Below are 227794 nucleotides of genomic sequence, written 5' to 3'. Positions count from 1 at the left end.
CCGCATTTAGCAGCAGGATCAGCACGAGCGGTGAGAAATCGATCGCGCCCGTATTCGGGATCAGCTTGCGAATCGGACGCAGGATCGGCTCGAGCAGGGCGTTGATAGAGTTGAAGACCTGCGTCATGAACTCGTTGCTGCGGTTGATGACGTTGAATGCGAACAGCAATCCGATCACGAACTGGATGATGACAAGCATCACGATCGCGTTCGTGATCATCACGATAATCTGGATCAAGGCGTCCATAAGTTACTCAGCTTCCCGTCGGTGTTGTCTAGCGCGCCGTTCTGCGCCTGATGTTGGTGTGTTGACCATATAACACGCTTGGCTGCGGAAGCCAGTCATTCGGCAGCATCGTCCGCGCGGATGAGCGTGCCCGCCCCGCGCGAGGTGAAGAACTCGAGCAGCATGGCGTGCGGTACCCGTCCATCGAGCACCACTGCGGCCTCGCAGCCGTCCTCGACCGCTTCGACGCAGGTCTCGAGCTTTGGGATCATCCCGCCGGTGATCGTGCCTGCTTCCCTCAATTTCGCGATACTGCGCGGCGTGAGGTCGGTGAGAAGCTCGCCAGCATCGTCCAGCACGCCGGCGACATCGGTCAGCAGGAACAGCCGTGCCGCACCCAGCGCGCCCGCGATCGCGCCTGCCATGACGTCGGCGTTGATGTTGTAGGTATGCCCGTCCGCCCCCGCACCGATCGGGGCGACGACGGGGATCATCCCGCTGGCCGTAGCGGTTTCGAGCAGCGACGTATCGACTACTGCGGGCTTCCCGACGAAGCCCAGGTCGACCGCCTGTTCGATGAGGCTGTCCGGGTCCTTCACGGTCCGCTCGACCTTCTCCGCAGTGACGAGATTGCCGTCCTTGCCGGACACGCCGATCGCCTTGCCTCCGGCGCGCGCTATCCACCCGACGAGTTGCTTGTTGATCGCACCCGACAGGACCATCTCCGCGATTTCCGCCGTGGCCTTGTCGGTAACGCGCAGGCCGTCCACGAACTCGCTTTCGACCCCGAGCTTCTTCAGCATCGCGCCGATCTGCGGCCCGCCGCCGTGTACGACGACAGGGTTGATGCCCACCGCTTTCAGGAGCACGATATCCTCTGCGAACTCGCGCGCGGCGCGCTCGTCGCCCATCGCGTGGCCGCCGTATTTCACGACGAAGGTGCGTCCGGCGTAGCGCTGGAAATACGGTAGTGCCTCAATCAGCACCTGCGCCTTCGCATGGGTTCCGCCGGACCCCGCCGGGCCTGTCGTATCGTTCGCAGTCTCGCTCATGGCCGCGTCATCACTTTGCTTCGAAGTTCGCTTTGATCGGGAAGGCCCCGCGCATAGCGGCTTGGCGAATGGTTGGGAAGCGGGCAGAAGGCGCCGCGTCATGAGCGCTTTTTCCGAACTCAGCTTCACTCCGATCCTGATCCTCGTCATCTGGTCGTACGTCATGTACCGCATCGGAGTCGGCGTGGGCCGACGCCATGTATCGCAAGCGGCGAAACGCACCGTCGACCTCGAGAGCGTTCCGCCCGAAGTCCGCCAGCGGATCGATGCGCTCGTCCGCAGCGGCGAGCGGATCGAGGCGATCAAGCTCCTTCGCGAAGCAACCGGCTGCAGCCTCGCCGAAGCGAAATGGACTGTCGATGCGATACCGGGAGCGGGCGCCGGGCGGTGAAGCGCCGTGCGCGGCCGCCGCGTTTCGACCAGCGCTGGCACCGACAGCGGCGGCGCAAGAAGCGGCTGGGCAGCGTTTTGCGCACCTTCCGCGCCTCGCTCGCCTTGGCGCTGGTCTTCGGGCTCCTGGTCGTCGCGCAGCGGCTCGGGCTGACCGGGGGCGAGACCTGGGTGCTGCGCGACGGGCGCGTCCCCGTTTGCGGCGAAGGCAGCCGCGGCGCCGCGATGTGCGCGATCGACGGCGACACGCTCGCCGCCGGTCCGCGCCGCATTCGCCTGACCGGGTACGACGCGCCCGAGACCGACGGAGCTTGCGAAGCCGAGCGCGACAGAGCCCGCGAAGCGACCGCCGAACTCTCCCGATGGCTGAGCGCGCAGCCCTTCGAACTCTCGGGCGGAGACGGTCCCCGCGCGACAAATACGGCCGCGAGCTCCGCAGTGCCCGCCGCATGGTCAGCGGCACCGAACGCTTCCTCGGACAAGGTTTCCTCGCCGACCACATGCTCAAGCGCGGGCTCGCGGGCGAAAGCGGCTGGGGCGGGGACGAGACCGACTGGTGCGCTTGAGTGGAACTGGCGATCCGCTGTAGGAAAGCAGTGGCGAAAAGAGCCCGCAGGGTGCAGAATGGCGCAATGCGCAAATACGCCCTTCCCGCCGCATTGGCGGTGTTCGTCTCCGTCTTCATCTCGGATGGCGAGCGTATGCAACCTGTCGCTGAAGCTTTTCTTGCGGGTCTTGTGCCTGAATAGTTGCCGTCCGGCGTAAGCTCCGGGCGTACCGCCCAACGCGGCCCAGCTTAGCAGACGCGCTTCGCTGATCCGCCGCCGCCCGCCTTCCGCCAAGATCTTATCGATGCCGAAAGCAGCGAAGGCGACGAGGTTGATCGCGATCACGCGAAGCTAGTCGCAGCAGGGTGGGCTGGTCCCGAAACTGCTCCGCCGCCCCCACCCCCAGCCCTCCCCACGGGGAGGGGGATTTGAACTCAATTCAGCTTTGTGGGAGGCAATGCACTAGCATTGAACAACGTTGGAGCATTACGTTTCGGTTCAGAAGAGATGGCAAGGTTCGCAAACTTCTCTAAAAACTGTACTTTGTTTTCTTCACTTGCCCAGTTAATCAGTTCTGCCCCTTGATGCTCTACAGCGTATAGAGAGGGAGCGAGCGCTCGCTCTAAATCAGCTGGAGCCTGATAAACAAGTTTAGGCCGAACCGAATTATTACCGAACCCTATTCGCGCGTGTTCAAAGGTCAAAGTAGACATTGCGATCTCATACAGAGAACGTTGAAGGGAAACTTCCGTCGAACTCGCATCGACTGACTCAACGACATGATACGCTCCGTTTTTCAGAACAAAGTCGGCCTCGACCCCTTCAGCCAAAGAATGACGATACAAAATGCGATGACTATCTAAACCTTCGGAAGGCTTCGCGAGAATCTTTTCAGAACGGAAAAGCTTTGCGATCTCTTGCCTAAGCTTTGTTGGTCTTTTGCGAACTGGCTTGGGTGGTGCGACTTCGGCATCCACATAGCGTACCATCAGATCAGAAATGTAATGTTCAGCTAATACATTGGACCCCGGCGTGAATGTACCTTTAAAATTACATTCTAAGAAGCTGCTAGCTGCAACACGCTGAGCAACGTCGTCAAAAGAGCAATCCTTGACCGACGCAACTACGTGATTGAGTTCATTTAGAAGATCACTAGGGTCAAGTGCTGCAGAGATGGCACGCACCTTGTCTAATTTACGTGCATGGCGCACGCTAAACTTTCCGTCACTCTCTACCAACAAACCAACGTTCAAACACTCATTCCGCAACTCGTTCGAGTGGAATTTCAAAACCCAAAATTTACAAGAGATGGCCATTTTTTAGGCCAGCGCACAAAGCTTCAACACGCTCGAGAAGTAGCGAACCTGACCAAATCTCATCAATTCGTTCCCTTTCTCCCACATCAACCCATTCACTAGGCATCGCGCGAAAAAAACTTTTGATAACCGACCTTGGAACGGCTCTTATCTTATCGACCATCTGCAGTGCCGAGTCTTCAAAGAAGCTATGAACCGTGCGCAGTTTGCGCGCTACATGAACTGTCTCAGTTTTTCCATTCGGAAATTCAGTGATCCCACAGCTTCCGAGATTTGCTGCCGAGAAATCGATAGGGCGGAGTCGCATTGGCGTCGTATCGTTCAAAGCTATGATATTGTCAGCGCTACGATCTGTGTTTCCGATGAAAAGATCAAAGGCATACAGTTGACTGAACCAACGACTTGGAAACGAAAGGCGTCTGCCCAGTTCGTCCTTTCGCTCTGTTCTTAGAAACTGGATGCGCGCCACATCCGTCGCAGTTGAAGGCATGCGCCGCGAACCGAAAAATGTTTCGTCCGTGTCCTCATCTTCAACCACCCTGAAATCAGGTGGGGCTAATGCAAGCTCCGTAGCTAATTGAGAATAAAAAGCTTCGCGCATCCGACAAGGCAATCCGCCTTTGTCGGATTTGCAATAATATAAATTTTCATCGTCGGCACGCGAGATAAACTCAATGTGAGCGCCCGCAGGCGGTATTTCTCTCGTGCGTAGACGAACAGGAAATAGCTGCCCTTCGGAGTTCGGATATTGCTCGTTCAATATCGTAAAACGCTCCGTAAGCTCATTGCCATGTAGCTTTGGGCCACTCATATGTTTTACCTAGCTAGGTAGAAGACGCCTACTCCGCAGCCACTCCCTCACTCTCGTCCCCGAACAGCCCCGGACCGTCGTCTTCAGCGGCTTCCTCGTTCGCGGCCTTGGCTTTCTTGCGGTTGTCGAAGCTGGCCCACACGTCCTGCCAGTTGCCCTTCGTCGCGCCCTTGGAATATTCGGTCGCGCGCGTTTCGAAGAAGTTGGCGTGCTCCACGCCGTTCAGCAGCGGGGTGAGCCACGGCAGCGGGTGATCTTCCACCATGTAAATCGCGGGCAGGCCGAGCTGCTGCAGGCGCCAGTCGGCGATGTAGCGAATGTATTTCTTGATCTCTTTCGCGGTCATGCCGGGCACGGGGCCGTCCTCGAACGCGAGGTCGATGAAGGCATCCTCCAGCCGCACCGTCTTCTGGCAGGCGTCCATGATGTCTTCCTTGACCGCCTTGGTCAGGCAGCCGCGTTCCTCGCAGAAGGCGTGGAAGAGCTTGGTGATGCCTTCGCAGTGCAGGCTTTCGTCGCGCACCGACCAGCTCACTATCTGGCCCATGCCTTTCATCTTGTTGAAGCGCGGGAAGTTCATCAGCATGGCGAAGCTGGCGAACAGCTGCAGCCCCTCGGTAAAGCCGCCGAACATGGCGAGCGTGCGGGCGATGTCCTCGTCGCTGTCGACGCCAAAATCCTGCAGATAGTCGTGCTTCGCCTTCATCTCCTCATATTCGAGGAACATGCCGTATTCGCTTTCCGGCATCCCGATCGTGTCGAGCAGGTGCGAATAGGCGGCGATGTGCACCGTCTCCATATTGCTGAAGGCGGCAAGCATCATCTTCACCTCGGTCGGCTTGAAGACGCGGCCGTATTTCTCGTGGTAGCAATCCTGCACCTCGACATCCGCCTGGGTGAAGAAGCGGAAGATCTGCGTGAGCAGGTTGCGCTCGTGCGCGGTGAGGTTCTGCGCCCAGTCGCGGCAGTCCTCTCCCAGCGGCACTTCTTCCGGCATCCAGTGGATCTGCTGCTGGCGCTTCCAGAAGTCGTAGGCCCACGGATATTCGAAGGGCTTGTAGGTCTTGCGGGCTTCGGTCAGCGACATGTTGATTTCTCCGGCAGATGTCCGAGCGGAATGAAAGGCGAACAACCAACATAGGAAACCATGCCGGTGATTCGATAGCAAGAGGGGTCAATCGGGTGGGGATAACGACGAGATTTTGTGCAGGCGGGGGTAAATGCGTCACGCAGGTGGGCCGCAGCGGCGCGAGACGGGGGAACGGCAGCGCGGGGCAGCCGTTAACTTTTACGAGCGCGCGGGCACCAAGGCCCTCGCAAATGCAAAAGGATACTCCCCATGGGCGAATACGAACCAGACGACAGCCGCAAGGTCACGCACGGCGAGCCGAACAACCCGATTGAGCCGCAGCGCACCGGCGGCCGCGAAGACGAAGCGCGGCGCAAAGCGCAGCAGGACGCGCAGGAAGAGAAACGCCGCAACCAGGCGCGCGAGAACTCGGGCATCGACGGCGATCAACCGCAGGCGGTCCATAGCGAAGCGGGCGAGGCCCGGCCCGAATACGATCAGTACGAGGTCAATCAGGCGGGCAGCATCAACGGCTCGTCCGCAGGAGCCTCCGGCCAGACCGCGGCGGAAGCGGCCGAGACGAAGCCCGGCGGCGCGCAGGCGGCCTATGGCAACTCCGCGGACGAAAAGGGCCGCGAGGAACAGGACGGTCAGCGCCGGCAGAGCCAGTCGCAGTCGTCCGGCTCCCAGTCGCAGTCTCAATCGTAGAACCGGCCGCCGGATGCGCTGAATTGTGGAACATGAGCGCCGCCCGGCCATTGATTGAACACACCCTCTTATGAAAGGAAATTACATGTTCGAGAAGATCAGGATCAAGGAACATATGGAAGTGGCCGACAGCAAGGGCCAGCACGTCGGAACCGTCGATGATGTCGAAGGTGACAATATCAAGCTGACCAAGTCGGACAGCGGCGACTCTATGCACCACATGATTCCTCTTTCGGATGTCGAAAAGATCGACGACAACCGCGTATACCTGAAGGACGGTGCGCGCATTCCGGCGGGATTGGGCAACAAAGCCAGCGTCTGAACAGATTTAAAGACCTAAAATTAACCCCGGCCTCGTTAACGACGCGGCCGGGGTTTTATCATGCGCAATCTATTTACAAACACGATGTGATCCGCATTTACAGTCTCGAATACCGAGATGTCATTACCCGCGAATTCGTGTTTTTGGGGGCACCGTGCTGCACAATTGGACGATCGTCGCGACAGAGAAACTGTCAAGTTTAAGGTTCGCACATATTGCAGCAGGCGCGTGGCAATCCGGCAAGATCCTCATGCCCGTGGCACCGGGCCAGTCCGTTTCGGAATACGGCATCGCAGCCGATGAGACCGTAGAGAACGATGGCGGCGGCGGCTGGTTCGATCAGAACTTCGAACTGTCGGATAGTAAGGATCCGGCTCAGATCAGTTTCACCTCTGGTACGACCGGTACATCGAAAGCGGTACTGATCAGCAGATCGGCCGTCAGCGCAACTGTAAGGCGGATTACCTCTGTCATGGAAATGACGAGCGAGGTACGCGAATACATCGGCGTGCCGATCACTTTCAGTTTTGGGCTTGGCAGAGTGCGCGCCGTCGCAGCGGCCGGCGGGCAAAGCTTCATACCAGGACACGGCTTCCGTTTGGATGAGTTCGCGCGGATGCTGGATGATGAAGATGTCAACGCATTCTCCGCCGTTCCCACCATCCTGCGTGTCGTCCTGCAGAACGAAGCGGTTTTCTCGAAATCCGGTCACAAATTGCGCTGGCTCGAAATCGGCAGCCAGTTCATGGACGAGACCGAGAAGGAAGCCATACGCAAGCTATTTCCCAACGCAAAAATAGCACAGCATTACGGTTTGACTGAAGCGTCGCGATCTACCTTCCTCCGCATCGACAAGGCCGCTTCCGAAGATCTGGCGAGTGTCGGCAGTCCGCTGGACGATGTCGAAGTCGCCATTGGAGCCGACGATCGCATACGTGTCCGTGGGCCACACTTAGCCGAGGGATACGTTCGGAACGGTGAACTAGCGTCCATCACCGGCGACGACGGCTGGTTGGAAACCAGCGATCTTGGCCGTTACGAGAACGGAAATTTGCATTTCCTCGGCAGGGCAGACGACGTGGTTAATATCGGCGGGATCAAGGTTTCCCCGGAGATTATCGAGCGGCAATTTTCGGAAAGCCTTTCAGAATCCGGTTCGCCGACGGTCAGCGAATTCGCCGCGGTCGGTGTACCGGATCAGTTGAGGGGCGAAAAACTATGCCTGTGCGTCCCCACCGGGTTCGACAAAGAGATTGCAGCGCAGCAATTGCGCTCGATCCTGAAGGACTACGGGCTCGGGCCAGCTGATTCCACTGTCATCGAACTCGATACGATCCCGAAAACCGAAACCGGGAAAATACAGCGCAATCTTCTCAAAGCGGAGTGTAGTGCGAAGTTGACTGAACCTGCACCGACAGGGAATGTGCGCGATGCTGAGCGAGAGACGAACATCGACGCTCAGTTTAGTGAAGAAGAAGCTGAAATAGCAAAGATCTGGAAGGAAGTTCTTGGTCTGCGGTCGGTTGCCCGTGACGATACTTTCTACGACTTGGGCGGCGATTCCCTGTCGGCAATCTCCGTCATGTTGCGCATGGAAAAGGCCGGCATTCCCGAGCATGTAGCACAGCAAATCTTCGAGGGCCGCACAATCGCGGAAATCGCGGCCTCTCACGGGAGCGGCGGGGTAAGCCACGGACCGGCACTACAAGCAATCACGGGGAACGCGATCAATTTTACGCGCGGCATTCTGGTCCTTATCGTGATTGGAGCGCACTGGGGACCTTTTATTTGGGAGAGGTCCGGATGGATCGGGAGCGCGTTCGCAGAATGGAGCTGGCCGCTGTTCCGCTTCGGCACCCCGGGTTTCGCGATGGTCTTCGGGCTGGGTCTCGGGTATTTCTGGTCCCCGATGGCGCTTTCCAATAGTGCGCGGCTGATAAGTAGAATAAAGACCAGCTTCCTGATCGTCGCGTCCGGTCTCGCGATTATTGCCATACTGCGCTCTGTCGTCCTGTTACTCACCGACGGGTTTGCAAACGAGCAATGGCCGCGATCGGTATTTTACGATGTTCTCGCTTTTTATCTGCTGGCGGTTCTGACCACCTATCCGATCCTTGCCTTCATAACCCGGTCGAAGAAGCCTTTGCTTACAAGCTTGATGCTGATGGTCGTGAGCTTCGGCGTAGCGGAGTTGGTCCGCCCCCTTCTCGATTACGAGGCGACGGGTTTCCTTAAACTTGGCACTACCTTGCTGTCGTCGAACTACGGCTACCCCGTTATGCTTGGCTATACGCTAATCGGACTCAGTGCAGGCCTATGGATCAGAGAGCATAACAAATCCGCTGATCTGGCCCTTACCGCGGCGCTGGGCGGAGGCGTTCTGTTTCTCGGCGGCATAGTTCTATCGTTCAGCGTGAACATGCAGGCGCAGTGGTTTGTCGGATTACCGACGAAGCCGGCATTGTTCACCTATGCGGGTGTGATGCTGCTTTTGTTCGCAGTGAGTTTTCATTGGCAGCGCACATCGGCCGGGGGGCGGAACCTGCTGTTTCAGGGTATGGTTCTTCTGGGTGTTCTCGCCTTTCCGGCGTATGTCACCCATGCCGCGGCCCCACCGATGAAAGAATTGCTGGAGTTGTTCGGGTTACCGGACATCTTGGCGCTCGCAGTCCCAGTAGCGCTTGCAGTCGGCATCATTTTGCTGGCGATGTCCAAAATTTATCGGGTCTATTTTCCGAAGCAGAAATGACCTGCCAGGCGTAGCGACTAAGCCAGTCTTAGCGGGCGAGTTCGCCGACCACCTCTTCCGGATCGTCCGAATGGTCTTCGACCGCATCGTAGAGATCGACGACCGCGAGCGCGAGACCGCCGATCGCCAGGGCCAGTGACAGGCGCCGAAATGTCTTTCGCTTGTTCGGCTCGGGCCGGCGGTTGGCGGCAGCGCCCATCAGGACGGCCGCCACCAACATCAAAAACACCGCGACAGTCAGCATTCCGAGTGCTCCACAGCTAGCACTGAGCGCGATACCTTACTGGCAGCTCAAGCATTCCTCGTAGTCGGTCTGCTGGCCCACCGCACCGGCGGCGGCTAGCTCATATTTCGCTGCGTCCTTGGTGTTGTCCGCTTCGACACCGCCTGCAAAGCCGGCGCGCTGCACCGATTTCGAGCGCAGGTAATAGAGCGACTTGATACCTTTCTCCCATGCCTGGAAGTGCAGCATCGCCAGATCCCATTTGTCGACATCCGCCGGGATGAACAGGTTCAGCGACTGCGCCTGGTCGATGAACGGCGCGCGGTCGGCTGCGAATTCGAGCAGATAGCGCTGGTCGATCTCGAAACTCGTCTTGAACACCGCCTTTTCCTCTGCGGAGAGGAAGTCGAGATGCGCGACCGAACCGCCGTTCTCGAGGATCGAATTCCAGACATTGTTGGAATCCTTCGACTTCTCTCGCAGCAGCTTTTCCAGATAGGGGTTCTTCACCACGAAGCTGCCCGAGAGCGTCTTGTGCGTATAGATGTTCGCCGGAATCGGCTCGATACAGGCCGATGTGCCGCCGCAGATAATGCTGATCGATGCGGTCGGCGCGATCGCCATCTTGCAACTGAAACGCTCCATCGCGCCCATTTCTTCCGCATCGGGGCACGCGCCGCGTTCCTCTGCGAGAACCATGCTCGCCTCTTCCGCCTTGCCGGAGATGTGCTTGAACATCTTGAGGTTCCACACCTTCGCCATTGGGCCTTCGAGCGGCAGGTTCTTCGCCTGAAGGAAGGAGTGGAAGCCCATCACGCCGAGGCCGACGCTGCGCTCGCGCATGGCGGAATACTTGGCGCGGGCCATCTCGTCCGGCGCGCGGTCGATGTAATCCTGCAGGACGTTGTCGAGGAAGCGCATAATGTCCTCGATGAATTGCTTGTCGCCGCTCCACTCGTCCCATTTCTCGAGATTGAGCGAGGACAGGCAGCACACTGCCGTGCGGTCGTTGCCGAGGTGGTCGACGCCGGTCGGCAGCGTGATTTCGCTGCACAGGTTCGAGGTCGATACCTTGAGGCCGAGTTCGCGGTGATGCTTGGGCATCATCCGGTTAACGGTGTCACTGAAAACGATGTAGGGCTCGCCAGTCGCAAGCCGCGTCTCGACCAGCTTCTGGAAGAGGCTGCGCGCATCGACCTGCCCGCGCACTTCGCCGGTCTTGGGCGATTTGAGGTCGAACTTCTCGCCCGCGCGCACGGCTTCCATGAACTCGTCGGTAATGAGGACGCCGTGATGCAGGTTGAGCGCCTTGCGGTTGAAATCGCCCGAGGGCTTGCGGATTTCGAGGAACTCCTCGATTTCCGGGTGGCTGACGTCGAGGTAGCACGCTGCCGAACCGCGCCGCAGCGAACCTTGCGAAATTGCGAGCGTCAGGCTGTCCATCACCCGCACGAAGGGAATGATGCCGCTGGTCTTGCCGTTGAGGCCGACCGGCTCCCCGATGCCGCGAACATTGCCCCAGTAAGTGCCGATGCCGCCGCCCTTGGAGGCGAGCCAGACGTTCTCGTTCCATGTGCCGACGATCCCGTCGAGGCTGTCGGAAACCGAGTTGAGATAGCAGGAGATCGGCAGGCCGCGGTTTGTCCCGCCGTTCGAAAGAACGGGCGTCGCCGGCATGAACCACAGTTTCGAAATGTAGTCGTAGAGGCGCTGCGCATGATCGGCATCGCCCTCGTCCGCATAGGCATCGGCCACGCGCGCGAACAGGTCCTGAAAGCTTTCTCCCGGAAGCAGGTAGCGGTCGATCAGCGTGTCCTTGCCGAACGCGGTCAGCAGATCGTCGCGCGAGGCGTCGGTCTTGATGTCGAACCGGCGGTCGTTGATCTTCTTGCTGTCGCTCTTCGCCGCATTGGCCTGCGCGGCTGCCGCCACCGCATCTGCGAGCGCCGCATTCGCCTTGGCCGAAACGAGTGCTTCGCTGCCCTTGTCGTCCGCTGCCATGCCTACTGCTGCCTTCTCGTTTCCTGTTTCGTGCCTTACGCCGGATTTCGCATCGGTCGCAGTTTCGGTTTCCGTCATCGTATCGTCCCGTTCGAGTCCCATACCCGCTTCACCGCTGCTCCTGAAATCCATGTACCTGCCCCGTCCCTTACTGTGGACGGACGTTCGTATCGCCCGCCGGTGTTCACTATTCGTTCGATTCGGGCAAGCCCGCAGCAAGCCCGATATTTGTCGCTTCGCCCCAGTCAGTTCGGGAGCGAAAAACCGTTTATTTTCCGGCCGAAAGATGGCCGAAACCGTCATGCCGAGTACACCTTGCAAGGCTTCGTCCCGGACCACCTCCTATATGGTGACGATCCGGGCGCTACCCAAGGTCTGGTATGCACCCCTCTATGACCAACCACTAGATACTGAATCATGCGGGACTCGCGCGCAAGAGGGTGAATGCGCGATTAGGGCTAAGTTTTCCCCATATGCATCGGTGTCATATCACCATGCCACACCGCGACGCGCCGGAAATGCTTGGCTCGCTCAAACCGCAACCGAAAAAGACCGGCTGGCAAAAAATTTTCATCGGGAAAAATAAACGCGGGGGGTTTGGATCAATCGAATCGGATCGTGTAATTCTCATGCCGTCGCCGGCCGCCTGCCGAACGCTTCGCCGAGTGTCGTACCTCGATTAATGGCAAGTCAAGGGAGTCAGGGTTTCGGCTCGAGAACGATCCGGCATTCGTAGCCTTCAGGCGTTATCGAAGGTTCGACCCGCGCGCGCGCGCCGATTGCCCCCCGGATCAGCTTGGCTCCAAACCCTGACGGCACATCCTCACGCGGAGCAGGCCCCCCGTGCTCTTTCCAGACCAGCGTCAGGTCGCTGTCGGGTGTCACCGCGAAGGTGACCGTTCCGTCCTTGTTCGAGAGGGCGCCGTACTTCTGCGCATTCGTGATGAGTTCGTGAAACACCAGCGCGAGGCCCTGCGCCAGCGAGGCGTCGATCTCCGCGGCGTCCGCACCCGTCATCGTCACGCGCTCCTCCAGACCTTCGAAGGCGGCAAGTTCGCGCCGGAGTATCTCTCCGGGAGTGAGAACCAGCGACGGCTCCGACACCAGCAAGTCCTGCGTGCGGGCGAGCGCGTCTACGCGCCCCTCCAGCCCCCGCGCGAAGGCTTTCAGGTCGTTCGCATTGCTCGCGGACAGCCGGATCATCGAGCGGATCATGGCAAGCATGTTGCGGACCCGGTGATTGAGCTCCTGGGTGATAAGCGACAGGCGCTCTTCGTCACGCTTGGAATCAGTAATGTCGACCACGTGACCGATCAGGCGTTCGACCGTTCCTTGCGAACCGAGGATCGGCCGACCCGCAGCACTGATCCAGCGCTCCTTCCCGTCGCTCCGCACGATCCGGCACTCGAACACCCAGTCCTGCCGCAGTTCGACCGCGCGCTGCTGAGTCTCGTCCACCCGTGTGCGGTCGGCATCGACTACGTGGTTCAGGAAATCGGCGTAGCTCCAGTTTTCGACCGGTGTCTCGTAACCGAATATCTGGTCGTGCTGGCTGCTGCGCGCGGCCTGCCCGGTTCCAAGATCGAGTTCCCAGATACCGATTAGCCCGGCGGTTACGGCGAGGCGCAAGTGTTCGGAACTATGCTCTTCGAATGGAAGGATATCGGACATCTGCCCACGTGCTACCAAGCCGGGCAAACTATGTCACATGCTAAAAATGTTGCTTCAAGTCGCTGAAGTCATGGGATGAGCACAGTATCTTCGGCAACCGGCAGAGTTTCGGGATAGTCGAGGGTGTAATGCAGCCCGCGGCTCTCGTGCCGTTTGAGCGCGCTTCGCACGATAAGATCTGCTGCCTGGTGCAGGTTCCGCAGTTCGATGAGGTCGGTCGTTACGCGGAAGCTGCCGTAATAGTCGTCGATCTCCCGCCCGAGCGTCTGGATGCGGTGCGCTGCCCGTTCGAGCCGTTTGGTGGTCCGAACGATCCCGACGTAATTCCACATGAAGCGGCGGATTTCGGTCCAGTTCTGCTTGATGACCACTTCTTCGTCGGAATCGGTCACGCGGCTTTCGTCCCACTCACGGATCGCGGGCGGCTCGTCCATTTCGCTCCAGTGATCCAGGATGTCGCGCGCGGCCGCCTCGCCGAACACGAAACATTCGAGGAGACTGTTGGACGCCAGGCGGTTTGCGCCGTGCAGCCCGCTTTCGGTAACCTCGCCCGCCGCCCATAGCCCCGGCAGGTCGGTGCGCGCATCGAGGCCGACCAATACGCCCCCGCAGGTGTAATGCTGCGCCGGCACGACCGGGATCGGCCCGGTGGTCATGTCGATGCCGAGACCGATCAACTTTTCGTAGATGGTCGGGAAATGCTGCTTCACGAACTCCGGCTTCTCGTGACTGATATCGAGATGCACGTAGTCGAGCCCGTAACGTTTGATCTGGTCGTCGATCGCACGCGCCACCACGTCTCGGGGAGCCAGTTCCATCCGCTCCGGGTCGTAGTCGGCCATGAACCGGTGGTCGGTTTCGGGGTGGTAAAGCCTGCCGCCCTCGCCGCGCACCGCCTCGGTAATGAGGAAGTTCTTGACCTCCAGATTGTAGAGGCAGGTCGGGTGGAACTGCATCATCTCCATGTTCGACACGCGGCAACCGGCGCGCCATGCCATTGCGATGCCGTCGCCGGTCGCACCGCGCGGCGCGGTCGAGAAGAGGTAGCAGCGGCCCGCTCCGCCGGCGGCGAGCACAGTGGCGCGGGCTACATGGGCCTCGACCTTGCCGGTCGCTTCGTCGAGCGCATAGGCGCCCCATACCCGGCCCGACCCCGAATAGCGCTCCGCATTGCGCCCGGTGATGAGATCGACGCAGCTGCGCCCCGGAAGCATGGTGATATTCGGGTTCGCCTGGGCCGCTTTCAATAAAGCATCCTGCACCGCCCAGCCGGTCGCGTCGTTAACATGGACGATCCGCCGGTGCGAATGGCCGCCCTCGCGGGTCAAGTGCAGGTCGCCCGAAGCCTTGTTGAAGGGCACGCCCAGTTCGACCAGCCGCTCGATCGACCCGGGCGCGCGCTCGATCACGAACTCGACCGTCTCGCGCCGGTTGAGGCCCGCGCCCGCTACCATCGTGTCGCGAATGTGGTTATCGAACGTGTCGCCTGCGTCGAGCACTGCTGCGATCCCGCCTTGCGCCCAGGCCGTGCTGCCGCCGGTGAGCGAACCCTTGGCGAGCACGAGCACCTTCTTGTGCTCCGCGAGTTCGAGCGCAGCGGTCAGGCCGGCCGCGCCCGAACCGATGATGAGGACGTCGTGCGTTTGTGTCATGCCGCGTCCTTTGCACAGCAAACCATGGCGCGACAGAGCCAAATCGCTATCATGCGCCGCAAACACACAAGCAAGCGAGGGTCGCCAGAATGAATATCCGCCATGTTATCGGACTGCTCGCAGTCCTGCTCGGCCTCGCGAGCCTGCCGCAGGCTGCACTGGCGCACGAAATCTGCCGGATCGGAACGCCGGGCCAAACGGTGCGCGTTTCGGTCGCCGATACGGGGCGCACGATGATGTTCCACCGGCCCGCCGGTGCGGCCGCCGACGCGCCCCTGCCTCTTGTATTCCTACTGCACGGCAGCGGAGGGAACGGCGCGGACATGCTCAAATCGACCCGCCTCGAAGCGACTTCGGATAAGCAGGGTTTCATCGTTGCGGCGCCCGATGCCGGCATTCCGCTCGAACGCGGCTACGTCTGGAACATCCCTGGTGTGCCGACCATCACGGGCGAGATACCCGGTCCCGAAGATGCCGACGATGTCGCCTTTTTCGGAACGGCGATCGACTGGCTGGCAGAGCAGGGATGTATCGCGCGCGACCAAGTCTACGCGACCGGGCTTTCGGGCGGCGGACGCATGACCTCGTGGCTCGGCTGTACGGCGTCGGACCGCTTCGCTGCGATTGCGCCGGTCGTCGGGCTTCGCGCGGGCAACCCCGATGCCGAGAACCCGCAACAGCCCGATCCGGCGACCTGCAATCCCGATCATACGGTGCCGGTCTTCGCCTTCGCGGGCGGGACAGATACCGTCAATCCGCCAGGCGGCGGAGGCGCGGGCTACTGGCAGTATTCAATGGACGCGGCGCTGGCGCGGTGGGCCGAGCTCGGCGAATGCAGCGAAGAGCCGCAAGAGCTCGAACTTTCCGAAAACGTTACCGAAACGCGCTACAACCGGTGCAACAAGTGCGCCTGGGTGATCGGCCGCGTCGTCGAAGATCGCGGCCACGAATGGGTGGCAGACAACGACGCGATGTGGAGCTTCTTCAGCAATTACCGCCGCTGAAATCCTCGCAGTTCAGGTGTCGGTCGTCAGCTGGACGAACACGTCTTCCAGATCGGCCTCGCGCGTCGTCACATCCTCGACCGTGACACCGAGTGCGTGGAGCCGGGCGAGAACCTGCCCCGCGGTCGTCGTATCCTTGTCGTAGGTGACCTCGATCGTGCGCGGCCCGGTTTGCTCGACCTTCGCAAAGCTTTCGTCCGAAGGCGCGGCGTTCAAATCGCTGTCCGCAGTCACGACTACGATCTTCTCCCGCGCCATTTCGACGAGTTCGCGCGTCGGCTTGTTGGCGATGAGCTTGCCGTGATTGATGATCGCGATGCGGTCGCACAAGGCTTCGGCTTCTTCGAGGTAATGGGTCGTAAGCACGACCGTCACCCCGTCGTTGTTGAGGTCCGTCACCAGCTCCCACAGCTGGCGCCGGAGTTCGACATCGACACCCGCGGTCGGCTCGTCGAGCACAAGGATCGGCGGCGAATGCACCATCGCCTTCGCAATCAGCAGTCGCCGCTTCATGCCGCCTGACAGCGTTCGTGCATATGCATCGCGCTTGTCGGTCAGGCGCACCGCGGCAAGCAGTTCCTCGCTGCGCCGGTCAGCCTTGCGAATGCCGTAGAAACCGCCCTGGTTCTCGAGCACCTCGAAGGGCGTGAAGAACGGGTCGAAGACGATTTCCTGCGGCACGATACCGATGGACCGCTTCGCGTTGCGCGGGTTCTCGTCGATGTCGAAACCCCAGATACTGGCATGGCCTCCAGTCTTGTTCACGAGGCCGGCAAGAATGTTGATGAGCGTCGATTTGCCCGCACCGTTGGGGCCGAGCAGCCCGAACACCCCGCCCTGCGGCACGTCGAAGCTCACTCCGTCGAGCGCCAGTTTACCCTCGCCCCCGTTGGGATCGGCATACCGCTTCGTCAGATTGTCGATTCGGATGGCGGGCTTGTCGAAGGTTACGGCGGTCATGCGCGCGGCCCTAAGCCTTCCCGCGCCGGTGCTGCAACACAATCCTCGCACCGCAGCGCAAAACGAGCAAAGCACGTCCGCGTAAGGCATTGCCTTAGGGACCACGGCAGATTATCGGCAGAAGCCATGAACATACCTCCCCCCGAAGTGTCCATGGTCGAAATGCGCCGCGTATGGTGCGACGGGGCGACCGACATCCGCAGCGGCGTGAACTACCGGCCGGCTGCTCTCGGCCATCCCAAGATCTACCTCGAGATCGACGAGCACGGCTATGTCGATTGCGGCTATTGCGACCGGCGCTTCGTCCTCATCGGCGGCCCTGCCGACGGGGCCGATCAGGCTGCGCTCAGGGACATTTCCGAAGGGGCCGATCCGGGCCATCCCTGACGGCGGGGAGCCGCCGCGTTTCTCCGGCGTTCAGGGAAGAAGTGCTATGCCTCTTTCCTCTTGCGACACCGGAGAAACACGATGCACCCACGCGCCAAGATTGCGATGATCGTAGCCGGACTGGCAGCGACGGCTCTTGCCGTTCCCGCTGCGGCCCAGGATGATACGGAAATGACCGAGGGCGAACAGGAACTCGCCGAGATCCTCGACGGACGAATTGCAGGCGAGCCGGTCAATTGCCTCGGCTCGATGCACCGCGACCGGGTCCAGACGATCGACAAGACCGCATTCGTGTTCCGCGACGGTGACACTGTCTATGTCAACCGTCCGCGCAGTGCGCGGTTCATCGACGACTTCGATCTGCCGGTCTTCCATCAGTTCGGAGCCGACCTGTGCCGTCTCGACCAGGTCGAGATGCGGGACCGCACCAGCGGTATTCCCGGACCGCGCGTCGTGCTCGAAGAGTTCGTTCCCTACCGTAAGGCTCAAACCGAAGGATAATTGTTATGAAAACGCTTATCTCAGCCGGCGCTGCATTCGCTGCCATTCTCGCGGCTCCGCTTTCCGCCCAAGACAATGCGGACGCGGTGGAACTTACGGAAGGTGAAGCGCAGCTTGCCGAAATGCTCGAAGGACGGGTCGCGGGCGAGCCCGAACGCTGCATCAACACTTTCGGCAGCCGTCCGCTCAAGATTATCGATGATACCGCGATCGTCTACCGCGACGGGGACACGATCTGGGTGAACTACACCCGCAACCCCGACTCGCTCGACGACAACGACATCCTAGTCATCAAGAAATACGGCAGCGCGAGCCAGCTATGCCGGCTCGACAATGTGACGACGCAGGACCGGTTCAGCCATTTTTTTAGCGGCGTGATCTTCCTCGAAGACTTCGTTCCCTACCGCCTGCCCGAAGACGCGGAGCGTAGCGAGGGCTGACGACGCGGGTTTCGCATGAACCCGTACTGGCCGGACGAACTGCTGTTCGTGTTCTTCAAGCGGCTCGGGCCGAGCGACTGGTGGCGGCAGAATACGGCGGTGGACGATATGCTCCGCCGCCGGTATGCGGGCGAATGGCATGCGCTTAGGCATCGTCCGGCAAGCGATTTTCTAAGCAGCCGCGAGCGCGCATTTGCAGCGATCGTCCTGTTCGATCAGATACCGCGCAACATCAACCGCGGCACCCCGCTTGCCTTCGCAAGCGACCCGCTGGCGCTAGAGCTGTCGAAGGCTTTCATCGCGAGAGGCTGGGACCGGACCTTGCCGGACAAGCAGCGCCAGTTCGCGGCGATGCCCTTGATGCATAGTGAGGATCTGCGCGACCAGCGGACTAGCCTGCGCTATTTTGCGAAGCACTTGCCGCAAAACCTGTCCTTCGCGCGCGGTCACTACGAGGCCATTGCCCGCTTCGGACGCTTTCCGCACCGCAACGAAGTTCTGGGACGATCATCGACAGCGCGCGAACGGGAAGCGGTCGCGAACGGACTAGCCTGGTAGAGGCGCCACTTAGGCGGCGTTCTGATAGCCGCCAACGCGTGCGAGAACCTCGTCCGCTTCTGCCATGATCCGGTCGATCAGTTCCTTGCAGGTCGGAATATCGTTTACGAGGCCCGCAACCATTCCGCACGACCATGCGCCTGCATCCATGTTGCCTTCCATCATGATCCGTGGATATACACCCGCCACTTCTTCGATGATGTCTTCGAACTTGAGTTCATCGCCTAGGCGCTTTTCCTTTTCGAGCAGCCGCTCGACCGCGTCGTTGGTCATCACCCGCTCGGTATTGCGCAGCGGCCGCATCACGAGGCGCGTATCCAGTTCGCTCGCATCCACGATCGCCTGCTTCACGTTCTCGTGCACCGGCGCTTCCTTCGTCGCGATAAAGCGCGTGCCCATGTTCATGCCCGCAGCCCCCATCGCGAGGCTGGCGACGAGGCTGCGCCCGTCCGCCATCCCGCCCGAGGAAACGAAGGGTATTTCAAGTTCGTCCGCCGCGCGGGGCAGCAGGATGAAGTTCGGAATATCGTCCTCGCCGGGATGACCGCCGCATTCGAAGCCGTCGACCGATACCGCGTCGCAGCCGATCTCCTGCGCTTTCAGCGCGTGGCGTACGCTGGTGCATTTGTGGATGACCTTGATGCCTGCATCCTTGAGGTAAGGGAGCACCTGCACCGGGTTGTTACCCGCCGTTTCCACGGCCTTCACCCCGCCCTCGATAATCGCCTTGATGATCGCGGGATAGTCGGGCGCATTGACGGTCGGCAGGAAGGTGACGTTCACGGCGAAGGGCTTATCCGTCATATCGCGGCACTTGGCGATTTCGTTCGCAAGGTCCTGCGGCGTCTTCTGCGTCAGGCCGGTAATCGTGCCGAGCCCCCCGGCATTCGACACCGCAGCTGCCATTTCGGCGAAACCGACATAGTGCATGCCGCCCTGAATGATCGGATGCTCGATGCCGAACAATTCGGTGATGGCGGTTTTCATGCGGTCTTCTCCCCTGTTTCGGCATACTCCCCGAACCACTCGCACAGGTCCGAGACCGGGCAGATGCCGCATTTCGGAGCGCGCGCGGTGCAGATGCGCTTGCCGAACTGGATGAGCCAGAAATGCCCGTCCCGCAAGGCCCAGCGGGGCGCCCGCGCTTCAAGCTGGGACGCCGTAACGTCAGCGGTCTTCGCCGCAGTCAGCCCGATCCGGTTGCAGACGCGGTGAACATGCGTATCGACCGCAATCACGTCCTTTCCGAAGGTGAAACTCAGCACGATGTCGGCGCACTTCCGACCTATCCCCGGCATCGCCAGCAGCCCTTCGCGCGTATCCGGCACGGTCCCGCCATGCTCCGCGATCAGGGTTTCGCAGAAGCGGCGGATATTGCGCGTCTTCATGTTGTAGAGCCCGCACGGCTTGATCGCAGCGGCAATCTGCTCGTCGGTCAGGTCCCGCATGGCTTCCGGTGTATTCGCCAGCGCAAACAGGTTCTGCGCCGCCTTCGCCGTATTGCGGTCGAGCGACTGCGCCGACAGCATGCAGGATATGCATGAGCGAAAAGCGTCAGGCTGCCCCTTCGGCCCCTTGGCGTTCTTCGTGCGGCCCGGCATCGCCTTCGCCAGCCGTTGCAGCACTTCGACGGTTTCGGCGTCAGTCAGCACGGCGGCGCCCCGTTTCGCATAGATCGCGGACTGGGCATGGTATGCAGTCGGGCGCGGAAGGACGGCAGAAGTTCTGCCCGAGCTTCTTCATCAGAAGGTGATGCTCGTCCCATGTCGCGGCGCTCCATTCCTCCGGCATGAAAGGCGTCAGCGCCTGTTCGGTCCGCGTGGTATCGGCCTTCGCCGGGACCACCCCCATCCGCTGGACGATACGGCGATGATGCCCGTCGATCACCAACGCCCGGCGCTCGAAACTGCTCGCATTCATCACGCCCGCGCTGATTTTGCGCGCGACGCCCGGCAAGTGCTCGAGCCAGCGCATGGCCGCCTCGGTATCGAGTTCAGCAATATGCGAAAGGTCCGCGGCGCCGCATCGTTCGACCAAGGCGGACAGGCAGTTCTTCAGCCGCTCCGCCGCCATGTTCGGATAGGTTTGCGTCGCGAGATCACGTTGCAGTTCTTCGAGCGGCGCGTCGGCCACCGCTTCCCAGCTACCGTATTTCGCCAGTAGCCGGTCGGTCGCCGCATTCGAGGTTTCCGACTTCGTACGCGCACCGATCACGCCCTGCACCAGCGTCCAAACGGGATCGCGGCGGCGCTGAGAGAGGTCGATGTGGCCGAAAGTCTGCACGAGCCGCGCCTGCACCTCGCGCAGATTTGCGGTTCGGGGATCGGAGCCGAGGGACAGTTGCATCGCCATCAAGAGATTGGCGCGCTCGGCGCGAACATCAAGCGGCGCGCACGTACCAGTCGTCGAACTGCGAGACGTGTTCTAGCCGCCGCTCGTAACCCTGCGCCTCCAGCAAGGCGCGGATACGCTCCCGATTGTCGGTGTAGTTATGCTCGCAGGTGATGACGCGGATGGAATAGCGCGCGAAGTCGAACGCTTCGAGAATGGCAAACTCGCTGCCTTCGGTATCGATGGAGAGGTAGTCGATTTCAGCCGGTGCTTCGTGCTGTGCGAGCAGATCGGTCAGCGAGACCGTTTGGACATCGTAGGACGCGGCGCCCCGGCGCGCAGCAGCATGGTGGTCGCTACCGGTGAACGCACCAATGGTCGACAGCTCCGCTTCGCCGGTTTCGCTAAACGGCAATCGCTCGCCCGACGTATGCCATACGCAGCGCCGGTCGACGATGCAGTCGCGGTTCTCTTCCAGCAAGGCGTGCCAGCAGCGCGCCGGCTCTGCCAGAATGCCGCTCCAGTCGAATTTCTTCTCAAGCAAATGCGTGTTCGAAAGCGTTTTTCCGTCAGTCGCTCCAAATTCGACAAAATATCCGCCGCGCTTGAACCCCGTTATCGCCAGCGCGAACAAATCCTGTCGGAGCTGGGCTGTGGATGCATCGAGCAAGGGAAGCAGACGAGGCGCTTGCTCGGGTAACGCTTTAAGAAAAGCTAGATTGTGCCCCGCGCCGCGATCTGCGCGCAGACTTTCCAGTTCGCGTTGCCGGACGATTCCGATGCCCGCCCGCGCCGCCAGCCGCCTGACCCGCCTAGCTATTCCCACTCTATCGTGCCGGGCGGCTTGGAGGTGTAGTCGTAGACCACGCGGTTGATGCCCTTGACCTCGTTAACGATGCGCGTGGCGACGGCCGAGAGGAAGCTTGCATCGAACGGATATACGTCTGCCGTCATTCCGTCGGTGCTCGTCACGGCGCGCAGACCGCAGACGCTGTCGTAGGTGCGGCCGTCACCCATCACGCCGACAGTCTTTACGGGAAGCAGCACGGCGAACGCTTGCCAGATCGCGTCGTAAAGGCCCGCGCGGCGGATTTCCTCGAGGTAGATGGCGTCTGCCATGCGCAAGATGTCGCAGCGTTCCTTCGTTACCTCGCCCGGAATGCGGATCGCGAGCCCGGGACCAGGGAACGGATGGCGGCCGACGAAGGCGTCTGGCAGGCCCAGTTCGCGCCCGAGTTCGCGAACCTCGTCCTTGAACAGTTCGCGAAGCGGTTCGACCAGCTTCATGTTCATGCGCTCGGGAAGGCCGCCGACGTTGTGGTGACTCTTGATCGTGACGCTCGGCCCGCCGGTGAAGGAAACACTCTCGATCACGTCGGGATAAAGCGTGCCCTGCGCAAGGAAGTCGGCTCCGCCGATCTTCCGCGCCTCTTCTTCGAACACGTCGATGAAGGTCTTGCCGATGAACTTGCGCTTCCTTTCGGGGTCGGTTTCGCCTGCAAGGCCGCCGAGAAACTGCTCCTCGACGTCCACGTGAACGAGCGGAATGTTGTAATGCCCCTTGAACAAGCTGACGACCTGCTCCGCTTCGCCCTGGCGCAGCAGTCCGTGGTCCACGAAGACGCAGGTAAGTTGCTCACCGATCGCCTCGTGAATGAGGACCGCGGCCACCGCGCTGTCGACCCCGCCCGACAGGCCGCAGATGACTTTGCCGTCGCCGACCTGCTCGCGTATTTCCGCGATCTTCGTGGCGCGGAACTCGGCCATCGTCCAATCGCCTTCGAGGCCGCAAACGTGCCGCGCAAAATTTGCGATGAGCTTGGCGCCATCGGGCGTGTGGACCACCTCCGGATGGAACTGCGTGCCGTAATACTTGCGCTCTTCGTCCGCGATGACGGCGAAAGGAGCGCCGTCACTGGTCGCGACGATCTCGAAGCCGTCGGCGAACCGGGTGACCTTGTCCCCGTGGCTCATCCAGACCTGGTGACGCTCGCCTTCTTCCCACAGACCGTCGAACAGCGCGCAGGATTTGCTTACAGTAAGAAAAGCGCGGCCGAACTCGCCACCTTCGCCGGTTTCGTGCCCAGGCCGCACTTCGCCGCCGAGTTGGTGCGTCATGACCTGCTGTCCGTAGCAGATGCCGAGGATCGGGAGGCCGCTGTCGAACAGGCATTGCGGTGCGCGCGGCGAGTCGTCGTCGGGGACGCTGGCGGGAGAACCGGAAAAGATTATGCCCTTGGGCCGCATACGTTCGAAAGCCGCTTCGGCGGCGCTGAAAGGCGCGATTTCCGAATAGACGCCAGCCTCGCGGACCCTCCGCGCGATAAGCTGCGTGACCTGGCTACCGAAGTCGACGATCAGGATGGAATCGGGAAGATGTTCTGGGTCCATGCCGGGGCGATACGGCTGCGACCCCGCAGTTACAAGAAGCGGCACGGCAATATGAACGAACTGCAACTAAGGATCGGTTTAAGCTTGCAAAATTTGCAAGAGGCGACGCGGTTTTGTCATTTGAATACGTCAAGACGCAACATTAGATCGCTATCAACCGGATCCGAGTGTTCTACCCCGAGGCTCGATCCGGCCTCAGTTACGAGCGCCCCAAGACCTCGTGCTGAATTTGTCCGGCCGTTCTATACGGCTCACGCGACAAGGCGCGGTCAGACACTCAGTCCCCTCCCCCCAGAGCTGACCGCGCCATTTCGCTCTTCCCGTATCAGCATTCGATGACGTTTACCGCGAGCCCGCCCTGACTCGTTTCCTTGTACTTTGTTGACATGTCGAGACCGGTCTGACGCATGGTCTCGATCACTTGGTCGAGGCTGACGCAGGTTTCCGCTTCCTCTCTATGCAGCGCTAGCCGGGCCGCGTTGACCGCCTTGACCGCACCGATTGCGTTGCGTTCGATGCACGGAACCTGCACAAGCCCGCCGACGGGGTCGCAGGTCAGTCCGAGATTGTGCTCCATACCGATCTCCGCGGCGCTCGCGACTTGCGGCGGGCTTGCGCCCCACAGTGCGGCGAGCCCGCCCGCTGCCATCGAGCAGGCCACCCCCACTTCGCCCTGACAGCCCATTTCCGCGCCGGAAATCGACGCGCGCTGTTTGTAGAGAAGCGCGATCGCGCCGGAGGTCAGCAGGAACTTGCGGCGGCTGTCGCGGCATGGCTTCTCGTCCGCGGTCTTGCAGTAGAAGCGGATTACCGCCGGCAGGATACCCGCCGCCCCGTTGGTCGGCGCCGTCACCACCCGCCCGCCTGCCGCATTTTCTTCGTTGACCGCCATCGCGTAGCAGTTGAGCCAGTCGAACAGTTCCTCGCGCTCGTTCGATCTTGGCGTCCCGTTCAACCGGTCCCACATGGCGGGCGCACGCCGGTGAACATTGAGGCCGCCGGGCAGAATACCGGTCTGCGACAATCCGCGCTCGATGCATTGATCCATTGCCTTCGCGATGCGGTCGATGCCCTGCAGCGTCTTCTCCCGGCTACGGAAAGCATCCTCGTTGGCGAGAACCACTTCCGCGATCGCGAGCGCTTCCCGCTCGCAGATGCTGAGCAGTTCTTCGGCCGATCCGAAGTCGTAGGGTACCGAAACCGCCGTGCGGACGCGGTCGCCCTTGGCCGGTTTGCGTAGCTGCGCCTCGGTCGCGACGAAGCCGCCGCCGGTCGAGAAGTAGGTGCGGTCCGACAGTACCTTTCCTTCCGCGTCGCTCGCGGTCAGGCGCATCCCGTTCGGATGGAGGTCCGGCACGATATGGCCCGCGAGGTCGATATTGTCCCTGATCGAGAAGGCGATGGCATGGCTCCCGCCGAGCGAAAGGCGGCCGCTTTCGCGCACCTGCTCCAGAGCACCCTCGCCTTCGTCCGGATCGAGCCGGTCGGGCCGGTAGCCCATCAGACCGAGAACGCTTGCGCCGATCGTGCCATGCCCGGTTCCCGTCAGTGCAAGCGAGCCTTGCAGTTCGATCTGCACCCGCTGCGTTCGCTCGAGCTTGCCGGACTTTCTCAGCGCCCGCACGAACATGGCTGCGATCCGCATCGGTCCCACGGTATGGGAGGACGAGGGACCGATGCCGATGCGGAAAATATCGAGAATGGAGAGCATGATCGAACCTTGCGCCCAAGCGCGCCCTTGATCAACCGGTTACGAATGAAACCGCCTCGTGATCGCTGTGGGTAAAAAGGAAGCCGAAACTTTGGCTTTCCGCCTCTTCGCGCCTATATAATCGGTATGGACGAGAAAGCAGAAAAACTTCCCAATCAGAATGGGTACGGCGCGGATTCGATCAAGGTCCTCAAGGGCCTCGACGCAGTGCGCAAACGCCCCGGCATGTATATCGGCGATACCGACGACGGGTCGGGCCTCCACCACATGGTGTTCGAGGTATCGGATAACGCAATCGACGAGGCGCTGGCAGGTCACTGCGATCTCGTACTGATCGAACTCAACCCCGACGGGAGCGTGTCGGTGGAGGACAACGGCCGCGGAATCCCCGTCGACATGCACAAGGGCGAGGGCGTTTCGGCAGCCGAGGTCATCATGACGCAGCTGCACGCCGGCGGTAAGTTCGAGAATACGAGCGATGACAACGCGTACAAGGTATCGGGCGGTCTGCACGGCGTGGGCGTCTCGGTCGTGAACGCGCTGAGCGAATGGCTCGAGCTTACGATCTGGCGTGACGGCATCGAACACTGGATGCGCTTCGAGCACGGCAACACCGTTGCGCCGCTCATCGAGAAGGGCCCGGCGCCGGATGGCAAGAAGGGCACACGCGTCACTTTCCTTGCAAGCGAGGACACGTTCAAGAACGTCACGACGTTCGATTTCGACAAGCTCGAACATCGCTACCGCGAGCTCGCGTTCCTGAACTCGGGTGTTCACATCCTGCTGCGCGACAATCGCCACGAGGAAGTGATCGAGCACGACCTGTTCTACGAGGGCGGGATCGCGGCCTTCGTCAAATATCTCGACCGCAACAAGGAAGCCTTGATACCCGAGCCCATCGCCATCGCGGCTGAGAAGGACGGGATCGGGATCGACGTCGCACTCGAATGGAACGACAGCTACTACGAAAACGTGCTGTGTTTCACCAACAACATCCCGCAGCGCGACGGCGGTACGCACTTGGCCGCATTCCGCACCGCGCTGACCCGGACGCTGAACAACTACGCCAGCTCGTCCGGTCTGCTCAAGAAAGAGAAGGTCTCGCTTTCGGGTGAGGACATGCGCGAGGGGCTGACCGCCATCGTTTCCGTCAAGCTACCCGATCCCAAGTTCGGCAGCCAGACGAAAGACAAGCTGGTTTCTTCCGAAGTGCGCCAGCCGCTCGAAAGCCTGATGAGCGACAAGATGACCGAATGGCTCGAGGAAAACCCGAACGAGGCCAAGGTCATCATCCAGAAGGTCATCGACGCCGCCGCCGCTCGCGAAGCCGCCAAACGCGCTCGAGAGATGAGCCGCAAGGGCGCGATGAGTGTGGCGTCCCTCCCCGGCAAGCTCGCCGACTGCCAGGAACGCGATGCAACCAAGGCCGAACTGTTTCTGGTCGAGGGCGATTCCGCAGGCGGAAGCGCGAAGCAGGGCCGCGACCGCAAGACGCAAGCGATCCTGCCGCTTAAGGGTAAGATCCTCAACGTCGAGCGCGCGCGCTTCGACCGGATCATCAGTTCGAAGGAAGTCGGCACGCTGATCCAGGCGATGGGCACCGGCATCCGCGACGAGTTCAATCTCGACAAGCTGCGCTATCATAAGATCGTGATCATGACCGACGCAGACGTCGACGGTGCACATATCCGCACGCTGCTGCTCACCTTCTTTCACCGGCAGATGCCGGAAATCATCAAGGCCGGGCATCTCTACATCGCGCAGCCGCCGCTCTACAAGGTCGGCAAGGGCCGGAGCGAGGTTTACCTAAAGGACAACGCCGCGCTCGACCGGTATCTTGTCGATGCCGGGTTGCAGGGGCGCACGCTCGAAACCGAGGGCGGACCGCGCGGCGAGGGCGAATTGCGCGCGCTGGTTGACCATGCCTTGCAGATGCGCAGCATCCTGGGCTTCGTGCCGCGGAAATACGACGAGACGCTCATCGAGCAGATGGCGCTGGCGGGGGTCTTCGCGCCCGATCTGTCCGACGACGAGCGCCGCGCGGCGCTGGAGCGGACCTGCGAGCGCCTGCTGCTCACCGACCCGGAAGCCCAGTGGACCGTCAACGTGCGCGATAACGGCCTGGTGCAGTTCAGCCGCAGGTGGCGCGGCGTCACCGATGTCTTCGACGTCGAAGGCGCATTCCTCACCAGCGCCGAAGCGCGCAAGCTGCACCGCGTGGCGAGCGAGTTTGCCGATGTCTACGCGCGCCCCGTCGCGCTCGTCAAAAGCGGCTCCGTCGAAACGCAAGCGAACGATGCGGACGACGATGACACGGTCCAGGCAGACGATATCTCGGAAGGTCCGGTTTCGGCGGTCGCCGACAGCGAAGACGCGATCACCCGCCCGACGCAGCTGCTCGACAATGTGCTGGCGGTCGGCCGCAAGGGGCTGAAGGTTCAGCGCTACAAGGGACTGGGCGAGATGAATGCGGAGCAGCTCTGGGAAACGACGCTCGATCCCGACAACCGCGCCCTGCTGCAGGTCGAAGTCGAGGACGCGGACGTAACGGACGAGATCTTCACTCGCCTGATGGGCGATGTCGTCGAACCGCGCCGCGAGTTCATCCAGAACAACGCCCTCAACGTCGCCAACCTCGATATCTGATCGCCGCGCGCAGGTGTGTACGATCCTCGTGCACGCCCCGCCGGTTTCGCGCGCCTGCTGGAACCGCTTCTTGTCCGGTCGATTGGTTTTTCACACGAACCAACGAACGGAAAAGGACCGCCCATGCCGCATTTTACGACCCGCGACGATACGCATATCCGCTATAAGGAACTTGGCGAAGGTCGCCCTGTCATCCTGATCCACGGATGGCCGCTGTCGAGCGACAGCTGGGACCCGGTCATGATGCACATGGCCGAAAACGGCATACGTGCGATCGCCTACGATCGGCGTGGTTTCGGACGGTCCGACCATGCGAAATCCGGCTATGACTACGATACATTCAGCGACGATCTAGCCGATCTCATCGGACATCTCGACTTGACGGACGGGATCGGGCTTGCCGGGTTCTCCATGGGCGGCGGCGAGATCGCCCGCTACATGAGCCGGCACGGCGGCGAGGGCGTGAGCGCCGTGGCGCTGGTCAGCTCGGTCGTGCCCTACATGCTCAAGACCGACGACAATCCCGACGGTGTCCCGCAATCGACGCTCGACAAGATGACCGAGGGCATGAAGAACGACTACCGCCATTTCTTCACCGGCTTCTTCCAGGATTTCTACGGTGACGGCTGGATCAAGGACAAGGTCACGGACGAGGAGAAGGACTGGGCGTGGATGACCACGATGATGAGCGCGAAATGGGCGACGATGAAATCGGCCGAGGCCTTTGGTACCACCGATTTTCGCCCCGATTTGAAAAGCTTCACTGTCCCCACGCTGGTCATCCACGGAACCGATGACAGAACCGTGCCGATCGATGCGACCGGACGCGCGGTCGCTGACGCTGTGCCGTCCGCACGGTTGGTCGAGTATAACGGCGAACCCCATGCCGTATTCGCGACGCAGACCGACCGGCTCGCGAAGGACCTGACCGAGTTCTTCCAAGCCAACTGACCATTCACCGCCGCACCTGAAAACGAAAGAGGGCGGGTTTCCGTCGGAAATCCGTCCTTTTTCGGAACATCGACGGGTGCCTATCCCTTGATAGTGTATGAGGGATACAACACAGACCGACGAAACCGCCCATACTCTACCGACACGCCGCGAACGTCTCGGCGCTTTCATGCGTCTCAAGACCGAGCGCAAGGCGCTGCTCGGCGGAGTAGGCGCGCTTGCGGCTGTCGGTCTAGCGCTCAGCGGGATGCTCTGGAACGAGAGCAAGGCGACCGAAGTGGTCAAGCTCGGTCAGGGTGTCGCAAGCGTCGAACAGCAGCCGATTGCCGCTTTCGAACCGCGCCCGCAGCCGGCTGAGGCCGAACCCGCGCCTACCGCTTCGGAAAGCCCGATGAAGAGCGGGCACGCCAGCTATTACGGAAACGAGTTTTCTGGAAAACGCACCGCCAGTGGCGAAGTGTTCAATCCGGGTGAACTCACGGCAGCGCACCGGACTTTACCGATGGGCAGCCGCGTACGCGTCACCAACCCCCGCAGCGGCGACAGCATCGTCGTTCGCATCAACGACCGCGGGCCCTTTCACGGCAACCGCGTGATCGATCTTTCCGCTGCGGCCGCACGCTCGATCGGGCTCATCCGCCAAGGAACGGGGCAGGTGAACCTGGCGCTTCTGGTTCGCTGATCCGCATCGGGCTGTTCGTAATAAAGTTCCAAATTCCTGATTGAATTTTCCGATGTTAGCAATCGCAACATTCCGCTTTTGTGCAGCGCACCAACGCTTATGTGGAAGAGGACAGTTCACACACCTCAACAGGAGCAATTCATGGGTATTATCGGAAGCACCATCAAGCCGTTCTCGGCTACCGCATTCCAGGCCGGACAGGACTTCTTTCAGGTCACCGACGAAGACGTCAAAGGCAAATGGGCGATCTTCTTCTTCTATCCGGCGGACTTCACCTTCGTGTGCCCGACCGAACTCGAAGACCTCGGCGAACACTACGACCAGCTGCAGAAGCTCGGTGTCGAAGTCTACGGTGTCAGCACCGACACGCACTTCAGCCACAAGGCATGGCACGACACGTCGGAGCGGATCGGCAAGCTGAAGTTCCCGTTCCTCGGCGACCAGCTTCACACCTTGTCGAAGAATTTCGACGTATTGCGTGAGGAAATGGGTCTCGCCGACCGCGCGACCTTTGTGATCGATCCCGACGGCGTCATCCAGATCGTCGAGCAGACCTGCGAAGGCGTGGGCCGCAATGCGAACGAGCTCGTCCGCAAGATCCGCGCAGCGCAATATGTCCGCGAAAACCCTGGCCAGGTCTGCCCTGCCGCGTGGGAAGAAGGTTCAGAAACGCTTGCCCCGTCGCTTGACCTTGTAGGCAAGATTTAAGCACCTAGATATTACGAGAACCGGAGCTGCATACGCAGCCCGGTAGACGGCCGAAGCGGATCAAACCGCTCGGGTCGCACGAAGGTCCGGGGCGATCCTCCCCCCCAATCCCCCAGCCCCGGACCTTTTCGTTCTCCCTTCCAGATTTCAGAAATTCCGTCAGCCGAAAGGGCGTATCATGCTCGATTCCGCAATGCAGTCGCAGCTTCAGCAATATCTCACGAACCTTCGCGAGCCGGTCGAGCTCGTCGCTTCGCTGGGAGACGATCCCAAGAGCGACAAGACCCGCGAATTGCTCGAAGAGATCGCCGCGCTTCATGGCGACGTGACCGCTTCGTTCGACGGCACCGACGAGCGCAAACCGAGCTTTATCATTCGCCGCGCTGGCGACGCTCAAAAATGGGTGCGCTTCGCCGGGCTGCCGCTCGGCCATGAGTTCACCTCGCTGGTGCTCGCGCTGCTGTGGGCCGGCGGCCATCCGCCGAAGGTCGATGCGGATCTCATCGAGCAGGTGCGCGCACTCGAAGGCGACTTCGAGTTCGAGATGTATTTCTCCCTCTCCTGCCACAACTGCCCCGACGTGGTGCAAGCGCTCACGCTGATGGCGCTCGAAAACCCGCGCATTACCGCGACACTGATCGAGGGCGGTACCTACCAGGACGAAGTCGAAGAGCGCGGCGTGCTCGCCGTCCCCGCGACCTTCCTGAACGACAAACCGTTCTACAACGGCAAGATGGAACTCGCCGAAGTTCTATCGAAGCTCGATAGCGGCGCCGACAAGAAGACGGCCGAAACGTTGAGCGCGAAAGAGCCGTTCGAAGTGCTCGTCGTGGGCGGCGGACCCGCCGGCGCGGCGGCATCTGTCTATACCGCGCGCAAGGGCTTTCGCACCGGCATCGCCGCTGAACGTCTAGGTGGGCAGCTCAACGACACACTCGGCATCGAGAACCTGCCCGGCACGGCCTATACCGAAGGGCCGAAGCTTGCCGCGAACCTCGAAAACCACGTCGGCGAATACGAGATCGACGTGATGAACCTCGCGCGCGGCGTTAAGCTGTCTCCGGCTGCGGAAGCGGGCGAGATGCATACGCTCGAACTCGCGAACGGCGGCACGCTGAAGGCACGCTCGCTCATTCTCGCAACCGGCGCACGCTGGCGCAACCTCGGCGTTCCGGGCGAGCAGGACTACCGCGGCAAGGGAGTGGCATACTGCCCGCACTGCGACGGCCCGCTGTTCAAGGGCAAGCGTGTCGCGGTGATCGGCGGAGGAAACTCCGGCGTGGAAGCGGCCATCGACCTTGCGAACATCGTGGGTCACGTCACGCTGATCGAATACGACAGCCAGCTTCGCGCCGACGAAGTGCTCCAGCGCAAGCTGCGCAGCTTGTCCAATGTTGACGTGCTGACAAGCGCGCAGACGACGGAAATCCTCGGCGACGGCAGCAAGGTGTCCGCGCTTGTCTACAAGGACCGCGAGAGCGGCGAGGAAAGCCGCATCGAACTCGCCGGCGTGTTCGTACAGATCGGCCTCGTTCCCAATACCGAATGGCTCAAGGGAAGCGGGCTCGACCTGTCCAAGTTCGGCGAGATCATTGTCGACGAGCGCGGAGCGACCAATCTGCCCGGTATTTTTGCGGCAGGCGATGCGACAACTGTACCCTACAAGCAGATCGTCACCGCCATGGGCGACGGATCGAAGGCTGCCCTGTCGGCGTTCGACTACCTCATCCGCAACGAAAGCGCGGAGGAAATCGCGCAGGCCGCTTGAACTCTGCTCGGTAAATTCGAATGGCGTTCATGCGCCGCGCCGAATGATGAGATAAAGCGCACCCTCGCCCCCGTGGCGGCGGTGCGCTTTTCTTATGGCGGCGATTGCGTCCGCGTGCTGGCCTGCGGCGAGCCAGTCGAGCAGCTTGGCGCGGATTGCGCCGCGGCGTTCTGCCCGGTCGGCGGCTTCGACGGGCCGCGATTTACCGGCGATCAGCAGCACGATGCGCGCGCCCATCGCTCGCGCCTGCGCCAGTCCGCTGTCGAGCCGGTGGTATGCCGCATCGAGGCCGTGACCGTGCAGATCGAGCGTGAAGTCCGGCTCTATTCCCCCTGATTTGAGTTTGCGTTCCCAATGCGAATCGAGATTGCCGGGGGCAATGCTGCGCGGCTTTGCAGGCGCGGATGCCTGCTCTCGCGCCGCCTTCACCGGCACCTTCATCGGCGCCGGCTTCACGGGGGGAGCGGGCGTGGCTGCGATCTTCGGAGCTTCGGCCAGTTTCTTGCCGGCCATAGGCTCCACCGTAGCGGCGAGCTTGCGCCATGCCTCGGCTTCTTCACTGGTCAACCCCCGCGGTGCATTCCCGCGAGCGGTCATCGCCCAGTCAGGGCGTCGAGGCTTCCCTTGGGGAGAAAGATCAGCGCCCGCCCGCGCGCGCTCATGCTGCCGGAAATCTCGCGCGCGTCCGCGCCTGCGCCCCAGAAGGTATCGAAGCGGTTCGCGCCCTTGATCGCGCCGCCGGTATCCTGCGCGATCCAAAGGCCGTTCGCGACCGTGCGGTCGAGTTCGAGCCAGACGGGAGCGCCATAGGGAACGAACCGCGGATCGACCGCCACGCTGCTCTCGCGCCTGACCGGCACGCCGAGCGAACCGAGCGGTCCGTCGCCAGTGAGTTCGCGGAAGAATATCCAGCTCTTGTTGAGGCGCATGAGTTCGCGCCCCTCTTCAGGCCGCTCGCGCAGATATTGCTGAATACCCTGCAGGCTGCCGGCATACTGGCCGGGTCCGTCGCCAATCAGCCCGCGCTCGCGCATGACCGCACCGATGGCGAGATATTCGCGGCCATTTTGCCCATCATAGCCGATCCGCATGACGCTACCGTCGGGCAAGGCGAGCCGCCCCGAGCCCTGGATCTGCAGGAAGAACATCTCGATCGGGTCGGCCGCCCAGGCGATCTCCAGCCCGCGTCCGGCAAGCGCGCCGTCCTCTATCTGAGCGCGGTCGTAGTAATAGTTGAACTGGCCGTTCTCGTCGTAGCGGCCGAGCGGCGCGCGTCCGGTCCGTTCAGTGAGCGCGATGTCTTCTGGCCAGCCGCGCTCCAGATCGGGCGGCAACTTGTAGACCGGAACATCGTAGCCCGGCATGCGGATACGGCTGCCGCGGATTTCCGGCTCGAAATATCCGGTAGCGAACGCTGCGCCATCGCCGACCCGAACAGTTTCGAAATACGTTTCGAAGAAGCGGCGGGCCGCGTCGACCGGCCAGGTGCGCGCCGCGGTGCAAGCAGGCTCCCACGATGCGCCGCGCGTCAGACCGCTACGGTCCTCCCGCCCGGTGATCTTCGGACAGCTTTCGGCGAATGAGCGCAGCGCAGCGCTGGCATCGGCTTCGGTCATGCCGAGCGACGCGATCGAAGGACCGGCAGTGAGGCTGGTCTGCCGCGCGTTCTCGATCGGCGGTGGGGTCGGAGCTGGTACCGGGACGGGGCTAGGTGTCGGGGCCTGCTCAGGTTGCTCGGACCGATCGACCGGCGGAACACCCGTTTCGGGCACCATCCGCACACAACCCGACAGCGCAAGCGATGTCGACACGGCAAGCACGGCCAGCTTCGCGAATTTCATGCCGACCGGCTCCCAACTCTTGCGTCGTCTATCGAAGTTGTAGGCTTTAGCCCTCGTCGGTCTCGTCGAGAACCCAGTTCGGATCGGTTGCCTGGACGTTCCGGGTGAAAGTCCACACGTCGCGGCTCTCCACGGCGTCGTCGAGCGAACCGGCGATGACCGTGCCGTCCTTGTCGCGGGTCACGGTCGCGATGTCGGCAATGAAAAGAACAGCGATGCGGGCGCGCTGCCCTTCCATCTCCGCTTCCTTGATCATCGTGTCCTCGATCCGGATGAGCGTGTTGTCGAGCGTTTCGCCAGCTTCCTCGCGTGCATTGATCGCGCTGCTGAAGCCTTCGTAGACGTCATCGTCGCACAGTTCGCGCAGCGTATCCTTGTCGCCCTTCCAGAAGGCTTCGAGGATCATGCCGTACGCGCCTTTCGCACCTTCGAGGAACGAAGTGATGTCGAACTGCGGATCGGCCGCGGCGATCGCGTTCACGCCGCGCTCCACCACCGGACCCACGCCTTCGATCCGGCCCGGCGCCTGACGTGTCGCTGCAGGACGAAGCTGCACCGTTTTGGCAGGCGGAACCTTCGCATCGTCGTCGAACCGGCGCGGCACCGCTTCCTCTTCCTGATCCGCACGCTTGCCCAGAACCGAATAGAGCCGAAGCCCGAGGAACGCAGCAATCATGGCGAGGATGACAATTTCTAAGATCACGTCGGAGCACCTGTAAATCGGAAGCAAAAATGCGCGCAGCAATGCAAACTACACTAAGTCTCGTGCCTTACATAGGCAGGAATTACAAATCGGCAATGAACCGCAACCGGCAGGCGAACCCTAGCGGCACATGGGCCCAATGCGTCCAAATGTGCGATTGCGGTCATGCCTACCGCCTGCTAGGCGCGCTCTCGCACAGGCGGGCTCCGACAGGCGCCGGCATCCAGTTCGATACGACACATAAAGGCGGGCCTCGACGATGGCTGATGAAAACGACGTTCTTACCGACCTCAATCAGGGCGAAGGTGCCCCCAACGGCGCCGACAATCTGCCGAGCGCCGGGATTATCTCACAGTATGTGAAGGACCTGTCGGTCGAAAACCCGAACGCTCCTTCCGCCTTCCAGTGGCAGGACACGCCGCAGCTCGACGTCCAGTTCAACATCGCCGCCAACCCGGTGAACGAGGAAGTGACCGAGGTCGAGCTTAAGATCACCGCGACCGCCAAGGGAGAAAAGGGCGAGTTCTACATCGTCGAACTGGCCTATGCCGGCCTCGTCGGAATGCGGAACATTCCTGAGGAACAGGGCCATGCGTTCCTGTTCGCAGAGGCCCCGCGTCTGCTCTTCCCCTTCGCGCGCCGCGTCGTTTCGGACGCCGTGCAGGACGCGGGCTTCCCGGCGCTGACGCTCGACCCGATCGACTTCAATGGCCTTTACATCCAGCAGCTTCAGGCGAAGCGCCAGCAGGAAGCCGGCGGAGATATGCCGACGGGCAACGCCTGACCGGCCTGCCCTTCGGTTCGCTGCCGGCAAGGGAGCGATCAGCGCATAGGCACATGACCCGATGAGCCTGCTCAAGAACGTCGGAACGATCGGCGGGCTGACGATGCTCAGCCGCGTGGCCGGCATGGCGCGCGAGATGATCTTCAGCCGCGTGCTCGGCGCCAATGCGGTGACCGACGCGTGGTTTCAGGCCTTCATCCTGCCTAACGTCTTTCGCCGCCTGTTCGCCGAGGGCGCGTTCTCGGCCGCCTTCGTGCCGATGTTTTCGAAGCGCCTCCATGGCGACGGCGGCTTGGAAAGCGCGCGCAGTTTCTCCGACGATGTGCTGAGCGTGTTCCTGCCGGTGCTCATCGTAGTCTGCGCCGTCATGATGCTGGCGATGCCGCTCGTCATCATGGCGCTTGGCGACGGAGGCAGCGATCCGGCGACCTTCGCGATGGAAGTCGACTTCGCGCGGATCATGTTCCCCTACATCCTGCTTGTCAGCGTCGTGACGCTGTTCACCGGGATGCTGAACTCGGTCAGCCGGTTCGCACCGGGTGCGAGCTTTCCGATCCTGCTCAACCTCGTGCTGATCGCCGCTCTGCTGTTCGGCGACTATGCGACGAGCGAGCTCGGTTGGACGACGCGGCAGGTCGGCTACAGCCAGGCATGGGCCGTCACCATCGGCGGCATCGTGCAGCTTGCGTGGGTCTATTACTGGACGCGGGTCGAGGGTTTCCGGCCTCGCCTGCACTGGCCGCGGATCACGCCCGAAGTTAAGCGGCTGTCGATTATTGCCTTGCCCGCAGCGATCGGCGGCGGCGCCTATCAGCTGAACACGCTGGTGCAGCTCTACTTCCTGAATCAGCTCGACAGCGGCTCGATCAGCTACATGAATTACGCCGATCGGCTGAACCAGCTGCCGCTGGGGATCATCGGGATCGCGCTGTCGACCGCAATCCTGCCGACGCTGTCGCGCTTCGTCGGCGCGAAGAATAAGGAAGGGACCGACCGCGTCCAGTCCGATGCGATCGAGTTGTCGATGCTGCTGACGATCCCGGCTGCGGTCGCGCTGGCGGTGTGCGCCGTGCCTTTCGTCACGATGATCTTCGAGGGCGGCCGCTTTAGCCTGGAGCAGGCAGCGCTTACCGGAGACGTGCTGGCCGCCCTCGTCCTCGGTCTGCCGGCCTATGTGCTGGTCAAGGTGCTGGTGCCCAATTTCTATGCCCGTTCTGACACGCGCACGCCGGTCTATGCCGCTTTCGTGTCGCTTGTCGTCTTCGTCGGCGCGAATTTCCTCTTCATCGACGATTTCGGAGTGGTCGGGGTCGCCTTCGCCAGCGTCGTCGGCGCGTGGATCAACGTCGGCTATCTCTACGTCGTGCTGGCGAAGCGCGGCTATTATACCATTCCGCTCGCGCTGGTCGGCCGCATCGCCCGCCAACTCGTCGCCGCGGCTGCGATGGGCGCCGCCTTGTGGTTCGCCCGCGACCTCCTTACTGGGTGGTACTCCGCCGGGCTGTTCGCACGGGCCGGGGCATTGATCGCCCTGATCGCGTGTTCGGCGGTCGTCTATTTCGGCATCGCCTTCGCCATCGGCGCGATCGACCGGCAACGCATCCGAACACTCACCAAGAAAACGAGCCCCGAGGTCACAGAATGAGCAACCCAATGCGCGTCGTCTCCGGCATTCAGCCGACCGGCAGCCTGCACCTCGGCAACTACCTCGGCGCGATCCGTAACTGGGTATCGATGCAGGACGAGGTCGAGGGCGAATGCCTGTTCTTCCTCGCCGATCTGCACGCGCTCTCGATGCCGCATGATCCGGCTGCCCTGAGGGCCGGTACGCTGGAAATGACAGCCGCGCTCGTCGCCTGCGGGATCGATCCGGCCCGCTCCATCCTGTTCAACCAGGCGCAGGTCCCCGCCCACCCCGAGCTGCAATGGCTTTTGAACGGTACCGCCCGCATGGGCTGGCTGAACCGCATGACGCAGTTCAAGGACAAGTCGGGCAAGAACCGTGAGGGCGCAAGCGTGGCGCTGTTCACCTACCCGGTGCTGCAGGCTGCCGACGTGCTGCTCTATCAGGCGACCCACGTTCCGGTGGGCGAGGACCAGAAGCAGCATCTGGAACTGGCGCGCGACATCGCGCAGAAGTTCAACAACGACTTCGCATCGGAGGATGCACCGGTCTTCACCCTGCCCGAACCCTATATCCCGCCGGAAGCGGCGCGCATCATGTCCCTGCGGGACGGTTCGGCAAAGATGAGCAAGTCCGACCCCTCCGACATGAGCCGTATTAACCTCTCGGACGATCCCGACACGGTCATGAAGAAGGTCAAGAAGGCCAAGACCGACCCAGAACCGCTGCCTAGCGATGCCGAGGGGCTGGCTGGGCGCCCCGAAGCGCTCAACCTCGTGTCGATCTACGCCGCGGTTGCGCGCCGCGATGTTGGAAGCGTCCTGTCCGAATATGGCGGACAGGGTTTCGGCGCGTTCAAGCCGGCACTGGGCGAACTCCTGATCGAGACGCTTGGACCGATCTCCGAGCGGTTCACCGAATTGCTGCGCGACCGCGAGGCGCTCGACGCCATTCTGGCGACCGGCGCTGCGAAGGCACGCGAGATGGCCGCGCCTACTCTGGCCGAAACCTACCGCGCGCTGGGATTGCTGCGCGGCTGACGCAAGGAACCGCACTGCCAGTCCGTGCGTAACATTTGCTAAGTCCCTCGTTCAAAAGCGGTTCACGGCTGCTGCGATAGACCGTGCATATTGATTGATGGTACGACGAGTCGCGACAGGGACGAAGCGCGTGCCTGCTCCAGCCGCTTCTTGGCTGGCAGACGACACATTCGCGAGGACTGGAAGATGACGAAACAGAAAAGAAACTGGGGGCGCGCGCTGAAGCTCGCGGCTGCACCCGCACTGCTGGCAGGCCTTGGCGCCTGTGCCAGCACGTTCAACGCGGACGTGGCGCGCTTTCAGTCGCAGCTACCTGCGCCGCAGGGGCAGACCTTTGCCGTGGTAGCGGACGATCCGTCACTCGCCGGCGGCTTGGAGTTCGCGCAATATGCCGATCTCGTCGAAGCCGAAATGGAACGGCTCGGCTACACGCAGGCCGCTTCGCCCGAGACTGCTAGCCTTCTGGTGCGTTTCGATTACGGTGTCGACAACGGCCGCGAGCGCATTCGCAGCACCGGCTTTCGCGATCCGTTCTACGATCCGTGGTACGGTTTCGGGGGTTCATCCTACTCCTACCGCCCCGTCGCGGTCCGCACTGCCAAGGGTACGCGCGTCGCCTATGTACCGGTGCGTAACTGGGGCTACGGCTACTACGACCCGTGGTTCAGCGGGCGCGGATACGGAAACGATATCTCGAGCTACACCGTCTATACGAGCGGCGTGGACCTGAAGATCGACCGCGCATCTGACGGCGAGCGGCTGTTCGAGGGCAAGGCTGAGGCCATGTCGACTTCGGACCGCCTGCAGTACCTCGTGCCGAACCTGGTCGATGCGATGTTCACCGACTTCCCCGGCAATTCGGGCGAGACGCTGCGCATCTCGATTAAGCCGGAAGGCGAGAACAAGGTGCGCCGGATCGACTGATCGGCGCAACGACAGAAACAACGAAAGGGCGGTTTCCCTTATCGGAGAGCCGCCCTTTTTTGTAGCCTTTTGAAAAGCTAGAGCTTCTCGTGGCCGCCGGTCGAACCGAAGCCGCCCGCGCCCCGAACGGTTTCGTCCAGTTCGCCAACTTCTTCGAAAGCTGCCTGCACCACCGGTGCGAGCACCAGCTGCGCGATCCGGTCACCGCGGCGGATCGCAAAAACCTCCTCGCCGTGGTTTATCAGAATGATCTTGAGTTCCCCGCGGTAATCGGAATCGATCGTGCCCGGCGTGTTCGGCACGGTAATGCCGTGCTTTAGCGCAAGGCCCGAGCGGGGGCGTACCTGAATCTCGTATCCGCCAGGTATCGCCAGCGACAGGCCGGTCGCGACCGCGTGCCGCGAACCGGGCGCAAGGCTGACATCTTCAGCCGCGACGACGTCCATCCCGGCTGCGCCTTCGCTTACGTAGGACGGTAGCGGCAAGCCTGCGCCGTGCGGAAGGCGCTTTACCCGCACCGCGACGGCGGAAGCGTCAGTCATTCGCGTCCATATCGACGAGCGCGTCCGCAGCGCGGGCTACCAGTTCGCGGGCCACGTCCATCTTCGGCATGGTGTCGAAGCTTTCGACTTCGCCCGAAGTGACGATGTGGATCTGGTTGTTGTCGCCGCCCATCACGTCGCCGGACACGTCGTTGGCGACGATCCAGTCCGCGCCCTTGCGCTTGCGCTTGGTCGTCGCGTTCTCGATGACGTTTTCGGTTTCCGCAGCGAAGCCGACCAGCAGCTTGGGCCGCTTGCGCGACGCGGCAACCTGCGTGAGAATGTCCGGGTTCTCCGTCAGCATCAGGGCGGGCGGCGCAGACCCGCGCTTCTTCATCTTCTGGTTCGAGCGGTCCTTCGTGCGCCAGTCGGCAACGGCAGCGACCATGAAGGCGACGTCCGCGGGCAGCATCTGCTTCACCTTCGCGGCCATCTCGTCGGCGGATTCAACGTCGATGCGGTCCACTCCGACCGGAGTCGGCAGATGCACGGGGCCAGAGATGAGGGTTACGCGCGCACCCGCTGCAGCCGCCATCGCAGCAATCGCGAAGCCTTGCCGCCCGGACGAGCGGTTGGCGAGATAGCGGACCGGGTCGATCGGCTCCCACGTTGGCCCGGCGGTCACAAGCACGTGGCGACCATAGAGCGGACGGTGATCGGGATCGGCGTCGAACTCCGGCTGCCCTGCCAGCGGATCGGCGGAAAGCGTCGCTTCGGGATCGAGCGCTATCGGAGCGGACATGGTATCGCCGCCGCTCGCATCCTTAAAAGCGACGGGTTCGGGCATCGCCTTGCCCGCCCCGGTGATGACCGTATGGTTCATCGCTTCGGGATCGGTCGGCGGAGCGGAAGCCGCACTGCCCTTCTTCGCAAACAGCGGGTTCGACAGGTCCGGTTCGCCAGCTGTTTCTTCCTCGGCGGGAAGCGCTTCGCCGGCATCAACCGGCTCCGCGTCTTCGAACACCTGTTCGTCCGAAGCGAACTCTTCCTCTGCGGGCGGAAGCGCGAAATCCTTTTCGAAATCAGCTGGCGCGCGCTTCGGCGTGCTGCGCGGAATAATTGCGGAAAGCAGCGAGCCGAGGCCGCTGCGCGCCGGCGGTTCGCGGTAGTCCTCTTCCGGCTCGAGCGCTTCGGCCGCGAGCTCGTTGACGCTTGGCGGCGCCTCTTCCGGTTCGTCCTGTGCGTCCTCGATCGGAGCAGCCTGCGGAACTGCAACCGGACGTTCCGGCAGTTCGACATCCATGCCGAGCGCACCGGCGATGCTGGCCCAGATGAACTCGGGCTCGGGCAGACGACCCGGTCCGAATTCGCCGCAGGCCATTGCGCCTTCGTCGGGATCGAGCACGGTCACGCCCGCCTGCTTCAGCCACGCCACGTTGCGCTGCGTCGCCCCGTGCTCCCACATGCGCACGTTCATCGCCGGAACCGCCATGACTGGCTTGTCGGTGGCGAGGATAAGCGTGGTGGCGAGATCGTCGGCGATGCCGGCTGCCATCTTCGCGAGCATGTCGGCGGTCGCCGGGCAGACCACGACGAGGTCGGCTTCGCGGCTGAGCTGGATATGGCCCATCTCCGCTTCGTTCTTGAGGTCCCACAGCGAGGTATAGACCTGGTTCTCGCTCAGCGCGGCGAGCGCCATCGGGGTGACGAATTGGTGGCCGCCATCGGTCACGACGCAGGTGACCTGGCCGCCACCCTTGCGGATCAGGCGCACCAGTTCGCAGGACTTGTAGGCCGCGATGCCGCCGCCCACGACGAGAAGAACGCGGGGGCTTCCCGCCTTCATCGCGCCGTTCCCGAGCGGCTTTGCATCTGCGAAGTCGCGAAGCGACGAATACGAACCCATAGTGCCATCAAGCGCCGATCTAGCGCCCCCCGATCGCTTATGCCAGCACGCCCTTCCCGCTTTGCCCCATTCAGGCGGGCAAGGCCGAAAACGCCGCGAGGCAGAAAAATCCAAGCTTTTCTATGGGCGATTATCGTTGTCGCAGGCATAATCTTCATGGTTAACGCGGCCTCCGCTATCGTTAACCCTTAGGGCTCATTCGCCGAAGCAAGGTCAGGCGATCCAGCCGGATGCGGCCGCGAGCCATGTCAGCGCTCCGCCGGCAAGCGCCGCCGCGATGTAGCCGAGTGCCCTGAGGCCCGCCGGCCGGCTGTCACGCAGCAGTTCCACGTCAGGCAACGGCGGCGGTTCGGGCGCGCCGCCCCTCGGCGGAAAGCGCTCTTCTATCCGGCGGATAAGCTGGGGCAGCCGCAGCAGGGTCTCGGTATCCTCGCGGATACGGTCGGCGATCGCGGCTTCGGGTCCGAGTTCGTCCCGAATCCAATTACGCACGTAAGGCGCGGAGACATCCCACATGTTGATGCCGGGATTGAGCTGGGTCGCGATCCCCTCGACCATCACCATCGTCTTTTGCAGCAGCAGCAAGTGCGGCTGGGTCTGCATATCGAAGTCGCGGGTGATGGCGAACAGACCGTCGAGCATCTGGCCGACGCTGAGCTCGCTTACCGGCTTGCCGCGCATCGGCTCGCCCACCGCGCGCAGCGCCGTCGCGAACTCGTCGACATTGTGATAGCTCGGCACGTACTGCGCTTCGAAATGAATTTCGGCGACGCGCCGGTAATCGCCCGTTGTGAGGCCGTAGAGAATTTCTGCCAGCCAGCGGCGGGCCTGTTTGTCGATCCGCCCCATGATGCCGAAGTCGATTGCGACGATCGTACCGTCGGAACGCACGAACAGATTGCCCTGGTGCATGTCGGCATGGAAGAAGCCCGCCGCGATGGCTTGCTGCAGGAACGCGATGACGAGGCGGCTGGCAAGCTCGTCCATGTCGTGGCCCGCGGCGCGGATCGCCTCGGTATCCGAAATCTTGACCCCGTCGATCCAGTCGATGGTCATGACCCGGCCGTTGGTCCGGTCCCAGTCGATGCCGGGTATCTCGTAGCCCTCGGCACCGACCATGATCTCCGCCAGTTCCGAAGCGGAAGCCGCCTCGCGCCTGAGATCGAGTTCGCGCAGCGTCCAGCGTTTGAAATTGGCGATGGTCAGCCGCGGGCGCAGGCGCGCTGCTTCCCCGCCGAAGCTTTCGAGCTGCGCGGCGGCCCATTCATAGGTCTGGATGTCCTTGGCGAACCGCTCGCGCACGCCGGGGCGCAGCACCTTGACCGCGACCTGCCGCCCCTCGGTCGTCACGGCTTTGTGGACCTGCGCGATCGAGGCGGCACCGATGGGCGTGTCGTCGAACTCGCTGAACAGCGCCTCGAGCGGCTGCTCGAAGCTCGATTCGATGGTATCGCGGATCAGCGCGAAATCGACCGGCGGCAGATTGTCCTGCAGGCTGAGGAGATTGCGCGCCGCTTCTTCCCCGACGAGATCGGGCCGGGTCGCGAGCGTCTGGCCTAGCTTGATCGCGGCCGGGCCGATCGCGCGGAAAGCGCCGGCGTAGTCGGGCTCGCGCGACTTGACCGTACCGATGGAGAACAGCCCGATCAGCCGCTTCACCGGCATGGGCGTATTGGGATCGTTCTGGATACCGCGCAGCGCCCCGTGCCGCGCGAGGATCCGGGCCCATTTACCGAGCCGCCAGATATGCGTCGCGGGCCGCGTCACTTGCTAGATTTTCCACCCACTATGAATGGCGACGGCGCCGCCGAGGATCGGTTCGACATGCGTCTGGGTAAAGCCCGCCTCGCCGATCATCCGCTCGAACTCCGCCATCTTGGGGAAGCGGCGGATCGATTCGGCGAGATAGCGATAGCTTTCCTCGTCCTGCGCGATCAGCTTGCCCATCTTCGGCATGACCTTGTGCGAATAGGCGTCGTAAACGTCCTTGAAGCCGGGCCATTCGGTGCTCGAAAACTCGAGGCAGAAGAAGCGCCCCCCGTGCTTCAGTACCCGGTGTGCCTCTGCCAGCGCTTTGCCGATGTGAGTGACGTTGCGGATGCCGAAGGCAATCGTGTAGGCGTCGAACACCCGCGAGGAGAACGCCAGTTCCTCCGCGTTCTGGCGCGACCAGACGAGCCCGTCGATACCGCGTTCCATCGCGCGTTCGATCCCGACGTCGAGCATGTCCTGGTTGATGTCGCTAACAGTCACGTTCGCGCCGCGCTTCGCCATGCGGAAGGCGATGTCGCCCGTTCCCCCCGCCATGTCGAGGATCGCCTCGTCCACCTGCGGCTTCACCCGGCGCACGAAGCGGTCTTTCCAGAGGCGGTGCATTCCGCCCGACATTGCGTCGTTCATGAGGTCGTATTTCGCCGCGACCTGGCTGAACACCGCACCGACGCGCCCGGTTTTCTCATCCGCCGGGATATCTTCGTAGCCGAAGGAAACTGTGTCTTTCATGGGCGCCAGCCTTAGGCAGGAATTGCAACGCTGGCAAAGGGTCTTACCTAGCTTCGCATGCCGGAACTTCCCGAAGTCGAAACAACCGTGCGCGGTCTGGCGCGACTTCTGGACGGCCAGCGGATCGACCGCGTCGCGGTGAACCGGCCGGACATGCGCCGTCCCTTCCCGCCGGATCTGGTCCAGATGCTGACCGGCGCGCGTGTGACCGGCCTTTCGCGGCGTGCGAAATACGGCCTCGTCCATACCGACCGGCAGCAGACCATGATCTTCCACCTCGGTATGAGCGGCAGGTGGCGGATCGACCCCGAAACCGCGGATCGGCACGACCATCTCGTTATCGAAAGCGGCGGCCATGTCTTCGCGCTCAACGATGCGCGGCGCTTCGGCTGGGTCGATCTCGTCGCCGAGAATGCGGTCCAGGATTGGCCGGGGATTTCGGCGCTGGGGCCGGAGCCGCTCGGCCACGATGCGCTCGATGCCGAACATCTCCATCGCGCGCTCAAGGACCGCAAGCAGGCGATCAAGCTGCTGCTGCTCGACCAGCGCATCGTTGCGGGGCTCGGCAACATCTATGTTTGCGAAGCCCTCCACCGGGCCGGCATTCATCCCCGCAAGGCTGGCGGCAAGGTCTCGCGCCCGGCGCTGCGCCGCCTGATCCCCGCGATCCGCTGCGTGCTGGAGCAATCCATTCGCGACGGCGGCTCCACCTTGCGCGATTACGCCCAGCCCGACGGGCAGCTCGGCTATTTCGCCACCCGCTTCGCCGTCTACGGCCGTGAGGGCGAATCCTGCCAAAGCTGCGATACGGGAACGGTGCGCCGGATCGTTCAGGGCGGGCGCAGCACGTGGTTCTGCCCCAAATGCCAAAAGTGATTGAATCGCGCGTTTGCGCACCTTATCATTGACCCGGAGAGGCGCGATGGCTAAGGCGCGCGCTTTCCGGCGAGTCACTTGCCGAACACCCTATTAGAGCAAATGAAGGATCGGCCGCACGTTTCGGCCCGATAGAAGGACGAACATGGCCAATACGCCGCAAGCAACGAAGCGCATCCGTCGGAACCAGAACCGGGAAGCGATCAACACCGCCCGCCGCAGCCGTATCCGCGGGTTCATCAAGAAGGTCGAGACGGCCATCGAAGGCGGCGACAAGAAGGAAGCCGAAGAAGCTCTTCGCAACGCGCAGCCCGAACTGGCGCGCGGTGTAGCCCGCGGCGTCTATCACAAGAATACCGCCTCGCGTAAAATGTCGCGCCTGTCGAAGCGGGTCGCCGCTCTCTAATCAGACTGGACGATTCGCGCTCCGTTCGAAACGGCGGGACGATTCGGCATCCAGCGGTTCTCTTCAGAGCCCCGAAAGTATCATAATGGGTCAGTGCGCGAGCACTGGCCCATTTTCGTTTTACGAGCGCGTTCTGCGTGCGTTCGCACAACTGCGCGGGAAACGCGTTTTATAACTTTTCTCAATCCACGTTTTATCCGCGATTCGCGTGATCCGGAACGCGAAAAACCGGTTTATACATATGGTTAAATGGCCGCCTGCGGGTCTCATGGAGTCAAGGCGATTATTTCGGATTTTTGACAATTTACACCCTTGCTCAAAGCCCGTCGGCGCTCATAGATAATGACCATCGACCGGGTGGGACCGGTTGTCTTTTAGGATCGCAAACATAGCCCGAAAACCCCGGCAATCAGCCGATTCCGGAGTATGGCGGTGCTGTGTCTGCATCTTGTGGAGGAGTGGGTCGGCAGAGCTGGGTTACCGGTTTGAAGCGGTGCCAGAGATAGCGCCGCGAGCCGGCAGATTTGGGGTGCGATATGGTCAAGAAAACAGTTGCTGAAGCACGGCGGCGGACAAGTGAGGATTTGATGGAAGATCTCGAAGCGGTGAACCTGGCGGCGGACTGGTCCGATATCAGCCAGGGACTTCGCAAGGATCTCGGCCACCAGCTTCACAGCCAGTGGATCAAGCCCATCCAGGTCGGCGGCTTCTGCGAGGAGACCGGAACGCTCGACCTCTACCTCCCCACCGAATTCAGCGCCAACTGGGTCCAGGACCGCTTCGCGGACCGCCTGTCGCTCGCGTGGAAGATCGCCCGCAGCAACGTGCGCCATGTCCGTATCAGCGTGCATCCGGGACGGCGGCAGCTGCCCGAGCTCAACCTCGCGGAAGGCGGGCTTTCGTCCGGTCGGCGCGCAGCGAACGACGGCGGACACGGCGGCGTCATCGCCATCGCCAACGATCACATGGGCAACGCAGGTTTCGTCTCGTCGGTCGGGCTCGACCCGTCGCTGACCTTCGCCGCTTTCGTGACGGGCGAGGCCAATGTCCTTGCCTGCAATGCCGCACAGCGCATGTCGGCGAGCGAACAGCCGCAGTTCTCGCCGCTCTATCTCAAGGCTGCGACGGGTCAGGGCAAGACGCACCTGCTCCACGCGATCGGCCACTCCTATCTGAACGCCCACCCCCGCGCGCGCATCTTCTACTGCAGCGCCGAGCGCTTCATGGTCGAGTTCGTCCAGGCGCTGAAGCAGAACCAGATGATCGAGTTCAAGGCGCGCCTCAGAAGTTTCGATCTGCTGCTCGTTGACGATATTCAGTTCATCATCGGCAAGGCGAGCGCGCAAGAGGAACTGCTCTACACGATCGACGCGCTGCTGGCCGAAGGCAAGCGACTGGTCTTCGCCGCCGACCGCGCACCGCAAGCGCTCGACGGGGTGGAGCCGCGGCTTCTCTCGCGCCTGTCGATGGGTCTTGTCGCCGACATTCAAGCGGCCGACATCGAACTGCGCCGCTCGATCCTCGAATCGAAGCTGACGCGCTTCGCCCCGCTCGAAGTGCCGGACGATGTAATCGACTTCCTCGCGCGCACGATCACTCGCAACATCCGCGAACTCGTCGGCGGGCTCAACAAGCTGATCGCCTACGCGCAGCTGACGGGGCAGGAAGTGTCGCTGCAGCTCGCCGAAGAGCAGCTGACCGACATCCTTTCGGCCAACCGCCGCCGGATCACCATCGACGAGATCCAGCGCACCGTCTGCCAGTTCTACCGCATCGACCGCAGCGAAATGTCCTCGAAGCGCCGCGCGCGCGCCGTGGTTCGCCCGCGGCAGGTAGCGATGTATCTCTCCAAGGTACTTACGCCGCGCAGCTACCCGGAAATCGGCCGCAAGTTCGGCGGGCGCGACCACTCGACCGTCATCCATGCGGTGCGGCTGATCGAAGATCTGCGGACCCGCGACGCCGATATGGACGGCGACGTGCGCAGCCTGCTGCGGCAGCTCGAAAGCTGAGCCAAGGCGCCCCGGCGCCACTCACATATCGACACGCTACGCACAGGCTGTAGACAGCCTTTCCATGAGCATATCCGCCGACCGCCTGGACCGCTTTGCGCGGCATATCGTGCTTCCCGAAATCGGCGGCGCGGGTCAGGCAGCGCTTGCCGAAATGAAGGTTGCCTTCGTCGGCATCGGCGGGATCGGTAATCCCGCGCTCCAGTATCTGGCGGCGGCGGGGGTCGGCCACCTGGCATTGATCGACGACGACCGCGTGGACGCGAGCAATTTGCAGCGCCAGACCATGTTCGCAGAGCGCGACATCGGCCACGGCAAGGCGGTATCCGCCCGCCGCTGGCTCGCCAATTTCGACGCCGGCCTGTCGGTTTCGATCAGCGACTGGCGCATCGACGCGGGCAATGCGGGCGAACTGCTGGGCGGCATGGACCTGGTGCTCGACGGCTGCGACAATTTCTCGACGAGGCTCGCGGTTTCGGACGCCTGCACGGCGCTCGGCATCCCGCTGCTGTCAGCCGCAGTCGGCAGGTTCCAGGGCCAGGTCGCGGCCTTCGCCGGGCATCTGCCGGACGTTCCCTGCTACCGGTGTTTCGTCGGCGATGCCTTCGATGCGGACGACTGCGATACCTGCGCAGAGGACGGCATGCTTGGCGCGATGGCGGGCTGGGTCGGTACCTTCGCTGCACTTCAAGCCATCCGGGTCCTGCTGGCCGGCAAGGCCGCCTTCGGCAATCCGCAATGGGGCCGCCTCCACGTGCTCGACGGGATGAAGCCCGGCATGCGCACCATTAGCATCGCGAAAGACCCGGCGTGCAAGGGGTGCGGCGCGCAATAGAAAACGGGGCGAGCGACCCGAGCCGCCCGCCCCGTCCTCAACTAACCAATCAGCGCGTCCTACAGTCCGTCGACGCTCTTGCTGACGAGGATGTTCACCGCCACGCGGCGGTTCTGTGCCTTGCCCGCTTCGCTCTCGTTGTCCGCCAACGGGTCGGCTTCGGCCATGCCCGTCGGCGTCAGCATCCGGTACGGCTTCCAGCCGCAAGCCTGCTGCAGGTAGTTCACCACACGGCTCGCGCGCTTTTCGCTGAGCTGCTGGTTGAAGTCGTAGTCGCCGGTCGAATCGGTGTAACCCACGACGAGCAGCAGGGCGTTGTCCATCGACTGCGCTTCGGCGGCGGCAGAGCACAGCTCGGTTTCCGCGCGGTCCGAAAGCTGGTGCTTGCCGGTGTCGAAGAACACGTTCGTCGTACCCTTCACGTTGTACTGGTCGATGTCGGCAACACGGTTGCGCAAAGCGTCGGTCGCAGCGGTCTGCTCGGCGAAGCCCTGGGCCGTACCGCTGCGGATCATCGCGGCGACTTCCTGATCCTCGTTCTTGAAGTCGACTTCGCTGGCGATGAGTTCGGTGCCGAGTTGCTTCGTCTCGACCGTTACGGGAAGGCCGTTGAGCAGCGCGTCGGCTGCGCGGTCCTTGCTGCCGAGGCCGAGGAACCCGCCCTTGCCCCGGATCTGGGTGTTGTCGTCGAGCGTGATCACAGTGCTCGTGCCGTCGGTTGCGGTCACCTGCATCTGGTTGTCGCGGCGCGCCGAAATGACGCCCTCGATCGTCGGACCGTCCTGCATCCGCTCGCCGTACACATCGATATTTTCGCCGACTGTACCTGCATCCTGAGCGGAAACCGCGCCCATCGGCAGCGCCATGGCTCCGATCAGGACAGCCAATTTGGCCTTGCTAGCAATATTCGTCATTAACTTACTCCTTCAATACTCGCATCTGGCGGGCGCATCTTACCCGCAGGCAACTGCGACCCCTCGCAATCCTTCTTCCGCCCGCAGACCGGCACAAACCGGCGCTGTGCGGACATCGAACGACTGCCTGTTCAGCGAGCCCTTGCCTGTCAATGAACGGTGCGGCGTTTGGACTACCGCAAGGGGACGATTTGAGCGCTGTTTGAGGCGAACCGAGGGTTTTGATAGTTAACGCGGATCGAAAAGCACCTCCCGCTAGGCCCTGTCGTCACTGCGCGGCGAGTACTTCGTCGACCCATTGCGGCACCAGTTCGCCTGCCTTCCCGAGCCGGCTTTCGCCGAAGTGGTGCGAGCCTTCGCTGCGATCGAGATTGAGTTCGAGCGTGCGCGCGCCTGCCGCGGCGGCTTCGCAGACGAATCCGGCGGCGGGATAGACCGCGCCACTCGTACCGATACTGACGAACAGGTCGGCTGCATGGAGCGCGCGGTAGATGCGCTCCATCTCGTAGGGCATTTCGCCGAACCAGACGATGTCGGGCCGAAGCGCGCTTTCGCCGCATTCGGGACAGCCGGGGGCATCAATGAGCGAACCCGTCCACTTCGAGCGAACGTCGCAGGCGCGGCACCACGCGTTCAGGATCTCCCCGTGCATGTGCAGCACGTTCTTCGCCCCGGCCCGCTCGTGGAGGTCGTCGATGTTCTGCGTGACGATCAGAAGGGAGCCGTCCCACTCGCGCTCCAGCCGGGCGAGCGCCTCGTGCGCGGGATTGGGATGCTTGGTCTGGACGGCCGCACGCCGCGTGTCGTAGAAACGCTGTACGAGTTCGGGATCGCGAGCGAAGGCTTCGGGCGTCGCGACGTCCTCCACCCGGTGCTCTTCCCACAGCCCGTCCTCGGCGCGAAAGGTCTGGATACCGCTTTCGGCGGATATGCCCGCCCCGGTCAGGACGACGATGTTGCGAATGTCGCTCATTGCCCTCAAGTAGCGAAGCGATAGGGCAGAGCAAAGGGGTGCGGCGATCGCCTCCGATAATAAGGAACGGCAATGGCGCGCATCGGCATCATCGGCAGCAAGGGACGCATGGGACAGGCGCTGGCGCAGGCTGTGGCGGACGCAGGACACGAAATTGCTGGCGGCGTCGACCGGGGCGAAAGCGCCGGACCGCTGGCGAGCGAGGCCGACGTCCTGGTCGACTTCTCGAGGCCTGAAGCGCTCGACGCCAATCTCGGCGCGGCGCGGGTCGCCGGCATTCCGCTCGTCATCGGCACGACCGGGCTGTCGGCCGAGCATCACGCAATGATCGACGATGCGGCGCGGGCCATTCCGGTGCTCCAGACCGGTAACACCTCGCTCGGGGTGACGCTGCTCGCTCATCTGGTGCGGGAGGCCGCCGGGCGGCTGGGCACGGACTGGGATATCGAGATCGTCGAGATGCATCACCGGATGAAGGTCGATGCGCCCTCGGGCACGGCATTGCTGCTGGGCGAAGCGGCGGCGGCAGGGCGCGGGATCGAGCTTGGGGAAAACACCGAAAGCGGACGGGACGGCCATACGGGTGCGCGGGCCGAGGGCGCGATCGGTTTCGCGGCGCTGCGCGGCGGGACGGTGGCGGGTGAACACTCGGTAATCTTTGCAGGTAACGAGGAGCGCATCACCCTCGCTCATAGCGCAGAGAATCGGATGATCTTCGCACGCGGCGCGGTGAAGGCGGCGCACTGGCTGATCGGACGCGACGCGGGCCGCTACACCATGAACGACGTCCTCGGCCTCACGTGACCAAGGACCAGATTTTCGAGTTCTTCCGGCGGCTGGCCGAGGACAACCCCGAGCCCGAGACCGAACTCGAATACGGCAATGCCTACCAGCTCGTGGTCGCGGTCGCCCTGTCGGCGCAGGCGACCGACGTCGGCGTTAACAAGGCGACGCGCAGCCTGTTCGCGAAGGTCGAGACGCCGGAGCAGATGCTGGGGTTGGGCGAAGAGGGCCTCAAGAAGCACATCAAGACCATCGGCCTGTTCAACTCGAAAGCGAAGAACGTCATTGCGCTGTCGCAGCTGCTGGTGGACGAATACGGCAGCGAGGTTCCGGACACCCGCGAGGACCTCGTGCGATTGCCCGGCGTTGGCCGCAAGACTGCGAACGTCGTGCTCAACTGCTGGTTCGGACAGGAAGCCTTCGCGGTCGATACGCACATCTTCCGTGTCGGCAACCGCACCGGCGTGGCGAAAGGCAAAACGCCGGAGCAGGTCGAGGCGAAGCTGGAAAAACGCGTGCCGCAGCCCTTCCGTCTAGGCGCACATCACTTGCTTATCCTGCACGGCCGCTATGTCTGCAAAGCGCGCACGCCCGAATGCTGGAGGTGCGCCGTGGTCGACTTGTGCAGCTTCCGCAAGAAGGTCCTGGAAAAGCCGAAAGGGCGCAAGACCGCCGCCACAAACTGAGTGTCGCTCCGTTTCGGGACGATTGGGACAGATTTCGTAGCGGAACTTTATGGTTAATAATTGTTTAACTTTGTGGGCGGGCTTTCGAAGGAGGAATGCATGACCTTAATGACGAAGGCGTTTGCGCCGCTGGCATTGGCTGCGACCGCACTCACCACCCCCGCTCACGCTGTCGAGATCGTCGGCGGCGAAACCGATGTTACACTCGATGCCGCACCGACGCTTGCCGGAGCCGGAATTGATGCGCGCGCTACGGGTACGGCGACCGTGACGGTGAATGACGGGATACCCACGTTTACCTTCCCCATCACCGGTGGCGAGGTTGACGGCGGCAATGCCCTGATCGAGCATGACGGCTCGGGCCTTGAACTCTTCAACGACAGCGCAGTTCTTTCGCTGTCCAACTTCCTCATCGATACCGAAGCGCTTCTGGTGAGCGGGAACGTCAGCGCCAACGGCATGATGCTTGGCGTAGTACCCCTGTTCAACATCGGCAGCGGCCTTTCCCTGTCGCTGACCGACGCGTCTTCGGGTGCGATCAATACCGTATTCGGCGTTCAACTCGCGCCCGGTACCGTAATCGGCTCAGCCAATCCGCAGCCCTTGACCGCAGCCGTCCCTGAACCGGGTACATGGGCTTTGCTCATGTTCGGTTTCGCGGCAGTCGGTTTCTCGATGCGGGCCGGCAAGCGGCGGCAGAATGTATCTGTATCCTACGCCTGATTGAAAAAGATCACTGTTGTAAAGCGTCGCCGGGCCACGTGCTTCGGCGGCGCTTTTTTCTGCGCGGCGTCATCACACATCGTCCGCGCTGATCATCTCCGCCTTGTCGATCTCGCCCGTCATCACGCCCACCGTTACCGCCACAGCCGCATCGCCGCTGACATTCGTCGCGGTGCGCATCATGTCCATGATCCGGTCCACGCCGGCGACGAAGGCGATCGTCTCGAGCGGCACGTCGACCGCGGTGAAGACCGCCGCCATCATGATGAGGCCCGCCCCTGGAATGCCCGCCGCGCCGACCGAGCCCAGCGTTGCCAGCACCGCAATCGTGACGTAATCGCCCGCGCTCAGATCCACGCCGAAAATCTGCGCGCCGAACAGCGTAGCGAGGCCTAGATACATCGCCGTGCCGTCCATGTTGATCGTCGCGCCGAGCGAGGTGGTAAAGCTCGTCACCGAGCGGCTGACGCCGAGGTTCCGCTCCACGCAGCGCATCGTCACCGGCAGTGTCGCGTTCGAGCTTGCGGTGGAATAGGCGACCGCGATCGCGTCCACGATCCCGCGGAAGAAATCCATGATCGGCAGCTTCGCCAATAGCTTGACGATCGCAACATACATCACACCGATGATGAGGAAGCAGCCGAGGTAGTTCATCGCCACCAGCTTGCCGAGCGCAAGCAGCGCAGGAACGCCCAGCGTGCCGGCGACCCATGCCATCAGTGCGAAGACGCCGAAGGGGGTCAGCTCCATCACGATGATCGTGACTTTCTGCATCACGATCGAGCCCGAATCGAAGATGCGCTGCGCCGGCTCGCCCTCGCCCTGCGCCATTAGGATACCGATCCCGATCAGCATCGAGAAGATGATGAGCGGCAGCACGTTGACGTCCGCCATCACCTGCACCGGGCTTTGCGGAACCATGCCGAGCAGCATCTCGCGCCAGCTTGTCGGCGCCGGCTCGGGGACCGCCCCCATCTGGATCGCGCTGGTATCGAGGCCTACGCCGGGCTCGAAGATCGTGCCGAGCGCTAGGCCGAGCCATACCGCCACCTGTCCGGTCACGACGAAAATCAGCAGCGCGCGCCAGCCGACCGCGCCGAGTTTCCGGAGATCGCCGATGGCCGCCACGCCCGCCACAAGGCTGAAGAAGATCAGCGGCACGACTAGCATCTTGATGAAGGCGATGAAGATGTCGCCGATGAACTTGATGCTTTCCGCCCCCGGTCCCCACAGGAGGCCGACGATGACGCCCAGCACCAATGCCGCGACGACCCGCTGCCATAGCGGAATGCCGAACCAGAATTTCATGTCAGCGTCCCCTTACTGCGCCAAGGCTCCCCGCGCGATCCGCGTGTAGATGCGGCTTAGCGTATCGAGGTCGGCCAGCGCTACTGCCTCGTCGGTCTTATGCATCGTCGCGTTGACGAGGCCGAACTCGATTACCGGGCAGACGCTGCGCAGGAAGCGCGCGTCGGAGGTGCCGCCGGTGGTCGAGGCTTCCGGCCTGACGCCGGTCTCGGCCTCGACCGCTTCGGCGATGAGGTCTGAAAACATACCAGGCGGGGTAAGGAACGGTTCGCCGCTGATGATGGGCAGTGCGGTGCCGCCGTGCTTTTCGGCGACCTTGCCAACCAGTTCCGACAGCGACGCGCCCGAATGTGTATCGTTGAAGCGGATCGAGATGCGCGCCTTCGCCTTTCCCGGAATGACGTTGTGCGCGCGGTTCATTGCGTCGATTTCGGTAATCTCGAGATTGCTCGGCTGGAACCAGTCGGTCCCCTCGTCAAGCACCAGTGCGTCAAGCTCCGCAAGGATCGCGATCAGCCGCGGTATCGGGTTATCGGCGAGGTGCGGATAGGCGACGTGGCCCTGCGATCCCGTGACCTCGAGCCAAATATTGAGCGATCCGCGCCGCCCGATCTTCATCATGTCGCCAAGGCGGTTTACGCTAGTCGGTTCGCCGACGAGGCAGAGGTCGGGCCGGTGCCCGGCCTCCTCCATCCAGTCGATCAAAGCGCGCGTGCCGTGCAGCGCCGGACCTTCCTCGTCGCCGGTGATGATGAAGCTGATCGTGCCGGCATCCTGCGGCACGGCAGCGACCGCATCGACCATACATGCGATCGCACCTTTCATGTCGACCGCGCCGCGCCCGTAGAGCAGGTCGCCGCGTATCTCTGGTCCGAACGCGTCGCTCGTCCAGCCGTCGCCCGGGGGCACCACGTCGAGATGGCCGGCGAAAGCGAAGTGCTTCGAGCCTGCCGGCCCCTCGCGGATTGCGAACAGGTTCTCCACCGGCTCTTCCGGTGTACCCTCTACGCCCTCGCCCCGCGTGAAGCGGCTGACGGTGAAGCCGAGAGGCTGCAGCATCGCCTCCATCGCATCGAAGACGGCACCGCGCGCAGGCGTGACGCTTTCGGCTTCGATCAGGCGCTTGGCGTATTCGAGGCTATCGCTCATACTCGCCTCGCTAGCAGGAGTAACTCGATATGCCCAAGCTCGATCTTGATGCGATCCCGCAAACCAACGCGACCGGCTATCCTGCGCCTTTCAACAAGGACGTAGAGGGACGGCATTACCGCCGCCTCGCGCCGCCCGCGGGGCTGACGAAGCTCGGCGCGAGCCACGTCGTGCTGGAACCGGGTGCCTATTCGTCGCAGCGGCACTGGCACGAAGCGCAGGACGAGATGGTGTTCATCCTCCAAGGCGAAGCGGTGCTGATCGAGGACGCGGGAGAAATTCCCGTCGGTCCGGGCGATATCCTCGCATGGCCGGCGGGCGAGCGTAACGGCCACCACCTGCACAACCGCGGCGATCTCCCCTGCGTCTACATCGCGGTCAGCGGCGGTCCGCGCGAGGAAGATCGCGGCGAATACCCCGACATCGATCTGGTCTTTACGCCGGAAGGTTACTTCAGGAAGGACGGCACGCCGTACGACATCGAGCGGCCGGCCTAGTCTCTCGCGGGCTCCGGCAGAGGGCCGGGCGCGAAGGCGCTTTCGAGCCGCTCCGCAATGCGGACGCCTGCCTGCTGCACCCGGCGCCGGGCGATGGGGATGCCGCGTGCGATATCCTCCTGCGTCAGCGCGGTGCTGTCCGGCAGCGCTTCGCCGCATACGTCTTCGGTATCGAAGGCAGTGGGATAGACGAAGCCGCGGCTTATCTGCCAGCTTTCGCGGCCCCAGTCGGCCGGATCGCCGCCGCCGAGCTCCGTCCGCTCCGCCGCGGAATATCGGCGCACGACGGGATCGTCGGTATCGGTGATCGCACGCTCAGCAAGAGGACCGTCCCAGATCCAGTGCAAGTTGAGTTTCGGCACGAAGCCGTAGTCCGCCTCCCGGTCGTTGCCGCCGCGGTCCTCGCGATCACCCGAGTGAAGCGGCATATGCACGTCGCCGGCGAAGTGTACCATGAAGGCGAGCGCTTCGAGGCGCACGGCATCGGGCAGGCTTTCGTCGGCAAGTATGCGGTGGCCCCGCTCGATCTGGGCCGTCACGCAGTTCCCGCCCTCGCAGTTCGCGCGCGGGTTGAAGGCTTCGCAAATCGGCGCGGTGCGGTAGTGCCAAGCCGCCGTATAGCCCCAGCGCCAACGTGTACGGCGGATGCAGTCGGGCCACACGCTTGCATCCTCGAGCGTCTCGAGCGCGCATTCGGGCGTGCCGAGATCGTCCGCGGATCTGAGTAGCCGGTCGATCTTTGCGCGAACCTCGGGCGAGACATTCGCTTCCGCGATCTCGGCCGTCTTGCGGTGCGCGAAGTCGCCCCATGCGCGGGCCTCGCCGGGAAGAATAAGCGCCCACAGGCAGAGCGCGGCGATAATCAGTCTCATTGTGCGGGCGCAGCCTCGTATTGCTCGATAACCCATTCCTCGTCTTCGGCAGCGGCGATCCACTGCTGCATCCAGTCGTGCTCCCACACGGCTTCCATGTAGCCGCGCGCAAAGCCCGGAACGCCGATGCCGTAGGTTAGGAAGCGGCTCACGACCGGCGCGTAGAAGATGTCAGCCGCGCCGAACGTGCCGAACAGATAGGGTCCCCCCTGACCGAAGCGCGCGCGGGCTTCCGCCCACAGCTGCAGAATGCGCACAATGTCGCTGCGCACTTCTTCGGGCACTATCACCCCTTCGAACCGCTTGCGGATGTTCATCGGGCAAACCTGCCGCAGCGCGGCATAGGAGCTGTGCATTTCGCTGACCATCGAGCGGGCCATGCCGCGCGCCGTTTCGTCCTTGGGCCAGAAACGCTCGCGTCCGATCTTGTCGCCCAAATATTCGAGGATCGCGAGGCTGTCCCACACGACCGTTTCGTCGTCCCACAGGATCGGAACCTTGCCCGACGGCATGATGTCGTCCGATTCGCGCTTCGCCGCCTGCCAGTCGTCGCCGTAGATATTGACCGTCAGTTCCTCGAACGAAAGGCCCGACTGCTTGACCGACAGCCATGCGCGCAGGGACCAGCTCGAGTAATTCTTGTTTCCGATAATCAACTTCATCGCGCGTACCTTTGTCCCACCGGTTCCGGGCAGTAAGGTTTCATCCCCACACTGTCGAGGTCGAACGGCCTGACCCTGCGATTGCCCCGCTCGGACCGCTACCGCGTTTCGGCAACGCCCGCGTCCAGCAGGATCGCCGAGCGCAGTTCGGGAAGGCCCAGCCCCTTTTCCGCACTGGTTACGTGAAGTTCGGGATAGGCGGCGACGTGCTTGCGCGATTCCTCGGCGACCTTCGCCGCAACTTCGTCGAGCACGCTCGCCTTGAGCTTGTCCGCCTTCGTTAATACGAGGCGGTATCCGACCGCAGCTTCGTCGAGCATGGTCATCATCTCGCGGTCTACGTCCTTGAGGCCGTGGCGGCTGTCGATCAACACCAGCGTGCGGTGCAGCACCGCCCGCCCGCGCAGATAGGTGCGCACGAGCTTCTTCCAGTTCTCGACCACCTTCGGCGGAGCCTTGGCGAAACCGTAGCCGGGCATGTCGACCAGCCGGAACAGCGTCGGGTCGCCCACTTCGAAGATGTTGAGTTCCTGCGTGCGGCCCGGCGTGACCGAGGCGCGGGCGATGGACTTGCGTCCGGTGATGGCGTTCAGCAGCGACGACTTGCCGACGTTAGAGCGGCCGGCGAAGGCTATTTCCGGCACGCTCGGGTCGGGCAGGAACTTGAGCTGCGGAGCGGAAAGGAGGAAGTCAACGCGCCCCGAAAACAGCTTCGCCGCCTGCCTGGCCAGTGCGGCGCGCTCGCGCTCCCGCTCCGCCTCGCTGGCAGTGTTGGCCTCTGGCTCATCCATCATTAGCTGCAGCGGCGGCCTTCGCCTTTTCCGCCCTCTCCTTTTCGGCCGCGGCGCGAAGCTGCGGGTTCTTGGAATAGAGGTAGCTTTGCTGCGCCAGCGTCAGCAGGTTGTTGGTTACCCAGTAGAGCAGCAGGCCGGCCGCGAACGGCGCCATCACGAACATCAGCACCCACGGCATGATGTTGAAGATCTGCTGCTGCACGGGGTCCATCGCAGCAGGATTGAGCTTGAAGGTTAGCCACATCGTGATGCCGAGCAGCACTGCCAGCACGCCAATGCCGAGGAAACTCGGCGGCGTGAACGGCAGGAGGCCGAACAGGTTCAGGATATACGCCGGATCGGGCGCGCTCAAATCCCTGATCCACAATATGAAGGGCTCGTGCCGCATCTCGATGGCGAGGATCAGCACCTTGTAGAGCGCGAAGAAGATCGGGATCTGTATGAGGATCGGAAGGCAGCCGGCGAGCGGATTGACCTTCTCCTCCTTGTACAGCTTCATGATTTCCTGCTGCTGCTTCTGCTTGTCGTCCTTGTGCCGTTCCTGCACCGCCTTCATCTTCGGCTGGATCGCCTTCATCGCGGCCATGCTGGCGAACTGCTTCTGTGCGATGGGGAACAGAATGAGGCGGATCATCACGGTGAGGAGGATGATCGCCACTCCGAAATTGCCCGTTAGCGCATTGAACTGCAGCAGCAGCCACAGGATCGGCTTCTCGAACCAGCGGAACCAGCCCCAGTCGATCGCGAGGCCGAAGTTGGTGACCCCTGCATCCTGATAGGCATCGAGGATCGAGCTGTCCTTGGCGCCTGCGAACAGGCGGGTCGTGCGCGTGATCTCCTGCCCCGGCGCGACGGTCAGCGGCGCGTAGATGAGGTCCGCGCGGTACGTATCGCCGCCCAGCGAACGGAAGGTCGCTTCGGGCGCGGCATCCGGGTCCGGAATGAGGGCGGAGAGCCAGTAGATGTCGGTAAAGCCGATCCAGTCCGGCGCGCCGGCGGGCGAGATCGTGCCCGCCTCGTCCAGTTCGTCGTAGTCGGGCTCGTAATTCACCGTTCCCGCGAAGCCGCCGATGGGGCCGGAATGCGCGTTCCAGATGTCGGCGCTCGCAGTCTCGCTGGTCCGTGCGACCAGGGCGAACGGCTGAACGACCGCAGCGCTGCCGCCGCGGTTGGCGACGCTCTGTTCGGCGGTAATCATGTAGCGCTCGTCGATCGACAGGCGCACCGTGTAGGTCAGCCCGCCCGATCCCTGCCGGGTCAGCGTAATCGGATTGCCCGGCGCCAGCGTGCCGCCGCTCGTCTGCCATACGGCATCCTCCGGAGTTGCGACCTGGCCGTTCTCGAGGAAGCCGAAGCGCGCATATTGCTGCGCGTCCGTGCCTTCGGGCGCGAAGATGCGGATCGGTCCGCTGTCCCGGTCTACCGACTGCCGGTAATCGTTGAGGGTAATGTCGTCGATCTGCGCCCCGATCGGATTGACGGAGCCGCTGACGAGCGGTGAAGCGATGTCGATCCGGCCGCCTGCGCCTAGCGCGCTGTCGAGCGACACCGGGCCGCGCGCACCGGTGCTTTGCGTGCCGATCTCGCCGCGGGGGACGTCGATCGCTGCGCCCTCGCCTTCGCGGATGGAGCCGGACGCACGCTGGGTGGGCGCATCCTCGCGCTCGGACGCAGTGACGCCCTCGGTATCGGGATAGAGGAAGCGCATCCCCGCGTCCCATCCGAACAGCAGGACCGCGGACAAGAGGACCGCGAGAAGGAGATTGCGCTGATTGTCCAAACCGAAATACTTTCCGTCAGTCGTGATTGGCGGGCCTAAACATACCGCCCGCCGTCAGCCCATCCGGCCAATCCACCGGATGTAGGCCGAGCAGCTGTATTATCAACCTAAAACACTTTGGCCCGTCACGGCACCGGATCATGCCCGTGGCCGCCCCAAGGGTGGCAGCGCATTATACGCTTAAGCGCCAGCCATCCACCCTTGATCGCCCCAAATTTTTGCACCGCTTCGATCGCGTAGGCGGAGCAGGTAGGCTGGAACCGGCAGGTCGGGGGCAGCAGGCGGCTCGGCCCCCATTGCCACGCCCGAGCAACCGCGATGAGCACATGTTTCATTTGCGCTGGAATTCCCGCGGTTTGCGCCCGCGATTGCCGTGGCGCCGCGGCGGATCCGCTTCGCCTTTCGCCAGCTTTTCGAGCGCGCGGGCAAGTTCCGCGCGCATCGCTGCGAAGTCCCGCTCGACCCCGCCATCGCGCCCTATCAACACGTAATCGTGGTCCGGTAGGCCGCCCAGTGGCAGTTCGGCGCGCAGCAGTTCGCGAAAACGGCGCTTCATCCGGTTGCGGACGACGGCATTGCCGATCTTCTTCGTCACCGTGATGCCGTAGCGCTTACCCTTCCCGTCGTTCGGATGGGCGAGCACGATGAAGCCGGGCCGCGCAACCCGCTTACCGCGATTGGCGCGCAGGAAATCGGCACGCTTGCGGATGACGGAAGGAGTAGGTTCGCTTGGCATAATGCGCGGGCAACCTAGCGGCGGAGCGTGGTCATGAAAACGCAAACGGGCCCCGAACGGGACCCGCCTGAATGCACGATTGAACGCGGCCGCACGGCCGTCAGACCGCGCGCGTTGCGCAAATGGATGTTACGCGCAGAGCTTCTTGCGGCCACGCTTGCGGCGTGCGCGCAGAACCTTGCGGCCACCCGGCGTCGCCTTGCGGGCGAAGAAACCGTGACGGCGGGCGCGAACCAGATTGCTCGGCTGAAAAGTCCGCTTCATGAGAAGTATCCTTACCTAAACTGCTTGACCGATGCCGCATCGAACGCGGACGAGCCAAATAAAAAGGGCCGCGCTCGCGAAAGGCGGCCACCCGATTTCTGCCGCGCGCTTACCCACCGGGCCTCACCAAGTCAAGCGATTCGCGAATTTCCGCGGCCGACTGTGTTCGATCCGTTTACCACACAGTATCACTTTGTTTCTATGGCTTTGCGCCTGTCATGGGAGCCGGCCCGCCCGGCGGGGGAAACATTGGTCGCAACTGTCAAAACCGCCGCTTACCTGGGCCTAGAAGCGCGCACCGTCGAGGTGCAGTGCCAAGTCGCGCCCGGCCTGCCGAAATTCAGCGTCGTCGGTTTGCCCGACAAGGCGGTGGGCGAAAGCCGCGAGCGCGTGCAGGCGGCGCTATCCGCCATGGGCCTCGCCCTTCCGCCCAAGCGCATCACCATCAACCTCTCACCGGCGGACCTGCCCAAGGAAGGTTCGCACTACGACCTTCCAATCGCGCTCGCGCTGCTGGCGGCAATGGGCGTGGTCGATGCCGAGCAGATGAACGACTGGCTGGTCGTCGGCGAACTCTCGCTCGACGCACGGATTGCCGCCTCGCCCGGCGTGCTCCTCGCCGGAATGCACGCCGCCGGGCTCGAAGTCGGGCTGATCTGTCCCGCGGCGCAAGGCTCCGAAGCGAAGTGGGCGCAGGGCGTGCCGGTCATCGCTGCACCCGACTTGCCCGCGCTGCTATCGCATCTGAAGGGCGCGAACCGGCTTCCCGAACCGCAGGTCGGCGCGGTCGAGGAACCTTCGCACGGTCCCGATCTCAAGCAAGTGAAGGGACAGGAAAGCGCCAAGCGCGCGCTCGAAATCGCCGCTGCTGGAAACCACAATTTGCTGATGATCGGTCCGCCCGGAGCGGGCAAGAGCCTCCTCGCCTCGTGCCTGCCCGGCATCCTGCCGCCGCTATCCAGCGCCGAAGCGCTCGAGATTTCGATGGTCCATTCGGTCAGCGGCCTGCTCGAAGAAGGCCGCATCAGCCGTGCCCGCCCCTTTCGCGCGCCGCACCACAGCGCCAGCATGGCGGCCCTGACCGGCGGCGGGCTGAAGGTGAAACCGGGCGAAGTCAGCCTCGCGCACCTGGGAGTCTTGTTTCTCGACGAATTGCCCGAGTTCCAGCGCCCGGCGCTCGACAGCCTGCGCCAGCCGCTCGAAGCCGGAAAAGTCGATGTCGCCCGCGCCAACGCCCACGTCAGCTATCCGGCGCGTGTCCAATATGCTATGCACGTAGGATAAAACTGGAGCGCACCCCGCGCCCGGAGAACTGCCCGTGCAAACCAGTGTAATTTATGCCCGCTTCTCCACCTCGGAGCAAAGCAAAGGCTACAGCCTAGAACGTCAGAAAACCCTCGGAACCAGCTTTGCGGAAGAACAAGGCTGGCAGGTCGAAAACGTCATCACAGATGAAGGTCGTTCAGCCTTTCATGGCGCGAACAGGCTTGAAGGATCGGCGCTCCACACTTTTGAGATTGAAGCGAGAAATGGCCTCCACGATGGCAAAGTCCTGGTGGTCGAGAATATCGACCGATTGAGCCGCCAGGGCGCGAAGGCCGCGGCTCAGCTGATCTGGGCCTTGAATGAAAACGGCGTCAGCGTTGCAACCTACCACGACCAGCATATCTACTCTGCTGATCGCGATGGCGACATGATGGACCTCTTCAAGCTGATCCTGCTGGCGCAGCAGAGCCACGAGGAAAGCGCGAAGAAGAGCCGACGCACCGCCGACAGCTGGGCTGCGAGGTTCGCCGCTATCAGCGATGGGAAGAAGGTCGCCGTTCCTCACCTTCCTCATTGGATTGATCGAGAAGGCGACGAGCTGGTCCTGAACCCGCATCGCACGGCAGTCCTGAACGAGATTTTCGACCTCTATATTGATGGCTGCGGCATCCACCTCATTACAACGAAGTTGAACGATCGCGCAGAGCCGACCTGGATGCCAGCCTCACATAAGCGGCAAAACAATGGGTGGTTCTACAGCTACGTCTATCGGCTGCTCACCAAGCGGGCCGTGCTAGGTGAATACGTCACGCGGGAAGGTGTAACCCTAGCCTCGGACTTCTTCCCTCAGGCAATCAGCGCGGAAAAGTGGAACCGGGTTCAGGCAACGCTGGCCATGCGGAAAGGCAATCAAAGGCGGTCGCGCAATCAGAACCGCAATCTCTTGGCACAGATGGTCGTTTGTTCGCAGTGTGGCGGAGGCGCTCACTTTGAACACACCACGGACAGCGTCCAGCGATACACCAAGACCAACGGCGAGGTCGTCAATTACAAGCGCAAGACCTATCGGCGGCTTCGTTGTGATCGAGCGCGCCGCCGCTTTGAATGCGACAACAATGAAGTCCTAAATTACGATTTCGTGGAGGACACGATCCTTCAAGAAATGCTGCCTCGTCTCGCAGGTGATAAAAGCCGCTCTGATCCCCTAGCCCCGTTGAAGCGCGAAGCGGCCGAGTTGCAGCGGCTCCAGCTAGTCGATGAACAAACCACGGCCAATCTGGTCGATGCCCTTGCTGCCGGTCCCAGCAATGCAATCAACGCTCGCCTTCGCGCGATCGAGAAACAGATGGAGCAGCGCAGCGGTCAGATCGAACAGCTGGAGCGCGAGATAGCGCAACAGGACGCTCAGCCTTCCAAAAGCGTGGACGCTGACGAGGTTCGGGCTTTGGAAGATGAACTGACCAGCGAGGATGACGCTACCAGGATCGCAGCGCGTGGTCGGGTGAACATGGCGTTGCGGCGCTTGATCGACCGCATCCTTATTCACCCAAACGGGACCTTCGAGGTTCAGCCCGACGAGTATGGCAGCTGGACCTTCGACAAAGATGGCACGCTCTTAGAAGGAGCCTATATGCCCTGATGCGTATGTTTCGGCATGGTCGGTATTGTGGCGGTGCTTGCCGTAGTTTACAATTTCACCAGCGCCGCAAAAAAGAAACCAGAAATAAATCCGGGCGGTCAGGAGAAATGAGATGATTGCTTGGATTAAAAGCTGGTTCAAATCGGACGATCGTGAGGTTCAAACCTGCATTCATTGTGGCGAGCCGCAGATAAAATGGGCTTACACCGACAATGCTGGTTTCCAGTCCTACTGCCGCAACGGACATAGCTGGTAGGCCTCTCAGCGGGGCAGTTCCAGAACTTCCTGATTAGCTTCGATGCGGAAGCAATCCTGTGTCCTCGTCACGAACAGTGCCATGCCATCAAACTGGCAACCAAACTCGTCGTCCTCGAACCGCTCATCAAAGTCGAAAGTGGTTTCGGCGAATTCTGCGAGTGCTTCAAAGTCGATCTGCATGGCCTATTCCTTGTTGTCCATGCCAGAACATCAAGACATCACCTGAACCAGTTTCCTACTCCTGATTTGGCAACTCGTCGCATTCTAGGCGACCAGAATAATCACCAGAAATCAGGTGACTTCTTGGGCTGGCGATGTCGTGGCTGACCTGTGGCAAAAACAGGAGATGCCACATGCAAAATGATACCTACCAACCCGCCAGTCTGGAGACAGCAGCCTGTCTATGGGAGGCGGTGCTAGAATTGATGCGCGGGAATACCGGGCAAAAGGGCTTGAGAGCCCAAGTAGATCGATGCCGCGAGAACCTAGGCACCAGTCACCTGCGCTTGACCGTTCTCGGCTGGGTAGACGCAGCCGATGCCGATTGGGTGACTGTCAAAGAGGAGTGTTGGGATCGCCCCTACGATTGGGAATGGATCCCCGAATGGATTGCCAACAATGTGGATTGGTCAGGTGCCAGTCCTGAGCTTCGTTCGCCCCGCGTCGTGCCTGGAGAGAACGGATAATGGACCTTGTAGCACTACTAGGGGTGGAAGCCCTCCAGCAGCTTCACGCGAACGGCAAGGAGCAGGATAAGGTCAAAGGGACCGAGGAGGAACAGGACTTTGTGCCGGTCGCCAAACTCTTCCTTCCATGGACGAGCGGCACTTGGCTGCTAACCGAGATTGACGATGATGGTCTAGCGTTTGGCCTTGCCGATCTTGGCTTTGGAACGCCTGAAATGGGCTACATCAGCCTGGACGAGATATGGGAAGTCCGAGGCCCGGGAGGCCTTAGAGTTGAGCGTGACATACATTGGAAGGGGAGCAAGACGCTTTCCGAGTATGCCACGGAGAGCCGACAACTGGGCTTTATCAAAGCATAAATAGGACGTTCCGGGGAATTCAGTCTTCGCCCCCGAACGCTTCAGAGAGGGAAAGCCCTGGGTATCATAGTGGCCCAGGGCTTTCTTAGTCTTAGGCCCCCGCTGCCCCTACTTTCCTCCGAACGCGAGTTTGAAAAGCGTCATCGTTGCATCGTCGAAGATGGACAACTCTACAAACGCGCGAGATTGAGGCCCTAGATAGCTGTTGTAGAAAAACGGTCTGCGACCCCAATACCGCTTATCGCCAGTGGCATAAAGATCCCACGTTCTTGCTCCTATGCGGGCATCATGATTGGCAAGCCATTGACCCCAATCCTCGCGGACAACCCCATCCATGAGTATGCGATATATCTCGTCTGTATATGATGGATCGAGAGTGTGGAACGCACCATTGCTCTGTGCAGGCAGATCGTGGTCTGCCATCTCAGCCATTCGCGCTTTGATTTTCTCAATCCACCCAGAGCTGCCGGGATAGAACTGCGGCGTTATAGCCATCTGAACGTGATGGTGCGCTTCCATGTGAACCGTTACTGGCCAGTCGTCAGGCTCGACTTCCCCCTCCTCGAACTTGCCGAGATACCGGAACAAGGGCTTTCGCACGAGAGACCTATCAAAGGTCGGCGTGCTCTCGCCTGGGTCATAGTCAAACGGTTCGTTCTTGAACGCAGGTCGTTTTGGTTTTGATGCCGCTGCGCCAGCCGAAGCCGACTTTGCTTTTGCGACCATAGAAGCTGTTTCCTTGGACTAAGCCTGGGAGATGAAAAGCTGATTGCCAGGGCTTTCTTGTGTCAGCCTTCCTGCTCAGCCTTGTAAGCCAGACCGCGCTTGATCCGCTCGCCACTGCTATAGGTGGACCAGTTGGGATCGGTGAACTTGGGATGGTTGGGGTCTTTGCTCGCCCCGGTCGTGCCGCGAGCGCGCTTTGCGTTGCTTTGCGGAGTGGCATCGCCTTCGACCGCATCCTGGATTTCATCGTCTAGCTTGCCCTCCGTGACAGCCTTTTCCAGCTTGTCGAGGAAGTCACCAAACCGCTCTGCGGGGACATAGTTGGTTGTCTTGCCTGCGATCATCACAGGGCTACCAGATAGAACGGGCGAGAAGCTAATGGCGTCATTATTGCCCACGCGCCACATCAGCTTACCACGAGTTTGGCCTTTGCCATGCTGCTCGCGCACCTTCTTAATCAGGCTCACCATGCGCTTGCGATGCTTCTCAGGCTTATAGACCGGAGCGTCGAAGCCATCTTCAAGATCGTCATCAATGAGATCGGTAAAGTCTGCCATAGTGTCCTCCATCAAACTGGAAGCCCGTTAGGCGCAGCTAGTTACCAGGAAGTCAACAGCAGATAGAAAAGGGGGCCGCACAGTGGCGGCCCCGGTGGGGTGGAGTAAGGGAAGCGGACTAGGCTTTTGCCTTGTCCTTTCCAGCTGCCCTGGTCGCCCGCAGCTTGGCCACGCGAGCCTGCTTCTTCTCGTCCAGTGCGGCCAGCTGGGAATCCATCTCCCCGGCGACCACCTTGTCCTTGAGAAAGTCCAGTGCCTCGACAAAGTGGGCCTTGGGCACCTGCATTTCGCGAACATCGGCCTTCACGCCATCCTGCTCATACTGCCCAAGAACCAGTGCAGTGTTGGACACGCGGAGCGTGAACAGCACGTTGTCGCCATCGACCTTGAAGGTGGGCTTTCCATCGTCTTCAGGGTTGTTGAAGAGGTGCTTTTGCTTGTCGATGTTCGCGACCAGCACCTCCTTGGCCGACCGTGCATTGCTGGTGTTGCCCTGTTTTTCGGCGGGGACGAGCATGTTGGGGTTGAACTTAGCCATCTTGTATTTCCTTCGATCTAAATCGTTGCGCTATTGCTCCGACTCCCATGTTCAAGCGTCGCCTGAAGGACAGGACAACGCCTAAGGAGAACACTGGTGAGATTTCTGGAAACGAGCAGTTTGCTATCGCAGATGAGCAACGGTTCGGACTCCTAAAGAGACCAGCGCAATCTCCACTAGTAAGGACCACTCAACGGCTACACGAGAGGACCAGCGCAGTTAGCGATGCGCGGCCTACAAAGAGGACCAAGATGTCAGGAAACGTCATTCCCTTCCCCAAGCGCCCAGCCGATCAAGCAAGCCTGCGAGGTATCGGCAAAGCAATCGAGCAAGCTATCCCTCTGCCACCCCGCGATCCTGAGTTGGCCCTACTTGCTGAAATGTGCGCCCAGCTGCTCGACACTTACAGCGATGGGCTTTGCGGCAGCTTCCTCGACCGCTTGGACGCATGGGAGCGCGCCAACGCCACGGGATAACTAGACGGGTCAGCCTACGAGGAGGCCCGTATCATGCAACCTACGACCGCGACGGATCGCCCGTTGCTCTACAAGGCACGTTTCGCCGCGCCGAACATGTCAGAAAAGCGGGCGACCGAATTCCTGATGCTACCTGACCGGATCGCGCAATGGCTGGCAGCGAATGGTCGAGCGAACCATTACGTCGCCACCTACGCCAATGCCGATCATCTCGTTGTCGTCCTGTCAAACCGTACGACAGCCGTTCTATTGAAGCTGGCCTTGATCTAATCACCGCGCTTTCCACAAGGCTATCCACTGCAACACCCTTGCCATCTGTTCTCTTCCTGTTCCACATACGCGGGATGGGAAGCAAACGCCTCGATAGCCTCAGCGACTACGTAGGTCAGGGCCTCAATATACGGGTGGAATGTGCCTGCGGGAGAGTGGCCATCCTACCGGCGCGGCAGACATGGGATGCCTTAGCCCAGCGCGGGATCGGACATCAGATCGAAAAGCTGGAAACCCGACTGCGCTGCCTGAAATGCCGGAGGCGAGGACATTGCCGGGTTGGGCCTACAGGAACGCAGGTTTAGACAGGCCAGCCATTAACGGGAATGCCTGCCTTCAAGTCGGCCTTCATAGCCTTCTGGGCCTGCTCAATGGTCAAGGTCAGAATATACTTGCCCCGCTTCTTCTTGGGTTGCCTAGCCGCAACGCTGCGATCCAGCTGACAGACCTCCTTGAGCTGCGCCAAACTGGCTCCTTGGGCCTTCAATTCCTCATAGCGGGCAATGCGTTCTTCGTTGGTCACGAGATAGTTATCCCCCGCGCTATGCAGGAAATTGGCCCTCCGCTATTCTAAAGCCATGAAACAGCAAGGCGCGCAGAACCAACACTACGTAAGCAAATTCATGCTCCGCAATTTCTTGACCGACACGGACAAGGAACAAGTCAGCGTTATCGACAAGCTATCTGGCAAGACCTTCTCGCCAAACATACACGGCGTAATGAGTGAGCGCCGGTTCAACGAGTTTGTGATTGATGACGATCACGTAGCCAGCTTTGAACCAGCCGTTTGCCGGATCGAGGAGCAAGTCCTCCCAACCTATAGAGATGTTGTCGAGAACCGCAGGCTTCGAGGAACAATGGAAGAGCGGATCAACCTCGCATTCTTTATGGCGTTTCAACTCACGCGTACAAAGGGGCAACGGGAGACGTTCAAGCAATTGGATGCCATGGTCCGAACCAAGTTCGAGAAGATGGGTCACGATGTAACAGATGAACTACCGGAGAACACCGACGAGGAATTGAAGGTGCGACACGCTGATTTCATGCGAAGGAGCCTTAAGGATTTCACCGCAATACTAAGTCAGAAGACCTTTCTTCTCGCAGCAGCCGCGCCCAACAGGTCTTTCTATCTCGGTGATAACCCCATCGTTCTAAACAAGACGAAGGCTAAAAGCGACGAAAATGATCTCTTCTGGGGGCTTGGTCTCGGTGTTCTCGGAGTTGAGGTTTATCTTCCACTGTCCAAGGACCTCCTCCTTTGCGCCTGGTGCCCATCAATCCGAGCCGACTTGGAGGCTCACTATCAAAAACTCCGAAACGAGTTCGATCAGATGGTCGTCGCAGAGATGCTGAAGGGCGGGATCGATATTGGTGGGGTGGCGGCTCTCAGGCAGAAGTGGGAAGCACAGGAAAATCACCCTAAACGCATTCTTGACGCGATGGATCAGGGTATCCCAATCCATAGCGAACCTACTAACATGGACCTTTACAACAGCCTCCAGATGTTCTCCGCCACTCGGTTCGTGATATGCCCTGATGGCGACTATCAACTAGCCCGGCAGTTCATAGACGAGAACCCCCATCATCAAGGGAGGCAGCTCCAATCCAACTGATATTCTGTTCCTCTAAATACCTGCATGAACACTACAGCAGGTATCACAATCGAGAACGTCCGCACTGTCCTCAACGAGGAACTAGTCCGCATTGAAGCTCTGGGCAATACCAAACGCCGTAAGAGCCGCAATGCCTTCAAGCAATCAGCTGATCGTTTCCGCAGGTTGTTCGCGATGCAGAACGGGGAAGCAAACATCCCCACGAGCAACCAGGCGCAAGAGTTTCTGATCTATAGCCTCGTGAACCTCCACGGTATCACTGACGCAGAACAAATGGACCGAGGACTGCAAGGGATCAGCCAGTCCCTTCTCGACTACTTCAATGGCTACAAGCAGGAGATAACTCGCCCCCTCCCTGGTCTACCAGGTGGCGATGCTATCAACGGCACAGCATCCCCATGCCTATAAGCAAAAGCAGACTGGCCCAGCTAAGAAGCGATGAGGCCAAATCCTACCACCACCTCTACAACAACCGACGCTGGCGCAAAGCACGACTGGAGCACCTGACCGCCCATCCCCTCTGCGTCATGTGCCAAGCACTCGACCGCATCAAGCCAGCCACAGTCGTGGATCACATCACTCCGCATCGAGGCAATACGGACCTATTCTGGGATTTCGAGAACTGGCAAAGCCTATGCGACAATTGCCACAGCGGGCACAAGCAACGTGACGAAGTACAGGGCTTCAGCAGCGCCTTCGACGCCCAAGGCTATCCCATAGACCCCAAGCATCCGGCGAACGCCTCTGGCCCCTCACAGAACATCTGAGGACTAAATAGAATGTGGGTTGGTCCTAACTATCAGGCTCCTTCACAGCCAACCCACACCCCAAGGGGAGGGGTAGTCCGATCGCTAGGTGGAGACACCTGTATAGCAGCGCCCCTAGCACTTTAGACAATCCTGCGAAATCCTCGCCTTTTTTCGAGAAACATGGGACGACAAGCCAAACCCTCCGCAATCAAGAAACTGGCCGGTAATCCTGGCAACAGACCGATCGTGAGCGAGCCGGAAGTGGCCGACCTCTATCTTGTCCTATCCGCGAACATCAGCGCAGCGGCGAAACCCATCTTCGTCCAGCTGTCGGGGGCAATGCCCACTGGCGTATTCAAGACCACTGACCAATATCTGCTTGCAGCATACGCGGAGCAAGTTGCTGCCCACGAGGAAGCTGTCAGGGAAATCACGAAAGGCGGCGCTGTCGTCATGGGATCCCAGGGCCAGCCGGTCGTCAGTCCTTGGGTAAAGATCAGGAATGAAGCTGCTGGCAAACTCGTGACCCTTGGTGCGCGACTAGGCCTTAGCCCTGTTGATCGCTCCAACCTAAAGAGCGACGATGCTGGTCAATCAAGCAATCCATTCCTTACTCGCTAGGTCGTGACCCGCCATTGACAAAACGCTCAATGCGGCCATGTTATGCTAACGACCGGCAGCGCAGCGGCGTAGCCCGTGCCAGCCCCCAGGGCGCCGGTCGTGTCTATCTGTACCAGCGCGCTTCCTGTGGCCAATCCTTGTACTTCGTTGGACCAAGCGATCGGCTATCACTTATTATCTCGGCTATCGCTTTCCGCCATCCACTGCTGTTATCGCCCCACATAAACTGGCTCGCGTAAAGATGAACATCCGCTAGCTGGATCATTCTGCTATGATGGGATTTGGCGAAGTGAACGGTATCGATCAAATTCCCAATACCTTTTCCCCGTGCCCAACGAGTACTTCCTTGTCGGAACTCCGAGAGGTTCGCGACCGATGTACCAATTGCAGGCTCGTCGTAATCTCCGAACAGCATACCGAGAGATGATTTGGCGCGGAGCAGCTCATCTGCCTTTTCGACAAAAAACATGAACGCAATATCCGCAGGTGAATCATTCGCGTGAGTGATGTTCTCCGGATTTACCTTGACACGGATCAGCATAACCTCCTCGCGAGCGACGATTGCAAGCAGGTCCTTTAATAATTCCAGTCGTTCACCAAAGTCTCGGCCTTTGAAGTTACCGTTTCCCCGGCAAAGCTCAATTCCGTGTATCTCGGTTTCCTTACTCAGCACCGCAGAACCAAACGCTCGCTCCGCGATTGCACTGATCTGAGCTTCGATCTCCGGCACCAGCTCATGCGGCACACATATGCCGCCCAGCCAATACGAAGTCTGTTTCGGCGGATCGAACTTCACTTCATCGTAGTAAATGAGATGCACGATAATACTCCGAGAGATTGAGCGGCTTCTCGACCTTCCGGTCACATACGTAGCGTGGACCGACAGGAAATTCCTCGGCCTACTACGTTTCTTTAGCCTCTAAAGAAATTCAGCTTTTTGTGCGAAGATGATCTAAGCGCTAGCCTTGTTAGTCGCAGAACGCTTGCTAGGACGCTTTATTTTTCGCCTCGCGGGCTTCTTTTCTTCCTCATCTTCCTGGTCGTCATCATCCGGGTCAACAAGGTCACCGGCGTCGTCAATATCGTCGAGATCAAAGGCTCCAATCTCGTTAGATCGGATAACCAACGCTCGATATTTGTCCTCTTGGACCAATCCCTTTAGATAGGCGCGCTTGATCACGTGATATGGATTGAAAAAGATAGCATAGGACATCTCGCCCAATGGCCCTGACTTCAAATCTATGAAGCCCAAATCAGCTAGGCGCTTTACCCGGTCCTTCCATGTGCGAACTGCCCGCTGGCCTGTGAAACCAGCATAGAAGGCCATCTCCTCCGGTCGGTTCAAGGTCAGGAATAACTCGTCGTAAAGGCGGCACCAAAGCTCGAGGTAGGTCTGGCCTACGGGGAATCCCTTGTTGGACAAGCCGTCCATGATATTCATGATGAGCGGCATTGTGCGCGGCAGGGTAGAAAACCCATCACGCTCGTTGCGATCCCAAAGCATTCTGTTTGTGACATCGGGCCATATCTTAGCCCTCGCGTCCAACTGCCGCTTTAGAATGCTTCGTGTTTTTGCCATCGTTGTAATCCTTAAGGGTGGGCCGGTTTTGGACGCCGGCCCGAAAGAGATCGAACCTGGCTTTGGACACCAGGAACGTGTATGTATTTCGGGGACGAGATTGGACCTCGCCCCCTTCGCTTCGCCGCCACGCCCGCCACCGCTGATCGGGTCGCTTTCGTGATCCACCTGGGTTTGGAAGCCAGGACACACGGGGACTAACGATGGAGCCTTATCTCACCTCACGCAAAAAAACTCAAGTGCATACGGCAGGCAATTTCAATCCAAGCAGCCTCCAAAATAGCGTATTCGGTCGCGGGAGTTACCTTTGATATGCGAACTCAGATACTGAGTTCGCATATTTCAAACTCCCACGGCTTCTAACATCCTATAGATATTGGTTTATTTCTCAATCCTTCGGTGATGCGGTGGAGTGGTGATGATGTGAAGAGGGTGATGCGGTGGAGCGGTGGGAGGGTATTGGGAAAGGGGGCACCCCCCATTCCCCTACCGCTAACCGACAGCCTTTCTCGCTACCCTACCTTTAAGCATCAGGCTCTTTAGTCCCTAAAGAAGGCGCCACAGGGCACGCGGTAAATACCGGGTGTCCACTGCCCAATCAGTAATTGAGTTCATTGCCAAGCTGCCGATCACAATCGGCGCCGACGCTGGCAAGCCATTCGTCGTTCGCGACTTCCAACAAGCCTTCATCCGCGACATCTATCGCGAGAACGAGGACGGAAGCCGACCCGTCCGAACGGGCATTCTCAGCGGTGCCAGGAAGATCGGCAAGTCCACGCTCGCCAGTGTTATCGCGCTCGCCCACACGATTGGACCTGTCGCTGAACTCAATGGCGAGGTCATCCTAGCGGCCAACACTCGCGAACAGGCGTCCATCGTCTTTAACGAGATTGCGCGCATGGTGCGAATGAACCCGTACCTGGCGCAGCTGATCGAAGTCGTACCCAGCACCAAGCGCGCATACGTCAAACGCTCAGACATTCCCGGCGCAGGCAGCGTCATCAAGGTAATTTCTGCCGACGCCCAGTCCCAGCCGAACCAGAACCCGAGGAGCCTATCGAAACCCAGCAAAACGAAGAGGGGCAATAAATATGAGCATGAACGAGACACGCTATTTTTCCGCCCCTGACCTGCAACTCCGTAACAAGGCTGGCGTCGGCAAGCAGGCATCCGGCTACCCCATTAGGAGACTGCAACATGACAACGACACTGACCCGCTTCAATCAACACCGGGACGGATATACTAAGCGAGACGAACACCAGATCGGACAAGGCCATAGTGGGGCTGACGACATCAACCTCCTCGTTCAGGACTTCAACGCCAGTAAGCGACCTGCAAAGGCTCTCAGCTTTGGCATCTATGAAGATGGGGAAATGAATGGAGCAACTTGGCGCAAGAGCAGCGCGATCATCTTGGATTATAGGATCGACGCTCGGCACCTAGTTGAAGAGGTGGCCCACATCTCGGCAGCGGCAGACAGGCTACAGGTTGGTTACTGGCTACTGGATTGCCAGGAACGATATGGACAACGAACCCTAGCGGTAATCATTCCACTCCACGAAACGGTGAGCAAGGATCGCTATGCGCGTCTTGTCTATGTCCTCCTGGAGGAAATGAAGGCTCACGGATGCCGCCGCTTCACCGCCAAGGGCACCAGCGCAATGACCCATCAGGTTCACCTCCATGCTGCCAGCGACTGCGCTTGGGTCGATGGTCCGGCGCTCAACGCTACCCAGAAGATCAAGGCGACCAAACACGCCGCTCAGAACTTCGAGCGCGACCGTTTCACGATTGGCGCACAAGCGGCAGCGGTGCAGCTGGAAAAGCCTCCTCTGACCGCATGTGACGATGGCCTGTTCGAGGGTCTTTGATGTCGGTGGAAGAGGAAATTGAAATCATTCGGCAGGACATCGTGGCGCTGCTCAGCCTCGATCCCCATCACTGGTTCGCGCAAATTCTAGGGCAGCGGTTAGCGGACCTATACGAACAGCTCTAACGGCATGGCCCACTCGTGGGGCCATCGCTTTCTGCGACAAGCCACTTGCCGTTCCCCATTCGTTCCGATTATCCTCGCGCCATGACCCAGCCCGATTCGACCGCTCTTGCACAAGCACTCCTCGCCGCACCTCAATGGGCGCTCAGCGGGCTTGCAAGCCCTTGGCAGGGCCTTCGTGAAGATGCTGCGCGCGAGGTAGCTGAAACCATTTTAGGCGTTTCTGGGGCATCTGAGGTCCTTCCTGATCCCCGGCAAATCACCCTCCCTTTGTAAGCTGTCCTCGGCCCGTGTTTTTCAAATAGGAAATCTGCTGACAAAGCACCTGATGGCCGAACCATCTAAAATGAAAAGGAACCGCCGCGTGAATGGACTTAGTCGAATAGCCTTCGCGCTCACGATAATGTCCTCCTGCGTAGCCCTTTTCGTTCCGCAGGCACGGGAGATTGCTATAATCTCCGGCGCGGTAGCCGCAGTCATTCTGTTTGTGACACGGGAGGTAGGCCATCTCCGCAATAAGCGTCTCAAAGCCTTGGTTGAGGAACTCGGCGGTTCAGTTGACGGCCTAGGCTTTCAGCTAGGGCGGAGCCATCCTTCTAAAAATACGGCTGCTGCAATCGCAGGCCAAGGCGAACTAGCCACGTGGTCATACGCGCAACTGATAGAGCGCTTGAAACAGGACGGCCATTTGGGCTGACCACCAAGGAAGCGAGGTCCGTAATTTAGTTTACGTGTAAAACAGGTTGCGTGCAGCTCGTCGCGGCGATGAACCCGTGCCGCTGCGGACATCTCGGCGATCCGGCGCTCGCCTGCAGCCGCGCGCCCAAATGCGCCGCCGATTACCAAAGCAAGGTGTCCGGCCCGCTGCTCGACCGAATCGACCTTCACGTCGAAGTCGACCCAGTCAGCGCCGCCGATCTCGCCAAGCCCTACCAGTCCGAACCCTCGGCCGCGGTGGCGGAGCGGGTCGCGAACGCGCGGGCGGTGCAGACCATGCGGCGCGAGGAAACGGGCGCGCGCACCAATGCCGAACTGAGCGGCGACGCGCTCGACACTTATGCGACGCCCGACGAAGCGGGTCAGAGGCTGCTGATCCAGGCGGCGGAAGCGATGCGCCTGTCCGCGCGCGGCTACACCCGCATGCTGAGGGTCGCGCGCACGATCGCGGACCTCGCCGGAGCAGAGCAGGTCGGCCGCATCCACATCGCCGAGGCGCTAAGCTACCGGCGGCAAGCGCCGCGGGGGTAAGGTCTGGAATTGGGGTGGAAAGCGGACATTCTGGCAACCTTCTTAAAGTATCCATCTATGATCGACACACGAACTTATCCGCGTATTGCTATACTGACCCTATCTTCCATTAAGCTGATATCAGCCGCGCCGACGAACGAAGTGCCTGGACGGGGCGTTCTATGCCTTGGGACCTTCATCTATTTTGTAGAGAAGACGGAGCAACAATGCCGCGCAGGCGAAGACCCAGAGTTTCAAGCGAGGATTGCAAGCTACTCTAAGAGGTTCGACGACTACATAGTCCGCAACACAGGCGGAGACCCAGCTGTCCTTGAGAAATTCAAGGAAGGTCAGAACCTTAACAGTGAGGACCGCCGTTATATCTGCGAAGGCGACGCTGCTGAGAGCTACGATGGTTTCAAGTCGGCAGACGCAGGTGAACTCGATAGGGCGGTCGATGCGCTTCTAGCCAAAAATGGCCCACCGAGTTTTGGTGATTGCGTCTAATCTGTCCATGTCCGCTTAGGGGTCGTTAGCCGTCATTCCCATAAGGCGTATTCTTGACCATCTTCCGGTTGTAGTCCGGAGCGCCGTCGTCCCACCAGACCGGACCGCGCTCGCCTAGCGCTACCTTCGCCGCGTGGACCCGCCCCCGCGCCTCCTTCATCGCCTCCGAGCCGTCTTCCGCATCGCGCACGGCGCGGCGCGCGCCCATCAATTCGTTCACCAGCCGTTGCCGCTCGTCTTCGGGAAGGTTCGGATTGCTCGCTCGCCATAAACGTCCGCGGACGATGATGTAGCGCCCGTCCGGAGTCCGTTCCTGTCCGCCGTCATCGCCGCTATCTCCCGAGATCGAGCCTACTCCGCCGCCTCGACCGCGGCATCGCTGTCCGCGACATCAGCGCTTCGCACCAGTTCGAGGTCGCGGATCGACAGCACCCGCCCGTCGTGCGACAGCATCGACACCGGCCCCACGGGCCGCCGGTCCTGCGTATCGACCAGCACCAGATCGACGTCGCGCTCCGGTCCGTATTTCTGGCCCCATTGCAGCAGTGCAAGCAGCGCGGGAAACAGGTCGCGGCCCTTTTCCGTCAGCCGGTATTCGACCCGGCGGCGATCGTTCGGACACGGACGCCGGTCGAGAATGCCGTGATCGACCAGCTTGCCGAGCCGGTTGGACAGGATGTTGCGGGCTATTCCGAGCTCGCTCAGGAAATCCTCGAAATGCTGGATGCCGTTGAAGCTGGCGCGCAGGATCATGAACGACCAGCGTTCGCCCATCACCTCCAGCGCTTCCGGCAGGCCGTGCGCGGTCAGCGCGCGCAGCGGTTCTCTTAGTTCACCCATGCTTCGTTTCTCCGCCGCGCATCCTAGCGGGATAGCGGTTCGCCGCAATAGGCGCTCAGATCAGACCGCGCGCCGCAAGGTCCCGTTCCAGAACGGCCGCCTCGGTGAAATGATGCGTCTGCCAGCCAAGCGCATCGGCGGCGGCGATGTTGGCCGCGTTGTCGTCGATGAACAGCATGGCCTCGACCGGATGGCCGAAGCGGCGCTGCGCCAGATCGAAGATCTCGCGGCCTGGCTTCACCAGCTTCTCGCGTCCCGACACGACGATGTCGCGGAAATGGCCCAGCACCGACATGGTCGGATGGAAACGCTCCCAGAACTCGGCGCCGAAATTGGTGATCGCGTAGAGCGGGACGTCGTTCGCAGCCAGCCGGTCGATCAGTTCGGGCGTGCCGGGTACGGGGCCGGGAATGGTGTCGAGAAAACGCGCGGCATAGGCCTCGATCAGATGGGCATCGTCCGGATATTGCGCCGAACGCTCCGCCACCATGTCGGCGAGCGGACGGCCCGCATCGTGCTGAAAATGCCATTCCTCGGTCACGACTTCGCCAAGGAAGCGGTCGAGCTTGTCCTCGTCGTCGATCAGCTTCGCGAACAGGTGGCGCAGGTCCCACTGGATGATCACGCGCCCCACGTCGAACACGACCGCTTCGACTTCGCCGCTTTGTTCCGTCATCGCTTTTCCCTCTTCAGACAAGCGAACGGCCCGCGCTCCGGTATGGGAGGCGGGCCGATCCGCGTAACCTGTTGCGCCGGGGATAAGGTCCCCGCGCGAATGCTTCAGCCCTGGCGAGCCTTGAAGCGGCGGTTCGTCTTGTTGATGACATAGGTCCGGCCGCGGCGGCGAATGACGCGGCAATCGCGGTGGCGGTTCTTCAGCGACTTGAGGCTGTTGCGGATTTTCATGGTTCGATGCCCTGAATGGAATTGTCTATATAAAAGAAGAGCACCTGAAGTGGTGCTCCGATCCCGTAAATGCAAGGGCGAGCGGTTAGGCAGGCGGGTGCACCCTGTCAAGCGCGAAGCCGCCGCTGCGCGCCTACGCCTCGCCCCTGATCGTACCCAGCTTGCGCTCCCAGTTCAGCGCATGGCCGATGATCGTGTCAAGATCCGCGTATTTCGGCTGCCACGGCAGGGTTTCGTTGATCCGCGAGGGGTCGGACACGAGCTCACCCGAATCGCCGGCACGCCGGTCCTGAAACTTCCGCTCGATCGTGCGGTTGGTCACGCGGTCCACCGAATCGAGCACTTCGAGCACGGAGAAGCCGCGCCCGTAGCCGCAGTTCATGGTGAGCGAAGTGTCGGGGCTCGCGATCAGTTCTTCCAGCGCGAGAACATGCGCCGCGGCAAGGTCGCTGACGTGGATGTAGTCGCGCACGCCGGTGCCATCGCGCGTATCGTAATCGGTGCCGTAGACGGCGACGCTGTCGCGCTTGCCCAGCGCCGCCTCGCAGGCGACCTTGATGAGATGCGTCGCGCCCGCGGTCGACTGGCCGGTGCGCGCTTCGGGGTCCGCGCCGGCGACGTTGAAATATCTGAGCGCGCAGTGGTTCATGGCGTGCGCGGCGGACGTATCCTTCAGCATCTGCTCGGTCATCAGCTTGGACCATCCGTACGGATTGATCGGCTGCGTCGGCGTCTCCTCGGTCACGCGCTCCACCGTGGGCAGACCGTAAGTCGCGGCGGTCGAGGAGAAGATGAAATGTTTCACCCCGCCCTTCACCGCCGCTTCGATCAGTGCCCGGCTCTTCACCGTGTTGTTCTCGTAATAATAGAGCGGCTTTTCGACCGATTCCGGGACCACGATCGAGCCTGCGAAATGCATCACCGCGCCGATGTTCTGCTCGGCAATGATGCGCGCGATAAGTTCGCCGTCCGCGATATCGCCCTCGTAGAGCGGGACGCCGTCCGAAATGGCGAAGGTGAAGCCGGTCGAAAGATTGTCGATGACGGCGACGTCCCAGCCTGCATCCTTAAGCGCGAGGACCGCATGACTGCCGATATAGCCTGCGCCGCCGGTGACGAGGACGGGGCATTTTTCGATTGCGCGAGAGGTATCGTTCATATCCGGGCGGCTAGCAGCATTGTATTAAACCTTCGAGAAGGAAAGCGCTGTTTCTGCGCGAGAATGCTCGGAACAGGCCAAGGCGCTCGGCGGTTCCGACTAAAGGCGCTGCCTTAAGCGCGAAGGAGAGATATCCCGATGCCCATAACCAGAACCGCAATCATGGCCGCCGCTGCACTGTCGATCGGCGCTTGTGCCAGCATTCCCGCGCCCGGCCCGGTGGAAGTCACCCGTTTCGTCGACGAGACGCGCGCGGCCCAGCTCGGCCAAGGCACGATCTTCATCGACAGCCGGCCGATGTCCGGCATGTCGGAACTGGCGGCGGCCCCTTACAAGGCGGCGGTGGCTCGCGAGCTCGAAGCGCTCGGCTACCGCGAAACCTCCCGAGCCGAGGCGGGCCAGATCGCCGAAGTCAGCGTCGATCGCTTCGACTACGACCGCGCCGAAGGACGCCGCGGTCCGGTGAGCGTTGGCGTCGGCGGCAGTACGGGCACTTACGGCTCGGGCGTGGGCCTCGGTGTCGGCATCAATCTCGGCGGAGGCAGGGGCCGCGAAATCGGCACCGAACTCGCTGTTGCGATCAAGCCGGTCGGCAGCCAGACCAACCTGTGGGAAGGCCGCGCTCAGTTCGTCGTATCGGAGAAATCCGACCTTGCGAGGCAGGACGCAAATGCCCAGACTGTAGCCGATGCGCTGTTCCGCAACTTCCCTGGACGCAGCGGCGAAACGATCGAAGTCGAGGTAGATTGATTGACCGATATTAACATTGATGCCGCTTTCGACAGCGGCAACATCGAAGTTCTTTCCGTAGACGGAGCAACGGCCAAACTGGCGCTGCGCAAGGACAACGCGTCCGAATTCAGGCAGTGGTATCACTTCCGGGTCAGTGGCGCAGAAGGGCGCGAGGTCGAGCTAAAGATAACCGGCCTGAACGATTCCGCCTATGTGAAGGGCTGGCCGAACTACAATTCCTGCGTCAGCGAGGACCGTGCCTACTGGGCGCGCGCCGCGTCCGAATTCGACGACAGCGCGGATGGGGGGACGCTCACCATCCGCTACACCCCGGTCGGTGACATCGCGTGGTTCGCCTATTTTGCGCCCTATTCGATGGAGCGGCATCACGACCTTGTCGCGGAAGCCGCAGCCAGCGAAGGCGTGACTTACGAGCGGATCGGCGAGACGCTGGACGGGCAGCCGCTCGATTACCTGCGGCTCGGCGAAGGGAGCAAGCAGGTGTGGCTCTACGGCCGCCAGCATCCGGGCGAGAGCATGGCCGAATGGTGGATGGAAGGCGCACTCGAAGCGCTGACCGATCCGGCCGATTCCATGGCGCGGGCGCTGCGGCAGCGCTGCACCTTCCATATCGTGCCGAACTGCAACCCCGACGGCTCGCGGCGCGGACATCTTCGCACCAACGCCTGCGGCGCGAACCTCAACCGCGAATGGAACGAACCGACGGCGGAACGCTCGCCGGAAGTTCTCGCGATCCGCAACAAGATGGATGAAACCGGCGTCGATTTCGCAATGGACGTCCACGGCGACGAAGCGATCGCGGCGGTCTTCCTTGCAGGCTACGAAGGCATTCCCGACCTGACGGACGAGCACCTCGAGGGCTTCACCCGCTACCGTTCAATCCTCGAGCGGCGGACGCCCGATTTCCAGTCGGCGAAGGGCTATGCGGTGTCGAAGCCGGGCGAGGCCAACCTGTCGATGAGCACGACGCAGGTCGCGCACCGGTTCAAGGCGACATCGATGACGCTCGAGATGCCGTTCAAGGATAATGACGACCTGCCCGACCCCGATCAGGGTTGGTCGCCCGAGCGGAGCAAGATGCTGGCGCGCGATTGCCTTGCGGCGCTACTCGAATGGCTCGAGGAGCGCGGCTAGGCCTGGTCTAGGTGCACTTCGGTGCGCCTTGGTGCCGCTTGACCCCTTCTAGGCTACCGTAGGCTCCAGCATGGTAATCGTGCGCGCGTCGGCGTCGAGCTCGGCACGTACGCCCGAGGGCAGACATACCTGCCCGCTCACGTGACCGATGTTGGCACCGGTGAAGGCCGGTATGCCGAGCGGGCGCAGGTGCTGGTCCAGCACTTCGTTCAAGGTGAAGCCTGACGTCTCGGCAGTCGGCGACCTGCAATCGGTGCACTGCCCGAAGACGATGCCTGACAGCCGTTCGAGCACACCGGCGAGGCGCAACTGGGTCAGCATCCGGTCGATGCGGTATTCCGCCTCGTCGATGTCCTCGAGGAACAGGATCGCGCCGCTCAAATCGGGCATCCACGGCGTTCCCATCAGGGTCGAGATGATCGTGAGGTTGCCGCCTAGCAGCCTGCCGCGCGCCGTACCGCCGGTGATCGACCGGCCCGCGTCGCCGCCGCCCAGCGTCGGCATTTCGCCGGTGAAGGCCAGCCGCCACAGGCTTTCCCAGCTCGTTCGGGGCCAGCTGCTTGCAGCATTGGGGCCATGGATCGTCGGAAATCCTGCGCGCTCGGCAATGGCGAGATGCAGCGCGGTATTGTCGCTGAACCCGATGAACAGCTTGGGATTGGCGCAGATCGTTTCCCAGTCGAGCAGCTCCAGGATCCTCGCCCCGCCCCAACCTCCGCGCACGGCAAAAATGCCGCTCACTGCGTCATCGGCGAACATGGCGTTGAGGTCCGCTGCGCGCTCGGCATCCGTTCCGGCAAGATAGCCGTAGGTGTCCGATACGTGGCGGCCGACCTTCGGGATTAGGCCCATGCCGCGTATCCAGTGCTCCGCGATGGAAAGCTGGTCCGGCGTTTCGAGCGTGCCGGCCGGCGCCACCAGCCCTACGGTATCGCCCAGTCGCAGCCGCTCCGGTTTGCAAGTGCTGGCGGCGGCGAGAGGTCCAGCAAGGCTGGCTGCGGCAAGCGCCCCGCCTGCCCCTTCCAGAACTGCGCGCCGGGACAGCACCTCAATCGTGCGCGGCGAGGCTGGATGGTCCGAAGGCGTGCGGCAGCAATGCTGACAGTTTCAACCGGTGCACCTGCGATGTTCCCACGCACAAGATGTCGGGGTCGGTTCCGCCCAGGCTCGCAAGTTCGTTCAACACCTGCCTGCACCTGCCGCAAGGCGTGATCGGCTCGTCGCCCGGACCGGTCACTGCAACGGCTTCAAGCCCCCCGCGAACACCGGCATCCATTGCCTTCGCTGCCGCCACGGTCTCCGCGCAGAGCGACAGACCATAGCTCGCGTTCTCGATATTCGTACCGGTCACCACCAAACCGTCTGCGAAGCGAAAGGCCGCTCCTACGGGAAAGCGCGAGTAGGGAGAGTAGGACTTTTCGGCAGCGGCGCGCGCCGCGGCGATCAGTTCGTCGTCACTCATCGTTCACATCTCCTGATGGACGCACGGCCACCCATGCTACCGGCTCGTCCGATACGTCGCTGACGAGCGCATCGTTCGCCGTCCACAGCAGCCAAGGTCTGCCGCCATAGCCCGGTTCCGTCCAGTTGGACGTCAGCCAGAGGTTACGCTCGATCCGCCCGGCGATGCCGTAGGCCCGCTCGAACGTGCGCGACGGCTTGAGGATCACGGGCCGCCCGGCGTGGATCTCGATCTGGTTGACGAGCGTGGTGAGTTCGCTCGCCACCGCCGCTTCGCTGACCCGCTGCGGGCATTCCGCAGCCAGCTTGTCCATCGCGATTGCGGGCGGAAGCAGCGAAGTATCGCGCGGTACGATCGTCACGAAATTCGCCGACTGCGGGTCCGCCGGAATGCACGGATCGAAGTGATGCACCGCGCCGACCGGCAAGCCGAGCTGCTGCGCGCTTTCGAAATTGCGGGTGAACGACCGGTCCTTGCCGTCGCCGCCGATACTCGCATCGAGGTAGGCGAAACCGGCACCGAGCGCACGCGCGGTCCGCAGGTTCACTTCTCCTGACATCTCGCCGACATGAACACCTTGGTCGGGGTAAACCGCGGCATCGGGTGTCCAATGCTGTGCGCGCCACCACGCCGTACCCGCCGCGACCAACCCTGCGAGTAGCAGCAGCGCGAGCAAACGGCGTGCCCAACGCCCCCTCCTGCTGGGTCTCCTTGTCGCCATCCGCTTCGCTCAACCCTTGATGTGAAGTACGCAGATCAACGTGAACAGCCGCCGCGCGGTCGCGAAATCGGTCTCGATCTTGCCGTCGAGCCGCTCCAGCAGAAGCTCCGAAGCCTCGTTGTGGATGCCTCGCCGTGCCATGTCGATCGTCTCGATCTCCGTCGGCGTCGCATTGCGGATGGCCTGGTAGTAGCTATCGCAGATAGCGAAATACTCGCGGATCGGGCGGCGAAACCGTGCCAGGCCGAGCAGCAGGGTCTCAAGTTCGCGGTCGTCCTCGTTCGCGATCGTCATCTGCAATCGTCCGTCGCGCACGGCAAGCGTTATGCGGTACGGCCCAGTTGCACCACGCGCGGCCGCACGGACGGGCCTGAAGGTGTTCTCCTCGATTAGGTCGAAGATCGCGACCCGGCGCTCCTGCTCGATATCGGCATTGCGCCAGATGATCGTCTCTTCGTCGAGCGTAACATGCGCGATCCGGTGATCGGCATCGGTGGAGGAAGCGGGGCCAGACATTGTCATGGGTCCTTTCGCAGATGCGGCAGGCTGCCTGCAATACCCCATGTGGTCTTCCCCGCTATCCACAGGGCGATTGTGACATTCGCGCTTCCAGCGCCCTTGCCAGCAGGCAGCGCACTCCGGCAAAAGGCGGCGCATGGCCCAGACCGATCTTCTCATCCGCCCGGCGGAAATCGACCGCGATTCGAGCGGCGACAGCGGCGCGCAGGGCCGCACCCTGCCAAGCAATCTCGAAGCGGAAGCGGCCTTCCTCGGCGCGGCGCTGATCGACAACCGGGTTATCGAGGACCTGCAGACACCGATTCGGCCCGAGCATTTCTTCGAACCGCTGCACCAGCGCATCTTCGACCGCGTTCTGCGACTGATCGACCGTGGCGCGATCGCCACACCGGTTACGCTTAAGCCCTATTTCGAAGCCGACGATGCGTTGAAACAGCTCGGCGGGATTACCTATCTCGCCAAGCTGACGGCCGACGGACAGGGCCTTCTCGCGCCGCGTGAACTCGCTGCGCAGATCTACGACCTCGCATTGCTGCGCGAACTGGTCAGCGTGGGGCGCAACCTCGTCGAAGGCGCGCTCGATACCTCCGACGAGGTCGCGCCGCTCGAAAAGATCGAGCAGGCCGAGGCCGACCTCTTCCGCGTCGCGGAAGGCGCATCGACCGGCAAGGAAGCGGAAAGTTTCGGACAGGCGACGCACAAGGCGCTGGGGCTTATCGAACGCGCGATCAATTCGGGCGGCAATATCTCGGGCAAGACCACCGGCCTCACCACGGTGAACGAGCGGATAGGCGGCCTGCACGATAGCGACCTCATCATCCTCGCCGGGCGTCCCGGTATGGGCAAGACCTCGCTCGCCACCAATATCGCATTCAACTGCGCCGACCGCTTTTTGCGCGATCAGGCCGACGGGATCGAAGCGACGGTCGGGGCGGGCGTCGCCTTCTTCAGCCTGGAAATGAGCGCGGACCAGCTCGCCACCCGTATTCTGGCAGAGCAGGCGAAGATTTCGTCCGAAGCGCTACGCATGGGCAAGATCAGCCGCGACGATTTCCAGCAGCTGTCCTTCGCGAGCCAGCGGCTGGCCGAACTGCCGCTGTTCATCGACGATACGCCGGCGCTGACCATCGCTGCGCTTAGAACCCGCGCTCGCCGGTTGAAGCGGCGGCATGACATCGGCCTGATCGTGGTCGACTATCTGCAGCTGCTGCAAGGATCTGGCCGGGCGAACGACAACCGAGTGAACGAAATCTCCGAAATCTCGCGCGGCCTGAAAACGCTGGCGAAGGAACTCGAAGTGCCGGTCATCGCGCTCTCGCAGCTCAGCCGTGCGGTGGAACAGCGCGACGACAAGCGGCCGATGCTGTCGGATCTGCGCGAATCGGGCTCGATCGAGCAGGACGCGGACATGGTCTGGTTCGTCTACCGCGAGGACTATTACGTCGCCGCACGCGAACCCAAGGTCCCGCAGGCGGACGACGATGGCAAGACGCACGAGGCCCATGCGGCCTGGATGGCGGAGATGGAGCGGGTTCACGGCCTCGCCGAGCTGATCGTCGCCAAGCAGCGTCACGGCGCGACGGGCAAGGTGCGCCTCCGTTTCGAGCCAAAGATCACGCGCTTCAGCGACTTGGCCGAAGAAGACCGCCGCAGCGGCTACGACTAAGGCGTTACAGCCCCAAGTTGAGGCGGCGGCTGACCGTATAGTCGAGCACGGAGACGAGCAGCCAGCCCAGGTTCCAGCGTATCCGGTTCCAAAGCGTGGCGCGCTTTTTCTGAACCTCAGGCGTGATCGCCTTTGATGCCGCGATATGATGAGTGACAAACTCGCGCATCCTCTGGGCAAGGTCCGCGTCCTCGACCCGCAGCATCAGTTCGAGATTGAGATAGAGGCTGCGCATGTCGAAATTGGCGCTGCCGAAATAGACGGTATCGTCGACGACCAGCAGTTTTGTGTGCAGCTTGCAGGGCATGAATTCCCAGATCTTTGCGCCTTTGCGCAGTAGGTAATCATATAGCGAACGCGCTGCGCCGAGCGTAGCGGCATTGTCCGACTTGCCCGCCATCAGCAGACGTGTCTCGCCCTTCGAAGCAATCTGGCCGATACAACGCAGCAATTTCTTCGGCGGACTGAAGTAGGCCATGAACATGTCGAGCCGGTGACCCGATCCGAGGTCCTTGCTGACCTCGCCTGCCCAGCTGCTGAGCCCCTTGGTCGGACCGCCGACCAGCCAGCAGGTGTCGCCCTCGGACCAGCTCCAACCCCTTACCGTGTGCCGAATCTCGCGAAAGCGCGCATTGGGTCTTGCGGTCCAGTCGTCGAGCTTCGCGAACCAGTCGACCAATCCGTCGACCGGCTCCCCGTCGATCCGTATCGCGAGGTCGTTCCACCCGTTTTCTTCGGGCGGAGCGAAATAGTCGTCCTCGATATTGAACCCGCCGAACATGGCGCGCTCGTCGTCGGCGATGACGATCTTCTGGTGGTTGCGGATGAGGTAGCGGTGCGACATTTTGTCGCTGAAATAGCGGCAGGTCACCCCCGCATCGCGTAGCGGCGCGAGAAACTCCTCGCTGGTTTCCGAACCGAAACGGTCGAGGATGAGCGTGACCTCGACGCCCCGCTGTGCCGCTTCGCGCAGTCGATCCCGAACCTCGGTGCTGATCGCGTCTTCCATGAATATGTAGAAGCACAGCTTCAGCGTTCGCTTCGCCGATTGAAGCAGTTCGAGCAATGCTTCGCGCCGGTCCTTCCCGGCGGGGTAGAAGTGAAATTCGATCGCGCCGCAGCGATGCGAAAACGGAGCGGGATCGCTGTATTGCGTGCGCCCGATGTCGCTGCCCTGCCCCTGCTCAACTCCCATCGCGAACCGGTAGCGCGGGCGGCCCCGGCTGGCAAATGCGCGCTGGCGGCAAACCGGGTGAAAACCTTGACTCTACCGAGGTTGAGGCCTATTTGGGGCGCTTTCCAGCCAACCGACAGATTATACCGGAGTGCTCGATGGCGCGCGTTACCGTAGAAGATTGCGTGGACAAGGTCCCGAACCGTTTCGATCTCGTACTGCTTGCCGCAGAGCGGGCTCGGGAGATTTCCGGCGGTGCCGAGATGACGGTCGACCGCGACCGTGACAAGAACCCGGTGGTCGCGCTGCGCGAAATCGCTGAGCAGACGATCAAGCCGAAGGACCTTCAGGAGAGCCTCGTCACCAGCCTGCAGAAGATTCTGCCGGATGATGAGGAAGAGGCCGACGACATCGGCTCGCTCAGCCAGTCCGCCGAGGCTCTGCGTATCACCGCATCCGCGCCGGCCCGCTCGACGTCGATCGGGGCCGACTACGACGGCTGATCTTGCCGCAGGCCCGACCGGTGTGTCGGAAAAGAACAATCGCATGAGGCCGCCCCGATCGGGCGGCCTTTTGTTTTTGGGGCGTCCTTCATATTATCGCCGCGAAAACCCATTCGGTGGCGAGGCATCATGGCGGTAATCGCAGTCTACAGCGTCAAGGGCGGAGTCGGAAAGACGTCGTTGGCAGCGAACCTGGCTTGGTGTTCGTCCGCCATATCGTGCCGCCGCACGCTGCTGTGGGACCTCGATGCAGCCGGCGGTGCTGCCTATATGCTTGGGGTCGATCCGCCGAGCACCGGGCGTGCGGAAAGCGTGTTCACGCAGGACCGCAAGCCCGAGAAACTGATTACGAGCACGCCCTTCGCCAATCTCGACGTGCTGCCTGCCGACGAAAGCATTCGCGGGCTTGATGCGCGGCTCAGCAGGATCGGCAAACGCAGGCGCCTTGCCAAGCTTGCGGAAAGCCTCGGCCAGAATTACGAGCGGATCGTGCTCGATTGCCCTCCGGTACTCAACGAAATCAGCGCTCAAGTCATGCACGCCGCCGACGTGGTCATCGTACCGCTGCCGCCCTCACCGCTTTCCCACCGCGCGTTCGAGATGGTGGTGAAGGAGGTCAAGGAGATCGGCAAGAACCACCCGCCGATACTGCCGGTTCTGTCCATGCTCGACATGCGACGCGCACTCCACCGCGACGCGCGCGCCGCCAATCCGGGCTGGCCGGCAATTCCGATGGCAAGCGCGATGGAGCAAAGCGCAGTGCGCCGCGAACCGGTCGGGGCGTTCGCCGCCAGTTCGCCGGCAGCGAAGGCCGTGGCGCAGCTTTGGACCGCAATCGAGCGGAAGCTGGCCAAGACCTCCTAGCGGGTGCGAAATCAGTCCTTGCCGCGTCCGGTCTTCGCCTGAAGTTCGTCGATCATCTTGGAAGCATCAGCCTTGGTCAGGCTCTCATCATAGGCATCGGGCGTGCCTGCCTCTTCGCATAGCGTCTTCAGGTAACTCGCCTGTGCGCCAGTCATTTTCTCGTCACCGGTCGTCCAGTTGTCCGGGTCCTTCTCCGCATTGGAAACGGGATCGGACTTGGGGTGGGTCGTGGGGGTAGTTGCTGACATGAAATACTCCTTTCCCAACAAACCTCCGGTGTTCCTTTTTTGTTCCCATGCATCAGCCGCCTTGCACGGGAACGCCGCACCATTATAGTCGAGCCGCAAGACGTTGGCGGTACAAGGGGGAATACCGGTGAACGACGAGCACTGCGCAGCGAGCAAAAAACGCGCCGGGCCGATTGACGGGAGCGGGCATTTTCACTCGGAACGATGCCTCAATTGCGGAGCACCGCTTACCGGACCGCATTGCCGCGAATGCGGGCAGGATGCCCATCTGCCGCGCAGTATCCATGCGGTCGCCCACGACTTCACCCACGGCGTGCTTCATCTGGACGGGAAGTTCTGGGACACTCTGGGCTTGCTGGTCGCGAAGCCCGGCAAGCTCAGCCGCCGCTATATCGACGGCGAGCGCAAGAAGTTCGTCTCCCCCTTTTCCATGTTCCTGTTTTCCGTATTCGCGCTGTTCCTCGTGCTGCAGGTGCTGGGCATCAACTTCGGCGCGATAAACGCAGGCGACATGGTGACGCCAGCCTTGCGGCAGGCGGAGATGTCGCTCGAAGAAATCGCCCGCGGCGAGAGCGATCTGGGGGTCAGCGAGATCGCGCGGATCGAGGAAGTCGCCGGAGCCGAGCAGGCAAGCGAAGCGGAAGACACGCTCGAACGCCTCGAAAGCGACAGGAGGGACCGAGCGGTCGCAGCCCGGACCCTCGTTTCGCAGGCCCTCGAAGAATGGAGCGGCGAAGAAGACGGCGGTGAAGCGCGCGAACCAGCGCTCCGGTCGGAAAGCAACGAAACCATCAACCGGCTCGGCGCGCTGATCGACGAGAAGATATCGATGCAGCCCGCCGTGTTCGCCACGAAGATGCAGGCCAATCTTTACAAGTTCAGCTGGCTGCTGATCCCGCTATCGCTGCCGTTCGTGTGGCTGCTGTTCTTCTGGCGCCGCGAGTTCGGCCTCTATGAGCACGCGGTATTCGTGACCTATTCGATCGCTTTTACGACGCTGCTGTTGTCGCTTGCGCTGGTGCTCGCGAGGCTTGGCATGCCGAGCGAGTTCCTGGTTACCACCATCGTACTGGGCATTCCGGTTCACCACGCGCTGCAACTGCGGGGCACTTACGGTCTCAGCAAGCGCTCGACGCTTACGAGACTGTTCATACTCGAATGGTTCGTGGTGATCGTGTTGATGCTGTTTCTGACGATCCTGCTAGCACTCGGCGTATTATAGAGACAAAAAACGGCGCCCGGATCATGTCCGGACGCCGCCTGTTACCTTACGGTCACTGTTGCTTACGCAGGAGCCGTATCGCCCGATCCGCCGAACTTCTTCCCGGCCTTGGGGATCGCCGAGCCGTGGATCGGCTTCACCGGTACCGGGCCGCGCGGTTCGTCGGGGCGGTCGATCTTGCCGTTCTCGAGCAGCTGCGTGATCTCGTCACCGGTCAGCGTTTCATATTCGAGCAGTGCCTGCGCCAGAAGCTGAAGCTGCGCTTCGTTCTCGGTCAGGATCTGGGTGGCGCGCTTGTGAGCGCCTTCCACCAGTTCCTTGATTTCCGCGTCGATCAGCTTGTTCGTTTCCGCACCGCCCATCGTGCGCTGCGTACCGCCCATGCCGAGATAGCCTTCCTGGCTCGCCTCGTACTGGAGCGGTCCCAGCTTGTCCGACATGCCCCATTTGGTGACCATGTTCCGGGCGAGGTCGGTCGCGTACTGAATGTCGGACGATGCGCCGGACGACACCTTGTTATAGCCAAAGATGATTTCCTCGGCCACGCGGCCGCCCATCGAAACGGACAGGTTCGCGTGCATCTTGTCGCGGTGATAGGAGTAGTTGTCACGCTCCGGCAGGCGCATCACCATACCCAGCGCACGGCCGCGCGGGATGATCGTGGCCTTGTGGATCGGATCGGACGCATCTTCGTGCACTGCAACGATGGCGTGACCGGCCTCGTGATAGGCGGTCATCTTCTTCTCGTCGTCGGTCATGACCATGCTGCGGCGCTCCGCACCCATCATGACCTTGTCCTTGGCGTCCTCGAACTCCTGCATCGCGACGAGGCGCTTCTTGCGGCGCGCGGCCAGCAGGGCGGCCTCGTTCACGAGGTTGGCGAGATCTGCGCCAGAGAAGCCGGGCGTACCGCGCGCGATCGTGCGGGCGTTAACATCGGGGGCCAGCGGGACCTTCTTCATGTGCACGGCAAGGATCTTCTCGCGTCCATCGATATCCGGCACCGGGACGACGACCTGACGGTCGAAACGGCCGGGGCGCAGGAGTGCGGGGTCGAGCACGTCGGGACGGTTGGTCGCGGCGATGATGATAATGCCTTCATTCGCCTCGAACCCGTCCATTTCGACGAGCAGCTGGTTCAGCGTCTGCTCGCGCTCATCGTTCGAATTGCCGAGCCCGTGGCCACGGCTGCGGCCGACGGCGTCGATCTCGTCGATGAAAAGGATGCAGGGCGCATTCTTCTTCGCCTGTTCGAACATGTCGCGCACACGGCTTGCACCCACGCCGACGAACATCTCGACGAAGTCAGAACCGGAGATCGTGAAGAACGGCACACCGGCCTCGCCAGCGATGGCGCGAGCCAGCAGCGTCTTACCCGTACCCGGCGAACCGACAAGCAATGCACCCTTCGGGATCTGACCGCCGAGCTTGCTGAAGCGCTGCGGATCCTTGAGGAATTCGACGATTTCCTCAAGTTCCTCGCGCGCTTCGTCGATACCGGCGACGTCGGCGAAGGTCACCTTGCCGTGCCGTTCGGTCAGCATCTTCGCTTTCGACTTGCCGAATCCCATCGCGCCGCCTGCCCCGCCGCCCTTCTGCATCTGGCGCAGGGCGAAGAACGCGATGCCCAGGATCAGGATGAACGGCAGCGACTGGATCAGGATAACCCACAGCACGTTCATCTCTTCCGGAGCCTGTCCGGAATAGGCGACGTCGTTTTCGTCGAGCAGCTGCGTCAGGTCCGTGTCGTTAGCGACCGGAACGGTGGTGAACGTCTCGTCGTTCTTGAGCTTGCCGTAGATACGGTCAGGCGCGATCTGCACGCTCTCGACCGAACCCTCGGCGACGCGGCTGCGGAAATCGCTATAGCCGATCGTCTCGCCCGGAGGCGCGGAGTTGTTTCCGAACACGGACACCACGACGAGCAGGGCGAGGAATATCCCGCCCCAGATCATCAGGCTCTTGATCCACGGGTTCGGACCGCCGCCGCCCTGTTCGTTGGGATCGCGTTCGTCGCTCATATTCGGTGATTCCTTCTAACCGTCCCAATGTAGGCCACCGAGAATGAATGACAAGTTTCCGAAAACCGCTCGGAGCGATCAATTTTCTCGATTTTGGGCAGGTCTACGCGCATTCGTTAACACGGTCCGCAGTCAGAACGGCAAAAACGATCCGCCGCTCGAACCATCGGACGTGTAGTACAGATAGGTGCCGACCCCGATGGCGACCACCGACAAAATGCAGGAAATCAGGGTCAGGAGCCCGTCCCGGACCGTGAGCGCCAGCGCGAAGGCGGCGATGGTCAGCATCGGCGCGGAACTCGCAAAGGGAATGAACTCGAGCGGCGGTACGGTGAGGCACAGCAGGATAATCGCGACGGCCGAAACCTTCTGCCAGGTCGGGCCGGTGAACTGAGAAAGGCGCCCCTTGAACCAGTGGTCCAGCTTTTCCGCGAAGCCTTCCAGTTTCTTCGCGCTCTTCATCAGCTTGTCCGATTGCAGCGCTCGTTTCTCCGCGAACTTCGGAATCCAGACGTGGTCGCGCCCTAGCAGCAGTTGTAATGCGATTAGCGCGATAAAGGCGGCGAGGACCGTCGGAACGCCCGGAATCCCGCCGATCGGCGAGAGTTCGAGAATTGCCGGAATGAACATGAACGGCCCGAAGCTTCGCTTGCCGAACTCGTCCAGCACGTCGGCAAGCCGGACCTCGTCCCTGTCCTCCGCCAAGTGTTCGAGGCTTTCGACCGTTTCGGTCGCGCTTTGCGGTTCCTTGCCCATCATTCCCCCTTTTAACCGCGACAACCAATCAAACGATTAAACGGGTCCACAAGCGCTACACATTGATGTCTAGCCGGGCTTTTTCGCCAGCAAAGCGGAGCGTTCGCAGCGGCATACCACTTCGCCGCGCTGGTTGATCGCCTCGTGCACGAAAGCGACGATCCCTGCACCCGGACGTGACTTGCTTTCCCTGACCGAGAGGACCTCGCTCGTCGCGTGGAGCGTGTCCCCGATGAAAACGGGCTTCGGCATCACGAGCTTGTCATAGCCAAGGTTTGCGACAAGCGTGCCGAGCGTCGTGTCGCCGACCGTCAGGCCGACCATCAGCGAGAAGGTGAAGGTCCCGTTCACCAAGATCTGCCCGAACTCGCTTTTCGCCGCGGCCTCCGCATCGAGGTGAAGCGGCTGCGGATTGTGCGTCATGGCCGTGAAGAGCAGATTGTCCGTTTCCGTGACCGTGCGCCGGATTTCGTGCTCGATCCGCTGCCCGACTTCCCATTCGCCGAAATATCTGCCTGCCATTACCGCGGCTCCCTTTCTTCTGATGCCCATTTGCGGGCGAGTTCTTCCCCGTCCTCGCCGCTTTCCCGGATCGCGCCCGGGGTGCGCGAGAATCGCGGCGCGGGGGCCGTATGCCAAGTGCCGCCGTGCTCGACGTAATTGCCGCGTGCTTTCAGGTGCGGATGGTCGCGCGCTTCCTCCAACGGCACGACCGGCGCGGCGCAGGCGTCGCTCCCATCGAGCAAGTCCATCCAGTCGGACAGCGGCTTGCCGGCGAAAAGTTCGGCCAACCGCTCGGTGTAATCGTCCCAGTTCGCCGGGTTCAGCTGACCTTGCGCGAGCGCTTCGTCCGCACCGATCTTCTCCAGCAGTTCGGCGTAGAATTGCGGCTCGATCGCGCCGACAGCGATATACCGTCCGTCCGCACATTCGTAGCTGCGGTAGAAATGCGCTGCGCCGCCCAGCATCCCTTCGCCGCGCTTCGCGGAAAGCTGCTGCAGATGTCGCGCGCCGAAGAAGAAACTCATCAGGCTGGTTGCGCCGTCGACAATCGCTGCGTCGACCACCTGCCCCTTGCCCGAGCGTTCCCGCTCGAACAGCGCCGCGACGATGCCGAGCGCGCAGTAGAGCGAGCCGCCGCCGAAATCACCGACGAGGTTCTGCGGCGGGATCGGCGGTTCGCCGGGCCTGCCGATGGCGTCGAGCGCGCCGGTTATCGCGATGTAGCCAATGTCATGCCCGGCGGTCTTGGCGAGCGGGCCGTCCTGACCCCAGCCGGTCATGCGCGCGTAGATCAGGCGCGGATCGGCGCCGCAAAGCTCGTCCGGACCCAGCCCCAACCGTTCCATCACGCCGGGCCGGAAGCCTTCGAGCACTACGTCGGCACGCGCGATGATCTCGCGGCATCTCTCGCGCCCATCCTCAGTCCGGATGTCGAGCGCCAAGCGCTGCCGCGCGCGCTCCACCACCGGGTTCATGACGGCGGTACCCTCCCGTTCGATCCTGAGGACCTCCGCGCCCATGTCGGCGAGCAGCATGGCGCAGTGCGGGGCCGGGCCGATACCGGCGAACTCGACAATACGAACGCCTGCAAGGGGGCCAGGATGATGTTCGTTCATAGGGGTCAAAGCGCCTCGAAATGGGGTCTAGTGGGACTGAGAGGGGGTATAGCGCGCAAACAAAGCCGTCCAGTCATAGCCCCGCCTGCCGTCCCCGACACGTTGCCAAAGCGTCCTACGCGACTATCTGGTAAGCTGAGAAACAATTACCGTGGGAGCAGGAAATGACCGAAGCGAGAACCAACACCGGCGGGCCGCCCAAACTCGGCGGCGTCCACCACGCGGCCTACCGCTGCAAGGACGCGAAGGAAACGGTCCAATGGTACGAGGAAATGCTCGGCATGGAATATATGAGCGCCTTCAGCGAGGACCACGTGCCCTCGACCGGCGAATACGATCCCTACATGCATGTCTTCCTCGATGCCGGTAACAACAACGTGCTCGCCTTCTTCGAACTGCCCAACCAGAAGGACATGGGCCGCGACGAGAACACGCCCAAATGGGTGCAGCACCTTGCCTTCCGCGTGCATAGCGAGGACGAACTGCTCGCCGCGAAGGAGCACGTCGAAAGCAAGGGCGTCGAAGTGCTCGGGCCCACGCATCACGGCATCTTCAAGTCGATCTATTTCTTCGATCCCAACGGCCACCGGGTCGAGCTCGCCACCGACATCGGGACCGACGAGCAATATGCGGAACTGAAACGCGTCGCGATGCCGATGCTTGACGAATGGAGCGAGACGAAGAAGGCCCCGCGCCACGCCGACTGGCTGCACGAAGTCGCGCGCAGCGAAAACGCGGGGAAATGATTGCCCGCGTTTCGGCGTTTTGAGCCCCCCGATACGGCCTGCCCGAAAATGAAGCGGTAGGGGCCGCGCAAACCGCTTGCCACACGGCTTCCGGCTGCTCTAGGTAGCGGTAACATTTTCGGGTCGCGGCGCGTCAAGACGCTGCACCACCAAGGGAGGGTTCGATGGCGCAGGCGGAAACGCACGAAACAACAAACATGGGGCTGATCGGTGCGATCGTTGCAGTTGCGACGCTCGGCGGATTTCTGTTCGGCTTCGACAGCGGCGTCATCAACGGGACGGTCGACGGCCTTCGCGCCGCGTTTGATTCCGACGATGTCGGTACGGGCTTCAACGTCGCTTCCATGCTTTTGGGCTGCGCGGTTGGCGCGTTCGTCGCCGGACGCCTGTCGGACATCTTGGGCCGTAAGCGCACCCTGCTGATCGCCGCGGCATTCTTCATCATCAGCGCCTACGGTTCCGGGATTGCGACCTCCTCGCCCGAGTTCGTGATCTACCGCATCATCGGCGGCTTTGCAGTGGGCGCGGCAAGCGTGCTTGCTCCCGCCTACATCAGCGAAGTCACCCCGGCGCACCTGCGCGGCCGGCTGTCAAGCATTCAGCAGGTCATGATCATCATCGGCCTGACTGCCGCGTTCCTGTCCAACTACCTTCTCGCCGAAACTGCGGGCGCATCGACCAACGAGTTCTGGTTGGGGTTCGAGGCATGGCGCTGGATGTTCTGGATCGAACTGGTTCCGGCCACGATCTTCCTCGTCGCGCTGCTGTTCATTCCGGAAAGCCCGCGCTTCCTCGTCACCAAGCAGCGCACGGACGAAGCGCGCGGCGTGCTGACCCGGCTGTTCGGCCCGAGCTTCGCAGCCCGCAAGGTCGGCGAAATCCAGACCTCGATTGCGAACGATCACGAACCGCGCCTGTCCGACCTGCTCGACCGGCACAGCGGCAAGATTCGCCCGATCGTATGGACCGGCATCGGCCTTGCCGTGTTCCAGCAGCTCGTCGGCATCAACGTCGTGTTCTACTACGGCGCGGTGCTTTGGCAGGCGGTGGGCTTCAGCGAAAGCGACGCGCTCAAGATCAACATCCTAAGCGGCTCGATCTCAATTGCCGCCTGTATCGTGGCCATCGCGCTGATCGACAAGATCGGGCGCAAGCCGCTGCTCCTGATCGGTTCGGTCGGCATGGCGATCACCCTCGGCATCATGTCGATTTCCTTCATGTCGGGTTCGCTAGTGGACGGCACGCTGCAGCTGTCAGACGGGGCGGGCCTCGCCGCGCTGATCGCGGCCAACGTCTATGTCGCGTTCTTCAACTTTAGCTGGGGTCCGGTCATGTGGGTCATGCTGGGCGAAATGTTCCCGAACCAGATCCGCGGCTCGGGCCTTGCGGTCAGCGGCTTCGCACAGTGGACCGCGAACTTCGGCATCACCATGACCTTCCCCATCATGCTCGGCACGATCGGCCTGACCGGTGCATACGGCTTTTATGCCATCAGCGCCGCGATCAGCGTCTTCTTCGTGTGGAAGATGGTCCGCGAGACGAAGGGCCTCGAACTCGAAGCGATGCAGGGATAACCGCGCCCGCCGCAGCATCATGAGCGATACGTCACCCCGGCCCGTTCGCGTCGTCGTCCTCGGCGGCGGTACGGCGGGCTGGATGACGGCCGCGGCGACGGCAAAGCTGCTGCCCGGCCTTGCCGAGGTCCATCTCGTCGAGAGCGAGGACATCGGCATCGTCGGCGTGGGCGAAGCGACGTTGCCCCACATTCGCGGCTTCGTCGAACGGCTCGGCATTGACGAGGCGGCGTTCATGAAGGCGACCCACGCGACCTATAAGCTGGGCATCGACTTCAGGGACTTCGGCAGCATCGGCACGAGCTACATCCACCCCTTCGGCAGTTTCGGCGAGCCGGTCGCGGGCGTGGGCTTTCACCATTACTGGCTGGAACTGGAACGCAGCGGCAAGGCCGGGCCGCTCGACCAGTATTCTTTCGCCGTCGCCGCGGCCAAGGCGAACCGCTTCGCCCCGCCTGCGATGGACGGCAGCCTCGCCTCTTCCTACGGCTATGCCTATCAGTTCGATGCGACGCTGTTCGGCCCGTTCATGCGCGACTTCGGCCTTGCGAACGGGGTCACGCGGACCGAGGGGCGCGTTACCGAAGTCGAGCGCGACAGCGAAAGCGGCGACGTCACGGCGTTGGTGCTCGAAAACGGGACGCGGATCGAGGGCGACCTGTTCGTCGACTGCTCCGGCTTCCGTGCGCTCCTCCTCGGCGACACGCTGGACGAGGAATGGGAAGACTGGACGCACTGGCTTCCCTGCGACCGGGCGGCGGCCATGCCCTGCGCCCACGTCCGCGAGGAAATCGAGCCCTATACCACCGCGTCCGCGATGCCCGCCGGCTGGCGCTGGCGCATCCCGCTGCAGCACCGGATCGGTAACGGCTACGTGTTTGCGAGCGCGTTCATCTCCGAAGACGAAGCGTGCGAGGCGATCATCGGCGCGGCGGAAGGCACGCAGCTTGCCGACCCGCGGGTGCTCCGCTTCCGCCCCGGCCGGCGCAGCAGAAGCTGGAGCCACAACGTCATCGGCGTGGGGCTCGCGAGCGGCTTCCTCGAACCGCTCGAATCCACCTCGATCTATCTTGCGCAGATGGCGATTACTTACCTGGTCGAGCTGTTCCCGGTCGGCGGCAAGATCGACCCGCGCGACCGCGACGAGTTCAACCGCCTCGTCGATCTCGAATACGACCGAGTGCGGGATTTCCTGATCCTTCATTACAATGCGACCACCCGCGACGATTCCGAGTTCTGGGACCACGTCCGCACGATGGAAGTGCCCGATAGCCTCGCAGGCAAAATGGAGCTCTGGCGCGAGGCGGGCCGGGTCGAGAAATATTCGAACGGGCTGTTCTACGATGCAAGCTGGATCGCGGTCTATGTCGGGCAAGGGCTGCTGCCCGAACGCCACGATCCGCGCGCCGCCATCCCGCGCGAGGACCAGATGCTCGCCGCTTTCGGAAAGCTCAGGGATACGATTGCGAGCGAAGTTTCGCAGATGCCGGGCCACCGTGATTACCTGCTGCGCGAGAGCGCGCGCCTGGCCGACGCGCCATGAGCGAGCCGCGCGAACCGCTCCGCAACATCATCGTCGCCGGCGGCGGCCAGCTCGGCGTTCTGACCGCGCTGGCGCTGAAACGCGCAGTACCGATGGCACAGGTGACGGTCGTCGGCACGCCGCCCGATCCGAATGCGCTGGCCGACCGGCTGGGCACCGCCCTGCCCTTCACCAACCGGCTGCACGATCGGCTTGGCGTGGACGAAGCGGTGCTGGTATCCGAAGCGGGCGCGAGCCACCGGCTGCTGATGCGGACGACCGGGTTCACCGCCGGACACGAGGGCTTTGCTGCCTACGGCGCACTGCCCGAAACGAAACTGCGTAGCCGCTTCGCACGCGAATGGGGTGGCGGTTCGCGTAGTGGCAGTGCGCAGCAGACAGTAGGCTCGCTGGCCGAGGCACTGGTAGCCTCCGGACGCTTCCGCCCGCCGGGACCGGGCGAGAGCACTCCGCTCGCCGAAGTGGACTACGCGCTGCGCTGGAATGTCGGCGCCTACCGCAGCTTGCTGATCGGCCGTGCGCAGAAGATGGGCGTGCAATATGTCGAGGGCGAGGTGGCCTCGCTCGAAGCCGATGCGGACGGCACGGTATCGGCGATCGGGCTGACGGGCGGACAAGTGCTCGGCGCCGAGCTGTTCGTAGATTGCAGCGGAACGCGCGGCGCGCTCGTCTCGCGGCTGCCGCGGCTCGAATGGAACGACTGGTCCGCATATCTGCCGGTGCGCGCCGTGGTGCTAGAGCGGCCGGGCCGGGGTGTGCTCGCGCTCGAAGATCATGCCGCGATGACCGAAGAAGGTTGGGTCGTCGGCCACGCGGCGCGCGACGGGCATCAGCGCATACTCGGCGTGCGAGACAGTGCCGACCCGGCACAGGCGGCCGACGTTCTCGGCGGAAGCGCGCCGGTCGCGGTCGTGCCGCTGTCGCCGGGCGCGATGGCGACGCCGTGGCAGGGCAATGTTGTCGCGCTTGGCGATGCGGCGGCGCGATTCGAGCCGCTGGGGTTCCTCAATCTCGACCTTGCGCACCGACAGCTCGACCTGCTGCTCGAACTGCTCCCCGGCCGCGAGGTCGATGCCCGCGAGCGCGGCGAGTTCAACCGGCGCGCCGAACTAATGGCGGAGGGCGTGCGCGATACGCTAGGCCTGTATTACGCCGCGCTCGAAGCGGAGCGGGTCTACGGCAGGCTGGAGCGCTCGCCCGCGCTCGAAAACCTGCTCGACCAGTACGCGCGGCGAGGGCGCATTCCGCATTCCGAAGAGGGCGCGCTAATGAACGAGGAAATCGTCTCGCTGCTCGCCGCGCTCGGCATCGAGGGCGGCGAGATTCCCGTCAGCCGCGCAGAAGGCGCGCAAGGGATGCACGCAGCACAGGGCGCATTCGCCGCAAAAGTGGATGCGGCGCTGGCCGCCAGCCCGCCCTATGCGGAATGGCTGCAGTCGGTGCTCGCGCCGGCGCCGGGCTGAGCCGGTTTCAGCGGGCCGCCGCCATCATGGCGGGCGCTTCGCTTTCCTCCGCCCACGCGCCCGCTCGCCGCAGGAAATCTTCCTGCGAAGGCAGCCGCGCAGCGGTATCTGCATAGGCAGCACGCATCTGGCGCATGGCGGCAGCGACCTTCGCCTCGTCGAGCGTATCCGCGATCGGATCGTGCCTGCGCGGAACCATATTCTGCCCCAGCATCACAGCGATCCAGCTCGTTATATTGAACAGCTCCGCATTCTCGCGGAATACGCGGCCGTGAAGCCGCCACAACTCCATCTTGTGCGCGAGGCTATCGGGCACGTCCATGTTCGCCACATAGCGCCAGAACGGAGTGTCGTCCCGCTGCGTCGCCTTGTAATGGAGGATGATGAAGTCGCGGATATCCTCGTAGAGGTCGCGCATTCCGCGGTTGTATTCGCTGCGCTCGAGCGGGTTGATCGGCCTATCTGGAAACAGCGCGAACAGCCGCGCAATACCGTTCTGGATGAGGTGAATGCTGGTCGATTCCAGCGGCTCCAGAAACCCGCCCGACAGGCCGAGCGCGATGACGTTGTGGTTCCACGCCTTTCTGCGCATCCCGGTCTTGAAGCGGATCAAACGAGTGTCCGCCAGAGCCTCGCCCTCGACATGTTCGCGCAGGATGCGCTCCGCCTCGTCAGCGTCCATATAATCGCTACAGAAGACGTGCCCGTTGCCGGTCCGGTGCTGCAAGGGAATGCGCCACTGCCAGCCGGCACCGTGTGCGGTGGCGCGGGTGAAGGGATCGGGCGAGCCGGTGTTCGCTGTCGGCAGCGGCAGCGCGCTATCGACGGGCAGCCACTGGCTCCAGTCCTCGAAGCCCGTTTCCAGCGTCTCTTCGATCAGCAGCCCGCGAAAGCCGGAGCAGTCGAGGAACAGGTCGCCTTCGATCCGCTCTCCGCTTTCGAGTTCGACAGACAGGACATCGCCGCTTTCCCCGTCGCGGTGGACCTGCGCGATCTTCCCCTCGCGCCGCACGACCTTCTGGCGCTCGGCCATGCCCCGCAGGAATTTGGCGTAGAGGCTCGCATCGAAGTGGAAGGCGTAGCCGATCTGCGAGACCAGTGACTGCGCGCCCGGCTGCGGGCGGCCGAACCGGCGCTGCGCCGCCGCCGCGCAGCTCATGCAATAATCCGAAATCGATCCCGGCTCGCCGCGTGCCGCTTCGCGCAGGTAAAGCTGGTGAAAGGGGATGCCGTGAAGGTCCTGCCCGTAAGAGCCGAAGGGGTGGAAATAGCGGTCGCCGACCTTCCCCCAGTTCACGAATTCGATGCCGAGTTTGAACGTGCCCCGCGTGGCGCGCAGGAAGGCGTTCTCGTCGATGTCGAGCATCCGGTTGAAGCTGACGATCGGCGGGATCGTCGCCTCGCCTACACCGACCGTGCCGATCGCATCGGACTCGACCAGCGTGATCGTGCGCCGGCCATTGTCGAAATAGCGCGACATGGCGGCGGCCGCCATCCAGCCCGCCGTCCCCCCGCCGACGATGACGACGCGTTCTATCTCGCCCCGGTCGCTCTGCATCCTCGATCCTCTGGTTTTGGTCCCGCTTGCGAGCGCTACCATCATGGCGGCCCGATAGGCTGTCAAGGACCGTCCCACACCCATCTCTCTGAATGCTTGCTGATACCGCTACCTGCGCGCTATGCAGGCGCGCATGAGCACGCGCCCCTCGACCACCTCGCATGACCGGAAGACCGATCGCAAGCGTTCCTCGCGGCGCAGTACGACGGTCTCGACCATTGCCGACGTCGCGCGGGAAGCGCGCTGTTCGCCGATGACGGTAAGCCGCGTCATCAACGGCGGCGGTAATGTGCGCGATACGACCCGCGACCAGGTGATGGAAGCGGTACGCAAGCTCAACTACAAGCCGAACCGCGCCGCCCGCTCGCTCGCCGGCGGCGGACAGATCCGCATCGCGCTCGTCTTCGACAATCCTTCCGCGTCCTACCTCGCGGAGTTTCTGATGGGCGCGCTGGAAGAAGCGACCCGGCGCGATGTCCACCTCGAAGTGCAAAGCTGCGACAATTCGCCGGACCACGCCGACCTCGTCAAGAAGATGACCGAAGGCGGCATCAACGGCTTCATCCTGCCGCCGCCGCTGTGCGACGACCAGCGCGTGCTCGACCTCATCCGGGAGGAAGGCGGCACCGCCATCGCAGTCGGCCGCGGCAAAGCCACCGGCGCGCAGGGCACGGTGCTGATCGACGAGTTCCAGGCAGCCTACGACATGACCCGCCACATCATCGGCCTCGGTCACGAGCGCATCGGCTTCATCATCGGCAACCCCGACCAGGTCGCCAGCGCGCGGCGGCTCGAAGGCTTCCGCTCGGCGATGGACGATGCCGGCCTGGAGGTGCACGACGAACTCGTCACGCAGGGCTACTTCACCTACCGTTCGGGGATGCTGGCGGCGGAAAAGCTGCTGAACGCCGCGGTCAAGCCGACCGCGATCTTCGCCTCGAACGATGACATGGCGGCGGCTTCCGTCGCCGTGGCGCACCGGTTGCACCTCGACGTGCCGAACGACGTCACGGTGTGCGGCTTCGACGATACGGACCTCGCCAGTTCGATCTGGCCCGAACTCACAACCATTCGCCAACCGATCCGCGAGATGACGGCGAAGGCCGTGTCCATGATCGCCGAACGTGCGCGCCACAAGCGGCCCGCCGCCGAAGAGGAAACCGTTATCTTCCCCTACACGCTCGTCCGCCGCAATTCCGATACCTCACCCCGCGGCGAAAGAAAGAAATCGGCGTGAGCGGTCAGCACGAGGGCGCCCGCCGCCTACGCAGCCGCGACTGGTTCGACAACGCGGAACGGATGGACATGACCGCGCTCTACCTAGAGCGGTTCATGAATTACGGCGTCACGCCGGAGGAACTGCGCAGCGGCAAGCCCATCATCGGCATCGCGCAATCGGGCAGCGATCTGTCGCCCTGCAACCGCATCCACCTGGAGCTTGCGAAGCGCACGCGCGACGGCATCCGCGATGCGGGCGGCATCCCGATCGAGTTTCCCGTCCATCCGATATTCGAGAACTGCCGCCGGCCGACCGCGGCACTCGACCGGAACCTGCTCTATCTCGGCCTCGTCGAGCTCCTGAACGGCTATCCCATCGACGGTGTGGTGCTGACGACGGGGTGCGACAAGACCACGCCCAGCCAGATCATGGCGGCGAGCACGGTCGACATCCCCGCCATCGTCCTGTCGGGCGGCCCGATGCTCGACGGGTGGCACAACGGCGAACTCGTCGGCAGCGGGACGGTGATCTGGCGCAGCCGCCGCAAGCTGTCGGCAGGCGAGATCGACGAGGAAGAGTTCCTCCGCCGCGCCACAGACAGTGCCCCGTCGGCAGGCCATTGCAACTCGATGGGCACGGCGAGCACGATGAACGCGGTCGCCGAAGCGCTGGGCATGAGCCTGACCGGCTGCGCGGCCATCCCCGCCCCCTACCGCGAACGCGGGCAGATCGCTTACCGTACGGGCCAGCGCATCGTCGGCATGGTGCATGAGGACCTGCGCCCCTCACGTATCCTGACGCGCGAGGCGTTCCTCAATGCCATCGCGCTGGTCAGCGTCGTCGGCGGATCATCCAACGCGCATCCGCATATCGTCGCGATGGCGCGTCATGCGGGGATCGAACTCGAACCCGCAATCTGGCAGCAGCACGGCTACGACCTGCCGCTGCTCGTCAACATGCAGCCGGCGGGCGCATATCTCGGCGAACGCTTCCACCGCGCGGGCGGCGTGCCTGCAGCGATGTGGGAACTGCTGCAAGCGGGCAAACTGGCACAGCAGCCGCTTACCTGTACCGGCGCGAGCATGGCGGACAATCTGCAAGGCCGCGAAAGCAGCGACCGCGAAATGATCCGCCCCTTCGCCGATCCGCTGATGGAAAAGGCGGGCTTCCTCGTCCTGACCGGCAATCTGTTCGATACCAGCATCCTCAAGACCTCGGTCATTTCGGACGAATTCCGCGAACGCTATCTCTCTCGCCCCGGTCACGAGAACGTGTTCGAAGGCCGCGCAATCGTGTTCGACGGGTCGGACGACTACCACCACCGGATCAACGATCCCTCGCTCGACATCGACGAGAATTGCATCCTCGTCATTCGCGGGTCGGGCGTAATCGGATGGCCGGGCAGCGCGGAAGTCGTCAATATGCAGCCGCCCGATGCGCTTATCCGCAAGGGGACGCAGTGGCTGCCGACACTCGGAGACGGGCGGCAATCAGGAACAAGCGACAGCCCCTCGATCCTCAACGTCTCGCCCGAAAGCGCGGCGGGCGGCGGCCTGACGTGGCTACGCACCGGCGACACCATTCGCATCGACCTCAACGAAGGCACCTGCAATGCGCTAGTCGAGGAAGGCGAGATCGCGCGCCGGCTATCCGACGATCCCGAGCCGCCCATTCCGGAAAGCCAGACCCCGTGGGAAGAACTGTTCCGCGAGAAGACCGGCCAGCTTGCCGAAGGCGGGGTGATGGACTTCGCGCTTAAATACCGTCAAACTTCGCGCAAACTGCCGCGCCACAACCACTGAGGCGCGGCGGCAGCGGAATCAGACTTTTTCGATCAGCCCGCGGTTCGCAAGGTTCTTCATGAACGCGGCAATGCCCATTTCCCACGGCGGTGCATCGCGCGAGGTCGTGACCGTGTTTTCCAGCACGCCGATCTTGTCCGATGCGATGCGGACCACGTCGCCCATCTTGTGCGTGAAGCCGCCGCCGGGCGTGTCGCGGTCCTGCGTCGGCGCGAACAGCGTGCCGCAGAACAGGACGAAACCGTCGGGGTAGTGATGCTCGCTCAGCGTTTGGGTCACGAGATCGGCGGGATCGCGGCTGATCTGGCTCATGTCGTTGCGCCCTTCGAGCCGGTAGCCCTCCGGCCCGTCGATGGTAAGCTCGACCGTGGCGGAGCGAACGTCGTCCAGCGTGAAGCCGTCGTCGAACAACCGTATAAATGGCCCGATCGCGCAGGACGCGGTGTTGTCCTTGGCTTTCGAGAGCAGCAGCGCCGAACGCCCTTCGAAGTCGCGCAGGTTCACATCGTTGCCGAGCGCCGCGCCGACAATCTCGCCCTCGCTATCGACGGCGAGCACCACCTCGGGCTCCGGATTGTTCCAGTCGGAATCGGAGCGCACACCGATCTTCGCGCCGTGCCCGACGGTCGAAAGGACCGGCGATTTAGAGAAAACCTCTGCATCGGGACCGATCGCGACTTCGAGATATTGCGACCACATCCCCTCGTCGATCAGCGCTTCTTTCAGCTGCGCGGCCTCGTCGCTGCCCGGAACGACCGAGCGGATACCCGATCCGACCCGTTCTTCGAGCTGGTCGCGCAGCCGGGCAGCTGCCTTGGCGTCACCGCGAGCGCGTTCCTCGATGACACGCTCGATCGCCGAAAGGGCGAAGGTGACGCCGCATGCCTTCACGCATTGCAGGTCTATGGGGGTGAGCAGGCTCCAGCCGCCCGGCAGTCCGCCGTCGACCGTCCCGATCTCCTCGCCGCCGGAGAAATGCTTGCGCTGGATCGCGCCCGACACCGTCGCGACCTCCTGCGTCAGGTCGTAGATGCGCCCTTCGCGCAGCATGATGGCGCAGGGGCCTTCGGGCGACTGCGCCCGGCCGATGAACGAGCCCCTAGTGTAATCGGCGGGCAAAACGGCGGAAAGATCGAGACTCATGAAACGGAGCTACCTTCGGTTATAGTGCTTGGAGTTTTGCTCAATTGGCGATCGACGGAGCGCCCTTGACGATGATGGTCTGGCCGATCTCGACCGTCTGCTTCTGCGAGCCGAACTGCATCGACGCGAATGCCATGCCGCGCCTGATGTCCTGATCCGCGACGGCGCTGACCTCGTGCCAGCTCCACTCCGTACCCGGCCTTACCACGCTGTCGCCGAAGCCGGGATAAGGGTCGCTGTTCCGCTGGAAGCGCACCTGCACCTCGCCTTTACCGTCCGCCGCCTCGCTTGCGACTGTGCGTGCGTAGAAACCGAGAGTGACCGTGTCGCCCTCTTCGATCTCCGACATCAGCGGGATGTTCGCGCCGCCGTCGTAGGCATTGCCGGCCTTGCGATTGGTGAAGGTAAGCGCCGCGCCGCCGCCCGGTATGGCAGGATCGGCATAGCCCTTCACCTTGAGGTTGCTTCCGTAGGTCTGCCACTCGAGGCTGGACGGATCGTTGAGCAGCATTCCGGGAAGCATCCGGTCCACCTCTTGCAAGGCGGCCGGCAAGTCCGGATTGACGTTCGGTACGGCGGAGGCGCTGGTTACGGCCGGAGCGGATGTAGCTGCGCTCCCACCTAGACCGAATGCCTCGCGCATTCCCGGCAGCCATTCGCCGGTCTTCTGGTTCCAGAAAGGAAAGGTGTTGGTGTAGGCCCAGGCGCACTGCCCGACGCCTGTCGGGGCGAAGGCCTCCGTCACGGCGCGGTGATACTGCACCCGCTGCTCCAGCGGAATATGCGCGTCGTAAGCACCCGTTTCGCCGATGAAGGGGAGCTTGCCCGTGCGCTCGACATAGGCTTCGAGCTTCGCGACATCCGCCGTCAGTCGCGCTGCATCGGCAGCGGTCCCGTACTTCCGCCCGATCGGCGGGACATCGTCCGCCCAGGTTGCACCCTGGTGGGTGAAGTCGAACGGCTCGTAATAATGGAAGGTCGGATAGATGTTCGGATCGTCGGGCAGTTCGAGCGTCGCGAGCGAATCGATCCCGCTCCAGAACTCGCCGCCGATGATGACGGGACGCTCGGGGCTGACCACACGGATCTCGGCTAGTGCGGGACCAAGCACGGCCATCAGGTTTTCGTTGTCCAGCTGATCGTGCGGTTCGTTCTCGATCTCGAACCAGAGCCGCTCGTTCGGCTTGTCCGAGAACCGCTCGGCAATCTGCGCCCAGATCGCGGCGAGCTTAGCCGTGTTCTCTTCAGGAGCCGAATGCACCTCGACGAAGTTGTGACTGTCGAGGATAACGTTGAGATCGGCTGCGAGCGCCTGGTCGACCACCTCTTCGACGCGGTCCATCCATGCAGCATCGACGGTAAAGTCCGGTCCGGAGCCGGTCTTGTTGCTCCACCGAACCGGCAGGCGGATGGTCTGGAAACCGGCGTCCGCGATATTGCGGAAGTCGGAGGCCTCGATCCGCTTCCCGCCCCACGCACTTTCGCTTTCGGGTTCGAGATGGTTGCCGATGTTGATGCAGGTCCCGACCGGCAGGCCCGAAGGCTCGGCGCTCTGCGCGGCGAGCGGGCCGGCTGCAAGCGCCAGCGCGGCGGCAGCGGTCGAAAGTCCGAATAGGTGGCGGGTCATTGTCCTCTCCTTGTTATGTCTTAGCGCGCACTCAGCACCTGAACGATGAAGCGGCGCATCGTTTCGCTACGCTCTTCCGACGGCGGGCCGGTAATCCGGTTGATATGTGCGGGAAGATGGTCGGCGGCCGAACCGGCACCTTCCCCGAAAATGAAATGGTCGAACCACGCGCGCCACCCTTCCCGCTGGCCTGCAGGAAGATCGCGCACCGACATCAGCGCGTGAATGAGCGCGAGAAACGGTCCTCCCCGCTCGGAATTGTTGTGCCAGTAGTTGACGAGAATGTTGATGGGCGACGTCGCCGCGACATGGTGCCACCACAAGGTCGGCACGTAGATTGCGTCGCCCGGTTCCAGCTCCGCGTATAGCGCCTGCGCCTCGGCCTTTTCGTAATCCGGATAACGCTTCAGATCGGGCTCGAGCGGATTGACCATGCTGACCGGCTGTCCGGCGGGCGTCACGTCCAGCGGACCGATGTAGAGGTGTTTCGTCACGTCGGGCGGAAAGAGACGGAACTGCCGCGCCCCGACCGCCACTACCGCAAAGTTGTCGGACAAATCGAAATGGGTCGCGACCTGCGTCGCATTCCCCATCCAAATGCGCGCCTGCGATCCATCCTGCTCTTCTGCGAGAGGCAAGGGATGATCGCTTGCAAAGCCAGGCAGGTGATCGTGGAGATCGGCTGCGCCGGCGTACATTCCGGGAGCGTCGTCTTGTCCGTCCAGCCGCGCTAGCTCTCCCGCAAGCTGCCCCAACGTGCCCTTGCGGCGCTCGAAATTGAAGCCGGTCATGTCGTTCCGGTAGAAGAACCGGCCGCCTTCCGTGGGCGGAGCGAGCATTATGTCGGCGGCAGCGCCGCTATCGAAGGACGCGCAGTAGCGAAGCGCCTCTGCCGGGTCGGTGCGGCCCAGACGCACAAGCGGCCAGTCGCGGGCCATGCCGCGTATCACGACCGGCCTGTAAGCCTGCCTCACCTGCTCGTCGAACGCCGCTTTGGACGGCAGCGCGACTTCCTCGACCGGATTCACCGCGACCTCTCGTTACTGTTTATGTGAGCGCTACCATGTCGACGCGTCCGATCAATGTCAAAAATTGTCCGCTGCCCCTCATCCCGCTCGCAGGACATCGATAGGCCGAGATGACGTTACGGAAAGGCTGGAGGGGCACCGCATCCCCTCCGCCGCGCCCATGATGCAAGAAAACAACGGTCTCGATTAACTTTCCGCAAACCGCGCTCGGCAAGCAATTACGCTCGACGAAATCGAAGGATTTCGGCCTTTTAACGCCGAATAACAAAGGTGCGTAAGCGCCGCGTGTTTACAGGAGAGTTGCCATGAACGTCGCAGTCCGTTTTGCCGGATCGTTGAAAATCGCCTTCGCCGCGGGCGCATCGCTTGCCGCGCTTGCTGCCGCTCCGGCATATGCGCAGACGACCGAGCAGGCAGCCGAAGACGAAACCGTCGCCGAGCAGGCCGACGTGACCGACGACGAGATCGATCGCAACGTCATCGTCGTTACCGCGCAGGGCCGTATCCAGTCGCTGTCCGACGTTCCGATCGCGGTAAACGCCGTCTCGGGCGAGGAACTCGCCAAATCGGGCGCCAGCGACATTCGAGAACTCAACCAGGTCGCCCCTTCGCTGCTCGTTTCCTCGACCGGTAACGAAGCGAACGGTTCTGCCCGTATCCGCGGTATCGGTACCGTGGGCGACAACCCCGGCCTCGAAAGCTCCGTCGCGGTCTTCGTCGACGGCGTGTACCGCTCGCGTTCGGGTAACGCCTTGAGCGAACTGGGCCCGATCGACCGGGTCGAAATCCTGCGTGGTCCGCAGGGTACGCTGGGCGGCCGTAACAGCTCCGCCGGCCTGATCTCGATCTACACCGCTCCGCCGGAGTTCGAGCTGACCGGTTACGGCGCCTTCACCTACGGTAATTACGACGCGATCCGCGGCGAAGCGGGCATCAGCATTCCCTTCGGCGATACCGTGGCAGCGCGCGTCGATGGCGTCTATTTCAAGCGTGACGGCTTCTACAACGACGTCGTCAACAACACCGATATCAACAACCGTGACCGCTACCTTGTTCGCGGACAGCTGCTGTTCGAACCGAACGACGACATCGAGTTCCGCGTCGTTGCCGACTATTCGAAGAAGGACGAAGCATGCTGCGCAGCGACGTTCGTGCAGACGGACTTCGCTCCGCTGTCGCGCATCAGCCCGGGCCTCAACTCGTTCATTCGCCCAGAGCCCGGCAGCCCCTCGCTGACGAGCACGGCCAACCCGATCATTCCGGTACTTCTGGCGCTCGGCCAGAACCCCGCCGCGCTCAACAACGGCACGTTCGACCGCGACATCTACGTGACCGAAGGCCGCAGCTACGAAGGGGAGACCGAGGATTACGGTATCTCCGGCGAGCTCAACTGGCAGCTTGGCGCAGTCGAGCTGACCTCGATCACCGGATACCGCGAATACGAGAACTTCCAGGGTTCGGACACCGACTATACGCAGGTCGATATCCTGTACCGCGCGCCCGGACCCAACGCCGGCGCGCGCCAGTTCAAGACCTTCACGCAGGAATTGCGCTTGCAGGGCTCGGCGTTCGGTGACCGGCTCGACTGGCTGGTCGGGGGCTTCTACGCCAACGAGAAGCTGCAGGTACGCGACAACCTTCGCTTCGGCGAAGACTACGGCGCGTTCGCACCGTGCCGCATTGTGAATGCGATAAGCCCGGCACTTGCTGACCCAACCGCAACAGGATGTCTTAATGCGGGCGGACGGGCTTTCTTGAGCGGCGCTTTGGGTGGCGTCGTTCCCGGAGCGCCCACTCAGCCTGCATTCGGCGCAGCGACACCCGCGATCTTCGGCGGACTCGACCGCCTTGCGACGGTCAACGATCTCGGTTCGACCGGCGACATCTACAATCAGGACAGCGAGAACTTTGCGGTCTTCACGCACAACATCTTTCACATCACCGATACGCTCGATCTGACGCTCGGCCTTCGTTACACCAACGAAACGAAGGATTTCGACGCCGTGCTCGGCAACGACAACACCGTTTGCCCGGCACAGCGGGCCGCGCTTACTCCGCTGCTGGCAAGTCCGGCGCTCGCAGGGCTTGCAGGCGGCCTCATTTCGCTGGCCTGCCAAGGCAACTCCACCAGCGAACTCGACGGTGCGACCTTCTCGGACACGCGGGACGAGGACGAGTTTACCGGCACGGGTATCCTGAGCTGGAAACCGACACCGGACCTGCTGCTTTACGGCAGCTACTCACGCGGCTACAAGGCCGGCGGTTTCAACCTCGACCGGTCGGCCATCACCGGCACGTTCTTCTCGCCGGCTGATACCACCGGCGCGAGCAACATCTCCGTCATCGTGGGACCGCTGGCACTAGCCGACACGGCCAACCTGCAGTTCGGTCAGGAAACGGTCGACGCCTTCGAAATCGGTGCGAAATACGCGACACGCGAGTTCACGCTCGGCCTGTCCGCCTTCCGGCAGGAGTTCTCGAATTTCCAGCTCAACACCTTCAACGGCTCGGTCTTCCTCGTGCAGAACATCAATGCCTGCTCGAGCGACCTGAACGACGCTGACGAAGATGCGTTCGGCCTGACCGGCGCCTGCGCCGAGGACGATGTGACCTACGGCGTCGTCGCGCAGGGTGTCGAACTCGAAGGCTCGATGCGTCCGGGCCGCGATCTTCTGTTCACGGCAGGCCTGACCTATTCGGACACGAGCTACGAAGACAACCTGATCGGCAACGAATCGGGCGCTCCGCTCGATCCGGCGCTGCGTCTGCTGCCGAACGACAATCTGTCGAACGCGCCTGAGATCACGGCGACCGCTTCGGCAAGCTGGACGCCCGAACTGGGCAGCAGCGGTCTGTCGGGTCTTGCCTATCTCAACGTGCGTACGGTCGGCGACTACAACACCGGTTCCGACCTTCTCTACGGCAAGGAGCAGGACGGCTTCACGCTGGTCAACGCCCGCATCGGCATCCGCGGTCCGGACGAGCGCTGGGCGATCGAAGGCTGGGTGTCGAACCTGTTCGACATCGACTACACGCAGGTTGCCTTCAACACCCCGTTCGTTGCCTCGCAGCAGACGTTCTCCGCTTATCTGGCAGAGCCGCGCACCTACGGCGTCACGGTACGCGCCGGCTTCTAAAGTTTGCGCATAAGCCTTACGAAAAAGGGCTGCTTCCCATGGCGGGAGGCAGCCCTTTTTCTTGTCTTCCAGGAAGCGGCGTTAGCTGCGCGGACGTGCAGGAACGGTGTCACGCGGCGGGTCGCGATCGATCCGGGTTCCGTCCTCGCGGGTTTCCACCGCCGGGTTCATATCGCGCGTCGAAACAGGGCGCGAGGTCGTGACGTCGTGATCATGGTCGTGGTTCTCCGCAATCCGGCCCTGCGGCGCATCGGAGGTTCCGGCATCGCGGCCGAGCTCCTCGAACAGCTGCTCGTAATGCTTGATCGCCTGCCGCAGATCCTCGGTCGACGCTTCGCCGCGGTTGTGCCGTTCGGTCAGCGCATGACCTTCGCGGTAATGCCGCGCGACCTTCGGATGATCAACCGTAAGGTCTTCGTAGCGGCGATCGAAATCGCCCATTGGAAAGCCGCGGGTGCTCATCATGTTGGCGAGCGTCCGGTCGGCGCGCAGCACCGCTTCGGCAGGGCTGTCGACGAACAACGTCTTGGTTTCGTGCCATTCATTCGAGAAGCGGTCGTGCTCTTCGTGCGTGAGCGGGCGGATATCGAGTTCGGCTACGCGCTTTTCGCGCTCTTCCAACGCTTCTTCCGCACGGGTACGGTTGCCACGTTCTTCGACCGTCCGGTCGTATTCGTCGCCGAATTTGTTGCGTAAGGCATCAGTTCGCCGTTTGCGCAGCGCGACCCAGATTGCGATGGCGATCAGGATCACTACTACGATCGCCACGATTACGAGGATTTCTTCTTGTCCCATTCCCTGTTGCCTTTCCTTCCCTCACCGCCGCCTGCCGACCTAAACGAATCGCTTTCCGTAGCGTTCCACGGCGCGTGACGAGCAGGCCCGGTGCATTCCGCCTTCCGCAAGCTCTTGGGGACCGCCTACGTACCGCTCACGCGGTTCAGGACGGCTGCTCCGGTCAAGGACTACCGCGCGCTGACGGGCCGCGGCGCGTTCCTGCGATATGCGCGCCGTCATCCAAAAGCATGGGCGATCGACCTCGACGAGCGGCAGGGAATGGGCGCGTTGATGGCGAAGGCGCTGCTAGTGAGGGCGTGGGCGGAAGCAGAAGGGCGCAAGGTCGCGGTTCGCTCGACCAATCCGCTGTACTCGGGCGGCGAAGATATTTTCGCCCGGTGGTTTGCAGACCTTGCGACAGATGCGACGGCCGCGGCGATGCCGCGAAGCGCGGCGCGCTACTTCGAACGCTTCATCCTGCAGCGCGACTTGAGCCTCGCCGAAGCGCAGGGGTATTTCGCGGTTATGTTCGCGCCGTCTGGCGAACTTAAGCAGCTCATCGATGCGGTCGTTCCGGAGGATGGCGTAGACCTCGCCATTCACTTTCGCGGGACCGACAAGCTGCTCGAAACCGGAGCGCCGCCGGAGGACGCGATGCTGGCGCTACTGCGCGATCATACCGAGGAGTCGGCTCCGCGTACCGTCTTTCTCGCGACTGACGAGCTCGGTTTCGCTAGGACTGTGGCTGCAGTATTGCCCGGCGCAACGATCACCCGCTACGACCTCGCCGATGTCCCTGCAGGAACGGCACGGCATTTCTCCGCCATGCCACCTGCCGACAAGGCGAAGGAAGCGCTCGTCAACATGTTCTGCCTCGCGCGCGCGCCGCTATTGATCCGCACGTCTTCCTACCTTTCCGCAATGGCAGCGCTCGCCAACCCGGCGCAGCGGACCGTCACCGTAAACCGCGAGGCGGTAACCGAACGCACTTTCCCGGAAGCGCAGATACTGGCGCGGGAGCAGACGCCTTGAGCGCGTGGGATGCCATCGTCATTGGCGCTGGCGCTGCCGGCCTGTTCTGCGCGGGCATCGCCGGTCAGCGCGGCAAGCGCGTGCTGGTACTCGAAAAAGCCGAGAAGCCGGGGAAAAAAATCCTCATTTCGGGCGGCGGGCGCTGCAATTTCACCAACATCAATGTCGATGGCGCGCGGGCGGCGGAACGCTTTCTCTCTGCCAATCCGCATTTCGCCAAATCGGCCCTGTCTCGCTATCCGGCCCGCGAGTTTTTGGCACTGGTCGAGCGATACGGCATCGCGTGGCACGAGAAGACGCTGGGACAGCTGTTCTGCGACGGTTCGGCACGCCAGATTGTCGACATGCTGCTCGCCGAATGCGCGGCGGCGAAAGCGGCAGGCGGCGAAGTCTCGGTGCGATGCGACCAAACTGTAGAAACCGTGGCGCAAGATGGAGATCTATTCTCCGTTACCGCCAACGGCGAGACGTATGCCGCGCGTAATCTCGTCATCGCCTGCGGCGGACCATCGATCCCGAAAATGGGGGCGAGCGATTTCGGCTACCAGCTTGGGCGGCAGTTCGGCCTCAAGATCGTCGAGCCGCGCCCTGCACTCGTCCCGCTGACGCTCGGCGGCGATGACGTGCTGTTCCGCGAATTGTCGGGCGTCGCCGCGCCAGTTGAGGCGCAGGCAGGCAAGACGCGCTTCGCCGAGGCCGCACTGTTCACGCACCGCGGTCTGTCGGGGCCCGCGATCCTGCAGGTCTCGTCCTACTGGAAAGCGGGCGAGCCGGTGAGCATCGACTTCCTGCCGGGGCAGGCGCAAGGCTGGCTGATCGAGACGAAAGCGGCCAATCCGCGTGCCACGCTGGGAAGCGTCTTGCGAGAACATCTGCCCGACCGGCTTGCCGCGACGCTGGCGGAGCGGATCGGCTTATCCGGCGATGTCGGCAACATGCCGGACAAGTCGCTGCGCAAGGCCGAGGAGCAGCTTTCGGGCTGGGCGTTCAACCCGAATGGAACCGAAGGCTATGCCAAAGCCGAAGTCACCGCCGGCGGCATCAGCACCGCGGCGTTGTCCTCGCAGACCATGGAAGCGAAGGCGGTACCCGGCCTCTATGCGGTCGGCGAGGCGGTGGACGTGACCGGATGGCTCGGCGGCTATAATTTCCAGTGGGCATGGGCGAGTGGTTACGCCGCCGGACAGGCCCTCAAATGACGGAACTACGGCGTTGACAGGCGGTTATGCAAAGCGGGAGCAAGGGTACATTAGGTTCGGCACGGCATCAGCGCCGCGCCGCACGACAGACTGAACAGGACGGGATCCGCTTTGCCATCTTCCACCCCCGATTACCGCTATGACCAGACCGCGCTCGTCTTTCAGGGCGGCGGCGCTCTCGGCGCGTTTCAGGCAGGCGCCTACGAAGCCTTCCACGAGCTTGACGTGGAGCCGAACTGGTATGCCGGTATCTCCATCGGATCGGTCAATGCCGCGATCATCGCGGGCAACGCTCCCGACGAACGCGTGCCCATGCTCCGGAGCTTCTGGAACCTCGTTACCAGCGGGCCGCCCGACGGGGGCGACAACTGGAACCTCGGTATCTCGGGGGTTTACGGAGCGCGCGCGGCTTCTGTTCTCGGTACGGCGGCAAGCATGCTCGGCGGAGCGCCCGGATTCTTCAAGCCGCGCGGTCCCGCGCAGTTTTTCGCCGAGCCCGGCAGCATCGACGCGGTAAGCTTCTACGATACCGCTCCGCTGATCGAAACGCTGAAGTCCCATGTGGATTTCGAGCGGCTCAACCATCCGAAAGCCGCGCGCGTCAGCCTCGGCGCGGTCGAGGTGGAGAACGGCAACTTCGTCTATTTCGACAACCGCGAGCACACGATGGGGCCGGAACACGTCATGGCATCAGGCGCACTACCCCCGGGCCTGCCGTGGATCGAGATCGAGGGCGTCAAATACTGGGACGGCGGGCTCGTCTCCAACACCCCGCTCGCGCACGTGCTGCGCGAGTGCCGGGGGGATGCACTGGTCTTTGAGGTCGACCTGTTTCCCGCGCGCGGCGCGCTGCCGCAGACGCTGATCGACGTCGAGGAGCGGCGCAAGGATATCGTCTACTCCAGCCGGACGCGCATGAACACCGACGCCTTTCGCGAGCGGCACGCGCTCAAGAACGCACTGCGCAAGGTCATCGAAAGCATTCCCGAAGAAGACCGCGATACGAAGGAAATCCGGCACGCCCGGCGGCTGATCGCCAATCACCGGGTCACGCTCGTCCACCTGATCTACCGGCACGACGGCTTTATCGGCGCATCGAAGGATTACGAGTTCTCGCGCACCTCAATGCTGCGTCACTGGCAGCAGGGCCGCGCAGACGCGGCCGAGATCCTCGCCCATGATTGCTGGCGCCAGCCCCCGCCCCACGACGAAGCCATCGCCGTCTACGACCTCGACCACACGCGCGGTCTCGACGAGCGGCACGGAATGGACCGTATCGGCCTGCGCGAACAGCACGAACCGAAAATGCCCGAGAAAGGAACCTGATTACCATGACGACATCGCTCAAGCTCGAAGACCACGTCAGCCTCATTACCGGTGCAGGCTCCGGCATCGGGCGCGAGATCGCCTGCGCGATGGCGCGCGAGGGCGCGAAGATCGCGGTCTGCGACATCGACATGGACGGCGCGAACGAGACGGTCGCGACCATTCAGTCGGGCGGTCCGGGCGATGCGAAGGCGTTTCGCATGGATGTGACCAGCGAAGACGAGGTGAACAGCGCGACCGATGCGGCCGTCGAGCATTTCGGCCGGCTCGACTCGCTCGTATCGAACGCGGGCGTGCAGATCGTTCACGCGATCGAGAACTTTCCGGTCGAGCAGTTCCGCAAGGTCGTCGATATTCACCTGACCGGGGCATTCCTGACCACCAAGGCCGCGGTCAAGCACATGTACCCGGCAGGCTCTGGCTCGCTCATCTACATGGGATCGGTCCACAGCCACGAAGCGAGCCCATTGAAGTCCGCTTACGTGTCCGCAAAGCACGGCATCCTGGGGCTTGCGCGGGTGATTGCCAAGGAAGGGGCCAAGCACGGGGTGCGCTCCAACGTGATCTGCCCCGGTTTCGTGAAAACGCCGCTGGTCGAGAAGCAAATCCCGGAGCAGGCGCGCGACCTCGGCATTTCGGAGGAAGAGGTCGTGAACAAGGTCATGCTCGGCAATACCGTAGACCAGGAGTTCACCACCGTTCAGGATGTGGCGGACGTCGCGGTGTTCCTCGCCGGGTTCGACAGCAATGCGCTGACCGGCCAGTCCATGCTGATAAGCCACGGGTGGGTCATGAAGTAACGGGTAAGGGGGCGGCCAGACGCGCCGCCCCTCCCCTGCCATCAAACGGAACTGAAGAAACCGCTTTCTTCCCACCGGCCGATATTGCCGTTGTAGGTGAACTCGATCCAGTCGTGCGCTGCGGCAAGTACGCGCGTTTCGTTCACGGCGAAGCTGGCGGGCGACTGCCCCTTCACGAAGCGGATGCTGCCCTGCCCGTCGGTCTTGGCCAGTCGCAGCTTCTGCCCTTCGGCGAACCCGTATTCCGCGCCGCCCGCGGGCCAGCGCGCGATGTTCATGTCGAGTGCGATGTCGCTACCGACGGCTACCGCCATCAGCGGCCCCGCCGGCATGATCTCGCCGTTCTCGGTGTAGACCCCCGGAATGTAGTAACCGTGCGAGGTGTAGAGTGTCGTGGGTTCGCCCGGCCCCGCGCTGACGAGCGGCATGGATAGCGGAGCCGCGCCGCCGTTCGGGGTATGCTGGCTGGCGAAGTCGCCTTCCGTCTCGATCCGGCAGGACTTGCCGATGTAACCGAACCACGCCGGACCGCGCCATTGCCTGCCCTCTCGCTTCGCCAGTTCGGAGCGGAAGTGGCGGATACGGAAGCGCACGTGGCTGGGCGGCTCCTTGAACGTGCCGGCAGGCGCGCCCGGAACCTGCTGCGACAGGCTCGACACCCCGACCAGCGCGAGGGCGTTGATGTTGTTCGCCTGGTCGAGCCACGCATCGATGCTGAGATCGATGTCAGTGACGCGCATCGACTGGTCGCCGTTGACGTGGACGGGCGCATCGATGGTGCGGATGCTTCCCTGCACCCAGCTCGAAAAGATGACTTGGTTCATGTTCCTGAACTCGCAGTCGTCGAGCACCGTGAGCGGGAGCGGCTGCGCTTCGTCGCGCGAAGGATAGACGATGTGGTACCGGAAGTCGCCGGTCGGGCCGCCGCCTAGCCCGGCATGGTCACAGTCGCGCCACAGGCAGCCGCGGTATGTCGCGCGCGACTTCGCCGTATCCTCCTGCGCCTGGTAGCAATCGCCGAACTCGCAGTCTTCGGCGAGCAGCACGGCATTGACGCCCGGATTGAACGCGCTGCCGTTACCGGTGAGGAAACGGCAGTTTCTTAGCGTCAACCGCTCGATCGCACCGCCCGCCCCGCCGAGGTAGAAGATCTCGCCTTTCCAGCCGATCATGTCGGTGTCGGTCAGCACGATCTCGCCCGCGTAGCTGTCCTGTAGCCAGAACGCCTTGTCGGTGATGTCCCAGCCGTCCCCGGTCGCCGGGTCTGCAGGATAGCTGAACACGCCGGTGTTCGCGCGGTTGCCTTGGAAGACGAGCCGGTCGAGTTCGAGCCGGGCAACGCGCCGCGGCGCAGGCGCCGGATCGCTGAGCTCGCCCAGGACGAACAGCCCGCCGCCGCGCCAGACGGCATCGGACGGGTCGCTCTCGCTGACAGCGATCGTCTGCCAGTTCCTTTCGGGGTCAACGCCGCCGATGCCCTTGAAGTCGAGGACGGTCCGCGCAGCCGCCGCGCCGCGCAGGCCGAGGGACCGGCGAACTACGAGCGGGTGGCCGTCCACCGCGTGCTTCGCCGATAGCGGAGAGGTGCGAACCGGGCAGTGGATGGCGTACCGCTCGGCTTCGAACACGACTTCGCGGGCGCGCGTCGCCTCGGCGTAGTCGATGGCTGCCTGGATCGTTTCGCGGTCGTCGGCAATTCCATCGCCGGCCGCCCCCGTTTGCTCGACCGTGATTCGGCCGTCGGAAGCGAACAGGCGGAAGATGCGCCCGTTCGCGGTTCTGAAGCAGCACCGCGGATGGGCGGCTAGCAGAGCTTCGTCGCACAGGCCGTCGCTGATGTATTGCGCCGCGCCCTTCCCTTCTTCGGCGTAGCCGGTGCTGTCGAGCCGGACGATTTCCGCTGGAGGGCTCCGACCCGCGAGATCGGCGAACAGGGCCGGGAGTGCTGCGACGCTCCGTTGCGCGAGAGCCAGCGCCGGAATTGCCAGCGCGCTCATTGCGACACCCGGTAGGCGATCGTGCCGCTGGTCGGCGCGAGGTCGAGGTAAAGCTGGGCGCCGCTTTCGCCTTCTTCCCACACGGCTTCGCAAACGTTGCTCGCGAATACCGCCCACTCACTGCCCGCCGCGGTGAGTAGATGCTTGGTGGTACCACCGTCGACTGAGCGGAGTAGGCGGGCGCTGCCGGTCCACTCACCCGATAATTGAACGAAAACGGTGCGGCCGCGAACCGGCGCATAGGGTCCGGCGACTTCCGGGGAGGCGGTGTCGCCCGTGAGGGCAGCAGGAGGCGGCGCGGACGCGGGACCGGACAGGCCCGCCACCGGCAGCGGATTATCGGGTCCGACGGGTACGTAATTCCCCGCTGCATCGGTATGGCCGATGGCCGTAGCCGGCGCGAAACCGCCCGGCGCCTTGATCGGTAGATCAGTCATTCTGGATATCTCCTCTGATACGAAGAACCAGAACGGTTAGTTTGTGATCTGGAAGTAGGAAAACTCTATTTGCCGGTAGAAGCGTGCGGCACGGTCTTTTGAGCGTCGCTCGCCCGGTTTAAACATCACGCATGCAGGTCGGCGTTTTTCATTCGGGCACACAGCACAGCAGGCTGACGGCCCTCGCCTTGCAGCGGCAGGAGCGGCTCGCCTGGTATGCCACGAGCATCTATCCGATACGGGGTTTTCCGGCGCGCTTAGTCGGGAAGCGCTACCGGCAGGAAGGTCTCGATCCCGCGCTCGTGCGTACCGGAGGCTGGCACGAATGGGCGGAGCGTGCGGCGGCGCAGGCAGGTTTCGCTTCCCTGGCGCAGCGCCTCGATGCCGCGGGAAACCGCGCCTTCGCCAGCAACGTCTTGCGCTGGTACCGCGCGGATGCGCCGATCGCTCTATGGGGCTATAACGGATCGTCCGAGCGAGCATTCACCCATCCCGATACGCATAGTGCTCCGAAAATCCTCGACCGGACGGTCGCCGACTGGCGCATGTGGAACCGGTGTTACGACATGATCGCTAAAACGCACGGCGACTGGCTGACCTCCGCGACGCCGCGCGCGCCGCAATCGCTGATCGATGCCGAGGAACGCGAATATGCCGCCGCCGACCGCATCGTATGCGGCAGCCCAGAGGTCGCCACGTCACTCGCCCGAGAATCGAAGCTGGGCGGCATAGCCGCGAAGACGCGGGTTCTGCCCTATTGCTTCGACAGCACCGCATTCGATCCGTCTGTCCCGCCTCCTCCCGCCACCGATAACGAGCCGCTGAAAGTGCTCTTCGTCGGCCAGCTATCGCCGCGCAAAGGTGTGCAGCACCTCCTCGAAGCGGCGAAGCTCCTGCCTTCGAACGAAGTCTCGGTCACGCTGGCCGGGCCGCTGATGATCCCGCGCGCGATCTTCGCACGATATGCGGACCGGGTCACTTACGCGGGCAACGTGCCGCGCGGCGGCATTCCGGCGCTTATGCGAGAACATCATGTTCTCGTCCTGCCGAGCTACTTCGAGGGATCGGCCATCACGCTGCTCGAGGCGCTCGCATCGGGCCTTGCCGTCATTCAGACACCGCAGGCCGGCCTCGGCGCAACCGAAGAAAGCGGCGTCGTCATTTCCCGGCCGGATACGCAGTTGCTTGCAGAAGCGATCGCCGGGTTATCGGCCGACCGCGAGCGGGTTCACGCGATGCGCCTTGCCGCGCAAACCGAAGCGCGCCGCTACAGTTTCGCCAATTACCGCGCCGGCATTGCTTCGCTCTTGTCGGAGATGGGCATCTGAGCCTGCTCTGCCACGAGACGGCCGAGCCGCTTCTCGAACCGGTTCGCCATCAGGTCCATCGCCCAGCGCGTTCCCGCACGTCGGCGGCCTTCCGCACCGAGCGCTTCCGCCAGCTCCCGGTCGCGCGCGACCTTCTCCACCGCCCGCGCCAAGGCTGCGGCATCGCCAGGCGGCACTACCAGGCCGCAGCCCATCACCTCGTTGGCGAGGCCGGTCCCCGCTGCCGCGGTCGCCACCACCGGTTTGCCGGATGCCAGCATGTTCGGCAGTTTAGAGGGAAGGACGAGATCGGCTGCGCCCGCTACCTGCGGCATCAGATGGATGTCCGCCGCCTTCATGACCTCCGCGAATTGCTCTTCCTTAGCCAGCGGTCTGAAAACTACGTTGCCCAGACCTTCCGCGCGCGCTTCCAGTTCCTCGCGGTTCGGCCCCTCCCCGCAGATCACGAAAACCAGATCGCGGCGGGCGCTCAATGCCCGGGCGGCATCGACCACCACTTCGAGGCCCTGCTTCGCCGCGATGTTGCCGGAGTACAGCGCGATCGTCTTGCCTTCGAGACCCCATTCGCGGCGGATTTCCGCGCTGTCGGCCCGGTCGATCCGCTCCGCGTGATTGGCCCAGTTCCTGAGCTCCATGATGCGCTCCCGGTCCACCCCGACGACGTCGAGCCGCTGGCACATCTTCTGGCTGATCGTGGAAACGATGTCGCCGCGCAGAAGCACGGACTTCTCGAAGTTGCGCGCGACCCGGCCCAGCCGCGTGTCGGCCGATAGCATCCCGGTGGCGAACGCCATCTCGACCTCGAAATCCTGCACGTGGAGCCAAAGCGGCGCGCCTGCAATATGCGCCGCCAAGGCAGCTACCGGAACGGCGGCGAGCGACGGCGCGATGGCGAGGACCGCGGACGGCTTCTCGCGCATGATCGCCCGCGCCAGCGGCAGGGCCGCGGTCGCTGCGAAGCTTGCGTAATGCGCAAGACGGCGAAGCGCGGTCGGACGGCGCGGTACGTAAAGCGGGCAATAGGTGACTTCGACCCCGCCACGAGTGCCGCTTTGCCACGCCCTGCCCGCACGCTTCTGAACCCGCCAGCTAGGATAGTACGGCTGCCCGACGACTGCGCGTACCCGGTGCCCGCGTGCCGCCATTTCCTCGGCCAGACCAGCGGTGTAGGGACCTATACCGATAAGTTCGGGCGCATAATTGATGCCGAACACGAGCAGCGAAGTCTTTTCCGTGGGCATCGCATCACTTGCGCCCACCTCGCTGTACGGAGAGTTTTCCAGTAACACGGCGCCCAGCCGCTCCTCTCGTTCGGACCACCCTCGACCCGGTGCGAGCGGTTACGAAGCCAGAGCTATCAGACAGGTCCCGGCCGCGGAATCCCGCCTGCTTTGCTTATCAACACCTTGGGTTAACGGGACGGCGGATCGTCATAGGCGTCGAGCACGGTCTGGACGTCGATCGCGCGTTCCGGGTGCCTGGGGCGCCCCTGCCGGTAGAACTCCACGATCTTGCGCATATCGGCGCGGTAATCGCCGGTGGGCATGATTGCCGGACCTAGCCCGCCGGTCTTCGTGCCATAGTCCATCATCCCGCACACGAGCGGAACCTGCGCCTGAAGTGCGATCTGGTAGAAGCCCGTCCGCCAGCGGTTCACCGCGCTGCGTGTCCCTTCAGGGGCGATGACGAGCATGAACTCGTCCCGCCGCGCAAATTCGTCCACCATCTGCTGAACGAGATTGCGGCGCGACGACCGGTCCACTTCGACCCCGCCCATATCGCGCATGAAATTGCCGATCGGCCAGCGGAAAAGGCTGTCCTTCCCCATGAAGTGTACGTCGATGCCGAGTTCGCTCGTTACGCCGAGCACGTTGGGAAAGTCCCAGTTGCTCGTGTGCGGCACTGCGATGATGACGCAGCGCCGGCCCGGTGGGGGCAAGCCGAAAGCGGTCCACCCACGCCAGCGGAAGTTCGTAACGATGAGGCGCTTGACCGCCCGGGAGAGCATGGACGGCGGGGGATCGCGGTAGTCGCTCATGGGCGGAGCCTATCACCCGGATGAGGCGAGAAGTTGTTTACTGCATTCACAGTTGCGCCAGCGCCCAGAAGCCGGTCAGCACCAGCGGCAACAGGACGATGCCGAGCGCGATCGCTCCAAGCCAGCCGCGCGGCCTGAGCCATTCTGAGCGCCGCGCCTCGTATAGCACGAACGCGCCGACCGGCAGCGTACCGAAAACGGCGGTGACCAGACCGGGGACATAGCCGCCCCACGCAAGGGAGAGCGCGATATGCGGCAGGAGGGCATTCGCTGCCGACATCGATGCGATCATGCAGCAGACGAACGCCGCACGCGGGGTATTCTTGCTCGCCGCGATCAGTAGAATGCCTGCGGGTACGACCGCGAATATGGCCAAGGCCCACCTGATCGTCGCGATTTCCGGCTGAGCGATCGGCAGGCCTAGCAACGCGTAGAGGGCGTCCAGCGTTTCGGGCAGCAGCGGCAGCGTCCACCACTCCTCCAGATTGTGCAGAACGATCGCCGCTGCCATCAGCACCGGCAGGCGGCTTCGGCGGGCCGGTCTCGTTCCCGCTTTAGTCGCCGTCACATCCTGAAGACGCCGAACGCCGGACGCTCCGAGATCGGCGCTTCCAGCGTCGCCGCGAATGCGAGGCCGAGTACGTCGCGCGTCTGCACCGGATCGATCACGCCGTCATCCCAAAGACGCGCGGTAGCGTAGTAGGGATTGCCCTCGTCCTCGTACTTCTGGCGGATGGGCGCCTTGAATGCCTCTGCTTCGTCGCTCGACCAGCTCTCGGCATCACGGTGGACCGTTGCAAGGACGCTTGCCGCCTGTTCACCACCCATCACCGAAATGCGTGCATTGGGCCAGGTAAACAGGAAGCGCGGGGAGTAGGCGCGTCCCGCCATGCCGTAATTACCCGCCCCGAAGCTGCCGCCGATGACCACGGTGATCTTCGGCACGGTCGCCGTAGCGACGGCGGTGACGAGCTTCGCGCCGTGCTTGGCGATGCCCTCCGCCTCGTATTTGCCGCCGACCATGAAGCCGCTGATGTTCTGGAGGAACAGCAGCGGAATGCGGCGCTGACAGGAGAGTTCGATGAAATGCGCGCCCTTCTGCGCGCTTTCGGAGAACAGCACGCCGTTGTTCGCGAGGATCGCGACCGGCATGCCCCAGATGTGTGCGAAGCCGCAGACGAGCGTGTTGCCGTAGTGAGCCTTGAACTCGTGGAACTCGCTGCCGTCGACCAGCCGGGCGATGACCTCGTGAACGTCGTAGGGAGCGCGGACGTCTTCGGGAATGAGGGCGTAGAGATCGTCGGCGTCGAACTTCGGCGGGCGCGGATCGCGCAGCTTCACGTCCGCAGCCGCGCCGGTATTCGCACCCAGATGGCTGACGATGTCGCGCACGATCGTAAGCGCGTGTTCGTCGTTCTCGGCAAGGTGGTCGACGACGCCCGATTTTTTCGCGTGCAGGTCGCCGCCACCAAGATCCTCAGCGCTGATCTCCTCACCCGTCGCAGCCTTCACCAGCGGCGGGCCGGCGAGGAAGATCGTGCCCTGATTGCGGACGATGACTGTCTCGTCGGACATTGCCGGCACGTAAGCGCCGCCCGCCGTGCAGCTGCCCATGACGCAGGCGATCTGCGGGATACCGAGCGAAGACATCTGCGCCTGATTGAAGAAAATGCGCCCGAAGTGGTCGCGGTCAGGGAATACCTCAGCCTGATAAGGCAGGTTCGCGCCCCCGCTATCGACGAGGTAGATGCACGGCAGGCGGTTTTCCTGCGCGATTTCCTGCGCCCGCAGGTGCTTCTTGACCGTCGTCGGGTAGTAGCTGCCGCCCTTCACAGTGGCATCGTTGGCGGCGATCATCACCTGCCGCCCGCTGACCCGCCCGATCCCGGCGATGATCGAGGCGCCGTTGACATCGCCTTCGTACATCCCGTTCGCCGCGAGTTGCCCGATCTCGAGGAATGGGCTGCCCGGATCGAGCAGGCGTTCGACCCGCTCGCGGGGCAGGAGCTTGCCGCGAGAAACATGCTTTTCCCGGTGCCGCTCGGGCCCGCCAAGTGCGGCTTCGGCCACCTTGTCGCGCAGATCCTGGGCGAGCGATTTGTTATGCTCGAAGCGGGCCTTGGCATCGGGCGCTTCGCGGTCGAGCGTGGAGGTGAGAACGGGTGCGGTCATGTCGAGGGCTCTTGGCTGTCTTTGGAGGCGCGGCCGTGATGGTCGGGCGCGGCGATCAGGTAGCGATAAACCCCGACGATGTTAATCATCAGCAGGCCGATGTTCTGCCAGGCGATCCCGGCAGTGTCCTCGCCGAGAAAGCCCCAGGCGATCAGCGCGATGGAGCTCGTAACGAAAAGCACGAAGCCCCAGCCGCTGACCCTGAAGCTGATATTCAGCGACACCATCAGCGCAGCGATCAACCCGGCGCCCGCCCCGTAATACTGCAATGCGGTGAGAAGGGTGTCGCTCACCCCGCTGCACCGATCAGCTCACGGCCGATCAGCATCCGGCGGATCTCGTTCGTGCCCGCGCCGATGTCGAGCAGCTTGGCATCGCGCATATAACGCTCGACCGGCCAGTCGAGCGTATAACCCGCGCCGCCGAGCGCCTGCACCGCCTCGGCCGCCACGCGGAATGCATTCTCCGACGCCAGCAGGATCGCGCCGGCCGCGTCGAAGCGCGTGGTCTTGTCGGCGTCGCACGCTTTGGCAACCGCGTAGGTGTAGGCCCGCGCCGATTGCAGCGCGACATACATGTCCGCCACCTTCGCCTGCATCAACTGGAACGAGCCCAGCGGTTTGCCGAACTGGGTCCGCTCGCGAAGGTAGGGGATGACCGTGTCCAGGCAAGCCTGCATCACGCCGAGCTGTAAGCCGGCCAGCACGACGCGCTCGTAATCGAGACCGCTCATCAGCACGCCGACGCCGCCGTTTTCCGGGCCCATCACGTTTTCTTGCGGCACGAAGCAATCGTCGAACACGATCTCGCTCGTCGGGGAGCCGCGCATGCCGACCTTCTCGATCTTCTGGCCGATCGAGAAGCCCTCGAAGCCTTTCTCGATTAGGAAGGTCGTGATGCCGCGGCTCTTCGCTTCCGGATCGGTCTTGCCGTAGACCACCAGCGTATCGGCGAAAGGCGCATTGGTGATCCAGAACTTCGTGCCGTTCAGCACGTAGCCGCCGTCGACCTTCTCGGCCTTCATCTTCATCGAAACGACGTCGCTACCCGCGCTCGCCTCGCTCATGGCGAGGCTGCCGACGTGCTCGCCGCTGATGAGTTTGGGCAGGTACTTCGCCTTCTGCGCGTCGCTTCCCCAGCGCGCGATCTGGTTGACGCACAGGTTCGAATGCGCGCCGTAGGAAAGACCGACCGAGGCGCTGGCGCGGCTGACTTCCTCCACCGCGATCACGTGTTCGAGATAGCCGAGGCCCAGCCCGCCGTCCGCCTCGCTTACCGTGATCCCGTGCAGGCCGAGCGCGCCCATCGCGGGCCACAGCTCCTCTTTCGGAAACCAGTCTTCCCGGTCCACCTTCTCGGCCAAGGGAGCGATCTGCTCGTCGGCGAAGCGGCCGGTCGTCTCGCGGATCATCTGGGCGGTTTCGCCGAGCTGGAAATCGAATTCGGGGGTAGCGCGCATGTTCTCTCCTCAATGGCATCGGCGCATAGCAACAGGCGGGGCCGACGCAAACCCGGGACTGCATACCGGCGTGCCCCACGCTTTGCTTGGCGTAAGGCAATTGTAATGACGGCGAGCCGCGTTAATGAGGCACATCATGCAAGCAGATGACCTTCTCCCCTGGCCGACAGGCAAAGCGCCGGACGCGCTGTACTGCGAGGAGGCGAACCGGCTCTCCATTCTTGAGCAGTACGGGCTCGACGCGCTGGAGAACGATCCGGAGCTTCGTCAGATCACCGCGTTCACCGCGAAAGTGTGCGGTGCACCGATCTGCCTCGTCTCCCTGGTCGAGAAGGAGCGGCAGCGGTTTCTGGTTCGCGAGGGGCTGGAAGAAACCGAAACGCCGCGCCCTACGTCGTTCTGCGCGCACGCCATGCTCGAACCCGAACCGATGATCGTGCCCGATGCGCAGCAGGACCCACGGTTCACGGGCAATCCGCTGGTTTTGGGTCAGCCTCACATCCGGTTCTACGCGGGCGCTCCGCTCATAAGCCACGAGGGCGCACCGCTGGGTTCGCTGTGCGTGATCGATACCGAGCCGCGCCCCGAAGGCCTGACCGAACTGCAAGTGAACGGTCTTATCGTCATGGCAGCCTCGGTAATGCGGCGGCTTCGGCATCGCCGCGAAGCGCTGGCGCAGCAGGCTATTCTGCAAGTCGAGGAGCGGCGCCTGCGGGCGATAGCCGACAGCATTCCCGATATCGCCTTCTCGCTCAGCCGCGAGGGCAAGATCGACTATCTCAACCAGCGCTTCAGCGAAGTCGTCGGCGACGTGAAGGTCGAAGTGGCGACCGACTGGTTGCCCCTCATCCACGAGGACGAGCACGAGGGCATGTATGCAGCGTGGAAGGCCGCGTACAAGGCGCTGCAACCGTTCGAGAGCGAATTTCGCTTGAAAACGCGAAGCGGCGAATGGCGCTGGAACGTAGTGCGTATCCTCCCCTCCGATGCCGAGGACGGGAAGGAAAACCGCTGGTTCGGAACGATCACCGATATCCACGACAGCCATAGCGAATCCGAAAACCGCCAGCTTCTGGCGCGTGAATTGTCGCACCGGATCAAGAACATCTTCGCGGTGATTTCGGGCCTCATCTCGATGCGGGTGCGCAAGCACCCCGAGCTGGCGGAATTCGCCGCCGACCTCAACGCGATGATCCGCTCGCTCGGTCATGCACATGATTATGTCAATCCGCTCAACGAAAATGCCGGTCACAGCCTGCACGAACTGCTGACCGACATGCTGGCCCCCTACGGAGCGAAAGGGGAGAACAAGCTGCGGATCGACGGCGACGCGCGGCAGCGGATCGGGGAACGGGCGGCCACGCCGCTGGCGCTGATCTTCCACGAGCTTGCCACCAACTCCGCGAAATACGGGGCCTTGTCGCACGCGGACGGCTACGTTCAGATCGACGTTTCGTCCGCTACCAACGAAGCGCAGGACGGCGATGCCGACAGGCTGAAGATCCGCTGGAGCGAACCGGGCATTGCACCGCCAGCGGACGAGTCCAGCGAGCGCGAGGGCTTCGGCTCCCGCCTGCTGCGCATGTCGGTGCAGAACCAGCTCGGCGGGGAAATGACCCGCACCTTCGATACCGACGGTCTCACGGTGGACCTCGATTTTCCGGCGCAGTCGATTTCAGGCTGACATATTGCTAGCCTACGTATTGCAGATTTTCACGGCAGCACGGGACCGAGCTTGAGCACCATGGGATCCAGAACCATTCTCGCCGCCAGCACAGCGGCCATGCTACTTTCAGCCTGCACGCAGCAAGGCGACGAAACCGCGGAAGGCGAAGAGACCGCCGCCGTGGAAACCGCGCCGACAACCGCAGCCGACGTGGCGAGCGGCGATAGTGCACCCGCCCCGGAACCGCTGAACGAGTTCTCGGGAACGGCATGGCGCGCGATCGGCGAGGACGGAGCGCGCTTCACCACCTACCTCGATGCGGACGGAACCTACCGCGACCTCCGCAACGGCGATTTCTACCAGACCGGGGGCTGGAACTTCGACGGCGAGGAAATCTGCTTCACGCCCGAAAACGAAAGCGACCGGGGTGATTGCTGGAGCCCCGGCGTGCTGCGCGACGACACGGTGACGATGTCGCGCGGCGACGACTTCAATATCGAACTCGAAAAGGTCGAATATACGCCGCCCGATGAGGACACCGAAGCCCATGAAGAAGCGGGCGGCGAAGAGAACTGACCGGCCCCGTGCCTGACAGCGCGACGCCGGCACTTGAATGGCGCGGTGTTTCGCGGACTTTCGGCGATGTGCAGGCCGTGGAAGACGTATCGGTCGCGGTCGCGGGCGGCAGCTTCACCGCACTGGTCGGCGCGTCAGGATCGGGCAAGTCGACGCTTCTCAAGATCGTGAACCGGCTGGTCGAGCCCGACAGCGGGAAGGTCTTCGTCCATGGACAAGACACTAGCGACATGCCGCGGTCCGTTTTGCGCCGGCGGATCGGCTACGTTTTCCAGCAGATCGGGCTTTTCCCGCACATGGACGCTGGACAGAACATCGGCATCGGCGCGCGGCTTTCGGGTAACCGCCTTCCGCCAGAGCGGATCGCTGAACTCCTGGAACTCGTGGAACTGGACCCGCAGATGGCGGCAAGGATGCCGCAGGAATTCTCCGGCGGACAGCAGCAGCGCATCGGGGTTGCCCGCGCGCTCGCGAACGAGCCGGAAATCCTGCTGATGGACGAACCCTTCGGCGCGCTCGACCCGCTGACCCGCGATGCTTTGGGGCGGCGGGTGCGCGCGCTGCACGAGCGGCTCGGCTTGACGAGCGTGATGGTGACGCACGACATGGCCGAAGCCTTGCTGCTCGCCGACCGGGTGCTGGTAATGGACGCGGGGCGCATCGAGGCGGACGAAACGCCTGCATCACTGCTGGCCGGCCGGGGCGGTGCAATCGCACAGGCCATGGTCGCCGTACCGCGCGAGCAGGCGAAGCGATTGTCGGCGGTGCGCGAATGAACGCGATCGTCGATGCGCTGCTCGGGCTGGGCGACGAGTTCGCCGCCCATGTGCTGCTATGCGCAGCGGCGCTGGGCCTCGGCATCATAGTCGCCCTTCCTCTCGCAGTCTGGGCCAGCCGGTCCCCGACCGTCGCCCGCGGAACGCTCGGTTTTGCGAGCCTCGTCCAGACGATACCCGCACTCGCACTGCTGGCCCTGTTCTTCCCGATCCTCCTGAGCCTGCGCGCGGTATTCGGCGAAGGCCTCCCGACGCTCGGGTTCCTGCCGGCTCTGCTCGCGCTGGCGCTCTACGCGCTTCTGCCGATCCTGCGGAACGCGGTGACGGCGCAGGCCAATCTCGATCCCGGCGTCATCGAGGCTGCGCACGGGGTCGGCATGAGCGACTGGCAGCGACTGCGACTGGTCGAGGCACCGCTGACCGCGCCTTACATCATGGGCGGCATCCGCACGGCAGCGGTATGGACGATCGGAGCGGCCACGCTGGCGACGACCATCGGTCAGAAGAGCCTCGGCGATCCGATCTTCGCGGGGTTGCAGACGCAGAACTGGGCGCTTGTGCTTGCAGGCTGCATCGCGAGCGCCGGGCTCGCGCTGGTTGCCGACGGGCTGCTCGGCCTCATCGAGAAAGGCTTCGCCAAGCGCAACCGGACCCTGTGGCTCGGCGGCGCGATTGCCGTCGCGCTCGGCATCGGCGCTGCGCTCTGGGGACCTGCCATTAGCGCCATCGCTGGCGACGAGGACGAGCGCATCGTGATCGGAGCGAAGAGCTTCTCCGAACAGTTCATCCTCGCGCGGCTCATCGGGCAGAGGCTCGAAGCCGCCGGCTACGAAGTCGCTTACCGCGATGCTCTGGGTAGTGCCGTCGTTCACGAGGCCGTAACGACGGGAGCGATCGACATCGTGGTCGACTACACCGGTACGATCTGGGCCAACGAACTTGGCCGGACGGACAACCCCGGCCGCGAGGAAATGTACCGCCGCATCGCCGGATACGAACGCGAGACCAGCGGAACGCTGGTGCTAGGGCGGCTCGGGTTCGAGAATGCCTACGCGCTCGCCATGAACGGCGAGAAAGCGAACGTTGGCGGGTTCACGAGCCTCGAGGATGTCGCGGCGCGGGGCCAGCGAATGGTCATCGGCGGCGATCCCGAATTCTTCGAGCGCCCCGAATGGCTCGCGGTGAAGGAGGCCTACGGGCTCGACTTCGCGCGGCAGCGGACCTTTACCCCGACTTTCATGTACAATGCGCTGCGTTCGGGCGAGGCCGACATCATCAGCGCCTACACCTCCGACGGACGGATCGCGGCGGACGGCCTCGTGGTGCTGGAAGACCCCCGCGGCGCCTTTCCCAGCTACGATGCCATCCTGCTCATCGCGCCGGACCGTGCGGATGACGCTCGCCTGATCGCAGCGCTGCGCCCATTGATAGGAGCAATTGACGTGGAAGCCATGCGTGCGGCGAACCTCGCAGTGGACCGGCAAGAGGACAAGAAGACACCCGGCGAGGCGGCCCGGATGCTGGCGGAAGAGATCGGGCTCTAGGCGAAACCCGCAGGCTCAGCCCAGCGTTCGCCGCTCGCTGTAACTGCCATCACCTTGAACAGCTCGCCCATCGCTTCGGGCGCTAGCAGGCGGCGATGCTCGCCTGCGATAGCCTGCGCGCGCTCAGGATCGGCTGCGGCAAGGGCCTGCGCGCGAGCCGTAATCCCGAGCCGCTCGAGAAACGCTCCTTGCGTGCCGGATTGCACCCGCGCGGATCCGTTACGACGCATCGCGGCTTCCAGCGCGGAGAAGGCGACGTGCGCGGTCAGGTCCGCTGTGCCGGGCGCTTCGAGCGGATCGACCTTCCTATGGGCCCGCACCGCCTGCAGGCTCGACCCGGTGCGTTCGGCGAAATAGCCGTAGTCGATGAACAGCGCCGCGCCGCCCTGCTCTTCCAGCCGCTCGGCAATGCCGCCCGCCCATGCCGCCGCGCCTGGGCATACCTCGACGATCGTGCCCTCCGCCGCAGCTTTCATCTCGTCCGGGACTGCGGCATCCATCGGCTTGTCGCCGGCGACGAACACGAACCGTTCGTCCGCATCGAGCGCGACCATTCGCTCGCGCCAGCCCGCCTCGGTTTTTACGAGCTGGCGAATAGGCAAAGCATCGAAGAACTCGTTGGCGATTATGAGTAGCGGCACGTCGCTCGGCAGGCTGTCGAGGTCGTCATGGAACTGCACCGAGGCGATGCTGCCCGACTGCACCTTACGCAAGGCTGGTGACCCCTCGACGAAATGCACCGGCGGCGTCAGGCCGAAGCGCGCCATCGCCCGAAGCGCGTCCTTCGCGAGTGTGCCCCGCCCCGGACCGAGCTCGACATAGGCAATGTCCGGCGATCCTGAACGCTGCCAGAAATCGGCGCACCACAGTCCGATCATCTCTCCGAACATCTGGCTGATTTCGGGTGCAGTGGTGAAGTCACCTGCCGCGCCCAGCGGATCGCGCGACGCGTAGTAGTGCGCGTTGCTCTCTCCGAAGTAATGCAGCAGCGAGATCGGACCGGATTGCCGGATCAGGCGGCAGAACCGCGCCGTCAGGTCGCTTGGCGGAGCACCCGGCGCAGGCGCCGGATCGCTCATGCCGCGGCCGATTTGGCCTGCTTCGTTCCGGCTCCGACGACGGGCGGCTTCATCAGCGCGTACACCACGACGGTGATACCTACCGCGATCATCGGCAGCGAGAGCCACTGTCCGCGCGACAGGCCCGTTTCGGTCACTACGTAAGCAAGGTAGGCGTCGGGCTCGCGGAAGAATTCGTTGACGAAGCGCGCACCCGCGACGCCGATGGTGAAGACGCCGACGAGCAGGCCGGGCCGGTAACGCGCCCGCGTTTTCCAGAACAGCGGCAGCAGGATGACGATTAGCAGCAGCCCTTCGAGCCCTGCCTGGTACAACTGCGAGGGATGGCGGCCCACTTGCAACGGATCGGTCGGGAACACCATCGCCCACGGCACATCGGTCGGCCGGCCGTAGAGCTCGCCGTTCATGAAGTTGGCCAGACGGCCGAAGAACATGCCGAAGGGCACGTTGACCGCGATGTAATCGCAGATACGCAGCCAGTTCAGGCCGCCGCGCACCGCGACCCACGTGATGGCGAGCAATACGCCGATCACGCCGCCGTGGAAGCTCATGCCGCCGTCCCATAGCCGCAGCAGGTCCCAGCTGATGAACTCGCTATCGGTGAAGCCGGTGAACAGCTCCGGCTTGTAGAATGCCGCATAGCCCAGCCTTCCGCCCAAAATGATGCCAAGCGTCGCATAAAAGAACAGGTCTTCCGCGTGCTGCTGCGCCATGGGGGCGCCGGGCGCCTTGATCATTTTCGTGAGATGCCAATATCCCAGAAGGATACCGCCAAGATAGGCGAGCGAATAGAAGCGGAGCTTGAAGCCGCCGAACAGCTCTATCCCGTCGCGCAGGCCGAGTTCGGACCACTGGATCGGCTGTGCGGTCGCCAGCACATCGGTCAGGAAAGACAGCAAAACGGCAGTTCCTCGCGTGAATTCGCGTCCCTCCAAGGTCCGCTGAGCCGCCTATGGCATAGCAGACAAGCGGCGAAAAGCCCGCTACGCTTCAACTAGGCGATTGCGATGCCCGGCACGAGGCGGCAAGGCAGCATAAAACGAACAACCAGGAGAGTGACACCAATGCCCACCGATCTCGATCAACAGATGGTCCGCATCATGGACACATTGACCAGCCCCGGCCAACTGTTCGAGACCGTACCGGCGCAGCGCGGCGGCGTTACGATGCCGGCCTTCAAGAACGCTCCGCCCAGCCTGTTCCACTATTTCGCCTATTACGCGAACCAGCACGGCGATGCGACCTTCCTCGTCGACGGCGACCTGCGCCTGTCCTTTGCCGAGACCTTCATGGCCGCCCGGCAGGTAGCGGCAGGTCTCATCGCGCGGCATAACGTGCAGAAGGGCGACCGCATCGGCATCGCGGCGCGCAACTCGGCGAACTGGGCGATCTGCTATCTCGGCACGATCATGGCGGGCGGCTGCGCAGCGCTCCTTAACGGCTTCTGGTCGGGCGAGGAACTGGCGGAAGGCGTCGACCTTGCGCAGTGCTCCATCGTCCTCGCCGACGAGGACCGCGCCGCGCGGCTTGAGGGCCATGAGCACGGCGCAAAGGTCATCGTGTTCGGTCACGGCGGCAAGGTCGAAGGCGATCTCGCGGCAATCTGGCCCAATGCCGAGCAGGCGAGCACCCCGCTACCCGAACTGGGGCCGGACGACCTCGCGACTATCCTCTATACGTCCGGCTCGACCGGCAAGTCCAAGGGCGCCTACTCCGACCATCGCGGCGTGCTGCACGGAATCATGAGCTACGCCGCACAGACGGTGATGAGCCTGCATATCCTGACCGAACGCAACGAAGCGCCGAGCGCGCCGCCCTCCGCCCTTGTTGCGGTCCCGCTGTTTCACGTGACCGGCGAGATACCGCTGTTCCTGCAAAGCTTCGCCATCGGCCGCAAACTCGTGTTCATGCCGAAATGGGATGCTGCCGAGGCGATGCGCCTGATCGAACAGGAGGAGATCAGCTATTTCGTCGGTGTTCCGCTGATGAGCTACGAAATGGCGACGCATCCCGACCGCGACAAATACGACCTCTCGTGCTGCAAGAGCTTTGCCGCGGGCGGCGCGCCCCGTCCGCCCGAACACGTGACGAAGATCAAGGAAGCCTTCCCCGAAGGTTTCCCGCTGCTCGGCTACGGCCTTACCGAAACCAATGCGGTGGGCTGCGGCAATCTCAATGAGAACTACATGGCGAAGCCCGGCAGCACCGGCCAGCCGAGCCGTCCGCTCGTCGATCTCGCCATTCTCGACGACGACGGCAACCCCCTGCCGCAAGGCAGCGTCGGCGAAGTCTCGATCCGCTCGATCGCCAACTTCCTCGGCTACTGGAACAACCAGGAGGCGACGCGCGCCGCCTTCACCGACGATATGTATTTCCGCACCGGCGACCTCGGCTATCTCGACGAAGACGGCTACCTCTTCATCGTCGACCGCAAGAAGGACATCATCATTCGCGGCGGCGAGAACATCAGCTGCATCGAAGTGGAAGAGGCGATCTACGCCCACGAAGATGTAGCGGAATGCTCCGTCTTCGGCCTTTCAGACGAACGCTACGGCGAGATTCCGGCGGCGGTCTACTACACCAAACCGGGCCGCGAACTGACGCCCGATGCGCTGACGAGCTTTCTCGAAGATCATATCGCAGCCTTCAAGATACCCGCGAAGCTGTGGCGAGCCGAAGAAGCCCTGCCGCGCCTCGGCACGCAGAAAATCGACAAGATCTCCGTCCGCAAGCAATTCGCGAACGCCTGAGCCGCCGACCGAAACCATGAACCGCATCCGCATTCCCGATCAGCGCGCGATCATCGACCGCCGCGAACTGGCGAGCCAGATCGCCGCGCTGCATGGCGAGAGTGACGGGGATGCGCGGCGGGAAATCGTCGAGGCGCTGAAGCAAGCATTGGAAGATGGGCGTGCGGAACTGCGGCGGCGGCTCGACGAGAAACCATCCGCCGGACACGCTTGTACGGGCGGCTTCTCCTTCCTGGTCGATCAGCTTATCCGCGTGATCTACGACCACGTGACGGAGGCGGTTCATCCGCTCGCGAACCGCACGTCGGGTGAGCGGCTGACCCTGGTCGCGGTCGGCGGCTACGGACGCGCGGAAATGGCGCCGCATTCCGACGTCGACATCGCGTTCATCACTCCGCACCGCCGTACCCCGTGGTGCGAGCAGGTGATCGAGACGATGCTCTATTACCTCTGGGATCTCGGCCTGAAAGTCGGACATTCCAGCCGCACGCTCGAAGAAATGGTCAGGATGTCGAAGGAAGACCTGACCATCCGCACCGCCATGCTGGAGGGGCGCTACCTCTGGGGCGATCAGGAACTTTACGATGAAGCCGCGAAGCGCTTCCGCCGCGATGTCGTTGCGGGAACGGCGCGGCAATTCGTCTCCGAGAAGCTCGAGGAGCGCAACCAGCGGCACAAGCGCATGGGCGACAGCCGCTATGTCGTCGAACCGAACGTCAAAGACGGCAAGGGCGGGCTGCGCGACTTGCAGACGCTCTACTGGATCGGCAAGTACATTCACGGCGTGCGCAGCGCCTCGGAACTGGTCGACGTGGGCCTGCTTACCAAGGCGGAATACCGCAGCTTCCGCCGGGCAGAAGGGTTTCTCCTCGCGGTGCGGTGTCACCTGCATCTGCTCACCGGGCGCGCCGAAGACCGGCTTACCTTCGATTTCCAGCGCCAGATCGCGGAGCGCATGAACTTCGCCGAGCGCCCCGGCCAGGCGCCGGTCGAACGTTTCATGCAGTTCTATTTCCTGCAGGCGAAGCGGGTCGGCAGCCTGACCGGTGTCTTCCTCGCGCATATCGACGACGAGCTTGCGCAGAAGCGTCGGCGCACCGGCCTCCTCGCAGGCTTCAGTCCCAAGCCGCGAATGCTGAAGGGCTACCGTGTGTTCGGCGGGCGGATCGCCGCGCCCGGCGACGACTGGTTCAAAAGCGATCCGGTGCGCCTGATCGAGATTTTCCAGATCGCCGAAGCGGAAAGCCTCGAAATCCACCCTGAAACCATGCGCCAGGCGGACCGTGACAGTGGCCTCATCAAGGACGAGGTGCGCCGCGATCCCCGCGCCAACGCGCTGTTCCTGGAACTGCTTGCAGGCCGGAACGATCCGGAAATGGTTCTGCGCTGGATGAACGAGGCGGGGGTGTTCGGCCGGTTCGTGCCCGATTTCGGCCGCGTCAATGCGCAGATGCAATTCGACATGTACCACCACTACACGGTCGACGAGCATACCATTCGCGCGATCGGCCTCCTGAACAAGATCGAGAAGGGCGAACTCGCCGAAGACCATCCGCGCGCAACGCGGCTCATTCACAAGGTCGCCTCCCGCCGGGCTGCCTATGTCGCGGTGCTGCTGCACGACATCGCCAAGGGGCGCGGCGGTGACCATTCGATCCTGGGCGCGGAAATCGCGCTGGAACTGTGCCCCCGCTTCGGGTTGAGCGATGCCGAAACCGAACTCGTCAGCTGGCTGGTGCGCGAGCATCTGCTGATGAGCGCGACCGCTTTCAAGCGCGACCTGACCGACCCCAAGACGATCGAGGACTTCGTCGAGCGCGTGCAGGGGCTGGAACGTCTGCGTCATCTCGCGATCCTGACTTCGGTCGATATCCGCGCTGTCGGGCCGGGTGTTTGGAACAGCTGGAAGGGGCAGCTTCTCGGGCAGCTTTACGATGCCGCGCACGAGCGGTTGCGGCTTGGCCACGTACAGGAAGGCCGTGTCCCGCGCGTCGCGGCGAAGAAGCGGACGGTCGCGGAGCTGCTGGACGACAAGAACGGCCTGCTAGACCAGGCGGAACAGGTTTTCGACGACGCCTACTGGATCGCCGAGCCCGAAGACGTGATCGCGCTCAATATCGTTCAATATGCGGCGGCGCGCGAGCAGAAGCACAAGCTCTCGGTCCACTGCGAATATTACGAGGCGCGTGGCGCCACGCTGGTCACGGTCATCGCCGCCGATCATCCCGGCCTGTTCTACCGGATCGCGGGCGGCATCCATCTTGCGGGCGCGAACATCATCGATGCGCGCATTCATACCACGCGCGCCGGTTGGGCGGTCGATAACTTCCTCGTGCAGGATCCGGTCGGAAAACCTTTCCGCGAGCCGTCGCAATTGAAGCGGATCGAGGACACGATCGCCGACGCACTTGCGAACCGCATCGAGCTCGCTCCGAAACTGGCGCAGCGACCGCTGCCCCGCACCCGTGCGAATGCGTTCGACGTGTCGCCGCGCGTGGTGTTCGACAATACTGCATCGAACCGATTCACGGTAATCGAGGTCAATGCCCGCGACCGCTCTGCGCTGCTCAACCGCCTTGCGCGCACGCTGTTCGAAGCGCGGTTGATCGTGCAGTCTGCGCATATCACCGCCTACGGGGAGCGCGCGGCGGATACGTTCTACGTCACCGACTTGACCGGCGACAAAATCACCGAAAGCAGCCGGCTGTCGCGGCTCGAGAACGAACTGCTCGACGCTGCCAGCGACCAGCGGCAGCGCGAGATGGAAGACGCCTGAGACTTAGCCGCGCGCGCCGAACAGCGCCGTGCCGACACGGACGTGCGTGGCGCCGAGCATGACCGCGGTCTCGTAATCGCCGCTCATTCCCATGCTCAGACCTTCAAGGCCGTTCTCGTCGGCGAGCTTGCCGAGGAGCGCGAAGAACGGCGCGGGTTCGATGTCGGCAGGCGGAATGCACATCAATCCGGCGAGCGGGATCTCCGCCTCGCGCGCTGCGGCAACCAGTTCGGCCAGTTCGGCGATCGCAACGCCGCCCTTCTGATCCTCGCTGCCGATGTTGACCTGGATGAAGCACGGCACTTTACGGCCTGCTTTCTCGAAGGCTTTGGGTAGCGCCTTGACGAGACTCATCCGGTCGAGCGAGTGGATGCAGTCGAACAGCGCCGCCGCATCCTCCGCCTTGTTCGACTGAAGCTGGCCGACAAGGTGCAGTTCGATGCCCTCGTAGCGTTCGCGCAGCGGCGGCCACTTGTCCTGCGCTTCCTGCACGCGGTTCTCGCCGAAGACCCGGTGCCCCTCGTCGAGGAGCGGGACGATCGTTTCCTCGCCGTGCTTCTTGCTCACCGCGATCAGCGTCACGTCGTCAGGTTCGCGCCGCGCGATCCTGCACTGTTTGGCGATATTGGCGCGCACCATTTCGAGGGGAGTTTCTGTCTTTTCCATCACGCGCCGCTATAGCGTGTCCGCCATGTCATGCCAGACCCTCCCCCAGCTTTGGCTCTTGTCCGATGCGCGCAACGACACGGTTCTCGAACGCGCTCTTTCAGAATTGCCGAGAGGGTCCGGCTTCGTGTTCCGGCATCATCATCTGATGGACGAAGCCTGGGTCAAGCGGCTGAAAGAACTGCTAGAAATCGCCGAAAGGAAGGAGTTCTCAACGCTCGTTCCCGCCGGTCGGGTGAAGTGCGCACAAATGCACCTAAACGGGGTTCAAGGATGCATAGCCGGTATTTACGGACCTCCAGACACCCCCCAAGCCGGCAATCTTCCGCTTTTCGCGACGGCGCATGACGTGACCGAAATTGTCGCCGCCAATTTGGCAGGCGCCAAGGCCGTTTTCCTCTCGCCAGTGTTCCCGAGCTGCTCGCATCCCGGCGCTCCTTCGCTCGGTCCGGAGCGCTTCCGCGAACTGGCTGCCAAGGCCGAGATGCCCGTCATCGCGCTCGGCGGAATGACGGCAGAGAAAGCACGCGCACTCTGCTGGCCGCGCTGGGCCGCCATCGGCGGGCTCAGTCCTATCACTTGACCGGCGACTCCGCCCCGGTGCATTACGGGCGCAATACGGGTTTCGGAGCGGGTTTTCTTTCGACATGGCAACGCGGGCAATGAGTAGCGGCAAGAGCACCGACTGGCGGGCCGCCTTCCGCCGTTCGGCTGCGCGCGCGGGCCAGATGATCGGCGCGGGCGCGCTGGCGTTGCTCCTCGTCTTCCTCGCTTTGTCGCTCGCCAGCTATACCCAGACCGACCCGAGTCCCTCCACCGCCGCGGCGGGCGGGGACATCGCCAATTGGATGGGTTCCGGCGGCGCTTGGGCGTCGGAGCGGATGCTGTTCCTGTTCGGCTGGCCCTCTCTGCTGCTGCTGCCGCTCATCTACGTCGCGGCGCGGAGGCTGTGGCGCGCAGTCGAGACGGACGGCACGGACGAGGGGGCGACGCACGGCGCATGGTGGCGCCCGCTCGCGATGCTGGTCGCGGCGATCGTGTTGTTCGGCATCGTTCTTTCGCTGATGACCGACGGTAGCGACTGGTCGCTGCCCGCGGGCCTCGGCGGCGTGTCGGGCCTGCTCGGTGCATCTGCGTTTGAGGGCATTGCGGGCCGCTTTCCGGAGACCGCGCGCGTCTGGATCATCGCCGGGCTCGGTCTCGCGAGCCTTGCCGGAGCACTTGCCCTTACCACCCGCGTCTTCGCGATCGATTGGGCGCAGTGGCTCACGCTCCCTGCCTTTCTGCGCCGGGGCAGCACCGAAGCCGAGGACGACAGCGCCCTGCCCGTCAAGCCGCGCAAGGCGAAGCCCGCTCGCACGCTTGCCGATGCGGACGAGGACGACGACGCGCCCGCCGCGCCGCCGCGCCGCTCGCCCGAAATCAGCGATCCCTCCGCCCCGCCGCGCCAGCCGTCGAAGCCCAAGTCGAGCCAGCGCGACATGTTCGCCGATTACGATTTGCCGAGCATCGACCTGCTCGAAGAAGCGCCCGCGCACACCGCGCCCAAGCTCGACAAGATGGCGCTCGAACGCAATGCCCGCCTGCTCGAAAACGTGCTCGACGACTTCAACGTGAAGGGCGAGATCACCGCCGTGCGCACCGGCCCGGTCGTCACCATGTACGAACTCGAGCCTGCCCCCGGCATCAAGGCGAGCCGCGTGGTCGGCCTCGCCGAAGACATCGCCCGCAACATGAGCGCGATTTCCGCCCGCGTCTCGCCCATTCCGGGCCGCACCGTCATGGGCATCGAGCTGCCCAACGCCGACCGGCAGATGGTGTCATTCCGTGAGCTTGCCGCCTGCGCCGATTTCGTCGAGGCCAAGGGCAATCTGCCCATGATCCTCGGCAAGGATATCGCGGGCGAGCCGATCATCGCCGACCTTGCCGCCATGCCTCACCTGCTGGTCGCGGGCACGACCGGGTCGGGCAAGTCGGTCGGCCTCAACGCCATCCTGCTGTCGCTGCTGTACCGTTTCACGCCGCAGGAATGCCGCCTGATCCTGATCGATCCCAAGGTCCTCGAACTAAAAACCTACGACGACATTCCGCACCTGCTCTCGCCCGTCGTGACCGAGCCGCACAAGTCCGTGCGCGCCCTCAAATGGGCGGTCGAGGAGATGGAGCGCCGCTACCGCATGATGTCGAGCGTCAGCTCGCGCAATCTCTCCAGCTTCAACGAAAAGGTCCGCGCCGCCGCCGCCAAGGGCAAGCCGCTCGGCCGCCGCGTGCAGACCGGCTTCGACCCCGAAACCGGCGAGGAGATCTACGAGGAAGAACAGCTCGATTACCAGGCGCTGCCGCAGATCGTGCTGATCGTGGACGAACTCGCCGACCTTATGGTGACGGTCGGCAAGGAAATCGAAGTGCTGATCCAGCGCCTCAGCCAGAAATCGCGCGCCGCCGGAATTCACTTGATCATGGCGACGCAGCGCCCCTCGGTCGACGTCATCACCGGCGTCATCAAGGCGAACCTGCCGACCCGAATCAGTTTCAAGGTGACGAGCCGGATCGACAGCCGCACCATTCTGGGCGAGCAGGGGGCGGAGCAGCTGCTGGGCAAGGGCGACATGCTCTACAAGCCCAACACCGGCGCGATGGTGCGCGTCCACGGACCGTTCGTGTCCGACGAGGAAGTCGAGCGCGTCGCCGATCATTGGCGCGCGCAGGGCAAACCCGAATACGTCGATGCCGTGACCGAGGAACCCGAGGACGGCGGCTTCAATTTCGAGGACGAGTTCACCGCCTCCGACGACCCGGAAGAGCGCAAGTACCGGCAGGCCTGCCAGATCGTGATCGAGAACCAAAAGGCGTCGGGCTCATGGCTCCAGCGCCAGATGGGCGTCGGCTATAACACCGCGGCCAAATGGATCGAGCGCATGGAGGGCGAAGGCCTCGTCGGCCCGGCTGACCACGTCGGCCGCCGCGAAATCTTCCGCGATCAGGACGGCAACCCGCTTTAGGGGTAGCGAATGACCAGGAAATGCGGACAAGGCTGCCGTTACTAAATAAGTAGGATAGCGCCACATACTGGCGAGGTGCGGTGTCAGTGAACAATTCGTTCCGACTTCAATTCATAGAACGGTATCGACGGCGTCCTCGGTTTTCGGAAAGGGTTCGGCCTGCCCCTCTAACGCAGGTTGACTGATAGAAAAAACAATAGAAATTGCCGACAATGGCCCGATGGGGGAATTATGTCGGCTAGATCGGTTTCTATCTTTTTCTTCGCAGGCGATTTTGCTGAAGTCCTTCGGCGTCACGATAAAGGTGAACCGCAGGTCTATGCGACCCATCCCGAAGTTGCGAAGCTTGTTACTTCCCTCGCGGATAGAGGCGTACGGGTCACGATCTACCGCTATTGGTCTGATGATCGAAGGGTCGAAGAACCTCGCAACAACGTCAAAATCATTGCTCTCAACGCGCAGCGAGTAGGAGATAATTCATTGTTGCGCGCAGCGTTGGCTGACGACAGTTCGGAAGTTTTGATACCTCATTTTCCGAACCTCGACTTCGTGAACGCCTGTATGCAAACGGGACGACCAGTAATGTTGGCCATGGCTAACAGCTATAATCGGACCGGACCGCGCGGATATGTCGAGCGTCGAAAGCTAGCCAAGGTTCTCAATGATGCGCGTTTGCTACTGGTAGCGAATCATTGCTGGCCCTCTGCCATGAAGCTCGCCGAATACGGCGTAGACGCGAATAAGCTGTTGGCTTGGGACGTCCCGAAGATGTTTTCTCCAGATCAATTCGAGCCGAGAAGCAGGTCGTACGAGACTGCGCCTTTAATCGTCTATGCAGGGGTGATTAATGAGCAAAAGGGCGTCGGAGACCTTCTCCATGCCATCGGAATATTAAAAAAACGGGGCATCATCCTACGCGCCAAGCTTGCAGGGTCCGGAGACCTCGATGCCATGAACCGATTGGTTGCGAAGCTTCGAATCGAGGACCAAGTGACCTTTCTCGGGCGCATTCCGAACCCCGAAGTCATCGAACTTTTTCGTTCTAGCGACTTGATTGCTGTGCCTAGCCGCCATTCCTTCCCGGAAGGTTTTCCTCTGGCCTTGTTTGAAGCGATTGCCAGCAGAACACCGATAGTGTGCAGCGACCATCCGATGTTTTTCCCAATATTGGGTACTAACGATCGCGCCGGCATTTTCAGGCAGCGAAACCCCAAGTCATTTGCGGATGCGATTGAGCGATTGTTAACCAACCAGGATCTTTACGCCAAAATGTCGAGAACAGCCGAGGATAGCTGGTCCGACTTGCAACGTTCTGTCGATTGGAAAACTTTAATTGACGAGTTCGTAACCAACGGCGCGTCGTCGAAGTGGATACGTCAGCGGACCTTCAACCATCTATTGGCAAGCTCACGCGCGCTGGCAAGCGCTGGAATTTACCGGTTCGAAAGCTAAGAACCACGATGTGCACTTAGGCGTTGGTGGCTGTTGCTCAATTTGAAAAACTCCAAGGGTAAATAGAATTCTTGCAAAGGTAAGCGCGATCTGGATGAAGGGGAGCTCGGTCGGCCTTTGCATTACGTTAGCGCAGTTTAAGCTCGTCCAGAATGCGGACCGAAAGCCACGCGTGGACCGAAAGCAGCAGGTAACCGGCCAGCGCGACTTCAAGCTGACGTTGGGATTGAGGCTAATCCGGCCATCGCCAGCATGGTCGCTAGTCTGTCGCAGTTTTGGTTGAGGAAATAGCCGTATTGTGGTCGATGAGGCGAATAGCGCGGAGCTGCAGCAGAGGCGACTATACTGCAGCTTCAGCAACGCTCCATCATCTCGATACAGAGACAGCGAGCGCGACAGGAGGGATATTCGATTTGCCGTTAACCGCCAAATCACGGGCTCGTTTCACCGCACGTTCGATTTGGGGCATTGCTCCCTTCCACGCGAAATTGCGGCATCCATAATATTCGTACCAACCGAACGTGGCGTGAGGCTTGCAGACGAAGCGGACGGCGCCTCTCACCCGTTCTTTGAGAGTGCGCTCGCCGGCGCCTGTTGTCAGGTTCAGATCAGCGTAGCTCACTAAAGTTGTTCCTTCCGGAGGCGGTTCTGCGATGACATCGATAGGCGCTTTCGCAACCGCTACAGGTGATAGCGTCACCCCTATGGCCATCGTGGTTATTGCTACTGCAGCAAAGGCGCAGGCTAGTTTCTGCAATTTCATGACACGTTCCTTTCCACCAACGGTCTCGTTTCGAGACAGCTGATGAGTGCCATGTCACCACAGAAAGTGCTCTTGTTCTTCGGTGAACTTTCACGAAGTTTTCGGCGAAAGGTTACGGCTTCGGCGAAGCGCGTTCTCGTATCGACGAGGTGAACCTCAAAGCGCTGCAGACTTGAGCCACGTGAGTTCTGCTGACTCGCTCGCATGTTCCGTCGCATAGCTGCACGAGCCAGCGCCTGCCTTCGTGGACGAAGAAGTCTATAAAGCTTAGGCGCACGATGACGGAGCGGTTTAGGCGAATGAAATGATCAGGGTTTAGGCGGTGCTCGAGAGAACGCATCGTCGCGTGGACAAGCCAACTGTCCCCTCGCGAGTAGATTCGCATGTAGTCTCCTTCAGCGGAGACCTTATCGATGTCGCGGGTATCTACTCTCTTATAGCCCTGAGGTGCAGGAACCCAGATTGCGGTGTCTTCGACACGGTGCCTGACGAACCTCTTGCAAATGAAGCTTTCTTCGTGCCGCGTAACCAGCTTCGCCAGTGGTTCGCTCAGCGACTGCACAAAATCCTGATAGGCGCTCATGCTGGACAGAACTGCTTCCGCCATAAAGTCATAGGCACCGCTGACCTCAACTGCGTGCCGAACTTTCGGGTCTGCTAGCAACGTACTCTTGAATGAATCCACCTCGGCGGGTTCAGCACGACAATCAAAGGAGAGGCATATGATCACGCGCACTCGTTGGGGCGTCATCATGCGCAGCGCAGACGGAGTGCCCGTTTCTTCGTTTCGACTGTAGGATTGCGCTGATCGCATGGTGGAAGCTAACTTTCATCTTCAGGAATGAACCATGCGCGGGACCACTTTCGGGCGAATTCGCAGGCAAATCAGAAGCTTGAATCTAGCGACCACAGGCGTGTTCTTGTGAGTCGAACGCAGGATACATTATTTTGCCTGAGTACGTAAGCTATCTCGGGACGGCCAGCGAACTCATCAACCTAACAGCGTTATCGTCCGCAATGAGGTCGTCAAGCGCCACACCGCATCATCAAAAGCGGCTTCCTGAGCTACTTGCGCCGCGACCATTCCTTGTTGCGGGAGGGCTCTTCGCTTGCGAGGCGGCGCGCGGTCACGACGGTCTGGATCGTGAAGAGCGCGATCAGCAAGGTGCCCACCGTCCCCACGAACAGGTCGAAACCGTTGATCGGTCCGAAGATGCCCGGCCCGGTGCGAAAATAGATCATGGCAAGCGTGAGCGCGATCAGGACGAAGCGCAGCTCAGTCGGTCCTGCATTGAGGTAGGACAGTTTGAGCTCGCCCAGAACGCGGACCGACAGAAACGCGTGGATCGAAAGCAGCAGGTAACCGGCCAGCGCAACGAGCGCGACTTCGAGCTTGACGTAGGGGCTGAGGCCAATTCCGGCTACCACCAGCGTGGTCGCAAGCCCGTCGCAGCTATGGTCGAGGAAATAGCCGTATCTCGGCCGCTCGATCTGGCGGAAGCGGGCGAGGCTGCCGTCGGTGGAATCGCCGAACCACTGGACGATGTAACCCCCGATAGCGACCCACAGCCACTCGTCGCCGAGGTTGCTGCCGACATATCCGGCGAACACGAGAAAGGCGCCGATCATGCCGACGAAAGTCAGCATGTCGGGCGAAACCCATCCCGGCATCCGCGCGCACAGCCAGTTGAGCAGACGTCGCTCGCTGCGCGCCAGCAGGTTCTGCTGGATACGTTCGATCGGTTTCTGGTTCTCTCGCGCCATCTACTAGGGTCTCATTCGGGGAATATGTCGGTTCGGTTACAGCAAAGCGCGCGCTTCGCACACTTATGATTCGCCTTGCAACCGGCGGGCCGATCGAGCGCGCGCGGGGGCGGACCGAAGGCTTATCCAGACCGGATACGGCAGCGGAATTGACGTATTCCCGCGGAAAGTCCAGTAATGCGCTTGCTTGGTACAAGCTAAAACAAAGGGGCTACCCATTATGAAGTTCAACAAATTCACCATCGCACTTTCCGCAGCCGCTCTGACGACGCTTTCCGCATGCGCCGAAAGCGAGCAGGAAGCGCAGGAAGATCTCGTCGAGCAGCAGTATGAAGCGCAGGAAGACGTGCTCGAAGAGCAGGCCGACCTCGCCGAAGCGCAGGGCGACGAAGTGCAGGAAGAAGTGCTCGACGAGCAGGCTGACGCAATGGGCGAAGCCGGCGACGCCGCTGAAGACGTCGTCGACGCACAGGCACAGTAAGCCAGATTTTCTCCGGTTCGCGTGAACCGGGTAAATCTCGAGAAGGCGGCATTCCCTTGATTGCGGGTGCCGCCTTTTCGCTTTTGGAAGGATTTATCCTCTACGCTGATCGAGTAATCGCCGCGGGCTTGCCGAAATTGACATATGCAATTGAACCATACGCCGCTTTCGCGCGAGAACGGTCATGTCAGTGACTGAGGGTGGAGTCGCAGTGGAACAGAAACTCAACTTATTCGGACGCGCCAAACGTAATGGCGGCAAACGGACGACCTATACTGCGAGGTTTCTGGGCGACGGCAATTGTCCCAGTCGGCGCATGGAGTTCGAAAGCAACGACCTTGCGCGCGCTGTCGAGATCGTCTCGCAACAAAGCTATATCGGCGGCGTGATGCTATACGAGGGGCCGCGCTACTGCGGCACTTTGAATATCGTAAGAAAAGGCGAGTATTGGTTTTCGTCGATCTGACGAACTACCGTCTCCTGCGCGTCAGATAGAGGTAATCGGGATCAAAACCGGCGTGCTTGGCCAGACGGTCGTAATCGATAATTTGGACGGTCTTGCTGCGGAATTCCGCAATACCGGCTTCCCGTAATTCCTTCAGTATGCGGTTAACGTGGATCTGCGTGAAGCCAAGGACGTCGCCAAGTTCAACTTGGGTCAGCGGAAAGGCGAACGAAGCGCCATCGGTCAGCCCGACGACCTTCATACGTTCATATATCTCGCAAAACAGGTGCGCCATGCGCGCGCTACCCCTTCTCGCACCGAGGTTGCGTATCCATTCGCGATGGATCGAGGCATCGATCATCGTGGAAAACCACAACAGGCGCACGAGATGCGGATGAGTCTCGATCAGGCGGTCGATCTCTTCGTGGCGCAGGGTAACCAGCTTGCAATCGGTCAGCGCGACGAGCGAATGGTCGAGATAATTCAGCGGATACGAGTGCAGGTCGACGAAATCACCCGGTATCTGAATGCCGAGAATTTGCCGGCTGCCGCATTCCGTGGACTTTTCTCGGTAGCTCATGCCCTCGAACAGAAGCGAGGAGAACCTGATGCTCCTCCCCTCCTCGACGATGGTTTCGCCGGCGGAAAAGACCATTTCGCCGTCCATTCGCGAGATAAGCAAACGTTCGTCTTCTTCGGTAAAACCGAACCGAGTACCGATGGCCTTGATGAACTTGTCGGCCGAACCGGACGGAGCCGGCCTATCCAAACCAAATGCGATCCATGAATTGGCACCCCTCCATTGCCGTATACGACGCCCGAAGCGTCCTGTTCGGCAATGCTTACTCTTCGGCTGCAGGTAGTATAGCCTTTAATCTAAGCGTATAACAAAGGTTGCAGATCGCCTGCCAGCGACGCGCGCGGTCACTGGGCGGCTTCCATGGGCCTGTAACCTTTAAAATCGCGGAATTGTTTCCTACATCGGGTTGGCAGATGCCGCGCGCACGCTGGCGCGCCGCGCCCCCCCCGAATCCAATCAAGGCTTCCCGCATATGAAAAACGCATTCGCTTTTGCCCTTCCGCTCGCCATTTCCGCTACCGCTGTTTCCGCACAGGAATCTTCGCCAGAAATCATCGTATCCGCGCCGGCTCCGGAGAGCCTCGACGAAAAGCAGGAGAAGGAGTGGCGCAAGCTCAACAGGGAAGCGCGCAAATTGTCGGAGCGACGCGCGAAGCTGATCAAGGAACTGCGCGACGACCGCCATGATGTCGCGGAAGCGCAGGACAGCCTCGAGGATGCGCGTGACAAGCTCAAGGACGAGCGCAAGGACATGGACCGCACCGTGCGGCGGCTCGCCGATGTCGACGAGCGTGCGCAGCGCCTCGTGCGGCAGCGCCAGAGCCTGCGCATCGCGGGCAACTGACCGCGCGCAGATAACGGGGTGGCGGAGCGGTGAAAAACCGTCTCGCCAAGCCTTTCCGGGGGGAGTAATGGCGCCGCTGTGAACGGCCTCGCCAACCCTATCCGCCTGATTCCCGTTCTGTTTCTTGCAGCGATAGCCATCGGCACCGTGTTGCTGCTACTTCCGATCTCCAACAGCGAACACGACGTTCCGCCGTTCATGACCGCCTTCTTCACCGCCACGAGCGCGGTGGCGGTAACCGGCCTGATCGTCGTCGATACGCCGACTTACTGGACCGGCTTCGGCCAGTTCGTGATCCTCATACTGTTCCAGATCGGCGGTTTCGGCATCATGACCGCGGCTACGCTGCTCGGCCTCGTCGCCGGACGCGACCTGCGTCTGAAAGACCGGCTCGCAACCCATGTCGAACGCAGCCGCCTCGACATCGGCGATACGAAATCGGTCCTGAAGCTCGTCTTTGTGATTACCGTGACCGTAGAAGGGATCGTGGCGTTGATCCTGGCGCTGCGCCTGATCCTCACTTACGGATACGAGCTCGGCCCCGCGCTGTGGCACGGTATGTTTCATTCGATCAGCGCATTCAACAACGCCGGCTTCTCGTCCTATTCGGACAGTCTGATGGGCTTTCAGACCGACTGGCTGATGCTGGTCCCGATCATGATCGCGATCCTCATCACCGCCATCGGCTTTCCGGTGATGCAGGAACTGCGCATCCGCCCCTTCGACTACCGCCACTGGACGCTCCACACCAAGATCACGATCAGCGGCACGATCATCCTGCTCATCGGGGGGTTCGGGCTCATTCTGCTAAAGGAATGGAACAACCCCGGCACGATGGGCGGGCTCGAATGGGATGCGAAGCTGCTCAATGCTGCGTTCCACTCGGTCGTACCGCGCACGGCGGGCTTCAACAGCCTCGACGTCGGCGCGTTTCGCGACGAGACACTGCTGACCAATTACCTCCTCATGTTTATCGGCGGCGGCAGCGCGGGCACGGCAGGCGGGATCAAGATCACCACCGTCGCCGTGCTGCTCGCCATCGTGCTCTCCGAAATACGGGGGCAGGAGGATGCGACCATGTTCGGCCGCCGCGTGGGCCGCTCGGTCGAGCGCACGGCGCTCAGCGTCACCGTCATGGGCGCCGGGCTGATCACGATCGGCACGCTTATCCTGCTCGCGATAACCACCCTTCCGCTCGAAGACGTGTTATTCGAGTGCATTTCCGCCTTCGCCACCGTGGGCATGTCGACCGGGATTACCGCCGAACTGCCCCCGCTCGGCCAGATCGTGCTGATCGTGCTCATGTTCGTTGGCCGCGTGGGAACTATTACGGTCGCCACCGCGCTTGCACTTGGCGCCTCGCGCCGCCCGTACCGCTATGCTGAGGAGAACCCGATTGTCGGCTAGACGCAAACACCGCCCGGTCCTGGTCATCGGACTGGGACGCTTCGGGGTCGCAGTCGCGCGCTCGCTCACCCGCATGGGTCACGAGGTGATGGCGATCGACACCGATCCGGCCTGCATCCAGGCGATGTGCGACGAACTGACGCAGGCGGTAGAGGCTGACGCAACAGAACCGGAAACCCTGCGGCGGCTGGGCGCGGCGGAGTTCGAGACGGCGGTAGTCGGCATCGGCAGCAACCTCGAGGCGAGCGTGCTGACCGTGCTCGCCCTCTCCGATCTCGGCGTGCCGAAGATCTGCGCGAAGGCGATCAACGAGGCTCACGCGCGCATCCTGGAACGGACCGGAGCGACCGTGATCGTGCAGCCCGAGGCCCGCATGGGCGAGCGCGTGGCGCACGTCATCGGCGCGAACCTCATCGATTTCATCCAGTTCGACGACGACTTCGCCATCGCCAAGATGCGCGCACCCGACGATTTCGCAGGCCGCACGCTGGAGGAAACCGGCATCCGCACGCAGCACGGCATCACCGTCGTCGGCATCAAGCGACCGCAGCAGGACTTCGTCTACGCCGTACCCGACACCGAGGTCCGCAAGGACGACCTCCTGATCGTCTCCGGCCCGACAACAAAGGTGGAACGCTTCGCCGCCCTGTCGAGTTAGCGGTTTGAGGTATGCATATAATTCTTGCCGGTTGCGGTAACTTTGTTTCACCGGTAATTCGCGCAGAAGCGAGGAGAATCGAGAAATGCGCGTCGGCTGCCCCAAGGAAATCAAGAACCACGAATACCGCGTCGGCCTGACGCCGGAAAGCGCGCACGAACTCGTCAGCCAGGGCAACGAGGTCTGGATCGAAAGCGGCGCCGGGCTCGGCATCGATGCTACCGATCAGCAGTACATGGCCGCCGGCGCGAAGATCGTGGACGGACCTGATCCGATCTTCGCCGAGTGCGAAATGGTCGTGAAGGTCAAGGAGCCGCAGGCGGACGAACGCAAGAAGTTGCGCGAGGGGCAGATCCTCTACACCTATCTCCACCTCGCTCCCGATCCCGAGCAGACGCGCGACCTCGTCGACAGCGGCGTGACCGCGATCGCCTACGAGACCGTGACGGGCCCGCGCGGGCAGCTTCCGTTGCTCAAGCCGATGAGCCAGGTCGCCGGGCGCATGAGCGTGCAGGCGGGCGCGGCGGCGCTCGAGAAAGCGCACGGCGGGCGCGGCGTATTGCTGGGCGGCGTACCGGGCGTGATGCCGGGCAAGGTCGTGGTGATCGGCGGCGGCGTGGTCGGCTTCAACGCGGCGCAGATGGCGGTCGGCCTCGGCGCGAACGTCACCATCCTCGACCGCGATCCGGAAGTGCTCGAAAAGGTCGGCACGCATTTCGAAGCGCGGGCGAGCACGCGGTTTTCGAACGCGGCTAACCTGCTCGACGCGGTGAGCGGGGCGGACCTCGTCATCGGCGCGGTGCTGATTCCCGGCGCGGCGGCGCCCAAGCTCGTCACCCGCACCATGCTCAAGCGGATGCAGAAAGGCGCGGTGCTGGTCGACGTCGCGATCGACCAGGGCGGCTGCTTCGAAACTTCGAAGCCGACGACACACGACCAGCCCACCTATGTGGTGGACGACGTGGTTCATTACTGCGTCGCCAACATGCCCGGCGCCGTGGCGCGCACGAGCACCTATGCGCTCAACAATGTGACCCTGCCCCACGCGCTGAGCATCGCGCGGCTCGGCTGGAAAGAGGCACTGAAGGCCGACCCGCATCTGGCGGAAGGGCTGAACGTCCATGCGGGCCAGGTCAGCTATCGGGCGGTGGCCGAGGAGCTCGGGTACGAATACCGCACGGCGGCGGATATTCTCGGTTAGATTTGGAAGTCAGATACCTGCATCGCCGAACATCCGCATAAAAAGTGGCGTTGCAGGTAGCTGGTTTGCCGCTCGCTACAGATATGTGGCGCAACTGGACCGGCGGGTAACGACCCCGCAGCTGACATTTGTCCATTCGCAGGCTTGTTGAAAGCGGTCGATATTCAACGCTTCGTGCGAACCAGCCCCAATACGAATATCGACCACCCGATCGTCATCAGGACACTGCCTCCGAGCACAGCAATCGAAACCAAGCTCTCCGTTGTTTGAGCGGCGCTATGTCCACCGCCAGCAATGGGCAGATTGTTGCTCGCGCCAGTAATTGCTAATGCAGTCAGACCGGCCCAAAGGCCAAACATCCGATGGTAATTGCCCACCGCGCTATGTTGGAAAAGGTCAGACGAAGTCCCGCTGACGTCCACAAAACCCCCACGATCATCATTGCCATACCGCTTTGAACAGCCGTAAGGTGGGCCGAAAGAGCCATACGCGGATTCAGAAAGCTCTGCACGAAGGCTCCCTGTAGTAGGCCAAGCAAGAATAGTAGTGCGCCTGCGACGACCAACGTTCGCTGGTGTGGCGTCAGGTTCATTTGCGGTCTCCCTTGCAGCGAAGATAGCCGTAAATGCCTGAACAGTCGTCCGCTTTCGCTTCTTCAGGTGAAAAAGCAGCCTTTCGTGAATCCATTCAATAACGGGTATGCGCTGGCTGCTGGACGGCTGCCATAAGCGGACAGGCTGCTGTCACGGCCTGTGTGCTGAAACCCGACAGGCAGCTAACGACCCCATTGCGGACGTTCGAGAAGGGTGCGGCGGCGGTTTGGCTTGGCTCCCTCCCTCTCAGGACCGCGCCCTTCGGTTCTTTAACTGTTTGGGTTCAACCGTGCCGACTGCTAGGTGCCGCGCCGCAATGATCAAGATCGACAACCTTACCGTGCGGCTTGGCGGCCGCCCTATCCTGCAGGATGCCTCTGGCGCGATCCCGACCGGTGCGCGCGTAGGGCTGATCGGTCGCAACGGAGCGGGCAAGTCGACGCTGATGAAAGCGCTGATCGGCGATCTGGAGCCGGACAACGGCTCGATCGAAATGCCGCGCCGCGCACGCGTCGGCTATATTGCGCAGGAAGCGCCGAGCGGATCGATCACTCCGTTCGAGGCGGTTCTGGCAGGCGATGCCGAGCGCGCGAGCCTGTTGGAGGAAGCGGAAACCTGCACCGATATGGACCGGTTGGGCGATGTCCACGAACGTCTGCTGGCGATCGACGCCTATGCCGCTCCTTCGCGCGCCGCGATCATCCTGACCGGCCTCGGCTTCGACGAGGACATGCAGACGCAGCCGCTCGATACCTTTTCCGGGGGGTGGAAGATGCGCGTCGCGCTGGGCGCGCTCTTGCTGTCGAACCCTGATATTCTGCTGCTCGACGAGCCGTCGAACCACCTCGATCTGGAGGCGACGCTCTGGCTGGAAAGCTTTTTGAAGGCGTATCCCGGAACGCTGGTTATCATCAGCCACGAACGCGATCTTTTGAACAACGTCGTGACCGCGATACTGCATCTTCAAGACGGCAAGCTGACCCTCTATCCAGGCGGTTACGACGCGTTCGAAAAGCAGCGTGCGGAACGCGCCGCACAGCTGGCAGCGGCCAAGACGGCGCAGGACGCACAGCGCGCCCGGCTGGAAGATTACGTGGCCCGTAACAGTGCTCGTGCTTCTACTGCCAAACAGGCCCAGTCGCTCGCAAAGATGCTCGCAAAGATGCAGCCGATCGCAGCGCTGATGGAAGATCCGAGCCTCAGCTTCGACTTTCCCAGCCCCGACGAGATGCGCCCGCCGCTGATCACGCTCGATCTTGCGGCGGTCGGCTACGGCAAGATGCCGATCCTTCAGCGACTTAACCTACGGATCGACCCAGACGACCGGATCGCGCTGTTAGGGCGCAACGGCAATGGCAAGACGACGTTCGCGAGACTGCTCGCAGCGCAGCTCGCGCCGATGGACGGGGCGATGCAGGCATCGGGCCGGATACGCGTCGGCTATTTCACACAGTATCAGGTCGAGGAGCTGTCGACAGAGGGGACCCCGCTCGACCACATGACCCAGGCGATGGAAGGCGCTTCGCCGGGCGCGGTACGGGCACAGCTAGGGCGGTTCGGGTTCTCCGGGCACCGAGCCACTGCCCGCATCGGCACGCTTTCGGGCGGCGAACGGGCGCGTCTGGCGCTGGCGCTGATCACCCGCGACGCACCGCACCTTCTCATTCTCGACGAGCCTACCAATCACCTCGATGTGGACGCACGCGAGGCTCTGGTGCAGGCACTGAATGCCTTCGACGGGGCCGTCATTCTCATCAGTCATGACCGGCACATGGTTGAACTGACTGCCGACCGACTGGTCCTCGTCGACGGCGGCACCGCGAAGGAATACGCCGGCAGCATCGAGGACTACATCGACTTCGTACTCGGGCGGAACCAGCCGAAAGAGGGCCGCAGCGCAAAAACGAAGAAGGACAAGCGCGCCTCCGCAAAAGACCGTGAGGCGGTGCGCCTCGCTCGCAGCAGCGTGACTGCGTCGGAAAAGACGGTCACCCGTCTGCAGGACAAGCTGGCGTCGCTGGACCGGGCGCTTGCCGACCCGGAGGGTGCTTCCGGCAAGTCGCCTGCCGATCTCATGCGCGAGCGGGCGAGCGTCGCTTCGGAGCTGGAAGACGCCGAACTGCAGTGGCTCGACGCGCAGGAGAACCTGGAAAAGGCCGAGGTCTGATGCGTACGCGCCTCAGCGTCTGCAAGCGCAAGCGGCGCTTCGGCTCCGAAGCGGAGGCGCTGGCTGCAGCAGGCACGCCAAAGACGGGCCTCAGGCATTACCGATGCGATCGTTGCCGGTCATTCCACCTCACCAGCCGCCTCAAGGGCAAGCGCATCCCGCGTCCGCCAGCGAACGAGGTTATTGCCCGGTGAGCGGGGTCATCCTCTTCAACAAGCCCTTCGGCGTACTCTCGCAGTTTACCGACGATCGGCAGGGTACGCCGCGCCCGACGCTGGCCGCTTTCATCGACGCGCCGGGGTTCTATCCGGCAGGACGGCTCGATTTCGACAGCGAGGGACTGATGGCGCTGTGTAACGACGGCCGCATGCAGGCGCGCATTGCCGACCCGAAATTCAAACTGGGAAAGACCTATCTGGCACAGGTCGAGGGTGAACCCAGCGAGGCTGCGCTTGACGCTTTGCGCAGGGGGGTGAGGCTGAAGGAAGGTCAAACGCGGCCCGCAGAGGTTGAACGGATAGCCGACCCGGCGCTATGGCCTCGTGATCCGCCGATCCGCGTGCGCAAAACCGTGCCCGACAGTTGGCTGCGCCTGACAATTACCGAAGGCCGCAACCGGCAGGTTCGCCGAATGACCGCAGCCGTCGGCCACCCTACGTTGCGGCTGGTTCGATGGTCGGTCGGGGAATGGACGCTCGACGGGTTAGCCCCCGGCGAATGGCGAAGGGCTTGATCGCGGCAGATCAGTTTGGCTCGCTCAGCGCTAGGCAGCCACGATTGATCAGACCAATGATCAACGTGGTCATATCGCGATCGGCTAACACCTCGGGCTCCAGCGTGAACCGTGGCCTCGCGCAAATTTGCTCCGCCGCTGCGGCGGCAAGGCCGCGGCAGGGGTAGTTTCGGCCGTCGACGAAGAGCGTCACCGTATCAGCGCCCTGCCGGATAAAGGAAAAGCGGCTCGCCGGATTACGCTCAAGCCGGACGGTGCTGGCATCGCCGCGTACCAAATCCGCAGCGGATACCTGCTTCTCGGGTGCCCAGTCGAGCCGTTCGTCTTTCGGTTCGGTCACGTATGCGCCGAACCATGCAGCGAACGCGTCCTGATCGGCGAGCGTGTCCGTGACCATGGCATGCAAGCGCGCGAGAGTTTTTGCGGAAATCTCGCCAGGATTGGAAATTGCTGCAAGATCAGGGTCAGTGTAGCGGTCGTCCTCGTCCAGCGTGTCGAGCACGTGGTCCGCAAAAGCCGATACGAGGTCAGCGCGCGAGGGGGCGCGGAAGCCGATCGAATAGGTCATGCAGTCGCCCTCCTCCGCTACACCGTCGTGAGCGAAACCTGGGGGCACATAGAGAATGTCGCCCGGTTCCAGCACCCATTCGTCGATCGGGTCGAAGTCGGCGAGCAGGCGCAGCTCGTCGTGCGGCAGCAGGCGGGACGTCTCGTCGCATCGGCGGCCGACGCGCCAACGCCGGTGGCCGAGCCCCTGCACGAGGAAGACATCGTACTGGTCGAAGTGCGGTCCGACCCCGCCCCCGGCAACGGCATAGCTCACCATAACATCGTCGATCCGCCAGTCGGGGATAAAGCGGAAGGGTTCGATCAGAGCCGCCACCTCCGCCACGTGATGGTCGACCGCCTGGACCAGCATCGTCCACGGGCAATCGCCGAGTGCGCCGAAGTCTTCGTGCGCAAAGGGGCCGTGCTCGACCTCCCACCGGCCGGGAGCGGGCTGCCGCACGAGGCGGGCTTCGATCTCTGCCTCGCACGCAAGTCCGGCAAGTTCGTCAGGTTCGAGCGGGTTGGACCAGTGGTGCCACGCGTCCCGGATCAGCAGCGGGCGTTTTTGCCAGGTTTCGGCGAGGAAACGCTTCGTGTCGAACGCACGCAGGGATGGCATCAGTCTTGAGGCTCTTCGTCGGTCCGGGCCATCAGGTCCATGAAGTTGCGGGCCGCCTCCCGGTCGTCCGGATCGGGGAACGCGACGTCGAGATCGGGTGCGGAGCCTAGCAGGTAGAGGACCGACCAGAGCGCGAACCGCTCGCCCGGATCGCGCGACAGACCGAGATCGACCTGCATCTTGTCTACCCCCGCGGCCCGCGCCCCGTCACTAAGTTCGTCGAGCGAGCGGGCGCCGAAATTACGGTAGAGGAGGTCGTCGAGCTGCATAGATCGGCGCTACCACGCGCCGCCAAGCACGTCAGCCAACTTCAAACGCACGCTGACTTAGCTACATCTGATGCTCCCACAATCTCCGTTGCCTGCCCATCTTCGACAAGCCGAATTGCTACGGGGAGATCGGCGAACAGGTAACCGGCATCTACGGTGTCATTCGGCGAGAACTTGACCAGCGTATTCTCCCACCAAGAGGTCGGGGGTACCGGATCGGAACCGTTCAACAGGGGCTCGGCACAGCGTATGACGAAAGCGCAGTGCAGTTCTTTGCCGCCTTCGCTCCGCGTGAATGCAACGACACTGTCAGCGCGCGGACCGGAGACTTCGGCGCGGCGGTAGTCTGCGCTGGCAAACAGCGCAGGATGGCGCTCCCGCAGATCGAGCAACCGGGCCATCAGTTCAATCTTGGGATGAGCGGTCCGATCGGAGGCAAGCAATGCTTCACGTTTCGCGAAATTCACCGGCCTGCGGTTGTCGGGATCGACCATGCTGAAGTCGGGAAGTTCGCAGCCCTGATAGCAATCCGGCATTCCCGGCACCGTGTAGCGCAGCGCAGTCTGAACAAGAATGTTGGCGAGTGTTGCTCCTGCCGTCGCTTTGACCAAGCGGAATACCTCGTGCGCGATACTATCAGTGCCGCCTGCATTTAGCAGCTGGGCGACGAATGCATTCGCGCACTGCTCATAGTCGCTATCGGGTCGCTCCCACGAAGAACGCAGCTTTGCTTCCCGCAGAGCTTTCTCCTGCCACGCCGAGAGCCGCTCCGCGAACGCTTCCAAACCGGTATCGTCATCGGGCGTCAGGCCCTCCGGCCAAGCGCCGAAGACCATCTGGTATAGCGCGTAGCGGTCGGCAGCATGAAACCCGCTGTCAGGGCCGTTGCTGGCGTTGTCCCACGCAGCGACACGACTGGCCCATGTCTCCGGCAAGGCCGACAGGACGGCAAGCCGGGCACGCACGTCCTCGCCGCGCTTGTGATCGTGCGTGGCCGTGGCGAGCATCGAATGGGGGAATGACCGCGCCCGTGTTTCACAAGCAGCATGGAAATCGCTGATGGACGAAGCCATTCGCGAGGCATCGAACCCGACGTCCAGCCGCGAAAGCAGCGGCGCGTAGCGATAGAAGGCTGTGTCTTCCACTGCCTTCGCCGCGATCGGAGCGGAAAGCTGCTGGAACCGCCGGACAGCCCCTGCGGCGAGCCGTGCATCTCCCGGCCCCTCGCCTGCGAGCCATGCCAGGATGTAGTCGGCAACTTCGGCTTCGCCGGGCGGAGTGAAGGCCGCGGCGTCGCGGCGGACGCGTTCACGGATTTCCGCGTCGCTTTGCGGAGCCTGCGAGCCGGAGCCATAGGTACGATAGACCGGAAACACCCACAGGAGGCGTTCGATGCCCCTCCGCAGCATACCTGCGGTAAGCCCCGCTGTTTCGGGCGCCGAAGCTGCCAGCGTACCGAAGGCTTCCACACAGTCGCGCAACTGGCTTTCGAACGACCAGGCGAGCATGTCTTTCCGGGCCTGCAACTCCTCTTCATGGAAGGAAAGCTGCCTGCCGCTGAACTCGTGCCACAGCGCTTCGAGGGGTTTTGTGCCTGCGGGAGCGTGGAGCAGAGCGGACACGTCTTCCATGAAGTCGTAACCGCTGGTCCCGTCCATCCGCCACTCCTCTGGAAGGGTTTCGCCGGGGGCCAGGATTTTTTCGACGACGATGTAGGCGGGGCCGGCAGGCGCATCGGCGTGGCGGGAGAGCGTATCGAAGCGTTCGCGCAACTTGCGGCAATAGGCGGCGGGATCGGTCAAGCCGTCCACGTGATCGATACGAACGCCGTCGATCAGACCCTCTTCCCAGAAGCGGAAATAGAGGGCGTGCGTTGCTTCGAAAACCGTATCGTCCTCGATGCGGAGACCGGCGAGTTCGTTGATCGTGAAGAAGCGGCGCCAGTTCAGTTCGTCGTTTGCCTGTCGCCACCATGCAAGCCGATAATGCTGCTTGTCGAGCAGGCGCGCGATAGCCTCGGTGTCGCCCGGTTCGGGCAATGCGTCCTCGCCGGGCCGTAACGGAACGCGGCGCTCGTCGTAGATCGTCAAGACCGGCTCCTTGCCCGAGTGGTCAATCGCAATGTGCCCTTCGGTAAGCACGTCAGGCAGCGGCGCGCCGAGGATCGGCAGGACGATCGGGCGGCGCCAGTCGATATCGAAGAAGGGCGCGAATTCGCTCGCCTGCCCGCGGCGAAGCACGTCGTTCCACCATTCGTTATGACCGCCCGCAACGCCCATGTGGTTGGGCACGATGTCGACGATGAGCCCCATGCCCCGCTCGCGCAGGGCCGTCACCATGCTGCGCAGCGCCTCTTCCCCGCCAAGTTCCGGGTTCACGCGAGAAGGGTCGACGACATCGTAGCCATGCTGCGAACCCGGCACGGCGACCGTAATCGGCGAGGCGTAAATGTGGCTAATCCCGAGCCGGTCGAGATAGGGAACGAGTTCTTCTCCGTTCGCGAAAGGGAAATCCCTGTGAAACTGCAGGCGATAGGTGGCGCGGGGCGTTATCAACGGCTCTTGTCCAATGCTTCGATCCTGTGCGCGATGTCGGACTGCGCGAGCAGTTCGGCGGTGGTGGCGGGCATGCGGCGCCGCCAGTTGGGATGTTCGTCGGTAGTGCCGGGAATGTTCGGCTGCTCGACCTGCCCCGCAATGTCCTCTAGCGGCACAAGCGCCAGTTCGCAGGCACTGCTTCCGACATGGACGAGCGCCGCGTCGAGGACCGGTCCCGGATCGTCAGGAGAGGGCATGGCGCCGGACGCCGCACCGCTTGCCACCAACGCGCTCCAGATTTGCGTCCGCTCGCTCGCGCGGTCTCTGCAAGCTTCACTCACGGCCTCCGCGCTCGAAAACCGGCCGAGCTTCACTGCCCAGTCGATGTCGCGGCCCTGCCACCAGCCAGCGATGGTCGTGACATCGTGTGTTCCGGTCATTGCGACGGCTTGTTCGTGCCAATCGAGCGGCGGAACGTAGTCGCCGTCTTCGTCTCGTTCGAACCAGAGCACCCGCATGCCGAGCACGTGCCATGCTTCGAGTTTCGGCCTCAGTCCCTCGGGTACCGTGCCCAAGTCCTCGCCGATAATTACGGCGTTGGCGCGGTGCGATTCGATGGCGAGTATGTGCAACATGTCGCTCAGCGGATAGGCGAGATAGGCCCCATCAGCCGCGCTGCCGCCATGCGGCACGACCCATAGCCGGTTGAGGCCGAGTATGTGGTCGATGCGAATGCCGCCCGCGTGGTCGAGGGCAGCCCGTAGCGTCTCGATAAATGGAGCGAAGCCGTTTCGCTTCAGACCGGCAGGCGAAAAAGTCGTCAGCCCCCAGTCCTGCCCTTCCGGCCCCAGCAAATCGGGCGGCGCGCCAACCGAAAGCCCGGTAAGCAGATCGCCGGGCGCGCTCCAGGCATGGCTGCCGCTGCCGTCCATGCCCACCGCTAGGTCGGCTATGAGGCCGATGCTCATTCCCGCTTCTCTGGCAGCGCTTTGCGCCGCGGTGAGGCTCTCCGCTGCCAGCCACTGAGCGAAAAGGTGGAAATTTACGTCCTCACGGTGCGTCTTCGCAAAACGGGCGACTGCCTCACCGGAAGGGTCGTGGTACTCGTCCGGCCAATCCTGCCACCCGCCCGCGCCGTCGGCGAAGAAATGCGCGTGCAGCGCTTCGTAGATTGCGTGGCGCTCCAGCGCTTCACCCTTGCGGTCGCGGTATGCCATCACGCGGCTTTCGACCTCTGACCAATGCGCCTCGTACGCGTGCCGCAAAGCCGCCATGCGCTGCGGGATCGCTTTTTCCCAATCGATCAGGTCGCCAGCGTCCACGGGTGGAAGCGTCTCCCCCAGCAGCGAGAGGTCGGCGAACAAGGCGTTCAGAAAAAGGCGGCTGGACGGCGCGTAGGGGCTATAGCGCGAAGGGTCCGCGGGAAAAAGCGCGTGCGTCGGGCTGATCGCCAGCGCTTCCGCCCCCGCTTCGCCGAAGCGCTTGGCGGTGTCGGCGAGCGTACCGAAATCTCCGAATGCCCGCGGGTTGTCGTCGCGCAGCGAGGGGAGCTGAACCGCCGCGCCCCATGCGCGCGGTTTCTTTGCGAGGTCCGCAACACCCAGGCAGCGCTCCGGTGCAACGGCAATACGTACCGTGAAATTGGGACCTTTCAGCAGGTGATAGCCGATCTCCGCGATTGGCGGAACGCGCAAACCCTCCGGTGTTTTTGCAACAGCTAGCGCAATGGTAGGGCCGTTTTCGAGAAGCAATTCGCCCGCGCCCGCGCTGCCGATAGCAGGAAGCAGCAGTGCTTCACCCGCACGTGTAGACGCGAATTCGCACCGAGACGCATCGGTTCGTGCGCGTTCGAAACTTTCGCTTATCTCCTCATCGCTGGCGGCTGGAAAGCCGAGTGCTGCGAGGATACGGCGTAAATTGTCGTCGCTCACCCGCTTGGCTTCGCCGGCGGCGTCTTCCCATTCGACTTGAAGCCCCACCAACTCCGCAAGATCGTGCAGCGCGCTCATGCGGCAAGCGCCGCGCGGAAGCTCGCAGGCGCGCCCCCATTTCCAAGTTCGAACAGAACTTCGCCCTGGGCTGCCGGATAGCCAACTTCCTCCGTACCCAGGTTTATCGCAATCGACAGTACGGCTTCATCGGACATGCGCCAGCGCGCCGTTACGGCTCCTGCACTAAGCACCTCGGCGCCGAGTCCCTGCGCGCCGGCCAACCGCGGGACGACCTGCGCTTGGCGCAGTGCGAGAAGTTCGCGGTACAGCGCACGCCATTCCTCTGCATCGGGACCTGGCTCTGGTTTGGAAGCGGCAAAAGTGGAGCGAGCATTGGGATCGGGGATGCGCTTGCGGGCCTCCGGTTCGGCAAAGGCAGCGAAGCTCGCGAACTCGCCCCGCCTTCCCTCGCGCACGGCATCGGCCAATTCCTCGTGAAAATCGGTGAAGAACAGGAAAGGCGAACGGCTTCCCTCGCTATCGCCCATGAACAGGAGCGGGATTTGCGGCATCAAAAGCAGCAGCGCCGTGGCGGCGCGCAACCTGTCGCGATCCGTCAGGACCGTCAGTCTTTCGCCAAGTGCGCGGTTGCCGGTCTGGTCATGGTTCTGAAGGAAGGAGACGAAGCGGGTGGCGGGCAAATGGCCGCTCGGCGTTCCGCGTGCCCGATCAGCGCCCGGCGGCGTTTCGCCCTGGTATATGAAGCCCTCCGCAAGGCACCGCGCGAGTTTCGCGGTAGGGTCCTCGGAGAACCCTGCGTAATATCCCTCGCTCTCTCCGGTGAGGAGAACGTGCATCACGTTATGGAAATCGTCGTTCCACTGCGCGTCGTATAGTTCGGGAGCCAGGCGCTGCGTATCGTTATGCTCGTTTTCGAGCACCAGATGTATGTGCCGACCGGGGAACGCGGTTCGTATTTCCGCAGCCATCTCGTCCAAAAACTCATTGTCGGCAATGGCGTGAACGGCATCAAAGCGCAAACCGTCGATCCGGTATTCGCCGAGCCACATCAGCGCGTTGTCGATGAAGAAGCGCTTCACCGGATCGCGCGAGACAGCGACCGCACCGCCCCATGGCGTGTCCGCGTCCGTATCGAAGAAGTCGCTCGCATAGGCGCCGAGATAATTCCCGTCCGGCCCGAAGTGATTGTAGACCACGTCGAGGAACACCATCAGTCCGAGTTCGTGCGCCCGGTCGATCATGGCCTTGAACTCTTCCGGCGTCCCGTAAGGTTCGGCCACTGCATAAGGCAGCACCCCGTCATAGCCCCAGTTGCGAGTGCCGCTGAAAGCTGCCACCGGCATGATCTCCACCGCGGTGACGCCGCGGTCGGCCATTTCCGGCAGGCGCTCCGCGAGGCCGGAGAAGCCCCCGAGCACCCCGGCGTGAACTTCCTCGATCACCGTTTCTTCCCACCGGCGTCCGCGCCATTCGTTGCAGCGCCAGCGATAGGCGGCGGGATCGGTCAGAAGGCTCCAGCCATGTACCCCGCCCGCTTGAACGCGCGCAGCCGGATCGGGCACGGCAAGTTCGTCATTCAACCGGAAGCGGTATCGCGCGCCCGCTTCGGCCTCTGCAACGACACTGAACCATCCCTGCTCGTCTCTTGTCATCGCGAGGGGAGCAGTGCCCTTTCGTTCCAGCGTCAACTCGTTCTGGTCGGGTGCCCAAAGGCGAAACCGCGCCTGGCCATCACCAAGCAGGGCCGGGCCCCACGCCGAGATTCGCCCGGTGGCGCGGGAATGTTGGCTGTCAGTTTGCGGCACGGGTTCCTACCACTATCACGGCAGCCCGGTCCTGAACCTCGATGGCTTCGTCAAAGTCGCGCTCAGGGCCGTTTGGATCGGCACTGTCGATGAGCATCCTCGTCTGCACATCGCCGGGCGGGGGTAGCCGGAAGGTGAGCGGGTCGCCGCTACCGTTTACCAGCAGGCTGACCAGCTTCAAACTGCCGTCCTTTCGCGCGCGCGCGCGGCGCATCACCAGCGCCCGACCCTCGCTATTATGCCAATCTTCTTCCGACAGGTGCAGACCGCGCTCGTCGAACCAGTCGACGTCCAGAATGCCCGGTGCCACCTCGACTTCGCCATGAAGGAAACGGCTTGCGCGCATCAGCAGGTGCTCGCGCCGGATCGTCGCGAGCCGAGCGACGTAATTCCGCAGTCTCTGGCCTTCCTCGGTTTCGAGCCGCGACCAGTCGAACCAGCTGATCTCGTTATCCTGGCAATAGGCGTTGTTGTTCCCGAACTGAGAACGTCCGAATTCGTCGCCGCCAAGCAACATCGGAGTACCGAGTGAGGCGAAGAGAGTGGTGAGCATCGAACGGGTAACGCGCTGACGGATTTCGCGGATTGCAGGATCGTCGGTCGGGCCCTCTGCGCCCCAATTGCGCGAGTAATTTTCCGAGTGGCCATCGTTGTTGTCTTCGCCGTTCGCCTCGTTGTGTTTCCCCTCGTAAGAAACGATATCGGCTAGCGGCTGGCCGTCGTGCGCGGCGATGAAATTGACGCCGGCCCACGGGCGCCGCGCGCGGCGATCGAACAGGTCGGCGGAGCCTGCAATGCGCTTGGCGAATTCGGGTCGCATATCCCCATCCCCGCGCCAGAAACGGCGCGTGGCGTCACGAAACTTGTCGTTCCATTCGGCAAAGCCGGGCGGGTGGTTGCCAAGCTGGTAGCCGCCCGGACCGATATCCCAAGGCTCTGAAATGAGCTTGAGACCGTTAAGCACCGGATCCTGCCGCAAGACATCGAAAAAGCCCGAGCGCGGATCGAAACCGTTGTCTCCCTCCCGGCCCAGCGTCACCCCAAGATCAAAGCGGAACCCGTCGATTCGGTAGCTCTCGGCCCAATGGCGCAGGCTATCCGCTACCATCTGCAAAACGCGCGGATGGCTAAGGTCGAGCGTGTTGCCCGTCCCGGTATCGTTTACACAGTAGCGGGGATTGTCCTCGACCAGACGGTAATAGCTGGCATTGTCCAGCCCGCGAAAATTGAAGGTCGGGCCAAGCTCGCTGCCCTCGGCGGTGTGATTATAGACCACGTCCAGTATCACCTCGATCCCGGCCGCGTGCAGGCGGCGTATCGCGATCCGCAGCTCGTCAGAATCGTCGCTCGCCATGTAGCGGCGTTCAGGCGAGAAGAAGGACAAGGTATTGTAGCCCCAGTAATTGACGAGGCCAGCCTCCTGCAATCTCCGGTCCTGCACGATCGAATGGATCGGAAGCAATTCTAGCGCGGTGGCACCGATCCGCTGAAGATGGTCGATCACCGTGGGATGGGCGAGCGCGGCGAGGGTGCCGCGTTCCCGCGCCGGCACGTCCTCGAGCAGCTTGGTGAGGCCCTTGGTATGGGCTTCGTAGATGACGGTTTCGCTCCAGGGCGTATTCGGCCGCCTGTCGCCCGACCAATCGAAGGCTTCGGTAGTGACGACCGCTTTCGGCATGGCCGCCGCGCTGTCTCGGCGATCGAAGCTCATATCCTTGCGAGGAGAGCGAACGCGGTAGGAATGAAGCGCGTCGGTCCAGCGCAGGTTTCCGGCCAGCTTGCGCGCATAGGGATCGAGGAGCAGCTTGTTGGGGTTGAAGCGGTGTCCGTTCTCCGGCTCGTAGCGACCGTGAGCGCGGAATCCATAGAGGAGTCCGGGCCGTGCGCCGGGGAGATACCCGTGCCATACCTCGTCGGTCCATTCGGGCAGCGGCAGGCATGCAATCTGCCGCTTCCCGTCGGAATCGAAAACGCACAGATCGATTGCATCGGCATTGGCGGAAAAGACCGCGAAGTTGACGCCGAGCCCGTCGAATGTCGCGCCCAGAGGATAAGGTGATCCGGCCTCCAGCCGGTCGGGAACTTGCACCACGTTCAGTCGCTGGCCGGGCTGAGCACCAGCGCACCCAGCGGCGGCAAGGTGAGTGCGGCGGATGCCGGCTGATCGTGCATTCCTTCCTCCTGCGCTTCCAGAATGCCGCTGTTGCCCATATTGCTGCCCCCGTAATCCTGCGCATCGGTATTGAGTACTTCGCGCCATTTTCCGGCGCGCGGCAGACCCATCCGGTAATCGTGCAGCGGTGTCGGCGTCATGTTGAACGCCGCGACGATCGGCTCGCCCGTTTCATCCCACCGAACGAAAGAGAAGACGCTGTTCTGCGCATCGTCGCCCACGATCCACTTGAACCCGCCCGGATTGCAGTCGCGCGCATGAAGCGGTCGTTCGTCCGCGTAGAGGCGGTTGAGATCGCGCAGCAGCCGCTGGACGGCGGCATGCTCGTCCTGCTCCAGCAGGTGCCACGGAAGGGGCGTATCGTGGTTCCACTCGCTTTCCATGCCGAGTTCACAGCCCATGAATAGCAGCTTCTTTCCCGGATGCGTCCACATGAAGGCGAGATAGGCGCGCAGGTTCGCGAACTTGCGCCAGCGGTCGCCGGGCATCTTCGCCCATAGCGAACCTTTGCCGTGCACCACCTCGTCATGGCTGATCGGCAATACGTATTTTTCCGAATAGGCGTAGACCATCGGAAAGGTGAGTTCACCGTGATGCCATTTGCGGTGGACCGGGTCGTGCTCGATATATTGCAGCGTATCGTGCATCCAGCCCATGTTCCACTTGTAGTCGAAGCCGAGCCCTCCATCGGCGACGGGCGCGGTTACGCCCGGCCATGCGGTCGATTCCTCCGCTACGGTAATCGCGCCGGGGCAACGCTCGGCCACGGCTTCGTTCATCGCTTTGAGGAACGCCACGCTTTCAAGGTTTTCCCGGCCGCCGTGGACATTGGGCACCCATTCTCCAGCTTCGCGCGAATAGTCGCGGTAGAGCATCGATGCGACTGCATCGACGCGCAGTCCGTCGATATGGAATGCCTCGAGCCACCAGATCGCGGAGGCGAGTAGGAAGCCCGACACTTCCTGCCGTCCGAGATTGTAGATCAGCGTGTTCCAGTCCTGGTGGAAGCCCTCCTTGGGATCGGCATGTTCGTAAAGATGTGTACCGTCGAAATGGGCAAGGCCGTGGGCGTCTGAAGGGAAGTGGGCCGGCACCCAGTCCAGGATAACTCCGATATTGGCCTGGTGACAGGCATCGACGAAGTAGGCGAAGTCGGAGGGATCACCGAACCGCGCTGACGGCGCGAATTGCGACAGGGGCTGATAGCCCCAAGAGCCGCCGAACGGATGTTCCATGATCGGCAGTAGCTCGACATGGGTGAACCCCATGGAAACGACGTAGGACACGAGCTTGTCCGCCATGCCGCGCCAGTCGAGCGGCTCGCCGCCCTCGTCCGCTTTCCACGATCCGGCATGAACCTCATAGACCGAAATCGGCGCATCGGAAGCCTGACGTGCCGCGCGCTTCTTCATCCAGTCTTCATCCGACCACGCGAAGTCCGGCTTGGGCGCCACGATGGACGCGGTTCCGGGGGGCACCTCGGTTGCGCGGGCGATGGGGTCCGCCTTCTGGATCACGCTGCCGTCGTGACCGGCGATCTCGAACTTGTAGAGTTCGCCGGCACCGAGGCGCGGAACGAACAATTCCCAGACACCCGCAGAATGTCTCAGCCGCATGGGATGACGGCGGCCATCCCACGTGTTGAATTCGCCCACGACGGACACGCGCCGCGCGTTCGGCGCCCATACCGAAAACGCTACGCCCGCCACACCGTCCATTTCGGTCGGCTGCGCACCGAACACCTTGGCGAGCTCGAGATGCCGGCCTTCGGAAAACAGGTGGAGGTCATAATCTGACAGCACCGTGCCGAAGGAATAAGGGTCCTCGGTAACCTGCTGCGTTCCGCCGGGCCACGTGATACGGAGCGCATAGTCGCCCTTCTTCGGAAGCTTGCCCACGAACAGGCCGGGGCCGACCTCTTCCAGCGTGCCGCGGGACGAAGCCTTCTTCCGCGTAACCAACTCGACCTTCTCGGCGCCCGGCTGGAAAGTGCGCACCAGCGTGCCGCCCTCCGACGCGTGAGGACCGAGCAGAGCGAAGGGATCGTCCAGGCGTCCTTCGAAGAGAGCCGCTGTGGCTGAACTCAGTATTTCGTCGTGAACGGTCAATTGGCATCTCCGGAAAGCAGTCTGTCGGCCGCCCGGGCGAGGCCTGCGGCAGGCACCTCGATCCAGTCGGGCCGGTTGGCGGCTTCGTACGATACTTCATACGCCGCCTTTTCGAGAATGAAGAGGTCGAGAAGCGGGTCGCGCTCGCCGCCATCCGCGAAGCCATACCCCTTGAGGAAAGCTTCGATGGCGCGCGTACGGAATTCCGCAACGCCGGCTTCGGCGCGCGTTTCCCATGTATCGGCAGCGGCCGGGCGGCCGCGTTCGGCCACGGCGGCGGCGTAATCGAAGGAGCGGACCAGACCTGCGACGTCGCGCAGCGGTATGTCTTTCCCCCGGCGTTCGGCCAGCGGACGGGTAGGTTCGCCTTCGAAGTCGATGATCATCACATCGCTTCCGGTGACGAGCACCTGCCCGAGATGGAGGTCGCCGTGAATGCGGGTACGCAGCGTTCCCTCGGCGGATTTCGCCACTTCGGCGATACGCGATTTCAGAGCTGCTGCCTTCTCTGCAAGCTCGTGGCCGTCTTCCAGACGAGCGAGCGCGCGGTCCAGTTCGCCGACGATCCGTTCGGCGAGCGCGTCTGCGCCCTTCGCGTCGAGCGGCTCTGGCGCAAATGCCGGATCCTCCGTATCGCGCGCCAAAGTCTCGTGCATCTGCGACAGCCGGCGGCCGAGATTGGCGGCGAAATTCTCGTAGTTCGAAAAGCTCCAGTCGGTATCGGCAACGAGCCGTTCGAGCGATCCCAGCGTCCATTGCCAACCGTCGCCCTGGTTGTAGACGAAAGCCTGCGCCAGCATCAGAAGCGTTTCATCGCCGTCCTCGACACGCTTCACCGTGCCAAGTACCGGCGGCACGCCTTCGAATCCGTTGTCGGCCAGATAGCGGACCATTTCGGCATCGGGATGGACGCCGGGCGCAAGCTTGCGGAGAAGCTTGAGCACGGCTTTACTGCCTACGATCATGGTGCTGTTGGACTGCTCGGCGGCGATCCATTCGGGTTCCGCGGCAGGATCGATATCGAACTGCTCGGTCGCCTCGAAGCGCAATTCGCCGCCTTCTGCCGGCACAACGGTACCATCGCGCATTCCGGTAAGGGCCGAGCGCGCGAATTCGCCGAGCGAGAAGCCGTCGGTCAGCAGGCCGACCGTACGCTCTCGCCGGACCCTCGCGATTGCGAGGTTGGACGCGAAGGGGCCGTGTTGCTCGCCTTCCCAGGCGATCCCGAGGGGCAGCGCGTAGCGCGCCGTGCCGCTCTTCGTCGTAACAGCGATCTCGCTGAGCAGCAGATCGTCCTGTCCGGGAAGCGGCATGACAGCGGCGAAATCGACCTTTTCGATCGCCTCGTCCTTCGCGCCGAACCAGCGGCGATGGGTAAGGTACTCGGGCAGGATTTCGCGTCGGAGGACCCGTCCGTTTTCGCCCTCGGTCACGTCGCTGAGTTCGGGCCGGAGCACGAATGTATGGCGTTCCACCTCGGCGCCCGGCGCGGCCGAGGCCCAGTCGGGTGCTTCGGTTTCCTCGGTCAATTCGAACCAGAGAAAGCCATAGGGCGGCAGCGTGAGCATGTATGGTAGCTGGCCCAATTTGGGAAATGCAGTGCCGCCCGAAAGCTCGACCGGGGTCAAACCTTCCATGTTATGCAGGTCCAGCTCCACTGCCTGCGCGGTCCGGCTGAGATTGGCGACGCACAGGATCGTCTCGTCGCCGTGCTGGCGCAGGTAAGCCAGGATGCGGCGGTTGCGCGGACGCAGGAAAGTCTGCGTGCCGCGTCCGAAAGCCTGATGCTCCTTACGTACCGCGAGCATGCGCTTGATCCAGTTGAGCAGCGAATGCCGGTCGCGTTCCTGCGCTTCGACATTGACCGCTTCGTAGCCGTACAGCGGATCCTGAATCACCGGCAGGCTAAGCGCCGCGGGATCGGCCTTGGAGAAGCCGCCGTTGCGATCGGGCGACCACTGCATGGGCGTGCGGACACCGTCACGGTCGCCGAGAAAGATATTATCTCCCATGCCGATCTCGTCACCGTAATACAGCACGGGCGTTCCGGGCATGGTCAGCAGCAGGGCATTCATGAGCTCCACCCGCCGCCGGTCACGTTCCATCAGCGGCGCAAGGCGGCGGCGAATGCCCAGATTGATGCGCGCGCGCTGGTCCGCGGCATAGGTGTTCCACAGATAGTCGCGCTCGGCGTCGGTAACCATTTCGAGCGTCAACTCGTCATGGTTGCGCAAGAAGATCGCCCACTGCGCATCGTCGGGAATGTCCGGCGTCTGGCGCATGATGTCGGTAATGGGGAAGCGGTCCTCCTGCGCCACCGCCATGTACATGCGCGGCATCAGGGGGAAGTGGAACGCCATGTGGCATTCGTCTGTAATTGAGCCTTCGCCGGTCTCTTTCTCCCCGAAATAGGCCTGCGTATCCTCCGGCCACATGTTCGCCTCGGCGAGCAGCATCTTGCCTTCGTAATGTGCATCCAGATCGGCGCGGATTCTCTTCAGAACGTCATGCGTTTCGGACAGGTTCTCGTTCGAGGTACCGTCGCGCTCGATCAGGTAGGGAATTGCGTCCAAACGCAGCCCGTCGATCCCGGCATCGAGCCAGAAATGCATCACCGAAAGCACTTCTTCAAGCACCTTCGGATTGTCGAAATTGAGGTCGGGCTGGTGCGAGTAGAAACGATGCCAAAAATAGGCGCCAGCTTCCTCGTCCCAGGTCCAGTTCGACTTCTCCGTGTCGAGGAAGATAATGCGCGTGCCCGAATAGAGCTTGTCGTCATCCGACCATACGTAGAATTCGCGCTCGGGGCTGCCGGGAGGGGCCTTGCGGGCCGCCTGGAACCAAGGATGCTGGTCGCTCGTGTGGTTGATCACGAGTTCGGTGATGACTCGGATGCCGCGCTCATGCGCAGCCTCCACGAAAGCCCGCGCTTCCTCGATCGTGCCGTAATCGGGCGATACGTCGCGGTATTCGGCGATATCATACCCATCGTCGCGGCGCGGACTGGGATAGAATGGCAGCAGCCAGATGGCCGTGACGCCGAGGTCGGCGACATAGTCGAGCTTCTCCATCAATCCCGCGAAATCGCCGATCCCGTCATTGTTGGAATCGAAGAAGCTTTTCACATGGAGCTGGTAGATTACCGCGTCCTTGTACCAGTAGGGATCGTCCGCGCCGGTAACGGTGGCGGCCATGGTGTTCGGTACCGTATGCTTGTTCATGCGTTCTCTCCCGGTTTAGCCAGACGCCACACGCGGAAGGGCTCGTCAGGGTCGAGGGCGATGTGCTGGTACTTGCCGTGCCACTCGAACCGGTAGCCGCCGAACATATCTTCGACCGGAATGGTTGCATCGTCACCGAGGCCGAACTCCCATAGCGGAACTTCGAAGTCGCATTCCTGCGGATAATGCGGGTCGAGGCTGACCATGACCATGATCATTTCCGAGCCATCGGGCGAAGGTTTCCCGTACCATATGATGCTGTCGTTATGCGCCAGATAGAACTGCGTATTGAGATGTGTCTGCAGCGCGGGGTGTTCGCGCCGCAGTTCGTTGAAGCGGGTGATGTCGTCCACGATATCGTTCGCGCTCCGCCACTCGCGCGGCCGGATTTCGTATTTTTCGCTGTCGAGATACTCTTCCTTATCCGGCCCCAGCGGCGTCGCATCGCATAGCTCGAAGCCCGAATAGACGCCCCAGAGGCCCGATAGCGTCGCGGCCAGCGCGGCGCGGATCCGGTGCGCGGGTCGCCCGCCCTTCTGCAGGAAGACCGGGTTGATGTCCGGCGTGTTGACGAAGAAATGCGGCCGGTAGAAGTCCTTCGGCGCCTCGGTCGTCAGCTCCGTGATGTAGTCGATCAGTTCGTGCTTCTCGTTGCGCCACGTAAAATAGGTGTAGGACTGGCTGAAGCCGACTTTCGCCAGACGGTACATCATGGTCGGACGGGTGAACGCCTCGGACAGGAAGATGACCTCGGGGTGCTTCGCCCGCACTTCGCCGATCATCCACTCCCAGAACGGCAGGGGTTTGGTGTGCGGATTGTCGACGCGGAATGTCTTCACCCCGTGATCGACCCATAACAGGACCACATCGCGCAAGGCTTCCCACAGGCCCGGAACCGCGTCCGGACCGTAGAAGTCCACATTCACGATATCCTGATACTTCTTCGGCGGATTCTCGGCATATTTCATGCTACCGTCCGGTCGCCACGCGAACCAGCCGGGATGTTCCTTCAGCCACGGATGATCGGGGGCCGCTTGGATGGCGAAATCGAGCGCAATTTCCAGCCCGTGCTCGGCAGCAGCCTGCACGAGCCGGTCGAAGTCCTCGAACGTGCCCAGTTCGGGATGGATCGCATCGTGCCCGCCCTCAGCACTGCCGATCGCGTAGGGACTGCCCGGGTCACCTTCTTCAGGTGTGAGCGTGTTGTTAGGCCCTTTCCGGTTGGTCTTGCCGATCGGATGGATGGGCGGAAAATAGAGCGTATCGAAACCCATGCCGCACACGCGCGGCAAGTGGTCGATTACGTCGGCAAAGGTACCGTGGCGTCCCTTGTCGCCGGTCATGGACCGCGGGAAAAGTTCGTACCAGCTCGAAAACCGGGCAGCGACGCGCTCGGCGTCGACCGGCTGCGGTTCGGAACGGATGGTGTGCGGCCGGTCGTCCGCTTCATGCATCAATTCCGCGAGATCGTCGGCGAGCAAGAGTTTGGCACTCTTCTCCCCTTCCGCCTTTTCGAGAGCCGCAAGCTGCTTTTTCAGTGCCGTCGCAGTCTTGCCCTTGCTCCGCGCGGCGGCCTCCTCCACCAGCTGCCGGCCCTCGGCATGGTCCACATCCTGAGCGACGTCGGCGTCGAGCTTCTTTCGGAAATCTCTGCGAAAGCCGCCGAAGCGGTCCAGCCAGCCTTCGACCACGTATTCGTATCGACCCATGGTATCGAGCGAGAAAGCGCCGCGCCACCGATCGTTTGCCAACTCCTCCATCGGCGCGCGCTGCCAGTTTCTTTCGCCAGCGGCACGCCACTGCAGTTCGGCCGCAAGCTGTTCGTGACCGTCTCCGAACAGCGTGGCCTCTACCGCCACCTCGTCGCCGACGACCCTTTTGACCGGGAATTGACCGCCATTCAGCGCCGGAGACAAATCCTCAAGCACCAGACGAGGGAGGTCTCGCAGCATGCTCGCGGCTCGACGTTTCGGGGTTCCGGCGACTGTTCTGGGTTGCTTCATGGGTGATTACCGTTTGGCAGGGAATGATTGAGGGCTGAGCCGATTGCCACCATCAGCGAATGGCAGGAGATTGAGGCTAGTCTCGCGTATTTCCGACAGCCGAAGCCAATTCTGTCTAGTGTCCCGGCCCGACCACTGCGCAGATCGGCTGCAGCGACAGTCGCGGTGGAAATGCTTCGAAAGTGGCGGGCGTCCAGCGGCAAAGGCGTCTTATCGGTTTGAAGTTTCGGGTTTCTAATAAAAGACGCTGAGCGCTCTCATCGTTCCCGCAAACCTTCACCAATACGATATGCCGCTCGAGGCAAACGTGGGTTATCTTGCCTTGAGACCAGCCCGATCGCGCGTCTCTCAAATCGAAATGTTTGCTAACCTCGCCAAGGATCAGACGAACATTTCGCATGCCGAGACCGGTCCCGAGGACTCATGGAGATTGTTTGGCAGCCAACGGCAGGTGCGCGGGGCGTCGACGCGGCAGACATCGCCAGCCGGCCCTAGCCCGCCAGGTCGAATTGTAGCGCTATCCAATTGCGCTGACGAAGCAGCGCGATCCGCTCAATAAGTCGAGTCGACGCCGAACCGCTCGCACATCTTGTCGATGAAGCTGCCTTTCGGCGGCGGGGCGTCGCGCAAACCCTCGAGGCGAGAATGCCACAGGTGAACCGTGCGCGTCTCCTCCGTCAACATTGCCTCGACCACCTCGGCAGGTTCGTAAACCTTGCGGGCGTCCTTCCAGCGAACCGGATAGAATACTTCAGGCGCGGACGCGTAATGCGAAAGCCTGTTGCGTTTGACGACGTAAGTCACCAGTCCGGCACTGAACGTGCCCCAGGGGTAATCCTCCAGTTCCATTCCGCCGTTTCGCAGCAACGACCAGTAGAAGGCGAGGCTCCGCTTCGGCCCATACCACGGCGGCCGTCGATTTGGCTGCGGAATCTTCTTGAGATCATCAACCATCTTGGATCCCTGCGGCGCCATGAGGATCGCGTTGTTGATCCAGTCCTCGTACTCCCATCCGTAAATGTAGTCCTGTCCGAAGTCAAAGGGCCGCAGGAAAACCAGGTCCATGTCGACCCAGCAGCCGTACCCTTTATCCAGCAGTTCTATCCGCCATAGGTTTGCACCCAGTGCGACCGAACCGGAATCGCGATACCGCAAAAGCCTTTCCTGCGGCATGACTTCGGCTGCATCGCGAAGATCCGTTCCCGGCGGCACGTTTTGCAGCTTGTCCGGTTCGTAGCTCCAGATCGTGAATTCGTGCCCTGCCGCCTTGGCCGAAGCCAAGCATAGTCGCTCTAAATATTGCAGCCTGGGCCCGACCCAAAGCGAATGGAGGTGCGGAAGATTTGTCATATTCTTATCAATTTCTTTCTAGAACTCACTATATGGCGCGCAATGCGGGGCTTCTGTTGCTTGGGTGAAGGCCAACTTCGCCTAGTCTCTCCGCGCACTTGAGGGAACCGAGCGATCTGACTAGCAGGAACTTATGTCCAAATTCCAAAGACATTCGGAAAGCCCTCGCATCTTTGATGCGTTCGATTCGATACGTATCATTAATCTGCCCGAACGGAAGGACCGTCGCAGCGAGATGGAATCGCAGCTTGCGAAGGTCAATCTGCTTAGTGACCCGCGGGTACGTTTCTTCGATGCAATCAGGCCTGCCGAGCGAGGAGACTTCACTTCGGTTGGAGCGCACGGCGTCTACGAAAGTCACAAGCGCCTGCTCGCTGAAGCAGCGTCGGACGGGCATTCCCTTCTGATCTTGGAAGACGATTGCGACTTTACCACCGATATCGAAGAAGCGGCGGCTACCGACGATTGGGACATTTTCTATGGTGGTTACAACGCGAAAGATCCCTCTGACCTCATGCACAGCGACATAGAGATGGCGCACATGATGGGGTTCAGTGCGCGCGGTGCAAGGCTGGTCAGCGAGTACCTCGAAAACCTCGAGTACGAAGGTATCCATCCGCCGATCGATGCCGCTTACATCTGGTATCGGCGCTCACATCCTGAAACGCCGACGTATTTCGCAGTTCCGCCGATCGGCGTTCAACGATCTTCGGCCAGCGATATCGCTCCGCGGCCTTGGGACCGCTTCGGCCCAACCCGGATGCTGGCGGGAGGACTGAGAAAGTTGCGCACGAAAGCGCGAAGCTGAAGCCCATAATGCCGGGTTAAACGAGACCGATCGTTTCGCGCAGCACCGGGTAAATTCTTTCGCGACTGAAGTTATCGAGAACATAAGTTCGCGCCTTCGCGCCGATGCTGCGACGCGCATCCGCGTCATCGTTCATCGCCACAATATGCTTCGCCATTGCTGCCTCGTCGCCTTCTTCGACGAGCCATCCCCGCTCGCCATGCTTGACGTGATCCGCCATGCCGCCATGGCGGGAGACGACAGGAACGAGCCCGTGACCCATGGCCTCAAGCAGCGAAATCGCCTGCGATTCAATCCCCTTGCCCGGCAGCGTCATGCAATGCTGGATGAAGATCTGAGAGTTCGCAATCAGCGACAGGGTTTCTTCATGGGGCATGTCGCCGTGGAAGTTCACGGCCTCGGTCAGACCAAGCCGGTCGATCTCAGCCAATAAGTGCTGCTCGAGCGGACCATTGCCCGCAACATCGAGGGTCAACTGCGGCCGTTCTTTATGAGCGATCGCAAAGGCGCGTAGCGCTTGAAGCGGGCCTTTTTGGTCGATGAGGCGGCAGACCATGACTACCCTTACAGAGCTGCCTTGCTCTGCAACCTCGAAATTCGCCGCTTCGACGGCGCAGGGAATAATCGAAACCTTTTCCGGCGGTGCCCCGAGAAGAAGCATCTGTTGCCGCAAGAACTCGCATACGGCTGCTAATCTCGTGCTCGAAGCAAACAACCGTTCGTAGCGTTTCCGCCAGACACGGCCTCCCCCCATAATATTGATATCCCATCCATGGCTTAGGGAAGTCAGCGGTAAGTTCAGGCGCTCCGCCAGTTCAAGGACCAGGGATGCAGAAGTTGCGAACTCGGCGAAGAGGTGCGTCACTCCGTGCTTCGCGAAAAACGCTTCGATCCGCGCCTCGTCCTTGCCGCTGAGCCTGCTCGTATGGATCGAGTTGGCGACGTCGAGGACCTTACCCATTAAGGGCAGAGACGTTTTCGGCCAAAGCGGCTCAGTCGAAATTTCGCAGACCGGCACATCCGTCAGCGCCTCTTGCCCGGTAGAGGACAGATGGACGACGACCGTTTTGCCGGGATGAATACGAGCGATATGCTCGTGGAAGAAGGTCTGAGTTATCCGAAACAGATCCGGCACGACGATGCACAGAACTTTTCCCTGTTGTTCCATTATCTCTTTTCTATCCTGACAGTCGCAAACAGCGGCCGCGGCGTCTCGCCGCAAGAGCCTTTCCTGATATACGAAGTTTATGAAGGATTAGGTTGCAGGCGCGCCCTGAACCAGTCGCCCAGCCATTCGCGTCCAGCTTGAGAACGAAGAGCAAGGGCAAGGGTGCCGACGCGCTTGGCGATACCCCCCTCGCCCGTTCGCCTGTCCAACTGCCGCCGGCGCAGGATGTCGATCCTCTCCTCTGCTAGGCGGCGGAGTTCTTCATCGCTCCGAAAAGCCGGATGCCGGAGCCACTTTTCGCTCTGTGCAATGACAGGATCGTAGTCGAGCAGCGTTTTGCTCGTGCCGCTTTCCCGCGTCGTGTAGAGGTACGTTGCTCGCGCGAGGGACGCTACGAACTTCCCGCCAGCAAGAAGCGCCTTCGCCAGAATGTCAAAGTCCTCGCCGTTCCGGATCGACGCGTCATATCGTAAGCGATTCTTGTTAAGAAAATCGCGGCGAAAGACGGGTTTCAGCGTGACGTAGTCCCGCCCTCCCGTAGGCGTGCTACGGAATAGTTTCTCCAGAGTGACCTGCTGAACCGCGGGTTCCGGATGCACCGCCGGGCCGAGTATCTCGTCATGCGGCAGATCGTAATACGTCAAATTGTCGCTCACGATATCGGCTTCATCGCGATCCGCGCGCCGAAGTAGCGGGCCGAAACGGTCGGGACCGTAAGCATCGTCGGCATCCAGAATGGCAATCCAGTCGGAACGTGCCGCATCGATGCCGGCATTGCGCGCCACCGACGGGCCGCCATTCGCTGCGTTGCGTATGAGGCGAATGCGCGTATCGTCTTTGGCAAGGGCCTCAACCACGTCACATGTTCGATCCGTGGAAGCATCGTCCACGGCAATTATTTCGGCGACATGGTCTTGTCCCTGCGCCGAACTTATCGCTCGCTCGACGAAAGCTTCCGCGTTGAACGTCGGAACGATGACGGCAATGCTACCGGGCATGGTCAATCCAAATACCTTATCCGAAGCGGTCGCTTGCCCGGCGCAGACCGCTTCCCCAACCCGGTTAGCTAGGACTACGCTGCAAGCGGTTCAGTCCAAGTCTAACGATATCGAGGGCTTCCTGTTCCGGCCCCGCCGGACGGCCTTTCAATATCCACAATGAAAACAGGCTCAGAAAATACGTTACTGCACCCAGCAGAATGAGAGCGGCCGTCGTTGCATAGCCCTCTATGGCGGGGGTCATAGGTCCTAACGCAGCGTGTGCTGCAAGGACCGAGACCGCCATGATCCCGCAGGCGAGAAGCGGGCGCCAGGCTCCCTTGAAATGGTCTCTCAGACCGATCCCGTTCAAGGTACCGATCAGCCTGATGGACCATACGATCATGATCGCCTGGCTTACGGCGAGACCGTACACTGCTCCCTGGATCATGCCGATATCGCTCGTACGCCCGATCAGAATACCTCCGATCAACAGCGGCGCTCGAAGGGTGAGTATCTGCAAGTCGCGCCAAAAGAGGGCTCGCGTATGTCCTGTGGCGAGCGAAATCGGTCCGACATGCTGAACTGCATTCGCAGCCTGCATCAAAACGAATACCTGCACGATCGGGATAGTCGGGATCCACTGCGGGCCAAGGACTAGTCTCACAATCGGATCGGCAAGCACGGCTATGCCAACTCCGACGGGGAAGGCGACGGTGCAGAATACAGATTGCACGCGTAGATAGGCCGACTGCAAGCGAACCGGATCGTGCTTCATCCTGGCAAGCGTGGGAAACAGGACCATGGCAATGGGGGACTGGATCTGACCGACTGTCATACTCGCAAGCCGCTGACTCATCGAATAGATACCGAGTTGGTTCGTCCTCACGAAATATCCGACGACCAGGGGATCTGCTTTAGCGTTCAGCGCCTGAACCCAGCTGCCCAGCGTAAGCCAGATACTGAATGACATGAGTTCGCGCGCCTTGGATAGCGACAGTCTGGGGCGATACGCACGGAAAACATACGAAAGTATCAATCTAACTAGGGCTGCGGCGAGAATCCCGAGCACGATTGCCCAGTACGAACGATAAATGTAGGCGATAGAGACTGAGACGGCGAAATTGACGAGGCGATCGGCCAAGTTAAGAACAATTGTCTGCCAGAACACGAGATCGCGCTCGAACAGGGCAATTACCGGATTTTGCAGCGACCCGAGCGCCGATGAAAACGCAAGAGCGATAAGAAGGCCGGTGACGCGCTCATCACCGTAGAAGTCCGCGACGAACGGCGCACTGCCGCCGATGAGAGCAACCATCAATACGCCCCTGATGAGGCCAAAGGTCCAGATGGTATGGAAATGCTCGTCTTGAGGGTCGTCGTGATGAATAACCGCCTGAGACAAGGGAAGGTCCGCCACCACCGCGACTACGGCGGCCGCGGCGCTCGCTATGGCGACGATACCAAAATCATCGGGCGTCAGGAGACGCGCGAGGATAATCGTGCTGACGAAAGAGATCGCGATAAACGCGGCGCGGCCGAGACCGACCCAAGCCACCCCTCTGACGACAGAACCCTTCTTTCCGGACATGAAACTACCAAACTACCTGATATTAGTGCGCAGATTGATGGTTCGAACTGCAAGCGACCATGTAAGGAACTCCGCGGTACGGCACTACATTCGTCGCCGCGGGCCGTGTGATCCGAGGCCGGTTGCGTGTCGAAGGCCGCCCTCTACCAGTCGTCCGAGGTTTTGCAACGCAATGCATTGCAGGGGTCGAATTCGGCACCGTCGGTATCCTTAATGAAATTTGCGAGTTGTCCCACAACGATGCTGACGCCCGCATCACTGGACAACCGCTCGGCGGAAGGATTAAGCGCGAAATCATGAACATTGTCCAAAGCTTGCGCTCAATTGGTCGGCGGCTGGCCAGATCTATCCGCAGGTCACTCGTCGAAGTCGGAGTATCTCCGGCCCGCGTAGGCTATCGCGATCTCAAGAACGAGACTCCGCTCGAGTATCACGAACGCCGAAGCCGCGGCGGCCGAAAGTTTGCCGAGCCGGAAATTGTCCATTCCGAACGACACGCCGCCAATCCCCTGCCGGTCAATGTGACAGATCGCGACAAGCTCCCCCGCGATAGCGGTTGGTGGCATTATTCGATGTACGACGTGCCCAACCGGCTGAGTTCGCCGACCCGCTTCACAGTCATGCAAAACGCCACTGTCATAACGGGAACGGACGACAGCGGCCTGTTCTATCCGGCAATCCTGACGGACGATAACCGGGCGATCAACATGCGCGAAGTAGTCTTCCGGCCGCTTCACGCGAAGGTCCTGCTGGACGCACAAAGTGCGTGGCATATCGAGAAGGCAACGTGGTTCTGCGAACGCTCCTATGCCAACCATTCGCACTGGCTGACCGCGCATCTGCCCAAGCTGGTGCTGCTGAAGGAGCTTGATCGGCTGAACGACGTCCTACTGCCCACGAATATGACACCCGTCATGCGTCGGTCCATCGAAATGCTTGGCCTCGATCCCTCTGCCTTTCCGACCTTCGAGCCGGGGGAAGTCCTGAAAGTCGGGGAACTGACCCTGCTCGAAACCGACCGCTTCCGCGGGGACTTGCTTAAACCGGTCAGGGCTGCGATCGCGCCCGCCGGCGGCGCACCCGCATCGCGGCGCATCTTCATCAGCCGAAAAAAGGCCGCGATCAGAAAACTCGCCAATGAGGACGAGATCTGGCCGTTGTTCGAAGAAGCCGGTTTCGAACGGGTATTCATGGAAGATCTGGGTTTCGAAGAGCAGATCGAACTCATGTCGCAGACCCAAATCCTGGCGGGGCCGCACGGGGCCGGCCTTACCAACATGATGTTCTGCCCGGCGGGTTCGACCGTACTCGAAATCGCTTGGCTGGGCTTTCCGAACCCGAACTTCTATGCCCTCGCCTGCGCCATGGAGCTGCGATATGCGCTGGTTGAAGCCGAGGTTTGCGAAGGCGATGCGGTTCCGCTGAAGCGTGACATGACCGTTCGGCCCGAAGCGATCGCTGCCGCGCTCAAAACCCTTGAACAATAGTCAGAATTGTGTCTCGCAGGGTCCATGCATGGTAAGTAAAGCGATGAGAATCTCGATCGTCATGCCCGTCCTCAACGGGGAAGAATACATTGCCGAGGCGATCGAGTCTGTTCTTTCCCAAACGCTGCCGCCCCTCGAACTGCTTGTCGTCGACAACGGTTCGAGCGACGACACCATGGCGATTGCCTCCGCTTATCCCACACCGGTCCGCGTCCAGACGGAGGAAATTCCCAGCGCATCGGCCGCTCGCCTCTCCGGTGCTGCCGAAGCGACCGGCGATGCGATCATGTTTCTCGATGCGGACGACATTCTGGGTAAGAACGTCCTGGAAGAACTTGCCAAGGTGCTTGCCGAGCAGCCGGACGCCATCGCTGCGTGCGAATGGAAACGCTACGAGATGCATCAGGGCGAGTGGCAAGTACGCCCGGCAACCTGTACGCCGCGCAAGGCGGGGCAGCACCCGCTCGCCGCATGGCTCTCGGGTTGGTATCACCCGCCCTGCTGCGTCCTCTGGTCGCGGTCCGCTTACGAGAGAAGCGGCGGCTGGAACCCGGCGACTGCGAATAATCAAGATGGTGATATCGTCATGCGCGCGCTCGTTGCGGGCGTGCCATTCATCCGGACCACGGGCGGCACATCGTATTACCGCCGGATCCCGCAAGGAGCCACTTCTTTAAGTGGCGAGCGATTTACGGAAAAGGGCTTGTCTTCCCGCCTTGATGTCATCGAACGCATCGAAGGAATGCTTCAGGAACAAGGGCGTAAAAACGCTTTTGCTGTTCCCTTACGCCGCGCCTACTCATTCATTGCCCATGATGCAAAAGGCTTTCCCGCGATGAAAGCGCGCGCCGAAAGGGGGATTACGCGCAACGAGCCCGGCCCGATCGAACTCGCCAAGGATTTTGTCATGTGCGCAATGACAAAAGCGGGTCTGGCGCAAGATCGTTACGAATTTCAGGCAGATCAAGTTCGCGCGGGCATTGGTAACAGCGAGGAAATTTGAAGGACAGGTGCCGACCGGCTAATCCAGGTGATGCGTATATGTCTCGCGATCGTATTTCGGCCCATTGTTTTTCGGGCGTCGAGCAATCCCGAGCATGCTCTTCAGTTTGAAGTAACGGCTCGCGGGCTGGAAAGCGCCGGGAGAATTTCCCCGATTGGCGGGTAAATGCAGGGTAACCTCGCCGGCACGGCCGGTTATCCGCCAGCGAGGCGCTTCGAGAACAAGATCGAAGTCCCGCTGTTCTACCGGCAATGGAACGGGTTCGTCCGTCCAGAACGGATGACCCTCAGGATAATGAAAGGCCATCACGAGAGAGCGAAGGGACCAGAAGCTGCTCGCCGGGCCCGAATACGGATCGAGGAAACGTGTGTCGGTCCCCGTAAGACCTTGGGAAACCATTCCGCCGGCCAAGGCCCCTTGCGAAATGAAGTGCGACAAGACGCAGTCCAATGCCCTGCGAGCTTGCCCCGCTTCGATCCAGTACCGCTCCACTCCGGCCACCAACGGCGCTGGCGCCGCCATTCGATAAGGAATGCTGCGGCCCATTACGGGAAAGCCGTTGCGACCGAAGAGATAGCGGTACTGATCGACGAACTTGCTCTGTATCGCCCTGATGAATTCCGGATCCCACCCCGGATCGATCCGATCGATCCAGCGGAGCGCATAATGGAAACCCCAGGCATTGTAATGGTCGACCCGGCCAGCATCTTCGAACCAGCCGTCCCCGAGATGGAAATCCTTGATCCGCGCATACCTCTCGCGCGGTCGGTCGATTGCGTCCTCCCTGCCGAACGCGCGGACCACCCGGTCGATTTGTACGAAGAACAATTGCCAGTTGTTGTCGAGCCCGGGACGCCCCCTGGCGAGGCAAAGCCAATCGAGAATTTGATTTTGCTGCGCCGGGGTCAGGCCGTCCCAAACCAAGTCGCGAAAGAGCCAGAGCGCTAACGCAACGTCCGCGGCTTCTACGATCCGCTGGTTGCTCTTGCCCGGCATATCGCCCCAATAGCAGGAGGATGCTGGATCAGTCCCCGCGACGATGCCTTTGCGGAACTCGTCGGCCAAGTCTATTTTCTCGCCACGAACCTCGATCACAGGCTCGCGACCGGAATGGCACCACGCCCCGAATAGCGGCATCAAGCGAGCGAAGCCCTCGAGTGCATCGCACTCGACGCCGCTCCAGCTCAAATGGCCGGGATAAGTGGCGCCGGTCCTGTTCGCATGACGATAGGTCTTCCAGGACAGAACCATGTAGCGGAAAAGACCATCGTAGGATGCATTGTCGCACTTTCCGTCCTTGAAACCGTCCAGCCACCGCTCCGCCTCGACCGGGAATGCCGAACGCTTGGCGAAAGCGCGGGCCAGCCAGATACTGTTTCGCAGTCCGAGAGTTAATTTGGTCAATTTCCCCACGCCGCGATGATCGAGCATGGGAACACGATTGGCAAGGCTAGTGACCTGTCGTTCGCTTTCAGCTTGATACGAAAGCAGTCCGGAAACCAAGCGTCTCGCAGAAAGCCGGAACGCGTTCGGCGCGCAGGTATTTGGTGAAGATGGACATCCAGAAACAGCAGCAGAAATTCCGGCGCAGCAAACCCTCCCGCCTCGGCCGCGGAATCGAGCGGCTGACGCATCCGTTCGGCGCAGCGATCGCAAGCGTCATTCCGAAAAGCCTCGTCGAAGCGGTCCTCAAAGGCCTCGACCGTGCAGTCGGCGCTCCGCAGCTCGTCCGCTTCAATCACGATGTAGCCGATATCGAGGCCGCCCACGACGCTGCCAGAACCGTCGTACGCACCGCGCGCAGCGTCAGCGCGACGACCGGGGCCGCAGCGGGCCTTGGCGGCGCTTTATCGATGGGAGCCGACATTCCGGCTACCATCGCCATTGCGCTTCGCTCCATCCGTGATACGGGCCGCGCCTACGGCTACGAGGGCGACGGACCGGCAGAAAAACTGTTTCGGCTACAGATCCTCGAGCTTGCCGCTCTCGATGATCCCGACACGCGCAATCAGCGGATCGCTGCGCTCGAGGCCGGGATTGGACCCCACGGCGAACTCGTCGATGCCGACCACGAACACATCACACCCGTAGTGGACCAGGCGGTCGAACGCATTTCGCGCGCGATCGCTTTCAACGCCTTTCGCAGCCGCGCGGGCATGATCGTACCGATCGTCGGTTCGGTGGTCGGCGGGATCGTGAACTCGTCGTTCCAGAACGATGTCGGCAAGGCGGCGCGGTTCGCTTTCCAGGAACGACGGCTGAAGCGCGGCGATACAGCCACGGTCTGAACCGCAACGCTGCCTGTCCGAAACGCAACTAGCGGTCGGGCTGATTACCCATTGCCTCGCCCAGACGAACCGCTCCTTCGGGCTTCCAGTCCGCGTTGAACGCGATGGCGTCTTTTTCGAACAGCATGATAACTGTCGAACCGAGCAGGAAGCGGCCCAACTCCTCGCCCTTTTCGAGCACGACCGGACTGTCCGAGTAATCCCATTCCGCCACGCGTCCGGACCGCTTGGGGTTGACCACGCCGTGCCAGACGGTCGCCATGCTGCCGACGATGGTCGCGCCGACGAGCACCATCACGAACGGACCGTGCGCTTCGGAATGAAATTCGCAGACGACGCGCTCGTTGCGCGCAAAAAGGCCCGGCACGCCCCGTGCGGTAACGGGATTGACGGAGAACAAGGCGCCGGGAACGTAGATCATCCGTTGCAGCCGCGCCGTGCAAGGCATGTGCAACCGGTGATAGTCCTTCGGCGAAAGATACAGGTTCGCGAAACTACCGTCGCGGAACTTGGCCGCCAGCTTTTCGTCTCCGCCGACGAGCTGCACCGTAGTGTATAGGTGCCCCTTCGCCTGCAGAATCTGATGGTTGTCTATATGTCCGAACTGGCTGATCGCGCCGTCGACCGGGCTGACGAAGTCAGCCGACGCCAGCGGCCGCGCCCCTTTCTTGAGAGGCCGGCCGAAGAAGTCGTTGAACGATGCGTAGCTCGCCAAGTCCGCATTTGCCGCCTCGCTCATATCGACGCCGTATTTCCGGGCGAACCAGCGGATCAGGCGGGTCGTAGCTCTGCCTCCGCGCGCGCCCGCTACTCGCCCGGCGAAGCTCGTGAGATGGCGCTTCGGAAGCAGATATTGAAAAAGAACGGAAAGACGATCGGACATCGAAACCTTATCGAAGATGCGGAATTACCGGCAAAGTCCCAGCCGTTGCTAGGGCAAGCTTTTTGCCGGGCAAAGGGCCAACCGCAACATATGGGGTCCGACAGTACCTAGGGCGTTCCGCCCCTTTCTCAAGCCAGCGGCATCGCCCGCCGACCGAGAAAGGTAGCGGCTTACGTTTTATTTGGCAGAAATATTGACGCTGCGTTCCGCGAGATCGCTGAGGTTTTCGTCGGTGTCGTAGATGTCCTCGGTGATCTTATCGAGCTTCTCGACGTGATCTTTTTTTCCGAGCGCATCAGCGAACGCCTTGGTCGTGCCGAAACCGCAAATGCCGTAGTGGCACATGCGCTGATACTGCGAAACGATCACGACGTCGCGCACGTCGCCGTCGGAAATGTCTTCCTCAAGCGCATGTTTGCGGGCTTCCTTCACGAGCCCTTCCATGCCCTTGCAATGCTCCTTCTCGCTTTCGCCCATGTCGTCGAGCAGCGACTTGATGACCTTGGTGTGCTCGGAGATGCCCTTGGCCCCTTTTTCGAGCTTGGATTTGAGCTTGCTGTCGCTGGCCTTGGCGGCAAGGTCGCGCACGACCTTCTCCATTTGATCGTTCGCGGACCAGAGGTCGGCGAGTTCGTGGGTATAACAATCTTCGAGATTCTTGGGGGCAGACATGATCGGTCCTCTTCCGTTGAATGACGTCCGCCAATCGTGCGGACCTTAATTGAAGCATGGCCGCCCTGTTGTGTTCCACAGCGCGTAACTAAAACGCTGCCCGTAAAAATCCCCGCTGATGGATTTTCCCGGCAAACACACATTTGTCATAAACAAAAGTTCTACGATCGATTTTCTGTAGCTGGCACCGCGTTCGCGCGAAGCGGACTTTATTTTTGCGAAGGTGCAACTTCTGCGAAATCGCCCCGTTGGTTTGGAGACCATTCATAATCGGAGCGATGATATGAGTAACCGCAATATCGGGTTAGCCGGGACGATTGCCGGCGTCGCGCTCGCTGCCGGCGGCGCCGCATTCGCTGGCTTTCTGTCGCAGCGCAGAAAGGGCGGGGACGACGATGCCCCGCTGTATACCCGCAAGCAGCCCGGAACGGACAACGCCATCGTCGGCAGGACCGTGACGATCCGCAAGCCGCGCGCCGAACTGTACAAATTCTGGCGCGATTTCCAGAACCTTCCCCAGTTCATGGAAAACGTCGAGACCATTCGCGAAGAAGGCGGCGCGCATGTCTGGGTGATCAAAGCTCCGGCCGGCCAGACAGTCAATGTGAAGACCGAGGTCAGCCAGGACCGCGAGAACGAGATGATCGCCTGGACCTCACTCGACGATTCCGACATCGAAACGAACGGCGAAGTTTCCTTCGAAGACGCGCCGGGCGATCGCGGTACGCGGGTATCGCTGGTCATGTTCTACGACGCGCCCGCCGGCGAACTCGGCCGCGCCATCGCAAAGCTGTTCCAGCGCGAACCGCAGGTGCAGGCGCGCCACGATCTCAAGCGCTTCAAGATGCTGATGGAAACCGGCGAAATCGCCACCTCGGCCCATACGAAAGATCAGACCCGAAAAGCCAAGCAACAGGAGAGCGGACAATGAGAGCACTTACCTGGCACGGCACGCACGATGTCCGCGTCGATACCGTCGACGATCCTGAAATCATCAATCCGCGCGATGCGATCCTCAAGATCACATCGACCGCCATCTGCGGCAGCGACTTGCATCTTTATGACGGCGTCATTCCCGGCGTACTTCCGGGCGACGTCCTCGGACACGAGTTCATGGGCGAGGTCGTGGAAACCGGAAGCGACAGTACGCTCAAGAAAGGCCAGCGCGTGGTCGTGCCTTTCACGATCGCCTGCGGCGGCTGCTTCCATTGCAACATCAAGCAGTACTCGGCTTGCGAAAATTCGAACCCGGCCGAGAAACAGGACATGTCCGCAACCCTCTACGGCCACCCGATGGCCGGGCTGTTCGGCTATTCGCACCTCACCGGCGGCTACTCGGGCGGGCAGGCTGAATATGTTCGCGTGCCGTTTTCCGACGTCGGCCCCATCGTGATTCCCGATCATCTGGAAGACGACAAGGTGCTGTTCCTGTCCGACATCCTCCCGACCGGCTGGATGGGTGCCGAGAACGCCGAAATCGAACCTGACGACACGGTAGCGGTCTGGGGCTGCGGTCCGGTCGGCCTGTTCGCGATCCAATCGGCGATCGTCATGGGCGCGAGCAAGGTCATCGCGATCGATCACTACCCGCACCGGCTGGAACTCGCGAAGCAACTTGGCGCAGAGGTGATCGACTTCCGCAAGACCGATGTGCGCGAGGCGCTGATGGAAATGTCGGGCGGGATCGGCTGCGACGCGGTGATCGATGCAGTCGGCATGGAAGCGCACGGTTTCGCGATCGACAACATGCTCGACATCGCGAAGCAGAAGATTGGCATCGGAGCGGACCGCGCAAGCGCGCTCAAACAGGCCATTCTCGCCGTCCGGCCGGGCGGCAGGGTCTCGATCCCAGGCGTCTACGGCGGCATGACCGACAAGTTTCCGCTCGGCGCGCTGATGGAAAAGGGCCTGCAGGTTCGCACCGGCCAGACTCACGTGCAGCGCTATACCAAGGATCTGCTCGAGAAGATCGAGGACGGAATGCTCGATACGACGTTCCTTATCTCGCACCGGCTGCCGCTGGAAGACGCTGCTCGTGGCTACAAGAATTTCAGGGAAGAACAGGACAGCTGGACCAAGGTTATCCTCAAACCCGGCATGGAACAGGAGAAAGCTGCATGAGCAAGAACCCCATCGACAAACTGACCGGCTACTGCGTCGTCACCGGCGCTTCCAGCGGGATCGGCCTGGAACTGGCCAAGCTGGCTGCCAAGGACGGCTGCGCGCTGCTGCTCGTCGCCGACCGCGACCTGACCGAAGCCGAAAACGCCGCGAAGCAGCATGGTGCATCGGATGTAGAGACGTTGAAGGTCGACCTCGGCACGAAGGACGGGGTGGAAACCCTGGCGAAGAAAATCGGCAATCGGCCCGTCGACGCGCTGATCGCCAATGCCGGACATGGGCTCGGCGACGCCTTTCTTACCCAGGAATGGGACGATATCGCGCATGTCATCGATACCAACGTAAAAGGCACGGTATCGCTGATTCACAAGCTTGGCGCGGAGATGGTGCTGCGTAACGAAGGACGCATTCTCGTCACCGGCTCGATCGCGGGCGATATGCCCGGCTCATACCAACTCGTCTATAATTCGACCAAGGCATTCGTGAACGATTTCTGCGTCGGCCTCGCCAATGAACTGAAGAACACCGAAGTCGTCGTTTCCTGCCTGATGCCTGGCGTGACCGATACGCAATTCTTCGAGCGGGCGGACATGGAAGATACGCAGGCCGGGCAGATGAAGAACAAGGCCGATCCGGCGAAGGTCGCGCGCGACGGTTACGACGCGCTGCTGAGAGGCGAGACGCAGGAAGTCAGCGGCTTCATGAACAAGGTGCAAGACGTGTTCGCCGGCATACTGCCCGACGAACTGGTGGCGAAAATGCACCGCCGCCTCGCCAAACCGGAATAGCATCACGCAAGGGGTCTGGCTGGCGCCGGACCCCTTCGCTTGCTTCAGCCGGACAACGTCTTGCGGTTAACGCCCGCTATTCCAGTTCGAGAATGACTTCGTCCACTGCGAGGCTGTCGCCCTCGCCTGCATTGATGACGGCGATCGTACCGGCCTTTTCGGCGCGCAAAATGTTCTCCATCTTCATCGCCTCGACCGTGGCGAGCGGTTGTCCCGGCTGCACTTCCTCGCCCTTTTCCACGTGCAGCTTCACCAGCAGGCCGGGCATCGGGCAGATGAGCATTTTCGAGGTGTCGGGCGGTATCTTCTCGATCATGTGATCGGCCAGATGCGCCACGCGCTGCGGCAGTATCCGTAAGTGGTGCGTCGCACCCCGGGTCGTCACCGCATAGCCGGTCCGGGTCGGCTTCAGCTGGATGGTGAGCGTCTCGTCATCTGCCTCCACTTCGACCATCCGGTCACCCGGCGTGTACTCCATGGCGAGCGCCACGTCCTCGCCGTCCACCGTGATCGCGTCCTCTTCCAGCCGCACCGCATAGTCGCGGTCTTCGATCCGCACCGCCCAGTCGCCGGGAGGATGGACCCGGCCGTTCAGCCTCTGGTCGATCCGGCGGGCGCGGTCGGCATCGACCGTGGCGATGACGCCGCCGATGGCCGCGAGTGACCGTTTCAATTCTTCGCTGGCCGCAGCGCCATCGAAGCCTTCGGGATATTCCTCGGCAATGAAGCCGGTCGTCAGTTCGGCCGAGCGAAACCGCGGATGCTGCATGATGGCGGAGAGGAAATCAACATTGTGCCCCGGCCCCTCGATCCGGAAGGCATCGAGCGCGGCGACCTGCAGGTCAGCCGCCTCGTCGCGCGTTTCGCCCCAGGTGACGAGCTTGGCGATCATCGGATCGTAGAACATCGACACCTCGCCGCCCTCGGCAACGCCGTCATCCACCCGGACGCCGCCGACACCGCGCGTGTCGTTCTTGGCACCGTCGCTCGCCCACGGCTCTACCGGCGGTTCGTAACGCACCAGCCGCCCGATGCTGGGCAGAAACCCGCGGTAGGGATCTTCGGCATAGACGCGGTTCTCGATCGCCCATCCGTCGATACCGATGTCGTCCTGCGTCATGGCGAGCTCCTCGCCCGCAGCGACCCGGATCATCTGCTCGACAAGGTCGATGCCGGTGATCATCTCGGTCACCGGATGTTCGACCTGGAGCCGGGTGTTCATCTCGAGGAAGTAGAAGCTCTCGCCCGACTTGTCCGCGCCGCTGACGATCAGTTCGACCGTCCCGGCGGAATGATAATCGACCGCCCGCGAGAGCGCCACCGCCTGCTCGCCCATCGCTTTCCGCATCTTATCGGTGACGAACGGCGACGGAGCCTCCTCGACCACTTTCTGGTGACGCCGCTGGATCGAGCATTCGCGCTCGTTCAGATAGAGGATGTTGCCGTGCTTATCGCCGAGGATCTGGATCTCGATATGGCGCGGATCCTCGATGAACTTCTCGATGAAGACGCGGTCGTCGCCGAAGCTCGCCTTGCCCTCGCGCCGTGTCGCTTCGAAGCCCTCGCGCACGTCCTCGTCGTTCCAGGCGAGCCGCATTCCCTTGCCGCCGCCGCCCGCGCTGGCCTTCATCATCACCGGATAGCCGATGTCGTTCGCCCATTTGAGAGCATCCTCGGTGCTCTCGATCGCATCGGGCGAGCCGGGCACGGTGTTGACGCCCGCTTCCTTCGCAAGCCGCTTGGATTCGATCTTGTCGCCCATCGCCGCAATTGCGCTCGCCGGCGGGCCGATAAAGGCGATCCCAGCAGCGTCCAATGCCTCTACGAAGCTCGCACGCTCGGACAGAAAGCCGTAGCCCGGATGCACCGCGTCCGCACCCGTTTCCTTGCACGCGGCGATGATCTTGTCGGCCACGAGATAGCTTTCCGCAGCCTGCGGCGGACCGATGTGCACCGCCTCGTCCGCCATCTTCACGAACGGCGCCCGCGCGTCGGCATCGGAATAGACGGCGACCGTCGCGATACCCATGCGGCGCGCGGTCTTGATGACCCGGCACGCGATTTCGCCGCGGTTGGCGATGAGGATTTTGTTGAACATCAGTTTGGTTGATCCGCATATTGGCGCAGCAGCTTCGTGCGCGCGAGAGTGAGTTCTTCCATGCAATTATTCTGGACGAGCGGCCAGATGGTACCGCTTTCCGGCGTGCGCTCTCCGGCAACCGCAAGGCAATGCGCATCACGGTAAGCGAGCCATTTGCGCTGCGCATCGAGCAGCCGAGCGAAATGGTCTTTCGCCGCTCCCGCTTCCGCACTGCGCCGGTCGATCGACTTCGCAAGATCACGCGCCCGCTTCCACGCTGCGTTTAGCTGGGCATCGGCAGCGCGGTAATCTTCGAACGAGCACATATTTATGGCGCTCTGCGTCGACGGATCGGTGCAGTCGGCGGTAGGTTCGCCTCCAGCCTGTGCGGCAAGAAGAAGCGCGGCGAGGATCACTCGGCCGGCTCCGCGACCTTGCAGGCGCGAAGCGGTTCTTCCTGCTGCAGCGGCGTCATCCCGAGTTTCGCGAACAGGGCCGCGTCGCTGTCGTCGCCTGCGTTGGGCGCGGTCAGCAGCTTGTCGCCGGTGAAGATCGAGTTCGCGCCTGCCAGGAAGCACAGAGCCTGTGTCGCCTCGCTCATGCTCTCACGCCCGGCGGAGAGGCGCACCATACTCATCGGCATGGTAATGCGCGCCACCGCGACGGTGCGAACGAACTCGATATCGTCGATCTTGGCGAGCGGTGTATCGGCCAGCATGTCGCCCAGCACCGTGCCCTTGACCGGCACCAGCGCGTTGACCGGCACGCTTTCGGGATGCCGTTCGAGCGTGGCGAGCGTGTGGACGAACCCCACCCGGTCCTCGCGCGTTTCGCCCATGCCGACGATCCCGCCGCTGCATACGTTGATGCCCGCGTCGCGCACGTTCTGCAGCGTGTCGAGCCGGTCCTGGTAATTGCGCGTCGAGATCACGCGCTCGTAATATTCCGGCCCGGTGTCGACATTGTGGTTGTAGTAATCGAGGCCCGCTTCCTTGAGCATATCCGCCTGTCTCGGCGTCAGCATGCCCAGCGTCATGCAGGTTTCCAGCCCCATGGCGCGCACGCCCTTCACGATCTCGACGATCGCGGGCATGTCGCGGTCCTTTGGGTTGCGCCACGCCGCGCCCATGCAGAAGCGTTGGCTGCCCGCATCCTTGGCCTGCGCCGCGGTCTGAAGCACCGCGCGCACGTCCATCAGCTTGGTTGCTTCGACACCGCTATCGGCCTTCACCGACTGCGAGCAATAGCCGCAATCCTCCGGACACCCGCCGGTCTTGATGGAGAGCAGCGTACAGAGCTGCACCTGTTCGGGCGGATGATACTCGCGGTGTACCGTGGCCGCACGAAACAACAACTCGGTGAACGGTAGGTCGAACAGCGCCGCGATCTCGTCGCGGGTCCAGTCAGTGCGGATTTGGGTCATTTTATTGTGAACACCATCAAGAGAGCGATGCCGCCTAGTAGAACAGCTATCGGAATTCCGGGAAAGACATACCAAGGGGGTGACGCGCTTACTGGCCATGCGAGAACGCAGACCGCGAGGCCAAATATTGCATACAGAACCAAGCCAAGTCTTTGCTTGGAACTTAGCGTTTGCGTCTCCCCAAAGCTCACTCCGCCGCCTCCAGATCCTCGCCCGCAGGCGGCATATTGTGGCCCAGCAGGCGCAGCACGTCCGCCGCGCATTCGACCACATTGCTGCCCGGGCCGTAGATCCCTTGCACCCCGGCATCCCGCAGGAAGTCGTAGTCCTTCTGCGGGATCACGCCGCCGGCGATCACCTTGATATCCGGGCGGCCCGCATCCTTCAGCAGGCCGATGAGTTCGGGGATAAGCGTCTTGTGGCCCGCAGCAAGGCTGCTCGCGCCGATGGCGTCGACGTTCTGCTCCAGCGCCATGTCGCGGGTTTCCTCAGGCGTCTGGAACAGCGGGCCGGAGAGCACTTCGAAGCCCATATCGGCAAAGGCGCTCGCGATCACGTTTGCGCCGCGGTCGTGCCCGTCCTGCCCCATCTTGGCCACCATCAGTTTGGGCTTGTGACCCAGCCGCCGCTCGACCGCCTTCACGCCCTCGACCACCCGAGCGTAGCGATCATCGTCGCCGTAGGCTTCGGCAAACACGCCGCGCACCGGGGTCGGCAGCGTGTCGTAGCGGCCGAAGACATCCTCCATCGCGGAGGAAATTTCGCCCAGCGTCGCGTCGTGCCGCGCTGCCTCGACCGCAAGCGCCAGCACATTCGCTCCGCCGCCAGCGCCTTTGCGCAGCGCGTCGAGCGCTTTCAGGCACGCACCTTCGTCGCGACCCTCACGAACCTTCTCCAGCCGCGCAATCTGGCTACGGCGCACGGCGTGGTTGTCGACATCGAGCGTGTCGATCTCGTCTTCCTTCTCGCGCCGGTACTTGTTCACACCGACGATGACCGTCTCGCCGCGATCGACGCTGGCCTGCTTGGAAGCGGCAGCCCGCTCGATCTGCGCCTTGGGTTCGCCGCTGGCGACGTAGGCAGTCATCCCTCCCGCCGCCTCGACCTCGTCCAGCACCTTTTGCGCTTCTTGCCGAAGAGCATCGGTCAGGCTTTCGATGTAGTAGCTTCCGCCCAGCGGATCGGCGACGTTGGTCAGCCCGGCCTCATGCTGCAGAACGAGCTGCGTGTTGCGTGCGATGCGGGCGGAGAAGTCGGTCGGCAGCGCGATCGCCTCGTCCAAAGCATTGGTATGGAGCGACTGCGTGCCGCCCAGCACCGCTGCCATCGCCTCGATCGTGGTGCGGATGACGTTGTTGTAAGGGTCCTGCTCCTGCAAGCTTACGCCGCTGGTCTGGCAGTGGGTGCGCAGCATCTTCGACTTGTCGTTCTGCGCGCCGAGACCCTCCATGACATCGTGCCACAGATGCCGCGCCGCGCGCATCTTGGCGATCTCCATGAAGAAGTTCATGCCGATGCCCCAGAAGAAGCTGAGGCGCGGCGCGAAGGCGTCGATGTCGAGCCCCGCTTCCATCGCGCGCTTGGCGTATTCCTTGCCGTCGGCGATGGTGAAAGCGAGTTCCTGCACCGCCGTCGCACCGGCCTCGTGCATGTGGTAGCCGCTGATCGAGATCGAATTGAAGCGCGGCATGTGCTCGCTCGTGTACGCAATAATGTCGCGCACAATCCGCATCGATGGCTCGGGAGGGTAGATGTAAGTGTTGCGGACCATGAACTCCTTGAGGATGTCGTTTTGGATGGTCCCCGACAGGTCTTTCTGCGCCACGCCCGCGCGCTCGGCCGCGACGATGTAGAACGCCATGACCGGGATGACCGCGCCGTTCATGGTCATACTGACCGACATCTCGTTGAGCGGGATCTGGTCGAACAGGATTTCCATGTCGCGCACGGTGTCGATCGCGACGCCCGCCTTGCCGACATCGCCGACGACGCGGGGGTGGTCACTGTCGTAGCCGCGGTGCGTCGCGAGGTCGAAGGCGACCGACAGCCCCTTTTGCCCGGCGGCGAGATTGCGGCGGTAGAAGGCGTTCGATTCCTCCGCGGTGGAGAAGCCCGCATACTGCCGGATCGTCCACGGGCGGCCAGTGTACATCGACGCGTAAGGCCCGCGCGTGAACGGCGCGATGCCCGGCACGCCCGGGTCGAGGCCCTCGGTATCGTCGCTCGTGTAGAGCGGCTTGACGTCGATCCCTTCCGGCGTGTGCCAGGTGAGGTCGCGGCCCTTCACCTCCTTGTCGGCGAGGGTCTTCCAGTCGTCGTAAGTGGGCGTTTTATCCGTCATGTTCTTGCGACCGGCGCTCTCGGCACACGGTCTCTCTCCTCTTCGCGGAAATACCGCTAGAAGAAAGTGCAGCCCCCCGGCAAGTCCAGTGCGAACCGCCGGAGAGAAATTACGCGCGGGCACCCGCGGGAGATACGAAAGTTACAAGCTCGGCCGCTCAGTCGCCGGAAACAGGTACCGCCACGAAATCCGGCGCGCCGCCGCCCAGCGCCACGAACAGCGTCGCGCGGTTCTGCAGCCATGCGCGCTCGGTCGCGAGGAGCTGTTGGCGGGCGCTGAACAGGTTGCGTTCCGCATCGAGCACTTCGAGATAGTCGGCCACTCCTTCACGGTAGCGCAGGCGCGCGATGCGGGCGATCCGCTCCTGCGCGGTAACGGCGCGCTCCAGCGTCTCGACCTGTTCGGCGAGCCAGCGGCGGCCTGCAAGCGCATCCGAAACTTCGCGGAAGGCGCCCTGCACTGTGCGGTCGTAATTGGCGACCTGCTCGACTTCGAGCGCCTGCGCCAAATCGAGATTGGCTTCGCGTGCGCCCCAGTCGAAGATCGGCAGCGAAATGCTCGGCCCGAAGTTCCAGCCGAGCGCGTCGCCCGAGAACAGGCCGTCGAGGCTGCTCGAAGCGAGACCTGCATTGCCGGTCAGCGAGATCGTCGGGAAAAACGCCGCTCGCGCCGCACCGATGTTGGCCCGCGCGGCGCGTAGCTGTTCCTCGGCGGCGATGATGTCAGGCCTGACGAGCAGGAGATCGGACGGTAGGCCCGCCGCGAGCCGGCGCTTGTCGCCCTGCGCTTCGAGCGAGAGCGGCGCAGGCAACGCCTCCGGCACCGTTCCGCCTACGAGCACCGCCAGCTGGTTGCGGAGCCGAGCCAGGGCGAGGCGCTCCGCTGCCAGCTGCTGCTCGGCCTGCGTCAGCAGGGTTTCTGCCTGCCGGTAGGGCAAGGCCGAAGTCACGCCGTTGTCGAGCCGCAGTTTCGCGATCCTCAGGCCCTCGCGGCGGCTTTCGGCCGTCTGCTCGGCGAGCGCGATCTGCTCCTGCGTTTCGACGATCTCGAAATAGGTGTTCGCGGTGTCGGCAATCAGTGAGAGGTAGAACGCACGCTGCGCCGCGACGGTGGCGAGATATTCCGCACGTGCCGCTTCGGTCAGGCTGGCGACGCGGCCCCAGAAGTCGAGCTCGAATGCGCTGACCCCTACGCCGACGTCGAAGCGGTTGAAGGTGACGGAAGACGGCGCGCCTTCCACGTCTCCGGTATCGAGCGCGGGGTTGACGCCCAGCGGCTGGCGCGTGCGGGTTCCGCTTGCATCAGCGACGATGGTCGGCAGGCTGCGGCTGTCCTCGATGCGGTAGCGGGCGCGCGCCTGCTCGATCCGCGCAGTCGCGGCGAGAAGGTCGCGGTTGTTCTCGAGCGCGCTGCCGATCAGCACGACGAGCCGCGGGTCGGCGAACCATTCGCGGTAGGAAAGCTGCGAAGCCACCACTTCACCGTCGGGACGGTAGTCGGGATCGAACGCCGGCGCACTCGCGAGCGGAGGCCGCGTATGCTCGGGCGCCATACTCGCGCATCCCGCAAGCGCGGTGGTGGAAAGCACAAATGCTACAACGCGGGCGGGAAAACGGATCATGTCGTAGCCTCTTCCTGCGTGGGGCCGTGCAGCCGTCCTGCCAGCGGTCCTTCGTGCTGCGGATTGCCCTCGTGTCCGCCGGTCGCGGTGGGCTGCCTTCGGCTGATGTTGCGCCTTACCAGCAGGTACAGCACGGGAATGAGGAAAATGCCGAGCACCGTCGCCGCGATCATGCCTCCCATCACGCCGGTTCCGACCGCGATCCGGCTTGCCGCGCCCGCCCCACTTGAGAGCACCAGCGGGACCATGCCCATGGTGAAGGCGAGCGAGGTCATGATGATCGGACGCAGACGCAGGCGCGCCGCCGCCTTGACCGCCTCGATCCGCGAGAGGCCGCGCTCTTCCTCTTCGATGGCAAACTCGACGATCAGGATCGCGTTCTTTGCTGCCAGACCGATGATCGTGATGAGACCCACGTTGAAATAGATGTCCGCCGACAGCCCGCGCAGCATCGAGAACAGCACCGCACCCAGCACGCCCATCGGAACGATCAGCAGCACCGCGAGCGGCACCGCCCAGCTTTCGTAGAGCGCGGCGAGCACGAGGAACACGATCACGACCGATAGGCCCAGCAGCAAGCCGATCTGCCCGCCCGCCTGCTTTTCCTCGTAGGAAATACCGGTCCACTCGTAGCCAATGCCCGGCGGCAGTTCGCTGGCGAGACGCTCCATCTCGGCGAGCGCAGCACCGGAAGATTCGCCGGGTGCCGCCATGCCGGACAGCGTCATCGCCGGATAACCGTTGTAGCGGGCAAGGCTGGCAGGCGCAGCCGACCAGTCGGCACTGGCGAAGGCGCTGAACGGCACGAGTTCACCTTGAGCGTTCGGAATGCGCAGTGAAAGGACGTCTTCCGGCGTCATCCGGTACGGCGCGTCGGCCTGTACCAGCACCTGCAGCACCCTGCCCTCGCGGTTGAAGTCATTGGCGTAGGCCGAGCCGAAAGTGATGGAGAGAGCGGCGTTGACATCGTTCAGCGACAGGCCGAGCGCACGAGCCTGCACCCGGTCGATGTCGATCGCCACCTGCGGGCTCGGACCCTGATCCTCGGGCCTTAGATTGGCGATGACCGGGTTCTGCGACGCCGCGCCCAGAAGCTGATCGCGTGCAGCGGTAAGCGCCTCGCGCCCAACCCCTCCCCGGTCCTGCAGCTTGAGCGTGAAACCGCTTGCCTGGCCCAGCGACTGGATCGCGGGCGGCTGGATAACGAAGGCGATCGCCTCGTCGACCTGCCCGAACCGGCCCATCGCCTGCCCGAGTATCTCGGCGGCGCCGCTTCCTTCGGCGGTGCGTTCGTCCCACGGCTTGAACGCGGCGAACATGATCGCGTTGTTCTGCCCTTGCCCGAAGAAGCTGAAGCCGCGCACGACGACGAGGTCTTCCACTTCCTCGCGCGCAAGCCAGAAATCGGTGATCGGTTCGAGTGCTTCGTCGGTGCGTTCCTGCGTCGCGCCCGGCGGTGCCTGTACCGCCGTTATGAGATAACCCTGGTCTTCGGTCGGCAGGAATCCCGAGGGGAGCCGCGCGAACAGGAGGACGGTGACAACGGCGAGCGCCGCGAACACGGCGAAGCCGCGCCACGGACGGGACAGGATGCGGTCGTTCGCACGTCCGTATTTCTCCTGCATCCGCGCGAACCAGCGGTTGAACCCGGCGAAGAAATTCGCGGCCCGGTAGCGGGCGCGCGCCATAACTCCGCGCCAGCCAGGCTGCGCTTCGGCTTCGGTATCGTGCACAGGACCTTCGGCATGGTCTTCGCCTTGCTTGATCGGCTTCAGGAACGTCGCGCACAGCGCCGGGGTCAGCGACAGTGCGAGGAACGCCGAGAAGAAGATCGCTATGGCCAGCGTGACGGAGAACTGGCGGTAGATGCCGCCGGTCGATCCGGGGAAGAAGGCCATTGGCACGAACACCGCGATCAGGACGAGCGTGATCCCGATGATCGCGCCGGTAATCTGCCCCATCGCCTTGCGCGTCGCTTCCAGCGGCGGAAGTCCTTCCTCGCGCATGATGCGCTCGACGTTCTCGATTACGACGATGGCATCGTCGACGAGGATGCCGATCGCCAGCACCATGCCGAACAGTGAGAGGACATTGATGGAAAAGCCGAACAGCCACAGGCCGAGGCACGCACCCGCCAGCGCAATCGGAACCACCAGCGTCGGGATCAGCGTTGCGCGCCAGTTCTGGAGGAACAGGAACATGACGAGGAACACGAGCACCATCGCCTCGACCAGCGTCTTGACCACTTCCTCGACCGATGTCTCGACGAAGGGGGTCGTGTCATAGGGAACCGACCAGGTAACGTCGCCGGGCAGACCGGGCGCGATTTCCTCCATCCGCTCCTTGACGCCTTCCGCCGCTGCCAGCGCGTTCGCGCCGGTCGCCAGCTGGATGGCCATGCCCGCCATCGGCTTTCCGTTGAGTTCGGTAGAAGTGGCGTAGCTCTGTGCGCCGATCTCGACCCGCGCGACCTCGCCGAGGCGCACCACCGCCGCGCCGCTGTCGGCGCGCAGGATGATGTTCTCGAACTCCTCAACGGTCGAGAAGCGTCCGTCGGTCGCGATGGTGGCGGTGATTTGCTGCCCGCCGTCGAGCGGTCGCGCACCGATCGAGCCGCCGGCCGTCTGTGCATTCTGCTCGCGAATGGCGGCCAGAACCGCGGTAGGCGACAGGTTGTAGGATGCGAGGGCCTCGGGATCGAGCCAGATGCGCATCGCGTATTCGGAACCGAACAGCGTCACGTCTCCGACGCCGTTCACCCGGCGCAGTTCGTCGACGACGCGGGTCGCGGCGATATTGCCGAGGTCGGTCGTGTTGAATTGCCCGCTCGGCGAAGTCAGCGCGACGATCAGCAGGAACCCGGCATTGGCCTGCCGCACGGTAATGCCTTGACGCCGCACCTCTTCCGGAAGCCGCGCCTCGACCGTGCTGAGGCGGTTCTGCACCTCGGTCTGCGCGATGTCGATGTCGGTCCCCGCCTCGAAGGTCAGCGTGATCGTCGCGGCTCCGTTCGAACCGCTGGACGAGGACATGTAGAGGAAACCCTCGACCCCGTTCAGCTGCTGCTCGATCACCTGCGTCACGTTCTGTTCGAGCGTCTCGGCATCCGCGCCGGGATAGACGACATTGATGGCGAGCGAGGGCGGCGCGACTTCGGGATATTGCTCGATCGGAAGCGCGCGCAGGGCGATGAAGCCGGCGAGAAGGATGCCGAGCGAAACGACCCATGCGAAGATGGGGCGGTCGATGAAGAACCGTGCCATGCCTTAGTCGGCCTGTCCGGCCGTGGTCGGCGCGGGCGATGCGGCTGGCCGCTGTCCGGTGGGAGTGCGCATGATCTTGACCGGCGCGCCGGGGCGAACCTTCTGCAGATTGCTGACAATCACGCGGTCGCCCGCCTCAAGCCCGCTTTCGACGATCCAGTTGCCGTTGACCATCGCGCCAAGCGTAACCTGGCGCACCACCGCCTGGCCGTCGTTCACCACGAAGACCGTTCCGCCCTCTTCGGTCAGCGAGACCGCGCGCTGCGGTACGGTCAGGCCGTTCTGGACCTCGCCGGCGTAGATTTGTGCCCTAACGAACTCGCCGGGAAGCAGCAGGCGCTGCGGGTTGGGAAATTCGGCGCGCAGTTCGACGGTCCCCGTCTCCTGATCGACCGAGAAGGCGAGGAAATCGATATAGCCCGGCACCGGATATTCGGTTCCGTCGCTGAAGGTCAGGCGCACCTCGACCTGATCGTTCTCGTCGAGGTCGATCTCACCCGCGGTGATCGCACGGCGCAGGCGCAGCACTTCGCTCGCGGCCTGCGCGAAGCTGACGTAGACCGGCGAGATCTGTTCGATGGTCGTCAGCAGCGTGCCCTCCGCCTGGCTGACGAGCGCGCCTTCGGTAATCTGGGCGCGCCCTGCCCGTCCGGCGATCGGCGCGCGAACGGTGGTGTAGCCGAGCTGGAGCGAGGCCGCGTCGAGCTGCGCCCTGATCTGCGCGACATTCGCTTCCGCTTCGCGCGCAGCGGCAACGGCAGCGTCGTATTCCTGGCCGCTGATCGCGTCCTCCGCCACGAGCGGGCGGTAACGCTCGACTACCGCACGGGCATTCGCGGCGGTCGCCCTAGCTCGCGTTAGGGCAGCCTCGGTCTGGTTATAGCTGGCCCTGAGCTCGCGCGGATCGATCCGGAACAGCGGCTGCCCCTCCCGCACGTCGGTGCCTTCCTCGTAGAGCCGTTCCTGCACGATACCGGTTACGCGCGCGCGGACTTCCGCCGTACGGACCGGCTCGACCCTGCCCGGAAGCTCGATCACGTTAGGGACGGCCTGGGCAGTGACGGTCACCACCCGCACCGGCACTTCCTGAGGGGGTGCCTGCTCTTCGGGCTGGGAGCAACCGGCAAGCAGAAGGGCGGCCGCGAGGCATTGGAACAGGGACTTCATCGATTGCCGCTTTCGGTCAGCTATTGTGCAGGTGCGAAAGTGTAATAGGCATTACACCATTGCCTCGCAAGGCCGTTTCGTGGAGTCTCGCCAAATGTTTTCCGCTGCCGAATGTTGCCGACTGGACCGCCGCCGGCGTGCGCTGATCGCGGCTGCGCGGGAGCTGTTCGTCGAGCAAGGCTATGAAAAGACGGCGCTAAGCGAGATCGTGGAGCGTTCCGGCGGATCGCTTGCGACTGTCTACAAGCTGTTCGGCAACAAGGAGGGCATCCTCGAAGCCGTCGTGTTCGAAAAGGTTTCGTCCGGGGCGGCAATGGTCGACGAGGCGGCGAGCGGACGGGGAACCCCGGCGGAAATCCTACGGCGACTGGCAGGCCGCTTCCGAACGCATTTTCTCGACCCCGAAACGATCGCGCTGGTACGAATCGTCATTGCACGAAGCATCAACGACAAGAAATTCGCGCAGCAGTTTTTCGAACGCACGGCTACCCGCACGCTCGATGCGCTTACGGCCCTGTTCCGCTCGTGGAAGGCCGACGGCGTAAGGATGTCGGGCGAACCTGAAATTCTCGCCGAACTGTTCCTCGGCCTGTTCGTCAGCGACGTACACACCGAAGCGATCAGCCACGGTCTTGGCTCGCATTCCTGCTCGAAACGGTTCGATGACCGCATCGGGTTTTTCCTGATCGGCGCAGGCCTTGCAGAGGAACAGTTGAGCCCCTCCTGACCCGGCCTAGGTGCAGTTAAACCCCGCCTAGGCTACGTTGTGGACGCTTCAGTGCAGCGCCGTGCGATCCTTAGCGAAACGCAGCACCACATAGCCCGCTAGCGCGGCTACGATCGACCCGGAAAGCACGCCGATCCGGACCATGTCGAGGGTCGCCGGATCCGGAAACGCGAGCCCGCCGATGAACAGGCTCATCGTGAAACCGATGCCGCATAGCAGCGACAAGCCGTAGATCTGCATCCAGCTTGCCCCTTCCGGAAGCGGAGCAAGCCCAGCCCGCACCGCTGCGAAGATTGCGCCGAATATGCCGATCTGCTTGCCTACGACCAGCCCGAGCGCGATGCCGAGCGGCAGCGGCGACGCCAGCGAAGCAGGCGACATACCGCCGAGCGCAACCCCGGCGTTGAAGAATCCGAACAGCGGGATGACGCCGAAAGCGATCCACGGATGAAGCCCGTGTTCGAGGCGGTGCAGCGGAGAAACATCTTCAACTGCCTTGGTCGTAACCGCGTCCGCATTCCGGCGTGCGGCAGGCGAGAGCGGAATGGTCAGCGCCACCGCGACGCCCGCCAGCGTCGCATGAACACCAGATAGCAATACGGCGGCCCATACGCCGAGGCCGATCAGCCCATAAATCCATAAGCTGCGAACACCGGAGCGGTTGAGCACGGCAAGAAAAATTACGCCGGCAATACCGATGCCGAGCGGCAAAAGCGACAGATCCTCTGTAAAGAAGACGGCGATGATCGCGACCGCCACCAAGTCGTCGATCACGGCTATGGCGGTCAGCAACACTTTCAAGGAAACCGGTGCGCGGCTGCCGAGCAGCGCCAGAATGCCGAGCGCGAATGCGATGTCGGTCGCCGCCGGGATGGCCCACCCGCGCGCCAATGCCGGATCGCCGCCCGCGATGAGCAAGTAAACGATCGCCGGGACCGCGACGCCGCCGCCCGCGGCCAGCGCGGGCAGGATGCGCGAGGAAGCTGTCGACAGCTGCCCCTCGATAAACTCGCGCTTTATTTCTAGCCCGACCAGCAGGAAGAACAGCGCCATCAGCCCGTCGTTGATCCAGTAGGAGAGCGTCAGCGGGCCGATGTAGCTCGCCTTCGCTGCGAAATAGCCATCCGCGAACGGCGAGTTGGCGACCAGCAGTGCAGCCGCCGCGGCGGCCATCAACAGGATGCCGCCCGCCGCCTCGACGCGCATGAAGTCACGCAGGGCCGACAGCACGGCAGTCGGCGCGAGCTTGGAAAGGGTCTTCATACCGGTTCAGATCTCCGTGCGTGAACTGTCGAGCCTCGCCCCGCCGGAGCGGAGCGCGTTGTCGTATTCCAGATCAGATTTCGTCGCACGAGGCTAACGGTTTGCCGCTGGGAGCGCAAATCTGCCGGTCCGGTTTCTTCGGCGATCCGCCGGCAACGAAGGGTTGTGTGAGCGATATTAATGGATCGCCTCTTTCCGAAAGCCGCCGGAAAGATTTGCGCCACGGCGCATTGGGTGAAGCGAAGGATATACACATGACACTTACTATCAACGGTGAAAGCCGCTCCCTCCCCGAGGATCCTCGCATCAGCCTGCTCGATTATCTGCGCCAAGGAGCGGGACTGACCGGCACCAAGAAGGGCTGCGACCACGGCCAGTGCGGCGCGTGCACCGTCCTCGTCAACGGAGTGCGGATCAACAGCTGCCTAACGCTTGCCGTAATGCACGACGGCGACGACATCACCACGATCGAGGGGATGGGAACGCCGGACGACCTGTCGCCGATGCAGGCCGCCTTCGTGAAGCACGACGGCTACCAGTGCGGCTATTGCACGCCGGGGCAGATCTGCTCTGCGGTCGCCATGCTCGACGAAGTGGCGGCGGGCTGGCCGAGCGATGTGACGGACGACCTCAATGGCAAGGTCGAGCTGACCGGGGACGAAATCCGCGAGCGCATGAGCGGTAATCTGTGCCGTTGCGGTGCCTACTCCAACATCGTCGAGGCCATCCAGGAAGCCGCTTTAGAAACGAAAACGGCAGGAGCGGACGCATGAAACCCTTTGCCTACCTGCGCCCCGACAGCCTTACCCATGCATCGCAGCTGACCGAAGAACCGTCCGCCATTCCGATCGCGGGCGGCACCAATTTGCTCGACCTCATGAAGCTGCAGGTCGAAACGCCGGAAAGCCTCATCGACGTCAACAAGCTGAGCCTGTCCGAGATCGGCGACGAGGGCGAAGGTCTCCGTATAGGCGCGCTCGCGACGAATACGGCGACCGCGGCGCATCCGCGCGTTCGCAGCGACTATCCGGTGCTCGCCCGTGCAATACTTGCGGGCGCGACACAGCAGTTGCGCAACAAGGCGACGACCGCGGGCAATCTATGCCAGCGCACCCGCTGCTACTACTTCACCAATATCGACCAGCCCTGCAACAAGCGCGAACCCGGCTCGGGCTGCGGCGCGCTCGACGGAATTGCGCGGCTCCACGCAATCCTTGGAGCGAGTTCGCAGTGCATCGCGACCTACCCCGGCGATATGGCGGTCGCGATGGCGGCGCTTGGTGCAGAGGTCGAGATTATGAATGCCGGCGGTGAAACGACGCGCGTGCCGCTCGAAGACTTCCACCGGCTGCCGGGCGATACGCCGGAAAAGGACAACATTCTCGAAAGCGGCGACATCATCACCGGCGTCATCCTGCCCGCTCCGGTCAAGGGCGTGCAGCTATACCGCAAGGTGCGCGAACGTTCTTCCTACGCCTTCGCGCTGTGCTCGGTCGCAGCGATTGTGAACATGGAAGAAGGCCGGATCGGCGATATCGCGCTCGCCTTCGGCGGTCTCGCGCACAAGCCGTGGCGCGACAAGCGCGTCGAGGAAGCCCTTAAAGGCACCGAACCCTCGCTCAAAGGCTTCGACGAAGCTGCCGAAATCCTGCTCGAAGATGCGCAAGGATATGGCGAGAACGATTTCAAAATACCGCTGACCAGGCGCACGCTCAAAGCAGTGCTGTGTGAAGCGACGGGGATGGACACATGAGCAAGACGCTGGAAATGAACGAACCCGATACCCGCAACCGGCTGGACGACATGGCGGGCAGAAACGTCGGTGCGCCGATGGACCGGCCCGACGGTCCGGCGAAGGTGGCCGGAGCCGCCCCCTACGCGGCGGAGTATGTGATCGACAATGTGGCGGAGGGCGTACTCGTCACCGCACCATTTGCGCGCGGCACGATAACCAGCATCGACGAGCGCTCGATAACCGGCATGGACGGCGTAATCGCGGTCATCTCCGACGAGCGGCTTACTGCCCGCCCGGCGCAGGGTACCGCGAACGAAACGCCGGTGCAGACACCGCTCTCGATCGCGTATTTCGGCCAGCCCTTTGCACTGGTGGTGGCGGAGACGTTCGAACAGGCCCGCAATGCCGCCAAGGCTCTGAAGTTCGACTACAGTGCCGACGATCCGTCCGAAATTCCCTTCGATCCGGAAGCGGTCGAGGCGGAAGAGAACGATGCTACGCGGCAGGGCGATCTCGACAAGGCGATGGCCGATGCCGCGCATTCGGTCGACATCACCTACTATACCGAAGGCCACGCGAGCGCCGCGATGGAACCGCATGCCGCGATCGCGGAATGGGACGGCGAGAGGCTGACCGTTCATGCCTCTTTGCAGATGCCCAACTACAACATCACGGAACTGGCCGATTCGCTGAACCTCGAGGAAGACAACATCCGTATCCTCTCGCGCTATGTCGGCGGCGGGTTTGGCTCGAAGCTCGGCGTCAGCCAAGAAACGGTCGCCGCGTCGATTGCCGCGATGAAGCTCGGCCGCCCCGTGCGCGTCGTCATGAGCCGGCAGCAGGTGTTCCAGACAGTTATGCGCCGCAGTGAAACGAAGCAGCGCCTGCGTCTCGCCGCGGACAAGGACGGCCGCCTCACCGGCTTCGGACACGAGGCCCTCGTATCCAACCTGCCGGAAGAGGATTTCGCCGAACCGGTCACGCAAGCGAGCGCCTTTCTGTACCCGGGCAAGGACCGCGAACTGCTCATCGAAGTCGCCCGTATACACCGCATGACGGCAGGATCGGTGCGCGCACCCGGCGAAGCGGTCGGGATGCAGACTCTCGAAGCGGCGATGGACGAACTGGCCGAGAAGCTAGAGCTGGACCCCGTAGAACTGCGCCTGCGCAACATTCCGGACGAGCATCCCGCGAGCGGCCTGCCCTATTCCTCGCGCAAGATGGAAGAGGCGCTCAAGCAGGGGGCAGAAGCGTTCGGCTGGCACAGCGGTCCGCGCAAACCGCGCCAGAAACGCGAAGGCGAGTGGTGGATCGGCACCGGCATGGCGACCGCCGCCCGCATCCACAACGTGGGCGAGGCCGAAGCGCGCGTCACGCTGAACGGCGACGGCACGGTCCTTGTCGAAACCGACATGACCGACATCGGGACCGGGACCTATTCGATCCTCACGCAGATTGCCGCCGACATGCTGGGTGTCGAACCGGCGAAAGTCCTGGTCGATCTCGGCGATACGAACCACCCGCGCGGACCCGGTTCCGGCGGTAGCTGGGGCGCGGCCTCGAGCGGCTCCTCGGTCTTCATCGCCTGCGAAGCCGTGCGGAAGGCTATCGCCGAAAAGCTCGGCGTGGAGGAAGCTGACCTCGAATTGTCCGGCGGCACTGCGAAGGGCGGCGGGCAGGAGAAACTGCTCAGCGAGCTTGCCGGAAACGAAGGCATCGCGAAAACCGGCACGTTCAAACCGGGCGATGCGCAGGACGATTACGCGATGGCGAGCTACGGCGCGTTCTTCTCCGAAGTGGCGGTCAATCGCTGGACCGGCGAAGCGCGCGTGCGGCGGATGCTCGGCGCATTCGGTTTCGGACGCGTGCTCAACGCGAAAACCGCCCGGTCGCAGTGCATCGGCGGCATGACGTGGTGCATCGGCGCGGCGCTGACCGAAAGCCTGCTGTTCGATCCGGTCGATGGCCATGTCGTCAATTGCGACCTCGCGGAATATCACGTCCCCGTTCACCGCGACGTGCCGCATCTCGACGTGCTTATGATCGAGGAGCGCGATCCTGCCGCCAGCCCGATCCAGGCGAAGGGCGTGGGCGAACTCGGTATCTGCGGCGGGGCTGGCGCGATCGCCAATGCGATCTACAATGCGTGCGGCGCTCGGCTCTACGAATTTCCGATGACGCCCGACCGCATTATCGCGGCGATGCCGGAGGACTGATGCATTCTGTTGCCGAACAGGTTCGGACCGAGCGAGATTTCATAGACCCGGACCATGCGGCGCTTTTTGCTGCCCGGGCCGGGAATGTCGGCCTGTGCACCATTGTCGGCATCGACGGCAGCTTCTCTCGCCGGCTCGGGGCACAGCTTGCAGTGCTGCCGGACGGAACCTTCGTCGGCAGCCTGTCCGACGGCTGCCTAGAGCAGCAGCTTGCGAGCGATCTTGCCGGACTGAGAGAGCCGGTGGTTAAGCGCTACGGGCGTGGATCGGACACGATCGACTTTCGCCTGCCGTGCGGCGGCGGGCTCGACATACTGCTCGATCCGAAGCCGCACCGGCAGGCGTGCGAGAATGCGGTGCGGAGCCTGATACGCCGCGAACCGGCCGCCCTTCCCCTTCCTGAAGTTTCGCCGCTCGCAGAGCGCCGCTATATTCCCGCGCTCGAAATTACCGTGTTCGGCGAAGGGCCGGAGCCTGAGGCTTTCGCGCAGATCGCTCGTGCGGCAGGTATCGCCGTTCGCACGGTCGGCAAGGACGCTTTGTCGCTTGGCCAAACACCCGAAATGGCTAAGCCCGATCGCTGGACCGCGGCGCTGCTGCTGTTCCACGACCACGAATGGGAACTTCCCGTTCTGCACCATGTGCTCGCGGGCGACGCCTTCTACATCGGCGCGCAAGGCGGCGAAAACGCGCGGATTGCTCGCACGCACGCTTTGCTCGGCAGCGGGATGAGCGAAGAGGATATCCGGCGCATGCAAAGCCCCGTGGGGCTGATCGACGCATGCCGCGACCCACATACGCTCGCCGTGTCGGCGCTGGCGGAAATCATGGCGGCGTATGAACGGCTTCGACCGCACGCCTGACGCGAGGACGGCTATCGCGCTGCTTGCCGCGGGACTGGGTTCGCGCTTCGGCGGCGGCAAGCTCGATGCTTCCATCGCCGGCAAACCGCTTGGAATTTGGTCTGTTGAGGCGGCGGAGGCCGCGGGCTTCCGCAAGCGGATCCTCGTGGTCGGACCGGTCGCGCCAAGTTTTGCGGAAGGCTGCGAAGGCTGGACGACCGCGGTCAACGAAGAACCCGGCAAAGGACTTTCCGGATCGATTAGAGCCGCAGTCCGTACTGCCCGCAAACTGTCTGCATCCAGACTGGTGATTGCGCTTGCCGACATGCCGCTCCTGACAACCCGGCACCTTCAGGCCATTGCGAGCGGAGACACCGCGGCCTTCACCGCCTATCCAGGCGGCAGACCCGGCGTGCCCGCGGCCTTTGGCGAATCCTTGTTCGGGCGTCTGGAAGCGCTGGGCGACGACGAGGGCGCTGCTGCGATTGCTAGCGAGATGGAACATGCACTCATTTCGCCCGGCGACGACACTTTGCTGTGTGATGTCGATACGCCGGAAGATCAGGCGAAAATCGCGCAAATACTGGGCGCTACGTAAAGCCAGAACGCACCGCCGAATACCCATCTACGTCGCTCACCACGGTTTGGATGCATGATCCGGAAAAAATTGTAAGTCGCTCATTCTCAAGCGAATTTTCCCGCAATACTTGTCCGCGGCCGCTTCCTATCTCCTTCGATAAGGCAAGGCGGCCAATTGCCGTTCGTGCCTGCGAGGCCCCACACATAGCGGGCTCGTTCGAATACTTTAGTTGGTGCCGGCCATGCTTTCCTCCACCTGCCGGCCGGGATCAGCGAAGGGGCGGTATCCTTCCGGATGCCGTCCCTGACTTTTTCAAGCCTGCGCTGCCTTCTCTATAGACTGAGATTGATCCGCGCGCCGATCATGTCGATGCCAGGGTTCTGCTCCGAATTGAACAGCTGCGCATGGCTGATGTGCACCCAGCTCGCTTCCAGCGCCACCCGATCCGAAACCTGATAGCCGATGGCGATCTCGGGCGAGAACAGCACGCGGCTGCCGAGGTCGTAGCGCTCTCGGGTCTCGGGATCGAAGCGCTCGCTCGGACCGTCGTGAATGACGATGCCGATACCGGGCCGGGCGTAGACCTTCCCCTTGCCGAGCTTCCAGCTCAGACCCCCGCCGGCGAAGCTCGTATCGCCTTCAGTGTTGAGCGAGGCCAGCACGTAAGGCTGCGGACGCCCGAGGAACGAAAGCCCTTCGGAGGGCGCGAACCGGTAGCCCAGCTCGATGTCCGCGCCCCCTTCGTTCACGTCGAAGGTGAACGGCGTCTCTACCTCATGCGCGTAGAGCCCGGCGAAGACTTCCTGCGCAGCAGCCGGAGTAGCGACTGCGGCGGCAAAAGTAAGAACCGCGGCGCGGGCAAACATCGATTTCATACGTTATTCCTTGAAAGCAAGAGGCGCTTAAGCGGCGCTGCCTTTCGGTCAGCTTAAATCCGCGCCGCCGGCAGATCATCCATCATGTCGTCGCCGCGTCCGCCCGTCCCCTTGAACTCGCTCAGCGCATCGAAGTAGCTTTCCTTCGCCGCGCGCAGGTCGCCGGCATCGATCTGCTGATCGAGCCGCTGCTGATCGCGCGCGCGAAAGCTCTGTTCGATCCGTTCCAGCTCATCCTGAGCGAAGCCAAGGCCCGACAGCGCTTCCCGGCCCATGCGAACTGCGGAATCGAGCAATTCCCGCACGACGCCCGCTACCGGTGCTTCGCGAAGGGCCACGACCGTCCCCCGGTCAAATGCGCGAACATAGACCTTCGCGTTTGGGAAAGCGGCGGAAACGCCTTCGAGCAGTTTTACGTCCACCTGCTCCCCGTCGATGCAGAAGATGATCGCCTGCGCATCCTCCGCGCCTGCCTGGCGCAGCAGGTCGATGCGCGTGCCGTCACCGTAATAGACCTTGCTGCCGAACTCGCCGGCCAGGTCGATCTGCTCTACCTTCCGATCGATCAGCTTGAGGCCGATATCCGCGACGCGCAGCATCTGCGCGACCGTCTGCCCGAACCGGCCGAAGCCGATGACGATCGCGGTGGCACCGTCCGCTGCCGGTTCCTCGCGCGTGCCCTTGTCAGTCTTGGGGCCGCGCATCCAGTCGCCGAGCCGCATCAGGAAGGGCGTAGTCAGCATGGACAGGGTAACCACCGCGCCGAACAGGCTTGCCTGCTCCGCCGTGATTACGCCGCCGCTTTGCGCTTGTGTGAAAAGCACGAAAGCGAACTCCCCGCCCTGGCTCAGCAGGAGACCGAGCGACAGCGCGCTGCGCCACGCCATGCCGAACATCGCGCCGATGCCGGTGATAACCGCTGTCTTCACTGCGATCAGCGCCGCCGCCGCGAGCAGCACGAACACCGGCTGCGAGGCGATCACGGTGAGGTCCAGCATCATGCCGACCGACAGGAAGAACAGCCCCAAAAGGATCGAGCGGAACGGCTCGATATCGGCTTCGAGTTCGTGCCGGTAGGGCGTGTCGGCCAGCATCACTCCGGCGATGAAGGCGCCGAGCGCGGTACTCAGCCCGATCGCTTCCATCAGCGCGGCCGAGCCGACGACCGTGAACAAAGCCGCCACGACGAACAGTTCGCGCTCGCGCCAGTTGCCGATCAGGCGAAATAGTGGGCGGAGAAGAAAGCGCCCCGCCGCGACCAGCCCTGCGATCACCGCGACCGTTACCAGTGCCAGTTGCCATGCCGGCATCGTTTCGGCTGCATCGGAGGTCGCGCTTAAAGCCGCGACGATGGTGATGAGCGGGATGATCGAAAGGTCCTGGAACAGCAGGATCGAGAACGCACGCTGCCCCTGCCCGCTACCCAGCCGCCCGGTGCTTTGCAGCATCGGCAGAACCTGCGCCGTCGACGAAAGCGCGAGCGGCAATCCGAGCGCCAGCGCCGCTGCCCAGCTCAGCGGCATTGCAAGGCCGAGCAAGGCGGTCAGGGCAAGCCCGCACAAAGCCACTTGCAGCAGGCCGAGCCCGAAGATCGAACCCTTCATCTCCCACAGCCGCGCCGGGGCGAGTTCCAACCCCACGACGAACAGCAGCATCACGATGCCGAGTTCGGCGACGACGATCATCTCTTCCGCGTCGCCCGCAAGGCCCAGCGCATACGGTCCGACGATCGCGCCGGCCACGAGATAGCCGAGCGTCGCCCCCAGCCCGATCCGGCGGAAGATCATCACGAACAGCAGCCCCGCCGCCAAAAGGACGAGCCCATCGGCCAGCATCGAATGCCCGCTCTCGTGTCCCATCGGCTTGGCCCTCCTCGTTTGAAAAACGCCTAGACAGCCCCGCCCCAGAGGGAAAGAGGCAACACAGGGCCGGCCGAACACGCAGCCTTCGTCAACAGAGGTTTCCCTCTCGGCCCCGCCCGCCTATCCGGGCCGGCTTTATGCAGCAGACAGCCATCTCGACCGGCCCCCGGCCATGGCGCACCGAACTCGCCGCCACGCTCCAGCTTTCCTGGCCGCTGGCGCTCGCCAACCTGCTGCAGATGCTCACCTATGCCATCGACGTCATATTCATCGCGCGGCTCGGCGACGAGCAACTGGCGGCCTCGTCGCTGGCAGTCGCACTGTTCGGCCTCGTCATGTGGGCGCTGTCCGGCCTTACCGGGGCGGTCGCGCCGCTGATCGCCGAACATATCGGTGCAAAGGTCAGAAGTCCGCGTCCGATCCGGCGCGCGACGCGCATGGCGATGTGGCTTTCGGTCATCTCCGGCGCGCTCGGCATGGGCCTCTGCCTGTTGCTCGGCCCGCTCAACCGCATCACCGGACAGGAGCCGGAGATCGCGCGTATGGCGGACGAATACATGCGCGTCGTCATGTGGTCGATGATCCCGATGGTCCTGGCCAATGTCCTGCGCAATTACGTCTCTGCGCTCGGCCGTCCGATTTTCGCGACTGCGATCACGGCAGGCGGGATCGGCGTGAACGCGCTCGCCAACTACGCTTTCATCTTCGGCAATTTCGGAGCACCGGAGCTCGGTCTGATGGGCGCCGGCATCGCCACGATCATCACCTCGCTCGTGATCGTCGCCGCCTATATCGTCGCGATATGGCTCGACCCGCGGCTCCATCGTTACCGCATTTTCGTGCGCTTCTGGCGTCCGGACTGGAAGCCATTCTGGAAGATCGTGCGGATCGGTACGCCGATTGCGCTGACTATCAGCGCGGAAGCCGGGATCTTCGGCGCGGCTGCCTTCATGATGGGCAACTTCGGAGCCGCCGCACTCGCAGGCCATACGGTCGCGCTTCAGATCGGCGCACTCGCCTTTCAGATACCGTTCGGCATCGGGCAGGCGGCAACGATCCGGGTCGGCTACTTCTACGGCGCGCGCGACCGGGAGGGCATCGCGCGCGCGGGCTGGACCGCACTCGGTATAGCCGTGCTCTTCATGTCCTCGACCGCGACGGCGATGCTGGTGATTCCGGAAGCGCTTCTGTCGATCTATATCGACCCTGACGCGCCGCGTAACGCCGCGCTCGTAGGGTTTGCGCTCACCTACATCACCGTCGCTGCCGCCTTCCAGTTGGTCGACGGCGTGCAGGCGGTCGCAGCCGGGGCGCTGAGGGGATTGCAGGACACGCGCATCCCGATGTGGATCGCGATCTTCGCTTACTGGGTTCCGGGTATCGGCACGAGCTTGTTCCTAGGCTTCGGGACCGACCTCGACGGAACGGGGGTCTGGATCGGCCTAGCCACCGGTCTTGCGGTTGCCGCCGCGCTGCTTACGTGGCGGTGGAGCAGGCGCGACCGGCTCATTCTGACCGGCCGCGGGGCGCCCTCCGCCTGACCCGCGCCACGCTTCGCCGCGAAGCGCAAAAAATTTACCTGAACGCTTGTTGACTAAGCCGGTGCGCTTTCCCAAATGCACGTCGCTGGCACTCTCTATGCGAGAGTGCCAACTCAGTCATCCACTCTAAGATTAAAGAGGCATATTCATGGCATTTCGTCCTCTGCACGACCGCGTTCTGGTTCGCCGGATCGAAGCTGATTCCAAGACCGCGGGCGGCATCATCATTCCCGACAGCGCACAGGAAAAGCCGAGCGAAGGCGAAGTCGTCGCTATCGGTTCTGGCACGCGCGGCGACGACGGCAAGATTACGCCGCTCGACGTCAAGGCCGGCGACCGCGTGCTGTTCGGCAAATGGTCGGGCACCGAAGTGAAGCTCGACGGCGAAGACCTGCTCATCATGAAGGAAAGCGACATCATGGGGATCATCGGCTGAGCCGAACCCTTCACCCGCTTTTCTAATTCAACCATTTTTCAGGAGAAACCAACATGGCAGCCAAGGACGTAAGGTTCTCGCGTGAAGCACGCGAAGGCATCCTCAAGGGCGTCGATACGCTCGCAAACGCAGTCAAGGTAACGCTCGGCCCGAAAGGCCGTAACGTCGTCATCGACAAGAGCTTCGGCGCACCCCGCATTACCAAGGACGGCGTCACCGTCGCCAAGGAAATCGAACTCAAGGACAAGTTCGAGAACATGGGCGCGCAGATGCTGAAGGAAGTGGCATCGAAGACCAACGATCTCGCCGGTGACGGCACGACCACGGCAACCGTGCTCGGCCAGGCGATCGTGCGCGAAGGCATGAAGTCGGTCGCGGCCGGCATGAACCCGATGGATCTGAAGCGCGGCATCGATCTCGCCGTGTCGAAGGTTGTCGCTGACCTTCAGGGCCGTTCCAAGGACGTGTCCGGCTCTTCCGAAATCTCGCAGGTCGGCGTGATCTCCGCCAACGGCGACAAGGAAGTCGGCGAGAAGATCGCGGAAGCGATGGAAAAGGTCGGCAAGGAAGGCGTCATCACTGTCGAGGAAGCCAAGGGCCTCGAATTCGAACTAGATGTCGTCGAAGGCATGCAGTTCGACCGCGGCTACCTGTCGCCCTACTTCATCACCAACCCCGACAAGATGGCCGTGGAACTGGATAACCCGTATATCCTTATCCACGAAAAGAAGCTGTCGAGCCTGCAGGCCATGCTGCCCGTGCTCGAAGCTGCCATGCAGTCGGGCCGTCCGCTGCTCATCATCGCGGAAGACATCGAAGGCGAAGCGCTCGCGACCCTCGTGGTCAACAAGCTGCGCGGCGGCCTGAAGGTCGCAGCGGTCAAGGCACCGGGCTTCGGCGATCGCCGCAAGGCCATGCTGCAGGACATCGCGATCCTGACGAAGGGCGAGATGATTTCCGAAGACCTCGGCATCAAGCTCGAGAACGTCACGCTCGGCATGCTCGGCCAGGCCAAGCGCGTCACGATCGACAAGGACAACACGACGATCGTGGACGGTGCCGGCGATGAAGGCGACATCAAGGCGCGCGTCGGTGAAATCCGCACGCAGATCGACAACACTTCGAGCGACTACGACCGCGAGAAGCTGCAGGAACGTCTGGCGAAACTCGCTGGCGGCGTGGCAGTCATCAAGGTCGGCGGCGCTTCCGAAGTCGAAGTGAAGGAACGCAAGGACCGCGTCGACGACGCTCTCCACGCAACCCGCGCTGCCGTCGAAGAAGGCATCGTACCGGGCGGCGGCACCGCGCTGCTCTACGCCTCGAAGGCTCTCGAAGGCCTCAAGGGCGAGAACGACGACCAGACCCGCGGTATCGACATCGTACGCCGTGCGATCCTCGCGCCGATCCGTCAGATCGCCGAGAACGCCGGCCATGACGGCGCGGTCGTGTCGGGCAACCTTCTGCGCGAAGGCAACGAGACGATGGGCTTCAATGCCGCAACCGACACTTACGAGAACCTGGTGAATGCCGGCGTCATCGACCCGACCAAGGTTGTGCGTACCGCGCTGCAGGACGCTGCCTCGGTCGCCGGTCTCCTGATCACCACGGAAGCGGCGATCAGCGAAAAGCCGGACGACAAGGACAGCGGCGGCGGAATGCCCGACATGGGCGGAATGGGCGGCATGGGCGGAATGGGCGGCTTCTAAGCCTCCATACGTCCGGCCTCACGGCCAGAATAGAACGGCCCGGCGGGAGCGATCCTGCCGGGCTTTTCTTTTGTCCGAGGGGGCTTCCCGCCCGCTATTCCTGCGGGGCGGCGCGCTCGCTTTGGGTCAGACCGACACAGACATTGGCGACCAGCGGCAAGTGGTCAGAGCCGACATCTTCCAGGATGGCAAAGGATTCGAGCCGTACGTCGTTCTTCACGAACAGCTGGTCGAGCGGCCAGCCGAGCAGCACGTAATCCGCCGGGAAGGTCGCGAAGCTGCCACGCCCGGCGCGCGGATCGCGGTAATTTCCTTCGGCCTTGAACTGCGAAGTCGTGTGCGACCACGGCACGTCGTTGAAGTCGCCCATGACGAGCACGTTGTCGAGCCCGCTCAGCGTACGCGCACCTGCGTTCGAGATGTTCTCGTCGCGCGATTCCGTGCTTTCACCGGGCAGCGGCGGGCGCGGATGCAAACCGATCATTTCGAACCGCGCGCCGTCCTCCATTCGCAGGGTCGCATAAAGCGTCGGCGTGTTCGCACTGGTATTGGCAACCATCTGCGCTTCATCGACCTGCAGATTGGTGGCAAAAGTCATCCCGTACCGGTTGTCGAGCGGCTCTGTCAGCAGATAGCCGTATTGTGACAGGACCGGCTGTAGCGCCTCGACCCATCTCGCATTCGTTTCCATCAGCAGGAGAATGTCCGGCTTCTCCCGTTCGATCAGCTGGGTGACGCGGTCGTACTGCTTATTTTTCTCGAGCACGTTGAGCGACAGTGCGCGTGCGCAGGACATGCCGTCCACGTCGTCGGGCAGCGGGAATTCGGTCGGCGCGAGAGCGGAATACGGCCAGATGCGCGCGAAGTTGATTGCCGCGCTGAGCGCGAAGATACCGATGACGATCCAGCGCCCCTTCCCGGCAAAGAACAACGCGATCAGCGCTAGCAGCGCCGAAAGGTAGATCGACGGCTCGCGCACGAAATCGAGGATACGCACGAGCCCCCGGTTGGTCTCGATCAGCGAAACCAGCGTAAGGCCAAGCTTCACGGCAGCCACTGCCAGCAGAACTTTTGCCAGCACGGAAAAACTTCTCATCAACTTTCCCCCTCGCCCATCCATGCCGCCGGTCGGACCGTCTGGCAACCAGAGTGGGCTTTTCGGGCCCGTTCCTGGCGGAGCGGCGGACCGAAACGCGCGCTCGCTCGTTCTATCATTACAGAAACAACAGCAGGAGAAGGCCCTTTATGAAATTGCCGCATAACGCCCATGTCGCCATCGTCGACGGAGAGAATTTCACGGTCATGCGCAACAGCGGGCAAGCGTTCGAGCCCAAGCTTACGGGCGCACAGAAGCCTGACCTCGATGCCACGAATTACAGTGCTGGTGTGAAGCACCAGGACGATGTCGGACAAACCACCGGTGCGACCGATTTGGAAGAGCTGGCGCACGGGGCAGCTGCTGCAGAATGGCTCAACGCCAAGGCGATTGCGGGCGAAATCGACGATGTGCTGGTTATCGCCGACCCGAAGACACTCGGCGAAATGCGGCGGCATTACCACTCCGAACTGGAGAAGCGGCTTGTCGGTGAAATCGCCAAGACCATGACGCGCGAACCGACCGAGAGAATCGAGAAGGCAATCGCGAACGAATAGGAGCGCAATACCTCGCGCGGTTCGGGACAGAATCTATCGCACGGTGGCAACCGTCCAGCGCTTTTGCTTTTCAAGGCGATAAATGCGCGTCATTAAGAAACGGCTAACCATGGACTGGTTAAAAGGGACGGTATGCAAAAGGGATGGATAGGAGCCGCCGCCGCGGCATTAGGATTGGCGTTCGCAGCGCCGGTCGCAGCGCAGCCCGTACAGTTCGAGGCCAGCTTCGATAAGGCGTTGGGTACGGAAGTCCGTGCCCCGCGAAGTTTCGAAGCACGCTACGAAACGGCGTTTGAACAGCGGATTGCCGAACTTGCGAACGGATCGAACGGGCGCATCGGCATCGCCGCCGTCGACCTCTCGTCAGGTTACGACCTCGCCATTCTCGGCGATCAGCGCTTCCCTATGGCGAGCACCAGCAAGATTGCAGTTGCTGCCACCTTCCTCGAAGGGGTGGAGAAAGGCCGCTGGACGTTGTCGAGCGAATTTCCCCTGCTCTACCCGAAGCGCTCCGCCAGATTTTCGAGCGAGGTCGCACCAGTTGCCGAAGGAAAGCACCTTCCCGCAATCGAGCTGATCGAACTGATGATCACGCGTTCCAGCAATCCCGCTACCGATGCACTGCTGCGGGTTGTCGGCGGCCCGTCGGCGGTCAACGACTGGATGCGCCGTAACGGTATCCGCGAGTTCAGCCTCGACCGCGACATCGCGACCCTGGTCCGCGACGACGGCGAGTTCAACCCGGCAACCTACATCGACAAGCGCGACAGCGCGACGCCGCGCGCAATGATCGAATTGCTGCAGGGTCTGTATCAGGGCAAGTATCTGTCGGCGCAAAGCCGCCGCGTGATCCTCGGAGCGATGAGCCGCACGGTCACCGGGTCGCGCCGGATCAAGGCACTGATCCCCGACGAAGCCACAGTTTCGCACAAGACCGGGTCGCTCAACAACACATCGAGCGACATCGGCCTGATCGAAACCCCCGATGGCCGCACAATTGCCGTGGCGATCTACGTCACCGGGCAGGGAACGCGCGGCAACCGCGAAGCCAAGATCGCGCAGATTGCCCGCGCGCTTTACGACGGGTTCAACGCCCATGACGAAGCGCGCTCGTGGGCCCGCGCCGACTACGGCGACGCGTCGGGCGGTAAGTAACAACCTATACAAACGGTGAGCGGCTGATTTTCGGTCGCCGCCAACACAACGAAAAAGGGCGGCACCTTCCGGTACCGCCCTTCATTTCATCCGAAGATAGCAACTGGCTTAGTCAGCCTGTGCTTCCATTTCGCTTTCGTTTTCGATGGAAGCTTCAGCGTCTGCAGCAGCAGCGTCAGCAGCAGCAGCGGTTTCGTCCATCGTGCCGTCGACAGCAGCACCGGTTTCAGCAGCAGCTTCGTCGATTTCCTGGCCAGCAGCGTCCATGTTGGCTTCAGCGTCAGCCATTGCGGAATCAGCAGCTGCTTCCGTGGTGTCCTGCGTGCCTTCCGAGCAAGCGGCGAGCGAGAGAGCGGCGCCTGCGACGGCAGCGGCAAAAATCATCTTACGCATAGTCAAAATCCTTGATCTACGTTCTTGTATGCGACCCCGAAGAGGTGTTCGCAGAAGTCCGAATTGGGCCTCTACATGGCTAAATAGTGGCGACTTTGTGGCAGCGCAAGCGAAATACGTCACATTTTGCCATAATCTTGCCCAATTTGAGCAAATTTGCCCCATTTCGGCCATTTTTCGAGCCGCGCAAATTAGGCTCAATGATGCCGAGAGGGGGTCAAGCCTCGGCAAGGCGCACCGAATCTCCGTTTCGCGCCGACCATTGCCCTGCTAACGCGCGTCACATGTCCGACACCGAGAAGCCCGCCGCCAAACAGCACCTCTACCTGGTCGATGGATCGGCCTATATCTTCCGGGCCTACCACCGCCTTCCCCCGCTCACCAATCCGGAGGGCACGCCGGTCGGAGCGGTCTATGGCTACACCACCATGCTGTGGAAGCTGGCGGACGATCTCGACAAGGCGGAGGGACCGACGCACCTCGCCGTCATCCTCGACAAGTCGAGCCATTCTTTCCGCAACGATCTCTACGCCGATTACAAGGCGCACCGCCCCGACCCGCCGGAGGATCTGGTCCCGCAGTTTCCGCTGATCCGCGACGCGACGCGCGCCTTCTCGCTCGCCTGCATCGAGGAAGAGGGGCTTGAGGCGGACGACCTCATCGCGTCCTACGCCGTGGCGGCTACCCGGCGCGGCTGGGACGTCACGATCGTCTCGTCCGACAAGGACCTGATGCAGCTCATCGGGCGGTGCAGCGACGAGAACCTCGAAGAGGGTGTCAGCGAGGGCGGCTGCATCGACATGCTCGACACGATGAAATCCGCTCGCATCGGACCGGAGGAAGTGGAGGAGAAGTTCGGCGTGCCCCCGCATCTGCTTGGCGATGTGCTGGCGCTGATGGGTGACAGCGTCGACAATATCCCCGGCATCTACGGCATCGGTCCGAAAACAGCGAGCAAGCTTATCGCGGAGAACGGTTCGCTTACCGCCGCACTCGATGCAGCCCCCGACATGAAGAAGTCGAAGCTGAAGGAGCGCCTGATCGAGGGGCGCGAGATGGCCGAACTCAGCCGGGTGCTCGTGACGCTGAAGGAGGACTGCGACCTTCCCCAGCCGCTCGAGGATTTCAAGCTCGACTCCATTCCGAACGAACCGCTTGCCGCCTTTCTCCAAACGCACGGCTTCACCAGCCTGCTGCGCCGGCTCGATAGCGGCAGCGGCAGTCCCGACCGCCCGAACCAGCTCAATCCCACCAAGGCCCAGAACAAGGGTGCGAAAGGCGATGCGAAGGGCAACCGCCAGCCGCTGCCCGACATGCCCTCGGTCGACCGTTCGACCTACGAGTGCGTCCAGAGCATTGAGCGGCTGGAGCACTGGATCGAGCGGGCATTCGCTGCGCGAATCGTTGCGGTCGATACGGAAACCAGCGCGCTCGATGCCATGAGCGCCGACCTCGTCGGTATCAGCCTCGCGCTCGGGCCGAACGATGCCTGCTACATCCCGCTCGCACACGGCGGCAGCGATCTCTTGTCCGACAGGCCGGAGCAGGTCGCCCGCGAAACCGCGCTCGCGCTGCTGAAGCCGCTGCTCGAAAGCGAAGCGGTGCTGAAAGTCGGGCAGAACGCCAAATACGACATCAACATCCTCGCCCGGCACGGCATCACGCTTGGACCGCTCGACGATACGATGATCATCAGCTTCGACCTCGACGCGGGCCGCTCCCTTGACGGGATCGGCGGGGGGCACGGGATGGACGAACTCAGCGAGCGCCACCTGTCGCACAAGACTATGACCTACAAAGAGATTTGCGGCACAGGCAAAAAGGCGATCCCCTTCGGCGAAGTGCCGCTCGACCGCGCGACCGAATACGCCGCAGAGGATGCCGACGTCACGCTGCGCCTCTACCGCCACCTGAAGCCGCGCCTCGCGGTCGAGGGCGGCACGAAGATCTACGAGCGGGTGGACCGCCCACTCGTTTCCGTCGTCGCCGAAATGGAACGGCACGGTATCAAGGTCGACCGAAAGCAGCTCGCACGCCTGTCAGAGGAATTTGCCACCGAAACCGCGCGGCTCGAAAGCGAGATCCATGAGACCGCCGGGCAGGAATTCACCGTCGGCAGTCCCAAGCAGCTCGGCGAGATCCTGTTCGACAAGCTCGGCTACAAGGGCGGCCGCAAGGGCAAGAGCGGCCAGTATTCGACCGACCAGACCATCCTCGAAAAGCTGAGCAACGAGGGCGCGCCGATCGCGCAGAAGGTGCTGGAATGGCGCCAGCTCACGAAATTGAAGACCACCTATACCGATGCGCTTCAGGCGGCGATCAATTCCGATACGGGCCGGGTCCACACCTCCTACAGCCTCGTCGGCGCTCAGACGGGCCGGCTGTCCTCGACCGATCCGAACCTGCAGAACATCCCGATCCGCACCGAGATCGGGCGGCAGATCCGCGAGGCCTTCGTGCCCGAGGACGGCAACGTCCTGCTGGCCGCCGACTACAGCCAGATCGAACTGCGCCTCGCGGCGCACATGGCGAACGTCGATACGCTGAAGGAAGCGTTCTCGTCGGGCGAGGACATCCACTCGCGCACCGCGAACGAGATGTTCGGCGAAGTCACCCGCGACACGCGCGCACAGGCCAAGACCATCAACTTCGCGATCCTCTACGGCATTTCGCGCTGGGGTCTCGCCGGGCGGCTGGGTGTCGAGGCGGACGAAGCGCAGGCGATGATCGACACCTATTTCGCGCGCTTCCCCGGCATTCAGCGGTATATCGTCCACACGCTCGAACGGGTGCGCGAGCGCGGCTATTCGGAAACGCTGTTCGGCCGCAAGACGTGGTTCCCGCGCATCTCGTCGAAGAACCCGAACGAGCGGCAGGGCAGTGAGCGCGCCGCCGTCAACGCACCGATCCAGGGAACGAGCGCCGATATCATCAAGCGCGCGATGGTTCGCATGATGCCCGCTCTGGAAGAGGCGGGGCTAGGCCATGTCCGGATGCTGCTGCAGGTGCATGACGAACTCGTCTTCGAACTGCCGGAAGGCGATGTGGAAGCGGCGAGCCAGATCATCGAGCGGGTCATGGCGACGGCGGCGGAACCGGCGGTGAAGCTCGACGTCCCGCTCGGCATCGAAATCGGAACCGGCATGAGCTGGGGCGCGGCCCACTGATCATGGCGAGCGCGCCGGATACCGATGCGCCGCCAAGCGTAAGACGCCGCTCGACGCGTGTCCGGCTTGCGGGACTCGGTGTTCTGGTGCTGCTGGCCGCGACGGTGATGGGGCTGCTTTATCTCGTCTATTACACGATCGCGGCGGAACGGGTCGAGCGCGAACAGGTCAACAGCACGAGCCAGATCCTGCTCGAGATACGTAATGTCGGACGCAACGCGCTCAGCGCGGAAACCGGTCAGCGCGGCTATTTCATCACGCTCGACGAAGCCTATCTCGAACCCTACCGCGTGGCGCGCGAGCGGCATGACGCCTCACTCAACCAACTGCGCGAAGCTTTCGGGGAAGACGTCAATCCGCGGCAGGCGCAGCTGCTCGGCGATGTCGAACGGCTTGCCGATCAGAAATTTACGGAACTCGACGCCTCGGTCGCATTGCTCGAAAACCGCGACCTGATCGGGGCGCGTACGATGATCCTTACCGACGAGGGCAAGGATACCATGAACCGGCTGCGGGTAGCCCTGCGCGAACTCGAACTGATGGAGACGCGCATCCTCAACAGCGCGGTCGACCAGTCGGCCCGCGCCGAAGCGATGGTTCTGCCGCTTCTCGGATTGCTGCTGATCGTTCTGCTCATCGCACTGATCTTTGCCTATCTACTCCTGACCAGAACCGTCCGCGCGGAGGCTGAAGCGGCGCAGGCAAGTGCGCTGGCGGAAGCGCGCGACCGGGCGGACCTGCTGGCGAAGGAACTCAATCACCGGGTGAAGAACCTGTTCGCCGTAATCCTTGCGATCGTGCAGATGAGTGCGCGCGGAAAGCCCGAAGCGAAAGAGGTCGTCGGCAGTATCTCGGACCGCATCCGCGCACTGCTTACGGCGCACGAGGTGACGCAGGGCCATTCGAGCGAGCCCGTCGCCTTGCTGGAAAAGCTCATCGAAACGACGCTTGCCCCCTACCGGTCGGACGAACTCGTCGCGAAGCTCGACGGCCCCGAGATACTCATCGCGTCCGAACAGGCGACGCCGCTCGGCCTCGTGCTGCACGAGATGACGACGAATGCGGTCAAATACGGCGCTTGGGCCAATGGCGGAACGATACTCGTGAACTGGCGGCGCGAGAACGGCGACATCGTGATTCAATGGCGCGAGCACGGCGCGCGAATTGCTGAGCCGGGCGAGCGGCAGGGTTTCGGCAGCATGCTCATGACCTCGTCGGCGCGGCAGCTTCGCGGTGAGGTGGAGCGGCGCTTTACCGACGAGGGCGCCGCGATCGACATCCGCTTTCCCGCTCCCGTCAAACCCTCCGAAAGCGCGGAAAACCACGGCTGACCTTGAAACCGGCCGGCGCGGTCCGTAAGGCGCGGGCTATATGCTAGAGCGCTACGACCCCCGTAACTACGACATCGACTGGCCGCTGCTGCTCGATGCCGCCATCGTTCTTCTCATCGCCGTCATCGTTGCGCTGGTGGCGCACCGCATCCTCTTCGCCATCGTCCACCGGATCGCGAAGATGTCGGACACCCCGCTCGACGAGATCGTGTTCCAGCGGATCGAGAAGCCCCTGAAGTGGTCGATGGTTGCGGTAGCGATCAGTGCAGCCTCGCAGTCCGACCCGCTGCTCGCGCAAGTCTGGGCGATCATCGGCAAGTTCGCCGTTCCCGCGCTGCTGGGCTGGGTCGCCTATGTGCTGGTCAAGGCATTCGCATACGGGGTCGAATACAAGGCGGAGATTTCCGACGACCCGGTCGCGGCGCGCAGTCGCAAGACGCGCGTGGCGATCCTGTCGCGCACCATCACCTTCATCATCGTCTTCGTCACGGTCGGACTGATGCTGCTCGGCATTCCGGTCGTGCGCGACATCGGCGTCACCGTCATGGCATCGGCCGGTCTTGCCGCACTCGCCGTGGGTGCAGCGGCGCAGCCGGCGCTCAAGTCGCTCATAGCTGGCCTGCAGATGGCCATCACGGAGCCGCTGCGGATCGGCGATCTGGTCGTGATCGACGGGCATACCGGGCGGGTCGAGGAAATCCGCATGAGCTTCGTCGTGGTCCGCATCTGGGACGAGCGGGCCGTGATCGTGCCGACCAGCCAGTTCCTCGATCACAGTTTCGAGAACTGGTCGCGCAAGAGCGAGAAGCTGACCGGACCGGTGTTCCTGCATCTTGACCCGGCGACCGAGGTGGAACCGATCCGCGCCGAGTTCCTGCGCTTCATCGAAACGCAGGAGCTGTGGGACAAGCGGACCGCCGCGGTCCTGATGACCGAAGCGCATCCCGAAAGCATCGAACTGCGCCTCGCGGTGAGCGCGCTGACCATCGGCGATCTCTTCAACCTGCGCTGCGCGGTACGCGAGCACATGATCGGTTGGCTGCGTAAGGAAATGCCCAGCGCGCTGATCCGCCACCGGCTGGAGGTCGAAGCGGCCAACGCGCGCGCCACCGGCGGCTGACCTAACCGGAGTGCTTCTTCTCCCGCGTGGGTTCTAGCATGCCTTCGTGAAGGAAGCCGATAGGCTGGATGTCGGCAGCACGCTTCTTCAGCTCACCCCGCATCTTCTTGTATTCCGCTTCCATCTTGGCCGTCACGGTCGCCCGCGAATCCTTGAGCGCCTCGGTAAAGTCCGCCGCGGTCACTTCCTGCACGTCGCCGCCAGCCCGGCGTAGCGCGACCAGACCGGCACGGCGCACCACGTCTTCGAGGTCGGCCCCGGTGAAGCGTTCGGTCTCACCGGAAAGCGCTGCAAGATCGACGTCGCTGGCGAGCGGCATTCCCGACGTATGGATCTTCAGGATATGCTCGCGGCCCTTCCGGTCGGGCGAACCGACATAGATGAGTTCGTCGAACCGGCCCGGCCTCAGTAGCGCCGGATCGACCAGAGTCGGCCGGTTGGTCGCACCGATGACGACGACCGACTGCAATTCCTCAAGCCCGTCCATTTCGGCGAGGATCGTGTTTACGACGCGGCCCGTGACCTGCGGCTCGCCGGCACCCGATCCGCGCGCGGGGACGAGGCTGTCGATCTCGTCGATGAACACCACGCAGGGAGCAACCGAACGGGCGCGGCGGAACAGCTTGGCAATCTGTTGCTCGCTCTCACCGTACCACTTCGACAACAGGTCGCTGCTTTTGAGCGAGATGAAGTTCGCTTCCGCTTCCTTCGCCACCGCCTTTGCCAGCAAGGTCTTGCCGGTCCCCGGTGGGCCGTAGAGGAGGAAGCCCTTGGCGGGCCTGATACCGAGCCGCTCGAACGCGGCGGGGTTCTTCAGCGGCAGTTCGATACCTTCCTTCAGGCTCGCGATCGCTTCGCCCACGCCTCCGAGGTCTTCCCAGCCGACGTTGGGAACCTGCACCATCACCTCGCGCATCGCGGAGGGCTGAACGCGCTTCAGCGCGGACAGGAAATCCTCGCGGGTGACACAAAGATCCTCGAGAACCTCAGGCGGAACCGTGCGCTCGTCGAGATCGAGGCGCGGCATGATCCTCCGAACCGCCTCGATCGCGGCCTCGCGGGCAAGCGCCGCGATATCTGCGCCGACGAAGCCATGCGTCGTCTTGGCGAGCTCCTTGAGGTCGACCTTGTCGCCGAGCGGCATGCCGCGCGTGTGAATGCCAAGGATCTCGCGGCGACCGCCCTCGTCGGGCACGCCGATCACGATCTCGCGATCGAAACGGCCAGGGCGGCGCAGCGCCTCGTCGATGGCCTCGGGCCGGTTGGTGGCGGCGATCACGACGAGGTTGGAGCGCGACTCCAGTCCGTCCATCAGCGTCAGCAGTTGCGCGACGAGCCGCTTCTCGGCTTCGCCGGGAACGCGGTCGCGCTTCGGCGCAATCGAATCGATCTCGTCGATGAACACGATGGCGGGGGCAGCCTTGCTGGCCTGCTCGAACACGTCGCGCAGCGCCTTCTCGCTCTCGCCGTAGCCCGACCCCATGATTTCCGGGCCGTTGATGGTGAAGAATTCCGCATCGGATTCGTTCGCCACCGCCTGCGCGAGCCTGGTCTTGCCGGTTCCGGGCGGGCCGTGAAGCAGCACGCCCTTGGGCGGATCGACGCCTAGGCGAGTGAAGAGTTCGGGATAACGCAGCGGCAGTTCGACCATTTCGCGCAGCTGCTGGATCGTCTCCTCGATACCGCCGACATCATCGTAGTTCACGACGGCGCGCCCATCGCGCGGCTCGGCGAATTCGGCGCGCAATTCCACTTCGGTATTCTCGTCGATGTGGACGATGCCCTTGGGCGTGGTCGAGACGACGGTCAGCCGGATTTGCGTGAGCGCGTAGGCGGGCGCGTTGTTGAACATCCGCTGGACCTGGTTGGGCATGTTCGCGACGGGCTGCTGCCCGGTCGTCGCCACGAGATCGCCCGCCACCAGCGGCTTTCTGAAGAAGTTGCGCTTGAGCGCCTGCGTCGGACCCTGAAGGCGGATTTCGCGCTGGGCGGGTGCGAAAACGACGCGGGTCGCTGCGCGCGATTCGGCCGCCTTGACGCGCACGTGCTCACCGGAGCCGGCTTCCGCATTCCCCCTCTGAAGGCCGTCGAGCCGCACGACGTCGAGCGACTGGTCCTCGTCGTAAGCGGACATGGCAATCGCCGCGGTGCTGCGCTTGCCCATTACCTCGACCACGTCGCCTTCGGTAATGCCGAGCTTCTGGAAGGCGCTGCGCGGCATGCGCGCTATGCCCTGTCCGCTCTCTTCCTGCCGAGCGGCGGCGACCTGTAGCCGGATCGTGTTCTCTTCTACCGGCGCATCAACATCGGCCATCGGGGCGTCTCTCCATCCTTGCCTAACTCTTCGATCACCTATGCAATGTCTGGCATGGAGGATCGGTCCACGCGATTAGCTAGGAAGCGATACGCCGCGATGCAAACGGGGCACGGGGTTTCGATCGCGGTAGTTCGGAAGGGGTTTCGCTTCAGGCAAGAAAAAAGCCCGGTCATAATGACCGGGCTTGAAAGTTTGGGAGAGGATGCCTGAAAGGCACGAGCAGATATGCGCCACGTGCCGCTATCTCGCAAGTGCGAAATAATCACCTATGGTTGCAAAACACGCAACTCACTTTTATCAATTTGTATTTGCAGCGCAATATTACCGGGAAAGCTTGGTAGCGCTATCATAAAAAGTGTTCAAAGGCTGCTTTTCCGCGCTGCACCATCGCATCTGCAACGAAGACAGGCCTCTCCCGGTACCGAATCTTCGCGAGGATACTCGGACGAGCCGGGGTGACAGCCGAACCGGCCCCGCTTAATGCGGGCCCACAGGAGTGACGCGATGAAGAAACTTTTCGACGATGCCGCCGCCGCCTTGGACGGACTGCTGAAAGACGACATGCTGATCGCCAGCGGCGGGTTCGGGCTTTGCGGTATCCCCGAACGCCTGCTCGAAGCCATCAGGGACAGCGGCGTGAAGAACCTCACCTTCGTTAGCAACAACGCAGGCATCGACAACGAGGGCATCGGAATGCTGCTGCGCACGCAGCAGGTCAAGAAGATGATCTCGTCCTATGTCGGCGAGAACAAGGAGTTCGAGCGGCAATTCCTCTCCAACGAGCTCGAAGTCGAATTCTGCCCGCAGGGCACCCTCGCCGAACGTATGCGTGCAGGCGGCGCCGGCATCCCCGGCTTCTATACCAAGACGGGCGTCGGCACGCAGGTCGCCGAGGGCAAGGAAGTCAAGCAGTTCGCAAACCGCGACGGCGAGATGGAGGACTATATCCTCGAGCGCGGCATTTTCGCCGACCTCGCCATCGTGAAAGCGTGGAAAGCGGACGAGACGGGCAACCTCGTATTCCGCAAGACCGCGCGCAACTTCAACCAGCCTGCTGCCACCTGCGGCAAGGTCTGCGTCGTGGAAGTCGAAGAGATCGTGCCGACCGGCAGCCTCGATCCCGACGCCATTCACTTGCCCGGTGTCTTCGTGAACCGCATGATCGTCGGCGCGCCCTACGACAAGAAGATCGAATTCGTCACCACGCGGGAGCGGAAAGCGGCGTGAGTGTGCGGGCTCCCCTTACCGGACTGCTGAGCGCGGTGCTGCTGGCCGGATGTGCGACGACAGACCGTCCTCGCATTGACGAACGCACCCGCGCCGCCGCCGCAGCCGTCGGCAGTGCTGCCGAGGAAGCGCAAGCTTCATTGATGGAGCCAACCGATCCGATCGAAGCGGCTGCACCGGACTCGATGCGCTGGCTTTACGGATCGGGCGAAGCGGCGGGCGTTTCCATTCAGGCGTGGCGGCAACTGGCGGATTACACGGTTACGATCACGCGCCTGCGCCGTGTGCCGCAGGCGGTCGTCATGGGTCTGGACGGCGAAGTCAGGCAGCCCGCCTGCGTCATCGACGGCAGGGCCAAGCCATTCGCCGCGATCTTCGACGTGGACGAGACGCTCATCCTCAACGCGGGTTACGAAGCCTGGCTTGCCAAGGGTAACGCCTATTCGGGCGCGACCTGGGAGGAATGGGAACGGACCGGCGCCCCGCTCGCTCGCGCTGTTCCGGGCGCAGTGGAAGGCCTTCGCCGCTTGCGCGAGGCAGGCGTCACGCCTGTCTTCAACACCAACCGGCAGTATAGCGCAGAGGGCGCGACTGCCGCGATCGCCGCAGCGGGACTCGGCGAAGCGGTTCCCGGGGAAACCCTGTTCCTGCGCGGAGACGACGGCACGAACAGCGGCGACAAGGACGGACGGCGCGCGATGATCGCGGAGAAATACTGCGTTATTGCGCTCGCGGGCGACAATCTCGGTGACTTCGCCGACGTGTTCAACGCCGAAGGCCTCGGCGTACAGGAGCGCCGCGCATTGGCCGCGACCAGCGAATATGCGCGGCTGTGGGGCAACGGCTGGTTCCTGCTCCCCAATCCCGTCTACGGCGATTCGATAACGGGCAGTATCGGCGAGGTATTTCCGCCAGATCAGCGGTGGGCTCCCGCAGCGACTACGCAAAACCGAAGGTGACAACGACAATGAGTGAAACAGCGGAAAAGATCGGCTGGGACCGCAACCAGATGGCCGCGCGGGCTGCGCAGGAGCTCGAGGATGGCTATTACGTCAATCTCGGCATCGGCATTCCCACTTTGGTCGCCAACCACATCCCCGAAGGCATGCACGTCACGCTGCAAAGCGAGAACGGGATGCTCGGCATCGGCCCCTTCCCCTATGAAGGAGAAGAGGACGCCGACCTCATCAATGCCGGCAAGCAGACGATCAGCGAACTGCCACACAGTGCCTATTTCGATAGCGCGACGAGCTTCGCCATGATCCGCGGCGGGCATATCGACCTCACCGTGCTCGGCGCGATGGAAGTGGCGGAGAACGGCGACATCGCCAATTGGATGATCCCCGGCAAGATGATCAAGGGCATGGGCGGCGCGATGGACCTTGTCGCCGGGGTCAAGAAGATCATCGTCGTGATGGATCATACGGCGAAGGACGGCAGCGCGAAGTTCATTCCCGAATGCAGCCTGCCGCTGACCGGCACCAACGTCGTCGATATGGTGATCACCAACCTCGCCGTTTTCCAGCGTGCGGACCACAACAGCCCGTTCAAACTCGTCGAACTCGCGCCGGGCGTCAGCGAGGAAGAGGTGGCTGCGCAGACGACGGCGCACTACGAGGTGGCGCTGCGCTGAGGCGGGCGTGATCAGCTGGCTCGACACCCCGCGCGAAGCAGACGCGCCGCTCGCCGGACTGAAGGTTCTGGAACTCGCTCGCGTGCTCGCTGGACCGTGGGCGGGGCAGACGCTCGCCGACCTCGGGGCCGACGTCATCAAGGTCGAGGGGCCGGGCGGCGACAACACCCGGGCCTGGGGTCCGCCCTACATCGAGCGCGACGACGGCACGCAGGAAGCGGCCTATTATCATGCCTGCAACCGCGGCAAACGCAGCATTGTCGCGGACTTCGGCAATGCGGACGATCTGGCCCGGGTCAAAACCCTCGCTGCGGACGCGGACGTTCTGATCGAGAACTTCCTTACCGGAAAGCTCGCCCGCTTCGGCCTCGACTACGAAAGCCTCGCCGCGAGCAACCCCGCCCTCGTCTATTGCTCCATCACCGGCTTCGGGCAGACCGGTCCGCGGCGCAGCGAGCGTGGCTACGACTTCGTCATTCAGGGCATGAGCGGCTTCATGGCCTTGACCGGCGAGCCCCAAGGCGAACCGATGAAGCACGGCCTCGCGATCTCCGACCTGTTCTGCGGCGTCTATGCATCGAGCGCGATCCAGGCGGCGCTGCTGATGCGGCACCGGACCGGCAAGGGTCAGCATATCGACATGAGCCTGCTCGATTGCTCGGTCTCGCTGCTCGCCAATCAGGCGATGGCGCTGTTCGCGACCGGCGAGAACCCGCCGCGCATGGGGAACGAGCATCTTCAGGTTAGCGCCTACGGCGTGTTCCCGGTGGCGGACGGCGAGGTTGTGCTCGCGCCGGGCAACGACGGTCTGTTCCGCAAGCTGCTGGAACTGCTGGAACGGCGCGACCTGCTGGACGACGCACGGTTCTCGACCAATGCCGGCCGCCTCACCAACCGCGAGGCCTTGCGCCAGGAATTGTCAGACGCGACCCGGCAGTGGACAGGCGAAGCGCTCTTGGCACGCTGCGCCGAAGCAGGCGTTCCTGCGGGACCGATCAATGCGCTCGATCAGGTCTTCGCAGACCCGCAGGTGCAGGAACGCGGCATGAAGATCGAACTCGCGGGCATTCCGGGCGTCCGCAGCCCCTTCGCGTTTTCACGCGCAAAGCTGGCGCTGGACCGCCCGTCCCCGCGCAAGGGCGAGCACGGCGCGGACTAATCGCTAGCCGCCGACCGCGGCCTTAAGGTCGTCTACCAAATCGGTACGTTCCCACGGGAAGTAGTCGCCGCTCGCCGCGCGTCCGAAGTGCCCATAGGCTGCGCTCCGGCGGTAGATCGGCTTGTTGAGGCCAAGGTGCGTGCGGATCGCACGGGGCGTAAGGCCGCCGAGCTTGTCCAGCGAACGGATCGCGTCCTCAAGCTTCTCGTCGGCGACCTTGCCGGTGCCGTGCGTGTCGACGTAGAGCGATAGAGGCTCACTCACCCCGATGGCGTAGGCGAGTTGGATGGTGCAGCGCGTGGCGAGGCCCGCAGCGACGATGTTCTTGGCCAGGTAGCGGGTGATATAAGCCGCGCTCCGGTCCACCTTCGTCGGATCCTTGCCGGAAAATGCGCCGCCGCCATGCGGGGCAGCGCCGCCGTAGGTGTCCACGATGATCTTGCGCCCCGTAAGTCCGGCGTCACCGTCCGGGCCGCCGATCTCGAAAGCGCCGGTCGGATTGATGTGCCAGGCGGTATCGTCCGACAGCCAGCCGTCGGGCAGAATGTCGGCTACGACGCCGCGCACGTAATCCTTCAGTTCGGCTTCCTTCTCGCCTCGATGGTACCCGGACGCGTGCTGCGTCGAAACCACGACGGCGGTGCAGCCCACCGGCTTGCGGTTTTCGTAACGCAGAGTGAGTTGGCTCTTCGCATCGGGCTCGAGGAACGGCGCCTTGTCGTTCTTCCGGTCCTGCGCCAGTCGCTGCAGGATCTTGTGGCTGTAGTCGAGCGTCGCCGGCATCAGATCGGGCGTCTCGTCGCACGCAAAGCCGAACATGATGCCCTGGTCGCCAGCACCTTCGTCCTTGTTGCCGCTGGCATCGACGCCCTGCGCGATCTCGCTCGACTGGCCGTGCAGGTGATTCTCGAAAGTCAGCGTTTCCCAGTGAAAGCCGTCCTGCTCGTAGCCGATGTCGCGCACCGTATTGCGGACGGTCTGCTCGATCTCCTCGAGCGCTCCGTCTGCCCATTCGCCGTTTTCGAACACTCCGCGGCAGCGGATTTCGCCCGAAAGGACGACGCGCTGCGTGGTCGTCATCGTTTCGCAGGCAACGCGCGCTTCGGCGTCCTTCGAGAGGAACAGATCGACGATCGCGTCCGAAATCTGGTCGGAAACCTTGTCCGGGTGACCTTCGGAAACGCTTTCGGACGTGAAGAGATAATTGTCGCGCATGAAACCTCGATATAAAGAAAGCTTTATGTCTTTATACGCGCTCTAGCTGGCCCGCCTGCGGCTGGCAACCAGCGATGCGGCAATCAGCACCGCAGCCCAGATGGCCGTCAGCCAGTGCCCGAGATAAGAGAAGGGCGTCGGCGCGGCTTTCGGCGGGATAAGGGTGTCGATCCGGTCCGCCACGTGCATCGGAATATGCTCGCGCACCACACCGCGTGCATCGATAACGGCGCTGATACCGGTGGTGGTGGAGCGCAGTACCGGCAACCCTTCCTCGATCGCGCGCAGTCGTGCCTGCGCCAGATGCTGCGGCGGGCCCCACGCGCCGAACCAGCCGTCGTTCGAGGGGTTGAAGATGTAATCGGGCCGATTTTCAGGATCGACGACTTCGCCCGAGAAGATTATCTCGTAGCAGATCTGCACGCCCGCCTCGCCCCACGGACCCAGGTTGAGCGTCTCGGGTCCGGGTCCGGGAATGAAATCGATCGTGCCCGCAACCAGACGGGTCGCTCCGAGCGGCTCGAGCAGCCAGCGTAGCGCAAGATATTCGCCGTAGGGCACGAGATGTGCCTTGGCGTAACTATCGACGATTGTGCCATCCGCCCGGATCGCGGTGACCGAGTTGTAGGCACCGACCGCCCGCTCGAACCCTTCGGGTCCGCCAATCTCGAGATCGACGGCACCGGTCAGCAACAGACTTCCCTCGCCGATTGCGCGTCCGATGCGCCAGCGGGCAAACTTCGGATTGCCAGCCACCGTCATCTGGTCGTAGTAGCGCTGCGGATAGCCGTCGCGAAGGTAATCGGGCACGCCCGATTCGGGCCAAAGCACGAGCCGCCGCTGTCCCGGCTCACGCGGCACTGTCAGGTTGCTGATGCGCCGATACTGGTCCTCGAATTGCGCGGGATTGTCGAGCTCGTCCTGCCTGATATCCGGCTGGACCAGCGTCAGCGGCAACGTGCCTTCGCGAGGCGTTGATGCCGGCCAATACATGCCAGCGGTCAGCAAGACGGCGGCGATGCCGGCCGCGATCCAGCGGCGCTCCGTCACGGCGGCCACGACCAGAGCCGAGGCGATGACCAGCACGCCCGACAAGGCGTAGGTTCCGAAGATCGGCAGGACGGCGGCAAGACCGGGGCGGTCGAACGGACCGAGCAGCGCGAGCGAGAACGGCCCCCAGGCATAGCCGGTGAACACCCAGCTCCTCAGCCATTCCGCGACGATCCAGCAGCCGCCGGCGGCAAGCGCTAATGTTGCGGAGCCGTGCTTCCTCGCAAATACATGCGTACCGAGCGCGGCAAAACCGGGAAAAACCGCGAGATACAGCGCGAGCATCGGAACCGCCAGCATCCCTAGCCAGGCGGGCATGGCCGACTGATAGGTGAAAGCCGTCGCGATCCAGTTGTTCGTGACGGTGAAGTAGCCGACGCCGAACAACCAGCCGAGCAGGAAGGCGCGCTTCTTCGTCTCGCACCGGCGTAGCAGGAGAACGAACGCGCCCATTGCAAGGACGGAAATGGGCCAGAGACGCAGGGGCGGAAAGCCCAATGGCGCAAGCGCGC

At 62.6% G+C, this 227794-nt stretch carries 210 protein-coding genes and 3 pseudogenes (2 of these 213 cut by a window edge); 103 read left to right on the top strand and 110 right to left on the bottom strand.

Going from position 1 to position 227794, the window contains the following annotated elements; translation table 11 throughout:
* Both HUV48_RS07740 and argB read right to left on the bottom strand, forming a co-directional pair.
* A protein-coding gene (locus HUV48_RS07740; RefSeq protein ID WP_176267202.1) for a YggT family protein crosses the window boundary here: on the bottom strand, positions 1-247 show its 5' portion. Its footprint begins 32 nt before the window's first position; only the first 247 of its 279 coding nucleotides appear in the window; the start codon lies at positions 245-247; its stop codon lies beyond the left edge, outside the window.
* Positions 248-342: 95 nt separating this feature from the next.
* Positions 343-1278, bottom strand: coding sequence for an acetylglutamate kinase (gene argB, locus HUV48_RS07735; RefSeq protein WP_176267201.1), 936 nt, complete (start codon positions 1276-1278; stop codon positions 343-345).
* 100 nt (positions 1279-1378) lie between these two features.
* On the opposite strand from argB, the gene HUV48_RS07730 reads away from it, so the two are divergent.
* Positions 1379-1669, top strand: coding sequence for a hypothetical protein (locus HUV48_RS07730; protein WP_176267200.1), 291 nt, complete (start codon positions 1379-1381; stop codon positions 1667-1669).
* A 361-nt stretch (positions 1670-2030) separates the two neighbouring features.
* On the top strand, positions 2031-2234 hold the full coding sequence (locus HUV48_RS14350) for a hypothetical protein (protein WP_225871616.1): 204 nt from the start codon (positions 2031-2033) through the stop codon (positions 2232-2234).
* Positions 2235-2444: 210 nt separating this feature from the next.
* Here the strand turns inward: HUV48_RS14350 and HUV48_RS14620 are convergent.
* The 4 genes and pseudogenes from HUV48_RS14620 to HUV48_RS07710 all read right to left on the bottom strand — a co-directional run.
* Positions 2445-2561 (bottom strand): annotated as a pseudogene (locus HUV48_RS14620) (DUF1294 domain-containing protein); the annotation flags it as partial.
* Positions 2562-2650: 89 nt separating this feature from the next.
* Entirely contained in the window at positions 2651-3469 is an 819-nt protein-coding gene (locus tag HUV48_RS07720) for a hypothetical protein (RefSeq protein ID WP_176267198.1), read from the bottom strand.
* A 46-nt stretch (positions 3470-3515) separates the two neighbouring features.
* Positions 3516-4343: a HipA family kinase gene (locus HUV48_RS07715; RefSeq protein WP_176267197.1), complete on the bottom strand. Its 828-nt coding sequence runs from the start codon at positions 4341-4343 to the stop codon at positions 3516-3518.
* Positions 4344-4371: 28 nt separating this feature from the next.
* Positions 4372-5430, bottom strand: coding sequence for a ribonucleotide-diphosphate reductase subunit beta (locus HUV48_RS07710; RefSeq protein WP_176267196.1), 1059 nt, complete (start codon positions 5428-5430; stop codon positions 4372-4374).
* 252 nt (positions 5431-5682) lie between these two features.
* On the opposite strand from HUV48_RS07710, the gene HUV48_RS07705 reads away from it, so the two are divergent.
* The 3 genes from HUV48_RS07705 (at position 5683) to HUV48_RS07695 (ending at position 9191) form a co-directional block, all read left to right on the top strand.
* Positions 5683-6120, top strand: a complete 438-nt coding sequence (locus tag HUV48_RS07705) for a hypothetical protein (RefSeq protein WP_176267195.1) — start codon at positions 5683-5685, stop codon at positions 6118-6120.
* Positions 6121-6205: 85 nt separating this feature from the next.
* The gene (locus HUV48_RS07700; protein ID WP_176267194.1) at positions 6206-6442 is read left to right on the top strand and encodes a DUF2171 domain-containing protein; all 237 of its coding nucleotides are present in this window, start codon (positions 6206-6208) and stop codon (positions 6440-6442) included.
* Between the two features lie 154 nt (positions 6443-6596).
* Complete coding sequence (locus HUV48_RS07695) at positions 6597-9191, top strand: AMP-binding protein (RefSeq protein ID WP_217906722.1); 2595 nt, start codon at positions 6597-6599, stop codon at positions 9189-9191.
* A 28-nt stretch (positions 9192-9219) separates the two neighbouring features.
* Here HUV48_RS07695 and HUV48_RS07690 read toward each other — a convergent pair whose 3' ends face one another.
* From HUV48_RS07690 to nadB, 4 genes are all read right to left on the bottom strand, one after another.
* Positions 9220-9435 carry a hypothetical protein gene (locus tag HUV48_RS07690; RefSeq protein WP_176267192.1) on the bottom strand — a complete coding sequence of 72 codons (216 nt, stop codon included), beginning with the start codon at positions 9433-9435 and terminating at the stop codon, positions 9220-9222.
* A 36-nt stretch (positions 9436-9471) separates the two neighbouring features.
* On the bottom strand, positions 9472-11547 hold the full coding sequence (locus HUV48_RS07685; protein WP_176267191.1) for a ribonucleoside-diphosphate reductase subunit alpha: 2076 nt from the start codon (positions 11545-11547) through the stop codon (positions 9472-9474).
* Between the two features lie 567 nt (positions 11548-12114).
* Positions 12115-13086 carry a sensor histidine kinase gene (locus HUV48_RS07680; protein ID WP_176267190.1) on the bottom strand — a complete coding sequence of 324 codons (972 nt, stop codon included), beginning with the start codon at positions 13084-13086 and terminating at the stop codon, positions 12115-12117.
* Positions 13087-13154: 68 nt separating this feature from the next.
* On the bottom strand, positions 13155-14738 hold the full coding sequence (gene nadB / locus HUV48_RS07675; RefSeq protein ID WP_176267189.1) for an L-aspartate oxidase: 1584 nt from the start codon (positions 14736-14738) through the stop codon (positions 13155-13157).
* An 89-nt stretch (positions 14739-14827) separates the two neighbouring features.
* Between nadB and HUV48_RS07670 the strand changes: the two genes are divergently transcribed.
* Positions 14828-15742 (top strand): CE1 family esterase, encoded by a 915-nt coding sequence (locus HUV48_RS07670; RefSeq protein ID WP_176267188.1) that lies wholly within the window; start codon positions 14828-14830, stop codon positions 15740-15742.
* Between the two features lie 12 nt (positions 15743-15754).
* Here HUV48_RS07670 and HUV48_RS07665 read toward each other — a convergent pair whose 3' ends face one another.
* Positions 15755-16702 (bottom strand): ABC transporter ATP-binding protein, encoded by a 948-nt coding sequence (locus tag HUV48_RS07665; RefSeq protein WP_176267187.1) that lies wholly within the window; start codon positions 16700-16702, stop codon positions 15755-15757.
* Positions 16703-16828: 126 nt separating this feature from the next.
* Here HUV48_RS07665 and HUV48_RS07660 point away from each other — a divergent pair, with 126 nt between their 5' ends.
* From HUV48_RS07660 to HUV48_RS07645, 4 genes are all read left to right on the top strand, one after another.
* On the top strand, positions 16829-17089 hold the full coding sequence (locus tag HUV48_RS07660) for a zinc-finger domain-containing protein (protein WP_176267186.1): 261 nt from the start codon (positions 16829-16831) through the stop codon (positions 17087-17089).
* An 81-nt stretch (positions 17090-17170) separates the two neighbouring features.
* On the top strand, positions 17171-17590 hold the full coding sequence (locus HUV48_RS07655) for a hypothetical protein (RefSeq protein WP_176267185.1): 420 nt from the start codon (positions 17171-17173) through the stop codon (positions 17588-17590).
* Positions 17591-17595: 5 nt separating this feature from the next.
* Positions 17596-18030 carry a hypothetical protein gene (locus tag HUV48_RS07650; protein ID WP_176267184.1) on the top strand — a complete coding sequence of 145 codons (435 nt, stop codon included), beginning with the start codon at positions 17596-17598 and terminating at the stop codon, positions 18028-18030.
* A gap of 15 nt (positions 18031-18045) precedes the next feature.
* Positions 18046-18588 carry a DUF924 family protein gene (locus HUV48_RS07645; protein ID WP_176267183.1) on the top strand — a complete coding sequence of 181 codons (543 nt, stop codon included), beginning with the start codon at positions 18046-18048 and terminating at the stop codon, positions 18586-18588.
* 9 nt (positions 18589-18597) lie between these two features.
* Here the strand turns inward: HUV48_RS07645 and HUV48_RS07640 are convergent, their stop codons facing one another.
* The 6 genes from HUV48_RS07640 to HUV48_RS07615 form a co-directional block, all read right to left on the bottom strand.
* Positions 18598-19575 carry an NAD(P)H-dependent flavin oxidoreductase gene (locus tag HUV48_RS07640; protein WP_176267182.1) on the bottom strand — a complete coding sequence of 326 codons (978 nt, stop codon included), beginning with the start codon at positions 19573-19575 and terminating at the stop codon, positions 18598-18600.
* The gene (locus HUV48_RS07635) at positions 19572-20240 is read right to left on the bottom strand and encodes an endonuclease III domain-containing protein (RefSeq protein WP_318656067.1); all 669 of its coding nucleotides are present in this window, start codon (positions 20238-20240) and stop codon (positions 19572-19574) included. The genes HUV48_RS07640 and HUV48_RS07635 overlap by 4 nt, the downstream gene beginning before the upstream one ends.
* Positions 20230-20934: an endonuclease III domain-containing protein gene (locus tag HUV48_RS07630; protein WP_176267181.1), complete on the bottom strand. Its 705-nt coding sequence runs from the start codon at positions 20932-20934 to the stop codon at positions 20230-20232. Before HUV48_RS07630 ends, HUV48_RS07635 begins: the two co-directional genes overlap by 11 nt.
* A 34-nt stretch (positions 20935-20968) precedes the next feature.
* Positions 20969-21745, bottom strand: a complete 777-nt coding sequence (locus HUV48_RS14225) for an FkbM family methyltransferase (protein ID WP_318656066.1) — start codon at positions 21743-21745, stop codon at positions 20969-20971.
* Positions 21736-23310: a glutamine-hydrolyzing GMP synthase gene (guaA, locus tag HUV48_RS07620; RefSeq protein WP_176267180.1), complete on the bottom strand. Its 1575-nt coding sequence runs from the start codon at positions 23308-23310 to the stop codon at positions 21736-21738. Before guaA ends, HUV48_RS14225 begins: the two co-directional genes overlap by 10 nt.
* Positions 23311-23635: 325 nt before the next feature.
* Positions 23636-25021, bottom strand: a complete 1386-nt coding sequence (locus tag HUV48_RS07615; RefSeq protein WP_176267179.1) for an L-serine ammonia-lyase — start codon at positions 25019-25021, stop codon at positions 23636-23638.
* 126 nt (positions 25022-25147) lie between these two features.
* Between HUV48_RS07615 and gyrB the strand changes: the two genes are divergently transcribed.
* The 5 genes from gyrB to ahpF all read left to right on the top strand — a co-directional run bounded on the left by gyrB (position 25148) and on the right by ahpF (position 31776).
* Positions 25148-27667, top strand: a complete 2520-nt coding sequence (gyrB, locus tag HUV48_RS07610; protein WP_176267178.1) for a DNA topoisomerase (ATP-hydrolyzing) subunit B — start codon at positions 25148-25150, stop codon at positions 27665-27667.
* A gap of 123 nt (positions 27668-27790) precedes the next feature.
* Complete coding sequence (locus tag HUV48_RS07605; protein WP_176267177.1) at positions 27791-28618, top strand: alpha/beta fold hydrolase; 828 nt, start codon at positions 27791-27793, stop codon at positions 28616-28618.
* A gap of 97 nt (positions 28619-28715) precedes the next feature.
* Positions 28716-29300, top strand: coding sequence for a septal ring lytic transglycosylase RlpA family protein (locus HUV48_RS07600; protein ID WP_225871568.1), 585 nt, complete (start codon positions 28716-28718; stop codon positions 29298-29300).
* 141 nt (positions 29301-29441) lie between these two features.
* Positions 29442-30008: an alkyl hydroperoxide reductase subunit C gene (ahpC, locus tag HUV48_RS07595; RefSeq protein ID WP_176267176.1), complete on the top strand. Its 567-nt coding sequence runs from the start codon at positions 29442-29444 to the stop codon at positions 30006-30008.
* 178 nt (positions 30009-30186) lie between these two features.
* Positions 30187-31776, top strand: coding sequence for an alkyl hydroperoxide reductase subunit F (gene ahpF, locus HUV48_RS07590; RefSeq protein ID WP_176267175.1), 1590 nt, complete (start codon positions 30187-30189; stop codon positions 31774-31776).
* 27 nt (positions 31777-31803) lie between these two features.
* Here the strand turns inward: ahpF and HUV48_RS07585 are convergent, their stop codons facing one another.
* Genes HUV48_RS07585 through HUV48_RS07575 form a run of 3 tightly spaced genes read right to left on the bottom strand, consistent with a single transcriptional unit; the run spans position 31804 to position 34320 of the window.
* Positions 31804-32373: a Smr/MutS family protein gene (locus HUV48_RS07585; RefSeq protein WP_176267174.1), complete on the bottom strand. Its 570-nt coding sequence runs from the start codon at positions 32371-32373 to the stop codon at positions 31804-31806.
* On the bottom strand, positions 32370-33617 hold the full coding sequence (gene mltA / locus HUV48_RS07580) for a murein transglycosylase A (RefSeq protein WP_176267173.1): 1248 nt from the start codon (positions 33615-33617) through the stop codon (positions 32370-32372). The genes HUV48_RS07585 and mltA overlap by 4 nt, the downstream gene beginning before the upstream one ends.
* A 46-nt stretch (positions 33618-33663) precedes the next feature.
* Positions 33664-34320: a Tim44/TimA family putative adaptor protein gene (locus HUV48_RS07575; protein ID WP_176267172.1), complete on the bottom strand. Its 657-nt coding sequence runs from the start codon at positions 34318-34320 to the stop codon at positions 33664-33666.
* A gap of 259 nt (positions 34321-34579) precedes the next feature.
* Between HUV48_RS07575 and secB the strand changes: the two genes are divergently transcribed.
* From secB to HUV48_RS07555, 4 genes are all read left to right on the top strand, one after another.
* On the top strand, positions 34580-35104 hold the full coding sequence (gene secB / locus HUV48_RS07570; protein WP_176267171.1) for a protein-export chaperone SecB: 525 nt from the start codon (positions 34580-34582) through the stop codon (positions 35102-35104).
* A gap of 61 nt (positions 35105-35165) precedes the next feature.
* Complete coding sequence (murJ, locus tag HUV48_RS07565) at positions 35166-36749, top strand: murein biosynthesis integral membrane protein MurJ (protein WP_176267170.1); 1584 nt, start codon at positions 35166-35168, stop codon at positions 36747-36749.
* 8 nt (positions 36750-36757) lie between these two features.
* Positions 36758-37768 carry a tryptophan--tRNA ligase gene (trpS, locus tag HUV48_RS07560; RefSeq protein ID WP_176267337.1) on the top strand — a complete coding sequence of 337 codons (1011 nt, stop codon included), beginning with the start codon at positions 36758-36760 and terminating at the stop codon, positions 37766-37768.
* 186 nt (positions 37769-37954) lie between these two features.
* On the top strand, positions 37955-38692 hold the full coding sequence (locus tag HUV48_RS07555; RefSeq protein WP_176267169.1) for a DUF4136 domain-containing protein: 738 nt from the start codon (positions 37955-37957) through the stop codon (positions 38690-38692).
* Between the two features lie 77 nt (positions 38693-38769).
* On the opposite strand, the gene dut is transcribed toward HUV48_RS07555, so the two are convergent.
* The 4 genes from dut to HUV48_RS07535 form a co-directional block, all read right to left on the bottom strand.
* Complete coding sequence (dut, locus tag HUV48_RS07550) at positions 38770-39234, bottom strand: dUTP diphosphatase (RefSeq protein ID WP_176267168.1); 465 nt, start codon at positions 39232-39234, stop codon at positions 38770-38772.
* Positions 39227-41080: a bifunctional phosphopantothenoylcysteine decarboxylase/phosphopantothenate synthase gene (locus HUV48_RS07545; protein ID WP_404799923.1), complete on the bottom strand. Its 1854-nt coding sequence runs from the start codon at positions 41078-41080 to the stop codon at positions 39227-39229. Before HUV48_RS07545 ends, dut begins: the two co-directional genes overlap by 8 nt.
* A 213-nt stretch (positions 41081-41293) precedes the next feature.
* Complete coding sequence (gene ubiB / locus HUV48_RS07540) at positions 41294-42847, bottom strand: 2-polyprenylphenol 6-hydroxylase (RefSeq protein WP_176267167.1); 1554 nt, start codon at positions 42845-42847, stop codon at positions 41294-41296.
* Between the two features lie 3 nt (positions 42848-42850).
* Positions 42851-43582: a class I SAM-dependent methyltransferase gene (locus HUV48_RS07535; protein ID WP_176267166.1), complete on the bottom strand. Its 732-nt coding sequence runs from the start codon at positions 43580-43582 to the stop codon at positions 42851-42853.
* A 57-nt stretch (positions 43583-43639) separates the two neighbouring features.
* Between HUV48_RS07535 and mutM the strand changes: the two genes are divergently transcribed.
* The 4 genes from mutM to HUV48_RS07515 all read left to right on the top strand — a co-directional run bounded on the left by mutM (position 43640) and on the right by HUV48_RS07515 (position 47711).
* Positions 43640-44458, top strand: coding sequence for a bifunctional DNA-formamidopyrimidine glycosylase/DNA-(apurinic or apyrimidinic site) lyase (mutM, locus tag HUV48_RS07530; RefSeq protein WP_176267165.1), 819 nt, complete (start codon positions 43640-43642; stop codon positions 44456-44458).
* Positions 44459-44603: 145 nt separating this feature from the next.
* A complete protein-coding gene (rpsT, locus tag HUV48_RS07525) occupies positions 44604-44864 on the top strand; it encodes a 30S ribosomal protein S20 (RefSeq protein ID WP_176267164.1) in 261 nt (86 codons plus the stop codon).
* A 587-nt stretch (positions 44865-45451) separates the two neighbouring features.
* Positions 45452-46876, top strand: a complete 1425-nt coding sequence (gene dnaA / locus HUV48_RS07520) for a chromosomal replication initiator protein DnaA (protein WP_225871567.1) — start codon at positions 45452-45454, stop codon at positions 46874-46876.
* Between the two features lie 64 nt (positions 46877-46940).
* Positions 46941-47711: a HesA/MoeB/ThiF family protein gene (locus HUV48_RS07515; RefSeq protein ID WP_176267162.1), complete on the top strand. Its 771-nt coding sequence runs from the start codon at positions 46941-46943 to the stop codon at positions 47709-47711.
* A 59-nt stretch (positions 47712-47770) separates the two neighbouring features.
* On the opposite strand, the gene HUV48_RS07510 is transcribed toward HUV48_RS07515, so the two are convergent.
* Positions 47771-48625, bottom strand: a complete 855-nt coding sequence (locus HUV48_RS07510; RefSeq protein ID WP_176267161.1) for an OmpA family protein — start codon at positions 48623-48625, stop codon at positions 47771-47773.
* A 268-nt stretch (positions 48626-48893) separates the two neighbouring features.
* A complete protein-coding gene (locus tag HUV48_RS07505; RefSeq protein WP_176267160.1) occupies positions 48894-49598 on the bottom strand; it encodes an NAD-dependent deacylase in 705 nt (234 codons plus the stop codon).
* Between the two features lie 72 nt (positions 49599-49670).
* Between HUV48_RS07505 and dapB the strand changes: the two genes are divergently transcribed.
* The 3 genes from dapB to HUV48_RS07490 all read left to right on the top strand — a co-directional run bounded on the left by dapB (position 49671) and on the right by HUV48_RS07490 (position 51790).
* On the top strand, positions 49671-50402 hold the full coding sequence (gene dapB, locus HUV48_RS07500; protein WP_176267159.1) for a 4-hydroxy-tetrahydrodipicolinate reductase: 732 nt from the start codon (positions 49671-49673) through the stop codon (positions 50400-50402).
* Positions 50399-51067, top strand: coding sequence for an endonuclease III (gene nth, locus HUV48_RS07495; protein WP_176267158.1), 669 nt, complete (start codon positions 50399-50401; stop codon positions 51065-51067). The genes dapB and nth overlap by 4 nt, the downstream gene beginning before the upstream one ends.
* 99 nt (positions 51068-51166) lie before the next feature.
* Complete coding sequence (locus HUV48_RS07490) at positions 51167-51790, top strand: PEPxxWA-CTERM sorting domain-containing protein (protein ID WP_176267157.1); 624 nt, start codon at positions 51167-51169, stop codon at positions 51788-51790.
* A gap of 72 nt (positions 51791-51862) precedes the next feature.
* On the opposite strand, the gene HUV48_RS07485 is transcribed toward HUV48_RS07490, so the two are convergent.
* Both HUV48_RS07485 and dapE read right to left on the bottom strand, forming a co-directional pair.
* Positions 51863-53098 carry a dicarboxylate/amino acid:cation symporter gene (locus HUV48_RS07485; RefSeq protein WP_176267156.1) on the bottom strand — a complete coding sequence of 412 codons (1236 nt, stop codon included), beginning with the start codon at positions 53096-53098 and terminating at the stop codon, positions 51863-51865.
* Between the two features lie 12 nt (positions 53099-53110).
* Positions 53111-54247, bottom strand: a complete 1137-nt coding sequence (dapE, locus tag HUV48_RS07480) for a succinyl-diaminopimelate desuccinylase (protein ID WP_176267155.1) — start codon at positions 54245-54247, stop codon at positions 53111-53113.
* 29 nt (positions 54248-54276) lie between these two features.
* Here dapE and HUV48_RS07475 point away from each other — a divergent pair, with 29 nt between their 5' ends.
* A complete protein-coding gene (locus HUV48_RS07475) occupies positions 54277-54744 on the top strand; it encodes a cupin domain-containing protein (protein ID WP_176267154.1) in 468 nt (155 codons plus the stop codon).
* On the opposite strand, the gene HUV48_RS07470 is transcribed toward HUV48_RS07475, so the two are convergent.
* The 7 genes from HUV48_RS07470 to rpmH form a co-directional block, all read right to left on the bottom strand.
* Complete coding sequence (locus HUV48_RS07470) at positions 54741-55616, bottom strand: S1/P1 nuclease (protein WP_176267153.1); 876 nt, start codon at positions 55614-55616, stop codon at positions 54741-54743. The two genes, HUV48_RS07475 and HUV48_RS07470, sit on opposite strands and share 4 nt — an antisense overlap.
* Positions 55613-56278: a glutathione S-transferase family protein gene (locus tag HUV48_RS07465; protein ID WP_176267152.1), complete on the bottom strand. Its 666-nt coding sequence runs from the start codon at positions 56276-56278 to the stop codon at positions 55613-55615. Before HUV48_RS07465 ends, HUV48_RS07470 begins: the two co-directional genes overlap by 4 nt.
* A gap of 98 nt (positions 56279-56376) precedes the next feature.
* On the bottom strand, positions 56377-57069 hold the full coding sequence (gene yihA / locus HUV48_RS07460; RefSeq protein WP_217906755.1) for a ribosome biogenesis GTP-binding protein YihA/YsxC: 693 nt from the start codon (positions 57067-57069) through the stop codon (positions 56377-56379).
* Positions 57062-58852, bottom strand: coding sequence for a membrane protein insertase YidC (yidC, locus tag HUV48_RS07455; RefSeq protein WP_176267150.1), 1791 nt, complete (start codon positions 58850-58852; stop codon positions 57062-57064). The genes yihA and yidC overlap by 8 nt, the downstream gene beginning before the upstream one ends.
* 125 nt (positions 58853-58977) lie before the next feature.
* Positions 58978-59187 carry a membrane protein insertion efficiency factor YidD gene (gene yidD / locus HUV48_RS07450; RefSeq protein ID WP_176267149.1) on the bottom strand — a complete coding sequence of 70 codons (210 nt, stop codon included), beginning with the start codon at positions 59185-59187 and terminating at the stop codon, positions 58978-58980.
* Positions 59184-59588, bottom strand: coding sequence for a ribonuclease P protein component (rnpA, locus tag HUV48_RS07445; protein ID WP_176267148.1), 405 nt, complete (start codon positions 59586-59588; stop codon positions 59184-59186). The genes yidD and rnpA overlap by 4 nt, the downstream gene beginning before the upstream one ends.
* Before the next feature lie 129 nt (positions 59589-59717).
* Positions 59718-59852 (bottom strand): 50S ribosomal protein L34, encoded by a 135-nt coding sequence (gene rpmH, locus HUV48_RS07440; RefSeq protein ID WP_034955521.1) that lies wholly within the window; start codon positions 59850-59852, stop codon positions 59718-59720.
* Between the two features lie 249 nt (positions 59853-60101).
* Between rpmH and HUV48_RS07435 the strand changes: the two are divergent.
* A pseudogene (locus HUV48_RS07435) lies at positions 60102-61115 on the top strand (YifB family Mg chelatase-like AAA ATPase); the annotation flags it as partial.
* A gap of 55 nt (positions 61116-61170) precedes the next feature.
* On the top strand, positions 61171-62757 hold the full coding sequence (locus HUV48_RS07430; RefSeq protein WP_176267147.1) for a recombinase family protein: 1587 nt from the start codon (positions 61171-61173) through the stop codon (positions 62755-62757).
* Positions 62758-62812: 55 nt separating this feature from the next.
* Here HUV48_RS07430 and HUV48_RS07425 read toward each other — a convergent pair whose 3' ends face one another.
* The gene (locus tag HUV48_RS07425) at positions 62813-63004 is read right to left on the bottom strand and encodes a hypothetical protein (protein ID WP_176267146.1); all 192 of its coding nucleotides are present in this window, start codon (positions 63002-63004) and stop codon (positions 62813-62815) included.
* 14 nt (positions 63005-63018) lie between these two features.
* Positions 63019-63195 carry a hypothetical protein gene (locus HUV48_RS07420; RefSeq protein ID WP_176267145.1) on the bottom strand — a complete coding sequence of 59 codons (177 nt, stop codon included), beginning with the start codon at positions 63193-63195 and terminating at the stop codon, positions 63019-63021.
* A gap of 173 nt (positions 63196-63368) precedes the next feature.
* On the opposite strand from HUV48_RS07420, the gene HUV48_RS07415 reads away from it, so the two are divergent.
* Positions 63369-63701, top strand: a complete 333-nt coding sequence (locus HUV48_RS07415) for a hypothetical protein (protein WP_176267144.1) — start codon at positions 63369-63371, stop codon at positions 63699-63701.
* Positions 63701-64060: a DUF2958 domain-containing protein gene (locus tag HUV48_RS07410; protein ID WP_176267143.1), complete on the top strand. Its 360-nt coding sequence runs from the start codon at positions 63701-63703 to the stop codon at positions 64058-64060. Before HUV48_RS07415 ends, HUV48_RS07410 begins: the two co-directional genes overlap by 1 nt.
* Positions 64061-64168: 108 nt before the next feature.
* Here HUV48_RS07410 and HUV48_RS07405 read toward each other — a convergent pair whose 3' ends face one another.
* From HUV48_RS07405 to HUV48_RS07395, 3 genes are all read right to left on the bottom strand, one after another.
* On the bottom strand, positions 64169-64786 hold the full coding sequence (locus HUV48_RS07405; protein WP_176267142.1) for a hypothetical protein: 618 nt from the start codon (positions 64784-64786) through the stop codon (positions 64169-64171).
* A 62-nt stretch (positions 64787-64848) separates the two neighbouring features.
* Positions 64849-65343, bottom strand: a complete 495-nt coding sequence (locus tag HUV48_RS07400; protein WP_176267141.1) for a hypothetical protein — start codon at positions 65341-65343, stop codon at positions 64849-64851.
* A 118-nt stretch (positions 65344-65461) separates the two neighbouring features.
* Positions 65462-65881 (bottom strand): hypothetical protein, encoded by a 420-nt coding sequence (locus HUV48_RS07395; protein WP_176267140.1) that lies wholly within the window; start codon positions 65879-65881, stop codon positions 65462-65464.
* 251 nt (positions 65882-66132) lie between these two features.
* Here HUV48_RS07395 and HUV48_RS07390 point away from each other — a divergent pair, with 251 nt between their 5' ends.
* Together HUV48_RS07390 and HUV48_RS07385 are read left to right on the top strand one after the other, a co-directional pair.
* Positions 66133-66357, top strand: a complete 225-nt coding sequence (locus HUV48_RS07390) for a hypothetical protein (RefSeq protein WP_176267139.1) — start codon at positions 66133-66135, stop codon at positions 66355-66357.
* 33 nt (positions 66358-66390) lie between these two features.
* On the top strand, positions 66391-66627 hold the full coding sequence (locus tag HUV48_RS07385; protein ID WP_176267138.1) for a hypothetical protein: 237 nt from the start codon (positions 66391-66393) through the stop codon (positions 66625-66627).
* Positions 66628-66928: 301 nt separating this feature from the next.
* Here the strand turns inward: HUV48_RS07385 and HUV48_RS07380 are convergent, their stop codons facing one another.
* Entirely contained in the window at positions 66929-67150 is a 222-nt protein-coding gene (locus HUV48_RS07380) for a hypothetical protein (protein WP_176267137.1), read from the bottom strand.
* A gap of 55 nt (positions 67151-67205) precedes the next feature.
* On the opposite strand from HUV48_RS07380, the gene HUV48_RS07375 reads away from it, so the two are divergent.
* From HUV48_RS07375 to HUV48_RS07360, 4 genes are all read left to right on the top strand, one after another.
* Entirely contained in the window at positions 67206-68240 is a 1035-nt protein-coding gene (locus HUV48_RS07375; RefSeq protein WP_176267136.1) for a DUF4238 domain-containing protein, read from the top strand.
* Positions 68241-68264: 24 nt separating this feature from the next.
* Positions 68265-68648 (top strand): hypothetical protein, encoded by a 384-nt coding sequence (locus tag HUV48_RS07370; protein WP_176267135.1) that lies wholly within the window; start codon positions 68265-68267, stop codon positions 68646-68648.
* Positions 68639-69007, top strand: a complete 369-nt coding sequence (locus HUV48_RS07365) for an HNH endonuclease (RefSeq protein WP_176267134.1) — start codon at positions 68639-68641, stop codon at positions 69005-69007. Before HUV48_RS07370 ends, HUV48_RS07365 begins: the two co-directional genes overlap by 10 nt.
* 162 nt (positions 69008-69169) lie before the next feature.
* Positions 69170-69610, top strand: a complete 441-nt coding sequence (locus HUV48_RS07360) for a P27 family phage terminase small subunit (protein WP_176267133.1) — start codon at positions 69170-69172, stop codon at positions 69608-69610.
* A gap of 103 nt (positions 69611-69713) precedes the next feature.
* On the opposite strand, the gene HUV48_RS07355 is transcribed toward HUV48_RS07360, so the two are convergent.
* On the bottom strand, positions 69714-70430 hold the full coding sequence (locus tag HUV48_RS07355; RefSeq protein WP_176267132.1) for a DUF3800 domain-containing protein: 717 nt from the start codon (positions 70428-70430) through the stop codon (positions 69714-69716).
* 132 nt (positions 70431-70562) lie between these two features.
* Positions 70563-71189: a hypothetical protein gene (locus HUV48_RS07350; RefSeq protein ID WP_176267131.1), complete on the bottom strand. Its 627-nt coding sequence runs from the start codon at positions 71187-71189 to the stop codon at positions 70563-70565.
* A 583-nt stretch (positions 71190-71772) separates the two neighbouring features.
* Here HUV48_RS07350 and HUV48_RS07345 point away from each other — a divergent pair.
* From HUV48_RS07345 to HUV48_RS07325, 5 genes and pseudogenes are all read left to right on the top strand, one after another.
* Complete coding sequence (locus HUV48_RS07345) at positions 71773-72318, top strand: terminase large subunit domain-containing protein (protein ID WP_176267130.1); 546 nt, start codon at positions 71773-71775, stop codon at positions 72316-72318.
* Between the two features lie 68 nt (positions 72319-72386).
* Entirely contained in the window at positions 72387-73061 is a 675-nt protein-coding gene (locus tag HUV48_RS07340) for a hypothetical protein (protein WP_176267129.1), read from the top strand.
* Positions 73062-73267: 206 nt separating this feature from the next.
* Positions 73268-73459: a DUF6771 family protein gene (locus tag HUV48_RS07335; RefSeq protein ID WP_176267128.1), complete on the top strand. Its 192-nt coding sequence runs from the start codon at positions 73268-73270 to the stop codon at positions 73457-73459.
* Positions 73460-73930: 471 nt separating this feature from the next.
* Positions 73931-74431: pseudogene (locus tag HUV48_RS07330) on the top strand (magnesium chelatase subunit ChlI family protein); the annotation flags it as partial.
* Between the two features lie 57 nt (positions 74432-74488).
* On the top strand, positions 74489-74917 hold the full coding sequence (locus tag HUV48_RS07325) for a hypothetical protein (RefSeq protein ID WP_176267127.1): 429 nt from the start codon (positions 74489-74491) through the stop codon (positions 74915-74917).
* A 25-nt stretch (positions 74918-74942) separates the two neighbouring features.
* Here the strand turns inward: HUV48_RS07325 and HUV48_RS14220 are convergent, their stop codons facing one another.
* The 5 genes from HUV48_RS14220 to galE all read right to left on the bottom strand — a co-directional run bounded on the left by HUV48_RS14220 (position 74943) and on the right by galE (position 77822).
* Entirely contained in the window at positions 74943-75137 is a 195-nt protein-coding gene (locus HUV48_RS14220; RefSeq protein WP_318656065.1) for a hypothetical protein, read from the bottom strand.
* A 131-nt stretch (positions 75138-75268) separates the two neighbouring features.
* Positions 75269-75757 (bottom strand): winged helix-turn-helix transcriptional regulator, encoded by a 489-nt coding sequence (locus tag HUV48_RS07315; protein WP_176267126.1) that lies wholly within the window; start codon positions 75755-75757, stop codon positions 75269-75271.
* Between the two features lie 55 nt (positions 75758-75812).
* Complete coding sequence (locus HUV48_RS07310) at positions 75813-76433, bottom strand: HAD-IA family hydrolase (protein ID WP_176267125.1); 621 nt, start codon at positions 76431-76433, stop codon at positions 75813-75815.
* A gap of 104 nt (positions 76434-76537) precedes the next feature.
* Entirely contained in the window at positions 76538-76663 is a 126-nt protein-coding gene (gene ykgO / locus HUV48_RS07305) for a type B 50S ribosomal protein L36 (protein ID WP_007165381.1), read from the bottom strand.
* 133 nt (positions 76664-76796) lie between these two features.
* Positions 76797-77822: a UDP-glucose 4-epimerase GalE gene (gene galE / locus HUV48_RS07300; RefSeq protein ID WP_176267124.1), complete on the bottom strand. Its 1026-nt coding sequence runs from the start codon at positions 77820-77822 to the stop codon at positions 76797-76799.
* 138 nt (positions 77823-77960) lie between these two features.
* Here galE and HUV48_RS07295 point away from each other — a divergent pair, with 138 nt between their 5' ends.
* Together HUV48_RS07295 and HUV48_RS07290 are read left to right on the top strand one after the other, a co-directional pair.
* Positions 77961-78572 carry a DUF4136 domain-containing protein gene (locus HUV48_RS07295; RefSeq protein WP_176267123.1) on the top strand — a complete coding sequence of 204 codons (612 nt, stop codon included), beginning with the start codon at positions 77961-77963 and terminating at the stop codon, positions 78570-78572.
* Positions 78573-79709, top strand: coding sequence for a M14 family metallopeptidase (locus tag HUV48_RS07290; protein WP_176267122.1), 1137 nt, complete (start codon positions 78573-78575; stop codon positions 79707-79709).
* 48 nt (positions 79710-79757) lie between these two features.
* Here the strand turns inward: HUV48_RS07290 and HUV48_RS07285 are convergent, their stop codons facing one another.
* The 4 genes from HUV48_RS07285 to HUV48_RS07270 are packed head-to-tail and all read right to left on the bottom strand — an operon-like array spanning position 79758 to position 82408.
* Positions 79758-80756 (bottom strand): S66 peptidase family protein, encoded by a 999-nt coding sequence (locus tag HUV48_RS07285; protein WP_176267121.1) that lies wholly within the window; start codon positions 80754-80756, stop codon positions 79758-79760.
* 1 nt (position 80757) lies between these two features.
* Positions 80758-81171 carry a cytidine deaminase gene (locus tag HUV48_RS07280; protein ID WP_176267120.1) on the bottom strand — a complete coding sequence of 138 codons (414 nt, stop codon included), beginning with the start codon at positions 81169-81171 and terminating at the stop codon, positions 80758-80760.
* Positions 81164-81847 carry a glycoside hydrolase family 25 protein gene (locus HUV48_RS07275; protein ID WP_225871566.1) on the bottom strand — a complete coding sequence of 228 codons (684 nt, stop codon included), beginning with the start codon at positions 81845-81847 and terminating at the stop codon, positions 81164-81166. The genes HUV48_RS07280 and HUV48_RS07275 overlap by 8 nt, the downstream gene beginning before the upstream one ends.
* 54 nt (positions 81848-81901) lie before the next feature.
* The gene (locus HUV48_RS07270) at positions 81902-82408 is read right to left on the bottom strand and encodes a UPF0262 family protein (protein ID WP_176267118.1); all 507 of its coding nucleotides are present in this window, start codon (positions 82406-82408) and stop codon (positions 81902-81904) included.
* 139 nt (positions 82409-82547) lie between these two features.
* Here HUV48_RS07270 and HUV48_RS07265 point away from each other — a divergent pair, with 139 nt between their 5' ends.
* Positions 82548-84077: a replicative DNA helicase gene (locus tag HUV48_RS07265; RefSeq protein WP_176267117.1), complete on the top strand. Its 1530-nt coding sequence runs from the start codon at positions 82548-82550 to the stop codon at positions 84075-84077.
* A 4-nt stretch (positions 84078-84081) separates the two neighbouring features.
* Here HUV48_RS07265 and HUV48_RS07260 read toward each other — a convergent pair whose 3' ends face one another.
* A complete protein-coding gene (locus HUV48_RS07260; RefSeq protein ID WP_176267116.1) occupies positions 84082-85272 on the bottom strand; it encodes a phospholipase D-like domain-containing protein in 1191 nt (396 codons plus the stop codon).
* Positions 85273-85409: 137 nt separating this feature from the next.
* Here HUV48_RS07260 and rpoZ point away from each other — a divergent pair, with 137 nt between their 5' ends.
* Together rpoZ and HUV48_RS07250 are read left to right on the top strand one after the other, a co-directional pair.
* A complete protein-coding gene (gene rpoZ / locus HUV48_RS07255; protein ID WP_176267115.1) occupies positions 85410-85754 on the top strand; it encodes a DNA-directed RNA polymerase subunit omega in 345 nt (114 codons plus the stop codon).
* Positions 85755-85883: 129 nt separating this feature from the next.
* Positions 85884-86618: a ParA family protein gene (locus tag HUV48_RS07250; RefSeq protein WP_176267114.1), complete on the top strand. Its 735-nt coding sequence runs from the start codon at positions 85884-85886 to the stop codon at positions 86616-86618.
* Between the two features lie 11 nt (positions 86619-86629).
* On the opposite strand, the gene HUV48_RS07245 is transcribed toward HUV48_RS07250, so the two are convergent.
* Positions 86630-86866: a DUF3072 domain-containing protein gene (locus HUV48_RS07245; RefSeq protein WP_176267113.1), complete on the bottom strand. Its 237-nt coding sequence runs from the start codon at positions 86864-86866 to the stop codon at positions 86630-86632.
* Between the two features lie 127 nt (positions 86867-86993).
* Here HUV48_RS07245 and HUV48_RS07240 point away from each other — a divergent pair, with 127 nt between their 5' ends.
* Entirely contained in the window at positions 86994-88088 is a 1095-nt protein-coding gene (locus HUV48_RS07240; RefSeq protein ID WP_176267112.1) for a DUF3667 domain-containing protein, read from the top strand.
* A 62-nt stretch (positions 88089-88150) separates the two neighbouring features.
* Here HUV48_RS07240 and ftsH read toward each other — a convergent pair whose 3' ends face one another.
* From ftsH to HUV48_RS07220, 4 genes are all read right to left on the bottom strand, one after another.
* Positions 88151-90109 carry an ATP-dependent zinc metalloprotease FtsH gene (gene ftsH, locus HUV48_RS07235; RefSeq protein ID WP_176267111.1) on the bottom strand — a complete coding sequence of 653 codons (1959 nt, stop codon included), beginning with the start codon at positions 90107-90109 and terminating at the stop codon, positions 88151-88153.
* A 132-nt stretch (positions 90110-90241) separates the two neighbouring features.
* On the bottom strand, positions 90242-90868 hold the full coding sequence (locus tag HUV48_RS07230; protein ID WP_217906719.1) for an exopolysaccharide biosynthesis protein: 627 nt from the start codon (positions 90866-90868) through the stop codon (positions 90242-90244).
* A gap of 66 nt (positions 90869-90934) precedes the next feature.
* On the bottom strand, positions 90935-91387 hold the full coding sequence (locus HUV48_RS07225) for a MaoC family dehydratase (RefSeq protein WP_176267110.1): 453 nt from the start codon (positions 91385-91387) through the stop codon (positions 90935-90937).
* Positions 91387-92484 (bottom strand): CaiB/BaiF CoA transferase family protein, encoded by a 1098-nt coding sequence (locus HUV48_RS07220; protein WP_176267109.1) that lies wholly within the window; start codon positions 92482-92484, stop codon positions 91387-91389. The genes HUV48_RS07225 and HUV48_RS07220 overlap by 1 nt, the downstream gene beginning before the upstream one ends.
* A gap of 164 nt (positions 92485-92648) precedes the next feature.
* On the opposite strand from HUV48_RS07220, the gene HUV48_RS07215 reads away from it, so the two are divergent.
* From HUV48_RS07215 to HUV48_RS07200, 4 genes are all read left to right on the top strand, one after another.
* Positions 92649-93230, top strand: a complete 582-nt coding sequence (locus tag HUV48_RS07215) for a VOC family protein (protein ID WP_176267108.1) — start codon at positions 92649-92651, stop codon at positions 93228-93230.
* Positions 93231-93394: 164 nt separating this feature from the next.
* Complete coding sequence (locus HUV48_RS07210) at positions 93395-94804, top strand: sugar porter family MFS transporter (RefSeq protein WP_176267107.1); 1410 nt, start codon at positions 93395-93397, stop codon at positions 94802-94804.
* Between the two features lie 19 nt (positions 94805-94823).
* Complete coding sequence (locus tag HUV48_RS07205) at positions 94824-96347, top strand: tryptophan halogenase family protein (RefSeq protein ID WP_176267106.1); 1524 nt, start codon at positions 94824-94826, stop codon at positions 96345-96347.
* Positions 96344-97810, top strand: coding sequence for a tryptophan 7-halogenase (locus HUV48_RS07200; RefSeq protein ID WP_176267105.1), 1467 nt, complete (start codon positions 96344-96346; stop codon positions 97808-97810). The genes HUV48_RS07205 and HUV48_RS07200 overlap by 4 nt, the downstream gene beginning before the upstream one ends.
* Positions 97811-97817: 7 nt before the next feature.
* On the opposite strand, the gene HUV48_RS07195 is transcribed toward HUV48_RS07200, so the two are convergent.
* Entirely contained in the window at positions 97818-99368 is a 1551-nt protein-coding gene (locus HUV48_RS07195; protein WP_176267104.1) for a tryptophan halogenase family protein, read from the bottom strand.
* 133 nt (positions 99369-99501) lie between these two features.
* Between HUV48_RS07195 and HUV48_RS07190 the strand changes: the two genes are divergently transcribed.
* Both HUV48_RS07190 and HUV48_RS07185 read left to right on the top strand, forming a co-directional pair.
* On the top strand, positions 99502-100605 hold the full coding sequence (locus HUV48_RS07190) for a LacI family DNA-binding transcriptional regulator (RefSeq protein WP_176267103.1): 1104 nt from the start codon (positions 99502-99504) through the stop codon (positions 100603-100605).
* On the top strand, positions 100602-102389 hold the full coding sequence (locus HUV48_RS07185; protein WP_176267102.1) for an IlvD/Edd family dehydratase: 1788 nt from the start codon (positions 100602-100604) through the stop codon (positions 102387-102389). Before HUV48_RS07190 ends, HUV48_RS07185 begins: the two co-directional genes overlap by 4 nt.
* Positions 102390-102407: 18 nt before the next feature.
* On the opposite strand, the gene HUV48_RS07180 is transcribed toward HUV48_RS07185, so the two are convergent.
* Genes HUV48_RS07180 through HUV48_RS07170 form a run of 3 tightly spaced genes read right to left on the bottom strand, consistent with a single transcriptional unit; the run spans position 102408 to position 106187 of the window.
* A complete protein-coding gene (locus tag HUV48_RS07180) occupies positions 102408-103532 on the bottom strand; it encodes a fumarylacetoacetate hydrolase family protein (RefSeq protein WP_176267101.1) in 1125 nt (374 codons plus the stop codon).
* Positions 103533-103572: 40 nt separating this feature from the next.
* Positions 103573-105159, bottom strand: a complete 1587-nt coding sequence (locus HUV48_RS07175; RefSeq protein WP_217906718.1) for a glycoside hydrolase family 5 protein — start codon at positions 105157-105159, stop codon at positions 103573-103575.
* 20 nt (positions 105160-105179) lie between these two features.
* The gene (locus HUV48_RS07170; protein ID WP_176267100.1) at positions 105180-106187 is read right to left on the bottom strand and encodes a cupin-like domain-containing protein; all 1008 of its coding nucleotides are present in this window, start codon (positions 106185-106187) and stop codon (positions 105180-105182) included.
* A 305-nt stretch (positions 106188-106492) separates the two neighbouring features.
* Between HUV48_RS07170 and HUV48_RS07165 the strand changes: the two genes are divergently transcribed.
* Positions 106493-109324 (top strand): TonB-dependent receptor, encoded by a 2832-nt coding sequence (locus tag HUV48_RS07165; RefSeq protein WP_176267099.1) that lies wholly within the window; start codon positions 106493-106495, stop codon positions 109322-109324.
* Positions 109325-109405: 81 nt separating this feature from the next.
* On the opposite strand, the gene HUV48_RS07160 is transcribed toward HUV48_RS07165, so the two are convergent.
* Entirely contained in the window at positions 109406-110119 is a 714-nt protein-coding gene (locus HUV48_RS07160) for a hypothetical protein (RefSeq protein WP_176267098.1), read from the bottom strand.
* Positions 110120-110209: 90 nt separating this feature from the next.
* Here HUV48_RS07160 and HUV48_RS07155 point away from each other — a divergent pair, with 90 nt between their 5' ends.
* The 4 genes from HUV48_RS07155 (at position 110210) to HUV48_RS07140 (ending at position 114458) form a co-directional block, all read left to right on the top strand.
* Positions 110210-111133 carry an O-fucosyltransferase family protein gene (locus tag HUV48_RS07155; protein WP_176267097.1) on the top strand — a complete coding sequence of 308 codons (924 nt, stop codon included), beginning with the start codon at positions 110210-110212 and terminating at the stop codon, positions 111131-111133.
* Positions 111130-112332 (top strand): BaiN/RdsA family NAD(P)/FAD-dependent oxidoreductase, encoded by a 1203-nt coding sequence (locus HUV48_RS07150; protein WP_176267096.1) that lies wholly within the window; start codon positions 111130-111132, stop codon positions 112330-112332. Before HUV48_RS07155 ends, HUV48_RS07150 begins: the two co-directional genes overlap by 4 nt.
* A gap of 111 nt (positions 112333-112443) precedes the next feature.
* Positions 112444-113658 carry a patatin-like phospholipase family protein gene (locus tag HUV48_RS07145; RefSeq protein WP_176267095.1) on the top strand — a complete coding sequence of 405 codons (1215 nt, stop codon included), beginning with the start codon at positions 112444-112446 and terminating at the stop codon, positions 113656-113658.
* A gap of 5 nt (positions 113659-113663) precedes the next feature.
* Positions 113664-114458, top strand: a complete 795-nt coding sequence (locus HUV48_RS07140; protein WP_176267094.1) for a 3-hydroxybutyrate dehydrogenase — start codon at positions 113664-113666, stop codon at positions 114456-114458.
* A gap of 41 nt (positions 114459-114499) precedes the next feature.
* Here HUV48_RS07140 and HUV48_RS07135 read toward each other — a convergent pair whose 3' ends face one another.
* Together HUV48_RS07135 and HUV48_RS07130 are read right to left on the bottom strand one after the other, a co-directional pair.
* The gene (locus HUV48_RS07135) at positions 114500-116455 is read right to left on the bottom strand and encodes a pectate lyase family protein (protein ID WP_176267093.1); all 1956 of its coding nucleotides are present in this window, start codon (positions 116453-116455) and stop codon (positions 114500-114502) included.
* Complete coding sequence (locus tag HUV48_RS07130; protein WP_176267092.1) at positions 116452-116892, bottom strand: hypothetical protein; 441 nt, start codon at positions 116890-116892, stop codon at positions 116452-116454. Before HUV48_RS07130 ends, HUV48_RS07135 begins: the two co-directional genes overlap by 4 nt.
* A 131-nt stretch (positions 116893-117023) precedes the next feature.
* On the opposite strand from HUV48_RS07130, the gene HUV48_RS07125 reads away from it, so the two are divergent.
* Positions 117024-118220: a glycosyltransferase family 4 protein gene (locus tag HUV48_RS07125; protein ID WP_176267091.1), complete on the top strand. Its 1197-nt coding sequence runs from the start codon at positions 117024-117026 to the stop codon at positions 118218-118220.
* Here the strand turns inward: HUV48_RS07125 and HUV48_RS07120 are convergent.
* The 6 genes from HUV48_RS07120 to HUV48_RS07095 form a co-directional block, all read right to left on the bottom strand.
* On the bottom strand, positions 118175-119461 hold the full coding sequence (locus HUV48_RS07120; protein ID WP_176267090.1) for a WcaI family glycosyltransferase: 1287 nt from the start codon (positions 119459-119461) through the stop codon (positions 118175-118177). The two genes, HUV48_RS07125 and HUV48_RS07120, sit on opposite strands and share 46 nt — an antisense overlap.
* A gap of 170 nt (positions 119462-119631) precedes the next feature.
* A complete protein-coding gene (locus HUV48_RS07115; protein WP_176267089.1) occupies positions 119632-120258 on the bottom strand; it encodes a lysophospholipid acyltransferase family protein in 627 nt (208 codons plus the stop codon).
* A 46-nt stretch (positions 120259-120304) separates the two neighbouring features.
* On the bottom strand, positions 120305-120826 hold the full coding sequence (locus tag HUV48_RS07110; protein ID WP_176267088.1) for an HXXEE domain-containing protein: 522 nt from the start codon (positions 120824-120826) through the stop codon (positions 120305-120307).
* Complete coding sequence (locus HUV48_RS07105; RefSeq protein ID WP_176267087.1) at positions 120823-122430, bottom strand: carboxyl transferase domain-containing protein; 1608 nt, start codon at positions 122428-122430, stop codon at positions 120823-120825. Before HUV48_RS07105 ends, HUV48_RS07110 begins: the two co-directional genes overlap by 4 nt.
* The gene (locus HUV48_RS07100; protein WP_176267086.1) at positions 122427-122723 is read right to left on the bottom strand and encodes a hypothetical protein; all 297 of its coding nucleotides are present in this window, start codon (positions 122721-122723) and stop codon (positions 122427-122429) included. Before HUV48_RS07100 ends, HUV48_RS07105 begins: the two co-directional genes overlap by 4 nt.
* A complete protein-coding gene (locus tag HUV48_RS07095; protein ID WP_176267085.1) occupies positions 122720-123889 on the bottom strand; it encodes an acyl-CoA dehydrogenase family protein in 1170 nt (389 codons plus the stop codon). The genes HUV48_RS07100 and HUV48_RS07095 overlap by 4 nt, the downstream gene beginning before the upstream one ends.
* A gap of 136 nt (positions 123890-124025) precedes the next feature.
* Between HUV48_RS07095 and HUV48_RS07090 the strand changes: the two genes are divergently transcribed.
* From HUV48_RS07090 to HUV48_RS07075, 4 genes are read left to right on the top strand one after another with little or no spacing between them, the layout of a single operon-like run.
* On the top strand, positions 124026-125573 hold the full coding sequence (locus HUV48_RS07090) for a sensor histidine kinase (RefSeq protein WP_176267084.1): 1548 nt from the start codon (positions 124026-124028) through the stop codon (positions 125571-125573).
* Between the two features lie 60 nt (positions 125574-125633).
* Positions 125634-126131: a hypothetical protein gene (locus HUV48_RS07085; protein WP_176267083.1), complete on the top strand. Its 498-nt coding sequence runs from the start codon at positions 125634-125636 to the stop codon at positions 126129-126131.
* Positions 126132-126139: 8 nt separating this feature from the next.
* Positions 126140-126907, top strand: coding sequence for an ATP-binding cassette domain-containing protein (locus tag HUV48_RS07080; protein WP_176267082.1), 768 nt, complete (start codon positions 126140-126142; stop codon positions 126905-126907).
* Complete coding sequence (locus tag HUV48_RS07075) at positions 126904-128451, top strand: ABC transporter permease/substrate-binding protein (RefSeq protein WP_176267081.1); 1548 nt, start codon at positions 126904-126906, stop codon at positions 128449-128451. Before HUV48_RS07080 ends, HUV48_RS07075 begins: the two co-directional genes overlap by 4 nt.
* On the opposite strand, the gene HUV48_RS07070 is transcribed toward HUV48_RS07075, so the two are convergent.
* Both HUV48_RS07070 and lgt read right to left on the bottom strand, forming a co-directional pair.
* Positions 128448-129530: a class I SAM-dependent methyltransferase gene (locus HUV48_RS07070; RefSeq protein ID WP_176267080.1), complete on the bottom strand. Its 1083-nt coding sequence runs from the start codon at positions 129528-129530 to the stop codon at positions 128448-128450. The two genes, HUV48_RS07075 and HUV48_RS07070, sit on opposite strands and share 4 nt — an antisense overlap.
* Positions 129527-130429: a prolipoprotein diacylglyceryl transferase gene (lgt, locus tag HUV48_RS07065; protein WP_225871564.1), complete on the bottom strand. Its 903-nt coding sequence runs from the start codon at positions 130427-130429 to the stop codon at positions 129527-129529. Before lgt ends, HUV48_RS07070 begins: the two co-directional genes overlap by 4 nt.
* Positions 130430-130594: 165 nt before the next feature.
* Here lgt and HUV48_RS07060 point away from each other — a divergent pair, with 165 nt between their 5' ends.
* Both HUV48_RS07060 and HUV48_RS07055 read left to right on the top strand, forming a co-directional pair.
* Positions 130595-132280: a class I adenylate-forming enzyme family protein gene (locus HUV48_RS07060; RefSeq protein ID WP_176267078.1), complete on the top strand. Its 1686-nt coding sequence runs from the start codon at positions 130595-130597 to the stop codon at positions 132278-132280.
* Positions 132281-132296: 16 nt separating this feature from the next.
* Positions 132297-135056, top strand: a complete 2760-nt coding sequence (locus HUV48_RS07055; protein ID WP_176267077.1) for a [protein-PII] uridylyltransferase — start codon at positions 132297-132299, stop codon at positions 135054-135056.
* 3 nt (positions 135057-135059) lie between these two features.
* On the opposite strand, the gene HUV48_RS07050 is transcribed toward HUV48_RS07055, so the two are convergent.
* Positions 135060-135722: a YggS family pyridoxal phosphate-dependent enzyme gene (locus tag HUV48_RS07050; protein ID WP_176267076.1), complete on the bottom strand. Its 663-nt coding sequence runs from the start codon at positions 135720-135722 to the stop codon at positions 135060-135062.
* Positions 135723-135747: 25 nt separating this feature from the next.
* Here HUV48_RS07050 and HUV48_RS07045 point away from each other — a divergent pair, with 25 nt between their 5' ends.
* The 3 genes from HUV48_RS07045 (at position 135748) to HUV48_RS07035 (ending at position 140176) form a co-directional block, all read left to right on the top strand.
* The gene (locus HUV48_RS07045) at positions 135748-136305 is read left to right on the top strand and encodes a thiamine phosphate synthase (RefSeq protein WP_176267075.1); all 558 of its coding nucleotides are present in this window, start codon (positions 135748-135750) and stop codon (positions 136303-136305) included.
* Between the two features lie 64 nt (positions 136306-136369).
* Complete coding sequence (locus HUV48_RS07040; RefSeq protein WP_176267074.1) at positions 136370-138724, top strand: FtsK/SpoIIIE family DNA translocase; 2355 nt, start codon at positions 136370-136372, stop codon at positions 138722-138724.
* Positions 138725-138901: 177 nt separating this feature from the next.
* Positions 138902-140176, top strand: a complete 1275-nt coding sequence (locus HUV48_RS07035; RefSeq protein ID WP_176267073.1) for a glycosyltransferase family 4 protein — start codon at positions 138902-138904, stop codon at positions 140174-140176.
* A gap of 367 nt (positions 140177-140543) precedes the next feature.
* On the opposite strand, the gene HUV48_RS07030 is transcribed toward HUV48_RS07035, so the two are convergent.
* The 3 genes from HUV48_RS07030 to HUV48_RS07020 all read right to left on the bottom strand — a co-directional run bounded on the left by HUV48_RS07030 (position 140544) and on the right by HUV48_RS07020 (position 142703).
* Entirely contained in the window at positions 140544-140939 is a 396-nt protein-coding gene (locus HUV48_RS07030; RefSeq protein ID WP_176267072.1) for a UrcA family protein, read from the bottom strand.
* Positions 140940-141051: 112 nt separating this feature from the next.
* Positions 141052-141693 carry a LytTR family transcriptional regulator DNA-binding domain-containing protein gene (locus HUV48_RS07025; RefSeq protein ID WP_176267071.1) on the bottom strand — a complete coding sequence of 214 codons (642 nt, stop codon included), beginning with the start codon at positions 141691-141693 and terminating at the stop codon, positions 141052-141054.
* A gap of 311 nt (positions 141694-142004) precedes the next feature.
* Positions 142005-142703 (bottom strand): CDP-alcohol phosphatidyltransferase family protein, encoded by a 699-nt coding sequence (locus tag HUV48_RS07020; RefSeq protein ID WP_176267070.1) that lies wholly within the window; start codon positions 142701-142703, stop codon positions 142005-142007.
* A 220-nt stretch (positions 142704-142923) separates the two neighbouring features.
* Here HUV48_RS07020 and HUV48_RS07015 point away from each other — a divergent pair, with 220 nt between their 5' ends.
* Together HUV48_RS07015 and HUV48_RS07010 are read left to right on the top strand one after the other, a co-directional pair.
* A complete protein-coding gene (locus HUV48_RS07015) occupies positions 142924-143184 on the top strand; it encodes a hypothetical protein (protein WP_176267069.1) in 261 nt (86 codons plus the stop codon).
* Positions 143185-143395: 211 nt separating this feature from the next.
* On the top strand, positions 143396-143650 hold the full coding sequence (locus tag HUV48_RS07010) for a hypothetical protein (RefSeq protein WP_176267068.1): 255 nt from the start codon (positions 143396-143398) through the stop codon (positions 143648-143650).
* A gap of 4 nt (positions 143651-143654) precedes the next feature.
* Here HUV48_RS07010 and HUV48_RS07005 read toward each other — a convergent pair whose 3' ends face one another.
* Positions 143655-144398 carry a Crp/Fnr family transcriptional regulator gene (locus HUV48_RS07005; RefSeq protein WP_176267067.1) on the bottom strand — a complete coding sequence of 248 codons (744 nt, stop codon included), beginning with the start codon at positions 144396-144398 and terminating at the stop codon, positions 143655-143657.
* A 283-nt stretch (positions 144399-144681) separates the two neighbouring features.
* Between HUV48_RS07005 and HUV48_RS07000 the strand changes: the two genes are divergently transcribed.
* The 4 genes from HUV48_RS07000 (at position 144682) to ald (ending at position 148319) form a co-directional block, all read left to right on the top strand.
* Positions 144682-145053 (top strand): hypothetical protein, encoded by a 372-nt coding sequence (locus tag HUV48_RS07000; RefSeq protein ID WP_176267066.1) that lies wholly within the window; start codon positions 144682-144684, stop codon positions 145051-145053.
* Between the two features lie 78 nt (positions 145054-145131).
* Positions 145132-146460, top strand: coding sequence for a TrkH family potassium uptake protein (locus HUV48_RS06995; protein ID WP_176267065.1), 1329 nt, complete (start codon positions 145132-145134; stop codon positions 146458-146460).
* Positions 146450-147118 (top strand): potassium channel family protein, encoded by a 669-nt coding sequence (locus tag HUV48_RS06990; protein WP_217906717.1) that lies wholly within the window; start codon positions 146450-146452, stop codon positions 147116-147118. Before HUV48_RS06995 ends, HUV48_RS06990 begins: the two co-directional genes overlap by 11 nt.
* An 85-nt stretch (positions 147119-147203) precedes the next feature.
* The gene (gene ald / locus HUV48_RS06985; RefSeq protein ID WP_176267063.1) at positions 147204-148319 is read left to right on the top strand and encodes an alanine dehydrogenase; all 1116 of its coding nucleotides are present in this window, start codon (positions 147204-147206) and stop codon (positions 148317-148319) included.
* A 334-nt stretch (positions 148320-148653) separates the two neighbouring features.
* Here ald and HUV48_RS14735 read toward each other — a convergent pair whose 3' ends face one another.
* A complete protein-coding gene (locus HUV48_RS14735) occupies positions 148654-148911 on the bottom strand; it encodes a styrene oxide isomerase (protein WP_501037478.1) in 258 nt (85 codons plus the stop codon).
* A 317-nt stretch (positions 148912-149228) separates the two neighbouring features.
* On the opposite strand from HUV48_RS14735, the gene HUV48_RS06980 reads away from it, so the two are divergent.
* Genes HUV48_RS06980 through HUV48_RS06970 form a run of 3 tightly spaced genes read left to right on the top strand, consistent with a single transcriptional unit; the run spans position 149229 to position 151812 of the window.
* The gene (locus tag HUV48_RS06980; RefSeq protein ID WP_176267062.1) at positions 149229-151079 is read left to right on the top strand and encodes an ABC-F family ATP-binding cassette domain-containing protein; all 1851 of its coding nucleotides are present in this window, start codon (positions 149229-149231) and stop codon (positions 151077-151079) included.
* Positions 151079-151273: a hypothetical protein gene (locus tag HUV48_RS06975; protein WP_176267061.1), complete on the top strand. Its 195-nt coding sequence runs from the start codon at positions 151079-151081 to the stop codon at positions 151271-151273. Before HUV48_RS06980 ends, HUV48_RS06975 begins: the two co-directional genes overlap by 1 nt.
* Positions 151270-151812, top strand: coding sequence for a pseudouridine synthase (locus HUV48_RS06970; RefSeq protein ID WP_318656064.1), 543 nt, complete (start codon positions 151270-151272; stop codon positions 151810-151812). The genes HUV48_RS06975 and HUV48_RS06970 overlap by 4 nt, the downstream gene beginning before the upstream one ends.
* Positions 151813-151822: 10 nt before the next feature.
* Here HUV48_RS06970 and HUV48_RS06965 read toward each other — a convergent pair whose 3' ends face one another.
* The 10 genes from HUV48_RS06965 to HUV48_RS06920 all read right to left on the bottom strand — a co-directional run bounded on the left by HUV48_RS06965 (position 151823) and on the right by HUV48_RS06920 (position 170329).
* A complete protein-coding gene (locus HUV48_RS06965) occupies positions 151823-152980 on the bottom strand; it encodes a cupin domain-containing protein (protein ID WP_176267059.1) in 1158 nt (385 codons plus the stop codon).
* Positions 152980-153249 (bottom strand): hypothetical protein, encoded by a 270-nt coding sequence (locus HUV48_RS06960; RefSeq protein ID WP_176267058.1) that lies wholly within the window; start codon positions 153247-153249, stop codon positions 152980-152982. Before HUV48_RS06960 ends, HUV48_RS06965 begins: the two co-directional genes overlap by 1 nt.
* Positions 153250-153290: 41 nt before the next feature.
* Positions 153291-155804 carry a malto-oligosyltrehalose synthase gene (gene treY / locus HUV48_RS06955; RefSeq protein WP_217906716.1) on the bottom strand — a complete coding sequence of 838 codons (2514 nt, stop codon included), beginning with the start codon at positions 155802-155804 and terminating at the stop codon, positions 153291-153293.
* The gene (gene malQ / locus HUV48_RS06950) at positions 155801-157795 is read right to left on the bottom strand and encodes a 4-alpha-glucanotransferase (RefSeq protein WP_176267057.1); all 1995 of its coding nucleotides are present in this window, start codon (positions 157793-157795) and stop codon (positions 155801-155803) included. Before malQ ends, treY begins: the two co-directional genes overlap by 4 nt.
* Positions 157792-159543, bottom strand: a complete 1752-nt coding sequence (treZ, locus tag HUV48_RS06945; RefSeq protein ID WP_318656063.1) for a malto-oligosyltrehalose trehalohydrolase — start codon at positions 159541-159543, stop codon at positions 157792-157794. The genes malQ and treZ overlap by 4 nt, the downstream gene beginning before the upstream one ends.
* Complete coding sequence (glgX, locus tag HUV48_RS06940) at positions 159530-161635, bottom strand: glycogen debranching protein GlgX (RefSeq protein WP_176267056.1); 2106 nt, start codon at positions 161633-161635, stop codon at positions 159530-159532. The genes treZ and glgX overlap by 14 nt, the downstream gene beginning before the upstream one ends.
* A 2-nt stretch (positions 161636-161637) precedes the next feature.
* On the bottom strand, positions 161638-163824 hold the full coding sequence (gene glgB, locus HUV48_RS06935) for a 1,4-alpha-glucan branching protein GlgB (protein ID WP_176267055.1): 2187 nt from the start codon (positions 163822-163824) through the stop codon (positions 161638-161640).
* Entirely contained in the window at positions 163821-167045 is a 3225-nt protein-coding gene (gene treS, locus HUV48_RS06930; RefSeq protein ID WP_217906715.1) for a maltose alpha-D-glucosyltransferase, read from the bottom strand. Before treS ends, glgB begins: the two co-directional genes overlap by 4 nt.
* On the bottom strand, positions 167042-168997 hold the full coding sequence (locus HUV48_RS06925) for an alpha-1,4-glucan--maltose-1-phosphate maltosyltransferase (protein WP_176267329.1): 1956 nt from the start codon (positions 168995-168997) through the stop codon (positions 167042-167044). The genes treS and HUV48_RS06925 overlap by 4 nt, the downstream gene beginning before the upstream one ends.
* Before the next feature lie 603 nt (positions 168998-169600).
* Positions 169601-170329 carry a hypothetical protein gene (locus HUV48_RS06920; RefSeq protein WP_176267054.1) on the bottom strand — a complete coding sequence of 243 codons (729 nt, stop codon included), beginning with the start codon at positions 170327-170329 and terminating at the stop codon, positions 169601-169603.
* A 202-nt stretch (positions 170330-170531) separates the two neighbouring features.
* Here HUV48_RS06920 and HUV48_RS06915 point away from each other — a divergent pair, with 202 nt between their 5' ends.
* Entirely contained in the window at positions 170532-171206 is a 675-nt protein-coding gene (locus HUV48_RS06915; RefSeq protein ID WP_176267053.1) for a glycosyltransferase family 25 protein, read from the top strand.
* Positions 171207-171222: 16 nt separating this feature from the next.
* Here HUV48_RS06915 and HUV48_RS06910 read toward each other — a convergent pair whose 3' ends face one another.
* The 3 genes from HUV48_RS06910 to HUV48_RS06900 all read right to left on the bottom strand — a co-directional run bounded on the left by HUV48_RS06910 (position 171223) and on the right by HUV48_RS06900 (position 174942).
* The gene (locus tag HUV48_RS06910; RefSeq protein WP_176267052.1) at positions 171223-172374 is read right to left on the bottom strand and encodes a glycosyltransferase; all 1152 of its coding nucleotides are present in this window, start codon (positions 172372-172374) and stop codon (positions 171223-171225) included.
* Between the two features lie 77 nt (positions 172375-172451).
* Entirely contained in the window at positions 172452-173372 is a 921-nt protein-coding gene (locus HUV48_RS06905) for a glycosyltransferase family 2 protein (protein WP_176267051.1), read from the bottom strand.
* A 64-nt stretch (positions 173373-173436) separates the two neighbouring features.
* Positions 173437-174942 carry a lipopolysaccharide biosynthesis protein gene (locus HUV48_RS06900; RefSeq protein ID WP_176267050.1) on the bottom strand — a complete coding sequence of 502 codons (1506 nt, stop codon included), beginning with the start codon at positions 174940-174942 and terminating at the stop codon, positions 173437-173439.
* Between the two features lie 296 nt (positions 174943-175238).
* On the opposite strand from HUV48_RS06900, the gene HUV48_RS06895 reads away from it, so the two are divergent.
* Positions 175239-176429 carry a glycosyltransferase family 61 protein gene (locus HUV48_RS06895; RefSeq protein WP_176267049.1) on the top strand — a complete coding sequence of 397 codons (1191 nt, stop codon included), beginning with the start codon at positions 175239-175241 and terminating at the stop codon, positions 176427-176429.
* A 43-nt stretch (positions 176430-176472) separates the two neighbouring features.
* A complete protein-coding gene (locus HUV48_RS06890) occupies positions 176473-177432 on the top strand; it encodes a glycosyltransferase family 2 protein (RefSeq protein WP_176267048.1) in 960 nt (319 codons plus the stop codon).
* 18 nt (positions 177433-177450) lie between these two features.
* Here the strand turns inward: HUV48_RS06890 and HUV48_RS06885 are convergent, their stop codons facing one another.
* On the bottom strand, positions 177451-178845 hold the full coding sequence (locus HUV48_RS06885; RefSeq protein ID WP_176267047.1) for a DUF2264 domain-containing protein: 1395 nt from the start codon (positions 178843-178845) through the stop codon (positions 177451-177453).
* Positions 178846-178985: 140 nt separating this feature from the next.
* Between HUV48_RS06885 and HUV48_RS06880 the strand changes: the two genes are divergently transcribed.
* The gene (locus HUV48_RS06880) at positions 178986-179720 is read left to right on the top strand and encodes an EcsC family protein (RefSeq protein ID WP_176267046.1); all 735 of its coding nucleotides are present in this window, start codon (positions 178986-178988) and stop codon (positions 179718-179720) included.
* 28 nt (positions 179721-179748) lie between these two features.
* Here the strand turns inward: HUV48_RS06880 and asd are convergent, their stop codons facing one another.
* Both asd and HUV48_RS06870 read right to left on the bottom strand, forming a co-directional pair.
* A complete protein-coding gene (gene asd / locus HUV48_RS06875; protein WP_176267045.1) occupies positions 179749-180603 on the bottom strand; it encodes an archaetidylserine decarboxylase in 855 nt (284 codons plus the stop codon).
* Between the two features lie 177 nt (positions 180604-180780).
* Entirely contained in the window at positions 180781-181275 is a 495-nt protein-coding gene (locus tag HUV48_RS06870) for a YciE/YciF ferroxidase family protein (protein ID WP_176267044.1), read from the bottom strand.
* Positions 181276-181558: 283 nt separating this feature from the next.
* Between HUV48_RS06870 and HUV48_RS06865 the strand changes: the two genes are divergently transcribed.
* Genes HUV48_RS06865 through HUV48_RS06855 form a run of 3 tightly spaced genes read left to right on the top strand, consistent with a single transcriptional unit; the run spans position 181559 to position 184184 of the window.
* Complete coding sequence (locus tag HUV48_RS06865; RefSeq protein ID WP_176267043.1) at positions 181559-182206, top strand: SRPBCC family protein; 648 nt, start codon at positions 181559-181561, stop codon at positions 182204-182206.
* On the top strand, positions 182203-183396 hold the full coding sequence (locus HUV48_RS06860; protein ID WP_176267042.1) for a zinc-dependent alcohol dehydrogenase: 1194 nt from the start codon (positions 182203-182205) through the stop codon (positions 183394-183396). Before HUV48_RS06865 ends, HUV48_RS06860 begins: the two co-directional genes overlap by 4 nt.
* The gene (locus HUV48_RS06855; RefSeq protein ID WP_176267041.1) at positions 183393-184184 is read left to right on the top strand and encodes an SDR family NAD(P)-dependent oxidoreductase; all 792 of its coding nucleotides are present in this window, start codon (positions 183393-183395) and stop codon (positions 184182-184184) included. The genes HUV48_RS06860 and HUV48_RS06855 overlap by 4 nt, the downstream gene beginning before the upstream one ends.
* A 76-nt stretch (positions 184185-184260) precedes the next feature.
* On the opposite strand, the gene HUV48_RS06850 is transcribed toward HUV48_RS06855, so the two are convergent.
* From HUV48_RS06850 to HUV48_RS06820, 7 genes are all read right to left on the bottom strand, one after another.
* Positions 184261-186282 (bottom strand): acetyl-CoA carboxylase biotin carboxylase subunit, encoded by a 2022-nt coding sequence (locus tag HUV48_RS06850; protein WP_176267040.1) that lies wholly within the window; start codon positions 186280-186282, stop codon positions 184261-184263.
* Positions 186282-186680: a lysozyme inhibitor LprI family protein gene (locus tag HUV48_RS06845; protein WP_318656062.1), complete on the bottom strand. Its 399-nt coding sequence runs from the start codon at positions 186678-186680 to the stop codon at positions 186282-186284. Before HUV48_RS06845 ends, HUV48_RS06850 begins: the two co-directional genes overlap by 1 nt.
* Positions 186677-187687, bottom strand: coding sequence for a biotin synthase BioB (gene bioB, locus HUV48_RS06840; RefSeq protein WP_176267039.1), 1011 nt, complete (start codon positions 187685-187687; stop codon positions 186677-186679). The genes HUV48_RS06845 and bioB overlap by 4 nt, the downstream gene beginning before the upstream one ends.
* A 187-nt stretch (positions 187688-187874) precedes the next feature.
* Positions 187875-190028, bottom strand: coding sequence for a methylmalonyl-CoA mutase (scpA, locus tag HUV48_RS06835; RefSeq protein ID WP_176267038.1), 2154 nt, complete (start codon positions 190026-190028; stop codon positions 187875-187877).
* 157 nt (positions 190029-190185) lie between these two features.
* Positions 190186-191649 (bottom strand): efflux transporter outer membrane subunit, encoded by a 1464-nt coding sequence (locus HUV48_RS06830; protein ID WP_176267037.1) that lies wholly within the window; start codon positions 191647-191649, stop codon positions 190186-190188.
* Positions 191646-194912 (bottom strand): multidrug efflux RND transporter permease subunit, encoded by a 3267-nt coding sequence (locus HUV48_RS06825; RefSeq protein WP_176267036.1) that lies wholly within the window; start codon positions 194910-194912, stop codon positions 191646-191648. The genes HUV48_RS06830 and HUV48_RS06825 overlap by 4 nt, the downstream gene beginning before the upstream one ends.
* Before the next feature lie 3 nt (positions 194913-194915).
* Complete coding sequence (locus HUV48_RS06820) at positions 194916-196079, bottom strand: efflux RND transporter periplasmic adaptor subunit (RefSeq protein ID WP_176267035.1); 1164 nt, start codon at positions 196077-196079, stop codon at positions 194916-194918.
* A gap of 94 nt (positions 196080-196173) precedes the next feature.
* On the opposite strand from HUV48_RS06820, the gene HUV48_RS06815 reads away from it, so the two are divergent.
* Positions 196174-196806 (top strand): TetR/AcrR family transcriptional regulator, encoded by a 633-nt coding sequence (locus HUV48_RS06815; protein WP_176267327.1) that lies wholly within the window; start codon positions 196174-196176, stop codon positions 196804-196806.
* Between the two features lie 48 nt (positions 196807-196854).
* On the opposite strand, the gene nhaA is transcribed toward HUV48_RS06815, so the two are convergent.
* Entirely contained in the window at positions 196855-198069 is a 1215-nt protein-coding gene (gene nhaA, locus HUV48_RS06810; protein WP_176267034.1) for a Na+/H+ antiporter NhaA, read from the bottom strand.
* A gap of 254 nt (positions 198070-198323) precedes the next feature.
* Here nhaA and HUV48_RS06805 point away from each other — a divergent pair, with 254 nt between their 5' ends.
* Genes HUV48_RS06805 through HUV48_RS06785 form a run of 5 tightly spaced genes read left to right on the top strand, consistent with a single transcriptional unit; the run spans position 198324 to position 203460 of the window.
* A complete protein-coding gene (locus HUV48_RS06805) occupies positions 198324-198842 on the top strand; it encodes a 2Fe-2S iron-sulfur cluster-binding protein (protein WP_176267033.1) in 519 nt (172 codons plus the stop codon).
* On the top strand, positions 198839-199822 hold the full coding sequence (locus tag HUV48_RS06800) for an FAD binding domain-containing protein (protein ID WP_176267032.1): 984 nt from the start codon (positions 198839-198841) through the stop codon (positions 199820-199822). Before HUV48_RS06805 ends, HUV48_RS06800 begins: the two co-directional genes overlap by 4 nt.
* Positions 199819-202020, top strand: a complete 2202-nt coding sequence (locus tag HUV48_RS06795; protein WP_176267031.1) for a xanthine dehydrogenase family protein molybdopterin-binding subunit — start codon at positions 199819-199821, stop codon at positions 202018-202020. The genes HUV48_RS06800 and HUV48_RS06795 overlap by 4 nt, the downstream gene beginning before the upstream one ends.
* Complete coding sequence (locus HUV48_RS06790) at positions 202020-202883, top strand: XdhC family protein (protein ID WP_176267030.1); 864 nt, start codon at positions 202020-202022, stop codon at positions 202881-202883. Before HUV48_RS06795 ends, HUV48_RS06790 begins: the two co-directional genes overlap by 1 nt.
* Entirely contained in the window at positions 202858-203460 is a 603-nt protein-coding gene (locus HUV48_RS06785; RefSeq protein ID WP_176267029.1) for a nucleotidyltransferase family protein, read from the top strand. Before HUV48_RS06790 ends, HUV48_RS06785 begins: the two co-directional genes overlap by 26 nt.
* Before the next feature lie 314 nt (positions 203461-203774).
* On the opposite strand, the gene HUV48_RS06780 is transcribed toward HUV48_RS06785, so the two are convergent.
* Positions 203775-204317, bottom strand: a complete 543-nt coding sequence (locus HUV48_RS06780; protein ID WP_176267028.1) for an acyloxyacyl hydrolase — start codon at positions 204315-204317, stop codon at positions 203775-203777.
* A 53-nt stretch (positions 204318-204370) separates the two neighbouring features.
* Entirely contained in the window at positions 204371-206176 is a 1806-nt protein-coding gene (locus HUV48_RS06775; RefSeq protein WP_176267027.1) for a cation:proton antiporter domain-containing protein, read from the bottom strand.
* Between the two features lie 140 nt (positions 206177-206316).
* On the opposite strand from HUV48_RS06775, the gene HUV48_RS06770 reads away from it, so the two are divergent.
* From HUV48_RS06770 to groL, 3 genes are all read left to right on the top strand, one after another.
* The gene (locus HUV48_RS06770; RefSeq protein WP_176267026.1) at positions 206317-207720 is read left to right on the top strand and encodes an MATE family efflux transporter; all 1404 of its coding nucleotides are present in this window, start codon (positions 206317-206319) and stop codon (positions 207718-207720) included.
* A gap of 148 nt (positions 207721-207868) precedes the next feature.
* On the top strand, positions 207869-208156 hold the full coding sequence (locus HUV48_RS06765) for a co-chaperone GroES (protein WP_176267025.1): 288 nt from the start codon (positions 207869-207871) through the stop codon (positions 208154-208156).
* A gap of 53 nt (positions 208157-208209) precedes the next feature.
* Positions 208210-209862: a chaperonin GroEL gene (gene groL, locus HUV48_RS06760; protein WP_176267024.1), complete on the top strand. Its 1653-nt coding sequence runs from the start codon at positions 208210-208212 to the stop codon at positions 209860-209862.
* Positions 209863-209956: 94 nt separating this feature from the next.
* On the opposite strand, the gene HUV48_RS06755 is transcribed toward groL, so the two are convergent.
* Positions 209957-210958: an endonuclease/exonuclease/phosphatase family protein gene (locus HUV48_RS06755; protein WP_176267023.1), complete on the bottom strand. Its 1002-nt coding sequence runs from the start codon at positions 210956-210958 to the stop codon at positions 209957-209959.
* A 149-nt stretch (positions 210959-211107) separates the two neighbouring features.
* Between HUV48_RS06755 and HUV48_RS06750 the strand changes: the two genes are divergently transcribed.
* Together HUV48_RS06750 and HUV48_RS06745 are read left to right on the top strand one after the other, a co-directional pair.
* Positions 211108-211515, top strand: a complete 408-nt coding sequence (locus tag HUV48_RS06750) for a baeRF12 domain-containing protein (RefSeq protein ID WP_176267022.1) — start codon at positions 211108-211110, stop codon at positions 211513-211515.
* 132 nt (positions 211516-211647) lie between these two features.
* A complete protein-coding gene (locus tag HUV48_RS06745) occupies positions 211648-212670 on the top strand; it encodes a serine hydrolase (RefSeq protein WP_176267021.1) in 1023 nt (340 codons plus the stop codon).
* A gap of 108 nt (positions 212671-212778) precedes the next feature.
* Here the strand turns inward: HUV48_RS06745 and HUV48_RS06740 are convergent, their stop codons facing one another.
* Positions 212779-213063 carry a hypothetical protein gene (locus tag HUV48_RS06740; protein ID WP_176267020.1) on the bottom strand — a complete coding sequence of 95 codons (285 nt, stop codon included), beginning with the start codon at positions 213061-213063 and terminating at the stop codon, positions 212779-212781.
* Between the two features lie 284 nt (positions 213064-213347).
* On the opposite strand from HUV48_RS06740, the gene polA reads away from it, so the two are divergent.
* Genes polA through HUV48_RS06725 form a run of 3 tightly spaced genes read left to right on the top strand, consistent with a single transcriptional unit; the run spans position 213348 to position 218681 of the window.
* Positions 213348-216230: a DNA polymerase I gene (gene polA / locus HUV48_RS06735; protein ID WP_176267019.1), complete on the top strand. Its 2883-nt coding sequence runs from the start codon at positions 213348-213350 to the stop codon at positions 216228-216230.
* Positions 216231-216232: 2 nt separating this feature from the next.
* On the top strand, positions 216233-217561 hold the full coding sequence (locus HUV48_RS06730; RefSeq protein WP_176267018.1) for a sensor histidine kinase: 1329 nt from the start codon (positions 216233-216235) through the stop codon (positions 217559-217561).
* Between the two features lie 40 nt (positions 217562-217601).
* A complete protein-coding gene (locus HUV48_RS06725) occupies positions 217602-218681 on the top strand; it encodes a mechanosensitive ion channel family protein (protein WP_176267017.1) in 1080 nt (359 codons plus the stop codon).
* Between the two features lies 1 nt (position 218682).
* Here the strand turns inward: HUV48_RS06725 and HUV48_RS06720 are convergent, their stop codons facing one another.
* Positions 218683-220995, bottom strand: a complete 2313-nt coding sequence (locus tag HUV48_RS06720; protein WP_176267016.1) for a CDC48 family AAA ATPase — start codon at positions 220993-220995, stop codon at positions 218683-218685.
* A gap of 507 nt (positions 220996-221502) precedes the next feature.
* Between HUV48_RS06720 and HUV48_RS06715 the strand changes: the two genes are divergently transcribed.
* The 4 genes from HUV48_RS06715 to HUV48_RS06700 are packed head-to-tail and all read left to right on the top strand — an operon-like array spanning position 221503 to position 225017.
* Positions 221503-222225 (top strand): CoA transferase subunit A, encoded by a 723-nt coding sequence (locus HUV48_RS06715; RefSeq protein WP_176267015.1) that lies wholly within the window; start codon positions 221503-221505, stop codon positions 222223-222225.
* Positions 222222-223184: an HAD family acid phosphatase gene (locus tag HUV48_RS06710; protein ID WP_176267014.1), complete on the top strand. Its 963-nt coding sequence runs from the start codon at positions 222222-222224 to the stop codon at positions 223182-223184. Before HUV48_RS06715 ends, HUV48_RS06710 begins: the two co-directional genes overlap by 4 nt.
* An 8-nt stretch (positions 223185-223192) precedes the next feature.
* A complete protein-coding gene (locus HUV48_RS06705) occupies positions 223193-223858 on the top strand; it encodes a CoA transferase subunit B (RefSeq protein ID WP_176267013.1) in 666 nt (221 codons plus the stop codon).
* 7 nt (positions 223859-223865) lie between these two features.
* Positions 223866-225017 carry a CaiB/BaiF CoA transferase family protein gene (locus tag HUV48_RS06700; RefSeq protein ID WP_318656061.1) on the top strand — a complete coding sequence of 384 codons (1152 nt, stop codon included), beginning with the start codon at positions 223866-223868 and terminating at the stop codon, positions 225015-225017.
* 3 nt (positions 225018-225020) lie between these two features.
* Here HUV48_RS06700 and metK read toward each other — a convergent pair whose 3' ends face one another.
* The gene (gene metK / locus HUV48_RS06695) at positions 225021-226232 is read right to left on the bottom strand and encodes a methionine adenosyltransferase (protein ID WP_176267012.1); all 1212 of its coding nucleotides are present in this window, start codon (positions 226230-226232) and stop codon (positions 225021-225023) included.
* Between the two features lie 42 nt (positions 226233-226274).
* Positions 226275-227794 carry the 3' portion of an apolipoprotein N-acyltransferase gene (gene lnt / locus HUV48_RS06690; RefSeq protein ID WP_176267011.1) on the bottom strand. 61 nt of this gene lie beyond the right edge of the window, so 1520 of the gene's 1581 nt are visible here — the last part of the coding sequence; its start codon lies beyond the right edge, outside the window — the gene reads right to left on this strand; it ends in the stop codon at positions 226275-226277.

Source organism: Qipengyuania atrilutea, from assembly GCF_013370205.1.
Taxonomy (GTDB): Bacteria; Pseudomonadota; Alphaproteobacteria; order Sphingomonadales; family Sphingomonadaceae; genus Actirhodobacter; species Actirhodobacter atriluteus.
Note: the sequence above shows the minus strand (reverse complement) of the source record. Positions and strands in the feature narration are given on the sequence as shown.

What these genes read in the sequence shown, in the direction of transcription:
- HUV48_RS06850 (WP_176267040.1), bottom strand. Translation starts at nt 186,282, where the DNA reads ATGTTCAACAAAATCCTCATCGCCAACCGCGGCGAAATCGCGTGCCGG.
- HUV48_RS07095 (WP_176267085.1), bottom strand. Translation starts at nt 123,889, where the DNA reads ATGCGCGCTACCCCCGAATTCGATTTCCAGCTCGGCGAAACCGCCCAG.
- HUV48_RS07230 (WP_217906719.1), bottom strand. Translation starts at nt 90,868, where the DNA reads ATGATGGGCAAGGAACCGCAAAGCGCGACCGAAACGGTCGAAAGCCTC.
- trpS (WP_176267337.1), top strand. Translation starts at nt 36,758, where the DNA reads ATGCGCGTCGTCTCCGGCATTCAGCCGACCGGCAGCCTGCACCTCGGC.
- mutM (WP_176267165.1), top strand. Translation starts at nt 43,640, where the DNA reads ATGCCGGAACTTCCCGAAGTCGAAACAACCGTGCGCGGTCTGGCGCGA.
- HUV48_RS06720 (WP_176267016.1), bottom strand. Translation starts at nt 220,995, where the DNA reads ATGGCCGATGTTGATGCGCCGGTAGAAGAGAACACGATCCGGCTACAG.
- HUV48_RS06715 (WP_176267015.1), top strand. Translation starts at nt 221,503, where the DNA reads ATGAAGAAACTTTTCGACGATGCCGCCGCCGCCTTGGACGGACTGCTG.
- HUV48_RS07405 (WP_176267142.1), bottom strand. Translation starts at nt 64,786, where the DNA reads ATGGTCGCAAAAGCAAAGTCGGCTTCGGCTGGCGCAGCGGCATCAAAA.
- HUV48_RS07060 (WP_176267078.1), top strand. Translation starts at nt 130,595, where the DNA reads ATGCCCACCGATCTCGATCAACAGATGGTCCGCATCATGGACACATTG.
- HUV48_RS07645 (WP_176267183.1), top strand. Translation starts at nt 18,046, where the DNA reads ATGAACCCGTACTGGCCGGACGAACTGCTGTTCGTGTTCTTCAAGCGG.
- HUV48_RS06785 (WP_176267029.1), top strand. Translation starts at nt 202,858, where the DNA reads ATGAACGGCTTCGACCGCACGCCTGACGCGAGGACGGCTATCGCGCTG.
- HUV48_RS07045 (WP_176267075.1), top strand. Translation starts at nt 135,748, where the DNA reads ATGTCATGCCAGACCCTCCCCCAGCTTTGGCTCTTGTCCGATGCGCGC.
- HUV48_RS07400 (WP_176267141.1), bottom strand. Translation starts at nt 65,343, where the DNA reads ATGGCAGACTTTACCGATCTCATTGATGACGATCTTGAAGATGGCTTC.
- HUV48_RS07130 (WP_176267092.1), bottom strand. Translation starts at nt 116,892, where the DNA reads ATGACTGATCTACCGATCAAGGCGCCGGGCGGTTTCGCGCCGGCTACG.
- HUV48_RS07270 (WP_176267118.1), bottom strand. Translation starts at nt 82,408, where the DNA reads ATGTCTGGCCCCGCTTCCTCCACCGATGCCGATCACCGGATCGCGCAT.
- HUV48_RS07715 (WP_176267197.1), bottom strand. Translation starts at nt 4,343, where the DNA reads ATGAGTGGCCCAAAGCTACATGGCAATGAGCTTACGGAGCGTTTTACG.
- murJ (WP_176267170.1), top strand. Translation starts at nt 35,166, where the DNA reads ATGAGCCTGCTCAAGAACGTCGGAACGATCGGCGGGCTGACGATGCTC.
- bioB (WP_176267039.1), bottom strand. Translation starts at nt 187,687, where the DNA reads ATGACCCAAATCCGCACTGACTGGACCCGCGACGAGATCGCGGCGCTG.
- HUV48_RS07655 (WP_176267185.1), top strand. Translation starts at nt 17,171, where the DNA reads ATGCACCCACGCGCCAAGATTGCGATGATCGTAGCCGGACTGGCAGCG.
- HUV48_RS06755 (WP_176267023.1), bottom strand. Translation starts at nt 210,958, where the DNA reads ATGAGAAGTTTTTCCGTGCTGGCAAAAGTTCTGCTGGCAGTGGCTGCC.
- polA (WP_176267019.1), top strand. Translation starts at nt 213,348, where the DNA reads ATGTCCGACACCGAGAAGCCCGCCGCCAAACAGCACCTCTACCTGGTC.
- HUV48_RS07360 (WP_176267133.1), top strand. Translation starts at nt 69,170, where the DNA reads ATGGGACGACAAGCCAAACCCTCCGCAATCAAGAAACTGGCCGGTAAT.
- HUV48_RS07335 (WP_176267128.1), top strand. Translation starts at nt 73,268, where the DNA reads ATGACCCAGCCCGATTCGACCGCTCTTGCACAAGCACTCCTCGCCGCA.
- gyrB (WP_176267178.1), top strand. Translation starts at nt 25,148, where the DNA reads ATGGACGAGAAAGCAGAAAAACTTCCCAATCAGAATGGGTACGGCGCG.
- HUV48_RS07475 (WP_176267154.1), top strand. Translation starts at nt 54,277, where the DNA reads ATGCCCAAGCTCGATCTTGATGCGATCCCGCAAACCAACGCGACCGGC.
- HUV48_RS14350 (WP_225871616.1), top strand. Translation starts at nt 2,031, where the DNA reads ATGGCTGAGCGCGCAGCCCTTCGAACTCTCGGGCGGAGACGGTCCCCG.
- HUV48_RS07420 (WP_176267145.1), bottom strand. Translation starts at nt 63,195, where the DNA reads ATGCAGATCGACTTTGAAGCACTCGCAGAATTCGCCGAAACCACTTTC.
- HUV48_RS06770 (WP_176267026.1), top strand. Translation starts at nt 206,317, where the DNA reads ATGCAGCAGACAGCCATCTCGACCGGCCCCCGGCCATGGCGCACCGAA.
- HUV48_RS06790 (WP_176267030.1), top strand. Translation starts at nt 202,020, where the DNA reads ATGCATTCTGTTGCCGAACAGGTTCGGACCGAGCGAGATTTCATAGAC.
- HUV48_RS07265 (WP_176267117.1), top strand. Translation starts at nt 82,548, where the DNA reads ATGGCCCAGACCGATCTTCTCATCCGCCCGGCGGAAATCGACCGCGAT.
- HUV48_RS07070 (WP_176267080.1), bottom strand. Translation starts at nt 129,530, where the DNA reads ATGAGCGATCCGGCGCCTGCGCCGGGTGCTCCGCCAAGCGACCTGACG.
- dut (WP_176267168.1), bottom strand. Translation starts at nt 39,234, where the DNA reads ATGACTGACGCTTCCGCCGTCGCGGTGCGGGTAAAGCGCCTTCCGCAC.
- dapE (WP_176267155.1), bottom strand. Translation starts at nt 54,247, where the DNA reads ATGAGCGATAGCCTCGAATACGCCAAGCGCCTGATCGAAGCCGAAAGC.
- HUV48_RS07465 (WP_176267152.1), bottom strand. Translation starts at nt 56,278, where the DNA reads ATGAAGTTGATTATCGGAAACAAGAATTACTCGAGCTGGTCCCTGCGC.
- HUV48_RS07680 (WP_176267190.1), bottom strand. Translation starts at nt 13,086, where the DNA reads ATGTCCGATATCCTTCCATTCGAAGAGCATAGTTCCGAACACTTGCGC.
- HUV48_RS07135 (WP_176267093.1), bottom strand. Translation starts at nt 116,455, where the DNA reads ATGAGCGCGCTGGCAATTCCGGCGCTGGCTCTCGCGCAACGGAGCGTC.
- ftsH (WP_176267111.1), bottom strand. Translation starts at nt 90,109, where the DNA reads ATGAGCGACGAACGCGATCCCAACGAACAGGGCGGCGGCGGTCCGAAC.
- mltA (WP_176267173.1), bottom strand. Translation starts at nt 33,617, where the DNA reads ATGAAATTCGCGAAGCTGGCCGTGCTTGCCGTGTCGACATCGCTTGCG.
- HUV48_RS07140 (WP_176267094.1), top strand. Translation starts at nt 113,664, where the DNA reads ATGACGACATCGCTCAAGCTCGAAGACCACGTCAGCCTCATTACCGGT.
- HUV48_RS07545 (WP_404799923.1), bottom strand. Translation starts at nt 41,080, where the DNA reads ATGGGTTCGTATTCGTCGCTTCGCGACTTCGCAGATGCAAAGCCGCTC.
- HUV48_RS07180 (WP_176267101.1), bottom strand. Translation starts at nt 103,532, where the DNA reads ATGAGTCTCGATCTTTCCGCCGTTTTGCCCGCCGATTACACTAGGGGC.
- HUV48_RS06925 (WP_176267329.1), bottom strand. Translation starts at nt 168,997, where the DNA reads ATGCTGCGAGACCTCCCTCGTCTGGTGCTTGAGGATTTGTCTCCGGCG.
- HUV48_RS07280 (WP_176267120.1), bottom strand. Translation starts at nt 81,171, where the DNA reads ATGAGTGACGACGAACTGATCGCCGCGGCGCGCGCCGCTGCCGAAAAG.
- HUV48_RS06830 (WP_176267037.1), bottom strand. Translation starts at nt 191,649, where the DNA reads ATGATCCGTTTTCCCGCCCGCGTTGTAGCATTTGTGCTTTCCACCACC.
- HUV48_RS07510 (WP_176267161.1), bottom strand. Translation starts at nt 48,625, where the DNA reads ATGACGAATATTGCTAGCAAGGCCAAATTGGCTGTCCTGATCGGAGCC.
- HUV48_RS07245 (WP_176267113.1), bottom strand. Translation starts at nt 86,866, where the DNA reads ATGTCAGCAACTACCCCCACGACCCACCCCAAGTCCGATCCCGTTTCC.
- HUV48_RS07115 (WP_176267089.1), bottom strand. Translation starts at nt 120,258, where the DNA reads ATGAGCGACTACCGCGATCCCCCGCCGTCCATGCTCTCCCGGGCGGTC.
- HUV48_RS06895 (WP_176267049.1), top strand. Translation starts at nt 175,239, where the DNA reads ATGAACATTGTCCAAAGCTTGCGCTCAATTGGTCGGCGGCTGGCCAGA.
- HUV48_RS14735 (WP_501037478.1), bottom strand. Translation starts at nt 148,911, where the DNA reads ATGAACCTGACGCCACACCAGCGAACGTTGGTCGTCGCAGGCGCACTA.
- HUV48_RS07670 (WP_176267188.1), top strand. Translation starts at nt 14,828, where the DNA reads ATGAATATCCGCCATGTTATCGGACTGCTCGCAGTCCTGCTCGGCCTC.
- HUV48_RS07690 (WP_176267192.1), bottom strand. Translation starts at nt 9,435, where the DNA reads ATGCTGACTGTCGCGGTGTTTTTGATGTTGGTGGCGGCCGTCCTGATG.
- HUV48_RS07535 (WP_176267166.1), bottom strand. Translation starts at nt 43,582, where the DNA reads ATGAAAGACACAGTTTCCTTCGGCTACGAAGATATCCCGGCGGATGAG.
- HUV48_RS07030 (WP_176267072.1), bottom strand. Translation starts at nt 140,939, where the DNA reads ATGAAATTGCAGAAACTAGCCTGCGCCTTTGCTGCAGTAGCAATAACC.
- yidD (WP_176267149.1), bottom strand. Translation starts at nt 59,187, where the DNA reads ATGAAACATGTGCTCATCGCGGTTGCTCGGGCGTGGCAATGGGGGCCG.
- HUV48_RS07600 (WP_225871568.1), top strand. Translation starts at nt 28,716, where the DNA reads ATGAGGGATACAACACAGACCGACGAAACCGCCCATACTCTACCGACA.
- HUV48_RS06910 (WP_176267052.1), bottom strand. Translation starts at nt 172,374, where the DNA reads ATGGAACAACAGGGAAAAGTTCTGTGCATCGTCGTGCCGGATCTGTTT.
- rpsT (WP_176267164.1), top strand. Translation starts at nt 44,604, where the DNA reads ATGGCCAATACGCCGCAAGCAACGAAGCGCATCCGTCGGAACCAGAAC.
- rpmH (WP_034955521.1), bottom strand. Translation starts at nt 59,852, where the DNA reads ATGAAGCGGACTTTTCAGCCGAGCAATCTGGTTCGCGCCCGCCGTCAC.
- HUV48_RS06870 (WP_176267044.1), bottom strand. Translation starts at nt 181,275, where the DNA reads ATGTCTGCCCCCAAGAATCTCGAAGATTGTTATACCCACGAACTCGCC.
- guaA (WP_176267180.1), bottom strand. Translation starts at nt 23,310, where the DNA reads ATGGACCCAGAACATCTTCCCGATTCCATCCTGATCGTCGACTTCGGT.
- HUV48_RS06880 (WP_176267046.1), top strand. Translation starts at nt 178,986, where the DNA reads ATGGACATCCAGAAACAGCAGCAGAAATTCCGGCGCAGCAAACCCTCC.
- HUV48_RS06865 (WP_176267043.1), top strand. Translation starts at nt 181,559, where the DNA reads ATGAGTAACCGCAATATCGGGTTAGCCGGGACGATTGCCGGCGTCGCG.
- HUV48_RS06905 (WP_176267051.1), bottom strand. Translation starts at nt 173,372, where the DNA reads ATGCCCGGTAGCATTGCCGTCATCGTTCCGACGTTCAACGCGGAAGCT.
- HUV48_RS07470 (WP_176267153.1), bottom strand. Translation starts at nt 55,616, where the DNA reads ATGAGACTGATTATCGCCGCGCTCTGCCTGTGGGCGCTTATTCTTCCC.
- HUV48_RS06780 (WP_176267028.1), bottom strand. Translation starts at nt 204,317, where the DNA reads ATGAAATCGATGTTTGCCCGCGCCGCGGTTCTTACTTTTGCCGCCGCA.
- HUV48_RS06855 (WP_176267041.1), top strand. Translation starts at nt 183,393, where the DNA reads ATGAGCAAGAACCCCATCGACAAACTGACCGGCTACTGCGTCGTCACC.
- HUV48_RS07215 (WP_176267108.1), top strand. Translation starts at nt 92,649, where the DNA reads ATGACCGAAGCGAGAACCAACACCGGCGGGCCGCCCAAACTCGGCGGC.
- HUV48_RS06975 (WP_176267061.1), top strand. Translation starts at nt 151,079, where the DNA reads ATGCGTACGCGCCTCAGCGTCTGCAAGCGCAAGCGGCGCTTCGGCTCC.
- galE (WP_176267124.1), bottom strand. Translation starts at nt 77,822, where the DNA reads ATGAACGATACCTCTCGCGCAATCGAAAAATGCCCCGTCCTCGTCACC.
- HUV48_RS07340 (WP_176267129.1), top strand. Translation starts at nt 72,387, where the DNA reads ATGACAACGACACTGACCCGCTTCAATCAACACCGGGACGGATATACT.
- HUV48_RS07505 (WP_176267160.1), bottom strand. Translation starts at nt 49,598, where the DNA reads ATGAGCGACATTCGCAACATCGTCGTCCTGACCGGGGCGGGCATATCC.
- nadB (WP_176267189.1), bottom strand. Translation starts at nt 14,738, where the DNA reads ATGACACAAACGCACGACGTCCTCATCATCGGTTCGGGCGCGGCCGGC.
- HUV48_RS07615 (WP_176267179.1), bottom strand. Translation starts at nt 25,021, where the DNA reads ATGCTCTCCATTCTCGATATTTTCCGCATCGGCATCGGTCCCTCGTCC.
- HUV48_RS07025 (WP_176267071.1), bottom strand. Translation starts at nt 141,693, where the DNA reads ATGATGACGCCCCAACGAGTGCGCGTGATCATATGCCTCTCCTTTGAT.
- HUV48_RS07425 (WP_176267146.1), bottom strand. Translation starts at nt 63,004, where the DNA reads ATGTCCGTTGCGGCAGTAGGACTGGAAACCAGCATTGTCGGTGTAAGC.
- HUV48_RS07325 (WP_176267127.1), top strand. Translation starts at nt 74,489, where the DNA reads ATGATCGACACACGAACTTATCCGCGTATTGCTATACTGACCCTATCT.
- HUV48_RS06775 (WP_176267027.1), bottom strand. Translation starts at nt 206,176, where the DNA reads ATGGGACACGAGAGCGGGCATTCGATGCTGGCCGATGGGCTCGTCCTT.
- HUV48_RS06960 (WP_176267058.1), bottom strand. Translation starts at nt 153,249, where the DNA reads ATGCAGCTCGACGACCTCCTCTACCGTAATTTCGGCGCCCGCTCGCTC.
- HUV48_RS07090 (WP_176267084.1), top strand. Translation starts at nt 124,026, where the DNA reads ATGCAAGCAGATGACCTTCTCCCCTGGCCGACAGGCAAAGCGCCGGAC.
- treS (WP_217906715.1), bottom strand. Translation starts at nt 167,045, where the DNA reads ATGAACAAGCATACGGTACCGAACACCATGGCCGCCACCGTTACCGGC.
- HUV48_RS06820 (WP_176267035.1), bottom strand. Translation starts at nt 196,079, where the DNA reads ATGAAGTCCCTGTTCCAATGCCTCGCGGCCGCCCTTCTGCTTGCCGGT.
- ahpF (WP_176267175.1), top strand. Translation starts at nt 30,187, where the DNA reads ATGCTCGATTCCGCAATGCAGTCGCAGCTTCAGCAATATCTCACGAAC.
- HUV48_RS07200 (WP_176267105.1), top strand. Translation starts at nt 96,344, where the DNA reads ATGAGCGAGCCGCGCGAACCGCTCCGCAACATCATCGTCGCCGGCGGC.
- HUV48_RS07315 (WP_176267126.1), bottom strand. Translation starts at nt 75,757, where the DNA reads ATGGGTGAACTAAGAGAACCGCTGCGCGCGCTGACCGCGCACGGCCTG.
- HUV48_RS06740 (WP_176267020.1), bottom strand. Translation starts at nt 213,063, where the DNA reads ATGCGTAAGATGATTTTTGCCGCTGCCGTCGCAGGCGCCGCTCTCTCG.
- dapB (WP_176267159.1), top strand. Translation starts at nt 49,671, where the DNA reads ATGGCGCGCATCGGCATCATCGGCAGCAAGGGACGCATGGGACAGGCG.
- HUV48_RS07250 (WP_176267114.1), top strand. Translation starts at nt 85,884, where the DNA reads ATGGCGGTAATCGCAGTCTACAGCGTCAAGGGCGGAGTCGGAAAGACG.
- HUV48_RS07730 (WP_176267200.1), top strand. Translation starts at nt 1,379, where the DNA reads ATGAGCGCTTTTTCCGAACTCAGCTTCACTCCGATCCTGATCCTCGTC.
- HUV48_RS07055 (WP_176267077.1), top strand. Translation starts at nt 132,297, where the DNA reads ATGAACCGCATCCGCATTCCCGATCAGCGCGCGATCATCGACCGCCGC.
- HUV48_RS07490 (WP_176267157.1), top strand. Translation starts at nt 51,167, where the DNA reads ATGACCTTAATGACGAAGGCGTTTGCGCCGCTGGCATTGGCTGCGACC.
- HUV48_RS07000 (WP_176267066.1), top strand. Translation starts at nt 144,682, where the DNA reads ATGAAAAACGCATTCGCTTTTGCCCTTCCGCTCGCCATTTCCGCTACC.
- HUV48_RS07370 (WP_176267135.1), top strand. Translation starts at nt 68,265, where the DNA reads ATGAACACTACAGCAGGTATCACAATCGAGAACGTCCGCACTGTCCTC.
- HUV48_RS07260 (WP_176267116.1), bottom strand. Translation starts at nt 85,272, where the DNA reads ATGGGAGTTGAGCAGGGGCAGGGCAGCGACATCGGGCGCACGCAATAC.
- yihA (WP_217906755.1), bottom strand. Translation starts at nt 57,069, where the DNA reads ATGGATGAGCCAGAGGCCAACACTGCCAGCGAGGCGGAGCGGGAGCGC.
- rnpA (WP_176267148.1), bottom strand. Translation starts at nt 59,588, where the DNA reads ATGCCAAGCGAACCTACTCCTTCCGTCATCCGCAAGCGTGCCGATTTC.
- HUV48_RS07075 (WP_176267081.1), top strand. Translation starts at nt 126,904, where the DNA reads ATGAACGCGATCGTCGATGCGCTGCTCGGGCTGGGCGACGAGTTCGCC.
- HUV48_RS07375 (WP_176267136.1), top strand. Translation starts at nt 67,206, where the DNA reads ATGAAACAGCAAGGCGCGCAGAACCAACACTACGTAAGCAAATTCATG.
- HUV48_RS06805 (WP_176267033.1), top strand. Translation starts at nt 198,324, where the DNA reads ATGACACTTACTATCAACGGTGAAAGCCGCTCCCTCCCCGAGGATCCT.
- HUV48_RS06890 (WP_176267048.1), top strand. Translation starts at nt 176,473, where the DNA reads ATGAGAATCTCGATCGTCATGCCCGTCCTCAACGGGGAAGAATACATT.
- groL (WP_176267024.1), top strand. Translation starts at nt 208,210, where the DNA reads ATGGCAGCCAAGGACGTAAGGTTCTCGCGTGAAGCACGCGAAGGCATC.
- HUV48_RS07630 (WP_176267181.1), bottom strand. Translation starts at nt 20,934, where the DNA reads ATGCAACTGTCCCTCGGCTCCGATCCCCGAACCGCAAATCTGCGCGAG.
- HUV48_RS07485 (WP_176267156.1), bottom strand. Translation starts at nt 53,098, where the DNA reads ATGAAATTCTGGTTCGGCATTCCGCTATGGCAGCGGGTCGTCGCGGCA.
- HUV48_RS07190 (WP_176267103.1), top strand. Translation starts at nt 99,502, where the DNA reads ATGAGCACGCGCCCCTCGACCACCTCGCATGACCGGAAGACCGATCGC.
- HUV48_RS06705 (WP_176267013.1), top strand. Translation starts at nt 223,193, where the DNA reads ATGAGTGAAACAGCGGAAAAGATCGGCTGGGACCGCAACCAGATGGCC.
- HUV48_RS06860 (WP_176267042.1), top strand. Translation starts at nt 182,203, where the DNA reads ATGAGAGCACTTACCTGGCACGGCACGCACGATGTCCGCGTCGATACC.
- HUV48_RS06795 (WP_176267031.1), top strand. Translation starts at nt 199,819, where the DNA reads ATGAGCAAGACGCTGGAAATGAACGAACCCGATACCCGCAACCGGCTG.
- HUV48_RS07650 (WP_176267184.1), top strand. Translation starts at nt 17,596, where the DNA reads ATGAAAACGCTTATCTCAGCCGGCGCTGCATTCGCTGCCATTCTCGCG.
- HUV48_RS07660 (WP_176267186.1), top strand. Translation starts at nt 16,829, where the DNA reads ATGAACATACCTCCCCCCGAAGTGTCCATGGTCGAAATGCGCCGCGTA.
- HUV48_RS07705 (WP_176267195.1), top strand. Translation starts at nt 5,683, where the DNA reads ATGGGCGAATACGAACCAGACGACAGCCGCAAGGTCACGCACGGCGAG.
- HUV48_RS07310 (WP_176267125.1), bottom strand. Translation starts at nt 76,433, where the DNA reads ATGACGGAACAAAGCGGCGAAGTCGAAGCGGTCGTGTTCGACGTGGGG.
- HUV48_RS07020 (WP_176267070.1), bottom strand. Translation starts at nt 142,703, where the DNA reads ATGGCGCGAGAGAACCAGAAACCGATCGAACGTATCCAGCAGAACCTG.
- HUV48_RS07415 (WP_176267144.1), top strand. Translation starts at nt 63,369, where the DNA reads ATGCAAAATGATACCTACCAACCCGCCAGTCTGGAGACAGCAGCCTGT.
- HUV48_RS07015 (WP_176267069.1), top strand. Translation starts at nt 142,924, where the DNA reads ATGAAGTTCAACAAATTCACCATCGCACTTTCCGCAGCCGCTCTGACG.
- asd (WP_176267045.1), bottom strand. Translation starts at nt 180,603, where the DNA reads ATGTCCGATCGTCTTTCCGTTCTTTTTCAATATCTGCTTCCGAAGCGC.
- HUV48_RS07385 (WP_176267138.1), top strand. Translation starts at nt 66,391, where the DNA reads ATGCAACCTACGACCGCGACGGATCGCCCGTTGCTCTACAAGGCACGT.
- HUV48_RS07050 (WP_176267076.1), bottom strand. Translation starts at nt 135,722, where the DNA reads ATGGAAAAGACAGAAACTCCCCTCGAAATGGTGCGCGCCAATATCGCC.
- scpA (WP_176267038.1), bottom strand. Translation starts at nt 190,028, where the DNA reads ATGACGGATAAAACGCCCACTTACGACGACTGGAAGACCCTCGCCGAC.
- HUV48_RS07120 (WP_176267090.1), bottom strand. Translation starts at nt 119,461, where the DNA reads ATGCCCACGGAAAAGACTTCGCTGCTCGTGTTCGGCATCAATTATGCG.
- HUV48_RS07225 (WP_176267110.1), bottom strand. Translation starts at nt 91,387, where the DNA reads ATGGCAGGCAGATATTTCGGCGAATGGGAAGTCGGGCAGCGGATCGAG.
- rpoZ (WP_176267115.1), top strand. Translation starts at nt 85,410, where the DNA reads ATGGCGCGCGTTACCGTAGAAGATTGCGTGGACAAGGTCCCGAACCGT.
- dnaA (WP_225871567.1), top strand. Translation starts at nt 45,452, where the DNA reads ATGGAAGATCTCGAAGCGGTGAACCTGGCGGCGGACTGGTCCGATATC.
- HUV48_RS07410 (WP_176267143.1), top strand. Translation starts at nt 63,701, where the DNA reads ATGGACCTTGTAGCACTACTAGGGGTGGAAGCCCTCCAGCAGCTTCAC.
- HUV48_RS07210 (WP_176267107.1), top strand. Translation starts at nt 93,395, where the DNA reads ATGGCGCAGGCGGAAACGCACGAAACAACAAACATGGGGCTGATCGGT.
- HUV48_RS06980 (WP_176267062.1), top strand. Translation starts at nt 149,229, where the DNA reads ATGATCAAGATCGACAACCTTACCGTGCGGCTTGGCGGCCGCCCTATC.
- HUV48_RS06765 (WP_176267025.1), top strand. Translation starts at nt 207,869, where the DNA reads ATGGCATTTCGTCCTCTGCACGACCGCGTTCTGGTTCGCCGGATCGAA.
- HUV48_RS07395 (WP_176267140.1), bottom strand. Translation starts at nt 65,881, where the DNA reads ATGGCTAAGTTCAACCCCAACATGCTCGTCCCCGCCGAAAAACAGGGC.
- HUV48_RS07175 (WP_217906718.1), bottom strand. Translation starts at nt 105,159, where the DNA reads ATGACCCGCCACCTATTCGGACTTTCGACCGCTGCCGCCGCGCTGGCG.
- HUV48_RS07665 (WP_176267187.1), bottom strand. Translation starts at nt 16,702, where the DNA reads ATGACCGCCGTAACCTTCGACAAGCCCGCCATCCGAATCGACAATCTG.
- argB (WP_176267201.1), bottom strand. Translation starts at nt 1,278, where the DNA reads ATGAGCGAGACTGCGAACGATACGACAGGCCCGGCGGGGTCCGGCGGA.
- HUV48_RS07710 (WP_176267196.1), bottom strand. Translation starts at nt 5,430, where the DNA reads ATGTCGCTGACCGAAGCCCGCAAGACCTACAAGCCCTTCGAATATCCG.
- HUV48_RS07085 (WP_176267083.1), top strand. Translation starts at nt 125,634, where the DNA reads ATGGGATCCAGAACCATTCTCGCCGCCAGCACAGCGGCCATGCTACTT.
- secB (WP_176267171.1), top strand. Translation starts at nt 34,580, where the DNA reads ATGGCTGATGAAAACGACGTTCTTACCGACCTCAATCAGGGCGAAGGT.
- metK (WP_176267012.1), bottom strand. Translation starts at nt 226,232, where the DNA reads ATGCGCGACAATTATCTCTTCACGTCCGAAAGCGTTTCCGAAGGTCAC.
- HUV48_RS06745 (WP_176267021.1), top strand. Translation starts at nt 211,648, where the DNA reads ATGCAAAAGGGATGGATAGGAGCCGCCGCCGCGGCATTAGGATTGGCG.
- HUV48_RS07105 (WP_176267087.1), bottom strand. Translation starts at nt 122,430, where the DNA reads ATGACCGCACCCGTTCTCACCTCCACGCTCGACCGCGAAGCGCCCGAT.
- HUV48_RS07295 (WP_176267123.1), top strand. Translation starts at nt 77,961, where the DNA reads ATGCCCATAACCAGAACCGCAATCATGGCCGCCGCTGCACTGTCGATC.
- HUV48_RS07040 (WP_176267074.1), top strand. Translation starts at nt 136,370, where the DNA reads ATGGCAACGCGGGCAATGAGTAGCGGCAAGAGCACCGACTGGCGGGCC.
- ykgO (WP_007165381.1), bottom strand. Translation starts at nt 76,663, where the DNA reads ATGAAAATCCGCAACAGCCTCAAGTCGCTGAAGAACCGCCACCGCGAT.
- ahpC (WP_176267176.1), top strand. Translation starts at nt 29,442, where the DNA reads ATGGGTATTATCGGAAGCACCATCAAGCCGTTCTCGGCTACCGCATTC.
- HUV48_RS07515 (WP_176267162.1), top strand. Translation starts at nt 46,941, where the DNA reads ATGAGCATATCCGCCGACCGCCTGGACCGCTTTGCGCGGCATATCGTG.
- HUV48_RS06825 (WP_176267036.1), bottom strand. Translation starts at nt 194,912, where the DNA reads ATGGCACGGTTCTTCATCGACCGCCCCATCTTCGCATGGGTCGTTTCG.
- HUV48_RS06915 (WP_176267053.1), top strand. Translation starts at nt 170,532, where the DNA reads ATGTCCAAATTCCAAAGACATTCGGAAAGCCCTCGCATCTTTGATGCG.
- HUV48_RS06750 (WP_176267022.1), top strand. Translation starts at nt 211,108, where the DNA reads ATGAAATTGCCGCATAACGCCCATGTCGCCATCGTCGACGGAGAGAAT.
- HUV48_RS07585 (WP_176267174.1), bottom strand. Translation starts at nt 32,373, where the DNA reads ATGACCGCTCGCGGGAATGCACCGCGGGGGTTGACCAGTGAAGAAGCC.
- HUV48_RS06900 (WP_176267050.1), bottom strand. Translation starts at nt 174,942, where the DNA reads ATGTCCGGAAAGAAGGGTTCTGTCGTCAGAGGGGTGGCTTGGGTCGGT.
- malQ (WP_176267057.1), bottom strand. Translation starts at nt 157,795, where the DNA reads ATGAGCGCGCTGCACGATCTTGCGGAGTTGGTGGGGCTTCAAGTCGAA.
- HUV48_RS07195 (WP_176267104.1), bottom strand. Translation starts at nt 99,368, where the DNA reads ATGCAGAGCGACCGGGGCGAGATAGAACGCGTCGTCATCGTCGGCGGG.
- HUV48_RS07555 (WP_176267169.1), top strand. Translation starts at nt 37,955, where the DNA reads ATGACGAAACAGAAAAGAAACTGGGGGCGCGCGCTGAAGCTCGCGGCT.
- HUV48_RS07205 (WP_176267106.1), top strand. Translation starts at nt 94,824, where the DNA reads ATGAGCGATACGTCACCCCGGCCCGTTCGCGTCGTCGTCCTCGGCGGC.
- HUV48_RS07640 (WP_176267182.1), bottom strand. Translation starts at nt 19,575, where the DNA reads ATGAAAACCGCCATCACCGAATTGTTCGGCATCGAGCATCCGATCATT.
- HUV48_RS07350 (WP_176267131.1), bottom strand. Translation starts at nt 71,189, where the DNA reads ATGGCAAAAACACGAAGCATTCTAAAGCGGCAGTTGGACGCGAGGGCT.
- HUV48_RS07365 (WP_176267134.1), top strand. Translation starts at nt 68,639, where the DNA reads ATGCCTATAAGCAAAAGCAGACTGGCCCAGCTAAGAAGCGATGAGGCC.
- HUV48_RS07700 (WP_176267194.1), top strand. Translation starts at nt 6,206, where the DNA reads ATGTTCGAGAAGATCAGGATCAAGGAACATATGGAAGTGGCCGACAGC.
- HUV48_RS07605 (WP_176267177.1), top strand. Translation starts at nt 27,791, where the DNA reads ATGCCGCATTTTACGACCCGCGACGATACGCATATCCGCTATAAGGAA.
- HUV48_RS07165 (WP_176267099.1), top strand. Translation starts at nt 106,493, where the DNA reads ATGAACGTCGCAGTCCGTTTTGCCGGATCGTTGAAAATCGCCTTCGCC.
- HUV48_RS06725 (WP_176267017.1), top strand. Translation starts at nt 217,602, where the DNA reads ATGCTAGAGCGCTACGACCCCCGTAACTACGACATCGACTGGCCGCTG.
- HUV48_RS06800 (WP_176267032.1), top strand. Translation starts at nt 198,839, where the DNA reads ATGAAACCCTTTGCCTACCTGCGCCCCGACAGCCTTACCCATGCATCG.
- HUV48_RS06965 (WP_176267059.1), bottom strand. Translation starts at nt 152,980, where the DNA reads ATGCCATCCCTGCGTGCGTTCGACACGAAGCGTTTCCTCGCCGAAACC.
- HUV48_RS07390 (WP_176267139.1), top strand. Translation starts at nt 66,133, where the DNA reads ATGTCAGGAAACGTCATTCCCTTCCCCAAGCGCCCAGCCGATCAAGCA.
- HUV48_RS07125 (WP_176267091.1), top strand. Translation starts at nt 117,024, where the DNA reads ATGCAGGTCGGCGTTTTTCATTCGGGCACACAGCACAGCAGGCTGACG.
- ald (WP_176267063.1), top strand. Translation starts at nt 147,204, where the DNA reads ATGCGCGTCGGCTGCCCCAAGGAAATCAAGAACCACGAATACCGCGTC.
- HUV48_RS07685 (WP_176267191.1), bottom strand. Translation starts at nt 11,547, where the DNA reads ATGGATTTCAGGAGCAGCGGTGAAGCGGGTATGGGACTCGAACGGGAC.
- HUV48_RS07220 (WP_176267109.1), bottom strand. Translation starts at nt 92,484, where the DNA reads ATGAACGAACATCATCCTGGCCCCCTTGCAGGCGTTCGTATTGTCGAG.
- HUV48_RS06815 (WP_176267327.1), top strand. Translation starts at nt 196,174, where the DNA reads ATGTTTTCCGCTGCCGAATGTTGCCGACTGGACCGCCGCCGGCGTGCG.
- HUV48_RS07160 (WP_176267098.1), bottom strand. Translation starts at nt 110,119, where the DNA reads ATGGGACAAGAAGAAATCCTCGTAATCGTGGCGATCGTAGTAGTGATC.
- HUV48_RS06730 (WP_176267018.1), top strand. Translation starts at nt 216,233, where the DNA reads ATGGCGAGCGCGCCGGATACCGATGCGCCGCCAAGCGTAAGACGCCGC.
- nhaA (WP_176267034.1), bottom strand. Translation starts at nt 198,069, where the DNA reads ATGAAGACCCTTTCCAAGCTCGCGCCGACTGCCGTGCTGTCGGCCCTG.